The 222,877-nt window shown below is 61.2% G+C and carries 224 protein-coding genes, 1 tRNA gene and 7 pseudogenes (2 of these 232 only partly in view); 90 read left to right on the forward strand and 142 right to left on the reverse strand.

The features are described from left to right. The 3 genes from ACUN0E_RS35800 to araD form a co-directional block, all read right to left on the reverse strand. A protein-coding gene (locus ACUN0E_RS35800; protein ID WP_445569558.1) for an MFS transporter crosses the window boundary here: on the reverse strand, positions 1-47 show its 5' end (the start). It extends 1,279 nt beyond the left edge of the window; the window shows 47 of its 1,326 coding nt (coding positions 1-47); it begins with the start codon at positions 45-47; the stop codon falls past the left edge of the window. Positions 48-116: 69 nt separating this feature from the next. After that, entirely contained in the window at positions 117-851 is a 735-nt protein-coding gene (locus tag ACUN0E_RS35805; RefSeq protein ID WP_445569559.1) for a ribonuclease activity regulator RraA, read from the reverse strand. 17 nt (positions 852-868) lie between these two features. Beyond that, positions 869-2,683: an L-arabinonate dehydratase gene (gene araD / locus ACUN0E_RS35810; RefSeq protein WP_445569560.1), complete on the reverse strand. Its 1,815-nt coding sequence runs from the start codon at positions 2,681-2,683 to the stop codon at positions 869-871. A gap of 234 nt (positions 2,684-2,917) precedes the next feature. On the opposite strand from araD, the gene ACUN0E_RS35815 reads away from it, so the two are divergent. The 3 genes from ACUN0E_RS35815 (at position 2,918) to ACUN0E_RS35825 (ending at position 5,274) form a co-directional block, all read left to right on the forward strand. Continuing rightward, complete coding sequence (locus tag ACUN0E_RS35815) at positions 2,918-3,343, forward strand: CopG family transcriptional regulator (protein ID WP_408390032.1); 426 nt, start codon at positions 2,918-2,920, stop codon at positions 3,341-3,343. Positions 3,344-3,450: 107 nt separating this feature from the next. Beyond that, the gene (locus tag ACUN0E_RS35820; protein WP_445569561.1) at positions 3,451-4,584 is read left to right on the forward strand and encodes an extracellular catalytic domain type 1 short-chain-length polyhydroxyalkanoate depolymerase; all 1,134 of its coding nucleotides are present in this window, start codon (positions 3,451-3,453) and stop codon (positions 4,582-4,584) included. A 177-nt stretch (positions 4,585-4,761) separates the two neighbouring features. Beyond that, positions 4,762-5,274 carry a phasin family protein gene (locus tag ACUN0E_RS35825; protein WP_408390028.1) on the forward strand — a complete coding sequence of 171 codons (513 nt, stop codon included), beginning with the start codon at positions 4,762-4,764 and terminating at the stop codon, positions 5,272-5,274. A gap of 186 nt (positions 5,275-5,460) precedes the next feature. Here ACUN0E_RS35825 and ACUN0E_RS35830 read toward each other — a convergent pair whose 3' ends face one another. Both ACUN0E_RS35830 and ACUN0E_RS35835 read right to left on the reverse strand, forming a co-directional pair. Beyond that, complete coding sequence (locus tag ACUN0E_RS35830) at positions 5,461-6,270, reverse strand: mechanosensitive ion channel family protein (protein WP_445569562.1); 810 nt, start codon at positions 6,268-6,270, stop codon at positions 5,461-5,463. A 272-nt stretch (positions 6,271-6,542) separates the two neighbouring features. Continuing rightward, positions 6,543-8,252: a putative bifunctional diguanylate cyclase/phosphodiesterase gene (locus tag ACUN0E_RS35835; RefSeq protein ID WP_445569563.1), complete on the reverse strand. Its 1,710-nt coding sequence runs from the start codon at positions 8,250-8,252 to the stop codon at positions 6,543-6,545. Between the two features lie 423 nt (positions 8,253-8,675). Here ACUN0E_RS35835 and ACUN0E_RS35840 point away from each other — a divergent pair, with 423 nt between their 5' ends. After that, the gene (locus ACUN0E_RS35840) at positions 8,676-9,596 is read left to right on the forward strand and encodes a LysR family transcriptional regulator (protein ID WP_408234624.1); all 921 of its coding nucleotides are present in this window, start codon (positions 8,676-8,678) and stop codon (positions 9,594-9,596) included. Between the two features lie 167 nt (positions 9,597-9,763). On the opposite strand, the gene ACUN0E_RS35845 is transcribed toward ACUN0E_RS35840, so the two are convergent. The 5 genes from ACUN0E_RS35845 to ACUN0E_RS35865 all read right to left on the reverse strand — a co-directional run bounded on the left by ACUN0E_RS35845 (position 9,764) and on the right by ACUN0E_RS35865 (position 13,559). Then, positions 9,764-10,948 (reverse strand): NAD(P)/FAD-dependent oxidoreductase, encoded by a 1,185-nt coding sequence (locus tag ACUN0E_RS35845; RefSeq protein ID WP_408390022.1) that lies wholly within the window; start codon positions 10,946-10,948, stop codon positions 9,764-9,766. Further along, positions 10,945-11,112: a rubredoxin gene (locus tag ACUN0E_RS35850; RefSeq protein WP_093639504.1), complete on the reverse strand. Its 168-nt coding sequence runs from the start codon at positions 11,110-11,112 to the stop codon at positions 10,945-10,947. The genes ACUN0E_RS35845 and ACUN0E_RS35850 overlap by 4 nt, the downstream gene beginning before the upstream one ends. A 79-nt stretch (positions 11,113-11,191) precedes the next feature. Then, positions 11,192-12,259 (reverse strand): Rieske 2Fe-2S domain-containing protein, encoded by a 1,068-nt coding sequence (locus ACUN0E_RS35855; protein ID WP_408390020.1) that lies wholly within the window; start codon positions 12,257-12,259, stop codon positions 11,192-11,194. A 199-nt stretch (positions 12,260-12,458) separates the two neighbouring features. Further along, entirely contained in the window at positions 12,459-12,959 is a 501-nt protein-coding gene (locus ACUN0E_RS35860; RefSeq protein ID WP_408234614.1) for a GAF domain-containing protein, read from the reverse strand. A 177-nt stretch (positions 12,960-13,136) separates the two neighbouring features. Next, on the reverse strand, positions 13,137-13,559 hold the full coding sequence (locus ACUN0E_RS35865) for a TOBE domain-containing protein (protein WP_408234611.1): 423 nt from the start codon (positions 13,557-13,559) through the stop codon (positions 13,137-13,139). Between the two features lie 371 nt (positions 13,560-13,930). Here ACUN0E_RS35865 and ACUN0E_RS35870 point away from each other — a divergent pair, with 371 nt between their 5' ends. The 7 genes from ACUN0E_RS35870 to ACUN0E_RS35900 all read left to right on the forward strand — a co-directional run bounded on the left by ACUN0E_RS35870 (position 13,931) and on the right by ACUN0E_RS35900 (position 23,046). Further along, positions 13,931-15,598: an SH3 domain-containing protein gene (locus ACUN0E_RS35870; RefSeq protein ID WP_445569564.1), complete on the forward strand. Its 1,668-nt coding sequence runs from the start codon at positions 13,931-13,933 to the stop codon at positions 15,596-15,598. Positions 15,599-15,824: 226 nt separating this feature from the next. Beyond that, positions 15,825-16,310, forward strand: a complete 486-nt coding sequence (locus ACUN0E_RS35875) for a VOC family protein (protein ID WP_408234601.1) — start codon at positions 15,825-15,827, stop codon at positions 16,308-16,310. 131 nt (positions 16,311-16,441) lie between these two features. Beyond that, positions 16,442-17,650, forward strand: coding sequence for an MFS transporter (locus ACUN0E_RS35880; protein WP_408234598.1), 1,209 nt, complete (start codon positions 16,442-16,444; stop codon positions 17,648-17,650). 528 nt (positions 17,651-18,178) lie between these two features. After that, positions 18,179-18,661, forward strand: a complete 483-nt coding sequence (locus ACUN0E_RS35885; RefSeq protein ID WP_408234867.1) for a Csu type fimbrial protein — start codon at positions 18,179-18,181, stop codon at positions 18,659-18,661. A gap of 83 nt (positions 18,662-18,744) precedes the next feature. Beyond that, positions 18,745-19,449, forward strand: coding sequence for a fimbrial biogenesis chaperone (locus ACUN0E_RS35890; RefSeq protein WP_408234864.1), 705 nt, complete (start codon positions 18,745-18,747; stop codon positions 19,447-19,449). 181 nt (positions 19,450-19,630) lie between these two features. Beyond that, positions 19,631-22,093, forward strand: coding sequence for a fimbria/pilus outer membrane usher protein (locus tag ACUN0E_RS35895; protein ID WP_445569565.1), 2,463 nt, complete (start codon positions 19,631-19,633; stop codon positions 22,091-22,093). Next, positions 22,090-23,046 (forward strand): Csu type fimbrial protein, encoded by a 957-nt coding sequence (locus ACUN0E_RS35900; protein WP_445569566.1) that lies wholly within the window; start codon positions 22,090-22,092, stop codon positions 23,044-23,046. The genes ACUN0E_RS35895 and ACUN0E_RS35900 overlap by 4 nt, the downstream gene beginning before the upstream one ends. A gap of 53 nt (positions 23,047-23,099) precedes the next feature. Here the strand turns inward: ACUN0E_RS35900 and ACUN0E_RS35905 are convergent, their stop codons facing one another. The 5 genes from ACUN0E_RS35905 to ACUN0E_RS35925 form a co-directional block, all read right to left on the reverse strand. Continuing rightward, the gene (locus tag ACUN0E_RS35905) at positions 23,100-23,417 is read right to left on the reverse strand and encodes a hypothetical protein (RefSeq protein WP_408234589.1); all 318 of its coding nucleotides are present in this window, start codon (positions 23,415-23,417) and stop codon (positions 23,100-23,102) included. 92 nt (positions 23,418-23,509) lie between these two features. Continuing rightward, positions 23,510-24,313 carry a transglutaminase-like domain-containing protein gene (locus tag ACUN0E_RS35910; protein ID WP_408234586.1) on the reverse strand — a complete coding sequence of 268 codons (804 nt, stop codon included), beginning with the start codon at positions 24,311-24,313 and terminating at the stop codon, positions 23,510-23,512. 116 nt (positions 24,314-24,429) lie between these two features. After that, positions 24,430-25,338: a transglutaminase family protein gene (locus tag ACUN0E_RS35915; protein WP_445569567.1), complete on the reverse strand. Its 909-nt coding sequence runs from the start codon at positions 25,336-25,338 to the stop codon at positions 24,430-24,432. Between the two features lie 488 nt (positions 25,339-25,826). After that, complete coding sequence (locus ACUN0E_RS35920; protein WP_445569568.1) at positions 25,827-27,248, reverse strand: HdeD family acid-resistance protein; 1,422 nt, start codon at positions 27,246-27,248, stop codon at positions 25,827-25,829. A gap of 228 nt (positions 27,249-27,476) precedes the next feature. Further along, positions 27,477-28,400: a recombination-associated protein RdgC gene (locus tag ACUN0E_RS35925; protein WP_445569569.1), complete on the reverse strand. Its 924-nt coding sequence runs from the start codon at positions 28,398-28,400 to the stop codon at positions 27,477-27,479. A 217-nt stretch (positions 28,401-28,617) separates the two neighbouring features. Between ACUN0E_RS35925 and ACUN0E_RS35930 the strand changes: the two are divergent. The 5 genes and pseudogenes from ACUN0E_RS35930 to waaC all read left to right on the forward strand — a co-directional run bounded on the left by ACUN0E_RS35930 (position 28,618) and on the right by waaC (position 33,543). After that, a pseudogene (locus ACUN0E_RS35930) lies at positions 28,618-29,165 on the forward strand (ester cyclase). A gap of 87 nt (positions 29,166-29,252) precedes the next feature. Further along, complete coding sequence (locus tag ACUN0E_RS35935) at positions 29,253-29,573, forward strand: hypothetical protein (RefSeq protein ID WP_408234575.1); 321 nt, start codon at positions 29,253-29,255, stop codon at positions 29,571-29,573. 225 nt (positions 29,574-29,798) lie between these two features. Beyond that, positions 29,799-31,055, forward strand: coding sequence for an O-antigen ligase family protein (locus tag ACUN0E_RS35940; RefSeq protein WP_408234572.1), 1,257 nt, complete (start codon positions 29,799-29,801; stop codon positions 31,053-31,055). Positions 31,056-31,079: 24 nt separating this feature from the next. Continuing rightward, complete coding sequence (locus ACUN0E_RS35945) at positions 31,080-32,090, forward strand: glycosyltransferase family 2 protein (protein ID WP_408390007.1); 1,011 nt, start codon at positions 31,080-31,082, stop codon at positions 32,088-32,090. 424 nt (positions 32,091-32,514) lie between these two features. Continuing rightward, complete coding sequence (gene waaC / locus ACUN0E_RS35950) at positions 32,515-33,543, forward strand: lipopolysaccharide heptosyltransferase I (RefSeq protein WP_445569570.1); 1,029 nt, start codon at positions 32,515-32,517, stop codon at positions 33,541-33,543. Positions 33,544-33,680: 137 nt separating this feature from the next. Here the strand turns inward: waaC and ACUN0E_RS35955 are convergent, their stop codons facing one another. Together ACUN0E_RS35955 and msbA are read right to left on the reverse strand one after the other, a co-directional pair. Next, positions 33,681-34,754 (reverse strand): glycosyltransferase family 4 protein, encoded by a 1,074-nt coding sequence (locus ACUN0E_RS35955; RefSeq protein ID WP_445570581.1) that lies wholly within the window; start codon positions 34,752-34,754, stop codon positions 33,681-33,683. Between the two features lie 142 nt (positions 34,755-34,896). Then, positions 34,897-36,690 carry a lipid A export permease/ATP-binding protein MsbA gene (gene msbA, locus ACUN0E_RS35960; RefSeq protein WP_445569571.1) on the reverse strand — a complete coding sequence of 598 codons (1,794 nt, stop codon included), beginning with the start codon at positions 36,688-36,690 and terminating at the stop codon, positions 34,897-34,899. 218 nt (positions 36,691-36,908) lie between these two features. Between msbA and ACUN0E_RS35965 the strand changes: the two genes are divergently transcribed. Further along, entirely contained in the window at positions 36,909-37,679 is a 771-nt protein-coding gene (locus ACUN0E_RS35965) for a glycosyltransferase family 2 protein (protein ID WP_408509985.1), read from the forward strand. A 69-nt stretch (positions 37,680-37,748) separates the two neighbouring features. On the opposite strand, the gene dnaE is transcribed toward ACUN0E_RS35965, so the two are convergent. Continuing rightward, positions 37,749-41,330, reverse strand: a complete 3,582-nt coding sequence (gene dnaE / locus ACUN0E_RS35970; RefSeq protein WP_445569572.1) for a DNA polymerase III subunit alpha — start codon at positions 41,328-41,330, stop codon at positions 37,749-37,751. Between the two features lie 404 nt (positions 41,331-41,734). Between dnaE and ACUN0E_RS35975 the strand changes: the two genes are divergently transcribed. From ACUN0E_RS35975 to ACUN0E_RS35985, 3 genes and pseudogenes are all read left to right on the forward strand, one after another. After that, positions 41,735-42,598 carry a sulfurtransferase gene (locus tag ACUN0E_RS35975; RefSeq protein ID WP_445569573.1) on the forward strand — a complete coding sequence of 288 codons (864 nt, stop codon included), beginning with the start codon at positions 41,735-41,737 and terminating at the stop codon, positions 42,596-42,598. Between the two features lie 116 nt (positions 42,599-42,714). Next, positions 42,715-43,608, forward strand: coding sequence for a tRNA glutamyl-Q(34) synthetase GluQRS (gene gluQRS / locus ACUN0E_RS35980; protein ID WP_445569574.1), 894 nt, complete (start codon positions 42,715-42,717; stop codon positions 43,606-43,608). A gap of 458 nt (positions 43,609-44,066) precedes the next feature. Then, a pseudogene (locus ACUN0E_RS35985) lies at positions 44,067-45,616 on the forward strand (IS3 family transposase). A gap of 162 nt (positions 45,617-45,778) precedes the next feature. On the opposite strand, the gene ACUN0E_RS35990 reads toward ACUN0E_RS35985, so the two are convergent. From ACUN0E_RS35990 to purT, 6 genes are all read right to left on the reverse strand, one after another. Further along, on the reverse strand, positions 45,779-47,266 hold the full coding sequence (locus tag ACUN0E_RS35990; RefSeq protein ID WP_445569575.1) for a DEAD/DEAH box helicase: 1,488 nt from the start codon (positions 47,264-47,266) through the stop codon (positions 45,779-45,781). 342 nt (positions 47,267-47,608) lie between these two features. After that, the gene (locus ACUN0E_RS35995; RefSeq protein ID WP_445569576.1) at positions 47,609-49,045 is read right to left on the reverse strand and encodes an aldehyde dehydrogenase family protein; all 1,437 of its coding nucleotides are present in this window, start codon (positions 49,043-49,045) and stop codon (positions 47,609-47,611) included. A 177-nt stretch (positions 49,046-49,222) separates the two neighbouring features. After that, positions 49,223-50,875: an acetolactate synthase large subunit gene (locus tag ACUN0E_RS36000; protein ID WP_408240026.1), complete on the reverse strand. Its 1,653-nt coding sequence runs from the start codon at positions 50,873-50,875 to the stop codon at positions 49,223-49,225. Positions 50,876-51,152: 277 nt separating this feature from the next. After that, a complete protein-coding gene (locus ACUN0E_RS36005) occupies positions 51,153-51,521 on the reverse strand; it encodes an MliC family protein (protein ID WP_408240023.1) in 369 nt (122 codons plus the stop codon). 148 nt (positions 51,522-51,669) lie between these two features. Continuing rightward, on the reverse strand, positions 51,670-51,882 hold the full coding sequence (locus ACUN0E_RS36010; protein ID WP_408240035.1) for a DUF6726 family protein: 213 nt from the start codon (positions 51,880-51,882) through the stop codon (positions 51,670-51,672). A gap of 127 nt (positions 51,883-52,009) precedes the next feature. Further along, positions 52,010-53,224 carry a formate-dependent phosphoribosylglycinamide formyltransferase gene (gene purT, locus ACUN0E_RS36015; RefSeq protein WP_408389997.1) on the reverse strand — a complete coding sequence of 405 codons (1,215 nt, stop codon included), beginning with the start codon at positions 53,222-53,224 and terminating at the stop codon, positions 52,010-52,012. Positions 53,225-53,406: 182 nt separating this feature from the next. On the opposite strand from purT, the gene ACUN0E_RS36020 reads away from it, so the two are divergent. Continuing rightward, entirely contained in the window at positions 53,407-53,946 is a 540-nt protein-coding gene (locus ACUN0E_RS36020) for an META domain-containing protein (RefSeq protein WP_408240017.1), read from the forward strand. A gap of 239 nt (positions 53,947-54,185) precedes the next feature. Beyond that, complete coding sequence (locus ACUN0E_RS36025) at positions 54,186-58,049, forward strand: DNA translocase FtsK (RefSeq protein ID WP_445569577.1); 3,864 nt, start codon at positions 54,186-54,188, stop codon at positions 58,047-58,049. A 257-nt stretch (positions 58,050-58,306) separates the two neighbouring features. On the opposite strand, the gene ACUN0E_RS36030 is transcribed toward ACUN0E_RS36025, so the two are convergent. After that, the gene (locus ACUN0E_RS36030) at positions 58,307-59,602 is read right to left on the reverse strand and encodes a lactonase family protein (RefSeq protein WP_408240011.1); all 1,296 of its coding nucleotides are present in this window, start codon (positions 59,600-59,602) and stop codon (positions 58,307-58,309) included. A 236-nt stretch (positions 59,603-59,838) separates the two neighbouring features. Here ACUN0E_RS36030 and ACUN0E_RS36035 point away from each other — a divergent pair, with 236 nt between their 5' ends. After that, positions 59,839-59,991 carry a DUF3096 domain-containing protein gene (locus ACUN0E_RS36035; protein WP_007175701.1) on the forward strand — a complete coding sequence of 51 codons (153 nt, stop codon included), beginning with the start codon at positions 59,839-59,841 and terminating at the stop codon, positions 59,989-59,991. A 292-nt stretch (positions 59,992-60,283) separates the two neighbouring features. Here the strand turns inward: ACUN0E_RS36035 and ACUN0E_RS36040 are convergent, their stop codons facing one another. Further along, on the reverse strand, positions 60,284-60,529 hold the full coding sequence (locus ACUN0E_RS36040) for a hypothetical protein (RefSeq protein WP_408240008.1): 246 nt from the start codon (positions 60,527-60,529) through the stop codon (positions 60,284-60,286). A 231-nt stretch (positions 60,530-60,760) separates the two neighbouring features. On the opposite strand from ACUN0E_RS36040, the gene ACUN0E_RS36045 reads away from it, so the two are divergent. Further along, positions 60,761-62,641, forward strand: coding sequence for a glycoside hydrolase family 15 protein (locus ACUN0E_RS36045; protein WP_445569578.1), 1,881 nt, complete (start codon positions 60,761-60,763; stop codon positions 62,639-62,641). A gap of 179 nt (positions 62,642-62,820) precedes the next feature. Then, positions 62,821-64,098 (forward strand): polyhydroxyalkanoate depolymerase, encoded by a 1,278-nt coding sequence (locus ACUN0E_RS36050; protein WP_408240003.1) that lies wholly within the window; start codon positions 62,821-62,823, stop codon positions 64,096-64,098. 108 nt (positions 64,099-64,206) lie between these two features. Here the strand turns inward: ACUN0E_RS36050 and ACUN0E_RS36055 are convergent, their stop codons facing one another. Next, positions 64,207-64,839 (reverse strand): TetR family transcriptional regulator, encoded by a 633-nt coding sequence (locus tag ACUN0E_RS36055; RefSeq protein WP_408240000.1) that lies wholly within the window; start codon positions 64,837-64,839, stop codon positions 64,207-64,209. Between the two features lie 230 nt (positions 64,840-65,069). Between ACUN0E_RS36055 and rsxB the strand changes: the two genes are divergently transcribed. From rsxB to ACUN0E_RS36070, 3 genes are all read left to right on the forward strand, one after another. Beyond that, positions 65,070-65,894: an electron transport complex subunit RsxB gene (rsxB, locus tag ACUN0E_RS36060; protein WP_408239997.1), complete on the forward strand. Its 825-nt coding sequence runs from the start codon at positions 65,070-65,072 to the stop codon at positions 65,892-65,894. A gap of 20 nt (positions 65,895-65,914) precedes the next feature. Beyond that, positions 65,915-66,559: an endonuclease III gene (gene nth, locus ACUN0E_RS36065; RefSeq protein WP_408239994.1), complete on the forward strand. Its 645-nt coding sequence runs from the start codon at positions 65,915-65,917 to the stop codon at positions 66,557-66,559. Between the two features lie 187 nt (positions 66,560-66,746). Then, positions 66,747-67,181, forward strand: coding sequence for a DUF1841 family protein (locus ACUN0E_RS36070; RefSeq protein WP_408213732.1), 435 nt, complete (start codon positions 66,747-66,749; stop codon positions 67,179-67,181). Positions 67,182-67,255: 74 nt separating this feature from the next. Here ACUN0E_RS36070 and ACUN0E_RS36075 read toward each other — a convergent pair whose 3' ends face one another. Continuing rightward, positions 67,256-67,639 (reverse strand): c-type cytochrome, encoded by a 384-nt coding sequence (locus ACUN0E_RS36075; protein WP_408213735.1) that lies wholly within the window; start codon positions 67,637-67,639, stop codon positions 67,256-67,258. 59 nt (positions 67,640-67,698) lie between these two features. Further along, on the reverse strand, positions 67,699-68,067 hold the full coding sequence (locus ACUN0E_RS36080; protein WP_408213738.1) for a c-type cytochrome: 369 nt from the start codon (positions 68,065-68,067) through the stop codon (positions 67,699-67,701). A gap of 427 nt (positions 68,068-68,494) precedes the next feature. Between ACUN0E_RS36080 and ACUN0E_RS36085 the strand changes: the two genes are divergently transcribed. From ACUN0E_RS36085 to ACUN0E_RS36105, 5 genes are all read left to right on the forward strand, one after another. After that, complete coding sequence (locus tag ACUN0E_RS36085) at positions 68,495-69,337, forward strand: AAA family ATPase (protein ID WP_445569579.1); 843 nt, start codon at positions 68,495-68,497, stop codon at positions 69,335-69,337. A gap of 72 nt (positions 69,338-69,409) precedes the next feature. Beyond that, the gene (locus ACUN0E_RS36090) at positions 69,410-70,585 is read left to right on the forward strand and encodes a vWA domain-containing protein (protein ID WP_445569580.1); all 1,176 of its coding nucleotides are present in this window, start codon (positions 69,410-69,412) and stop codon (positions 70,583-70,585) included. A 39-nt stretch (positions 70,586-70,624) separates the two neighbouring features. Continuing rightward, entirely contained in the window at positions 70,625-71,845 is a 1,221-nt protein-coding gene (locus ACUN0E_RS36095) for a benzoate/H(+) symporter BenE family transporter (protein WP_408239988.1), read from the forward strand. Between the two features lie 330 nt (positions 71,846-72,175). After that, positions 72,176-73,129, forward strand: coding sequence for a transaldolase (gene tal, locus ACUN0E_RS36100; RefSeq protein WP_408213746.1), 954 nt, complete (start codon positions 72,176-72,178; stop codon positions 73,127-73,129). A gap of 258 nt (positions 73,130-73,387) precedes the next feature. Then, entirely contained in the window at positions 73,388-73,807 is a 420-nt protein-coding gene (locus ACUN0E_RS36105; RefSeq protein ID WP_408239982.1) for a VOC family protein, read from the forward strand. A gap of 143 nt (positions 73,808-73,950) precedes the next feature. Here the strand turns inward: ACUN0E_RS36105 and ACUN0E_RS36110 are convergent, their stop codons facing one another. The 6 genes from ACUN0E_RS36110 to ACUN0E_RS36135 form a co-directional block, all read right to left on the reverse strand. Further along, complete coding sequence (locus ACUN0E_RS36110) at positions 73,951-75,075, reverse strand: FUSC family protein (RefSeq protein ID WP_445569581.1); 1,125 nt, start codon at positions 75,073-75,075, stop codon at positions 73,951-73,953. 124 nt (positions 75,076-75,199) lie between these two features. Continuing rightward, positions 75,200-76,750, reverse strand: coding sequence for a monocarboxylate uptake permease MctP (gene mctP / locus ACUN0E_RS36115; protein ID WP_445569582.1), 1,551 nt, complete (start codon positions 76,748-76,750; stop codon positions 75,200-75,202). Continuing rightward, entirely contained in the window at positions 76,750-76,998 is a 249-nt protein-coding gene (locus ACUN0E_RS36120) for a DUF3311 domain-containing protein (RefSeq protein WP_445569583.1), read from the reverse strand. The genes mctP and ACUN0E_RS36120 overlap by 1 nt, the downstream gene beginning before the upstream one ends. Before the next feature lie 510 nt (positions 76,999-77,508). Continuing rightward, a complete protein-coding gene (locus tag ACUN0E_RS36125) occupies positions 77,509-78,432 on the reverse strand; it encodes a spermidine synthase (protein WP_408239970.1) in 924 nt (307 codons plus the stop codon). Beyond that, entirely contained in the window at positions 78,429-78,902 is a 474-nt protein-coding gene (locus ACUN0E_RS36130; protein WP_445569584.1) for a DNA-deoxyinosine glycosylase, read from the reverse strand. Before ACUN0E_RS36130 ends, ACUN0E_RS36125 begins: the two co-directional genes overlap by 4 nt. Continuing rightward, positions 78,902-79,660: a chorismate--pyruvate lyase family protein gene (locus ACUN0E_RS36135; RefSeq protein WP_445569585.1), complete on the reverse strand. Its 759-nt coding sequence runs from the start codon at positions 79,658-79,660 to the stop codon at positions 78,902-78,904. Before ACUN0E_RS36135 ends, ACUN0E_RS36130 begins: the two co-directional genes overlap by 1 nt. Before the next feature lie 245 nt (positions 79,661-79,905). On the opposite strand from ACUN0E_RS36135, the gene ACUN0E_RS36140 reads away from it, so the two are divergent. Further along, entirely contained in the window at positions 79,906-80,412 is a 507-nt protein-coding gene (locus ACUN0E_RS36140) for an OmpA family protein (RefSeq protein WP_445569586.1), read from the forward strand. Between the two features lie 61 nt (positions 80,413-80,473). Here ACUN0E_RS36140 and ACUN0E_RS36145 read toward each other — a convergent pair whose 3' ends face one another. Next, entirely contained in the window at positions 80,474-82,297 is a 1,824-nt protein-coding gene (locus tag ACUN0E_RS36145) for a tetratricopeptide repeat protein (protein ID WP_445569587.1), read from the reverse strand. Between the two features lie 53 nt (positions 82,298-82,350). Further along, on the reverse strand, positions 82,351-84,159 hold the full coding sequence (locus tag ACUN0E_RS36150; RefSeq protein ID WP_445569588.1) for a hypothetical protein: 1,809 nt from the start codon (positions 84,157-84,159) through the stop codon (positions 82,351-82,353). A gap of 270 nt (positions 84,160-84,429) precedes the next feature. On the opposite strand from ACUN0E_RS36150, the gene ACUN0E_RS36155 reads away from it, so the two are divergent. Next, on the forward strand, positions 84,430-84,705 hold the full coding sequence (locus ACUN0E_RS36155) for a hypothetical protein (RefSeq protein ID WP_445569589.1): 276 nt from the start codon (positions 84,430-84,432) through the stop codon (positions 84,703-84,705). A 156-nt stretch (positions 84,706-84,861) separates the two neighbouring features. Here ACUN0E_RS36155 and htpG read toward each other — a convergent pair whose 3' ends face one another. Together htpG and ACUN0E_RS36165 are read right to left on the reverse strand one after the other, a co-directional pair. Then, entirely contained in the window at positions 84,862-86,760 is a 1,899-nt protein-coding gene (htpG, locus tag ACUN0E_RS36160; RefSeq protein WP_445569590.1) for a molecular chaperone HtpG, read from the reverse strand. Positions 86,761-86,837: 77 nt separating this feature from the next. After that, the gene (locus tag ACUN0E_RS36165; protein WP_408239946.1) at positions 86,838-88,292 is read right to left on the reverse strand and encodes an aminotransferase-like domain-containing protein; all 1,455 of its coding nucleotides are present in this window, start codon (positions 88,290-88,292) and stop codon (positions 86,838-86,840) included. 278 nt (positions 88,293-88,570) lie between these two features. Here ACUN0E_RS36165 and ACUN0E_RS36170 point away from each other — a divergent pair, with 278 nt between their 5' ends. The 6 genes from ACUN0E_RS36170 to ACUN0E_RS36195 all read left to right on the forward strand — a co-directional run bounded on the left by ACUN0E_RS36170 (position 88,571) and on the right by ACUN0E_RS36195 (position 96,392). Next, a complete protein-coding gene (locus ACUN0E_RS36170) occupies positions 88,571-89,260 on the forward strand; it encodes a VOC family protein (protein ID WP_408510730.1) in 690 nt (229 codons plus the stop codon). Between the two features lie 74 nt (positions 89,261-89,334). Next, positions 89,335-90,531, forward strand: a complete 1,197-nt coding sequence (locus ACUN0E_RS36175; protein ID WP_445569591.1) for an aminotransferase-like domain-containing protein — start codon at positions 89,335-89,337, stop codon at positions 90,529-90,531. A 54-nt stretch (positions 90,532-90,585) separates the two neighbouring features. Further along, a complete protein-coding gene (locus ACUN0E_RS36180) occupies positions 90,586-91,050 on the forward strand; it encodes a RidA family protein (protein WP_408239937.1) in 465 nt (154 codons plus the stop codon). A 182-nt stretch (positions 91,051-91,232) separates the two neighbouring features. Continuing rightward, complete coding sequence (locus tag ACUN0E_RS36185; RefSeq protein ID WP_445569592.1) at positions 91,233-92,141, forward strand: PhzF family phenazine biosynthesis protein; 909 nt, start codon at positions 91,233-91,235, stop codon at positions 92,139-92,141. Positions 92,142-92,610: 469 nt separating this feature from the next. Continuing rightward, positions 92,611-94,965, forward strand: a complete 2,355-nt coding sequence (locus ACUN0E_RS36190; protein ID WP_408389975.1) for a bifunctional diguanylate cyclase/phosphodiesterase — start codon at positions 92,611-92,613, stop codon at positions 94,963-94,965. A gap of 218 nt (positions 94,966-95,183) precedes the next feature. Further along, positions 95,184-96,392, forward strand: coding sequence for a chromate transporter (locus tag ACUN0E_RS36195; protein ID WP_408389973.1), 1,209 nt, complete (start codon positions 95,184-95,186; stop codon positions 96,390-96,392). A gap of 101 nt (positions 96,393-96,493) precedes the next feature. On the opposite strand, the gene ACUN0E_RS36200 is transcribed toward ACUN0E_RS36195, so the two are convergent. From ACUN0E_RS36200 to ACUN0E_RS36220, 5 genes are all read right to left on the reverse strand, one after another. Continuing rightward, positions 96,494-96,952 (reverse strand): CopD family protein, encoded by a 459-nt coding sequence (locus tag ACUN0E_RS36200; RefSeq protein WP_120347719.1) that lies wholly within the window; start codon positions 96,950-96,952, stop codon positions 96,494-96,496. Positions 96,953-97,240: 288 nt separating this feature from the next. Then, a complete protein-coding gene (gene parC / locus ACUN0E_RS36205; protein ID WP_445569593.1) occupies positions 97,241-99,565 on the reverse strand; it encodes a DNA topoisomerase IV subunit A in 2,325 nt (774 codons plus the stop codon). A gap of 62 nt (positions 99,566-99,627) precedes the next feature. Next, positions 99,628-101,613, reverse strand: coding sequence for a DNA topoisomerase IV subunit B (gene parE, locus ACUN0E_RS36210; RefSeq protein WP_445569594.1), 1,986 nt, complete (start codon positions 101,611-101,613; stop codon positions 99,628-99,630). Between the two features lie 416 nt (positions 101,614-102,029). Next, positions 102,030-103,958, reverse strand: coding sequence for an ATP-binding cassette domain-containing protein (locus tag ACUN0E_RS36215; RefSeq protein WP_445569595.1), 1,929 nt, complete (start codon positions 103,956-103,958; stop codon positions 102,030-102,032). A gap of 173 nt (positions 103,959-104,131) precedes the next feature. After that, positions 104,132-104,533, reverse strand: coding sequence for a DUF4399 domain-containing protein (locus ACUN0E_RS36220; RefSeq protein ID WP_445569596.1), 402 nt, complete (start codon positions 104,531-104,533; stop codon positions 104,132-104,134). A 326-nt stretch (positions 104,534-104,859) separates the two neighbouring features. On the opposite strand from ACUN0E_RS36220, the gene ACUN0E_RS36225 reads away from it, so the two are divergent. Next, complete coding sequence (locus ACUN0E_RS36225) at positions 104,860-105,051, forward strand: rubredoxin (protein ID WP_408213811.1); 192 nt, start codon at positions 104,860-104,862, stop codon at positions 105,049-105,051. A 445-nt stretch (positions 105,052-105,496) separates the two neighbouring features. Here ACUN0E_RS36225 and ACUN0E_RS36230 read toward each other — a convergent pair whose 3' ends face one another. Next, positions 105,497-106,477, reverse strand: coding sequence for an NmrA/HSCARG family protein (locus tag ACUN0E_RS36230; protein ID WP_408391076.1), 981 nt, complete (start codon positions 106,475-106,477; stop codon positions 105,497-105,499). A 104-nt stretch (positions 106,478-106,581) separates the two neighbouring features. Here ACUN0E_RS36230 and ACUN0E_RS36235 point away from each other — a divergent pair, with 104 nt between their 5' ends. The 4 genes from ACUN0E_RS36235 to ACUN0E_RS36250 all read left to right on the forward strand — a co-directional run bounded on the left by ACUN0E_RS36235 (position 106,582) and on the right by ACUN0E_RS36250 (position 110,113). Beyond that, positions 106,582-107,511 carry a LysR family transcriptional regulator gene (locus tag ACUN0E_RS36235; protein ID WP_408391073.1) on the forward strand — a complete coding sequence of 310 codons (930 nt, stop codon included), beginning with the start codon at positions 106,582-106,584 and terminating at the stop codon, positions 107,509-107,511. Between the two features lie 395 nt (positions 107,512-107,906). Next, on the forward strand, positions 107,907-108,956 hold the full coding sequence (locus ACUN0E_RS36240; protein WP_445569597.1) for a winged helix-turn-helix domain-containing protein: 1,050 nt from the start codon (positions 107,907-107,909) through the stop codon (positions 108,954-108,956). A 393-nt stretch (positions 108,957-109,349) separates the two neighbouring features. Continuing rightward, positions 109,350-109,832 (forward strand): DUF2778 domain-containing protein, encoded by a 483-nt coding sequence (locus ACUN0E_RS36245; RefSeq protein ID WP_445569598.1) that lies wholly within the window; start codon positions 109,350-109,352, stop codon positions 109,830-109,832. Continuing rightward, positions 109,829-110,113, forward strand: a complete 285-nt coding sequence (locus tag ACUN0E_RS36250; protein ID WP_445569599.1) for a hypothetical protein — start codon at positions 109,829-109,831, stop codon at positions 110,111-110,113. Before ACUN0E_RS36245 ends, ACUN0E_RS36250 begins: the two co-directional genes overlap by 4 nt. Positions 110,114-110,134: 21 nt before the next feature. Here ACUN0E_RS36250 and ACUN0E_RS36255 read toward each other — a convergent pair whose 3' ends face one another. Further along, positions 110,135-111,055: an SOS response-associated peptidase family protein gene (locus ACUN0E_RS36255; RefSeq protein ID WP_445569600.1), complete on the reverse strand. Its 921-nt coding sequence runs from the start codon at positions 111,053-111,055 to the stop codon at positions 110,135-110,137. Positions 111,056-111,167: 112 nt separating this feature from the next. Here ACUN0E_RS36255 and ACUN0E_RS36260 point away from each other — a divergent pair, with 112 nt between their 5' ends. Next, the gene (locus ACUN0E_RS36260; RefSeq protein ID WP_445569601.1) at positions 111,168-111,497 is read left to right on the forward strand and encodes a phage protein NinX family protein; all 330 of its coding nucleotides are present in this window, start codon (positions 111,168-111,170) and stop codon (positions 111,495-111,497) included. Positions 111,498-111,534: 37 nt separating this feature from the next. Next, positions 111,535-111,927: a hypothetical protein gene (locus tag ACUN0E_RS36265; RefSeq protein ID WP_445569602.1), complete on the forward strand. Its 393-nt coding sequence runs from the start codon at positions 111,535-111,537 to the stop codon at positions 111,925-111,927. Positions 111,928-111,992: 65 nt separating this feature from the next. Here the strand turns inward: ACUN0E_RS36265 and ACUN0E_RS36270 are convergent, their stop codons facing one another. Beyond that, entirely contained in the window at positions 111,993-112,928 is a 936-nt protein-coding gene (locus ACUN0E_RS36270; protein ID WP_445569603.1) for a LysR family transcriptional regulator, read from the reverse strand. A 249-nt stretch (positions 112,929-113,177) separates the two neighbouring features. On the opposite strand from ACUN0E_RS36270, the gene ACUN0E_RS36275 reads away from it, so the two are divergent. The 6 genes and pseudogenes from ACUN0E_RS36275 to ACUN0E_RS36300 form a co-directional block, all read left to right on the forward strand. After that, entirely contained in the window at positions 113,178-114,482 is a 1,305-nt protein-coding gene (locus ACUN0E_RS36275; protein WP_445569604.1) for an MFS transporter, read from the forward strand. 48 nt (positions 114,483-114,530) lie between these two features. Then, positions 114,531-115,625 (forward strand): adenosine deaminase family protein, encoded by a 1,095-nt coding sequence (locus tag ACUN0E_RS36280; protein ID WP_445569605.1) that lies wholly within the window; start codon positions 114,531-114,533, stop codon positions 115,623-115,625. A gap of 163 nt (positions 115,626-115,788) precedes the next feature. Beyond that, on the forward strand, positions 115,789-116,931 hold the full coding sequence (locus tag ACUN0E_RS36285) for a porin (protein ID WP_445569606.1): 1,143 nt from the start codon (positions 115,789-115,791) through the stop codon (positions 116,929-116,931). Between the two features lie 359 nt (positions 116,932-117,290). Beyond that, positions 117,291-117,695, forward strand: a pseudogene (locus ACUN0E_RS36290) (LysR family transcriptional regulator); the annotation flags it as partial. Positions 117,696-117,785: 90 nt separating this feature from the next. Further along, positions 117,786-118,883 carry an IS5 family transposase gene (locus ACUN0E_RS36295; protein ID WP_445570582.1) on the forward strand — a complete coding sequence of 366 codons (1,098 nt, stop codon included), beginning with the start codon at positions 117,786-117,788 and terminating at the stop codon, positions 118,881-118,883. A 147-nt stretch (positions 118,884-119,030) separates the two neighbouring features. Beyond that, a pseudogene (locus ACUN0E_RS36300) lies at positions 119,031-119,561 on the forward strand (LysR substrate-binding domain-containing protein); the annotation flags it as partial. Positions 119,562-119,636: 75 nt separating this feature from the next. On the opposite strand, the gene ACUN0E_RS36305 reads toward ACUN0E_RS36300, so the two are convergent. From ACUN0E_RS36305 to ACUN0E_RS36460, 32 genes are all read right to left on the reverse strand, one after another. Then, positions 119,637-120,428 carry a DNA adenine methylase gene (locus ACUN0E_RS36305; protein ID WP_445569607.1) on the reverse strand — a complete coding sequence of 264 codons (792 nt, stop codon included), beginning with the start codon at positions 120,426-120,428 and terminating at the stop codon, positions 119,637-119,639. Positions 120,429-120,625: 197 nt separating this feature from the next. Then, a complete protein-coding gene (locus ACUN0E_RS36310) occupies positions 120,626-121,261 on the reverse strand; it encodes a hypothetical protein (protein ID WP_445569608.1) in 636 nt (211 codons plus the stop codon). Then, positions 121,258-121,809 carry a glycoside hydrolase family 108 protein gene (locus ACUN0E_RS36315; RefSeq protein WP_445569609.1) on the reverse strand — a complete coding sequence of 184 codons (552 nt, stop codon included), beginning with the start codon at positions 121,807-121,809 and terminating at the stop codon, positions 121,258-121,260. The genes ACUN0E_RS36310 and ACUN0E_RS36315 overlap by 4 nt, the downstream gene beginning before the upstream one ends. Positions 121,810-121,820: 11 nt before the next feature. Next, the gene (locus tag ACUN0E_RS36320) at positions 121,821-122,267 is read right to left on the reverse strand and encodes a hypothetical protein (RefSeq protein ID WP_445569610.1); all 447 of its coding nucleotides are present in this window, start codon (positions 122,265-122,267) and stop codon (positions 121,821-121,823) included. A 72-nt stretch (positions 122,268-122,339) separates the two neighbouring features. Continuing rightward, positions 122,340-123,392: a phage late control D family protein gene (locus tag ACUN0E_RS36325; RefSeq protein ID WP_445569611.1), complete on the reverse strand. Its 1,053-nt coding sequence runs from the start codon at positions 123,390-123,392 to the stop codon at positions 122,340-122,342. A 46-nt stretch (positions 123,393-123,438) separates the two neighbouring features. Continuing rightward, complete coding sequence (locus tag ACUN0E_RS36330; protein ID WP_445569612.1) at positions 123,439-123,645, reverse strand: tail protein X; 207 nt, start codon at positions 123,643-123,645, stop codon at positions 123,439-123,441. Continuing rightward, entirely contained in the window at positions 123,620-124,522 is a 903-nt protein-coding gene (locus tag ACUN0E_RS36335) for a phage tail protein (protein ID WP_445569613.1), read from the reverse strand. Before ACUN0E_RS36335 ends, ACUN0E_RS36330 begins: the two co-directional genes overlap by 26 nt. A gap of 19 nt (positions 124,523-124,541) precedes the next feature. Next, the gene (locus ACUN0E_RS36340; RefSeq protein WP_445569614.1) at positions 124,542-127,022 is read right to left on the reverse strand and encodes a phage tail tape measure protein; all 2,481 of its coding nucleotides are present in this window, start codon (positions 127,020-127,022) and stop codon (positions 124,542-124,544) included. Between the two features lie 73 nt (positions 127,023-127,095). Further along, positions 127,096-127,419 carry a phage tail assembly protein gene (locus ACUN0E_RS36345; protein WP_445569615.1) on the reverse strand — a complete coding sequence of 108 codons (324 nt, stop codon included), beginning with the start codon at positions 127,417-127,419 and terminating at the stop codon, positions 127,096-127,098. Between the two features lie 124 nt (positions 127,420-127,543). Further along, positions 127,544-128,047, reverse strand: a complete 504-nt coding sequence (locus ACUN0E_RS36350) for a phage major tail tube protein (RefSeq protein ID WP_445569616.1) — start codon at positions 128,045-128,047, stop codon at positions 127,544-127,546. Positions 128,048-128,057: 10 nt separating this feature from the next. Beyond that, positions 128,058-129,239: a phage tail sheath subtilisin-like domain-containing protein gene (locus ACUN0E_RS36355; protein ID WP_445569617.1), complete on the reverse strand. Its 1,182-nt coding sequence runs from the start codon at positions 129,237-129,239 to the stop codon at positions 128,058-128,060. A 73-nt stretch (positions 129,240-129,312) separates the two neighbouring features. Next, a complete protein-coding gene (locus ACUN0E_RS36360) occupies positions 129,313-129,981 on the reverse strand; it encodes a tail fiber assembly protein (protein ID WP_445569618.1) in 669 nt (222 codons plus the stop codon). A 17-nt stretch (positions 129,982-129,998) separates the two neighbouring features. Continuing rightward, on the reverse strand, positions 129,999-132,539 hold the full coding sequence (locus tag ACUN0E_RS36365) for a phage tail protein (protein ID WP_445569619.1): 2,541 nt from the start codon (positions 132,537-132,539) through the stop codon (positions 129,999-130,001). A gap of 2 nt (positions 132,540-132,541) precedes the next feature. After that, complete coding sequence (locus ACUN0E_RS36370; RefSeq protein WP_445569620.1) at positions 132,542-133,114, reverse strand: phage tail protein I; 573 nt, start codon at positions 133,112-133,114, stop codon at positions 132,542-132,544. Beyond that, positions 133,098-133,985, reverse strand: a complete 888-nt coding sequence (locus ACUN0E_RS36375) for a baseplate assembly protein (protein ID WP_445569621.1) — start codon at positions 133,983-133,985, stop codon at positions 133,098-133,100. Before ACUN0E_RS36375 ends, ACUN0E_RS36370 begins: the two co-directional genes overlap by 17 nt. Beyond that, entirely contained in the window at positions 133,982-134,317 is a 336-nt protein-coding gene (locus tag ACUN0E_RS36380) for a GPW/gp25 family protein (RefSeq protein ID WP_445569622.1), read from the reverse strand. Before ACUN0E_RS36380 ends, ACUN0E_RS36375 begins: the two co-directional genes overlap by 4 nt. 2 nt (positions 134,318-134,319) lie before the next feature. Next, on the reverse strand, positions 134,320-134,547 hold the full coding sequence (locus tag ACUN0E_RS36385; protein WP_445569623.1) for a hypothetical protein: 228 nt from the start codon (positions 134,545-134,547) through the stop codon (positions 134,320-134,322). A gap of 79 nt (positions 134,548-134,626) precedes the next feature. Further along, positions 134,627-135,310 (reverse strand): phage baseplate assembly protein V, encoded by a 684-nt coding sequence (locus tag ACUN0E_RS36390; RefSeq protein WP_445569624.1) that lies wholly within the window; start codon positions 135,308-135,310, stop codon positions 134,627-134,629. Beyond that, positions 135,307-135,816 carry a hypothetical protein gene (locus ACUN0E_RS36395; RefSeq protein ID WP_445570583.1) on the reverse strand — a complete coding sequence of 170 codons (510 nt, stop codon included), beginning with the start codon at positions 135,814-135,816 and terminating at the stop codon, positions 135,307-135,309. The genes ACUN0E_RS36390 and ACUN0E_RS36395 overlap by 4 nt, the downstream gene beginning before the upstream one ends. A gap of 61 nt (positions 135,817-135,877) precedes the next feature. Next, positions 135,878-136,423 (reverse strand): phage tail protein, encoded by a 546-nt coding sequence (locus ACUN0E_RS36400; protein ID WP_445569625.1) that lies wholly within the window; start codon positions 136,421-136,423, stop codon positions 135,878-135,880. Between the two features lie 43 nt (positions 136,424-136,466). Then, a complete protein-coding gene (locus tag ACUN0E_RS36405) occupies positions 136,467-136,763 on the reverse strand; it encodes a head-tail joining protein (protein WP_445569626.1) in 297 nt (98 codons plus the stop codon). A gap of 10 nt (positions 136,764-136,773) precedes the next feature. Beyond that, positions 136,774-137,769 (reverse strand): major capsid protein, encoded by a 996-nt coding sequence (locus ACUN0E_RS36410; RefSeq protein WP_445569627.1) that lies wholly within the window; start codon positions 137,767-137,769, stop codon positions 136,774-136,776. A gap of 48 nt (positions 137,770-137,817) precedes the next feature. Next, entirely contained in the window at positions 137,818-138,162 is a 345-nt protein-coding gene (locus ACUN0E_RS36415) for a head decoration protein (RefSeq protein ID WP_445569628.1), read from the reverse strand. Positions 138,163-138,234: 72 nt separating this feature from the next. Further along, positions 138,235-139,380 carry a head maturation protease, ClpP-related gene (locus ACUN0E_RS36420; RefSeq protein WP_445569629.1) on the reverse strand — a complete coding sequence of 382 codons (1,146 nt, stop codon included), beginning with the start codon at positions 139,378-139,380 and terminating at the stop codon, positions 138,235-138,237. Further along, a complete protein-coding gene (locus ACUN0E_RS36425; protein ID WP_445569630.1) occupies positions 139,367-140,941 on the reverse strand; it encodes a phage portal protein in 1,575 nt (524 codons plus the stop codon). Before ACUN0E_RS36425 ends, ACUN0E_RS36420 begins: the two co-directional genes overlap by 14 nt. Next, positions 140,938-141,144 carry a phage head-tail joining protein gene (locus ACUN0E_RS36430; protein ID WP_445569631.1) on the reverse strand — a complete coding sequence of 69 codons (207 nt, stop codon included), beginning with the start codon at positions 141,142-141,144 and terminating at the stop codon, positions 140,938-140,940. The genes ACUN0E_RS36425 and ACUN0E_RS36430 overlap by 4 nt, the downstream gene beginning before the upstream one ends. Before the next feature lie 19 nt (positions 141,145-141,163). Beyond that, on the reverse strand, positions 141,164-143,329 hold the full coding sequence (locus ACUN0E_RS36435) for a phage terminase large subunit family protein (protein WP_445569632.1): 2,166 nt from the start codon (positions 143,327-143,329) through the stop codon (positions 141,164-141,166). Continuing rightward, entirely contained in the window at positions 143,226-143,735 is a 510-nt protein-coding gene (locus ACUN0E_RS36440; RefSeq protein WP_445569633.1) for a MarR family transcriptional regulator, read from the reverse strand. Before ACUN0E_RS36440 ends, ACUN0E_RS36435 begins: the two co-directional genes overlap by 104 nt. A gap of 315 nt (positions 143,736-144,050) precedes the next feature. Further along, positions 144,051-144,458, reverse strand: coding sequence for a hypothetical protein (locus ACUN0E_RS36445; RefSeq protein ID WP_445569634.1), 408 nt, complete (start codon positions 144,456-144,458; stop codon positions 144,051-144,053). An 18-nt stretch (positions 144,459-144,476) separates the two neighbouring features. Then, positions 144,477-145,505 (reverse strand): helix-turn-helix domain-containing protein, encoded by a 1,029-nt coding sequence (locus tag ACUN0E_RS36450; protein WP_445569635.1) that lies wholly within the window; start codon positions 145,503-145,505, stop codon positions 144,477-144,479. A gap of 42 nt (positions 145,506-145,547) precedes the next feature. Further along, positions 145,548-146,912: a replicative DNA helicase gene (gene dnaB, locus ACUN0E_RS36455; protein ID WP_445569636.1), complete on the reverse strand. Its 1,365-nt coding sequence runs from the start codon at positions 146,910-146,912 to the stop codon at positions 145,548-145,550. Between the two features lie 27 nt (positions 146,913-146,939). Beyond that, positions 146,940-147,269 carry a phage regulatory CII family protein gene (locus tag ACUN0E_RS36460; protein ID WP_445569637.1) on the reverse strand — a complete coding sequence of 110 codons (330 nt, stop codon included), beginning with the start codon at positions 147,267-147,269 and terminating at the stop codon, positions 146,940-146,942. A gap of 350 nt (positions 147,270-147,619) precedes the next feature. Here ACUN0E_RS36460 and ACUN0E_RS36465 point away from each other — a divergent pair, with 350 nt between their 5' ends. Next, complete coding sequence (locus ACUN0E_RS36465) at positions 147,620-147,868, forward strand: hypothetical protein (RefSeq protein WP_445569638.1); 249 nt, start codon at positions 147,620-147,622, stop codon at positions 147,866-147,868. Positions 147,869-147,896: 28 nt separating this feature from the next. On the opposite strand, the gene ACUN0E_RS36470 is transcribed toward ACUN0E_RS36465, so the two are convergent. Next, positions 147,897-148,121: a hypothetical protein gene (locus ACUN0E_RS36470; protein WP_445569639.1), complete on the reverse strand. Its 225-nt coding sequence runs from the start codon at positions 148,119-148,121 to the stop codon at positions 147,897-147,899. Between the two features lie 479 nt (positions 148,122-148,600). Between ACUN0E_RS36470 and ACUN0E_RS36475 the strand changes: the two genes are divergently transcribed. The 13 genes from ACUN0E_RS36475 (at position 148,601) to ACUN0E_RS36535 (ending at position 155,985) form a co-directional block, all read left to right on the forward strand. Further along, a complete protein-coding gene (locus tag ACUN0E_RS36475; RefSeq protein ID WP_445569640.1) occupies positions 148,601-149,116 on the forward strand; it encodes a helix-turn-helix domain-containing protein in 516 nt (171 codons plus the stop codon). Between the two features lie 91 nt (positions 149,117-149,207). Further along, on the forward strand, positions 149,208-149,558 hold the full coding sequence (locus tag ACUN0E_RS36480; RefSeq protein ID WP_445569641.1) for a hypothetical protein: 351 nt from the start codon (positions 149,208-149,210) through the stop codon (positions 149,556-149,558). Positions 149,559-150,070: 512 nt separating this feature from the next. Next, a complete protein-coding gene (locus ACUN0E_RS36485) occupies positions 150,071-150,277 on the forward strand; it encodes a hypothetical protein (RefSeq protein WP_445569642.1) in 207 nt (68 codons plus the stop codon). 302 nt (positions 150,278-150,579) lie between these two features. Beyond that, on the forward strand, positions 150,580-150,813 hold the full coding sequence (locus tag ACUN0E_RS36490; RefSeq protein ID WP_445569643.1) for a hypothetical protein: 234 nt from the start codon (positions 150,580-150,582) through the stop codon (positions 150,811-150,813). Between the two features lie 26 nt (positions 150,814-150,839). After that, on the forward strand, positions 150,840-151,397 hold the full coding sequence (locus tag ACUN0E_RS36495) for a PRTRC system protein E (RefSeq protein WP_445569644.1): 558 nt from the start codon (positions 150,840-150,842) through the stop codon (positions 151,395-151,397). A gap of 11 nt (positions 151,398-151,408) precedes the next feature. After that, on the forward strand, positions 151,409-151,873 hold the full coding sequence (locus ACUN0E_RS36500; protein WP_445569645.1) for a PRTRC system protein C: 465 nt from the start codon (positions 151,409-151,411) through the stop codon (positions 151,871-151,873). Positions 151,874-151,878: 5 nt separating this feature from the next. Further along, positions 151,879-152,061: a hypothetical protein gene (locus ACUN0E_RS36505; protein WP_445569646.1), complete on the forward strand. Its 183-nt coding sequence runs from the start codon at positions 151,879-151,881 to the stop codon at positions 152,059-152,061. Beyond that, positions 152,058-153,125: a PRTRC system protein F gene (locus ACUN0E_RS36510; protein WP_445569647.1), complete on the forward strand. Its 1,068-nt coding sequence runs from the start codon at positions 152,058-152,060 to the stop codon at positions 153,123-153,125. Before ACUN0E_RS36505 ends, ACUN0E_RS36510 begins: the two co-directional genes overlap by 4 nt. Beyond that, complete coding sequence (locus tag ACUN0E_RS36515) at positions 153,122-153,832, forward strand: PRTRC system protein B (RefSeq protein ID WP_445569648.1); 711 nt, start codon at positions 153,122-153,124, stop codon at positions 153,830-153,832. Before ACUN0E_RS36510 ends, ACUN0E_RS36515 begins: the two co-directional genes overlap by 4 nt. A 3-nt stretch (positions 153,833-153,835) precedes the next feature. Beyond that, on the forward strand, positions 153,836-154,627 hold the full coding sequence (locus ACUN0E_RS36520; RefSeq protein ID WP_445569649.1) for a PRTRC system protein A: 792 nt from the start codon (positions 153,836-153,838) through the stop codon (positions 154,625-154,627). Beyond that, complete coding sequence (locus ACUN0E_RS36525) at positions 154,624-155,019, forward strand: hypothetical protein (RefSeq protein ID WP_445569650.1); 396 nt, start codon at positions 154,624-154,626, stop codon at positions 155,017-155,019. Before ACUN0E_RS36520 ends, ACUN0E_RS36525 begins: the two co-directional genes overlap by 4 nt. Then, complete coding sequence (locus tag ACUN0E_RS36530; protein ID WP_445569651.1) at positions 155,016-155,753, forward strand: PRTRC system ThiF family protein; 738 nt, start codon at positions 155,016-155,018, stop codon at positions 155,751-155,753. Before ACUN0E_RS36525 ends, ACUN0E_RS36530 begins: the two co-directional genes overlap by 4 nt. A 1-nt stretch (position 155,754) precedes the next feature. Next, positions 155,755-155,985 carry a hypothetical protein gene (locus ACUN0E_RS36535; RefSeq protein ID WP_445569652.1) on the forward strand — a complete coding sequence of 77 codons (231 nt, stop codon included), beginning with the start codon at positions 155,755-155,757 and terminating at the stop codon, positions 155,983-155,985. Positions 155,986-156,048: 63 nt separating this feature from the next. On the opposite strand, the gene ACUN0E_RS36540 is transcribed toward ACUN0E_RS36535, so the two are convergent. After that, positions 156,049-156,942 carry a DUF4393 domain-containing protein gene (locus ACUN0E_RS36540; protein ID WP_445569653.1) on the reverse strand — a complete coding sequence of 298 codons (894 nt, stop codon included), beginning with the start codon at positions 156,940-156,942 and terminating at the stop codon, positions 156,049-156,051. A gap of 59 nt (positions 156,943-157,001) precedes the next feature. Continuing rightward, complete coding sequence (locus ACUN0E_RS36545) at positions 157,002-158,099, reverse strand: site-specific integrase (protein WP_445569654.1); 1,098 nt, start codon at positions 158,097-158,099, stop codon at positions 157,002-157,004. A gap of 216 nt (positions 158,100-158,315) precedes the next feature. Here ACUN0E_RS36545 and ACUN0E_RS36550 point away from each other — a divergent pair. The 3 genes from ACUN0E_RS36550 to ACUN0E_RS36560 all read left to right on the forward strand — a co-directional run bounded on the left by ACUN0E_RS36550 (position 158,316) and on the right by ACUN0E_RS36560 (position 160,825). Further along, positions 158,316-158,390, forward strand: a tRNA-Arg gene (locus ACUN0E_RS36550). 180 nt (positions 158,391-158,570) lie between these two features. After that, complete coding sequence (locus tag ACUN0E_RS36555) at positions 158,571-159,767, forward strand: tyrosine-type recombinase/integrase (protein ID WP_445569655.1); 1,197 nt, start codon at positions 158,571-158,573, stop codon at positions 159,765-159,767. A 245-nt stretch (positions 159,768-160,012) separates the two neighbouring features. After that, positions 160,013-160,825, forward strand: coding sequence for a hypothetical protein (locus ACUN0E_RS36560; RefSeq protein ID WP_445569656.1), 813 nt, complete (start codon positions 160,013-160,015; stop codon positions 160,823-160,825). Here ACUN0E_RS36560 and ACUN0E_RS36565 read toward each other — a convergent pair. From ACUN0E_RS36565 to ACUN0E_RS36695, 27 genes are all read right to left on the reverse strand, one after another. Beyond that, a complete protein-coding gene (locus ACUN0E_RS36565; RefSeq protein ID WP_445569657.1) occupies positions 160,761-161,294 on the reverse strand; it encodes a hypothetical protein in 534 nt (177 codons plus the stop codon). The genes ACUN0E_RS36560 and ACUN0E_RS36565 overlap by 65 nt on opposite strands. 1 nt (position 161,295) lies before the next feature. Next, complete coding sequence (locus ACUN0E_RS36570) at positions 161,296-162,639, reverse strand: hypothetical protein (protein ID WP_445569658.1); 1,344 nt, start codon at positions 162,637-162,639, stop codon at positions 161,296-161,298. Next, complete coding sequence (locus tag ACUN0E_RS36575; RefSeq protein ID WP_445569659.1) at positions 162,636-164,681, reverse strand: hypothetical protein; 2,046 nt, start codon at positions 164,679-164,681, stop codon at positions 162,636-162,638. Before ACUN0E_RS36575 ends, ACUN0E_RS36570 begins: the two co-directional genes overlap by 4 nt. Beyond that, positions 164,681-166,210 carry a hypothetical protein gene (locus ACUN0E_RS36580; protein ID WP_445569660.1) on the reverse strand — a complete coding sequence of 510 codons (1,530 nt, stop codon included), beginning with the start codon at positions 166,208-166,210 and terminating at the stop codon, positions 164,681-164,683. The genes ACUN0E_RS36575 and ACUN0E_RS36580 overlap by 1 nt, the downstream gene beginning before the upstream one ends. A gap of 8 nt (positions 166,211-166,218) precedes the next feature. Then, on the reverse strand, positions 166,219-167,265 hold the full coding sequence (locus ACUN0E_RS36585) for a hypothetical protein (RefSeq protein WP_445569661.1): 1,047 nt from the start codon (positions 167,263-167,265) through the stop codon (positions 166,219-166,221). Positions 167,266-167,269: 4 nt separating this feature from the next. Continuing rightward, positions 167,270-167,590: a cupin domain-containing protein gene (locus ACUN0E_RS36590; protein ID WP_445569662.1), complete on the reverse strand. Its 321-nt coding sequence runs from the start codon at positions 167,588-167,590 to the stop codon at positions 167,270-167,272. Continuing rightward, a complete protein-coding gene (locus tag ACUN0E_RS36595; protein WP_445569663.1) occupies positions 167,587-168,150 on the reverse strand; it encodes an aspartyl/asparaginyl beta-hydroxylase domain-containing protein in 564 nt (187 codons plus the stop codon). The genes ACUN0E_RS36590 and ACUN0E_RS36595 overlap by 4 nt, the downstream gene beginning before the upstream one ends. Next, positions 168,147-168,548, reverse strand: coding sequence for a 3TM-type holin (locus tag ACUN0E_RS36600; protein WP_445569664.1), 402 nt, complete (start codon positions 168,546-168,548; stop codon positions 168,147-168,149). The genes ACUN0E_RS36595 and ACUN0E_RS36600 overlap by 4 nt, the downstream gene beginning before the upstream one ends. Further along, positions 168,548-169,030, reverse strand: a complete 483-nt coding sequence (locus tag ACUN0E_RS36605; RefSeq protein WP_445569665.1) for a glycoside hydrolase family 108 protein — start codon at positions 169,028-169,030, stop codon at positions 168,548-168,550. The genes ACUN0E_RS36600 and ACUN0E_RS36605 overlap by 1 nt, the downstream gene beginning before the upstream one ends. Continuing rightward, positions 169,027-169,239, reverse strand: a complete 213-nt coding sequence (locus tag ACUN0E_RS36610; RefSeq protein WP_445569666.1) for a hypothetical protein — start codon at positions 169,237-169,239, stop codon at positions 169,027-169,029. Before ACUN0E_RS36610 ends, ACUN0E_RS36605 begins: the two co-directional genes overlap by 4 nt. A 9-nt stretch (positions 169,240-169,248) precedes the next feature. Further along, positions 169,249-169,440, reverse strand: coding sequence for a hypothetical protein (locus ACUN0E_RS36615; RefSeq protein ID WP_445569667.1), 192 nt, complete (start codon positions 169,438-169,440; stop codon positions 169,249-169,251). A 29-nt stretch (positions 169,441-169,469) separates the two neighbouring features. Then, complete coding sequence (locus ACUN0E_RS36620) at positions 169,470-169,700, reverse strand: hypothetical protein (RefSeq protein WP_445569668.1); 231 nt, start codon at positions 169,698-169,700, stop codon at positions 169,470-169,472. Between the two features lie 44 nt (positions 169,701-169,744). After that, positions 169,745-170,287 (reverse strand): hypothetical protein, encoded by a 543-nt coding sequence (locus ACUN0E_RS36625; protein WP_445569669.1) that lies wholly within the window; start codon positions 170,285-170,287, stop codon positions 169,745-169,747. 3 nt (positions 170,288-170,290) lie between these two features. Beyond that, entirely contained in the window at positions 170,291-171,910 is a 1,620-nt protein-coding gene (locus tag ACUN0E_RS36630; RefSeq protein WP_445569670.1) for a hypothetical protein, read from the reverse strand. An 8-nt stretch (positions 171,911-171,918) separates the two neighbouring features. Next, on the reverse strand, positions 171,919-172,623 hold the full coding sequence (locus ACUN0E_RS36635; RefSeq protein ID WP_445569671.1) for a hypothetical protein: 705 nt from the start codon (positions 172,621-172,623) through the stop codon (positions 171,919-171,921). After that, complete coding sequence (locus ACUN0E_RS36640) at positions 172,623-173,015, reverse strand: hypothetical protein (protein WP_445569672.1); 393 nt, start codon at positions 173,013-173,015, stop codon at positions 172,623-172,625. The genes ACUN0E_RS36635 and ACUN0E_RS36640 overlap by 1 nt, the downstream gene beginning before the upstream one ends. A gap of 8 nt (positions 173,016-173,023) precedes the next feature. Then, positions 173,024-173,497, reverse strand: a complete 474-nt coding sequence (locus ACUN0E_RS36645; RefSeq protein ID WP_445569673.1) for a hypothetical protein — start codon at positions 173,495-173,497, stop codon at positions 173,024-173,026. Between the two features lie 10 nt (positions 173,498-173,507). Then, positions 173,508-174,917, reverse strand: a complete 1,410-nt coding sequence (locus ACUN0E_RS36650) for a N4-gp56 family major capsid protein (protein WP_445569674.1) — start codon at positions 174,915-174,917, stop codon at positions 173,508-173,510. Between the two features lie 20 nt (positions 174,918-174,937). Continuing rightward, on the reverse strand, positions 174,938-175,669 hold the full coding sequence (locus ACUN0E_RS36655) for a hypothetical protein (RefSeq protein WP_445569675.1): 732 nt from the start codon (positions 175,667-175,669) through the stop codon (positions 174,938-174,940). Between the two features lie 8 nt (positions 175,670-175,677). After that, positions 175,678-176,217, reverse strand: a complete 540-nt coding sequence (locus tag ACUN0E_RS36660; RefSeq protein ID WP_445569676.1) for a hypothetical protein — start codon at positions 176,215-176,217, stop codon at positions 175,678-175,680. 33 nt (positions 176,218-176,250) lie between these two features. Further along, on the reverse strand, positions 176,251-177,645 hold the full coding sequence (locus tag ACUN0E_RS36665) for a glycine-rich domain-containing protein (RefSeq protein WP_445569677.1): 1,395 nt from the start codon (positions 177,643-177,645) through the stop codon (positions 176,251-176,253). After that, positions 177,638-177,982, reverse strand: coding sequence for a hypothetical protein (locus ACUN0E_RS36670; protein ID WP_445569678.1), 345 nt, complete (start codon positions 177,980-177,982; stop codon positions 177,638-177,640). Before ACUN0E_RS36670 ends, ACUN0E_RS36665 begins: the two co-directional genes overlap by 8 nt. Further along, complete coding sequence (locus tag ACUN0E_RS36675; RefSeq protein WP_445569679.1) at positions 177,979-180,162, reverse strand: hypothetical protein; 2,184 nt, start codon at positions 180,160-180,162, stop codon at positions 177,979-177,981. The genes ACUN0E_RS36670 and ACUN0E_RS36675 overlap by 4 nt, the downstream gene beginning before the upstream one ends. Continuing rightward, positions 180,162-180,350, reverse strand: a complete 189-nt coding sequence (locus ACUN0E_RS36680; RefSeq protein WP_445569680.1) for a hypothetical protein — start codon at positions 180,348-180,350, stop codon at positions 180,162-180,164. Before ACUN0E_RS36680 ends, ACUN0E_RS36675 begins: the two co-directional genes overlap by 1 nt. 2 nt (positions 180,351-180,352) lie before the next feature. Continuing rightward, complete coding sequence (locus tag ACUN0E_RS36685) at positions 180,353-180,514, reverse strand: hypothetical protein (RefSeq protein ID WP_445569681.1); 162 nt, start codon at positions 180,512-180,514, stop codon at positions 180,353-180,355. A 2-nt stretch (positions 180,515-180,516) separates the two neighbouring features. Further along, entirely contained in the window at positions 180,517-182,517 is a 2,001-nt protein-coding gene (locus ACUN0E_RS36690) for a hypothetical protein (RefSeq protein ID WP_445569682.1), read from the reverse strand. Positions 182,518-182,607: 90 nt separating this feature from the next. Continuing rightward, the gene (locus ACUN0E_RS36695; protein ID WP_445569683.1) at positions 182,608-182,901 is read right to left on the reverse strand and encodes a hypothetical protein; all 294 of its coding nucleotides are present in this window, start codon (positions 182,899-182,901) and stop codon (positions 182,608-182,610) included. A 613-nt stretch (positions 182,902-183,514) separates the two neighbouring features. On the opposite strand from ACUN0E_RS36695, the gene ACUN0E_RS36700 reads away from it, so the two are divergent. The 3 genes from ACUN0E_RS36700 to ACUN0E_RS36710 all read left to right on the forward strand — a co-directional run bounded on the left by ACUN0E_RS36700 (position 183,515) and on the right by ACUN0E_RS36710 (position 184,283). Then, a complete protein-coding gene (locus tag ACUN0E_RS36700) occupies positions 183,515-183,790 on the forward strand; it encodes a hypothetical protein (RefSeq protein WP_445569684.1) in 276 nt (91 codons plus the stop codon). Positions 183,791-183,856: 66 nt separating this feature from the next. After that, on the forward strand, positions 183,857-184,036 hold the full coding sequence (locus ACUN0E_RS36705; protein ID WP_445569685.1) for a beta-lactoglobulin I: 180 nt from the start codon (positions 183,857-183,859) through the stop codon (positions 184,034-184,036). A 58-nt stretch (positions 184,037-184,094) separates the two neighbouring features. Beyond that, positions 184,095-184,283 carry a hypothetical protein gene (locus tag ACUN0E_RS36710; protein ID WP_445569686.1) on the forward strand — a complete coding sequence of 63 codons (189 nt, stop codon included), beginning with the start codon at positions 184,095-184,097 and terminating at the stop codon, positions 184,281-184,283. Positions 184,284-184,517: 234 nt separating this feature from the next. On the opposite strand, the gene ACUN0E_RS36715 is transcribed toward ACUN0E_RS36710, so the two are convergent. The 8 genes from ACUN0E_RS36715 to ACUN0E_RS36750 form a co-directional block, all read right to left on the reverse strand. Then, complete coding sequence (locus tag ACUN0E_RS36715) at positions 184,518-184,724, reverse strand: hypothetical protein (RefSeq protein WP_445569687.1); 207 nt, start codon at positions 184,722-184,724, stop codon at positions 184,518-184,520. A gap of 73 nt (positions 184,725-184,797) precedes the next feature. After that, the gene (locus ACUN0E_RS36720) at positions 184,798-185,145 is read right to left on the reverse strand and encodes a MarR family transcriptional regulator (protein ID WP_445569688.1); all 348 of its coding nucleotides are present in this window, start codon (positions 185,143-185,145) and stop codon (positions 184,798-184,800) included. Position 185,146: 1 nt separating this feature from the next. Next, a complete protein-coding gene (locus ACUN0E_RS36725) occupies positions 185,147-185,497 on the reverse strand; it encodes a hypothetical protein (protein WP_445569689.1) in 351 nt (116 codons plus the stop codon). Between the two features lie 2 nt (positions 185,498-185,499). Continuing rightward, positions 185,500-186,000: a hypothetical protein gene (locus ACUN0E_RS36730; RefSeq protein ID WP_445569690.1), complete on the reverse strand. Its 501-nt coding sequence runs from the start codon at positions 185,998-186,000 to the stop codon at positions 185,500-185,502. A gap of 92 nt (positions 186,001-186,092) precedes the next feature. Further along, positions 186,093-187,826: a DnaB-like helicase C-terminal domain-containing protein gene (locus ACUN0E_RS36735; RefSeq protein WP_445569691.1), complete on the reverse strand. Its 1,734-nt coding sequence runs from the start codon at positions 187,824-187,826 to the stop codon at positions 186,093-186,095. An 8-nt stretch (positions 187,827-187,834) separates the two neighbouring features. Continuing rightward, positions 187,835-188,785, reverse strand: a complete 951-nt coding sequence (locus ACUN0E_RS36740) for a conserved phage C-terminal domain-containing protein (protein WP_445569692.1) — start codon at positions 188,783-188,785, stop codon at positions 187,835-187,837. Then, positions 188,782-189,075, reverse strand: coding sequence for a hypothetical protein (locus ACUN0E_RS36745; protein ID WP_445569693.1), 294 nt, complete (start codon positions 189,073-189,075; stop codon positions 188,782-188,784). The genes ACUN0E_RS36740 and ACUN0E_RS36745 overlap by 4 nt, the downstream gene beginning before the upstream one ends. A gap of 8 nt (positions 189,076-189,083) precedes the next feature. Beyond that, positions 189,084-189,326, reverse strand: a complete 243-nt coding sequence (locus ACUN0E_RS36750) for a helix-turn-helix transcriptional regulator (RefSeq protein WP_445569694.1) — start codon at positions 189,324-189,326, stop codon at positions 189,084-189,086. A 175-nt stretch (positions 189,327-189,501) separates the two neighbouring features. On the opposite strand from ACUN0E_RS36750, the gene ACUN0E_RS36755 reads away from it, so the two are divergent. After that, entirely contained in the window at positions 189,502-189,906 is a 405-nt protein-coding gene (locus tag ACUN0E_RS36755; RefSeq protein ID WP_445569695.1) for an Arc family DNA-binding protein, read from the forward strand. A 124-nt stretch (positions 189,907-190,030) separates the two neighbouring features. Here the strand turns inward: ACUN0E_RS36755 and ACUN0E_RS36760 are convergent, their stop codons facing one another. The 6 genes from ACUN0E_RS36760 to ACUN0E_RS36785 form a co-directional block, all read right to left on the reverse strand. Next, positions 190,031-190,585, reverse strand: coding sequence for a hypothetical protein (locus ACUN0E_RS36760; RefSeq protein ID WP_445569696.1), 555 nt, complete (start codon positions 190,583-190,585; stop codon positions 190,031-190,033). Continuing rightward, complete coding sequence (locus ACUN0E_RS36765) at positions 190,578-191,081, reverse strand: hypothetical protein (protein ID WP_445569697.1); 504 nt, start codon at positions 191,079-191,081, stop codon at positions 190,578-190,580. The genes ACUN0E_RS36760 and ACUN0E_RS36765 overlap by 8 nt, the downstream gene beginning before the upstream one ends. Positions 191,082-191,427: 346 nt before the next feature. Continuing rightward, positions 191,428-191,733 (reverse strand): helix-turn-helix domain-containing protein, encoded by a 306-nt coding sequence (locus ACUN0E_RS36770; RefSeq protein ID WP_445569698.1) that lies wholly within the window; start codon positions 191,731-191,733, stop codon positions 191,428-191,430. 27 nt (positions 191,734-191,760) lie between these two features. After that, positions 191,761-192,594, reverse strand: coding sequence for a hypothetical protein (locus ACUN0E_RS36775; protein WP_445569699.1), 834 nt, complete (start codon positions 192,592-192,594; stop codon positions 191,761-191,763). Beyond that, entirely contained in the window at positions 192,591-192,866 is a 276-nt protein-coding gene (locus tag ACUN0E_RS36780) for a DUF4224 domain-containing protein (RefSeq protein WP_445569700.1), read from the reverse strand. The genes ACUN0E_RS36775 and ACUN0E_RS36780 overlap by 4 nt, the downstream gene beginning before the upstream one ends. A 26-nt stretch (positions 192,867-192,892) precedes the next feature. Continuing rightward, positions 192,893-193,090 carry an excisionase gene (locus tag ACUN0E_RS36785; RefSeq protein ID WP_445569701.1) on the reverse strand — a complete coding sequence of 66 codons (198 nt, stop codon included), beginning with the start codon at positions 193,088-193,090 and terminating at the stop codon, positions 192,893-192,895. A gap of 101 nt (positions 193,091-193,191) precedes the next feature. On the opposite strand from ACUN0E_RS36785, the gene ACUN0E_RS36790 reads away from it, so the two are divergent. Continuing rightward, the gene (locus tag ACUN0E_RS36790; RefSeq protein ID WP_445569702.1) at positions 193,192-193,470 is read left to right on the forward strand and encodes a hypothetical protein; all 279 of its coding nucleotides are present in this window, start codon (positions 193,192-193,194) and stop codon (positions 193,468-193,470) included. 41 nt (positions 193,471-193,511) lie between these two features. Then, on the forward strand, positions 193,512-194,750 hold the full coding sequence (locus tag ACUN0E_RS36795; protein ID WP_445569703.1) for a hypothetical protein: 1,239 nt from the start codon (positions 193,512-193,514) through the stop codon (positions 194,748-194,750). Between the two features lie 272 nt (positions 194,751-195,022). Here the strand turns inward: ACUN0E_RS36795 and ACUN0E_RS36800 are convergent, their stop codons facing one another. Genes ACUN0E_RS36800 through ACUN0E_RS36810 form a run of 3 tightly spaced genes read right to left on the reverse strand, consistent with a single transcriptional unit; the run spans position 195,023 to position 196,223 of the window. Beyond that, positions 195,023-195,412 (reverse strand): hypothetical protein, encoded by a 390-nt coding sequence (locus tag ACUN0E_RS36800; RefSeq protein ID WP_445569704.1) that lies wholly within the window; start codon positions 195,410-195,412, stop codon positions 195,023-195,025. A gap of 11 nt (positions 195,413-195,423) precedes the next feature. After that, positions 195,424-195,711: a hypothetical protein gene (locus ACUN0E_RS36805; protein WP_445569705.1), complete on the reverse strand. Its 288-nt coding sequence runs from the start codon at positions 195,709-195,711 to the stop codon at positions 195,424-195,426. After that, a complete protein-coding gene (locus tag ACUN0E_RS36810; protein ID WP_445569706.1) occupies positions 195,708-196,223 on the reverse strand; it encodes a hypothetical protein in 516 nt (171 codons plus the stop codon). The genes ACUN0E_RS36805 and ACUN0E_RS36810 overlap by 4 nt, the downstream gene beginning before the upstream one ends. A gap of 628 nt (positions 196,224-196,851) precedes the next feature. Here ACUN0E_RS36810 and ACUN0E_RS36815 point away from each other — a divergent pair. Further along, entirely contained in the window at positions 196,852-197,262 is a 411-nt protein-coding gene (locus ACUN0E_RS36815; RefSeq protein ID WP_445569707.1) for a VOC family protein, read from the forward strand. A 344-nt stretch (positions 197,263-197,606) separates the two neighbouring features. Here the strand turns inward: ACUN0E_RS36815 and ACUN0E_RS36820 are convergent, their stop codons facing one another. After that, a complete protein-coding gene (locus ACUN0E_RS36820) occupies positions 197,607-198,491 on the reverse strand; it encodes an SDR family oxidoreductase (RefSeq protein WP_408241890.1) in 885 nt (294 codons plus the stop codon). A gap of 105 nt (positions 198,492-198,596) precedes the next feature. Here ACUN0E_RS36820 and ACUN0E_RS36825 point away from each other — a divergent pair, with 105 nt between their 5' ends. Next, entirely contained in the window at positions 198,597-199,016 is a 420-nt protein-coding gene (locus tag ACUN0E_RS36825; protein WP_408241892.1) for a winged helix-turn-helix transcriptional regulator, read from the forward strand. A 92-nt stretch (positions 199,017-199,108) separates the two neighbouring features. Here the strand turns inward: ACUN0E_RS36825 and ACUN0E_RS36830 are convergent, their stop codons facing one another. From ACUN0E_RS36830 to ACUN0E_RS36840, 3 genes are all read right to left on the reverse strand, one after another. Beyond that, on the reverse strand, positions 199,109-200,080 hold the full coding sequence (locus ACUN0E_RS36830; RefSeq protein ID WP_445569708.1) for a Dyp-type peroxidase: 972 nt from the start codon (positions 200,078-200,080) through the stop codon (positions 199,109-199,111). Positions 200,081-200,349: 269 nt separating this feature from the next. Then, on the reverse strand, positions 200,350-200,826 hold the full coding sequence (locus ACUN0E_RS36835; RefSeq protein ID WP_445569709.1) for a hypothetical protein: 477 nt from the start codon (positions 200,824-200,826) through the stop codon (positions 200,350-200,352). A gap of 238 nt (positions 200,827-201,064) precedes the next feature. Next, positions 201,065-201,256: a hypothetical protein gene (locus tag ACUN0E_RS36840; RefSeq protein ID WP_445569710.1), complete on the reverse strand. Its 192-nt coding sequence runs from the start codon at positions 201,254-201,256 to the stop codon at positions 201,065-201,067. Positions 201,257-201,695: 439 nt separating this feature from the next. Here ACUN0E_RS36840 and ACUN0E_RS36845 point away from each other — a divergent pair. After that, positions 201,696-201,827 (forward strand): annotated as a pseudogene (locus ACUN0E_RS36845) (hypothetical protein); the annotation flags it as partial. A 36-nt stretch (positions 201,828-201,863) separates the two neighbouring features. After that, positions 201,864-201,980: pseudogene (locus tag ACUN0E_RS36850) on the forward strand (ATP synthase beta subunit C-terminal domain-containing protein); the annotation flags it as partial. A 624-nt stretch (positions 201,981-202,604) separates the two neighbouring features. Here ACUN0E_RS36850 and ACUN0E_RS36855 read toward each other — a convergent pair. From ACUN0E_RS36855 to ACUN0E_RS36865, 3 genes are all read right to left on the reverse strand, one after another. Next, positions 202,605-203,312: a glutathione binding-like protein gene (locus ACUN0E_RS36855; protein ID WP_408241902.1), complete on the reverse strand. Its 708-nt coding sequence runs from the start codon at positions 203,310-203,312 to the stop codon at positions 202,605-202,607. Between the two features lie 261 nt (positions 203,313-203,573). Further along, positions 203,574-203,795 (reverse strand): hypothetical protein, encoded by a 222-nt coding sequence (locus tag ACUN0E_RS36860; RefSeq protein ID WP_408241904.1) that lies wholly within the window; start codon positions 203,793-203,795, stop codon positions 203,574-203,576. A gap of 292 nt (positions 203,796-204,087) precedes the next feature. Next, positions 204,088-204,279: a CsbD family protein gene (locus tag ACUN0E_RS36865; protein WP_445569711.1), complete on the reverse strand. Its 192-nt coding sequence runs from the start codon at positions 204,277-204,279 to the stop codon at positions 204,088-204,090. Between the two features lie 186 nt (positions 204,280-204,465). On the opposite strand from ACUN0E_RS36865, the gene ACUN0E_RS36870 reads away from it, so the two are divergent. The 5 genes from ACUN0E_RS36870 to ACUN0E_RS36890 all read left to right on the forward strand — a co-directional run bounded on the left by ACUN0E_RS36870 (position 204,466) and on the right by ACUN0E_RS36890 (position 209,095). Next, complete coding sequence (locus ACUN0E_RS36870; RefSeq protein ID WP_445569712.1) at positions 204,466-204,792, forward strand: hypothetical protein; 327 nt, start codon at positions 204,466-204,468, stop codon at positions 204,790-204,792. A 271-nt stretch (positions 204,793-205,063) separates the two neighbouring features. Next, positions 205,064-206,347: a DNA (cytosine-5-)-methyltransferase gene (gene dcm, locus ACUN0E_RS36875; protein ID WP_445569713.1), complete on the forward strand. Its 1,284-nt coding sequence runs from the start codon at positions 205,064-205,066 to the stop codon at positions 206,345-206,347. A 30-nt stretch (positions 206,348-206,377) separates the two neighbouring features. Beyond that, complete coding sequence (locus ACUN0E_RS36880) at positions 206,378-206,824, forward strand: very short patch repair endonuclease (protein WP_445569714.1); 447 nt, start codon at positions 206,378-206,380, stop codon at positions 206,822-206,824. Between the two features lie 174 nt (positions 206,825-206,998). Beyond that, positions 206,999-207,502 (forward strand): YbhB/YbcL family Raf kinase inhibitor-like protein, encoded by a 504-nt coding sequence (locus tag ACUN0E_RS36885; protein ID WP_408241914.1) that lies wholly within the window; start codon positions 206,999-207,001, stop codon positions 207,500-207,502. Between the two features lie 138 nt (positions 207,503-207,640). Beyond that, complete coding sequence (locus ACUN0E_RS36890; RefSeq protein WP_445569715.1) at positions 207,641-209,095, forward strand: MFS transporter; 1,455 nt, start codon at positions 207,641-207,643, stop codon at positions 209,093-209,095. Between the two features lie 165 nt (positions 209,096-209,260). Here ACUN0E_RS36890 and otsA read toward each other — a convergent pair whose 3' ends face one another. The 3 genes from otsA to ACUN0E_RS36905 all read right to left on the reverse strand — a co-directional run bounded on the left by otsA (position 209,261) and on the right by ACUN0E_RS36905 (position 211,508). After that, the gene (otsA, locus tag ACUN0E_RS36895; RefSeq protein WP_325046765.1) at positions 209,261-210,688 is read right to left on the reverse strand and encodes an alpha,alpha-trehalose-phosphate synthase (UDP-forming); all 1,428 of its coding nucleotides are present in this window, start codon (positions 210,686-210,688) and stop codon (positions 209,261-209,263) included. 211 nt (positions 210,689-210,899) lie between these two features. Then, positions 210,900-211,112 carry a hypothetical protein gene (locus ACUN0E_RS36900; protein ID WP_408241918.1) on the reverse strand — a complete coding sequence of 71 codons (213 nt, stop codon included), beginning with the start codon at positions 211,110-211,112 and terminating at the stop codon, positions 210,900-210,902. 153 nt (positions 211,113-211,265) lie between these two features. Beyond that, the gene (locus ACUN0E_RS36905; protein ID WP_445569716.1) at positions 211,266-211,508 is read right to left on the reverse strand and encodes a hypothetical protein; all 243 of its coding nucleotides are present in this window, start codon (positions 211,506-211,508) and stop codon (positions 211,266-211,268) included. Between the two features lie 328 nt (positions 211,509-211,836). Here ACUN0E_RS36905 and ACUN0E_RS36910 point away from each other — a divergent pair. Next, positions 211,837-213,384, forward strand: a pseudogene (locus ACUN0E_RS36910) (IS3 family transposase). Between the two features lie 501 nt (positions 213,385-213,885). Here the strand turns inward: ACUN0E_RS36910 and tnpC are convergent. The 4 genes from tnpC to ACUN0E_RS36930 form a co-directional block, all read right to left on the reverse strand. Beyond that, the gene (gene tnpC / locus ACUN0E_RS36915; protein WP_408341283.1) at positions 213,886-215,304 is read right to left on the reverse strand and encodes an IS66 family transposase; all 1,419 of its coding nucleotides are present in this window, start codon (positions 215,302-215,304) and stop codon (positions 213,886-213,888) included. Between the two features lie 235 nt (positions 215,305-215,539). Then, positions 215,540-216,940, reverse strand: a complete 1,401-nt coding sequence (locus ACUN0E_RS36920) for a sigma-54-dependent transcriptional regulator (protein ID WP_445569717.1) — start codon at positions 216,938-216,940, stop codon at positions 215,540-215,542. Between the two features lie 316 nt (positions 216,941-217,256). Beyond that, on the reverse strand, positions 217,257-217,535 hold the full coding sequence (locus ACUN0E_RS36925; RefSeq protein WP_408238497.1) for a hypothetical protein: 279 nt from the start codon (positions 217,533-217,535) through the stop codon (positions 217,257-217,259). Positions 217,536-217,583: 48 nt separating this feature from the next. Then, positions 217,584-217,901 carry a DUF883 family protein gene (locus tag ACUN0E_RS36930; protein WP_408238494.1) on the reverse strand — a complete coding sequence of 106 codons (318 nt, stop codon included), beginning with the start codon at positions 217,899-217,901 and terminating at the stop codon, positions 217,584-217,586. 376 nt (positions 217,902-218,277) lie between these two features. Between ACUN0E_RS36930 and ACUN0E_RS36935 the strand changes: the two genes are divergently transcribed. The 3 genes from ACUN0E_RS36935 to ACUN0E_RS36945 all read left to right on the forward strand — a co-directional run bounded on the left by ACUN0E_RS36935 (position 218,278) and on the right by ACUN0E_RS36945 (position 220,921). Continuing rightward, entirely contained in the window at positions 218,278-219,339 is a 1,062-nt protein-coding gene (locus ACUN0E_RS36935) for a sigma-54 interaction domain-containing protein (protein ID WP_445569718.1), read from the forward strand. A gap of 377 nt (positions 219,340-219,716) precedes the next feature. Continuing rightward, positions 219,717-220,304, forward strand: coding sequence for a hypothetical protein (locus ACUN0E_RS36940; RefSeq protein WP_445569719.1), 588 nt, complete (start codon positions 219,717-219,719; stop codon positions 220,302-220,304). A 128-nt stretch (positions 220,305-220,432) separates the two neighbouring features. Further along, positions 220,433-220,921 (forward strand): hypothetical protein, encoded by a 489-nt coding sequence (locus tag ACUN0E_RS36945; RefSeq protein ID WP_408511098.1) that lies wholly within the window; start codon positions 220,433-220,435, stop codon positions 220,919-220,921. Positions 220,922-220,981: 60 nt separating this feature from the next. On the opposite strand, the gene ACUN0E_RS36950 is transcribed toward ACUN0E_RS36945, so the two are convergent. Together ACUN0E_RS36950 and ACUN0E_RS36955 are read right to left on the reverse strand one after the other, a co-directional pair. Further along, positions 220,982-222,328, reverse strand: a complete 1,347-nt coding sequence (locus tag ACUN0E_RS36950) for an ABC transporter ATP-binding protein (protein WP_408238485.1) — start codon at positions 222,326-222,328, stop codon at positions 220,982-220,984. Positions 222,329-222,453: 125 nt separating this feature from the next. After that, positions 222,454-222,877, reverse strand: the 3' end of a protein-coding gene (locus ACUN0E_RS36955; RefSeq protein ID WP_408238482.1) for an ABC transporter permease. It continues 1,328 nt past the right edge of the window; only the last 424 of its 1,752 coding nucleotides appear in the window; its start codon lies off the right edge, out of view; it ends in the stop codon at positions 222,454-222,456.

A 222,877-nucleotide genomic window follows, 5' to 3' on the forward strand; every position in this document is an offset into this window, starting at 1 on the left:
CGATTGATCAGACGCGATTCATCGATCGCCGGTGTCGTGATATTCACTGTGTCTCCTGCGCTCGCGCCGTCCGCGCGAACAATGGCCAGGCGATAGATCGAAACAGCCTCAACGCATTATTGTTTTTGGGCGCGCCATTGTGCGTAAGCAGCGAGCGTTTCCTCGTTCGGGGGATACGTGCCGCGCAGCGGCCGGCCTTCTTCGATACGCTGCGTGATGAACACTTCGATCTGTTCCTGCTCGGTGGCGTCGCGCGCGACTTCGGTCGCCATTTCGCGCGGCACGATGACCACGCCGTCCACATCGGCGACGACGATATCGCCCGGATAGACCGGCACACCGCCGCAGGCGATCGGTACGTTCATATCGACCGCATGATGTTTTGCCAGATTCAGCGGTGCGCTCGCGCCGGCGCACCAGAGCGGCAAGCCCTGTTCCGCGATCGTGCCGCTATCGCGCACGGGACCATCCGAGACCATGCCGGCCACACCGCGCTTCGCGAGACGCAGCGCGAGAATCGAACCGACCGACGCAACCGCGCGTTCACCGCGGCAGTCCTGCACCAGCACGCTGCCAGGCGGTGCCGTTTCAACGGCTTTACGCTGCGGATGATCCGGGTCCTGAAATACGCCGACGTGGTCGAGATCCTCACGCGCCGGGATGTTGCGCAGCGTGAACGCCGGGCCGACGAGGTTCGGTGCGCCGGGCGCCGGTTTGACGAGCGGCGCGACGCCTTGCAGGAATACGTTGCGCAAGCCGCGCTTGAAAAGTTGCGTGGTCAGCGTTGCGGTGCTGACGTGTCGCAGCTGCTCGAGTGTCGCGTCGCTGATGGTGATGTTGGATGCGGTCATGAGAGGCCTGGATAGCGTTAGTGAATGTCGGGCTCGGTGCGCGTCGTGGACGATGTGGACGGCACGGTTTGCTCCGTCTGCGTGACGGGCGCCGGGGCCTGCTGCGCGCCTGCGCCTACCGGTTCTTCAAGGAAATCGAAGTCACAGCCCTTGTTGGCCTGCGTCACGTGCAGTTGATGCATCACGCCGAAGCCGCGCTCGAACGGACGCTTGGGCGGTTGCCATGCGGCCTTGCGGGCGACGAGTTCAGCATCACTCACTTCGAGATGCAAACGGCGGCTATGAACATCCATTTCGATCATGTCGCCATCCTTCACCAGCGCGAGCGGACCGCCGACGAACGATTCAGGCGCGACATGCAGCACGCACGCGCCATAACTGGTGCCGCTCATCCGTGCATCGGAAATGCGCAGCATGTCGCGCACACCCTGCTTCAGCAGCTTTTGTGGAATCGGCAACTGGCCCCACTCGGGCATACCGGGCGCGCCCACTGGCCCCGCGTGCTGCAGCACGATCACTGAGTCGGCGGTAACGTCCAACTCTTCCGAGTCGATCCGCGCGGCCATGTCGGCGTAGTCCTTGAACACCACCGCCGGACCGCGGTGCTTCTGCAGATGCGCTTCCATCGCCGCGGGTTTGATCACCGCCCCATCCGGCGCGAGATTGCCGGTGAGCACCGCGAGGCCGTCGCTGGCGACGAGCGGATTGCTGCGTTTGCGGATCACGTCGTCGTTGAAAATTTCCGCACCGGCAATGTTCTCGCCGAGCGTCGTGCCATTGACCGTCATCTGCGAGCCGTCGATCAGTTCGCCCAACTCGACCAGCAGCGCACGCAGGCCACCTGCGTAGAAAAAGTCTTCCATCAGGTACTGACCCGCCGGGCGCAGATTGCCGAGTCCCGGCGTGATGCGCGCCAGTTCGTCAAAGCGTGCAGTCGTCAGATCGATGCCGGCGCGGCGCGCCACGGCAACGAGGTGGACGATCGCGTTCGTCGAACCGGACATCGCCAGCACGGTGGTCACCGCGTTGTCGAAAGATTGGGCGGTCAGAATGTCTGACGGTTTCTGATCGATCCACACCATCTCGACGATGCGTTGCCCTGTCAATGAGGCGAACTGCGCGTGTCGTGAGTCGACAGCGGGAATCGACGAGAAGCCGGACAGCGTCAGACCGAGCGCTTCGGTGGCGCTGGTCATCGTCGACGCGGTACCCATCGTCATGCAATGGCCCGGCGAGCGCGCGATGCCGCTCTCGATGCCCTTCCACTCCTCTTCCGTGATCTTGCCGGCGCGCAACTCAGCCCAGTACTTCCACGTGTCTGAGCCGCTGCCGAGCGTGCGGCCGTTCCAGTTGCCGCGCAACATCGGACCCGCCGGCAGATAGATGGCCGGCAGGTCCATGCTGATCGCGCCCATCAACAGGCCGGGCGTGGTCTTGTCGCAACCGCCCATCAGCACGCAGCCGTCGAACGGATAGGACTTCAGCAACTCCTCGGTTTCCATCGCGAGGAAGTTTCGATACAGCATCGTGGTCGGCTTCTGGAACGGCTCGGCGAGCGTCATCACCGGCATTTCGACGGGGAACCCACCAGCCTGCCAGATGCCGCGCTTCACTTCTTCCACGCGCTGCTTGAAATGCGTATGGCATGAGTTGATCTCGCTCCACGTGTTGACCACGGCGATCACCGGCTTACCCATGTAATCCGACGGGTGGTAACCCATTTGCGCCGTGCGCGAACGGTGGCCGAACGAGCGCAGGTCGTTCACGCCATACCAGCGATAGCTGCGAAGCTGTTCAGATGTTTTGCGGTTCGATGACACTGATATCTCCATGGTAGCGCTACCATCGCATGCGACGAATGCACGCCGCCGACTGCTTCATTGCCGCCGATGGTAGCGATACCATCGGAACGTGTCGTTAAGGGATTTCACTGACGCGAAGCGACATCGCGGCTACCGGCCCTCATTTTTGTCATTGACGCCATTCGAGCCGGGCGCGTATAACCATCCCACTGGATGTTATATGGATGGTATTTGGATTCCCGCCAGGTACCGCACGGAATAGAAATGGCCAACCTCAAACTTATCGACACCTCCCGCCCCAAAGGCGGCGAGACCGAAAAAATCACCATCAATCTCGGCCCAATCGACCTCGGTCAGATCGATTTACTCGTCGAAGAAGGTTTTTACTCGAACCGCACCGATCTGATCCGTACGGCGATCCGCAACCAGCTCACGGTACACGCGCAGGTCGTCACTGAAACAGTGACCCGGCGCGCGATGGTGCTCGGCTTGCAGCACTTCTCGAGGCGGGACCTCGAAGCCATTCAGGCCGCGAACGAAAGACTGGACATTCATGTGCTCGGCCTCGCCAGCATCGCAGCCGATGTACCGCCGGAACTTGCGGCGGCCACGATCGCATCGGTGGCGGTGCTCGGCGCATTTCACGCGTCGCCCGCGGTCAAGGCCGCGCTCGCCGGCCGCATCAGGTAGGCCCGCCGGGCTCGACTGATCCGATGCTTGAACACGTGCCTGAATCCGTGAAGCTCATCGCCTGATCCAGTCAAGCCCTATGCAAGTCAACGTAACCGCTTACCGTCATGAAAATAAATGAAGATTTCCTGAAGTCGATGAAAGAAGCCTTCGACCTGCTGCGCACCAAGGGGCCGAAGGAAGCGACCGCTGCGGTTCAGCGCGCGCTCGCGGGCAGCGCGGCCGAAGCAGGTCATGCGCAAACACCGCACATGCCGCAGAGCGTCAACGAATGGGCGCAAGCGTGGACGCAGGTGCAAACTCAAGCACAAAGTCAGGCGCAGCCACACGCCGACGCCATGCCGCACGCACCTGCCGAGCACACTTTCGACGCCGGCACGCCCGGCACATTCAGCACCCACACCTTCAGCAATAGCGCGGGTCAACGCCAATACAAACTCTACGTACCCGCCGTCTACAACAGCGAACCGTTGCCGCTAATCGTGATGCTGCACGGCTGCACGCAAAACGCCGACGACTTCGCGGCCGGCACGCGCATGAACGAAATGGCCGAGCGTTACGGCTTCATCGTCGTGTATCCGAATCAGTCGCAGGCGGCCAATCATTCGACATGCTGGAACTGGTTCAAGCCTGCCGACCAGCAGCGCGATCAGGGCGAACCGTCGTTGATCGCGGGTATTACCCGTGAGGTGATGGCGCGCTACCGCGCCGACCCGGCGCGGGTGTACGTCGCGGGTCTGTCGGCGGGCGGCGCAATGGCGGACATCATGCTGAAGACTTCGCCCGACCTGTACGCGGCGGCCTGCGTGCATTCCGGTCTTGCTTACGAAAGTGCGAAGGATCTGCCCTCGGCACTCGCCGCGATGAAGGGGGGCAAAGTGCATCGCAACCGCGCACGCGTCGAACCGCAACGCCCGCTCATTGTGTTTCATGGCGATGCGGACACGACGGTACATCCCTCGAACGCCACAGCACTCCTGGCAGGCTTCGACGCCGGCGTCACAACCGTCAGCGCGCCGTCACACACGGCAGGCACGGCAAGCGGCCAACGCGGTTGCACAGTGCAACGGCTTGTCGCGCCGAATGGCGTCGAAGCGGAATCCTGGTCGATTCATGGCGCGGGCCACGCATGGGCGGGCGGTAGTCAGCGCGGTTCGTACACGGACCCATCCGGCCCCGACGCGACTGCCCAAATGCTGCGCTTTTTTCTCGCCCATCCGCGAACTTCAGCCACACACTGAGCGCCTTTCGACTGAAGAATCGTTTTGACGAAAACGCTGTACATCCTGCCGTAAAGGTATAGAGTGGCTCATGTTGCATCGCAGCAAAATCACTGCGCCGCGTCGACCTGCCGTCTCGCGTGAGACCTGGCCTCCGAAATCCTTTGGGCGCCTGCGCCAGGTCACCTTGGAGATCACATGCACAGCCCCGCGATCGAACATAACGCCGCCTTCGGCCAACGTACTTTCAACATCTTCACCGCCTTGCAACTCGATGGGCTGGCGTGCCTGCAAAAGCTCGGCGAGCTCAATCTCGCGGCAATGAAGGCAACGGTCACCGAAAGCAAGAACGCATTGTCGGGCGGTCAGTTCACCGCCGCGCCGTTCGCCGGCGCATCCGACGCGCAGCAGCAACTGGTTCAACGTACTTTGTCGTATGCGCAGCACGTCAAGGAAATTGACGCGCAATTCACCGCGGCGTTGACCAAGGCAGGCGAATCGCTGCGCGAAGAGTTCGGCGCCGGCGTGGCGCAGTTCGGTTCGGGCTTCGGTCAGACCACGCCGTTCAGTTCGGATAGCGCGTTTGGCGCAATGCAATCCGTGATGGCCTCGATGATTCATTCGGGCAACGTGATGCAGGACAGCATCAAGCGTGCATCCGGTGTCATGGCCGGCACGGCGATCACTGCCGCGGACGACGCAGCACACTGAGTCCCGCGTAGTAACGGGATCAGACGGAAAGGGGCCAATCGGCCCCTTTTTGCTTTTCCGTGTATTGCGGCGACACGCGTCTTGCACGGATGCATCCCGTTCGGCCCGACTGCCGCGCGTATCGCGCATCACCGCCCGCCACAACCCCCTTCAACGCTGTCCCACCCTGCGCACGACAAGCCGACCCTACGCCGCCACCGGACAGCCGGCCTGTTCGAGCGCTGTCTGAGCATGGTCATGCAGATCGTCGGTAGTGAGCGACGCGTCCGGCGAGCGCACCCATGCAGCGATGCGCAGTGTCGCGCCGCCGTCCTCGGGATAGTCTGCTACGGTGATGACCGGTGCGAGCGTCGAGCCGCTCAAGACGCGCGGTTCGTCGGCGACCAGTTTCTTCAACTCGCCGATCGCCGCATCCACGTCCTTACGCTGTGCGAGTCCAACTTCGACCTCGATGCGTTGCGTGCCCCCGCTGCTGTAGTTGATCACCGGATTGCTCCAGATCTGGCTGTTCGGCACAAACACAGCGTTGCCGTCGCCACGTTCGATGCGCGTCGTGAACAGCCCCACTTCGCGCACGATGCCCGCAGCCGCCCCACTGCCCTCGATCACGTCACCGACGCGAAACGGCCTCAACATCAGCAGCATCATGCCGGCCGCAATGTTCTGCAATGTGCCTTGCAAGGCGAGGCCGATCGCGAGACCGGCTGCGCCCAGCACGGCCAGCACACTCGCCGTGGCGATGCCGATTTCACCAAGCGCCGCGATGAAGACGAGCACGCGCACAGCCCAGGTGCCCATTGCCGCTAACATTGGCGCGAGCGTGGGATCAGCACGCGTGCGCGCGAGCGCTCTTTCGAACACCGAGCCGACCCGGTTCGAGAGCCACCAGCCGACAATCAGGATCAGCGCGGCCAGCACGATTTGAAGAACGTCGTGCGTCAACGTGACAAGCAGTGACGGCTGGAAATGCAATAGACGGGTTAGGAGATCGTTCATTGTTTGCCTGCGCTCCATTGCGTATATGTTCTCTTGACGCAAGGAAGCAGGATACGTTCCCGCGTTTTGCACCGCCGCAGCCGAGGCATATAGCTTGCTAAAACCTATAGCTAGCAGCCTTCTCCCAACCGTAAAAAAAATCGATTGGAACAACCGTTTGACATCTGCTCGCGGTGGAACGCGAGAAAAGCATCAAGCATGCCGTTCATGGCGGCGACGCGCCACGACGGCTGAAGGACTGCGACTTCAAGTTGGCAGCGGAATCACCGGCGTCAACCGGTGCCCAACGGTTTCAGCAAATTGCGCAACGCCGCGATGGTGATGGGTCGCGAGAACCAGAATCCTTGCGCCTCGTCGCAGCCGAGTGCTTCCAGTTGCGCGGCCTGTTCGGCCGTCTCTACGCCTTCGGCCGTCACGCGCAGTTTCAGTGCATGGGCCATGGCGATAATGGCGCCGACGAGCGCCGCGCATTGCGGATCGGTACTCATGCGCATCACAAACGAGCGATCGATTTTCAGGCGGTTCAGCGGGAAACGTGTGAGATACGCGAGACTCGAATAGCCGGTACCGAAATCATCCACCGCGACTTCAACGCCTAATTCGCGCAATGCATGCAGCGTCTGCAATGCCAGTTCGGTGTCGCCGAGCAGCACGCCCTCGGTGATTTCGATTTCAAGGTAGGAAGGGTCGAGCGCGGCATCCTCTAGTGCCCCCCGGATCGTCTCGAACAGATTGTGTCGCTGGAACTGCTGCGGGGACACGTTCACCGCGATCCGCGGCAACGTGCCGACGAGACGCAGCAATTTTCCGGCGTCGCGGCACGCGGTACGGATCACCCACTCACCGATCTGCTCGATCAGGCCCGACTCTTCCGCGACCGGCACGAACTCGACCGGACTGATCAGACCACGCTGCGGATGATTCCAGCGCAACAGCGTCTCCACTTGCGCGATACGGCCATTGGAAAGCGTCACCTGTGGCTGATACACGAGATGCAGTTGCTGACGCTCGAGCGCTTCGCGCAGCATGGTCTCCAGTTCGAAGCGGCGCGCCGCCAGGCCTTCGAGCGCGGTGGAAAAGCGCCGCACCGCATTGCCGCTCACCGCCGAAGCCGCCGACAACGCCACGCCCGCGCGGCGCATCAGCGTCGGCGCATCGGCACCGTCGGTGGGATAGGCGACGATGCCGATACTCGCCGTGATGTTCAGCGCAGTGCCTGCGTAGTCGATCGATTCGGCGATACGGCTCAGTGCTTCAGCCGCGAAAGCATCGGCCGCCGTGCCGGTTTCCTTGATCAGCAGCGCGAATTGCGTGCCGCCGATCGAGGCGATCGTACCGTCGTTGGGGAACAGACCGCGCAAACGCTCGCCGACGATCTGCAACACCAGCTCGGCCGCATGCAAACCGAGCGCATCGCGCAGTTTGCGCAAATGATCGAGCTCGGCAATCAGCACGGTAAAGCCACTGCCGTTTCGCTGGCAGCGCGCGATCGTGAGCTCGAGGCGTTCGGTGAAAAGCGTCTGATTGGGCAGGCGGGTCACGCCGTCGTGATGCGCGACGTACCACAAGCGCGCCTCGGATTGCGCGTAGCGCGTCATGTCGATGGCAATACCGACGTAGCGAACGGGCCCCGTGGCTACCCCACCGGGATACGCCGGCTCGGCGGCGAGCGGCGCGAGCGCGAACACCACGCGAATCGGGGTGCTGTTGCGCCGCACATAGGTCCATTCGCCTTCATAGCGCGAGCTTATCGCCGACAGCGCCGGCAATTCGGCGCGGCGCCTCGCGAGTTCGGCCGGGTCGTGCAAGGACTCAAAGGTGCGCCGGCCGATCAATTCTTCGGCGGTAAAACCGGTCAGCTTTTCGAAAGCAACGTTGACGGAGTCGAACGTGCCGTCGGCTGTGCAGATGAACATGCCGTATGGCGCCGCCGCAAGCGCGGCGTCACGTGGACGCGCTTCGGCAAAGTGGTGATCTTGCATCGCGCCGGCCTTTGAATTTCCTGGGTACTGGAAGCGAATGAGGAAAGCGGGTGAGCATTTTTCCTGGCGCGTATGGCGCAGCCGGCAGATTGGGTCCGATCCGCTGGGTAACCGTGCGTATGATAGCGGCTTTCCTGGCTGAATCCATCGCCCCAGCCGCGCATTCTTCGTCGCAATCGTTTCCCTCGGTGTATTCCCGAATTCCGGTGGCGGCGCGCCCGTCATCGCACACATCATAGAGCGCTCGCTATTGCCGGCATGCTCCGCGCCCCATGACTCAACCCACACCGGCTTTTGACGCCGTCGTACAGGGCTTCGACGGATTGACGACCGTTATATCCGCGGATATATTTTGCTCGCGATCCTTCATTAAAAAACACCGCTCCACAGCATGGATCCGCACGAAACAGGGTCCCGCTTTTCATGTCCAAGGAAATTATCGATTCGCACCTTCTCAAGGTGCTACACACGCTTCTGACCGAATCGAGCGTGTCGCGCACGGCAACCTTGCTCGGACAATCGCAGCCGACCGTGAGCGTGGCGCTGCGCAAACTGCGCGACATGACCGGCGATCCGCTGCTGGTGCGCAGCGGCAGCCGGATGGTTCTCACGGCGCATGCTCTCACGCTGATCGAACCTGCGGCGCAAGCGCTGAACAATATCGCGGCCATTCTGCACCCCACCACCTCATTCAATCCGGCCACTACTAGCCAGACCTTTCGTATCGGCTCGCCGGATTATCTCGATGCGTTCTTCGTCCCCGCCGTGGTCGATGCGTTTCATCGCGAAGCGCCCGGTGCGAAGCTCGAGTTCAGGCATCTGATGATGGTGGACGGTGGTTATGAACACGGTCTGGAAAGCGGCTTTCTCGATCTGGTGATCGGCAACTGGCGCACACCGCCGGAGCATCTGCATTTGCAGCCGCTGTGCAAGGACGAACTGGTGTGCCTGATGCGCAACGGCCATCCGATCAAACCGGGGCGGCTTAGCAAGCCCGTCTACGAAGAAGCGGAACATCTGGCCGTAATGACCTATAACACGACGGCATGGGGCACCGTCGATGTCGAACTCGCCCGCAACGGCCTATCGCGCACGGTTACCACGACACTGCCCTACTTCGGCATGGCGCCCTACGTTCTGGCGCGCTCCAATCTGCTGTTCACCACCACCCGCGCACTCGCCACGCACTATACCAGGATGCTGCCGTTGCGCATCGAACCGGTGCCCGGCGAGCCGCAAGCACTCACCTACTATCAACTCTGGCACGATCGCACGCATCGCAGCGTTGCGGCGGTATGGCTGCGGCGGTTGATCGCCAGCGTCGCCAAAGATCTGGTTTCCTAAGCGCTTTTTCATCCGCGCGCACATCCTTCAAGCGGATAAAAAAACGCCGCAAGCAGAGCTTGCGGCGCGAATGCGATCATCGGATGTGTTCCAGGTGACAGGCCCTTTAAAACACCGAGCGATCACAAAGTGAGGTCGGTCAGTCGGAAGATTGTTATGGCTTAGGGTTAGCTAATGGCCCCCTCTGTCATGGCCTTGATCAGCGCGGCCTTACCCTCGATCGCCGCGCCGAGCAGTGCGAAGCCCAACGGACGTTCACTAGTGGCATGCCGGCACACGGCGCGCACCGCGTGTTTCGCCGCATCGGCGGCGGTTTCGATCGACCATGCGCCCTCGTCATCCGGCGTCACGACGACGGCTGGACTCGCGGGCGTCTTCACGGTAATTGGCATCACCGGGAAAGCAACACGCGTCGGCTGCCCGGCCAGGGTGCGCGCGAGCGCCCGCGCGGCGTGCATGATCGGCAGGACATACGGCTGGACTTTGCCGTCGATCGCGGCACAGTCGCCAAGTGCATAGATATCCGGCGCGCTTGTGCGGCACCACGCGTCGGTTCGAATGCCCTGATCGATTTCAAGGCCAGCTGCCGCGGCAAGCGCCGTGCGCGGCGCGAGGCCGACCGCCGACACGACCAGATCCGCGTCGATCGGCTCGCCTTCGGTGAACGTCAACCGATAACCATCCGACAAGCGGTCGATACGATCCACGCTGCGGCCAGGATGAAAATGGATGCCGCCATCGTCCAGCGCGCGAGCGAAAATCTCGCCCACGTCTCGCGGAAGCAAGCGAGCCAGCGGTGTCGAAGCGGGATCGATCAGACTGACTGCATAACCGGCGGCCGCCAGATCGTTGGCGAACTCGCAGCCGATCAGACCCGCGCCCAGAATCGCCACTGAACGGCAACGCGTGAGCGCCAACCTGAAACGCGCGTAGTCGCCGAGATCGTTGATCGACATCACGTCGGCCGCGCCGTCGCCCGCTACTTTCAGGCGGCGTGGGTCCGCGCCCGTGGCCAGCACCAGCTTGCTGTAGCCGAGTAAGGCGTTGTCGACAACGAGCGTGCGCTCGGCCGGCAAAATACGCTCCACATGCTGATGCACGCGTATCCACGCGCCCAATTGAGCCGCCATTGCTATCGCGTCGAAACTCGCCAGCGTCTGCGGCTCTTTCTTCATCGCCAGTGCATTCGACAACATCGGCTTCGAATAGAAGCTGCCGTCATCGCGACTGATCATGACGATCGGCACCGTGCTATCGAGTTTGCGCAATTCACGCGCGACCGTATAGCCCGCCATGCCGGTGCCGACAATCACCACCGGCTGTCCCTTGTCCTCATGCTGAGCGGCCGTCATGCGATCACCTGCATTTCAAAGTCGTGTTTGCCGGTTGCGCAGTCCGGGCACAGCCAGTCGTCCGGCACGTCTTCCCAGCGCGTGCCCGGCGCGATGCCTGCTTCCGGCAGACCCAGTGCTTCGTCATAGCGAAAGCCGCAGATCACGCATTCCCATACTTTCATGGCTTCTCTCCCGAATCACGAATCACGAATCACGAATCACGCATCGCGAATCACGCATCGCGTCACGTCGCACCGCGAACTAGCGCACATACGCCTGGCCGAGACCGATCTCGGCCAACGCCCGACGATAGGCACCCGACGAACGGTCGGCAAGGATCGGCGCTTCCGCCGCGCGGTCGATCGGCAAATCTTCCGGGCACTGCAGTTCGACGATCGCGCGATCTTCTTCGAACACCTGACGGTTGAACGCATAGACGTCCTCGAGCGGCAAATCCTTATCGAAGTTGCGCACGATCGGCACGAACAGACGCGTCTTACGCGCGGACACCGGGCTCGCGGCATTCAGAATCGACAGGCGACCGTTGTCGGGAAATTGCACGGTCAGACGCGCAAAGAACGGCACGTCCACGTCGAAGAAGCGGCGCCACAGATAACCCTCCGGCGCGCGATGCTGCATCGACTTCGGGAAGTTGCTGACCGTGCTCACATACTCCGCGTGCATGCCGCGTTCGCGCCGCTCGACTGAATACTGCGGCACCACCGGGTTATGCCGGTCGGCGAAGCTGTCGTGATGAATCCACGCGAAATGCGCGACGTCGATGAAGCCTTCGGTCTGACGTCCCGCCGAAGCGTTGATATCGATCGAGGGCGGCAGGATCTGCTGGAAGTCGGGATCGTCCCAGCCGGGAAAGGCAGGCAACGCTTCAGTGCCGCCACCCAGCGAAACCCATACGAGGCCGTAGGCTTCCTGCGTCGCATACGTGACGAGATGCAGGCGATCGGGAATCGGGCCATCCGCTTGCGAGGGAATATGCTTGCACTTGCCGTCGCTACCGTACGCGAGGCCGTGATACGGGCACACAATGTTGCCGTTATCGACCCATCCCTGGCTGAGCGGCGCACCGCGATGCGGACAGACATCGCGCGCGCTCACCAGTTGACCGTTCGAGCGGAACACGACCAGCGGCTCGTCAAGCAGCGTCACGCTGATGGGTTTGTCGGTCACGTCGGCGGCGAATGCCACCGGATGCCAGTAGCGGCTGAGAATGTCCCAGTCGTGGCTATCGAAAGTGCAATTGCGGGGTAAAGCGGGGGAGCGTTGGAATGTCAGCGGGGTAGCGGTAGCAGTAGCAGTGGCGGAACTCATGCATGTCTCCAAAACCTGATGGGGGTTCGTCGCGCTCTTGTCCTGCTCCCAAAGAGGACTTCCTTCGGGACATCTTGAGCGCGTGGAGAGAACGATAGCGGGATGAGGTCCGCCGACCCATCCCCTGAAGTGCATCTAGTCTATGTACGAAAAAGCATAGCGTGCCACCGCACCGCTGGATCAGCGCTTCTTGAAACGCCTACGAGGCGCGCGGCAGCGCGGCTTCGATAAATACCGCGCACAGCGCTTCCATGCCCTTCGCGTCCTCTTCATCGAAGCGCGCGACGATCGGGCTATCGACATCCCACACGCCGATCAGCGTGCCGTCCGGTGCGACAAGCGGCACGACGATTTCCGATTGCGATGCCGAATCGCAGGCGATATGACCAGGGAATTCATGCACGTCGCGCACGACTTGCGTTTGACGGGTTTGCGCAGCGGTGCCGCACACACCCTTGCCGAGCGCAATGCGCACGCAAGCGGGCTTGCCCTGGAACGGTCCGACCACCAGCTCGCGGCCGTCGTGGAAGTAGAAACCGGCCCAGTTCAGATCGCTCAGCGAATGGAACACGAATGCGGAGAAATTCGCGGCGTTGGCGATCCAGTCGGTTTCGCCGGTGAGCAGCGAACGGGCCTGGGCGACCAGTTCTTCGTAGTGCGCGGCTTTGGGGAGATGCGAGGCGGAGGAGACTTCGAACATGACGGCGTCCGTGATGAAAGCGGAAAGAGAACAGCAAGGTCTGCAGTGTAAAGCAAGCCGCCGTTTCCTTCACGGCACGCTCTGCTGCGCGTGCCACGCTCTTTTCCGTCCGATCTGCGTGCGGCCCGATGGCTTTATCCAGACGTTAAGCCTGCGGACAACGCCATGCGTAAATCGTTATTCGACGCCGATGATCACGCTCGATGCCTTGAAGATCGCCGTCGCCGCTTTGCCGCTCGCGAGGCCGAGACGATCGACGCTTTCGTTGGTGATGATCGCGGCGATCTGTGCGCCACCCGCGTTGATCGTCACTTCCGAATTCACCGCGCCCTTGGTCACGGCCGACACCGTACCGGCGATGCAATTGCGCGCCGACACCTGGCTCTTCGCCACGTCGACCATGACGATCACCGACGACGCCTTGACCAGCGCGAACGCCTTCTTACCGGCAGCGAGGCCGAGCGACGTCGCACTGCCGTGCGTAATGATCGCAACGATCTCGAGACCGTCCTGAGTGCGCAACGTGACTTCGTCGTTCACGGCACCGTGTTTGACTTCGGCGACTTCGCCGGCGAATTGATTGCGTGCGCTGGTTTGCATGTTGTTCTCCTGGTTGTTGAGCCTCGCGAAAGACGATTCGAGGCGATGTGACGAGTGTATCGAAACGCTATTCGTGCGCGGTGGTTTGCGCCTGAAGCGCAGTATGGCGCAGCCGCTATTGACGATTCGAACTCCCATGAAAACACATAAGCGCTGTGTAAATACACTCATAACGCTGTGAAAGCAAAACACAGGCAGTTGGCTTCATGTCGCCGCCATGTCGTGAAACATGGTGCTTATGCCCGCGAGGGGCGCTGTAAGCGCGAGAAAGCCCCGCTCGTTCGTTCCGCGTAAGTACGACATGCATCCGCCGCCCTGCACGTCGCGCGACACCGTATCATCGTGCCCTTGGACCATCACCGTCGAATTCCATGCCCGTCGCCGTGCTGCCCCGTTTTGCCACGCGTTTTGCCACACGCTTCGTCGCCCGATTGCCGCAGGGCCGCCGCGCCACCGCATTATGCGTCGCCCTCGCCGCGGCCGCGACCTTCGCCGCCTGCAGCAATCCGCCGCCCTCACACGATGGCCACGCGAGCGTCGACACGGTCACGCTGTTCCCGATCGCCAATTACGACCAGAACGTCGATCACTGGCTCGAACCGGACAGCCCCGCCTACGATCAGCCGTTCCTGAGCCCTGCGGATCAGCAGGCGCACTTCAGCGCCCTCTACGCACGCTATTTCGGCACCGGCACGGCCGCGCCGTCGCCATGGAATTCCGCTTACGTGACGATGCGCGTCTATCGCCAGCAAGGCGCGGACATTGTCGCGCTGCAGCAGCGCCGCATCGGCAAATTTGATAACACCGGCAAGAGCGGCTCGGCGGTCGGTTACGGCGAGAATTTCCGGCCGCACGACAAGGCGTGGATCGACGCCATCGCGCAAAACATGGACGTCGGCCAGTTCACGCAGGAGGCCGTCTACCAGCCCGAACGTCGCGCGATCGCCACCAGCAATCTGATGGTGCGCGAACTGCCGACCACGGACCCGTCGTTCTACGATCACCACCTGGCCGGCGAAGGCTATCCGTTCGACAACCTGCAGATTTCAGCCGTGCGCCCTGGCACGCCGCTGTATGTGCTGGGCAGCAGCGTCGATGGCGCGTGGCGCTACGTGCAGACGCCCGACGTACAAGGCTGGGTGCGCAGCGATGGCGTCGGCCTGACTGACGACACCTTCGTCGACACATGGCGCGCGGCCACCGCGAAGTCGCTGGGCGCGGTGACGGTGGCCTCGGCGCCCGTGCGCGACAGCCGCGGCGTGTTCCGCTTCGACGCGCCCGCCGGCACGCTATTGCCGCTCGCCCCGGACAACGCCACGCGGCCCGCAACACGAGCAAACAGAACAGCACGCGAAGCAAGTGGCACTGCCGAAGCGGATACACCCGCCTCGCGCAAACTCTTCGTCCCGGCCCGCGATGTGGATGGCCGGGCGCTCATTCGCAGCGCGCAACTGAGCGATACGCAGATCGCCCCGATGCCGCTCGCGGCTACCCCGCGGCATCTGGCAATGCTGATGAAGACGCTGATCGGCCGGCCGTACGGCTGGGGCAATAGCGGCCTCTACAACGACTGTTCGTCGGAACTGCAAAGCATCTTCGCGGCATTCGGCGTGTGGCTGCCGCGCCATTCGTCGACGCAGATGAGCGCGGGACGCATGATCGATCTGTCCGCGTCGACGCCGGCGCAACGGCTCGACTACCTCGCCCAGCATGGTGAATCGTTACGCACACTGATCTACATCGGCGGTCATGTGATGCTGTACATCGGCAACACGACCCGCAACGGCATCGCGGTGCCGGTGGTCTACCAGGACGTGTGGGGGTTGCGGCCGGCCGACAATAGCCGGCGCGCGGTGATCGGCGGCTCGGTGATCCTGCCACTGTTCGAACACATTCCGGAAGACGCGACGTTGCAGTCGCTCGCGGCGACCCCGACTTTCCAGATCAGCATCCTCGGTGCACCGGGCGGTGACGCGGCGAGGCCTTCCCCACCGTCGGCACCCTCCACGCCACCGGACGACGACAATCCGGCCGGTTGACATACCGGCGAAAGAAGACCACCCGCCCGGTTGAATCCGCGCGGCGAGAACGCGCCACACACATGCCTGCGCCTGCTCGAACTCGCACCGCGCCGCACGGCCGTGCTTAAAAATATTTTTTCCGGAGTGTCGATTCAAAGGCGCTGCACTCGTCGTAACGTTGAAGGCCTGGCTCACGCAGTGGGTCTTTTAACTCACGAACCTGTTACTTCAAGGAGTCGCCGTCATGTCCAGCCCCGCTGTCAAACCGATCCCGGACGGGATGCACTCGCTGACCCCGTATCTGATTTGCGCCAACGCCGCAGACGCCATCACGTTCTACGCCAGGGCTTTCAACGCCGTTGAGCAATTCCGCATGCCCGGCCCCGGGGGGAAAGTGATGCACGCTTGCCTGAAGATTGGCGACTCCATGCTGATGCTGACCGACGAATGGCCGGATCACAACGCGCTGGGCCCGAACGCGCTGAAAGGCACACCGGTCACGATTCACCACTACGTGGAAGACGTCGACGCCAGTTTCAAGCAGGCTGTCGAGGCCGGCGCGACCGTCGTCATGCCGCTTGCCGACATGTTCTGGGGCGACCGCTACGGCCAGTTGAAGGACCCGTTCGGCCACAGCTGGTCGCTCGCCACGCACAAGCGCGACCTGAGCCCTGAAGAGATTCAACAAGGAATGCAAGGGATGCAAGGTGCGGAGTGCGGCCAGAAATAAGCCGCGTGATGCAAGCCATGATGATAAAAATGGTCAAGCTCGATATCGCGTTGCTCGAACAGGCCTATCGGGGCGGCTAACGCAATCTTTGATAGGATCGGTCTCGACCCATAAACGGCGGGACATGAACGGTGCGCGTCAACCATCAGGCTTTCTTCTGCTCGCTGTTTGTCGCGCGTCTCGCCGATCAGATCCTGCTGTTCCTCGTGCCGCTCGTGGTGTTTCAGACGACACACCAGGTATCGTGGTCAGGTCTCGCGTTCTTTATCGAAACGCTGCCACGCTACCTGGCCTTTCCTTTCTTCGGCGCCTTGTGCGACCGCATCTCGCCGCTCAGGCTGATGCGGGTGAGCCAGGCTGTGCGGGCACTCGTGTGTTTCGGCGGCGTTTTGGCGTATGCGCTGTTCGGCGGCATCGGCTGGCTCATCGCGCTATCGGCATTGTGCGGTGTGCTCACGAGCCAGGGCCTGGTCGCGCGCGAAGTGATGCTGCCGCAGATCTTCAGCACGCAGCAGTTCCAGCGTGTGCTCGCCTACTCTCAGTTGGCCGACCAGTTGGGCTTCGTGCTGGGCCCAATGCTGGCCGCACTGCTGCTCGGCGTGTGGCGCTGGGAGTGGGTGGTCGGCGCAACCGGCGCGCTGTTTCTGCTTGCCGATGCAGCGCTGCTGCTGTGGCAACGCACCAGCGGCTTTCGCGCTGGCGATCCACCGCCCGCTGCGCCAGGTCACTGGACAATGCCCCTGCGTATCGCGCTGCGCCATGTGCTGGTGCTACCCGGCCTGAAAAAAGTCGTACTGCTCGCCGCCGCCGAAAATCTCGTGATCGGCGTGACCCTTGCGACATCCGCTGCGATGGTGACCGGCTTCCACGCGCAATCGGACCGGTACTACGCGGGCCTCCAGACTGCCGGCGCCGTGGCCACGGTGCTGATTCTTTTGACGATCGCACGCAACGCCTGGCCTGCGCAGACACTCGGCCGGGCCGCGTTCATCTCGATCTGTGCCGGGGGCGTGATCGCGGGTGTGAGCGCGGCGCCCTGGAGCTATGCGGTCGGCTTTCTGCTGATTGTGGGCTTCGACAAGATGTTCAATGTCTACATCCGCAGTGCTCGGCAGAAAATCATCCCGCCCGAGGACTACGGCAAGACGACCGGCGTGGTGATCCTGTTGAACAACATGACGCAACCACTCGCTGGGTTGCTGGTCGGCGTGTTTTCGGCACGAACACAAACCGGCTTGCTGATCGTGGTTCTCTCGCTGGCGATGGGCTGCATCGGCGCAGCGGTGTCGCTCGGCTCGGCGCTGTTGCGGCGCAAGCGCCCGTTTGCGCTTGGGGAATGACGCTTCGCCCCCCGCCGGCGAGCCGTGATTAGCATTGCGCGGTTGCAACAGCCGCATTGGCCTGACACTCAAACACGCGGATTTCAAACAGACCAACTGGCATTTTTCAATTAGCTGGCATGCATAATCATGCACACGTCACATTTCAATAAAAATAAAAAAATAATCATCTTTATTAGAAAAAACTACCTGAATTAGGTACTTTCCCGAATCCATGGATTGAAATAATTTCCTAATCTCTCCGTTTTTCTCGCACCATGTCATACCGCCTGCGCCACTTATTCCAAATAAATTTCTCAACGCAAGAATTTGTATTACGAAGAAAGTGTGGTGTAGACTAAATTTCATCAATTGCGAACGCCTTTACATAACGTAATCACGCCGCCCTGGAATATCCAGTGAATTGATTCACGATCTGGCCGGTACAATTTCAAACTGCCTACGCAATTGAAAAATCCGCGTCCCGTCGGCTTGCGAGGTCTCATGATGAAACAAAAACTGCTGTCGTCCAGCCTCATCGTCGCCTTGATGTTCGGCTTGCCTCTACAGCTCGCGAGCGCTGCCACCTATTCAAACGGCACTGCCACCACCACGTTCACCGTCACGCTTACGCTGAACGCCAACTGCTCAATCAGCGCGACCCCGCTGAACTTCGGCAGCAACGGCGTGCTGGCCACGGCCATCAACCAGCAGACCACGGTCGCCGTAACCTGCACCAACACCACACCGTACAACGTCGGGCTCGACGCCGGCACGGTCACCGGCTCCACCGTGACGAGCCGCTTGATGGCCGGCACGGCCACCGGCAATACCGCCACCACAGTCGGATTCCAGCTGTATCAGGACGCCGGCCACGCTACTCCGTGGGGCAACACGCAGGGCACCAACACGGCCAGCGGCACGGGTACCGGCTCGGCGCAATCGATTGTCGTGTACGGCCAGGTGCCGGCGCAGACTACCCCGAAACCTGATACCTATCAGACCACCGTCACCGCCACGGTCTACTTTTGAGAGGGTCTGCAAGGACGCGGCGTGCAAGCGCACGGTCTGCCATCACGCGCGGCGTGAGCGCCATCGGCACGCCTCGCCGGCTACTGACGGCAACCGTATTTGCATGGTGTCTAACGGCGCCGCTCGCGCAAGCCGCGACGCTGCAAATTTCGCCGGTGATGGTCGATATGTCCGCGGACGCCAATGCGACCGGCATCACGCTGAAGAACCCTGGCGAGAAGCCGCTATTCGGCCAGGTGCGTGTGTTCCGCTGGGATCAGGCAAACGGCGAAGACACGCTCACGCCCACTCAGGATCTGGTGGCAAGCCCCCCGCTGATCCAGATCGCCGCGCATGCCGATCAGCTGGTGCGGCTGGTGCGCACGATTGCGCAGCCGTCGGCCGCCGAGCAGGGCTATCGCGTGCTGATCGACGAGTTGCCCGAGCCCGACGCCGCGCCGACTAGCGGGGTGACAATCCGTCTGCGCTACTCGGTGCCGGTGTTCGTCGAGCCGCCCGTCGACATCGGCCAGCCGAAACTGTCCTGGCATCTGTCACGCGGCCCGCAAAGCTGGCTGCTGCGCGTCGACAACGCGGGCAAAAAGCGCGCGCAAATTGCGGCTGTGCAATTGATCGACAACGCAGGCAACGCCTACGAGGTCAACAAAGGGCTACTTGGCTACGCGTTGGCCGGGCGCGAACGGCAGTGGCCGGTGACGTTGCCGGCCAACGCCGCCCAGAACGGCCCGCTGAAGGTGCGCGCCGCGATCAATTCACTGCCGGCCGAAGCCACCGTGAATGTCGATTGAACATACGAGGGCACAAGGGCCAACACACGTGCAGACCTTTGGCACGCAAGGCCAGCCGTGATCGCGCCGGGGTCAATGGGAACGAACACGATGGACCGCCAAGCAATCGATGAGAATGACACGACGGCGAAAACGTCATGGATGGAGGCCGCAGATCATTGCGCTCGCGGCAACGCTGGCCATGCAGAGCGTGACTCAGGCCGGCGCGCAGGCGCCGCTGCGGTTCGCCGATACGGGCGTCGATACGCGTGCGCCTGCCGATGCGCCTGCCGATGCGCCCGCCGACAAGAGTGTCAGCCCAGGCGTCAACATGGGTGCAGATTCGGGCACCGGTTCGAGCGCCGCGCCGGAGTCCAGCCAACGCGCGGCGGCGAAGCCCGCGCCGGACACCACAGCAGGCCGTGATCTATATCTGGAAGTCATGCTCAACGGCCAGCGCACTTCGTTGATCGCGCACTTTCGCGAAGCCGATGGGCGCCTCAGCGCCACAGGGAAGGACCTGAGCGAAGTTGGCATCGCTACCGACAAGCTCGGCGCCGCGGACACCGCTTCGATCGAACTCGACCAGATCCCAGGCCTGCACTACCAATACGACGCCTCGCGCCAGACCATCGACCTGCAGGTGCCCAACGCTATCCGCAAGCCGTACACGTTCGACACGCGGGACCTGACGCGAACGCCGAATGCCGCTGCGTCGCGCGGCTTTCTGATCAACTACGACGCGTTCGCGCAAACCGACACCAACGCGCAGTTCGCACTCTGGAGCGAAGAGCGCTACTTCGACCCGGCCGGCGTATTGAGCAATACCGGCATTGCCTATCTATACCGCGACCTGCATCGCTATGTGCGCTACGACACCTCGTGGAGTACGTCGAACCCGGCCACGCTCAGTACCACGCAGTTCGGCGACACCATTTCATCATCGCTCGACTGGAGCCGTTCGATCCGCATCGGCGGCTTCCAGTGGCGCAGCAACTTCGCACTGCGGCCCGACCTTGTAACGTTCCCCGTGCAGGCATTCGCGGGCTCCGCGGTCGTGCCTTCGGCGGTGGATCTCTATATCAACAACGTGCGCCAGTTCAGCGGCAACGTGCCGAGCGGGCCATTCATCGTCAACAACGTGCCGGGCATCACCGGCGCGGGCGAAGCGACCGTGATCACGCACGACGCGCTCGGCCGCACCATCTCGACTACGCTGCCGCTCTACGTCGATACGCGCATGCTGGCGGCGGGCCTGTCGAGCTATTCGTTCGAAGCGGGTTTTCTGCGCCGCGCGTATGGCATCGATTCGTTTTCCTACGATCCGCGTCCCGCGGTCAGCGCCACCGCGCGGCGCGGCATGAGCGACACGCTGACACTCGAAGGACATGCGGAAGCCACCGGCGGCCTCGTCAATGCGGGTGCCGGTGCACTCGTGCGCATGGGCATGGCGGGCGTGATCAACGGCTCATTGTCCGCGAGCGCGGGCAAGCTGAACGGCACGCAGGTCGGTCTTGGCTATCAGCTGATCGAACCGAACTTCTCGATCGACGCGCAGACGCTGCGCGCCTACGGCAACTATGGCGACCTCGCCGCGCGCGACGGCACGCCGGTGCCCACCGCCACCGACCGCGTGACGCTGGCGCTACCCTTCTTCAGCCGCCAGACCGTGTCACTGAGTTACATCGGCTATCGCTTTCCCGGCATTCCCGCCTCACGGATCGGTTCGCTGTCGTACACGCTGAACTTCGGCAATCTGGCCTCGTTCACGCTCAGCACATACAAGGACTTTCTGCAGCACAACTCGCAAGGGGTGTTTCTGACCGCGAGCTTCGGCCTCGGCAACAACACCGCGATCAACGCGAGTGTCGGCCGTCAGAACGGCCAGTCCACCTACAACCTCAATGCGCAGCGGCCGCCCGATTATGCAGGCGGCTGGGGTTGGGGGGTGCAGGCGGGCAGCTCGGGCGCGGTGCCGTATCGCCAGGCACAGGCGCAATATCTCGGCAATGACGGCGAGGTGACGGCACTCGCGCAGGACATCGACCGGCATGCGAACGCCTCACTCGATGTGACCGGCGCGATCGTGCTGATGGACAACAGCATCCAGCCGGCACGGCGTATCGACGACGGCTTCGCGCTGGTGTCCACCGACGGCGTCGCGGGTGTGCCGGTACTGCACGAAAACCGCGTGATCGGCACGACCGACCGCAACGGCCATTTGCTGATACCCGATCTGAACGCGTACCAGCACAACCAGGTCGCGATCAACAGCATGAATCTGCCCGCGGATGCGCGTATCGCCACGACCTCGATGGATCTCGTGCCGGAGTCGCGCGCAGGCGTGCTGGCGAACTTCCGCGTGTCGCGCTACAGCGCCGCTTCGGTGATTCTGCGCGGCGCCGACGGCAAGCTGCTGCCGCCGGGCACGCGCGTGCATCACGTCGAAGGCGGGGGAGATACGATCGTCGGCTACGACGGTCTGACCTTCATCGAGAACCTCCAGCACGACAACCATCTCGAGGTCGACAACGGCGCCCTGCATTGCAGCGTCGAATTCACCTACCAGCGACCGACCGACGGCTCGTTGCCGACGCTCGGACCGTTGACCTGCGGCAGCAGCGCGCTGGCGCCAACGGTCCCGGCTGCAGGAACGGCACGATGAAGCGGCTCCTTCTGCTCCTGATGCTATGCGCGCTGCTCGGCGTGTTGCCGCAGCGAGCGAGTGCGCAAACCTGTTCGGCGAGTCCGTCGGCGCTGAGCTTCGGCAACGTCAGCCCGATCGGCTTGAGCGCGGTGGCCGCGACCGGCACCGTCAGCATTTCGTGCACGTGGCCCGCGGTTACGCTGACACCGAGCGTGCAGGTGTGCCTGAACATGGGTGGCACGACGCCGCGCTATCTGGCGATCGGCTCCAACCAGTTGCAGTACAACCTGTATCAGGACGCCGCGCACTCGCTCGCGTGGGGCTCGACTGCGCTCGGCACCACGCCGATCTCGGTGACGCTCAGCAAACCATTGACCGGCAATACCGCGACAACATCGGTGAATTTCTACGGCCAGATCACTGCTAGCCAGCCGACCGTGCCGACTTCCGGCAACGCCAACACCCTGTATTCGCAGACCTTGAGCCAGACTTCGCTCAACTATGGTTTTTTTCTGCTGCTCGCACCGGGCTGCGCCGCACTGACGACGAGCGGCGGCAGCTTCGGCTTCACGGCCAGCGCCACGGTGGTGAACAATTGCCTGATCAGCGCAACGAACGTAGCGTTCACTTCGACAGGCGTGCTGAGTTCGGCATTGAACGCGACCGGCGCGATCACGGCCCGCTGCACAAACGGCGACGCGTTCGAGATCGCGCTCAGCAGCGGGTCGAGCGGCAATGTCGCGGCACGCCAGATGCAGCGCTCGGGCGGCGGCGGCGCGGTGAACTATCAGCTTTATACGGATACCGCCCACACGATCGCATGGGGTGACGGAACGGCGGGCACGAGCATGGCCACCGGCACAGGCAGCGGCAATGCGGTGTCGATCACGGTGTACGGCCGGGTGCCCGCGCAGACGACGCCGATGCCCGGCAGCTACAGCGACACGATTACCGCGACGATCAGTTATTGATCTTTGGGCTTTTCGCCTGGCGGCCGCAGTGTCGCGCGGGTAAGGGGCGATTTCTAGAAATTGACGATCCAGACCGTTTGCTGGGCGTCGTGGGCGGTGATGAACTCCACCGGCTGCGCCTGACTCCGGCCTGTTTCACCCGGCGCGATGGGATCGAATGCGGCCTGGGAAACCTGGAACGGCGCCCCGTGCAGGCAGGCAACCGCCGGTTGATTCGCAACGGTAATCGCCGCGTCCACCGACTGGATAACGCAGGTTTCCTGCACAGTCAGGCTGACCGGGATCGAGGCCAACCCCGTCGGGAATGCTTTTGAGGCTGGCGCTGCCAGCAGGATTGCCACTACCGTGGCGGCTACGTTGCGGGACATCATGGTGGTCCGGAATCGGCTCGCGGCAAGAGTATAGATTCCGATCTTTTCGGCATTTCACGCAAGAAACTTTAGGTCTTTATCGGCGCAAAAACCTAGATCGCCTTACAGACAACATCAAACTTCATTAACTGCGTCGCCCCAAACGCATTGCTGATCGCAACGTCGGCAGCATCTCTGCCACGCGCCATCAAAATCCGGCCCGTGCGGGGTACATTATTGCGCGGATCGAATGTCTGCCAACAGCCTCCAACATACGCTTCGAACCACGCGGCAAAATCCATTGTCGCGTATGGCGGCCGTGTGCCGACGTCGCTGATATAGCCCGTGCAATACCGCGCCGGGATATTCATCGCCCGGCATAACGTCACGGCCAGATGCGCAAAATCGCGGCATACACCCTTTCGCTCCTGCCAGGCCTGCCACGCGGTCTTGGTCGGCCGTGCAAAGTCGTAGCCAAACACAATGTGCTCGTGCACATAATTGCAAATCGCATCCACCCGTCCGCGCCCAAGCGGCAACTTGTCGAACGTCTGCCACGCAAATTCGGATAACAAATCAGTTTCGCAATAACGGCTACCCAGCAGAAACACCAGCGTATCGTCAGGCAATGCCTCCACGGAATGCTGCTCGGTCAGCGGCGGCCGGCTCTCCGGCTCGGACGACACTTCGAGCACGGCGCTCGTCGACAACGCAATCAGTCCCTGCGGCGCCACGATCCGGCTGCACAGATTGCCGAAGCCGTCGCGATACTGGCTGATCGGCACCGGCGGGTCGACCGCCAGCAAATCCGCACTCAGCACTTCTTTCGCGTGCGAAAAGTGCGTGTTCAACATCAGCATCATCGGCGTCGGTTGCACGCACTCGTAGACCAGCTCGTAGCCAACGCGCAATTTCATTACGGCGCCCTCTTCCAGTTAAAACATTCAGTTGACGCGCCCGGTGAGCAACCAGCGTTCACGCTCCCAGCTAACACGTTCGATTTGTACAGGCCCAACTCACCTGGCCTACTTCCTTACTTACCTTCGGTCACGCTCACATCGACCTGCAGACCGCGAAACGAATGCGGCGCGCCATGCCATGTGCCCCACAACGGCAACGCCTGGTAGTAGTTCCATGCCACCGCCACCCGAATCAGATGGCGATTGCCGACGATGCTATTGGTCGGATCGAAATCGACCCAGCCGGCGCCCGGCAGATAGATTTGCAGCCATGCATGGGTCGCACCGCCGCCTTGCACCGCATCGTGCTCGGGCACGTCAGGCACGAACAGATAACCGCTCACAAAACGCGCCGCGAGACCGAGCGAGCGCACAGCATCCATCATCAACACGGCGAAATCGCGGCAACTGCCGCTGCGGTTGCGCAAGGTGTCGCCGGGACGGTGCACGCCTTTCTCCGTGCGGCGTACATAAAAAAACGTGCTTTTGATGTCGAGTGTCATGGCGCGCAGCAGCGCCATCGTGCCGCCGCTGCCGTTCTTGCCGCGCGCGCCGCCGCTGCCCTGCCCAGGAACGAAGCGGCGCGCCCATTCGTCCACGTCGCTGTCCGGATACTGGCGGCTGCGCGCGTTCACGAGATCGGATGCTTCCTCGTTGGTGTACGCGAACGGCCAGTTCACCGCGTACGGCTCAAGCGCGTAGTCGGGCAGGGGCGTTTCGACGTGTTCGAGCGTCACTTCGCTATCGAAGCGCAATTCGCTCGCCTTGCCCGCGAAACTCGCGACCGCCACCGAGTTGTCGAACACATCGTGCAGCCAGTGCAGCCGCGACGGCGTCGGCGTTATCAGCAACTGGTTCGTGACGAGACGCAAATCGTGACTGGCGCGCGGGCGGAACATCATCCGGTGTTCGCCGAACCGCACGGGTTCCGAGTAGCGGTAGACGCTGATGTGACGCACCGTGAAACGCTGCGGCTCATTCATCTGACAGGCCGATGGATACAACTGGGTTCGTCCTGAGCATCACGTTCACGCTGGTAAAACCCGCTGCCGCAGCAGGCGCTCGGCGCCCGGCACGGTTTGATCCTGAATGAGCCACGGCCGAGGTTCGGCGTGGTGGAGTGCTGTCAGCGACAAGCTTTCGCTTTGAGCATACACCCGCCATATTGGTTGAAATCACTCATTTGACGGTGGCGCCGCACACGTGGAAGTTATCAACAGAATCTGTTCGCAAATCTGTGCATAACTATCCGGCAAAATCTGCAAGCGCTTGATACGTCTGCTGTTTTTACTGCTACGTCGAAGTTGGGCAGAGAGCGCCATGCGCCTGTGCTGTGCTGTGCTGTGCTGTGCTGTGCTGTGCTGTGCTTGGGCCAAGCCTAGCCGAGTTGTACGTCAGTTGCTCCTGCGTTGCGGCCAGGGTGCGAATCTCTCGCGCCAGCCGCCGGCTTGAGTCGCGCGTCGAGTACGTATCATTCGCGCGCCGCGCCCGTAGCCTGGCCTTGCCCGGCCTCGCGGGTGGCTGGCGCGGCGCGCTCTTCTGCGCGCCATTGCTGCCGCGAACGCACCATCCTGCGCACGGCGAAGCGCGCCATCTTGACCCAGCCTGACGGCCGCGGGTCGGCGAGCATGCTGAGCGCGCGCGCATAGTCGAGCGTGAGACCCGGCGTCCACGCCATCGTCGCGGCGCGTTTGCGAAGTTGCGCGGCCACCCACAACTCCGGCGTCGCAATCACCCGCAAAAACGGCCGCCAGCCGCCGAGGCCGCCCCACACGCGCGCCGACGCGCCTTCGATCGCCGCTTCCAGCGCATGCGATACGCTGCTCGAGCAATTTCGGTGCGTCAGGTTGTAGGTCGTCTCCTGACGATAGGCGTCCCAGAAGCGGCGCAGGCGCGCCGGGTCGTAATTGCGTATGCGCACCTGAACCGTCGACGGACACCACGCCTTCGATTCGGTCGGGTAATCGGGCTGGAACAAACCGGGCACGTCGTTCTCGCGCGTCGCGCGCAGGAGCCGCGCGAAATCGTCGGGCGAACGATCGATCTCGACGCCCGGATACAGGCTGATATAGATGCCCTCGGGCGATTCGAGCGCGGCGTGTCCGGTTGATATCACGCCGTTACGATCCACCGCCGCGATATAGCGATCCACGATCAATTGCCGCCGCGCCTCGCCCTTGGCCGAACCAACCGGCGTCCACACGTGGACGGTCAACGCGTCTTCATCCGCGGTGGGCGGGCCGTCCCATTCCACCGCGCCTAACCGGCCGGGAGCCACCGCACTCGCGGCGGAGTTAGCGGCATCAGCAGTTACATCGTCCGAAGCAACCGCGGGATTCGACGCGAGACGCCGCACGCGCGTACTCAGCAAAATCATGTTCCAGCCGCCGAACATCAGACCGAGCCCGAGACAGTACGGCACGGTGCCCACATAGTGCGTCGGGTAAGGCTGATAGAAGAAAACCGCCAGCACGATTTCAATGCTGCCGCCGATCATCGCGAGCCGCCAGGTGCGATAGCGGACGACCTTCGCGGAAACGATCTGCAGCAGACCGTCTGCCAGAAACAGCGTGCCGAAGATCATCGACAGAATGAAGTTGCCATGATGATGGCCGGCGAGAATCAGCGCCGCCGCAAGGCAGAATGCGAGGCCCTTCACATAACGCAGCGTGCGTTGCCCGCCCATGCCGGTCCAGGCGACGGCTAGTGTGGCGAGCCCTTCGAGCAGCAGCAATAACGCAAACGGCGTGATCGGAAAATAGAGTGCGCTATCGAGTGCGTCGATGAACACTACCACGCCCAGAATCAGGCTCACCCAGCCGATCAACTGCAACGAGCGCCAACGCGTGCGCAGGTAATCGACACCCAGCAGGATCATGACCAGTCGAACCATCGCAAGTCCTCCGTGATTGATGCACCTTTCCGGTCGTAATCTTAACCATATTTAGGGTGCCGGAGCGGAGTGGTCTGACGTGGCGTGTGTCCGTGTGTCCGTGTGTCAGGTGCCGTGTGGCCGTGCAGCGGTGTGCACGCCGACGGTCCGCGCGCGAAGCGAGAGTTGCGGCGCTTTTATGCAGCGCCGCTTCTCAAACGCGCCGGCCCACAGCGGATAAGGCGAGAATCAGGCTGCCGCGGCTTGCGGCATCGCCTCGCCCTGCTCGCCACCCAACACGTCGAGCAGATCGCACAGCATGCGGTCGAGTTCGGCGGTCATCAGCGTGACATCGGAATCGAAGCGCTCGTCGTCGTTCTGCGCGGTGGGGTCGCTCGCTTCCTTGAGGATGTCGAGCGGCGCGATGCGCTTGATCGTGAGCGTTGGCGTCAGCACGAACGACACGCGATCGTTCCACGTCATCGCGAGGCGCATGCATTGCTTGCCGGCTTCGATATGACGGCGCATATCTTCGGCATCCAAAGTATGTCCGACGTAGCGCACCGTCGCGTTGCCTTCCGTCGGCGAGCGCAACTCGGTGTCCTGGTCGAGCGTAAAGCCGGCGGGACCCTCTCCAGAAAGCAGCCATTCGGTCATCGCCGCAACCGGTGATTGCGTAACGCGCACGGTGCCGAGCGGCAATTGATCGATCGACTTCACCAGCAGGCCGCGCACTTCGTCGGCGACCGCTTGCGAACCCGCATCGATTACGAGCCAGCCGTTTTTGGTGTCGATCCACACGCGCGTGTCGCGGCGAATGCTGAAGGCACGCGGCAGCAGTTCGTCGGTCACCTGCTCCTTGAGTTCGCGCATCTGTTTGCGGCCGGGTTTGAAACCCTGCTGCTCTTCGAGTTCGAGCGCGCGAGCCTTGGTCACTTGCGTGACGACCGAAGCCGGCAGCAGCTTCTTTTCGGCGCGAAACACCAGCAGCATCTGACCGTTAAGCGAATACACCAGTGAGTCGTTATCGCGTGGCGACGCCCAGCCGTGGCTTTGCATCTCGACGCTGTTGCCGGGCGCGAACGCGTGCGGCGCGAGCCATTTCTCCATTTGTTCAGGGGTGACGGACCACGGAGCGGGAAGACGGTGCAACTGAAGGTTTTTGAACCACATGGGCAGGGTCTTGTACGGGCAAAGCGCGTCATTCTATCTGACATGACGAAGATGGCACGGTCAGGCACGTACTCGCACGCACTTCGCCGAAGCGGTCGCACCGTCCGAAGCACTTTCAAATAAAACTGGAAAATCCTTTAAGCGAAAGACCGATTATCAAATGTAATCTTTAGCCAGAGAATGCGCGTCATCAAGGTCAACTTCTCTGGAGCGTGTCATGTCTCCAACCTTCTTTTCCAGACTTGCTGGTCACGTGTTGCTAGCAGCCGGCCTTGCAGGCGCCGTGAGCACACACGCAGCAAGCGACGATGCGTTACCGGTGCCCCGCCACGTCGCCGTCGACTCCTCTTCGGCAAGGAGCGCTGTGATCGTGCGGACCGCGCGTCGCTACGCCGCATTCTGGAACAGCGGCGACAAGCCCTACGCGAAGCTCGCCCTGTCGCTGGAGTTTGTCGACCGCACCTTACCTGACGGGCGGCCGCAAGGGTCCGACGGCCCGCTGCAGGCATCGAAAGAATTCCGCGCGGCGTGCCCGACCTGCACGCCGAAATCGACGACCTGGTGGTGGCCGGCGACCGCGCCTCGGTTCATCTGCATTTCTACGGGGACTTCACTGGACAGTTCCAGAACCTCAAAGGCAATGGCCGGACCGTCGACTTCCAGGCTTTCGATCTCTATCGCGCGAAGGACGGCCGCATCGTCGAAAACTGGCACCTTGAAGACAATCTGACGTTGCTCAGACAACTCGGCGCGATCAAACCATAGTGGTTTAGCCGCATCAGTCTTGGGGCGCGCTTTACGTTCAAATCACCTAGACTTTTTAAGACGTGCGCGACATAGACGGAGGCGGCCATGGCCGATGAAACCGCACCCTGGCAGATGGTGGAGTACGAGGGTTTCGAAATTCACGTGGCGCCGTTTCCCAAAACCCCGCCCGGCGACGCACACCCGTCAGCCTTGCCTGATAACCGTTACACGTATGTCGGTTACGTCTGCCACCCGGGCGCCGATCCGGCCATTCCCGGGCATGCGGTGTCGTTTCACGCGGACGGCGAAGAGAGCTTCGTCGGCAAGGACGAAGCGTTCTACGAAGGTGTACATGTGGGGCGCAGTATTGTTGACGGCACACACCCGGATTTGACGGTGCTGCCGCTGGTCACGGGCGGCGTCTAGGGAGATCCGCGTGGTTCCCGACCGATCTATCGTGACGTCCGCGCCGCAAGGCCCCCGCCTAAGCCTATTCTCCGCCGCCGCGCTGCGCGGACACCCGATTGGCTCAATCGAAGTTGTCACACGGTTATAATCGCGGTCGCCCTCCTATCTTGAAAGAAGTGCACTGAACCTCCGGCCATCGCATCGGCAGGCCGGAACGGTAATGTTCACACGAAATTTCGGCCTATGATTTTTGCTCCCAGCCTGATCTGGTTAAGCACAGCCCTGCTATTTCTCGCCCCCGCTGTGAACCTCGTGTGGCGTGGTGGCACTGGCTACTGTTTCTTTTTGCTCGTCGCACTGGCGCTCGGCGCCGCCGCCGCCAACCGGCGCACGCCCGGCTATTTCAGTGCGCTGCGGGCCTATCCCTGGTATACAGCCGGGATGCTTGCGTTTGTTCTCGCCCTTGTCCTGCAGCAACTGCTGCTGGGCTACTGGATGCCCCGCCAATTCGACCCATTGTCGCGCTTCGTGTTCGCGCTGCCGTTGTTTTTGCTGCTGCGCCAGTTCCCGTCACGCAACCTTCGCACGATCGGCTGGGGTTGCGCAGCCGGCGCCGTCGGCGCCGGCATCTGGGCATTGGTCGATCAACTGCGAGGCGGCTGGACCGATGTGAGCCGTCTTAACAACTACTATACGAACGCGATTCCGTTCGGCGACACCGCGCTGCTATTGGCGTTTCTGGCGATCTTTACGCTCGGTTGGGACGGCCCGCGTGACTGGCGGGTGCTGACGCTCAAGCTGCTGGCGCTGTTCAGCGGCGGCTACGCGTCGTACCTGTCCGGCACACGTGGCGGTTGGCTCGCGATCCCTGTCTTCGTGATCCTGCTCGGCTGTCAGTTCCACTGGTTCGCGCACAAGAAGCGCCTGCTGATAGCCGCGCTTGCGATCGTAGTTTGCAGCGCAGCATTGCTTTCGACTGAACGCGTCGCGACGCGGGTTGAAGCGGCAACAGCTGACTTCGCGCTGCTGCGGCACGGCGACGACAACACGTCTGTCGGCCTGCGTCTTCAGTTATGGCAAGCGTCCTGGCGGCTATTCACTGAACATCCCGTCTATGGCGTCGGCAAAGGGAAACTTGTCAACGCGCTCGGCGACCTGGCGAAACATGGCGAAGCAAAAGATGAGATCGTCAACGAGCGCGCGCACAGCGATTTCTTCTCGACGATCGCCGAAACCGGCGTACTCGGCACGCTGTGCCTGATACTGCTCTACTTCAGCCTTTCGGTTTATTTCTGGCGTCATCGCCACGCAAACGATCCGGCGATCCGCGCCGCGGCTTACTCCGGGCTAGCCGTGTCGTTCAGCACCGTCGTCTTCGGACTCACGATTGACGTGCTGGTGCCCGTGATGGTGACGGCCTTGCTCGCTCTGCTGAGTGCCACGTTTCTAGCGATCATCGACTCGCGCAAACGCGAGTTGTCGAGCTCGGCCGGCTGCTAGCCGCATCGCCATCCCGCCCGCCCCATGAACAACAGCGCTCCGAACAGCTCCTCCCCTGCACAAGCCAAGCCGTTGGTTTCGGTGCTCCTGATCGCTTACAACCAGGAAAAGGTCATCGCCGACGCGGTACACAGCGTACTCGCGCAAACGTATACGCCACTCGAAATCATCATTTCCGACGACGCGTCCAAAGACGGCACCTACGCCGCGATCGAGGCAGCCGTGCGCGATTACAGCGGCCCACATCACGTGACCACGCGCTGCAATACGGCCAACGAAGGTATCAGCGCGCATCTGTCGCGTCTCGCATCCATGGCACTTGGCGAATTGCTGTTCGTCGCCGCCGGCGACGACATGTCGGCGCCGAATCGCTGCGAGCGGGTCGTCGAGTACTGGCTTGCGCATGATCGGCACCCCGATCTGATCGCGACCGACCTCGCCGACATGGACGAAGCCGGCAATGTGCATGAGCGCATGGAGCCGAGCGAACTTGGCAACTATCGGGATTTCGACGATTGGCTTGCCAGACGGCCGTGGCTGGTCGGCGCAGCGCACACGTGGTCGCGCCGGCTGTTCGAGCGCTTCGGCCCGATGATGCCCGGCTCAGCGGCCGAAGATCAGGTCATGACGTTTCGCGCCATTATCTCAGGCGGCGCGCTGAGCCTGCGCGAGCCACTCGTGCGGTACCGGCGCGGCGGTCTTTCGGGCAAGCGCCGGTATCGGACAACGGCTGAACTGGTTGCGCGCATGCGCCAAGGCAATGGCTTCGCGCTCGTGGAAACTGAACAGATACAGCGCGATGCCGACATTGCCGGCCTCGGAGACCGGATGCGCGCAGCGCTCGAGCCGAAACTCGCGCGTGAGCAGTTCATTCACTCAATGTTCAACGCGCGCGGCATCGGGGAACGCCTGGCGCTCCTCACGGGCAGACGCAATGTGAAGCTGGGACTGCGGATCCGTATGTTTCTCTACACCACCTTCCCCGCGTTCTACGCGCCCGCGCTTTGGATCAAGCGGTTGAAGCGAAAAGGCTGATCGCAAAGTACGACACGCAGGCCCCTCGGCGGCGAGCCAGCCGCTTATCTCGACAGCCTTACTCGACGACGCGCTCTCGTGCGTCGACAGCGTCCGGTTCGCACGCGCTACAGTCAGCCGTTGATGCACCGGGAGTGGGCACGCAGTTCCTGGACCAAGGGCTCCCAGCGGCGCGGCGCGCTGAAATACATCGCTCAATATGGGTCCGGTATAATCGCGCCGTTAACAGATCGCTTCGACCGAACTTTTGTCCGCACGAGTTCCGCTGATTCTCTCTCGAAGCCGATCGTCTGAATGCGCGTCGTGACGCGTCAACCTATGCCGACCCACGCCGCCCCGAAGCGTCTTATCCGAGATGCGGCGAAACGGCTGGCACCTGTCCCGACCGGACAGGCCTCCGCCGAAATGCCCTACAACTGCGCTGATGAACAGAATCCTAATTGTTAAGGTCACTTCGCTAGGTGACATCGTTCACGGTCAACCAGTCGTATCAGACCTTCATCGAGCCTTTCCCGGAATCAAAGTGGACTGGGCTGCGGACGCAGCGTTCGCAGACATTCTTCGCTGGAATCCCGGTATCGACCGTGTCCTCTGTGCCCCGCTGCGAAAATTCAAGAAGCAGCGTAGCGTCGATAGCCTGAAGGCCATTGCGGCATCGATCGGCGAGTTGCGGCAAGAAAAATATGACGCCGTTCTCGACTTACACGGAGTCTATAAGAGCGCGATCATCGCTTTTCTCGCGCGCTCGCGCCGCCGCTACGGCTATACCAAGGCCGATCTCGGCGAGACCGGAGCTGCGTTCGCTTATAACAAACGCTTCGCACCAAAAGGCGATCTCAATGTATGGGACGGACTGCGAAACACTGTCAGCCAGATCTTCGGATATTCGATCGACGACGCGCCGCGTTTCGGCCTGAACATTCCAACGCCGGCCGTTATGCCCGAGGCAGCGAAGCACGCGCCGTTTGCCCTGTTATTCCACGCCACATCCAGTGACGAAAAGAAGTGGCCTGTCGGCCACTGGCACAGTATCGGCCGGTCCCTTACAAATCTGGGTATCACGCCTTTGCTGCCGTGGGGTTCGGAGTCGGAGCATAAGGACGCTATCGCGATTGCGGCAGGTATTCCTGGAGCAATTGTGCTGCCCCGTCTGAGCGTGGAAGCGGTCGCGCAGCACATCGACATGGCGGCGCTGATTGTTGGCACGGACACGGGGTTCGTCCATCTCGCGAGCGCTCTGCAAAAGCCCACCGTCATGATTTTCACTGCGACCTCGCGGCAGCACTTCGGTATCGACGTGCCAGGGCTGTCAACGTCAGTTGGTAACGAGGGACGTCCGGCTTCGATTGACGAAGTGCGAGCGGCCATTGATGCCGTGCTGGATCGCCCCAAGGATACAAAACAAAACGGTACCTTCGATAGCCAGACGCCAGACCCGACACGCAGCGCGTAAGACGGGACCCTCGAAACCAAGAATATCTTACTGACAAACTTCCACGCCGGGCGGGTGGCGGTCAATTTGCCGGTCACTGCCATCGCAGCCAGGCAAAACGGCACAGGCCGCCGTCAAGCAGCAACCCGGGCTCGACCTCATTTGCTGGCGAAAATGCGCTTTGCCAGCGCCAGCAGCGCATCGACGTGACCGGCCACTCGCGCATCGTAGAGAACGGCGTCGCGCGCCAACTCGGACGACAGTGACGCCGGGTTGGCTAGCCGCTGTCGCACCGCGCGTTCGAGAGCCGTCTGCAAGTCGGCGACTTCGTCCGGCGCGAACACGAACTTCGCGTGCTCTGCGATCGCGTCACAGCAACCGATACTCGACGGCAAGATCACCGGCGTGCCGCACATCACCGATTCGACGCCGACTAGCCCGAACGGCTCATACTTCGAAGCGAGAATCGTGAAATCGGCGGCACGATAGGCGTCCTCGATTTCCTTGATATACCCGACGTAGCGGATCCGCTCGGAGGTGCGCTCCGGCGGCCGCCCTGCGACTGCAAGAACCACCGGCAGCACCGTATCGCGCAGGGCCGCTTCGATCAGCGGCAAACCCTTGCGCGCGTGACTGCTCGACGGAAACAGCAGCACGATCTCTTGATCGGCGAAGCCGAACTTGCGCCGCAGCTTAGCGCGCTGTGCGCTGTCCACCGGCGTGAAACGTGCGCCGTCAACCGGCGGATAAAGCACGCGAATCTTCGCCTCATCAACGCCATACAGTTCGCGCAGTTCGTCATGCATGAGCTTCGAGTGCGCGACGATAATGCTCGCCCGCTCGTACTGACGGCGCTCGAGCGCGATCTGCCAGCGGTCCGAACGCCGTTGCGCTCGCCCCGTGGCACGCAAAAATCCGAGGTGTGTGCCGCCACAAATCGCGATTTCGGACGAATCGACCCGGTTGCAACCGATCAGCACGTCGACTTGCGCCTCCCGGCGCGCCCGGCGCAAACGCCATGAAAACCAGCTGTCGCGAAGCTTGCCAGGCAGTAGCGAGACGTTGATGCGATGCGGCTCGACCATGCGGCTTTCCGGCACCGACATATCGAAACGACGCGCAAAAAATGCCGGTTCGATGCCCATCGCGGCGAAGCCGCGCACGAGATCCATCGCATAGCGCTCAAGACCGCCGCTATGTTTCAACGCATTGCTGGAGAGTCCAATTTTCATCATTCAGACGGCAGCGCGCGAGCGCCCGGTCAAACGTATAAGGAAAGCGGACCGACACAACCAGGTCACGCGCGCTGCGGTCCTGTCCGTCCGCAGCGCGGCACGGACAGATGCGAGAACACCTTGAAGGTCTTGCCGCGCTTCACGCCGCGCTCTGCTGGAACTGGATGCGGTGCAAATGCGCGTACAGACCGTCTTGCGCGAGCAGTTCACGATGACTGCCGCTCTCGACAATACGCCCCGCTTCCATCACCAGAATCCGGTTGGCGCGCTCGATCGTCGACAGGCGGTGCGCGATGACGAGCGTCGTGCGGCCCTTCATCAGCGTTTCCAGCGCGGCCTGCACATGGCGTTCGGATTCCGAATCCAGCGCCGAGGTGGCTTCGTCGAGGATCAGGATCGGCGCGTCCTTGTAGATCGCGCGCGCGATCGCCAGGCGCTGCCGCTGGCCGCCCGACAACATCATGCCGTTGTCGCCGACCAGCGTTTCTATACCGTTCGGCATTGCCTCGACGGTATCCCACAGATTGGCCGCGTGTAGCGCCGCCTTGACCTTCTCCGGGTCGGCTGTCTTGCCGTAGGCGACGTTGTTCGCCACCGTGTCGTTGAACAGCACGACGTCCTGGCTGACCATCGCGATCTGGCTGCGCAACGCGGGCAGGCCGTATTCCGATAGCGCGACGCCGTCGACCAGAATCTCGCCGCCGGTCGGATCGAAAAAGCGCGGCAGCAGATTCACCAGCGTGGTCTTGCCGCTGCCCGAGGGGCCTGCGAGCGCAACCATTTCGCCCGGCGCCACCTTGAACGACACATGGTCGAGCGTGTGGCGGTTGTGCGTGGCGTTGGCGCCGTACGTGAACGACACGTCGCGGAACTCGACCTCGCCCGACGCGCGATCGAGCGGCTTGCCGCCGCCCTCCGGTTCGGACGGCTCGTCGATCAGGCCGAAAATCAGTTCGCACGCCGTCATGCCGCGTTGCAGCGGCTGATTCACGTCCATCAGGTGCTTAAGCGGCGAGATGATCAGCAGCATCGACGTGACGAATGCGACAAAGCCGCCGACCGTGGTTTGATCCGACGACGACTGCACTACCGCGATCGTGATCACCACGGCGAGCGCGATCGACGCGAGGAACTGCGTCAGCGGTTGCGCGAGGCCGCCAGAGACGGTCATGCGCATCGCGTAGCCGCGCAGGCGCCGGCTCATCGCCGTGAAGCGGCTCATCTCGTACTGCTCGCCGTTGTTCACCTTGACGACCTTGTAGCCGCCCACAGTTTCTTCGACGATGTACGACAGCTCGTTGGTCAGCAACTGATGCTCGCGATTCAGGCGTCGCAGGCGGCGATTGATCTTGCCGACCAGCCAGCCGATCCCCGGCAGCAACACCGCGACGATCAGCGTCAGACGCCAGTTCAGATAGAACAGATAGCCAAGCAGGAAGAGGACCGTCAGCGAATCGCGCACCAGCGTGACCAGCACGCTCAACAGCACGTTGAGAATCTGGTTCACCTCGAAGACGATCGCGTTGATCACCGTGCTCGCGGTTTCACGCTGGAAAAACGCCACGCTCGAGTGGATCATCCGGTCGAACATCTTCAGGCGCAGTTCGAGCAGGATCCGGTTCGACACGTATGCAAGCAGATAGCCGGACGCGTATTGCGACACCCCGCGGATCAACGCGAGACCGATCACGGCACCTGGCACGAACCACTTGGCGTTGTCGCTGGCATGCACGCCGAAGCCCTTGTCCAGAAGCGGTTTGAGCAAGGCGGGGATCGCCGCGTCGGTGCCCGCGCTCACGGCCATTGCAACGATCGCGCCGATCAACACCCACATGAGCGGCTTGATATACGGCCACAGGCGCCGCATGACGACGGCAGGCGACGACGCCTCACCTGAACCGATGGGTTTGCTTAACGTTGGCTTCGCGCTCAAGGAATCCTCTAGGAATGCGGGACGGCAGCCACGCTTCGGGCGGAATGCCTGCCGCGCGGCATATCAAAAACAGCATTGTAAACGGTTGGCGACAACGGCCGACGGTTAAGGAAGGGCCCGATTGCCCGGTCACGGCGGTGCTGGAACGCAGTCCACCGCTTACGCTGTGTATACTTGCGCGACCCATTCCGTCATCTGGCCCCCCACGCAATTCAGGTATGCAAGAAACCACTCTCGGCGTCGCCATCATCACCAGAAACGCGGCAGCGCGACTGGCCGAATGCCTGCAGGCCGTGGCCTTCGCCGATCAGATCGTCGTGATCGACGGCGGCAGCACCGACGGCACCGCTGATATCGCCCGGGCACACGGCGCGCGCGTGCTCGAGCAAACCGACTGGCCGGGCTTCGGCCCGCAAAAAAACCGTGCCGTGGACGCGCTCAGCACTAGCTGGATCCTCTCGATCGACGCCGACGAGATCGTTTCGCCGGAACTGGCCGCGGCGATCCGCGCGGCGCTGGCCGCGCCCACCGCCGACGTCTACGCCGTGGACAGGCTATCGAGCTTCTGCGGCCACTGGATTCACCACAGCGGCTGGTATCCGGACTGGATTCCGCGCCTGTTCAAACGTGGCGCCGCGCGTTTCTCCGACGACCTGGTGCACGAGCGCCTGGTGTTCGACGCGCCGTCGCAGCGCCTGACCGGCAAGCTGATGCACTACTCCTACGAGGACTTCGAAAGCGTACTGCGCAAGCTCGACGCGTATTCGACAGCGGGCGCACAGCAACGTCATGCTGCCGGCAAGCGCGGCAGCTTCGGTAAGGCGCTTGGGCGCGGCGCCTGGGCCTTCGTGCGGACCTACGTGCTGCGGCGTGGATTTCTCGACGGCCGCGCGGGTTTCATGATCGCAGTGTTCAACGCGGAAACGGTGTACTACCGGTTTTTGAAGCTGGCGCGGTTGGGGGAGGAGACGCGGCATGAGCGACCATAGCGCCGAAACCACGAAGATCGATCGGCTTTCCCCGCGCGACCCAGGCTGTCCGCGCGGGCAAACCAGACCTCAATAGACGATTTCGATCGAGCTTCCGGCAAATTCGCCGCGCAATGCCGCGAGCAGTTCATCAGTCGGCTTTACGCGCCACGCGTCGCCCAGACGCATTTCACCTTGCGCGTTTTCGCTACGATAAACCACCTGCACGGCGAGGCCGTTCGGAATCTGCACCGCCTGGCGCTGGCCACCGCCGCCATAACCGCCGCCGTTGCGCCCACCACCGCCACCGCCTCCATTGCCACCACGCGATGACGCCGCTGGAGCCGCTGCAGCCTGTGGCTCGTCCTTACCCGCGCTATGCGCTTCGAGCACGCGCCGCAACGCCAAAGGATCAGCATTGCCGTTCATCTGCACCTTCACGGCTTCCGCATAACGACAGCGCGCGCGGCCGAGATCCATCACCGTATCCACCGTGAAGCGGATGCCGCCCGTGAATGCATCGTTGCGCGCCTGACCCTGCACCACCAGCAGTTCGTCTTCCTTGAACAGCTGTTTGTGCGCTTCGAAGGTCTCATTGAAGACGGTCACTTCGCATTGGCCGGTGCCGTCGTCGAGCAGTGCGATCAGCATCTTGCCGCGCTGCGTCATCTGCGTGCGCAGCGACGCGATCACGCCCGCGACCAGCTTGTCGCGCCCTTCCTTCAGTTCGCCGATCTTCTGACGCACGAAACGGCGCACTTCGTTCTTATAGGCATCGAACAGATGGCCCGACAGATAGAAGCCGAGCGCAGCTTTCTCTTCCTGCAGCTTCTTTTTTTCCGGCCATTCCGGCTCGTCGACCAGTTCGTGACCTTGCGACGGCGCGTCACCCATGTCGAACAGCCCCGCCTGCATGGCGTTGGCGCTTGCCTGCTCGGCGGCTTCCATCGCCAGCGAGACCGAGGCGATCAACTGCGCGCGGTTCGCGTGCAGCGTATCGAACGCACCGGCACGGATCAAAGCTTCCACCGTGCGGCGATTGACGATCCGGCGATCGACCCGGTTGCAGAAGTCGAAAATGTCGATGAACGGACCTTCTTCGCGTGCGCGGATGATTTCTTCAATCGCGTTCTGGCCGCTGCCCTTGATCGCACCGAGACCGTAGCGAATCGTTTTGGCACGCTTGCCGTCCGCTTCCGCAACCGGCTCGAAGCGGTAAGCAGACAGATTGACGTCCGGCGGCAACACAGCCATCTTGTTCGTGAGGCAGTCCTCGAACAGGATCTTGACCTTGTCCGTGTCGTCCATGGCGAGCGACATATTCGCTGCCATGAATTCGGCCGGATGGTGCGCCTTCAGCCACGCGGTGTAGTACGCGAGCAGCGCATACGCCGCCGCGTGCGATTTGTTGAAGCCGTAGCCCGCGAACTTCTCCATCAAGTCGAAGATTTCGTCCGCTTTCTCGCCAGTCAGCCCGTTTTTCGAGGCCCCCAGGCGGAACAGCTCGCGGTGCTCGGCCATTTCCTCGGCCTTCTTCTTACCCATCGCGCGACGCAGCAAGTCGGCGCCGCCGAGCGAGTAGCCGCCGATGATCTGCGCCATCTGCATCACCTGCTCCTGATAGACCATGATGCCGTAGGTCTCTTTCAGAACAGGTTCGACGCGCGGATCCGGATACTCCACCACTTCGCGGCCGTGCTTACGCGCGCAGAAGCTCGGGATCAGATCCATTGGGCCCGGACGGTACAACGCGACCAGCGCGATGATGTCCTCGAAGCGGTCAGGCTGCGCGTCTTTCAGCATGCCTTGCATGCCGCGGCTTTCCAGCTGGAACACGGCGACCGTGTTCGCTTTCTTCAGGATCGAGAACGACGCCGCGTCGTCGAGCGGCACCTGCGCGAGCGACCAGTCTTTCTTCGACGGATCGAGACGGCGGATATAGCGCTCGGCCCAGTCGAGAATCGTCAGCGTGGTCAGACCCAAAAAGTCGAACTTCACGAGCCCAACGGCTTCGACATCGTCCTTGTCGTACTGGCTCACAACGCCGCTTTCGTCGCCCTGCGTATAGAGCGGGCAGAAATCGGTCAGCTTGCCGGGCGCGATCAGCACGCCACCGGCATGCATGCCGACGTTACGCGTCAAGCCCTCGACCCGTTGCGCGAGTTCGATCAACTGGTGCACTTCGTCTTCGTTATCGAAGCGCTCCTGCAAGAGCGGTTCTTCCTTCATCGCGTCGGCAATGGTGACGTGCTTGCCCGGCTTGAACGGAATCAGCTTGGCGATGCCATCAGTGAACATGTAACCGAGATCGAGCACGCGGCCAATGTCGCGCACCGCCGCTTTCGCCGCCATAGTGCCGAAGGTGGCGATCTGCGACACGGCGTCCGCGCCGTACTTCTCCTTCACGTACTGAATCACACGGTCGCGGCCGTGCTGACAGAAGTCGATGTCGAAGTCAGGCATCGAGACCCGTTCCGGATTCAGGAAACGTTCGAACAGCAGGTTGTAGCGCAGCGGATCGAGGTCGGTCACGCCGAGCGCATACGCCACCAGCGAACCCGCACCCGAACCCCGGCCTGGCCCGACCGGCACGCCATTGTTCTTGGCCCAGTTGATAAAGTCCGCAACGATCAGGAAGTAGCCCGGGAAGCCCATCTTGATGATCGTGCCGCACTCGAATTCGAGACGCTGGTAATACGTTTCGCGCTGCGCCTCGCGCTCGGCCTCAACCGGATACAGCTGTTCGAGACGCTTTTCGAGACCTTCTTTCGACAGTTGCACGAGGTAGTCGTCGAGCGACATGCCGTCGGGCGTCGGAAAGAGTGGCAGCTTCGGCTTGCCGAGTTCGAGCGTCAGATTGCAGCGCTTGGCGATTTCGACACTGTTGGCGAGCGCCGACGGAATATCCGCGAACAGCCCAACCATCTCTTCCTGCGTGCGGAAATACTGCTCGGACGTAAAGCGCTTCGAGCGGCGCGGGTTCGCCAGAATGTCGCCTTCGGAAATACACACGCGCGCTTCGTGCGCGGTGAAATCGTCCGGCGTCATGAACTGCATGGGATGGGTGGCCACCACCGGCAATTTCAGCGACGCCGCGAGCGCAACCGCCTGCTGCACGTACTGCTCGCCGCCGGGCTGACCGCACCGTTGCAGCTCGATATAGAAGCCGCCAGGGAACACCTTGGCCCAATGCAATGCATTGCGTTTGGCCGCTTCTTCGTTGCCGGCGGCGAGCGCGAGGCCAATATCGCCGTGCTGCGCACCAGACAACGCGAGCAGGCCTTCACCCAGACCGGATTCGAGCCACCCGGCTTCGACTTCCGCGCGACCGCGATACTGGTTGGTGAGCGATGCCTTGCTGAGCAGTTCGCACAGATTCAGATAGCCGCGCCGGTCTTTGACCAGCAGCAGCAAACGCGAGGGCTTCTCACGGTCGTCCGGATTGGTGACCCAGACGTCGCAGCCGGCAATGGGTTTGACCCCTTTGCCGCGGGCTTCCTTGTAGAAACGGACGAGGCCGAACGCGTTGCCGAGGTCGGTAAGGGCGAGCGCACCTTGACCGTCTTTGGCAGCGGCCTTGACGACGTCGTCAAGACGCACGATGCCATCGGCAATCGAGAATTCGGAGTGGACGCGGAGATGAACGAAGCGGGGATCTGACATGGGCGACATTGTAACTCCACCCTCCCGGAGTTTTCAGGCCAAAACGGCGCGTTAGCCGTTCGGCCTGGGACGGAAACGCGAGAACACCTTACACCGGCGCTGTGCACGCAGCGGACGGTTCGTTGGTCGGGCGCGAACGAGGCGCTTCATGTGCTCGAACGAAGCTGCCGGAGAAAAATCGGCGGTATTTCACTCGCCAGAGCACGTGGCCCGGCGCAAGCGCCATGTGAGTTTGCTAGCGGTTTGCGCTGCCGCAAGGGGTTGGCCATCCGGCCGAGTCGGCCAAAGCGCCAGCTTGAGGGATAATACGGGTTTCGCCTATTCGACGTGGCCGCGCCGCATGGAGTCTAAATGCGTGCGTCTCTATGCGCCCCGTTTTCCGCGCCGCCGCCACTTCTTACCGCTGGACACACATGAGTATCGTCAATCTCGCCGCGTATCATTTCGCGACTATCGAAGACACCGCCGCATGGCGCCCGCACGTCACCGAGCGCTGCAACACGCTCGGCTTGCGCGGCACCGTCCTGCTGGCGCCTGAAGGCATCAACCTGTTCGTCGCGGGCTCGCGCGAAGCCGCGGACGCGTTCATCGACTACATCCGTCACGACGCGCTGTTTGAAGGCAAGTTTGCGAATCTGCAATTCAAGGAAAGCCTGTCGGACAAGCAGCCGTTCACCCGCATGCTGGTCAAACTCAAGCGCGAAATCATCACGATGAAAAAGCCGGCGATCCGGCCGGAGCTGGGCCGCGCGCCGTTCGTCGACGCCCCCACGCTGAAAAGCTGGCTCGACCGCGGCCATGACGACGAAGGCCGCCCCGTCGTGATGCTGGACACACGCAATGCGTTCGAAGTGGACGTCGGCACGTTCGACGACGCGCTCGACTACCGCATTACGAAATTCAGCGAGTTTCCGGAAGTAATCGAGCAGAACCGCGCCGATCTGGAAGGCAAAACGGTGGTCTCGTTCTGCACGGGTGGGATTCGCTGCGAGAAAGCTGCGATCCACATGAAGGAAGTCGGCATCGAGAATGTGTACCAGCTCGAAGGCGGCATCCTGAAGTATTTCGAGGAAGTCGGTGGTGCGCACTATCACGGCGATTGCTTCGTGTTCGACTACCGCACCGCGCTCAATCCGCAACTGGAGCCGACCGCGACCGTGCAATGCTTCGGCTGCCGCGCGGTGGTGACACCCGAAGCGCAGCAATCGCCAATGTACGTGGCAGGCAAGACGTGTCCGGAATGCCATCCGGACAGCAAGGGGGCTCACGCGGCGTGATAAACGCAAGCGCGCCTTCGCGCGATCGCGGCGAGGCACGCTGGGCACACTCCGCGCGTCGCACCGCACAGCCAGGCAAGAAGTCCCCCTTTTTTCCGCGCTAATCCATCCCACCCATGACCTATCGTGGACGCTTCGCGCCGTCGCCTACCGGGCCGTTGCATTTCGGCTCATTGGTGAGCGCGCTCGCGAGCTGGCTGGACGCGCGCGCGCATGGCGGTACATGGCTTGTGCGCATCGAAGACATCGACGGACCTCGCACCGTCCCTGGCGCGGCCGAGGAGATTCTGACGACCCTCGACCATTTCGGCATGCACGCTGACGAGCCGCCCCTCTGGCAAAGCCACCGTATTGCGCGCTATCAGGAAGCGCTCGAACAATTGAAGGCCACCGGCTTGATTTATCCATGCGGCTGCACGCGCAAGGAGATTGCCGACTCGCTGCTGCATACGCACGCGCGCAACACCACGCTTGCCTATCCTGGCACCTGCCGCAACGGGCTGCACGGTAAACCGGCGCGCGCATGGCGCCTACGCGTACCCGACGGCGATACGGCGGTGATCACATTCGAAGACCGCTGGCAGGGCAAGCAGACACAAAATCTCGCCACCGAGGTCGGCGACTTCGTCCTGAAGCGCGCCGACGACCAGTGGGCGTACCAACTGGCGGTGGTGGTCGACGATGCGGACGCGAACATTACGCACATCGTGCGTGGCGCGGACCTGATGGATTCAACGGCCCGCCAGATCTACCTGCAGCGTTGCCTGGACGTACCGACGCCGGCGTATTTGCACGTACCGGTGGTCACGAACGATCAGGGCGAAAAGCTCAGCAAGCAAAACGGCGCGACCGCGCTCGACAATGACAAACCGCTTGAGACGCTGGGCGCAGCCGCTAGGCACTTGGGACTCGAGATGGGCGTAGAGGAACACACGACGCTAGATAGCTTCCATGCCGCCGCAACGGCGGCATGGGCAAAGCACATGGGCATGCGAGTACAGCGCAACTAGCGCCAAAAAGCATCGAGACAACGAAACAAGTCGGCACCCAAGAGGTGCCAGCGGAGAGCGGAAGCGAAGAGCGGTACTGGTAGCCGTAGCCGTAGCCGTAGCCGTAGCCGTAGCCGTAGCCGTAGCCGTAGCCGTAGCCGGCGGCAGGATAGCACCACCAAGGCGTTCGAGGCGTCTGCCGATCGAGCGAGCGGAGAGGGAGAGGGGTTTGATGAAGAACCGCTACGGCGCGCGCAGCGCCGCCGGAAGTATGACTGCCTTGTCACTCACACCGAATGTGCAGGAACACCGATTCCAGATGCACCACTATCGCAACTGCGCGGGGGACCCGCTTAAGAACTAGCGGTTTGAGCCGCTTTCTTTTGCCTATCTTTTCTTTGCGGCCCTCCATGTCAGGCTAGTTGTCGCCTCACCCGAACCGATTGATGTAAAGATGGGGGGCGGGCAGCGAATGGAAGATGAAACGCTATTCAGCGGAAACCCGGGAGTGGGTAATCCAGCAGATGATGCCGCCGTTCAATCGTGCGGTCATCGAGCTGGCGGGGGCGACGGGCATCACCACGGTGACGCTGCGGACCTGGCGGCAGCATGCAAGAGATACAGGGAAATTCATGCCGGGCAATGGCAAAACGGGCGATCAGTGGTCAAGCGCCGGGAAGTTCAGGGCGGTGCTGGAGACGGCGTCGCTCAACGAGATCGAGACCTCACAATACTGCCGCAGTAAAGGCATTTATCCGGAGCAGATCCGGCAGTGGCGCGAGGCGTGCGAGCAGGCCAACGCGGTGCCTGAAACGAAGCCCACGGCGGCCCGGCGCAACGAGGCGAAGGCTGCGCAAAAGCGCATCCGTGAACTGGAGCGCCAGCTCAAACGCGCTGACGCGGCCCGTGCGGAGGCGGCGGCATTGCTGAACCTGCGAAAAAAAGCCGAAGCGATCTGGGGCAAGGAAGAGGACGACTGATCAGCCGCCCGGATCGTGAAGAAGCCATGCAGCTGATCGATGAAGCCGTACAGCAGGGGGCACGCCGTGCGCGTGCATGCGAGCAGTTGGGACTCAGCGTGCGCAGCGTCCAGCGCTGGCGCCTGTCGCCGCAGGACGGGCGCGCTCAGGTGAAGCGTGCAGCGCCGCCCAACAGGCTGAGTGAGGCAGAACGTCAGGCCGTGCTCGATGCGGCCAACCGTCCGGGCTACGCGAGTCTGACGCCGCACCAGATCGTGCCGAAGCTGGCGGATGAAGGGATTTATCTGGCTTGCGAATCGACGTTCTACCGGATACTGAAAGCAGCAGGACAGGGCCAGCGCCGGGGCCGCGCGCGAGCCCCGCAACGACGCACGCTTACGACGCATTGTGCCGATGGTCCGAACCAGGTGTGGTGCTGGGATATCACGTGGATGCCGGGCACGGTCAGGGGCCGGTACTTTTACTGGTACATGATGAAGGACATCTACAGCCGCAAACTGGTGATGAACGAGGTGTGGGAGCAGGAGTCGGCTGAGCACGCGAGCGAGTTGCTGAACAAGGGATGTTTGCGTGAAGGTATCGCCGGGCGTCCGCTGGTGCTGCACTCGGATAACGGCAGTGCAATGAAAGGCGCCACGATGCGCGCGGCCATGATCGATCTGGGCGTGCAGCCTTCGTTCAGCCGGCCGCGTGTGAGCAACGACAACGCCTTTGCCGAGTCACTGTTCCGTACGGCCAAGTACTGCCCGTTATGGCCTGAGCAGCCGTTCGACACGCTGGAGGCGGCCCGCGCATGGGTGCAGCGCTTCGTCCAGTGGTACAACGAAGAGCACTGTCACAGCGGCCTGAAGTATGTCAGTCCGGGGCAACGGCATCGCGGCGAAGCCAACGATCTGCTGGCCCGCCGGTGTGCGCTGTACGAAGACGCGCGCAGGCAGAACCCCGCACGCTGGTCAGGTGCCATCCGCAACTGGCACCTGGCAGACTCGGTCTATCTGAACCCGGAGCGAACTCACGCGTCGGCCAAAATGTATAAGCACGCAGCGTAACGGTTCATGCGACAACTACCTTGACACACACCGGCGGCGGCAAAGAAAAGTAGGTGCTGCCCCGCACAGGGGCAAACGCTAATAAACCACTAAGAAATCAAGAAAAGGCCAACGCGACAGGCGTACAACCCAAAAACCAAAAACCGAAAACCCAAACAACAATCAGGAAGACGAAGGCAACTTCCTGGGCATCCCAAACCCACCCAGCAGCGCAGCTAAAGGCTGCTTGGAAGCCGACTTCTGCGGCGCAGCAGCAGACGAGGCAGCCGCCTCCTCCCCCTTCCGAACAGAAGCCGCCGAAGGCTCATAAGGCTTGAGGAAGAAATCATCCACAGGCTGCGCGCGATGATGATGCGGCCGATCGAACGAACCCGAAGACGAAGCCCCCGGACGCCGGCGACCGCCCCGCTCGTCACGGCCCTCTGCACGGCCATCAACGCGCTCACGCCGCGGCGGACGCTCTTCGTGATGATGCCGCACCGGCGTATCCACGGTCAGGTGCAGCACTTCCAAAGGCCGCTTGATCAGCTTCTCGATATCGGCAAGCTGCTTACGCTCGTTCGGACTGCACAGCGACAACGCATCACCCGACGCGCCAGCGCGCCCAGTGCGCCCGATCCGGTGCACATAGTCTTCCGCATTGAACGGCAGATCGAAGTTGATCACGGCGGGCAGTTCGGCGATATCCAGACCACGCGCAGCGACGTCAGTCGCTACCAAAGCCTCGATCTCGCCACGCTTGAACGCGTCCAGAGCCTGCATTCGTTCATTCTGCGTCCGGTCGCCGTGAATCGCGGTAGCAATCACGCCGTCGCGTTCCAGGCTCCGCGCCAGCCGGCTTGCGCCGATCTTGCTGTTGCAGAACACGATCACCTGCTTGAGGCCGCGATCACGAATCAATTTAACAACAGCGCCAGTCTTGTCGCCCTCGGCAACCTCATAAACGATCTGCGTCACATTGGTCGCAGTCGAATTGCTGCGCGCGACTTCGATCGTCTGCGGGTCGCGCAGATACGTGGCGGCAAGTTTCTTGATTTCGCCCGAGAACGTGGCTGAAAACAGCAGCGTCTGACGTTCCTTCGGCAGCAGGTTCAGGATGCGCTGCAAATCCGGCAGGAAGCCCATGTCGAGCATCCGGTCGGCTTCGTCGAGCACGAGGATCTGCACCTGGCCGAGATTGGCGGTTTTCTGTTGCACGTGATCGAGCAGACGGCCCGGCGTGGCGATCAGAATTTCGACGCCGCGGCGCAGTTGCTCAGACTGCGGATTCATATCGACGCCACCAAACACCACGGCGCTGCGCAGCGCCGTGTGCTTCGCGTACGACTGTACGTTCGCGGCCACCTGGTCGGCCAGTTCGCGGGTCGGCGTGAGGATCAGCGCGCGCACCGGATGGCGGGCGGGCGATGCACTCGTGCTGGCCTGCGGCAGCAAGCGCTGGATGATCGGCAGCGAAAAGCTCGCGGTCTTGCCGGTGCCGGTTTGCGCGGCGCCCATCATGTCCCGACCGGCCAGTACGACAGGAATCGCCTGCTCCTGAATCGGCGTAGGGATGGTGTAGCCCGATTCTTTGACGGCTTTCAGGATGTCGGGCGCGAGACCGAATTGATCAAAAGTCGCAGTACTGGGCGTGACGGCTGTGTCGGACATGGTGGCTTTCGCTAAAAATGCGCTTGGCGCGGGTGCGCGCGGCAGCGGTCGGAACCGCAGAGGGCATCAGGATGAAGGCGGAGCCACGGCGTTCCGCACGGGACCCGTCAGATTACGGGAAAAATGCGGCCGGCTCCGGCCGGCGGAAACACCCGCCGGAAAGGCCGGTATTGTAGCACTTCAGCAAAAACACTCATGGCGCATCCGCCGGCTTTCTGCTTACGCAGGAGAAAGGCAGCCGGCGGGCGTGCCGCCAAACTTCGGCAAATGGCTGCGAAGCCGCCCAGCGCCTCGCTGGCGAGCGTAGTTCGTTGACACGACAGTTGCGTGACAGCCGGTGCCTCACCACGTCTCGCGCATCACCATCAAGCGCATTTCGGTCATGTCCTCGATCGCGTAGCGCACGCCCTCGCGCCCAAGCCCCGAGTCCTTCACGCCGCCATAAGGCATGTTGTCGACCCGGAACGACGGCACGTCGTTGATCACCACGCCGCCCACTTCGAGTACGTCCCACGCGAGGTGCGCATGGGCGAGCGAATCGGTAAACACGCCGGCTTGCAGGCCGAAGTCGCTGTCGTTGACGGTTGCCAGAGCGGCTTCGAAATCGTCGAAACGCTCCAGAATCGCCACGGGTCCGAAGGCTTCTTTTCGATACAGATCGGTATCGCGCTTGACGCCTTCGAGCAGAGTGGCCGCGAACATCGCGCCTTCGACCTTGCCGCCCGCGACAATCTTCGCACCCGCCTGCACGGCGCTTTCCATCCAGCCGGCAAGACGTTTGGACTCGGATTCGGAGATCATCGGCCCGACAAAGGTCTTTTCGTCCTTCGGATCGCCCATGATCAGCGACTTCGTCTTGGCAATCAGCTTCTCACGCAACGCATCATAGACCGTCGCATGCACCAGAATCCGCTGTACGCCAATACAACTCTGCCCCGACTGATAGAACGCGCCGAACGCCAGCCGGTCGACTACGTAATCGAGCTTCTCGCCCTGATCGCCGTCGACGATCGCCGCCGCGTTGCCGCCCAGTTCCAGAATCACCTTCTTTTTGCCAGCCTTTTTCTTCAGTTCCCAGCCCACCGCGGGCGAGCCGGTAAACGAAAGCAGCTTGAAACGCTCATCGGTGGTGAACAGATCGGCGCCGTCGCGATGCGCGGGAAGGATCGAGAATGCGCCCTTCGGCAAGTCGGTTTCCGCCAGAATTTCGCCCATGATCAAAGCGCCGACCGGCGTGCGGCTGGCCGGTTTCAACACGAACGGCACGCCCGCCGCGATCGCCGGCGCGACCTTGTGCGCGGTCAGGTTCAGCGGAAAATTGAACGGCGAGATAAAGGAGCACGGACCAATCGGCACGCGCTTTACATAGCCGTGATAACCCTTCGCCCGCGGCGAAATCTCCAGATTGATGATCTCGCCGTCAATGCGCACCGACTCCTCAGCCGCCACCTTGAACGTATCGATCAGGCGCGTGACCTCGCCTTTCGAGTCGTTGATCGGCTTGCCGGCTTCGATACACAGCGCGAGCGCCAACTCGTCGTAACGCTCGCGAAAGCGCTTCACGCAATGTTCGAGCACGGCCTGGCGCTTGAACGGCGGGAAGGCGCGCAATGCGGGCATCGCGTCGACGGCATAGCCGATCGCTTTGTCGATCGCCGCCGCGTCTGCCATCGCCACACGGGTCGCCACTTCGCCGCTGAATTTATCCGTGACTTCGAGATCGGTGTTGGCGGCCACCGCAACGTTGGCGAGGTAGTACGGGTAAGTCTTGTTCAACATGACGCGTTCTCCTTGATCCAGTGCCTCATCAGCAGCATGCAACCAGCAAGGGCTGTGCCCCGGCGCGCCGCCTCAGCGGTTTCACCGCCGCTCGCTATCAGCGCGACATCCATGCCTGGTCGGCGCGAATGCGGCCAGCTTCCTGCCCGGCTATTTCTCGTTGGCGCCCGCCGCCGTTCATAGTTGCGCGGAGAGCCGCTTGATCTCGCGATTCAGCACGCGCTCGTTGTCCGAATAGTCGATCGGCAGATCGATCACATGCACGCCGGGCGTCACGAAACATTCGCGCAGCAGCGGCGCGAACTCCGCGGCCGATTCAATGCGATGCCCCTTCGCGCCGTAGCTCTCTGCATACGCGACAAAATCCGGGTTGCTCAGCGTCATGCCGTAGTCCGGGAAGTTCATGTTCTCCTGCTTCCAGCGGATCATGCCAAACGCGTCGTCGCGCAAAATCAGGATCACCAGATCGAGCTTCAGCCGCACCGCCGTCTCCAGCTCCTGAGAATTCATCATGAAACCGCCGTCGCCGCATACAGCCATGACCTTGCGATCCGGGTGCACGATCTTGGTCGCGATCGCCGACGGCAAGCCGGCGCCCATCGACGCCAATGCGTTATCGAGCAGCAGCGAATTCGGTTCGTGCGCGCGGTAGTAGCGCGCGAACCAGATCTTGTACATGCCGTTGTCCAGACACACGATGCCATCCACCGGCGTGGTCTCGTAGACGTCGTTGACGATCCGCACCGGGTACATCGGGAAACGGTCGTCGTGCTGACCTTTGACCAGATGCGCTTCGAAGTGCTGCTTGATCTCCTTGAAGCGCGTGAAGTCCCAGTGCTCCTTCCGCTCCTTGAGACTTTCCTTGAGCTGCCACACCGCGTTGGCGATGTCGCCGACCACTTCGATCTGCGGGAAGTACACCGTATCGACTTCCGCACCCAGAAAGTTGACGTGAATCACCGTCTTCTCGCCCGTGTCGCCGCTGCGCATGAAAAACGGCGGCTTCTCAATCACGTCGTGCCCGACATTGATGATGCAATCCGCGTGGTCGATCGCGCGATGTACGAAATCGCCGTCGGACAAGGTGGCGTTGCCTAGCCACATCGGGTGCGATTCATCGATCACACCCTTGCCCATCTGCGTCGTAAAGAACGGAATGCCGATCTGGTCGACGAATTCGCGCAACATCTTGGTGGTGGTCTTGCGGTTGCCGCCCGCGCCGATCATCAGCAAGGGATGCTTCGCCTTCGTGATCGCCTCGACCGCGCGCGCCACGGCTTTTTCCTCGGCGACAGGACGGCGGCTGAAGCTCTTCGGAATCGGCTTGCCGTCGCCCTCTTCATCCGCAACGTCTTCGGGCAATTCGAGGTGGACGGCGCCGGGACGCTCTTCTTCCGCCTGGCGGACCGCCTCGCGCACTGCGGCCGGGATGTTGGCGATCGATACGATCTGCCGCGTGTACTTGGTGAGCGGCTCCATCATCCGCACCACATCGACGATCTGGAAATGGCCCTGCTTGCTTGACTTGATCGGCTTTTGCCCGGTCACCATCAGCATCGGCATGCCGCCCAACTGCGCGTATGCGGCAGCGGTCACGAAGTTGGTCGCGCCCGGCCCGAGGGTGGCCAGACACACGCCGGTGCGCCCGGTGAGACGCCCATACGTGGCGGCCATGAAACCGGCCGCCTGCTCGTGACGCGTAAGAATCAGGCGAATTTTCGAGCGGCGCAACGATTCGAGCAGATCGAGATTCTCTTCACCGGGGATGCCGAACACGTACTCGACACCTTCGGCTTCCAGCGATTTGACGAACAGGTCCGATGCTTTCATGGCGGGTCTCGCTTGATGAAACGGACGCGGGCAGCTAGCCCGCCCGTTGAGGTCCGAAAACGTACGATCGAAGACGACGACAGCCACGCGAACCGTGCGCGGGCCGACATAACGGTCACAGCGGGGACAGCAGTAACAGCGGACACAGCGGATGCCATGCCGGACAGCTTACTACTCGAACGGAAAGGATGTGCGCAGGCGGGCAGCGCCGCAAGGCAGAGGCAACGACAAGGTAAGACAGGCGGCGAGGGGTTTGAAGAAAGCCGCCCCATCATACTCAGCGATTGATGGTGACGCAGTCGGACAGCATCGGCGGGGCGTTTTCGCCATCCGTCGCGTCGTACAGGTCGGCGCGTGGGCCTTTGGTCCACCAGGTGTAGCTGCCGGCCTGATACTTCGCACCGGAGGCCGATATCGTGTTGACGAACAGCAGTTGCTGGCCCTTTACAGGCACGAGCGCGAAGCTCTGGCCGTTTGCCGTGTTCCAGTAGGTCACTTGCAGAATCTTGCCGGTCGCGCAGGTGTATTTGTGCGTCTGGCGATTCTTCGCCTGAATCTCGGCGAGGTGCAAAGGCGCGGCCCACGCATTGCCGTACAGCGCCGCAAGACCCACCGCCGCAGTGACTGCAACAAGCCATTTCTTCATGAGATGCCTCGATCGTTGTTGCACATCAAGCATGGGGGTGCGCCTTGCGCTGCGACTAGGTTAAACCGCCGGAGTTGCGGCTGGGGCTGCAGTATTGTGCGCATCCGGAACGCTTATGGCCGCACCGTGAGCCCGCGCGGATTGACGCTTATGGATCGATCACGTTGGCGCACGCGTCGGTCGGCGCGGCAGCCACGTGCCCAACCAGCGGCACGATCTTCAAGCCGGCCGAAGCAACCCGGCAAGGCGCGGCGGCGAGGCCGCACCCTGTCATCCCGGCACACAGCGCGAGCAGCACGCCAAGTGCGCCAAAATGGCCCAGCCTTCCAAGCCGCATGTTCTTGCGGGAACCCAGGGTCATACGCACCTCTACTTCAACGAACTTCAATGAGCCGGGTTTCGCGCCCGGCGAGCTTGCGAGGCAAGCGACTGTTTCATTGCGCATCACCGCGCTGCAGGACGACCGGGCGCTCTCTGATACGCGTTACTTACTTCGTGGAAACCGGCCGCACCGCCACCGCGGCCTGCTTCGCGCGCGAGCGGGCCTCCTCGATGGTCTCGCCGGTGGCGAGCGCCACGCCCATGCGGCGTTTGGCAAAGCTCTCCGGCTTGCCGAAGAGCCGCAGATCCGCATTCGGCACAGCCAACGCCGCCGCGACGCCTTCGAAAGCGATACCCGTTTCGTCCAGACCGCCGTAAATCACCGCCGACGCACCCGGCGCCCGCAGCGACGTATCCACCGGCAAGCCGAGAATCGCGCGCGCATGCAGGTCGAACTCCGAGAAGCGTTGCGAGCACAGCGTGACGAGACCCGTATCATGCGGACGCGGACTCACCTCCGAGAACCATACGTCATCGCCGCGCACGAAAAGTTCCACGCCGAAGAGGCCCCTGCCACCCAATGCCGCAGTGACCTTATGCGCCACTTCGCGCGACCGTTCGAGCGCGAGCGGGCTCATCGGCTGCGGCTGCCACGATTCGACGTAGTCGCCCGCCACCTGCACATGGCCGATCGGGTCGCAGAAATACGTGCTGACTTCGCCGCTCGCCGGATCGATTGCGCGCACCGTCAGCTGGGTGATTTCGTATTCGAAGTCGATAAAACCTTCGACGATCACGCGGCCGTGATTCACGCGCCCGCCCGCCATCGCGTGTTGCCAGGCGGGTTCGACATCCGCGTCGCTCTTCAGCACCGACTGCCCCTTGCCCGACGACGACATCACCGGTTTCACCACGCACGGATAGCCGACCTTGGCGATGCCCGCGCGCAGTTCGTCGAGCGAATCGGCGAATGCGTATGGCGAGGTCGGCAGGCCAAGCTCTTCCGCGGCCAGACGGCGGATGCCTTCGCGGTTCATCGTGAGTTGCGTGGCCCGCGCAGTGGGGATCACTTCGGCGAGGCCGTCGGTTTCGATCGCGGCGAGCGCGTCGGTTGCGATGGCTTCGATCTCGGGGACGATCAGATGCGGGCGCTCCTGTTCGACCAGCGCGCGCAAGGCGGCGCGGTCGGTCATGTCGATCACGTGTGAGCGATGCGCGACCTGATGGCCCGGCGCGTTCGGATAACGGTCGACGGCGATCACTTCGACACCCAGCCGTTGCAGCGCGATGATCACTTCCTTGCCGAGCTCGCCGGCGCCGAGCAGCATGACGCGCGTGGCGGATTCAGAAAGGGGCGTGCCGATCCGTTGGCCGATCTGCATGGGGTCTCCAGAAAAAGTCGGATGAGGGTGGGATTGGGGAGAACACGATGTTAACATGCGCACCCCGATACGCACCCGATGCGACGCACGTGTTTAAGTCCGCTCTCACGCCGTTGCGCTCGCGTGCGGCGAGCTTAGTGCGTTACCCTTACGCCTTCGCCAGTTTGAAGAGGAACGACGTCATGCTCCAAAGCTCCTCCGCGCGACGTGTTGCGCGCTTCATCCCTTATGCGCGCACGGTCATTGCCGCGTTGAGCGTCGCCGCGCTTTGCAGCGCGTGCGCCATGCCGAAACATCCCGACTCGGAAGCCGCACCGCCCGACCCGTTCAACCCGGCCGCCACCCAGTTGCTCGACGACACCAGCTGGGTGCTCAGCGGCTGGAAACAGGCCGACGGCACGGTGCGAGCGATTCCGTCCGCGGATCAGGGCGCGCCGATCACGCTCGTGCTCTCCACCGACAAAGGCCAGCGCCACGCCAGCGGCTTTTCCGGCTGTAACCGCTACATGGGCTCGTATGCGCTGAAAGACGGCAAGCTGAGCTTCGGCACGCTGGGCGGCACGCGCATGGCATGCATGACGCCGGGCGGACAGATCGAAGGGGCGTATCTCAACGCGCTGACGCACATCGACCGCACCGGCGTGCAGATGCGCGCGCCGCAGCAGATGCAACTGGTGCTCGACAACGGCGATACGCTGACGTTCGACAGCAGCGCGAAGTGACACATAGGCGGCTCGATCCGCGGGCAGACAAGCGGATGGCCCGCAGCAGCCAATGCTGTCCGCATGGCGCGCACGGGCTATCGTAGCAGCCGTTGTTTTTCACCGACGGCAGGCCGCGCACCGGCCTGCTTTCCCATCTGGACGCAAGCATACTTGCGTCTGCCTTCGAAGCATCGGGCTTCCCCGGTTAAACTCGACGGATTGCGTTCTTGCGCGTCCGTCATTCGTTGATGTCTAGCATGCACACGGTAGTTTTCGGCTGGTTCGGCGGGTCAGCCGTCTGGTTCATTCCTCTTTTGTGGCGCCTCGTGAAGTCGGTGCTGCCAGGCGGCGCAGGTTTGCGCGGCCCCGGCACGATCCGCCTTTGGCTCGGCTTCGTCTGCGTGATGGTGGCGAGCTGTACCCTGGAGGCGTCGCTGATCGGCGCGGCTGGCGTGAATGGCGTCGGCCATGCGCTGGCGGCGGGATTCGGTCATCTGCTCGGGCATATCGGCACGCCACTCGCGGCGCTCGCCCTCCTCGTGATCAGCCTGCCCTGGCTGATCGACTTCCGCTGGAGCGACGTCGCCGTGTGGGCCGACGGTGCATTCGGCCTCGGCCTGTCGCGCGGCCTCGCCAAACGCGACGAGGAAGCGCGCCGCCATCGCAGCGTCGACGACGGTTTGCCGTCGCACGTTTCACCGTCCACCAATACGATGGCGCCTAAAAGCAATGGGCGTTACGCGCGCCCGACCGTCTGGCGGCCGCCGGCGAGCGGTCGCGGCGCGGCTGCGGCTGGCGGTGCGGCCGGTGCTACTACGCCCAGGGACGCAGCGGCGCGTGGCGCCGGGGCGAGCTGGCGCGCAGGCGTGGTAAAGACGCGCAGCCAGGCCGCACAAGCGGAGTCGGTGCTGCACACGTCAGCCGGGACGCCACCGCGCCAGGCGCCGCGGCAAGTGCCAACGCAGGCGCAGGCACAGACGCCGACGCACTCGCTGAACGCGGACAAGGCTGCATGGATGCCGGCCGAACCGGTTGCGCCGGCCGGATGGTTGCGTGAACCGGCAACGGCGCCGCGCGCGACCACCTCTGCTGCCGGTTTGGCGGCGGGATCGGCAACAATAGCGACGTCGGCTCGCGATGGTGCGTCACAGGTTGGCCGACGCTCTGCCGGCGAGCAACGTCCGCTGGGATCGTTGGCGACCGGCTCGGGCATCGCGAGTGTGGCGGGTGTCGCGGGTGCCGTCGCCGCTTCGGCTGCGGCGGCACAAGCGGCGCCCGTCACGGCGGCAGCGCGGCCGGTGTCAGGCTTGGCCACCGGTCCGGCGACACCTGCCTCGGCTGGCGCGGGCCGTCCGTCGACGACGCAAAGTTCAGCCGCTGGAGGATTTCAAGGAAGTCGTTCTACGACGGCCCAGCAACCGTTCTCGCCCGCTTCGCGCGTGAACGCCAACGTCACGCCGGCGCAGCCAGCGCGGCGTCCGACTTCGTTCAACTCACCGGCACCCAGTTATACCCGGCCCATGGCCACCGCGCAGAAAGTCACGCCGCCGGCCAGCGTCCAGGAGACGCTTCGCAGCATCGCGGAAAACGCCGCACGCTGGACCGACATTGCCGGCGTCAGCCTCGCGCGCAGCAGCGGCGCGGAAAACACGATGGTCACGACTCCGTTGAGCACCGAGCCGCCGGTCGGGGCTGGGCAGTCGGGCATGGCTCCGTCGCGTGCAAGCGACCTTGAAATGGCCGCGGTGCCGGACGTAAGCACGCCTTTGCATGATGTTGCCGAGGCCGCGCTGGAACATAGGCCGGCGCAGTCGCCAGTCGAAACGCCACGAATCGAAGCCGCGTTCGAGGTGCCGGTCGAGGCGCAAATCGAGGAAGGCGCCGAGCCCCTCGTGCAATGGCCGATTGAGCCGCCGATCATTCAAACACCGTTGGTCGCGGCATCGGCATCGACACCAGCAGACGCACCAGCGGAGGCGTTGGCGCAACCTGAGGCAGAAGCATGGGCGAAGGCGTCAGCAGAAGCTGAGACACCAGCCCCAGCCACGCAGTATGCGACACCGGTGCCCACGCCCACGCCGTTTCAAATCTTCGCGACCCAGTTGCAGGCGAGTGGCGCGCAAACGGACTTGCCACCATTCGTCGAAGACGAACCGACGCAATTCGCGAATCAGAGCAGCAATAGCAATGCAAACGCATCGGCTGAGCGCGTGCAGCCGATCGCTCAGGCTGCTGCGGTGTCTGATGATGCCAGCATCGCCGCTCCCGCAGAAACGGCGCGCGCCGAAACTTTGCGCAACGAGCAAGCGCAGCCGTTCGCTCAGCCTGCGGTGTCTTCGCAAGTTGTAGCGTCGCACATGACTTCTACTGCTGATACGGCGGACGTAACGCACGGAGTCAGCATCATCGCTCCGGGCGAAGCCGTGCCGATGCAGCGTGCCACGCCGCCATGGCACGTCGCGAGCGAAACTACCGCCCAAGCCGTACCATCCGCAGCCCGCGTCGCAATCGAACCGCCCGAGCCGTCGGAGCCGACCGAGCCTGCGGAACCCACGGAACCTGCAGAAGCCATCGTCCAGCACGCGCCGCTGCGCGGCCACAGCCCAGCCAACGGCTTCGAATTCCGCGCGCCCGCGGCATCGATGGTCGAATTGCCGACCCTCGACCTGCTCGCGCTCGCCGACACCGACGTCGAACCCGTTTCAGAAGAAAAGCTCATCGAAACCGGTCTGCTGATCGAGCAGCGTCTGCAGGAATTCAAGGTGCCGGTGACTGTGGTCGGTCATTCGGCCGGTCCGGTCATCACGCGCTTCGAAGTCGAGCCGGCACTCGGCGTGCGCGGCAGTCAGATCGTCGGCCTGATGAAGGACTTGTCGCGCGGCCTCGGTCTCACGTCGATTCGCGTGGTCGAGACGATTCCCGGCAAAACCTGCATGGGTCTCGAATTGCCGAATGCCAAGCGGCAAACGATCCGCCTGTCCGAAATTATCGAAGCAAGCGTCTATCAGAACTCACATTCGCAGTTGACGCTGGCGATGGGCAAGGACATCACCGGACATCCGGTGGTCGCCGATCTGGCGAAGGCACCGCACATGCTGGTGGCAGGCACGACGGGGTCGGGCAAGTCGGTGGCGATCAATGCCATGATCTGTTCGCTGCTCTTCAAGGCGACGCCTGAAGAAGTGCGGCTCATCATGATCGACCCGAAGATGCTGGAGCTGTCGGTATACGAAGGCATTCCGCATCTGCTCGCGCCGGTCGTCACCGATATGAAGCTGGCCGCCAACGCGCTGAACTGGTGCGTCGGCGAAATGGAAAAGCGCTATCGGCTCATGTCCGCGGTCGGCGTGCGCAACCTGGCCGGCTTCAACCAGAAGATTCGCGATACGGAAGCCAAGGGCAAGAAGCTCGGCAACCCGTTCTCGCTGACGCCGGAAGCACCCGAACCGCTCGCGCCGCTGCCGCTGATCGTGGTGGTGATCGACGAGTTGGCCGACCTGATGATGGTCGCCGGCAAGAAAATCGAAGAGCTGATCGCGCGTCTCGCGCAGAAGGCACGCGCCGCCGGCATCCACCTGATTCTGGCGACGCAGCGTCCGTCCGTGGACGTGATCACCGGCCTCATCAAGGCGAACATTCCGACGCGCGTGGCATTCCAGGTGTCGTCGAAAATCGACTCGCGCACGATTCTCGATCAGATGGGCGCCGAATCGCTGCTCGGCCAGGGCGATATGCTGTTCCTGCCGCCGGGCACGGGTTACCCGCAGCGCGTGCACGGTGCCTTCGTCGCCGACGAGGAAGTGCATCGGATCGTCGAGTACCTGAAGCAGTTCGGCGAACCGCAATACGAAGAAGGCATTCTCGACGGTCCGGCCACCGAAGGTGCGTCGCCCGACCTGTTCGGCGACACACCGGATGCCGAAGCCGATCCGCTTTACGACGAAGCCGTTGCCTTCGTGGTGCGCACGCGGCGCGCGTCGATCTCGTCGGTGCAGCGGCAATTGCGTATCGGATATAACCGCGCGGCACGCCTTGTCGAGCAGATGGAAACAGCGGGCCTGGTGTCGGCAATGGGCATCAACGGCAGCCGTGAAGTGCTCGCGCCGGGACCGGCGGAATAAACACGACGGGCCTACAAAAGCCTGCGGAAACCAAACGGGCTGAGTCCTGTGATATACAGGACTCAGCCCTCACGGCCCTAGCCGCAAATTGTCCAATTTTTGCGGTGTAGTTCAGAAGCGGCCCGTTTTTTATGCGGCGCGCGCCTTCAGATCACGGCCGGCCAATGAATGCTTACACGCATTCGCATCACAGTACTCGTATTCATATCGAGCGCTGAACGCGGCCTCAACCATGTCCATGTGGCGCGCGCCCTGCCTCACGACGGCGACACCAGTTTGAAGTCCACCGGCGAATCGATCTCGATACGCTTCGGATTCGCGTCAAGCAATCCACTCTGCTGATCGCGCTTGAACACATACACTGTGCCGCTGTTCTGATTGCCGACGATCAGCCAATTGCCGGTCGGGTCGATCGCGAATTCACGGGGCGATTTGCCGAGACTCGACTGGTGCCCAATCTTCTTCAGATGACCATTGGTGGGATCGACCGAGAAGATCACGATATCGTTCGCATCGCCGCGATTCGACGCGTAGACGAAGCGCCCGTCCGGCGACAGGTGAATCGCCGAGCCGCCCACGGCACCCTTGAAACCAGGCTCCGTCAACGAAAGCGTCTGCACCTGCGTGAGCTTGCCGTCGGCGTAGTTGAAGGTAGTGACCGTGCCGGCCAATTCACTCGTCAGGTACGCATGCTTGCCGTCCGCGCCGAACACCAGGTGACGCGGGCCCGTGCCCGCTTTCTCCTGGGTGTAACGCCAGTCGGTCGGGCCGAACAGGCCGCGGCTGCCGTCCGGCGTGTAGCGGTACGAGTACAGCTTGTCGGCACCCAGGTCTTGCGCGAACAGATAGTGGCCGTCCGGCGAGAACACGGTGGAGTGAACGTGCGAGTTGTCCTGACGTCCCTTCACCGGACCGCCGCCTTCATGATGCACCGTGAGCACCGACGCGCCCACCTGGCCATCCGCCTGCAACGGGAACACCGCAAAGCTGCCGCCCGGATCGGCAGCCACCGAGTAGTTGGCGGTCAGCAGATATTTGCCGTCCGGCGACAAACTCAAATAGCACGGGTCATTGCCGTCCGACGAGACCTTGTTGAGAAAGGTCAGCTGGCCACTCGCGGCGTCGAAGCGAAACGCGCTGATACCGCCGCGCTGCGTCGCCGGACCGTTATCGCCGGGCAATTCGTTGACCGCATAGACGAAGCGCCGGTCACGGCTCACCACCAGGTACGACGGGTTGACCGTCGGCGCGACCGACACGCGGGTCGCTTCGCCCGTCTTCGTGTCGAAACGGTAGACGTACACGCCCTCGCTCTTGCCGCCGGTATAAGTGCCGACCAGCATGTCATAGACGCCGTCGGCGGGAACCGGGCCGGAATCTTGCGCAAACGCATGCGAAGCAACGATCGAGACCATGAGCACGAAACCTTTTATTATCGAGCGAGCGGAGCGCAGAGGAGTTGGCCGCGCGCCGCGCCATGAGGTGGATTGAGCAGTAGAAGGTAAAGGAGAGCTTGAAATGGCGTGCACTGCAGCCCGGTGACTACGAAGCATATGACCTCCTCTTCATCGGTTATTCGGTTGATTCGGTTGTAATGGTGTCTCTGGTCTGCCGCGCAATCGGTCGAATTGTTTTATCGAGGCAAGTATAGAAGCGTTGCGTCGGATCATGCAGCGAATCCGGCTACACGGATTCAGTCGAGCCGCGTCAGCTGCATGCGTAGCAATTGTCCCGCCTGGCGGGGTGTTTTTTCAACCGCGTCTCACCCATCTCACACTACGGAGTCTTCATGAACGTCACACTCAGCCTGGGCCCGCTCGTTTCGCTGATCGCCGGTATTCTGATTCTCGTCATGCCGCGCCTGTTGAACTACATCGTCGCGCTCTATCTGATCATCATCGGCATCATTGGGATCTTCGGCGTGGGGTCGTCGCATTTCTAGGCGGCGGTAGCCGTCAGCCATAGAAAAGCAGCACGGGGACGTACGACCGGGTGCAGTATCGGCCCGGCGCCGTCTCGTACGAACGCGCGGACCGCCATTACGAGCGACGGCAGGAGTATCGACCGCGGCGCGGCGATGCAACAGGTAACACAGCGAAGCAGCGAAATTGAACGGCGAAGCGAAGCGGCGCAACGAAGCAGCGCAGCAAAACGGAGGCGCGCGACACATGCGTGTCAGACACAAGGTAGCTGCACTGCAGAACGCTCGCGACGCAAGCCCGCACAACAGGCAGTCAGCCGTTCGAAAGCTGATCCAGCCGTAAACGCCCCTGCAACGACAATCCGCCGACGGCATAATGGCCGTCACCTCCCTGATGACGCCGGAAGCAGGCCCGTTCGATCAGAAAGGCCAGCGCGGTCTGCATGCCGTTGCGGCTCAGGCCCAGCCGGCCATGATCGAGCGGCAACATTGAATCGTCGGCCAGTTCGCTGGCGGCCGAGAGAATCGTGATGCAATCGGATTTCGACGGGTTCAGCATAGCTTGGATCCTCGAAAAACTGCGTGTGCATGCGCCATAGGCCAGGCCGGTGCATGATTCGGAGGGCTTCGCGCATCGGCATGAAAACCGATTGTAGGCAGTGATTTGACAATTACCAACTCGCGTTTTGCCGCATTGCGTGCTGAACCAAAGCGCATCGCGCGAGTCGGGTAATAACAACGACCCGACGCGCGGCGGTCTTCGCCTCGCGTAACACTGACACGCTCCTCCATGCCCGCACTCATCGAATACTATGCGCTCATCGGCGACGGCCACACGGCCGCGCTCATCTCCCGAGACGGTTCCGTCGACTGGCTCTGCTGGCCGCGCTTCGACTCCGGCGCCTGCTTTGCCGCCCTGCTCGGCACGCCCGACAACGGCCGCTGGCTGATCTCGCCGGTCTCGGATACGCCACCCAAAATTACGCGCCGTTATCGTGGCGAGACGCTGATCCTGGAGACCGACTTCGAAACGCCAGAAGGCGCGGTCACGCTGATCGACTTCATGCCGCCGGGCAACGGCTGGTCGGAGATGGTGCGGCTCGTGGTCGGCAAACGCGGCACGGTGCGCATGCAGATGGAGCTCGTGCTGCGCTTCGACTATGGGTTTTCGATTCCGTGGGTTGATCGCCTGAAGCACGACAGCGGTATCAAGGCGATCGTCGGCCCAGACACCGCGGTGCTGCGCACGCCGGTCGACTTGCGCGGCGAGAACATGAAAACCGTCGCGGAATTCACCGTGAGCGAAGGCGAGCGCGTGCCGTTTTCGCTGGCTTATGCGGCCTCGCATCTGCGTATTCCGCCAGGACGCGATCCGCATACGTCGCTCGCACGCACCGAGAACCATTGGCTCGAATGGTCCGCGCGCAGCACCGTCGAAGGCAAATGGGCCGCGCAGATCCGCCGCTCGCTGATTACGCTGAAGGCGCTCGCCTACGAGCCGACCGGCGGCATCGTCGCCGCGCCCACCACGTCATTGCCGGAACAACTGGGTGGCACACGCAACTGGGACTACCGCTACTGCTGGCTGCGCGACGCCACCATCACGCTGCTCGCGATGATGCGCGGCGGCTATTACGACGAAGCACGCGCGTGGCGCACCTGGCTCGGCCGGGTGATGGCCGGCGCACCGGATCAGTTGCAGATCATGTATGGGATCGCTGGCGAGCGGCGCCTGCCCGAGTTCGAAATCGACTGGCTGCCAGGCTATCAGGACGCCAAACCCGTGCGAATCGGCAACAACGCGGTCGGACAGCGCCAGCTGGACGTCTATGGCGAAGTGATGAACGCGCTGCATCTCGCGCGCGTCGGCGGCCTGCAGGCGGACGACACCGCGTGGAACGTGCAGCGCGCGTTGCTCGGCCACCTCGACACGATCTGGGAGGAGCCGGACGAAGGCATTTGGGAAACACGCGGCGGCCGCCAGCACTTCACTTTTTCGAAGGTGATGGCGTGGGTGGCCTACGACCGCGCCATTCAGTCAGCCGAAATGTTCAAGCTTGAGGGCCCACTTGATGAATGGCGCGCAACCCGCGCGAAAATCCATGCGGAAGTCTGCGCGAAGGCATGGAATCCGGCGCTCAACGCGTTCTCCCAGTTCTACGGCAGCGATCAGCTCGACGCGAGCGTGCTGCTGCTGCCATTGGTCGGATTCCTGCCGCCCGACGATCCGCGCGTCAAAGGCACGGTGGCGGCGATCGAGACGGACTTGATGCACGACGGCTTCGTGATGCGCTACCACACTACCGAATACGACGACGGCCTGCCCCCCGGCGAAGGCACCTTCCTCGCCTGTTCGTTCTGGATGGTGGACAACCTCGCGTTGCAAGGCCGCATGGATGAAGCCATCGCCATGTACGAACGGCTGCTCGGCCTCTGCAACGACGTCGGTCTGCTCGCGGAAGAGTACGATCCGGCTGCAAAGCGCCTGGTTGGCAACTTCCCGCAAGCGTTTTCGCATGTGGCGCTGGTGCACACCGGCCTGAACCTGATGAAGCACGAACAGGCAATGGCCCAGGCGACCGGGCAGCCGCCGCATAACGGCACCATGGCAGAAGAACTTGAGGCTGCGGCAACCCCCGATAGCGGCGCGGCAGCATCGCCAGTACCATGATTCAATGACAGTTTGCGCGCAGCCCGCGCGCAAATTGCTGCATTGCACAAGTACGCTTTGTTCAGTATCATCGATCAGATTGTTGGCCGAAAATCAATGCGCCCACAACCAATACGGCCTGCCGCAACGCCACACGCGTGTTTGCCAAGCCCCATGCGAACCGCCTAAACGGAGCACCCATGCTCTACCAATTGCACGAATTCCAGCGGGCGATGTTGAGCCCTCTTACCGCCTGGGCCCAGGCCGCGTCGAAATCATTCGCGAATCCGGCAAGCCCCTTGGCCTACGTGCCCGGTGCCACACGCCTTTCAGCCGGTTACGAACTGCTCTACCGGCTCGGCAAAGATTACGAAAAGCCCGAATTCAACCTCCATCAGATTGTCAAAGACGGTCATAACATTCCGATCATCGAACAAACGATCATCGAAAAACCGTTTTGCCGCCTGATGCGCTTCAAGCGCTTCGCAGACGACAGCGACGCTGTCACCCAATTGAAAGATGAGCCTGTCGTGCTGGTGTGCGCACCGTTGTCGGGCCACCACGCCACGCTGCTACGCGATACCGTGCGTACGTTGCTGCAAGACCACAAGGTCTACCTGACCGACTGGATCGACGCACGCATGGTGCCGCTCGAAGAAGGCGAGTTTCATCTCGACGATTACGTCGCCTACATTCAGGAATTCATCCGCCACATCGGCGCGAAGAATCTGCACGTGATCTCGGTGTGTCAACCCACCGTGCCGGTGCTCGCCGCCATTTCGCTGATGGCAAGCCGCGGCGAAGACACGCCGCGCACCATGACGATGATGGGTGGCCCGATTGACGCACGCAAGAGCCCGACCTCGGTCAACTCGCTGGCCACGCAGCACTCGTATGAATGGTTCGAAAACAACGTGATCTTCACGGTGCCGCCGAACTATCCGGGTGTGGGCCGTAAGGTTTACCCGGGCTTCCTGCAACACACCGGTTTCGTCGCGATGAACCCGGAACGTCACGCCGCTTCGCACTGGGACTTCTACCAAAGCCTCCTGCGCGGCGACGAAGACGACGCGGAAGCACATCGCCGCTTCTACGACGAGTACAACGCCGTACTCGACATGGACGCGGACTATTACCTCGACACGATTCGCGTGGTGTTCCAGGAGTTCAGTCTCGCCGACGGCACGTGGGACGTCGCGGGCGAACGGGTGCGTCCGCAGGACATCAAGAAGACCGCGCTCTTCACGATCGAAGGCGAGCTGGACGATATCTCCGGTGACGGTCAGACGTTCGCGGCACATGATCTGTGCACCGGCATTCCGGAGAAGGACAAGCGTCACTTCACCGCGGAAAAATGCGGCCACTATGGCATTTTCTCGGGCCGCCGCTGGCGCACCATCATCTATCCGCAACTGCGCGACTTCATCCTCGAGCACAACAAGGCGCCCAAGGTAACGAAGGAAAAAGTCGAAGCCTGAGCATCGCACGCGCAGATGTGAACAACGGCCTCTTCTTCAGAGGCCGTTGTCGTTTCTGACGCTGCTTGTGACGCTTCTTTTGCCCTTTATGCGCAGCCGTGCAGCGGCTTACTTCCGCAACAGATACGCAAGCAGCAACTCAGTGTTCATCTGGACAACTTCACTTCGTTCGCTCGCAGTGCTGAAATCGCGACCAAGTGTCGCTTCGAGCGTGAAACGGTTCGACACGATGTAATAGCCCATGCCGGACAGCGTCACGTAAAAGCGCAACGGATCGACGTTGGTGCGAAACAGCCCCGCGCGTTGGCCACGTTCGAGAATGCCGCCGAGCGTGGCGACGATCGGCGAGATCATTTCCCGGATGCGCGTCGACTTCTGCATGTAGCGTGCCTCATGCAGATTCTCGTTGTTAACGAGACGCAGTAACTCGGGATGATCGCGGTAGTAATCCCAAACAAAATGCGCAAGGCGCGTAACAGCCTCGACCGGCGCGACACCATTCAGTTCGAGCGTTCGTTCCGCTTCATTGAGCGCGCTGAATGCGTGCTCGAGTACCGCAGTGAAAAGTTGCTCCTTGCTACCGAAGTAGTAATAGAGCATGCGTTCATTAGTTTCCGCGCGGCGGGCGATCTGATCGACGCGTGCGCCGAATAACCCTCCATTTGCAAACTCTTCGGCCGCCGCAAGTAGAATGCGGCGCCGCGTGCCTTCAGGATCTCTTTTGATTTTCGGCTGATTCATGGTGGCATCGTCTTCGTGAGCCGCGTTATCCGGATCGCGCCGCCGGCCTCTCCTCGGGCCTTGCACCGACAGCACTGAACGGGCTGGTTGGGGGAACACCCTTATGCGGTCTTTCGAAAAAGCGCTTCGATTATGGCACATGGATTGCGGATGGCAATTGGGGAAATCGGCGATAATGTGCTATTTAGTTCAAGCTACGCGGCCGCAAGGCAAGCCCTAACGTTGTGACCGTGATCGACTCCAAAACACTCGCAGACCTCATCGAGGATCTGCTGCCCCAAACGCAATGCACAAAGTGCGGCTATCCGGCGTGCCGTCCCTATGCCGAAGCCGTCGCCAATGGCGAAGCTGACTACAACCAGTGCCCGCCGGGTGGCGTCGAAGGCATCGCGCGCCTCGCCGCACTGCTCGGCAAACCGGTGATTCCGCTCAATTCCGCCAACGGCGTCGAAAGACCGCGTCCGTTGGCGGTTATCGACGAACAGGTTTGCATCGGCTGCACGCTGTGCATGCAGGCCTGTCCGGTCGATGCAATAGTTGGCGCACCGAAACAGATGCACACGGTGATTACCGAGCTCTGCACCGGTTGCGACCTGTGCGTGCCCCCCTGCCCGGTCGACTGCATTGCAATGCCGCCGGTCACGGGTGAGGCAACCGGCTGGGACGCGTGGAGCCAAAGCCAGGCCGACGCCGCGCGCGAGCGCCACAACCGGCGTGAGGCCCGTCTCGCACGCGAACGCGAAGCGGCCGAGGCGCGTGCTGCAGCGCGGCGAGCGGTCAGCAGCACGCCCGCTCAAACAATGGAAACCAGTGCCGAGGCAACACCCGCGGAGCCCGCAGCAGACGACGCCGAAGCGAAAAAACGCGCGATCATCCAGGCCGCGCTCGAGCGTGCACGTCAGAAGAAAGAAGAGTTGGCCGCCAAGGGCCAAGGGCCCCAGAATACGGAACGCGTCAGCGCCGACGTGCAGGCGCAGATCGACGCCGCCGAAGCACGCCGCCGCCGTCTCGGACTCGCCGCGGGCAACACCGATACTCCGCCAACGAAGCGCTAACCTTTAACTCTACGCTGCGCATGAACGCGAACAAACGCCGCGCCATCTACGAGACGCTTCAGAGTCTCAACCCACATCCCACGACCGAACTCGAGTACACCACACCGTTCGAACTGCTGATTGCCGTGCTGCTGTCGGCGCAGGCCACCGACGTGTCGGTGAACAAGGCGATGCGCAAGATGTTCCCCATTGCGAACACGCCGCAGAAGGTCTTCGATCTCGGCGAAGAAGGGGTTACCGGCTACATCAGGACGATTGGCCTGTATCGGACCAAGGCGAAGAATGTGATCGCAACCTGCCGCATTCTGCTCGACCAGTACGGCGGTGAAGTGCCGGAGGATCGTGAAGCGCTCGAGAGCTTGCCAGGAGTCGGCCGTAAAACGGCGAACGTGATCCTGAACACGGCGTTCGGTCATCCGACTATCGCGGTCGATACACACATCTTTCGGGTTGCGAATCGAACTGGGCTCGCGCCTGGCAAAGACGTGCGCGCGGTCGAAGCGGCGCTGGAGAAATTCACGCCCGCCGAGTTCAAGCAGGACGCCCACCACTGGCTGATTCTGCACGGCCGTTATGTGTGCAAGGCGCGCCGGCCGGAATGCTGGCATTGCGTGATCGAGCCACTGTGCGAATTCCGGCCCAAGACGCCGCCGCCAGATCTTTGAGGGCGGCGGGGTTTGGCGCGTGCGCGAGAGACTCGGCATCGCCGTGGCGTCTTCTTGCATCGCCTACGCCGCATCCACCAGCTGCGCCCACGCCCTCCGAACCCTTCGCGGCGCCAGCAAGCCGCCCTGCCCCGGCGTAAAATCACACCCTTCAAACCCGCCCCACACTAACCGCACCGCTCCCACGATGTTCAATCCCAGCCGCGACGAAGTCCGCCAATTTTTCACCGACACCTGGCGCAAGCAGCGTCAGGGCGAGATTCTGACGCCGCTCGAAGCGATCGCAGCCGACTGGATCGTCGAGCATCCGGAATATCACGCCGATCTAACCAACCCGGAAGCCGCCCAGACGCAGGACTACTCGCCCGAACGCGGCCAGACCAACCCGTTCCTGCATCTGTCGATGCATCTGGCGATCACCGAACAGTTGTCGATCGACCAGCCGCCGGGCATCCGCGCGGCGCACGAGCGGCTCGCAGCCCGGCTTGGCTCGACCCACGAGGCGCAGCACGCGATCATGGACTGCCTCGGCGAAACCATCTGGGAAGCACAGCGCACCGGCACCCCGCCGGACACCGACGCCTATTTGCAGCGTATCGAGCGGCGCGCCACGCGCGACTGACCCCAAAAGCACAACACCCCGCCGAAGCGGGGTGTCGTTCAATTCGAAAACAACGCAAAAACAGCGCGACGCTGTTACTTCTTTTGCACCAGATCGCCGTTCAGCGATTCGACATAGGCCGCGAGGTCCTTCATGTCGCTCGGCGACAGGCTTTGCACCTGCGCCTGCATGATCGCGTTGTTGCGACCGAGGTGCGGGTTGCCGTTGCCCATCTGGTACTGGCGCAGCGCCCAGTAGACGTAGTCAGCATGCTGACCCGCGAGCTTCGGATATTCCGGGCTCACCGGCTTGTTCAGGTTGACGCCGTGGCAAGCCGCGCAGTTGTGGCTGTCTGCCAGCACCTTGCCGTTGCCGGCGTCAGCGGCGTACGCGCCGTTCGCTGCAACCAGACCGATCAGTGCCGCCGACGCGCATGCAGCCTTGAACACCGTGTGGAGTGCCTGTTGGGGCTTATTCATGAATTCTCCTATCCCGCGAATATAAGTAACCGAGTGACTGGATGGATGATCGCAGCCGATCACTTGTCGGGATTGCTCTTCGAAGAGGAATTTTGCGCTGCGTAGTAGGCAGCGATGTCGGCGATGTCCTGATCCGACAGCGACGCGGTGATCGCGTGCATCGTTTCGAAGTGGCGGTCGCCCTTCTTGTAGCCATGCATGGCGTTCTCGAGGTACGCCTGATTCTGGCCGCCGAGCATCGGCACGCGGTAGACCTCAGGGTAAGCCGTGCGGTATTCAGGGATGCCGTGGCAGCCAATACACATCGCGACCTTGCCTTGACCCACCTTCGGGTTGCCGACGACATCCGCTGCCTGCGCACTGGCCGCATAGCCCGCGAGCACCGACAGCGCTGCGATCACGACGTGTTTGCCGACGAATTTATTCATAGCATGTAACCTGGCTTGAGGGGAACGGGCGCCCAAAAAAGGCAACGACCCGCGCCGTTCTTCTTATAGGGTAGCCACGCAGGCCAAAAAAATCGGGCTAATTGTACCGCGACGCCGCGCCGAACGTCCACAGCGCGGGGCCGCGGCGCATCCGAGCGCCGCAAAGCCACGACTAGCGCCGCTTTTGCTCCGCCGCGCCGGTTCCGCATGGCTTTGTGCCGCCCGTTGCGCTTCGCCCGTCTTGCCCGCGACGCCTGGCGCGCCCGCCCACCGGGCACGCCAGGCGAGCGTACGGGGCACTCGCACGTGCCGGATGCGCGCTCATCTCGTCGTCCGACACCGCGGGTCACACCTTACGCGAGCCCGTTTCAGCGCAACAGGCCTTCTGACTTATACTGGGTTTTTTCCCAAAAAAGAGCATCTCGCCATGCGTTTTGAAGGCTCATCGCAGTACGTCGCCACCGACGACCTCAAGCTCGCGGTCAACGCCGCGATGACGCTGAAGCGCCCGCTGCTCATCAAGGGCGAACCCGGCACGGGCAAAACCATGCTCGCCGAAGAGGTCGCCGCCGCGCTCGGCATGCCGCTGTTGCAATGGCATATCAAGTCCACCACCAAGGCCCAGCAAGGCCTGTACGAATACGACGCGGTGTCGCGCCTGCGCGATTCGCAACTCGGCGACGAGCGCGTCAAGGACATCCGCAACTACATCGTGAAGGGCGTGTTGTGGCAGACGTTCGAGTCGGACGAGCAAACGGTGCTCCTGATCGACGAGATCGACAAGGCCGACATCGAATTTCCGAACGACCTGCTGCGCGAACTCGACCGCATGGAGTTCTACGTGTACGAGACCCACGAGCTGATCCGCGCGAAACAGCGCCCGCTCGTGATCATCACGTCGAACAACGAGAAGGAACTGCCCGACGCGTTCCTGCGCCGCTGCTTTTTCCACTACATCAAATTCCCCGAGCCGGTGACGATGCAGCAGATCGTCGAGGTGCACTACCCCGGCATCAAGAAGGAACTGCTCGCCGCTGCCATGCAGAGCTTCTTCGAGTTGCGCAACGTCGCAGGTCTGAAAAAGAAGCCGTCCACCTCGGAACTGCTCGACTGGCTAAAGCTGCTGCTCGCCGAAGACATTCCGCCCGAAGCGCTGCGCTCGTCCGACCAGAAGCAGATCATCCCGCCGCTGCACGGCGCGCTCCTGAAGAACGAACAGGACGTGAGCCTGTTCGAACGGCTGATCTTCATGAACCGCAATAACCGCTGAAACACCGTTGAAACGCGTTGATACCCGGCTGATGCGCGCCCCGCGCCGCACCTCAGCCGCGAAGGACACAGCATGCTGATCGACTTCTTCTACTCGCTGCGCGCCGCCAAACTGCCGGTGTCGGTGAAGGAATACCTGACGCTGCTCGAGGCGCTGAAAGCCAATGTGATCGCGCCGTCGCTCGACGAGTTCTACTATCTCGCGCGCATCACGCTGGTCAAAGACGAACAATATTTCGACAAGTTCGACCAGGCGTTCGGCGCGTATTTCAATGGCATCGCACAAGCCTCGGAGCTCGCCTTCGACGTCCCGCTCGACTGGCTGAAGAAGAAGCTGCAACGCGATCTCTCGCCCGAAGAAAAAGCGCAGATCGAAGCGATGGGCGGGCTCGACAAGCTGATGGACCGCCTGAAGGAACTGTTCGACGAACAGAAGGAGCGCCACGAAGGCGGCAACAAATGGATCGGCACGGGCGGCACCTCGCCGTTCGGCAACGGTGGCTATAACCCTGAGGGTGTGCGCATCGGCGACGACGCGGCGGGCAATCGCACCGCGGTGAAGGTGTGGGAGGCGCGCGCCTATCGCGATTACGACGATCAGGTCGAAATCGGCACACGGAACATCAAGATCGCGCTGCGCCGCTTGCGCCGTTTCGCTCGCGAAGGCGCGGCCGAAGAACTCGATCTGCCGGACACGATCCGCAGCACCGCCGCAAACGCCGGCTGGCTCGACCTGAAGATGGTGCCGGAGCGGCACAACAAGGTGAAAGTGCTGATGCTGCTCGACGTCGGCGGCTCGATGGACGATCACATCAAGCGCACCGAAGAGCTCTTTTCCGCCGCCAAGGCCGAATTCAAGCATCTCGAGTTCTATTACTTCCACAACTGCGTGTACGACTTCCTGTGGAAGAACAATCGCCGCCGTCACGCCGAGCGCATGCCGACGTGGGACGTGCTGCACAAGTTCACGCCCGACTACAAGCTGATCTTCGTCGGCGATGCGACCATGAGCCCATACGAAGTACTGCAACCGGGCGGTTCGGTCGAATACAACAACGCCGAAGCCGGCGCCGTGTGGCTGCGCCGCCTTGCCGATCATTTCCCGCATCATGCGTGGCTGAATCCGGAGCCGGAAGGTTTGTGGGCATACCGGCAATCGGTCAGCGCGATCCGGGAAGTACTCGGTCACCGCATGTATCCGCTCACGCTCGCCGGACTCGAAACGGCGATGCGCACGCTGAGCAAATAACAGATCACGTTTTCACCCCAACTATAAGAAAGCCTCTGCATGAGCCCCTCTTCATCGCCCGATTTGTCCCCTGCCGGCGCGCACGCCGGGCGCCTCAACCCATTCACCGACACCTCGCTGTCCACCATCGTCGCCGGTTTCGTCGCGATGATGACGGGTTACACCAGTTCGCTGGTGCTGATGTTCCAGGCGGGTCAGGCCGCGCATCTCACTGACGCACAGATTTCCTCGTGGATCTGGGCGCTGTCGATCGGCATGGCCGTCTGCACGATCGGCCTCTCGCTGCGCTTTCGCGCCCCCATCGTGATTGCCTGGTCAACGCCGGGCGCGGCGCTGCTGGTGTCTTCGCTGCCGCATGTGGCCTACCCTGAGGCCATCGGCGCGTTCATCGTCTGCGCGGTGTTGCTGACGGTGGTCGGCCTGACCGGCTGGTTCGATACGCTGATGAAGAAAATTCCGGCGGGCATCGCCTCGGCTTTGCTGGCGGGCATTCTGTTCGAGATTGGCATCGAGATTTTCCGCGCCGCGCAGTTCCAGACCGCGCTCGTGCTGACCATGTTCTTCACCTACCTGATCGTCAAACGCCTCGCGCCGCGCTACGCGATCGTGACGACGCTGATCGTCGGCACGGCCGCGGCCGGCGGCCTCGGTCTGCTCGACTTCAGCCACTTTCACGTCGCGCTCGCGCACCCGGTGTTCACGATGCCGGCGTTTTCGGTCGCGGCGAGCATCAGCATCGGTATTCCGCTGTTCGTCGTGGCGATGGCGTCGCAAAACGTACCGGGCATCGCCGTGCTGCGCGCGGACGGCTACACCACGCCGTCCGCGCCGCTGATTTCGACGACGGGTATCGCCTCGCTGCTGCTCGCGCCGTTCGGCTCGCACGGCATCAATCTTGCGGCGATTACGGCGGCGATCTGCACCGGCCCCGAGGCGCACGAAAACCGCGACAAGCGTTACACCGCGGCGGTCTGGTGCGGTATTTTCTATCTGATCGCCGGGATTTTCGGTGCGACCATCGCAGCGCTGTTCTCCGCCCTGCCGAAGGCACTGGTGGTCTCCGTCGCGGCGTTGGCACTGTTCGGCTCGATCATGAGCGGCCTTGCCAACTCAATGCAGGACGTGAAGCAGCGCGAGGCGGCGCTGGTGACGTTCATGGTGACGGCCTCGGGCCTTACCCTGCTGTCGATCGGCTCGGCGTTCTGGGGGCTGGTGGCGGGCGTGCTGACGCAACTGGTGCTGAACGCCCGGCGCGCCTGATTCGTCGGAGAAAATTTGCATGCGAAAATTCGCCGATGGCAAACCGGTGCCGGAAGTCGGGGCCAGAAGCCCGCGCCGGAAATCGACACCGGAAATCGGCCACCCGAAATCCGTTTGAACGGATCGCCGGGACCAAGTGTCAATACTGCATCAGGCGATCCGCCATAGAATAGAAGCATCCGGCAGCGCTTTCCGTCAAAATTCCCCGGCAACATGGCGGGCAGACGCTGCAGCGTGACCCGCGGCCGCCGGAACGGTTTTGCCTGTTCCGTCCGGCGGCGATCTCATTTCTCCTGAACCACGGCGCACGCGCGCCATGAAGGCTCGAACATGACAACCGCACTCGACCAACTCAAGCAATACACCACCGTCGTGGCCGATACCGGCGACTTCCAGCAGCTTGCCCAGTACAAGCCGCAGGACGCGACCACCAATCCGTCGCTGATTCTGAAGGCTGTCCAGAAAGACGACTACAAACCGCTGCTCGAAAAGACCGTGAAAGCGCACGCGTCGAAACCGGTCGGCGCGGTCATCGACCAGTTGCTGATCGCGTTCGGCACCGAAATCCTCAAGATCATCCCGGGTCGTGTGTCGACCGAAGTGGACGCGCGCCTGTCGTTCGACACCGAAGCGTCGATCGCCAAGGGCCGTGAGTTGATCGCCCTGTACAAAGACCACGGCATCGGCCGCGAACGCGTGCTGATCAAGCTGGCCTCCACATGGGAAGGCGTCCGGGCGGCTGAAGTGCTGCAGAAGGAAGGCATCCACTGCAACATGACGCTGCTGTTTTCGCTCGCACAGGCCGCCGCCTGTGCCGAAGCGGGCGCGCAACTGATTTCGCCGTTCGTCGGCCGCATCTACGACTGGTACAAGAAGAACGCCGGCAGCGCGTGGGACGAAGCGAAAGACGGCGGCGCCAATGATCCGGGCGTCAAATCGGTGCGCCGCATTTACGCGTACTACAAGAAATTCGGCTATAAGACCGAGGTGATGGGCGCGAGCTTCCGCACCCCGGGCCAGGTTCTGGAACTGGCCGGCTGCGATCTGCTGACCATCAGTCCGGATCTGCTGCAAAAGCTTCAGGAGAGCACGGAGAAGGTCGAGCGCAAGCTGTCGCCTGAATTGGGCAAGGATGCGGACATCGAACGCGTGCCGGTCGACGAATCGTCGTTCCGTTTCCTCGTCAACGACGAAGCCATGGCGACCGAAAAGCTTGCTGAAGGCATCCGCGCGTTCGCCGCAGACGCCGTCAAGCTGGAAAAGCTGATCGAAGCGCTGCGTTAAAGCCCGCGGCCGTATAGCTTAAACACGCAGTCAAGCATGCGGCCCTGAACCTTTCCGGTTCAGGGCCGCATGCCGTTTACCCCGGCGAGTTGGAGGCGCCCTGCGCCGCAGCGCCCGTCGCCCGTCGCCCGTCGCCCGTCGCCGACACAATGTCACAATCGCTGCTCCAACAGACGACTACAATCGTCTGCACGCCCGCTCCTCTCTGCCATTGGCCGAAGGAACGCGGCGCCGCTGACCCTATTCCGGGAGACGATCATGTACGTTCAGCCTTATGTATTTTTCAACGGCCGCTGTGAAGAAGCGCTCAAGTACTACACCGAGAAGCTTGGCGCTGAGGTGTTGCTCCTGATGCGCTACAAGGACGCGCCGCCCAACCCCGACCCGGAGAACCAGCCGCGGCCCGGTCTGGAAGAAAAGATCATGCACGCCACGATCAAGCTCGGCTCGACTAACTGGATGGCTTCCGACGGCCACTGCGATCCCCAGGCTACCTTCAGCGGCTTCAGCCTCTCCCTGACGGCAGACAACGCCGAATTGGGCGAAAAATATTTCAACGCGCTGGCCGACGGCGGTTCGGTAACGATGCCGTGGCAAGCCACCTTCTGGAGCAAGGGCTTCGGGATGGTGGTAGACCGCTTCGGTCTCGCGTGGATGGTGACGCTGCCGGATGCCTGAGCGCGTCATGCACGGCGGCGGCGTCGGTTGCGGCCGCGGTGGTTTGCCGACACCGGTCGCCATAACCATGCAGCAGCCGTGCAGTATGTAGCCACGGCCTGTCTCAGCCCGCCACGCCGGGCGACTCGACCAACGCGTGAAAGCTAAGCCTTCAGCAAAGTACGCGAATGCCGCTCGATGTTCCAGTTCGACTCGGTCTCCAGCAGCAACGTGCGCAGCCGGTCCACCTGTTCAGCAAGCCGCTGCCCGAGCCAATACGGCCCTTGCAGGTCGGGCGGCAATTCCAGCGCCGCGCCGGTACGCGCCGGTGCGAGCGGCGACGCGGCCGGAATGCCAAAATGCGTCGCGCGGCCGAAACGCAGGCCGCGCGCCATCGCTAGCAGAATGCCGCGCACGGCGTGCACCTCGACGCCGCACTCCCGCGCATATGCCGCGCGCGCCGCGGCATCGGCGCGCATCAGCGGGCCGGTTGCCAGCAATTCCAGCGAACTGAGTACCGAGCGATGCAGCCGCTGGATCTCTTCGAGCCTGGCCTGCGGCACGTCGATCTCCTTCGCCACCGAAGGCATCAGCGAGCGCAACTGAACCAGCCGCTTGTTGATCGCGAGGAAGCGTTTGACCTGTTCGTCCTCGCTGATCGTCTCCCCATCCAGCAAACGGGTGTAGATCTGCGCGCAGGCGCGCAGATTGGCGGCGAGCCCGTAACGCCAGGAATAAGTTGCGTGCAGCGGCAACGCGAACGAAAAAGCCAGCGCGATCACAATGCCGATCAGCACGTTCAGCGTTCGCCATAGACCGACGTCGATCAGATTGTCGCCATGACCCGCGACGATGCACATCGTGATCGCCGTCAGCAGACCGATATACCCCGACGATCCGATAGCGAACCACGCGCAGATCGCCGCGACGATCGACATCAGCACATAGGTGAGCGGTAGCGACCCGGTCAGATTCTGCGTCAGGATGAGCAGCAGTCCGATCGCCGCGCCGAGCAGTGTCCCTGCCGCCCGGTCCGCGGCCTTCTTGCGGATATTGCCGTGATGCTGCAAGCCGCCGATCACCACCAGCAAGGTCACCGACGACCAGATACCGTGAGGAATGTTGATACCGGTGGTCGCGAGAATCGACACCAGCATCGCGACGCCCACGCGCAGGCTATGCAGCACCTTCGCGTGGCGATAGCGGTAGTACGGCGACGTGATCGTGCGCACCATGCGGCTAATGGCCGAGCGGCGTGCAATCACAGTGTGGGAATCGGCGGGTGCCATGGCTGCGCGACGGACGCTCTGAAGGACAGTTCCGCTATCGTGCCCTGGAGTACCCCAGAAAGACAAACGCCCGCAAATTTTTGTCTGCGGGCGTTGCTTTTTCAGGCGGGATGGAACGGCTGACTTAGCCTTCGACCACGTCCAGATAGTCTTCCGGACGGGTGCGATCCTCGGCGCGCTGCATGCCGAACATCCGCACCAGCAGGCTGACTATCACCGACACCACCAGGTTGACGATCAGCGACCACACCGCCGCATAGCCCGGAATGGCCATGCCAAACAGATGGATGGTGAAAATCGAGCCCGCCAGCTTCAGCGAAATCGCCATCCATGTGCCGGTTGCGATGCCGACCGCCCAGCCGATCAGCAGGCCGCGGTAATCGAGCACACGCGTGTACAGACCCAACACGATGGCCGGCAGTGTCTGGATGATCCAGATGCCGCCCAGCAGTTGCAACTGGATCGCATACGTCAACGGCAAACCAAGAATGAACGCGACCGCGCCGACCTTAACGATCAGCGACACCAGCTTCGCGACATTGGTCTCCTGCTCATGCGACATGTTGCGGTTCACGAACTCCTTGTGGATGTTGCGCGTGTACAGGTTCGCGGCCGCAATCGACATGATCGCCGCCGGCACCAGCGCGCCGATGCCGATCGCCGCGAACGCCACGCCGACGAACCACGACGGGAAGAAGTGCAGGAACAGCGCCGGCACCGCGAAGTTCGGGCCGAACGCCTTGAAGTACGGCGCGAATTCCGGCATGTCCTTCACGCCCGACGCCAGCGCCATGAAGCCCAGCAGCGCGAGCAGGCCGAGCACCAGCGAGTAAGCCGGCAGCATCGCCATGTTGCGGCGGATCGTGTTACCCGACTTCGACGATAGCACCGCGGTGATCGAGTGCGGGTACAGGAACAGCGCGAGCGCCGAGCCGACCGCAAGCGTCGCGTACGCGCTGTAGCCGTTCAGGCTCGACACGTCCGGCGCCTTCAGCAACAGCTTGGCAGGCGGCACCACGCTGAAGATATGGCCGAAGCCGCCCAATTGCGGCGGGATCACGATGATCGCGGCAAAGATCACGATATAGATCAGCACGTCCTTGACGACCGCGATCATGGCCGGCGCGCGCAGGCCCGACGTGTACGTGTAAGCCGCCAGGATCGCGAACGCGATGATCAACGGCAGATCGCCGACGAAGCCCTTGGTGTCGAAACCCAACGCGCCGATCACCACTTCGATACCGACCAGTTGCAGCGCGATGTACGGCATCGTCGCGACAATGCCGGTCACGGCGATCGCCAGTGCCAGCATGCGGCTGCCGTAGCGTGCAGAGACGAAGTCAGCCGATGTCACGTAGCCCTGACGTTTGGCGATGCTCCACAGTTTCGGGAACACGACGAACGCGAACGGATAGATCAGGATCGTGTAAGGCAGCGCGAAGAAACCCGTTGCGCCCGCACCGAACACCAGCGCCGGTACGGCGATGAAGGTGTAGGCAGTGTACAGGTCGCCGCCCAGCAGAAACCACGTGACGACGGTGCCGAAGCGACGGCCGCCGAGGCCCCACTCTTCCAGATGGGCCAGATCGCCTTTGCGCCAGTGAGCCGCGATAAAGCCGAGAATGGTGACGCCGATGAAAAACAGGACGAAGACGAAAGTTGCGGTGGCGTTCATTATTGTGCGCCCCCTTGCGAGCTGCCCGATTTGCCGACTGAGCGGGTCTTGGTCTTGAAGTACACGAGCGCCGTGATGATCGCGCTAATCAGCACCCACAGGAGCTGATACCAGTAGAAGAACGGGAAATCGAACAACTGAGGTTCGACCTTGTTATATGACGGCACCCAGATCATTGCGATCCAGGGCAACAGCAGCAACCAGAGCCAGTGCTTACTGGTTTTGTTCGCGTTGGCGTCGTGAGCCATGGCGTCTCCTCTTCCCTATTATTGAAATGTTGGCCCGTGTGTGGACGGGTGGTGGATGCCCCGTCGCAGGTAAGCCACGGGCACCCCGAAAGCTTCGAAAGAGTATAGGAGCCGAGAACGTCCGGTCAAGCAGGGACGACCCGAGGCGCAAATGTGCTGCTGGGGCGCGCGGGGCGGCGGTTTAGCAGAGGTGAGGATGGACGCGGAGGGCTGGGTCACGATGGGTGACATGCGTGCTGGGTATCCAGGGAATCGAACCGGCAGCGCCGGTGTACTGGGGAACCGTCGCATGAGCGCAACGGGAAATGCGAAGCCTTGGAGAGCGTGGGGCAAGAGGAGCCCCAGTTGCATACACATATATATGTGCTCCGGCTGCTTTGGTCCGGCCGGTTCGGCAGCCCGGCTGCTTCGCGTCGCCCGGGTTCAGGGCGGACCGGCCAGAGGCAAGCCGGACCTGCCCGGGTTGAACCTGAGCCAAACCAGCCTCAACCGGCCCGACCCATTCTCACATCAGACCGAGAAGGCGCTGCCGTTCTGCCCGGTCGATTCCTGCAGCCCCTTGATCCACTTGCGCGCCGGCAAGCCCAGTTCCGCTTCGATCAGCTTCGCACGCGCTTGCAGCGTCGTGAACGGCACGTCGAGCGCCGGGCCCGAGAAGGCGATCGCGATGCGGTTGCCATCATGCACTTCCGGCAGCGCGACCACGCGGCCGTCGAAGGCTTCGTTCAGACGCTTCATGTTGCGCACGAAGCTCGGATGATCGCCGAACAGGTTCACCGTCACCACGCCCGCGTCGGTCAGACACGCGCGCACCGCACGATAGAAGCCGACGCTGTCGAGCACCGGACCACGCGCGGTGGCATCGTAGACGTCGATCTGCAACGCGCCGATCGTGCCGTGGTTGGCGCGGTCGTTGACGAAATCCCATGCGTCCATTTCGTGCACGGTCAGACGTGCGTCGTCGTGCGGCAGTTCGAACATCGTGCGCGCAGCCACCACAACCGCCGGATTCAGCTCGACCGCTTCGACTTTTGCACGCGTCAGGAAACGGTATGCAAACTTGGTCAGCGCTGCTGCGCCGAGACCCAACTGGACGATGCGCCTGGGCGTTTCAATGAACAGCAGCCAGGCCATCATCTGCTGGGCGTATTCGAGTTCGATGTGATCCGGCTTGCGCAGACGCATCGCACCTTGCACCCATTCCGTGCCGAAGTGCAGGAAGCGCACACCGCCCTCTTCCGAGAACGTGACCGGTGCGAAACGCGGCTTGCGCGGCGCTTCGATTTGCGGCGCGTCGTGTAGATCGTCGTCGTGCAGCGCCCGCTTTTTGCTGCGCACTACTTTGTTCCTGTTCAGCGTGCTGTCGCCCGCGTCAGCGTCTTTGTTGCGGAACGCGCGTGCTTCAGCCGAGGCGCGCTTGATCAATTTGGTCATGTAAGGATGTCGCGCCAGAGACGCAATTTTTGGTCGAACGTGAGCATAGCATTCGCCGGACTCGACGAAGGCAATACGAGGGTGACGTAGCCGGCTTCGCCGATCACCGGCGCAAAGCGGCCCGCCGTCTTGCCGTTGAAGCAGACTTTGGCAAGCTTCGGCGCGTGGGCGCGCAGCGAAGCAAAATCGTTGGGGCTGGCATTGCGGATCGCGGCGTCGAGACTGCCTTCGCGCTCGCAGGCGGCGAGCACGTCCCACACGCCGATGCCGTGAGATAGCAAGTGCCTTAGCCGCTCCTCGTAAGCAAGTTCGGCAAGCGGTTCGTCGAGTACCGTGCCGAGCAAACGCCAGAACTGATTGCGCGGATGCGCGTAATACTGAGTGGCCGCAAGCGAGGCTTCGCCCGGAAAGCTGCCGAGAATCAGCGTATGCGTATCCGCCGCGACGACGGGGGGAAAGCCACGCAGCATCAGCGCTTCACCTTGTTGTCCGATGCCGGCGCGTGCCCGGATTCATGCGTGCCCCGCTCGCGTTCGGAAAGATGTTCTTGCTCCGCACGCGGCGTACCATGGGCGCGCGACGCCGTATGCTCGAGCGGCCGGCCGTGCTCCCTCGCATGAGTGCGTTGCGGCGCGGGCGCGGCCATCGCGTGTGCAGACGGTGCGCACGCCGAAGACGCCAGACGCGCCCACAGTGCGGGCAACATGCATTCGGTCACCATCAACGGCGCACCGTGGCGCTCGAACACCGAGCGGCGTGCGACCAGCGCATGCGGCCGCAGCCTGTCTATCTCGCGCGCGGCCAGCCGGTACAACGGATGACGTGCCGTCAACCTGCGGCTCACCAACGAAGAACGTGCGACGCTGCTATCACTGTAGAGCAGCTCGGCGAGCGGCCGCGTGCGCAGCCGGCGCGTGGCTTGCCATACACCGGTGCTCGCCGCGAGTGGCGCGATGCTGTGCGCCGCGACGAACGGGACGCCGTCCACCGATAACACCACCTCCCGAACCCACACCGGCGCGCGTGGCGCAAGGCCGAGCGCGGCGTGCTCGTCGGCCCACGGCAGCGCAACGGCTTCGCACGTCACACGCACCACGACCTCGCCGAGCGTACGCAGATGCGCGGTCAGCGATCCGCCGCGGGTCAACCAGTCTTTCTGGGCGGCGCTGAAGCCGGGTAAGGGCGCGACGCGCCAGTGGGCGTCGGCGGCATCGAAACGGATAGGCATGGTGTCGGATTATAACGGCGACGCCGTCAGACGCTTGCCAGCGCCTCATCCCTCCCTCCGTCAGGAAGTTCGGTTAGCACCCCCCCAGATGCTGGACCACCTTAAACAGATGACGGATTTCGGATAGATCCGATTCTCCTCGGCCTATGACGCGCGATACAACCTTCGTGCTTGACGAAGTCGGCGGTCCGCCCACGATTGAAGGGCGCGCCATGTGATCGGATATTGAAGGAGAAAGAAGAACCATGAGAACTTTCCTGGGCGCAACTGCTTGCACGGTGTCTGTCCTGCTGATGGCTGGTTGCACAGCCCCGCTGAACCGCGATACTGAAACATCGCTAAACAAGGCAGTCGGCATCGAGGTGACGCCGGTCGCCAACGGAGTTTCAGTCAGGCTGCCCGAATCCGCGTTGTTCGAATTCGGCAAATCCGAAGTGCGCGGCGACGCGGTCGCAGTGATCAACCGTTCCGCTGTGCTGCTCAATCGCAGCAAGAAGCCCGTATTGGTCGAGGGATATACGGACAACGTCGGCACGCTCGACTACAACCAGCAGCTTTCGGAAGCGCGCGCCACTGCGGTGGGTTACGCGCTGGTGGCACGCGGGGTAGCGTTGAACCGGATCCGCACGAAGGGCTATGCGTACAACAATCCCGTGGCGAGCAACGATACGCCCGAAGGGCGTACGCTCAACCGCCGCACCGAGATCGTCGTGCGTGGTGAGACGATGGATACGTTGATGGGACGGAAGTAGGCGTTAGCCGCTGCAGATCTCTCCTAGACGGTAATTCGGGGGCGCTTTCGGCGCGCCCGATTCAGGCAGCCACGTATTCTCGCAGTGCATTCGCCACGTCATCCAGCACCGTTTCCCATCGACCAAGCTCCCGTTGCCTGAATAGCCGCGCGGACGGATACCACGGGCTATCGTGGCGCTCGCTCATCCAGCGCCAATCCGTGCAGGTGGGCAACAGGACCCAGACCGGTGCGGCACACGCCCCGGCCAGGTGCGCAACCGCGGTGTCGACCGTAATCACCAGATCGAGCGTTTGGACAATCGCCAATGTATCGGAAAAACTGTTGATTTCCGGTCCGAGCACGTGCATGTCGATATCCGTGGACAACGCTACCGCTTCATTTTGCGCGTCGCCCTTTTGCAGCGAAAACCATGTCACGCCAAACTGCTGCAGAACTCGCCGCCATTTGCTCAACTGAATCGACCGATAGCGGTCTAGCCCATAATCCGGATTGCCCGCCCAGACAATTCCGACGCGTTTTCTGGACCCGCCGCGCACATCCACTGGATCAATCGCGTCGATGCGGGCTTGCCAGCGCCGGACCTTCGCCGGCTCCGCTGCCAGATACGGCATCGCGACAGGCAACATCGACAAGTCCAGCTTCATATACTCCGGCACCCTGAGCATCCGGCACCAGTAATCGTAGGGGCCCGGCGGCGCGGATACCCATGCCGCGTGCACTCCTGCGGCATCGCGCGCCAACTCGCCTAGCGGACCCTCAACCCACACGTCGACGATCGCGCCCTGCCGATGCAACCAGTCAGCCATGCGCAGAAACTGGAGCTGATCACCAAGCCCTTGCTCACCGACAAGCAGGAAGCGACGTCCCGCCACGGGCTCTCCTTTCCATTCGGGAAAATCGGGGCGAACAAGATCGTGATTTTCCGGCAGCGCTTCATGCCATCGATATTGTTTCCAGCCCTGCTTGAAGTCGCCGAAACGCAGTTGCGTTGCTGCGAGATTGAACTGGATCCGAGCGTGATCGGGCACCAGCCTCGCAGCCTCGATAGTATGCAACTGCATGGAAGAAAATTCCCCAAGCATATTGAACGCATACGACGCGTTGTGATGCAAGCCGGCATTCCCAGGATCGGTGGCGAGCCCTTGCGCTGCCACACTAATGGCATCTCTGAAGCGATGCGTGCCATTCAGTGCAAAGGCCAATTGTTCCAGCGCCGCGGCATCGGTTGCGAAGCGGGTGCAAAGCTCCGCAAGCATCGTATCGATTTGTGCGTCGTGTCCGGCTTTCGACATGGCAGTGATTAACTCGACTGCGTCGGATATTTGTGTCGAGTCGAGCGCCCACGCGTGCAGCCAATAATCCGCGGCGGCGGCGAACTGTCCCAATTCCGTGCTGACTCTCGCCAGGGTGCGGACGGCATGGCGCAAGCCCGGATCGAGTTCGAGCGCCCTGATGTAGTGAGTCCGCGCTTCGGCGAGGCGGCCGGAGAGCTTCAGACAATCAGCCAGATTCCGATGCAAGCTCGCGGTGCTGCCAGCCAGCGTAAGCGCGCGATAATAAAACGCTTCAGCGGCGGTCCGGTCGCCCTGCATCGCGGCAAGCAAGCCTCGATGCTCCCAGATGTCCGTGCGCTCGGGGGCGGCGGTCAGCGCCTGATCCAGATAATGTCGGGCACGTTCGGGTTGATCCACGCGAAAGCAGGCTAGCCCCATCCGATGAAGCGCGTGAGCGTTTTGCGGTTGTTGGTCCAGCAGCCGCTGATACTCGAGCATCGCTTCGTGTGTTTGCCCTGCTGCGAAGTAGACATCGGCCCGAGCGGACAGCGTATCGAGGTTTGCCATGTCGGTCGACAGGTGGTCAAGTGAGCGGTTTGGGTCGTGCATTGATCTTGATGGGCAACTACTTACGTTCGACAGGATGTTTTTTTCAACTGGATCTACGCGGGAAAAGGTGCCATCGCCTTCAGGCGGCTCACCACGCGTTCAATCACCGGCGTCCACTCGCCCGGGGCTGGCTGCCTAAACAACTCAAGGGAGTCATACCAGGGCTGCGCCTCCTCATTGCCCCATGACCAGTGCGACACATGATCCAGCATTGCCAGCACCGGGCGCCCCAATGCGCCGGCTAAATGCAATGGCGCGCTGTCGATGGTCAGCAGTGCGTCGAGCGCCGTGAGGTGCGCGGCAACGTCGTCGAAACCGGACTCGTAATGTCCCGTCAGATCGTGAACGCGATAGCCGTGCTCCGTCAACGCCGCTACGTCCGCACTACGGCCTGGCGTCAGCGGATGGAATACAACGCCGGGTAGCGTCAGCACCGGAGCCAACGCCGCAAGGGGAATCGACCGTTTCGCGTCGCGCCGATGAGTCGGACTGCCGGACCACACGAGCCCGATATGTAGCGCTGCATTCTCCGCACATGCGCTCACCCGCTCACGCCATGCCGCCACGTTGTCTGCATCCGCCTGCAGATACGGCGTGCCACTTACCTGATCGGGCAGTAGTCCCAGCTTATGCGGCATGGTCATCATCGGCAAAACGAAGTCTGCCTTGCAGCCAATACCGTCTTCGATCGCGACACAGTCGGCGTAAAAACGTCTCAACAAGCCCAGTAACGGACGACGCACTGCCAGCACCAGGCGGCCACCTTCATCGCGCACGCGCGCCGCCAGCGCCGGGACGAATCGAACCATGTGGATGTCATCGCCGTTGCCCTGTTCGCTGTGCACGACCAGCGTCTTGCCGGCAAGCGGCTCACCTTGCCAGCGCGGTCCCAACATCCCCATGACAGTCACGACGTTATTCGGCTCGCGATCGTCACGTGTAAGCCGCGCCTCGAAGTGCGGCCATGCGCTCGACCAGTCGCCGCGTCGCAACTCGAGGTCAGCTAGGTCGACGGCCGCCTGTGCTGCTGAAGGATCGATAACAAGCGCTGCATGTAGCGCTGCTTCGCTGTCGTCAAAACGTGCCTGTTCGGCGAGATACATGCCAATCGCAGCCAGCACCGCTGCATGACCCGGTGCGGCGAGATCGACAGCACGCATGGTGGCCTCTGCCGCAGCCGCGTCGTTGCGCTGCCATTGCGCATGGCTCAGTTGCCAGGCCATCTCGGCATCAACCGGATTACGTGCGAGCATCTCGCGACAAACGCGTTCGACCGTGGACCAATCACGGATCTCCCGGAACGCCAGCGTGAGTTGCAATGGCAACGCGGGATGAATCGCCGGATCAAGTGCGTGGGCCCGCAGCAATGCCGCGCGACGCTCAGCTCGCGCGTCCGCATCCGCGTCCGGCAGCGAGCCTAGCGAAAGCGCCAGCCACCACGGCGCGCGCGCATCGTGCGGCGCGTGCCGTTCATAGGCGCGCAACATGTGCACCGCCGCCGAATGGGCGCCGCAGCGGTCAATCAGCCAGACAATCCATTCGACCGTCGCAGCCGAGGGCTGCGCGATTACCGCCAACTCGCTGTTGCGCTGCGCGAGCTCGACGCGGCCGAGCGCGTCGGCGAAGAGCGCCACGTGGGCATGACGCACTCCGTTCATAGCAGCTTGCGCTTGCGATGCGCTGTGATACGCCTCCGCGAAGCGTCCCACGCTCGCACACAAGTCTGCATGCAGCTGCGGCGTAACGCCCTCCGCAATGAGTTCGCGGGCTCGTCGCTCGGCGGCGTCGAAGCCTTGCTCGCGCAAAATCGACCACAGCAGACACACAGGATCGGCAGGTTTCACCAAGGTGGAATCGGACATAAGAATACAGAGAGGTTGTCGCGCGCAGGAACGCGTAATCGCAAAAATAAGACTCGGTGCATAAATGGCTTAAAGATTGCAAATAATCCTTTGAGCATCCGAATTTCGATCGCGCGAGCATAAGATAAATGCACGCTTTCATATCCTATAAATCAATCTCAATTTAGTTTTGTTGAGTATATTTGATTAGTTAACCATAATTATTTTCCGGTCGATATATAGCGATACGCCAGATCGTCCGGATCAACAACAAACGAAAAGGAGTAACAGTTGAATACTACGAACTCGAGAGAAACTTCTGACCGCATCGCACATCTGGCCGCAGTCGTTTTGCGGCGCCCAGGCGCCTTGTATCAGGAAAAGGAATTAGCCGGTTCCGCGCTCGCGCAGCACCACACGTCTAAACAAACCAGCACAGCGATCGGCAGTCTCGCGGCGAAAGTACTGGCCGACCATCATTCCTGCATCGAGGCTAAGGAACTAGCCGGCTCCGTGCTTTCTCAAGTGCGTCATTTGCACGGGCAAGCGTCCGCATCCGCACACTAAAACCTTACCGCGGCTCATCCAGGTCTCTGCGCAAAACCTTCACCGTGCAGTCGGAAAATAAGGCGCAGGGCAAAAAAAATGCGCTGCCGAAGCAGCGCATTTTTCAACCACAAGCGTCAAAGCGACGCCGATCCAGGCTCAACTTAAACCCGAAACTCAACCCGCACGCGCCAACAACAACGCGTTGGTGCGTTTCACGAAGCTAGCCGGATCCTCCAGTGCACCACCTTCAGCGAGCAACGCCTGATCGAACAGCAGATGGCACCAGTCGTCGAAATTCGCAGCGTCCGCATGCAAGCCCTTCACCAGCGCATGTTCCGGATTCACTTCGAGAATCGGATGGAACGACGGCGCTTCCTGACCCGCGGCCTTCAGCATACGTTGCAGATAGCCGCTCATTTCGCCATCGTCCGCCACGAGGCAGGACGGCGAGTCGGTCAGCCGGAACGTCAAGCGCACGTCCTTGGCCTTGTCCTTCAGCGCTTCTTTCATCTTGTCGACGAGCGGCTTGAACTCTTCGCCGACCTTTTCCTGCGCCTGCTTTTCTTCGTCATTCAGCGCACCCAGATCGAGATCGCCACGCGCGACGCTTTGCAGCGGCTTGCCGTCGAATTCGGTCAGGAACGACAGCATCCATTCATCGACGCGATCGGTCAGCAGCAGCACTTCCACGCCCTTCTTGCGGAATACTTCGAGGTGCGGGCTGTGGGTCGCGGCCTGCCAGGTGTCGGCGGTCACGTAGTAGATCTTCGTTTGCTCGGGCTTCATCCGCGAGACATAGTCGGCGAGCGACACGGTCTGCTCGGGCGATTCCGTATGCGTGGACGCAAAGCGCACCAGCTTCGCGATGCGCTCGCGATTGGCGAAGTCTTCGCCGATGCCTTCCTTCAGCACCTGACCGAATTCCTTCCAGAAGCCGGCATACTTTTCCTTATCGGCATCGTTCTCCGAATTCGCCAATTCTTCGAGCATCGACAGCGAACGCTTGGTCACGCCTTCGCGGATCGCCTTCACATCGCGGCTTTCCTGGAGGATTTCGCGCGACACGTTCAACGGCAAATCAGCCGAATCGACCACGCCCTTCACAAACCGCAAATACGCCGGCAGCAGTTGTTCGGCGTCGTCCATGATGAACACGCGCTTCACGTACAGCTTCAGGCCGCCGCGATGATCGCGGTTGAACATGTCGAACGGCGCATGCGTCGGCACATACAGCAGTTGCGTGTATTCGCTGCGGCCTTCGACGCGGTTATGCGTCCACGTCAGCGGATCCTGATGATCGTGCGAGAGGTGCTGGTAGAACTGCTTGTACTGCTCTTCGGTGATGTCGTTCTTCGAACGGGTCCACAGCGCGCTCGCCTGGTTGACGGTCTCGTCCTCGTCCTTCGTGACCATCTCGCTCTTTTCGGCGTCCCACTCTTCCTTCGCCATCAGGATCGGCAGCGCGACGTGGTCCGAGTACTTCTGAATGATCGATTTCAGACGATGCGACGACAGCAGCTCGTCTTCATCGGCACGCAGATGCAATGTGATGGTCGTGCCGCGCGCGGCGCGTTCGATCTGCTCCACCGCGAAATCGCCCTCGCCCGCGCTTTCCCAGCGGACGCCTTCCGAGGCCGGCAAACCGGCACGGCGCGTTTCGACCGAGATCTTGTCCGCGACGATGAAGCCCGAATAGAAGCCCACGCCGAACTGCCCGATCAGCGCCGCGTCTTTCTGCTGGTCGCCGGAGAGCTTGCCGAAGAATTCCTTGGTGCCCGAGCGCGCGATCGTGCCGAGATTGGCGATCGCTTCGTCACGGCTCATGCCGATGCCGTTGTCGTCGAGTGTGATGGTGCGCGCGGCCTTGTCGTACGACACGCGAATCCGTAGATTCGGATCGTTTTCGTACAACGCGCTGTTTTCGATCGCTTCGAAGCGCAGCTTGTCGGCCGCGTCGGACGCGTTCGAAATCAGCTCGCGCAGGAAGATTTCCTTGTTGCTGTACAGCGAATGGATCATCAGGTGCAGAAGTTGTTTAACTTCTGCCTGAAAGCTCATGGTTTCTTGTGCCATGGTCGGACTTCCTCTCTGTTACGAATACGAATGGGGTTAAACATTGCCCGCGTAATTGGGGACGCGCCCGCACAGTTTCAAGAGGCGCGCCGCGCAACGCTGTCCAGATAGCGGCACAGGAACGTCGACAGCTCGGGATCGCCGCAGTTGGCGATATTGAAGCGCATCCACGTGGTCGGCGACTGTAACGGGGAAAACAGACTCCCGGGCGTCAGCAGGAAGCCGTCTTCGTGGCCGGCGGCCGCGAGCGCGCTCGCGTCGACGCCCGTGTCGGCCCACAGGAACATGCCCGCCGTAGGCGTCAGAAACAGCTTCATGCCGGTCTTCTCGAGCATCCGCACGGACTTTTCGCGCACGCCGTCGAGCCGCGCGCGCACCCGCTCGACGTGCCGGCGGTAATGGCCCTCAGTGAGAATCTTGTAGAGCACGCGCTCGTTCAATTCGGGGCTCGTCATGCCGACCAGCATTTTCTGGTCGCTGACGGCCGTGGCCACTTCCGGCGCGCAAGCGATAAAACCCACGCGCAGATTCGGCGCGAGTGTCTTCGAAAAACTGCCCAGGTAGATCACGCGCTTTAACTGGTCGAGGCTCGCGAGCCGCGTGCCCGGGTAGCTCGGCGGGCACAGATCGCCGTAAATATCGTCTTCGACGAGGATGAAATCGTAGGCCTCGGCGAGACGCAGAATGCGAAACGCCTGGGCGGCCGTAAGCGAGGTGCCGGTGGGATTTTGCAGCACCGAATTGATCACCAGCATTTTCGGCCGCCAGGTCTCTACGAGCGATTCGAGCGCGTCGAGGTCCGGCCCATCCGGCGTGTACGGCATACCGACCAGCCGCGCGCCCTGCGACGCGAAACGCCCAAACATCTGAAACCAGGCCGGATCGCCGACGATCACCGCATCGCCCGGCTTCACGTAAATCCGCGAAATCAGGTCGATCGCCTGGGTGACGCCGGAAACCATCACGATCTGATCCGGCGAGGCGCCGATTTCCAGCTCTTCGAGCCGCGTCTGCAACTGCTGGCGCAACGGCAAAAAACCCTGTGGCGTGCCGATGCCAAGCATCTGCGCGCCGCTTTGCCGGCCCAGCGTGCGCAGCGCGTTGGTGATCAGATCGCCGTCGAGCCAGCGCCCCGGCAGGTAGCCCAAGCCCGGGCTGCGCTCGGGGCGCGCGCCCGTATGCAGCATATTGCGCAGCAGCCAGACGACGTCGATTGTGGCGGGCGCGGGCGCCGCCGCGGCGATCGTACGGATCTCAGCCGTAGGCGCACCGCCCAAGCGTTCACGCACATAGAAGCCGGAACCGCGCCGCGACTCCAGATAGCCCTGCGCCACCAGTCGCTCGTACGCCTCGACCACGGTGAAGCGCGACACGCCCTTGTCGAGCGCGAGCTTACGGATCGACGGCATCCGCATGCCGGGACGGAACACGCGCTCCTCGATGCGGCGGCGCGCCCACTGGACGAGCTGCTCAACCAGCGTCAGCGACGTCGTATCGTGCGGGGTGGGAATCTGCGCAAGCGGGACTGACATAACGGGCTCCAACTGTACCGAACGGTATCGAATCGATTGTACCGTTACTGTGCCGGTCGCCGCCGTTACATTTAAGGCTGCATTTAAGATAAGCAACGGATGACAAAGCGGCGCGGGCGCCGTGCGCTGCATACGAGCGGCCCCGGGCAAGACCCGCCCGAACGCCATCCGCGTGGCCCGCCGACCCGGCAAACGGTTATGCTTACGACCCCGGCAACGCTGCTGCCGCACCCGGCACGCGTTCCGGCTTACCGCAGAAACCGTTTTCCTGATCCGCCATGACCGCCCATTCGCTCCGTCTCGATCACCTCGTGATTTCCGCCCGTACCCTCGACGAGGGCACGCAGTACGTCGCCGACACGCTCGGCGTCGCACCGGCGGGCGGCGGCGCGCATCCGCTGATGCGCACGCACAATCGCCTGCTGAACCTGTGGGGCGGTGTGTATCTGGAGGTGATCGCGATCGACCCGCAGGCCGCGGAACCCGCGGAAGCTGCCGCGCCCCATGCCCGCCTGTTCGCGCTCGACGACCCGGCGACGCAGGCGCGGCTCGAAAAAGGGCCGTATCTATCGCATTGGGTCGCCCGAGTCGACCGCCCGAAGCGGCTTGCGGCATGGCAAACGCAGTATCCGCAGCGCATCGCGCCGATCGTGCCGATGACGCGCGGCGATTTCACGTGGGGCCTGTCGGTATCTGACGACGGTGCGTTCCCAACGTGGCAAGGCGCCGGCGACGGCGTGCTGCCGTCGCTGATCCAGTGGGACACGCCGCGACATCCGTCGGCGGCCCTGCCGGAAACGGACATCGTGCTGAAAGCTTTGAAAGCAGCACATCCGCAAACCGACCCGATCGCAGCGCAATTGCACTGGCTGGGCGCGGCACACCTGATCGCACTCGAGCCCACGGAAGGCGCGGCAGTGCTGGTCGCCGAGTTTGAAACACCCGACGGTCTACGGACCCTTAAATAAGCAGCGCGCCGGGTCGCCGACTCGCGCGATAATTGAAGTTTTGACCGATTCCAGAGATACCAGCAGAGGAGACCATGGACCAAAGCGACTTGAAAGCCCCCACGTGGCAACTGTCCGAACGCGCACGCAAGCTCACGAGCTCGGCGATTCGCGAGATCCTGAAGGTCACGGAACGGCCCGAAGTCATTTCGTTCGCGGGCGGCCTGCCCTCGCCGGCGACCTTCCCGGCCGAACGTATGCGCGAAGCATCCGACCGCATTCTGCGCGACGCGCCCGCGGCGGCTTTGCAGTACAGCGCGACGGAAGGCTACCTGCCGCTGCGCGAATGGATCGCCCAACGCTACTCGGTGAACGGCGCGCAGATTCGCCCTTCGCAGGTACTGATCACCACCGGCTCGCAGCAAGCGCTCGACCTGCTCGGTAAAGTGCTGGTGTGCCCCGACAGCCCCGTGCTGGTTGAAACGCCGACCTATCTCGGCGCGCTGCAATCGTTCTCTATGTACGAACCGAGCTACGTGCAGGTGCCGACCGACGAGCACGGCCTGATTCCCGAGGCGCTCACGCCCGAGCTGACGGCCGGCGCGCGCCTCCTGTACGCGCAACCGAATTTCCAGAATCCGACGGGGCGCCGCCTGCCGATCGAACGCCGCCGTGCACTGGCCGCGTTTGCGAAGACCGCACCGTTCCCGGTAATCGAAGACGACCCCTACGGTGCGCTCGACTACGCCGGTGAGCCGCTGCCGACCATGCTGTCGATGGCGCCGGATCACATCGTCCATCTCGGTTCGTTCTCGAAAGTGCTGGCGCCGGGCCTGCGGGTCGGCTACATCATTGCGCCCGAAGAGTTGATCTTCAAGCTCGTGCAGGCCAAACAAGCCACCGATTTGCACACGCCGAGCTTCACGCAACGCATCGTGTACGAAGTGATCAAGGACGGCTTCCTCGATACGCACGTGCCGACCATTCGCGAACTGTACCGCGATCAATGCGCAGCGATGCTCGCCTCGCTCGAACGCTACATGCCGGAAGGCGTAAGCTGGAACCGTCCGGAAGGCGGCATGTTCGTGTGGGTGACGCTGCCTGCACAGATCGACAGCATGAAGCTGCTCGAAGAAGCCGTCGCGCAGAATGTCGCGTTCGTGCCGGGCGCTCCGTTCTTCGCGAGCGAAGCCCAGCACAACACGCTGCGTCTGTCGTTCGTCACGGTGCCGCCGGCCAAGATCGACGAAGGCGTGTCGCGTCTCGCTGCGCTGATCCGCACGAAGGTCTAAGCTATCTCGACCCGACCCGCGCCACCGAATTCCACTACTGACCAAGGACACACCATGGCTCAAACGAATGTGTATGACAAGCTTAAGGAATTGGGCATCGAATTGCCGAGCGCAGGCGCGCCCGCAGCCGCCTATGTGATGAGCGCGCAAAGCGGCAACACGGTGTACCTGTCCGGTCACATCGCGAAGAAAGACGGCAAGGTGTGGGCCGGCAAGCTCGGCGCCACGCTCACCACTGAAGAAGGCAAGGTCGCCGCGCGCTCCATCGCAATCGACCTGCTCGCCACGCTGCACGCGCATGTGGGCGACCTGAACCGCGTCACGCGCATCGTCAAGCTGATGAGCCTTGTCAACTCGACGTTCGAGTTCACCGAGCAGCACCTGGTGACCAACGGCGCGTCCGAACTGGTCGCTGACGTGTTCGGTGAGCGCGGCAAGCATGCGCGTTCGGCGTTCGGCGTGGCGCAGATTCCGCTCGGCGCATGCGTCGAAATCGAGATGATCGCCGAAGTCGAATAACGCGCGCCGGCAGGTTCGGCAGCCCGTTCGCCGAAGCTTGTCGTCCCAAGCGTGCTGAACGCGTCGCGAGGTGTCTACCATCTGCGGCGCGTTTTGCATTTGTGGCGAGGTGGATCGTTCCTTTGTCACCAGATAGAATCCGCGAATCCCACCCATCTGCCTGATTCGCCGGACCTCGCCCGATGCCTGCCAACACCGTTCGTTTTAAACAAGTCGACGTGTTCACGTCCGTGCCGTTCAAAGGCAATCCGCTTGCTGTCGTGTTCGACGCCGACACACTCGATGCGGATCAGATGCAGGCCATCGCGCACTGGACCAATCTGTCCGAAACGACCTTCCTGCTGAAACCGACTGACCCAGCCGCCGACTATCGCGTGCGTATCTTCACGACGCATGGCGAATTACCGTTCGCCGGCCATCCGACACTCGGCACCGCGCATGCGTTGCTCGAAAGCGGGTACCACCCTAAGCAGGCCGGTAAGCTGCTGCAACAATGCGGCGTGGGTCTCATTGAATTGCAAGCGCTGACTGAATCTGGATCGACCCACAAGGTGCACAGCGGATGGGCTTTCGCCGCGCCGCCCGCGTGCATCACGCCGCTTCCCCAAGATCAGTACGCAGCACTGGCTACGGCTTTGCGTAGCGACGCGATCGATTTCAGCGCAGCGCCCTGCGCGGTCGACAATGGTGCGCCGTGGCTCGTGGTGCGCGTCAATTCAGCGCGCGACTGCCTCGCGCTCGAACCCGATGCCGTTGTGCTCGCCGACATCGTGCATTCGATGGATACCCATGGTCTCGCTGTCTACGGTCCACACGACACTGACGGTCCGGCCACCTTCGAGGTGCGCTGCCTGATGGCAGGCGGCCGCTTCGGCGTCGGCGAAGACCCGGTAACGGGCAGCGCGAACGCCGCGCTCGCGGGTCTCCTGAACGCCCAGCAGTTGCGCCCCGGCTCACACTACACGGCTCGCCAGGGCACAGTGCTGGGCCGTGCCGGCGATGTTTCGGTGCATTACGACGACGCAGCCGGCAAGACGTGGATCGGAGGACCATCAGTGACGGTCGTCGACGGCACGTTCCGGCTGCCATGAATGGCGCGGCGCCCGATTGCCGGCCAGCGACCGCCGACTGGCAGCGAAATGCCGCCCTTATCTCGCCGCTTCCGGCCACTCTTGACCACAAAACGCCGCGTCGTTTGCACGATTAATGCGCCATGCATGACACGAGGCCTGGCACACCTGAATTCCGGATCCCGATGAAATACTCGAATACGACTGCCAGGCCACGGCCCCACGGCTGGCCGCGCCGGCTGCGAATTCAGACAGCGGGGACGGTCTGTCGCGCCCGCGTATACCCGATGCGAGGACGCTTCCTTAATCCAGTGGCATTAAGTAATATCGAAACGTACCCGATGACCTCCGGATGGTCAGGCACGACGCCACACTCCCGCCCCCTGCGCAGCAGTTCCGGCACCTTGGTCACCATGCAGCCACCCATGAAATTAGCGCAGTCAATGCTCGCGCAGTTGCAACTGCCCGGCACCAGGGAACGGGCTACCCGATGAGCCAGTTCCGCTTCTCCGACCAGCGCGAAGCCAAACCCCGCCGCGATCCCGCCGTGTCGCGCCGCCGTGCCTTGCTCGTCATCCCGGCGCTCGGCGTGCTGGTGCTGATCCTGCTTTGGACCGTGATCTTCGCGCGTCTGTCGGTTGAGAAAGAAGCTACGAATCGTGAAGCCATGGCGTCTGCCGCGATTCTCTCCGCGGCGCTGGAGCAGCACACGGTCAAGGCGATTCACCAGGTCGACCAGATCACCCGCTTCGTCAAATACGAATTCGAGAAAACACCGAATCATTTCGATCTCGCCAGCACGGTGGAAAAAGGCGTAGTGCAAAGCGATACGCTGGTGCAGGTGTCGCTGATCGACGAACACGGCAAGCTGATCGCGAACACGGCCGAGCTCAATCCCAAACACATCGACCTGTCGGACCGCGAACACTTCAAGGTCCACGAACACGAAAACGACGACCAGTTGTATATCAGCAAGCCGGTGCTCGGCCGAATATCCGGCCACTGGACCTTGCAGATGACCCGGCGTCTGAATCATCCCGACGGCTCGTTCGCAGGCGTCGTGGTGGTCTCCGAAGACCCGAGCTATTTCACCAGCGACTTCTACAACAACGCGGCCATTGGCCGTGAAGGCGTGATCGCAGTGATTTCGGACAACGGTACCGTGTTGGCACGCCGCACCGGCAGCGCTGACAGCGCCAACGGCTCATTCTCGGCGAGCGGCTCATATCCGACTTCGGAACATGTGTCGGGCACCTACGTCGATTCGATCGACAACGTTACGCGCATCGTCTCGTACCGGCATATCGACGGCTATCCGCTCGGTGTACTGGTCGGCCTGTCGCAAGCCGAAGAATTCGCCGACTACAATCACACGCGCAACGTCTATCTGCTGATGGCGGGCTTCATCTCGCTCGCGATGCTGAGCTTCTTCGCAGTGGCCACCGGTTTGATCGGCAAACTGCTCGGACGCGAGCGCGAAATGACGCATCTGGTCGAGTACGATCTGCTGACCGGATTGCGCAATCGCTACGCGACGCTGCAAACACTGCGGCATGACGTGGCACAGCCTGCCAATCTCGGGCGCCTTGCAATTCTCTTCATCGACCTCGACAATTTCAAGACCGTCAACGACACGCTAGGCCACAATGCCGGCGACATCGTGCTGCAAATGACGGCTTCCCGCCTCGCCACCGCGGTCGGCGACGGTGGCGCGTTGAGCCGCATCGGCGGCGACGAGTTCGTCGTGGTAATCAAGGGCGAAGACGTCGAGAAGCGTGCCGTCACACTCGCCGAAGCGGCGGCCGAAGCCTTCGCCAAGCCTTTCGAAGTGCGCGGCAGTTCGTTCGTGCTGCATGCGAGCATCGGCATCGCGCTGTACTCGGTCGCCAACGAGAGCGAGATCGACCTGCTGAAGAAAGCCGACCTCGCCATGTACAGCGCGAAGGACGCAGGCAAGAACTGCTACCAGTTCTATTCGCCGCAGTTGTCGCACCGCGCGGATCATTTGATGAAGTGGGAACAGCAACTGCGCGTCGCGCTTGCCGAAGGCCAACTGTTTCTCGCCTATCAGCCGAAGATCGATCTGACGCGCCGCTGCATCACCGGATTCGAGGCGCTGGTGCGCTGGAACCATCCGCAGCACGGCTTGATTCCGGCGAACGAATTCATTCCGGTCGCCGAGTCGACCGGCCTGATCGTGCCCATCGGTGACTTCGTGATCGAAACCGCGTGCCGCCAACTGGCGTTGTGGCAGCAACAGGGCTACGACACGCTGTCGCTCGCGGTGAACATCTCCGCAGTGCAGTTCTGGCGCGGGGATCTGTACGAAACCATCTCGCATGCCATCGAGGAAAGTGGCATCTCCGCGCGCCGCCTCGAACTGGAAATCACCGAGACGGCGATGATGGAATACCCCGAACTCGTCTCGGAGAAGATCTTCGCGCTGAAGCGCCTGGGCGTGCGCATTGCGCTCGACGACTTCGGCACGGGCTATTCGTCGCTCTCGTACCTGAACCGCTTCTCGGTCGACACGCTGAAGGTCGACCGTTCGTTCATCCAGGCGATTCCTGGCGACCGCAGCGTCTGCGTGATGGTCACCGCGATCGTCAATCTGGCGCGTTCGCTCGGGCTCACGGTGGTGGTCGAAGGCACCGAGACTGAAGAACAGATTGCATGGCTTGCGGCGCTCGGCCATATCGAGGCGCAGGGTTTCCTGTTTTCGCGTCCGGTGCCGGTCGACGCGATTCCGGCACTGCTCGAACGCTTCGGCGTATGCGGCATGAAGGGTCACCGCCCCGTGCATGAAACCGACAGCACCAGCAGCGTGTCCAGCACCAATAGCTGAACAGGGTCCGACGGTGGCGCGCTGGTGCGCTACAAGCGCGCCGCATACAGTCTCCGGGCGTATCGGCGACGCTTCGCGCTTATCCAACCGCAGCACTGCAAAACCGGCTACATTCACGCTGTACTGCGTCACAGCGCGATGCCGGCTGCCGGCCACGCAACACCACACAACGATGATCCCAAAGGGCGGGCCGCCGGTGCACCGGGGTCCGCGGCGCCATGCAGACGATCACGAGCCAGGATGCCGCCAGACGAGGCGAGCGAGAACCGCTATGGACCCTGTTCCGGGTCGTGTTCGGCCTGTCGGCGCTGTCGTGGGGCGGCCTCGCGCTGATGGCGCAACTTGAAAACCACTATGTAGAACGCGAGGGACGTCTCTCGCGCGTCGCATTTTCAGATCTGATTGCGCTTGCCTGGATGGTGCCCGGACCGGTGGGCTGCAATGTCGCCGTGCAACTCGGACATGCGCTGCGCGGACGCGCCGGTGCCTGGGTCGCGGGCATCGCAAGCGTGCTGCCCTTTTTCACGCTGATGACGCTGTTCGCGATCTTCTATCGTACGCCGCTCGTGCGCGCCGCCGCTTCCCAGACCCTGCTCAATCACTTCAGCGTAGTGCTGGCTACGCTGATCGCGATCACCTGGTACAAACAGACGCGCGCGCTGGTGCGCGGCAAGCTCGAATGGATCGCGGCGGTACTGGGTTGCGTGGCGCTCTTCTATGCACGCAGCCCCGCGGCCTACGTAGTGATGCTCGGCTCGGCTTTCGGCGCAGGCTGGCTGGTCAGCCCGGTTCGCAATGCGCGGGTCGTTGTGTCGATCGGTCGCGGCGACTGGCAATTACTGGGCGGCCTGTGCGTGTTACTGGTGTTGTTTGCGCTGCCGCTGCCGCATCGTTACGAACTGGCGCTGCTGTGGCCGCGGCTGGCCGGCGCGGGCATGACTTTGTTCGGCGGTGGCTTCTCGGCGTTACCCGTGCTCAAGACGCTGTTCGTGACACCGGCGATCGGCATATCGGATAACGACTTCACCTTGGCGTTTTCGCTGTCACCGCTGTCGCCCGGACCGCTCTTGAACGTGGTGCCGTTCTTCGGCTATCTGGTGGATGGCTGGGCCGGCGCGCTGATTGCTACGCTGGCGCTTTTTGTACCGTCGGGTTGCCTGGTGGTGCTGGCGCAGCGGCATCTGCATCAGTTGAAGGCCAATCCGCGTTTCGAGCACGGCATGCGGATTTTGCGCGCAGTCACCACCGCATTTCTGGCGGTGGCCGTGCTGCGTATTGCCGGGCATGTGCCACTCAAACCCGTGTACCTGGTGACCGCGCTGTTCTCCGGCATGTGCTTCGCCAAGCTCAAGACACCGGTGTATGTGGTGTACGGAACCGTGGCGATCGTGTGCGGGCTGTGGCTCGCCTACGGCGCCGTGCCGTAGGCGGTATCGTGGCCCGCGCCTGATGGCCGGGCTTCATACGCATTTCACACGCACTTCATACCTTCAGAGCCGCCATTCACGGCCCGCTGTAGAACCGGGCGTCAGAACCCGCGCGACAGCACCGCTACGCCGATCGTCACCACGCCAAGCACGATATTGATCAGCACCAGGCGCCGGATCGTGCCGACTGCCTGCGCGCCATCCGGCCATTTCTGCGCCTGGACAGCACGGCGAATGCGCGGGAACACGGCGAAACGAATGTGCCCGAAGATTAGCATCATCACGATGCCGAGGCCCGCCATGGCATGCAAGGGCCACGTGGCATGACCGCCGCCGAATTGCATCAGCAAAAATCCGCCGGTCAGGAGAATCACCAGCACTGCAGCAGCGACCCAATTGAAGAAGCGCCCGAACACCGATTCCCACAAGGGCAGGCGCAGTTGCGGCGAAAGATCGGCAATTGCCGGCCGCAGACAGAAATGCGCGAATATCATCCCACCAACCCACACCGCGACCGCGAGCAGATGTAGAAACAGCGCGAGTTCGATAGCTTTGTTCATTTTGTTTTCCTCTCCCGACGACGCCACACCGCTTATTACGAATGATATTAGCAGCGGCTATTGAGCGCATTCGACCGCGCGCTATGCGTGCAGTTCCATGTACTAACGTCGTCTTAACATTCTTTGTAGTTATTATTGCAGCGCACCCTATGTCGCGACGCAGCTGCACCCCGTTTTTTGTGACGCACGGCGCGCGCTTCATCTGCAAATGACGCGCGCGCCGTGTTGCTACGCTTTCCTGCTTCAAACTGATTCCGACAGCGTTCTTATGGCGTTCTTATGGCCTTTTTAAGCCGCCAACACCGGACGCATACTGTCGAGCTTCATCTTGCTCTCAGGCGCACGCCCCTTGCGCGCCCGCTTGCCGACGTGCGGCGTGAGCGTGGCGCCACTCAGTTTCTCTTCGTCGATACGGCCACCACGCCGCGTGCCGATCAACACCACGCCCGCTTTGTTGATGGACAGCGCCTGCACCAGCGTTTCGTTGTCGTCGAGCGCCATCAGCGTGACGCCACGACCGCCGCCCGAAAGCGTCTTCATCTCGTCGAGGCCGAATACCAGCAGGCGCCCACCCGAAGACAGACACGCGATATGCGTCGCATCCGGCAACATCGGCATCGGCGCTAACGGCGTGGCACCTGCGTCGATCGTCATGAACGACTTACCGGCTTTCACTCGGCTCACCATGTCGCCGACCTTGGCGATAAAGCCAAAGCCATTGCTCGATGCGAGCAGCAATGCCTGATCCGCGGAGGCCGCGTAGTAATGCATCAGATGGCTGCCCGACTCGAGTTCGATCAGCGACGTAACCGGCACACCATCACCTCGGCCGCCCGGCAGCATCGCAACGGCCACCGAATAAACGCGGCCATTGCTACCCCACGCGACCAGCGTGTCCGGCGTGCGGCACTGGAACGCCGCATAGAGCCCGTCACCGGCCTTGAACGTGAAGCCGGCCGCATCCAGACCGTGGCCCTTCAGCGCGCGTACCCAGCCCTTCTGCGACACCACCACCGTGACGGGTTCGTCGACCACGCGCGCTTCGAACGTCGCGCGCTTTTCCTGCTGGATCAGCGTGCGGCGCTCGTCGCCGTACTGCTTCGCGTCGCCTTCGATTTCCTTGATGAGCAGACGCTTCATCGCCGATTCGCTGCCGAGCAACTCCTCGAGCTTGGACTTCTCGTCGCGCAGTTCGGACAGTTCCTTCTCGATCTTGATCTTCTCGAGCCGCGCCAACTGACGCAAGCGGATCTCGAGAATGTCTTCGGCTTGACGATCGGATAAGCCGAACGCGGCCATCAACGCGACCTTCGGTTCGTCCGATTCGCGGATGATGCGGATGACTTCGTCGATATTCAAGAAGACGATCATCCGGCCTTCGAGGATATGAATCCGGTCGTCGACCTTGGTCAACCGATGACGCGTGCGACGCGTGACCGTTGCGAAGCGGAACGCGACCCACTCGTGGAGGATTTCGCTCAGGCCCTTCTGACGCGGCCGGCCATCGCCGCCCACCATCACCAGATTCAGCGACGCGTTCGATTCGAGACTCGTATGCGCGAGCAACGTGTTGACGAAATCGGTTTGATCGATGCGGCTCGACTTCGGCTCGAACACCAGACGCACCGGCGCGTCCCGGCCCGATTCGTCACGCACTGCATCGAGCAGCGCGAGCATGGTCTGCTTGGTCTGCAGTTGTTCAGGCGTAAGCGTCTTCTTGCCGAGCTTGATTTTCGGGTTGGTCTGCTCTTCGATCTCTTCGAGCACCTTCTGCGTTGCCGTGTTCGGCGGCAGTTCGGTGATCACGAGTTGCCACTGACCCCGTGCGAGTTCTTCGATCTTCCAGCGGGCGCGCACTTTCAGGCTGCCGCGGCCGCTTTCGTAGGCCGCGGAAATCTCGGCGTCGCTGGAAATGATCTGACCGCCGCCCGGGAAGTCCGGCCCGGCGATGTGTTGCATCAACTCGGCGTGCTCGATCTTCGGATTGCGGATCATCGCGACTGCCGCTGCCGCCACTTCGCGCAGATTGTGTGACGGGATTTCCGTTGCCAGCCCCACCGCAATACCGGATGCGCCGTTCAACAGCACGAACGGCAAACGCCCGGGCAGTTGCCTCGGTTCGTCGAACTCGCCGTTGTAGTTCTTCATGAAGTCGACCGTGCCTTGGTCGATTTCGTCGAGCAACAGCTTCGCGATAGGCGTGAGACGCGCTTCGGTGTAGCGCATTGCCGCCGCACCGTCGCCGTCGCGCGAACCAAAGTTACCTTGGCCGTCGATCAGCGGATAGCGCATCGAAAAGTCTTGCGCGAGGCGCACCAAGGCGTCATACGCCGACTGGTCGCCGTGCGGGTGGTACTTACCCAGCACGTCGCCGACCACGCGCGCCGATTTCACGGGCTTAGCGTTATCGCCCAGACCCATCTCGTTCATCGCGAACAGGATGCGGCGCTGCACCGGCTTCTGGCCGTCGCACACGTCAGGCAGCGCGCGCCCCTTGACCACGCTCACCGCGTAGTCGAGGTACTGGCGTTCCGCATAATTGCCGAGCGTCAGGAAGTCGCCTTCGGGCGGCGGCGGCTCGGTGAAAAGGTCGAGAGTGTTATCGTCGTCCATCTAGATTCCGTATCCGTGTTTGGCGTGAAGTGTGTTTGTGAACCGAGGCGCTACGAGCGCGCTCAGATATCCGCTTCCACTTCGTTGCCTTTTTCTTCCAGCCAGCTGCGCCGCGACGCCGCTTCGCCCTTGCCCATCAGCATCGTCATACGCGCCACCGTGGCGTCGTAGTCGAGATCGCCGAGCGCCACCGGCGTCAGGCGCCGCGTGTCGGGGTTCATGGTCGTGTCCCACAACTGCTCCGCGCTCATTTCACCGAGGCCTTTAAAGCGGCTGATGGACCATTGCGTTTCGCGTACGCCGTCTTTGCGCAGCTTGTCGAGGATCGCTTCGAGTTCGCCTTCATCGAGTGCATAGAGCTTCTGTGCCGGCTTCTTGCCGCGCGCGGGGGCATCGACACGGAACAGCGGCGGACGCGCCACGCACACATGACCGCGCTCGATCAGCTGCGGGAAGTGCTTGAAGAACAGCGTGAGCAGCAACACCTGGATGTGCGAACCGTCGACGTCAGCGTCCGACAGAATGCAGATCTTGCCGTAGCGCAGATTCGACAGATCGACCTTGTCGTCCGGGCTATGCGGATCGACGCCGATCGCCACCGAAATATCGTGCACTTCGTTGTTGGCAAACAGCCGGTCGCGCTCGGTTTCCCACGTGTTCAGCACCTTGCCGCGCAGCGGCAGGATCGCCTGGTATTCCTTGTCGCGGCCCATCTTCGCCGAGCCGCCCGCAGAATCGCCCTCGACGAGAAACAGCTCGTTACGGCCGATTTCCGTCGATTCGCAATCGGTCAGCTTGCCCGGCAGAACGGCCACGCCCGAGCTCTTGCGCTTCTCGACCTTCTGGCCAGCACGCGTACGCGCCTGGGCCTGCTTGATGACGAGGTCCGCGAGTTTCTTGCCAAGCTCGACGTGCTGATTCAGCCACAACTCCAAAGCCGGCCGCGAGAACGACGACACCAGCTTCACCGCATCTCGGCTATTCAGGCGCTCCTTGATCTGCCCCTGGAATTGCGGATCGAGCACCTTTGCCGACAACACGAACGACACGCGCGCGAACACGTCTTCCGCCAGCAGCTTCACGCCCTTCGGTTGAAGGTTATGCAACTCGACAAAGCTCTTCACCGCCTGGAACAGACCGTCGCGCAAACCGGATTCATGCGTGCCGCCCGCAGGCGTCGGAATCAGATTGACGTACGACTCGCGCATGAGCGTGCCTTCCTCGCTCCACGCGACGACCCACGTGGCGCCCTCACCTTCAGCAAACGTCTCTTCGCTGGCGCGCGAGTTTTCAACAAAGCGCTCGCCTTCGAACAGCGGAATCAGCAGATCACTGCCGTTCATGCCTTCGAGCAGATAGCCGCGCAAACCGTCTTCGTATTTCCAGGTTTGCGTTTCGCCGGTTTTCTCGTTGATCAGCGTCACTTCGACGCCCGGCAACAGCACCGCTTTCGAGCGCAGCAAGCGCTGCAGTTCGCCGAGCGGCAGGTTCGGCGAATCGAAGTATTTCGGATTGGCCCACGCCGTGACACGCGTACCGGACTTTTTGTCGCCACGCGCGGCGGGCCGCACTTCGAGTTCTTTAGCGACGTCGCCGTTGGCAAAACTCAACTCGGCGATTTTGCCCTCGCGCCACACGGTGACGTCGAGGCGGGTGGACAGCGCGTTGGTGACCGACACGCCGACGCCATGCAGGCCGCCCGAGAACGTGTAGGCGCCGCCGGCGGCTTTATCGAACTTGCCGCCTGCGTGCAGGCGCGTGAAAACGATCTCGACGACCGGCACGCCTTCTTCCGGATGCAGGCCGAACGGAATGCCACGGCCGTCGTCTTCGACCGAGACCGAATGGTCAGCGTGCAGCGTGACGGTGATTTGCCGGCCGTAGCCGCCGAGGGCCTCGTCTGACGCGTTGTCGATAACTTCCTGAATGATGTGCAGCGGATTTTCGGTGCGGGTGTACATCCCGGGCCGTTGCTTGACCGGCTCCAGGCCCTTCAACACCTTGATCGACGCTTCGCTATACGCGGCGTTTGGCTTTTTCGTAGACATGGTTGACTCGGGTGCGTCGGTTCATCGTTGTCCACAGGTCCTGTGGACAGGTCCGTGGACAATGCGTTGAGTTTTCAAAAAAAGCGAAACGAAACAACGGGGTTAGGTAGAGTGCCCGCAGTACGGGCACTCTGTTTTATCGCCTGGCTTCCCTTGGGCGTGCTCGACAGCGGCTCGATGCGGACTCCACAGCCCGGCAACGGCCAGCCGGTGCGAACACCGGGGAAGCCTGTTCGCGGGGTATTTTACTGATTTCGATACAGGCGGCAATTCACGCCGTGCGGGATTGGCCGTTTGGATAAGGGGCGGCGTCTGGGTGCGGCCGATTACAAGACCGCGATGAGACCGTGGCGCAACTCCGGCCCCTGATCGGAACGTGGCATCGGCGCAATCTCGGATCACGCCGCCCCCGCGCGTCATTTGCGCTTGTTTTCCAGCTCGTCCCAGCGTTCCAGCGCGATCAGCAGTTCCTCATCGATCGCGGCGTAGCGCTCGGTCAGACGCTTGCCTTCCTGAGCGTCTTTCGCGAAGACCGAACCGTCTTCGAGTTGAGCGCCAATGGTTTTCTGCTCGGCTTCGAGCGCGGCAATTTTCGCCGGTAACGCCTCGAGTTCGCGCTGATCCTTGAACGACAGCTTGGCGGCGCGTTGCGTATTGCGGCCTGCTGCTGCGCCACTGTCCTTCGACGCCACTTCTTTGGCCGTTTCTTTCTGCGCTTCCTGCGCCATCTGCTGCGAGCGGTCGCGCTGAATCTGCCAGTCGGTAAAGCCACCGACGTACTCGCGCCACTTGCCGCCCCCTTCCGAGGCGATCACCGAGGTCGCGACGTTATCCAGAAACGCGCGATCGTGGCTGACCAGCAGCACGGTGCCATCGTACTCAGTGAGCAGTTCTTCGAGCAGTTCGAGCGTCGGGATATCAAGGTCATTGGTCGGTTCGTCGAGCACCAGCACGTTGGCCGGCCGCGCGAACAGACGCGCCAGCAGCAGGCGATTGCGCTCGCCGCCCGACAGCGACTTGACGGGCGAACGCGCGCGTTCCGGCGCGAACAGGAAGTCGCCGAGATAGCTCATGACGTGCTTCTTCTGGCCGTTGACTTCGACCCATTCGCTACCCGGGCTGATCGTATCGGCGAGACTCTTGTCCAGATCGAGTTGCGCGCGCATCTGGTCAAAGTACGCGACCTGCAGATTGGTGCCGACGCGCACGGCGCCCTCGTCCGGCGGCAATTCGCCGAGAATCATCTTCAGCAGCGTGGTCTTGCCTGCACCGTTCGGACCGACAAAGCCGATCTTGTCGCCGCGCATCACCGTGGCGGTGAAGTTGTCGACCACTGTGCGCGAACCGTAGCGCTTGGTCACGTCAGTCAGTTCGGCGACGATCTTGCCGGACTTCTCACCCTGGCCCACGTCGAGCTTCACGTTGCCCAGCACGTTGCGGCGTTCGGCGCGTTCGTTGCGCATCTCCACGAGCCGGGCGATCCGGCCGACGCTGCGCGTGCGGCGCGCTTCCACGCCCTTGCGAATCCACACTTCTTCCTGCGCCAGCAGCTTGTCGAACTTGGCCGCTTCGACCTGCTCGACTTCAAGCTGCTGAGCCTTCCTGGTCTGGTAGGCGCTGAAATTGCCCGGATACGACAGCAGGCGCCCGCGATCCAGTTCGACGATGCGCGTGGCAACGCGGTCGAGAAACGCGCGGTCGTGGGTAATGAAGAGCAGGCCGGCGCGCAGCGAGACCAGCAGTTCTTCGAGCCAGCGGATGCCGTCGAAGTCCAGGTGGTTGGTCGGTTCGTCGAGCAGCAGCACGTCCGGCTGCACGACCAACGCACGCGCCAACGCGACGCGCTTTTGCATCCCGCCCGACAGCGAACCGACCCGCGCCTCGCCATTCAAACCGATCTGCTGCAGCGTGGTGGCTACGCGCGTGCTCCAGTTCCAGGCGTCCGAATGGTCAAGCGCCGATTGCAGCGTGTTCATGCGCGACATCAGCGCGTCGTGCTCCGGGCCTTCCGGCTCGTCGGCGAGCTGATTGGCGACCGCATCGTATTGATCCAGCAGCTCGCGGGCGTGGGTCAGGCCGGCGGCGACCGCTTCGAACACCGAGTCGTCCGTATCGAACTCCGGCTCTTGCGGCACGTAGACCGAAGTCAGACCCTGTTGGCGCGTGACGAGGCCGTCGTCAGGCTTGGTCAGATCGGCGACGATCTTCAGCAGCGACGACTTACCCGCGCCGTTACGGCCGATCAGCCCAACGCGCTCGCCCGCTTCGAGAGAGAAATCCGCGTGATCGAGCAACGCGACGTGACCGAACGCCAGTTGGGCCCCGGTAATGGTGTAAAGCGACATGGAGAATTGGAGAAGACAGCGATGAGTCGGAACTGCTCATTGTACCGGGCGCGCGGGCGGGTGCCTGTATGCCGGAAGAGATAGGCCGAATGGCCGGCTTGCAAAACGGATACTAATCGGGAAAACACGGCCGGGCGGCGCTCGCGCACGCCCGGCCTGCTCGCGTGTGCAGGTTACTTCACATGCACCGTGATCGTCTTGCTCATGTCCGGACCATACGAACGATGCGCGCCGTCGCCGAATTGCAGCGTCAGTGTATGGTCGCCCGACGGCAGCGTCAGATCGGTTTCGGTCTGGCCCTTACCGAAGTGGAGCGATTTGTCGTTGGCTGGAATCACTTCGCCCTTGGGAAGCGGCTTGCCGTCGATCAGCAGATGATGATGACCCGTGCCTTCCGTCATCGTGCCCGCCGGCGCGACTTTCATACCGTCGACGCCGAACACCACGTGAACCGGATTGCTGACGTTTGCGCCGTCCGCCGGTTGCACGAAAGACACACCAGCGGCTTGCGCCACGCCCGACACGGCGAGCAATCCGGCCAGTACCGTCCCGGCCAGCCATTTGTTTTTAACCATCGTTTTTCTCCTTGTTGGGAAACGAGCGTCATGCGCGAGGCATGCAAGGCGCGATGGCAGCGCCAGTCTCCTGAGGCGGATCGTCGCAATGCATGCCAGACGCCCGGCGCGCCTGTCCAAAAGATTAGCTGCGGATCAGAGCATACACGGTGTGTATGACGAGTTCCGCCACGCGAGCCCGGACATGTCGCAGGCGCTTTGCGGCGATGCCGCATGGGTAATTAGCGGTCCGTTTGACAAATTCCGGTAATATTGCGGGTCGCCGCCGTGCCCCAAAAAGGGGCAGACTGGGCGGATTAATGCACTGAACCAAAGAAGAGTACGTCGTGAGCGAAGTAATTGAAGTGATTGAATATAAGAGCTGGGTCTGTCTGATCTGCGGCTGGATCTACAACGAAGAAGAAGGCCTTCCCGAAGAAGGTATCGCCCCGGGCACGCGCTTCGCCGCGATTCCGGACGACTGGCGCTGCCCGCTGTGCGATGTAGGCAAGCCGGAGTTTGCGGTGGTGGAATTCTGAGTGAGCTTGATTGAACCGGGGTGCGCTGCTTGATGTAGTGCGGTAGTGCGCCGGAGGGTTCGCGCGGCCCAGCGGGTGATGCCTGCTGGGCCGTTTGCTTTGCGGGGCGGGCTTCACAGCCCTCCTCGCGGCTGGGCGTGTTTGATATACTCTGCGCTCGCTGGCGAATTTGGACTCGCCGGATCCTGCCTGGGGTTGTTCGTCGGCGGGATTGCAGCGATTATTTCGGTTCGGTCCTCTCCCTGTAGTTCAGGGGGTGGAATGACAGGCGCAAGGCCTGTCAAATATGGACCTCTACCATTGCTGTAGCAGATCCGTAGCACACAAAACTCCCCTCCTGGAGCGTCAACAGACGGTTTCGCAGTCCCGGCTCAGCCGCGCTCATCCGGCGACAATCGGCCATGAGCCGTCCGTCGCGTATGGCCGCTTTGGGCGGACGTAGCTTCTATGTGCCGATTGCAACACCGAAGCTCATATGCTCTCCCCGCCAACCACTTCGTCGAAGAAAGTCTTCCCAGGTCAGTGCGGTCGGATCATTTCGTCGGCTCCATGCCAGGTCCCGGTCGGGTGCGTAGTACCCGTATTCGACCGCGTAGGTAACCATTCCCACGAGCTCGCGTACCAGCCACTCGTCGGCACCGAATGCGGGGAAGTTCTTTAGCAAATCCTCGCGTGTGTATGCAGACGTGTAGTGCGCACGCACCCCCGAAACGCGCACGAAAGTTTCCACAAGTTCGCGCGCAGTCAGTACCTCACCGATGACAGGTAATGTTCGGCCGGAATACGACTCCGGATTGTCGAAGTGCGCCATCACCGCCGGACCGGTCGCGGTCAGCGGATCAACGAACGGCACGGGCGTGTCGGGCGGTAGGTAAACCGGGAAACTCAAGCCGCCGTCAGTTTGGGGGCGGGGCAGATAGTGCTCAAGAAAGTTGCTGTAGAAAAAGGCAAGTTGGATGAATGAACTGTGAAGCGGCAGTGTGCGCAGGTAGGCTTCCACTAGGGCCTTCTCGGTGAAGTGTGGCGCCCACAGAGTGCCGCCAGTGCGATCGTCGACATTTTCGAGACTACTCCAGACGACATGCTCCACGCCCGCGGCGAGCGCCGCGTCAGCCAGCTCCATGCCCAGCGCTAATTCGGGACGGCCCGGCGGCGGTACGGGCGCAATTGGCGGCGTCATCAAAAAAGCGCCGTGCGAGCCTCGCAAAGCCGCGGCAAACTGCGCTTCGCGCCCCGCTTCCAGCGGTGCGACGACGACCTCGGCGCCGCGCCGGGCCAGTTCGCGCATCGGTTCGCTATCGACGCTTCGCGCCAAAGCGCGCACTCGATAGCGACCGCTATCCAGCAGCGTGCTGGCCACGCTGCGGCCTTGCTTGCTGGAGGCACCAGCTACGGTAATCAGAGGCATTGATGATAAATGGGACATGCGATTTCTCCGGACAGGCACGCAACACGCGCGCCGACATGTGCAGTGTGGGCAGAACCTCGCACGGAGTGAAATCGTCGGTCTTCTGGTCTACTATCCATGCAATGGATACCAACCGGTTGGACCTGAATTTACTTGTCACCCTAGAAACCTTGCTGGCAGAGCAGAACGTGACGCGCGCCGCGCGCCGCTTGCATCTGAGCCAACCGGCAGTGAGCGCACAGCTCGCGCGCCTGCGCGATCTGTTCGACGATCCGTTGCTGATTCCGGCGCAGCGTGGCATGACTTCCACAGCAAAGGCCGATGAACTTCTGGCGCCTCTACGTGATGCTTTAGACCAAGTGCGCGCCACGGTGGGCCGTCATGTGCACTTCGATCCTGCGCAGGCCCGCCTGACTGTGGCTATCGCCTGCACGGACTATCTGGAGGCTGCATTGGTGCAGCCGCTGGTATTGCAGTTGCGCCAACAAGCGCCCGGCGTGAGGGTTGCGGTGCGTTTCCTGGACATGCCGCAACTAGCAGCGCAGATGGCCCGCGGGGAGGTAGACCTCGCGTTGATGACGCCCCGCGACGCCCCGACCAACCTGCGCAGCCGTCACCTGTTCGACGAGCGCTACGTGCTGATAGGCCGTCTCGGCCACCCGCGTCTGCGCCGCAAGCTCACGGCGGCACAATTTGCACAGCTGGAGCACATCATCGTGTCGCTGCGCGGCGGCGATTTCTCCACGCCCGTGGATGATATGTTGGCGAGCCTAGGTCTCCAGCGCAACGTGGTGCTGTCCGCGGCCTCGTTCCTGGTTGTGCCTGACATCGTGGCCCGCTCCGACCTCGTCGCTCTAGTACCGCAACGACTCGTGCGCGATCGGGTCGACGCGTTGATGATCGTTGACTGCCCTATTCCCGTGCCGAGCTTCGAGGTGAGCATGCTTTGGCATGAGCGAAGCCACGGACATGCCTCCCAGCGCTGGGTGCGCGAGTCGCTGAGGGCACTGGTCGCCAGCTGGGGCGAATCCGCGAAGATAACGCGACGATAGACCGGTAGTCCCGGGCGGCAGCGCGCGGTGCAACGACTAAGTCGAAGCCAGACCGCCCCTTTGAACGACCGCTTCCCGGTGACCAATCTGGGAATCCGAATGGCGAATATGGGTCGAACTGAGTCAATCGCATCAGGCAGAGTCCGGCCACGAACGGGCACCCGGCTAAAGACATCAAGCGACTGAAATCTTCCGGCTAATATCCATTCAAAAAGTCCGATGATGAGGCGGTTTTGCCGCGCAGTTGGCCCGATGTCGTCCTTTCCCGAAGCTTACGATTACATATCTGGTCGTGAGGCTTTTCGAGCCGCCTCGGCCCGAAATTTGTCTTGAATCGTGTATAAATACCGATCGCGCAGTGCGACATAGCAACCAATTGATTTTCCCTCGGGACGATGGGCAAACAGATAGACGATATTCCGCTCGCGCAACGCAGGGCTCTTGCCGCCAGGCTTCTGTTGAATGGCGAGGGTATTAGCGAAGTGTCCAGGAAGGCTCGACTCAGTCTTCCGACCGTGAGCAAATACAAGGACCTGATAGAAAGGGGGGGAGCTACCGCCCTTGCTCGCTTTCCCATCCAGGGGAGTACTCCCCGACTGGACGATGCTTCGGAAAGCTGGCTCGTTAGCGCCATCAAGCACTCACCTGGCCTTCACGGCTATCCAGGGCCGACGTGGACGATAAGCCAACTGCGCGAATTGATCTTTCGGCGTTTCGGAGTCCAGTTTTCAGCCTCGCATGTTGGCTACCTTGTTCGGGGTTACGGCCTCGCATACCGACTCACCTATTCAACTTCAGAAAAGGCGTCGGCTACTACCGCGCAGAAATCGCAAAGCGACGTCTATGCCGCGCGTCGAAAAATTGCTGCGAAAATGTTGCTGGATGGGGACAGTGTCGAGCGCGTCTCGAAAGCGCTCAACATCAGCGTGCGCACCATTACAAAATACAGATCAATGGTAGTTGCTGATGGGGTTGAGGCTGTTGAACAGATCAAGTCATCCGGGCGCAGTGCTACGCTTGGCCCCGAAGCCCTCGAGTGGCTAAGGGCGGCATTGGAAGGCAGTCCCATGGCCCACGGCCATGAAACCGAACTCTGGCGAAATGGGGATATTCAAAAGCTGATCAAGGAAAAGTTCGGCATTTATCATTCCAGTGGGCACGTGAGAACCGTCGTCGGGAAGCTTGGAATGGACCACCGGATGCGATCGCCGAAGCGGCGCACAGAGGAGGGGCGTTCCCCGATCAATGATGAAACGCTGGTATGGATTGCCGCGGCGCTCAGGCAGTCGCCGCGAGCACACGGCATAGAAGCTGATCACTGGACGAACGCGCGTTTGCGCACCTTGCTTCATCAGCGGGTAGGCGTTAATTATTCTCGCGGATATATCTGGGAAATCGCCGCCCGTGCCGGCGTGGCGGACCTGCTTACAAGGCGCCGGGGCTGATCAATTCTTTCTGGCGCTGACCACAATTGTCCACCCAACTAGTCGTCTGCTTTAGCGCGAACTCTGTGCCGTCTATCATTTACGACGGGCGGCGGTAGTGGGTCGAACTGAGCCCTTCAAAGCCACTTTGCCGGGTCTTATGGGGCGGCGATAGGCCAGGCCAGGCGAGTGGAATGACAGGCGCAAGGCCCATCAGATATGAATTCATGCCATTGCTGTAGCAAATCCGTAGCAAACTAGATCCTCCTTCCAGAGAAAGCAATCAGCCAAAATGCGTGCTCGGTTGATGACCTCATAGTCAGTTCGCATAGCCATAAGCCCACGTGGCAAGCATGTTGCGCGGTCGGATTGTTTCGTCATACATTACGCCGTCGACAGCAATCGAACCCGGCTATGCCCGTATCCTGCTATTTCACACTGAACAGTCAGAAAATGTCCGCGCTCGTCTGCTCAGGAATAGGCGGCATGGCTGCGTTCTCCGGGAAGCCGAGCTACGTCAATAACCCGGCAGACACTACGGTCGAAAGCGCCGGCCCCCTTCCCACGGGACGCTATTACATTGTCGGCCGTCAGAGCGGAGGCCGACTCGGTTGGCTTTGGGACTGGATAAAAGACACCGCGTCTCACGTACAGCACGACCAGTGGTTCGCCCTCTACAGAAACGACGGCGTCATTGACGATTACACGTTTGTGAACGGCGTCCGACGCGGTAATTTCCGGCTGCATCCAAATGGCCGGTTCGGCGTCAGCGAAGGGTGCATTACCCTTCAGTCGCCCGCGCAATTCGATCGGTTGCGCACCTACCTGACTTCACAGCAGGCGCAGTTGATTCCCGGCACTAACATTCGCTACTACGGTACGGTGGACGTGCGATGATCAGAATGCTGCGCGTGCTGTTCGCCCTGGTACTAACTGTGCCCGTGTTTCTTGGCCTGACGCGGATCGACATGCTCCTGCGCTGGCTGTACAGCGAAAGCGGTTATCAGGTACTCGACCCGCTCTTCCGCCTGTTCGGCGCTGTCGGCGTCGAAGGACATGAAAGCGTGATAGCGGGCGTGTTAGTGGCGCTTAGCTTCATCGTTGCACTTTGCATTGCGTCGATCGTGATGACATTGCTGCAGCGATCGAGGTCGCAAGAACCTCAGGCTCGTCGTTAAACAGCCGGCAATCTGAGCGGGTCATGCCGCCATTTGATGTTCGTAGTACGGCCGCTCGCGGTCGTCGAGAATGGCGTAGAGCGCCGCCAGATTGGATGGTTCCGGGTTGAGCCACGCATCCGCATTCTCCGGTTTGATCGGGACAATGCAGCGATCATGGCCGGCCGCCGCGACTTCTGGCGGAGGTTCGTCAGTGATCGCCGCAAACGACCATAGATCAGGTTCATCGGGCACCGGTGTGCGCGACCAAAGGCAGGCGACCAGCATCTGTTGCGGCGGTGTAGGGTCGAACTGCAAAACAACTTTCTTCCCATTTCGATCAACGTTCTCGTAGAAGCGATTGACGACCATGATGCCGTGGTTGTGACCGAACAGCTTCCTCCAGGCCCCATTCAGACTGTCTCGCCGGGCGTTGTACGTTCCCGGCTTTTCCTTCTCTGTCGTCTCGGTCCAGCCGGGTAACCGGCAGCGATAGCGCATGGGGATGACGACGCGGCAGCCTTCCCGAACGATCATCACCGGGGCATACCATCCCGGGTATATCCGTGAATCTCCGTCCTTCATGGTGGTGTCTTTCAGATCAGCGAGCCGGCGCACTGCTGCGTCGATCTTGTCAGATGCAATCCGCTTGCTTTCAGTGGCCGTTTTTGTCGCCTTCGTTTCCAGACTGCGCTCTGCATCGGCGAGCCGCGTGCGCTGCTTGAAAAGCTCCTGTTCAAGCCCGGTCGTTCGTAGCGCGTTGGCTTCAGCAATCAGCACCTGGATGCGGCGTCCTTCATCGGTCTGGGCATCCAAAAATGCCGCTTCCAATGCTATCGGAACCTTCAGGTTCCGGCCGCCATGTTCCCAGTACAACTCGGCGAATTCGCGCAGGCTCATGGCCGCGCCGAACATCTTCACGTACTTCTTGTAGTCCGCTTCAATTTGGGCCGAATAGCACATGGATGCCTCCAGTGGACCTTCCAATGATAGTGCCAGATGCAATGGCAAAAATCCTGGATATAATACTGTACATCCATACAGTATTTTGTGAGCTTGCGCGAAGGAGGCAGTGATGTACGTAGCCGATTTGAAAGGGCCGTGGCTCGATTACTGGGTTGCCCGCGCCGAGGGCACTCCTGATCTGCTGATGCCAGCCCAGTCCGAACCGGTACTGAAGTTTTCGTCTGATCCTGCACTCGCGCAGCCAATCATCGACCGCGAGAGAATATTTGTAGGATTAATCTGCGACGCTGTCCTTGGTAATCAGGCGATTGCCTCTGTCGGAGAAGCAGACGGTCGTTGCTTGCCATCTTCAGAGGACAGTTATTGCTTGGGGGACACAGCTCTTGAGGCGGCCATGCGTTGCTATGTTTACCGCAAGTTTGGCCCCGAAGTAGCGTAGCCCAGCTAGGCGTCGACAAGAATGGACCTGCTTGCTTGTGACACTCCCTCCCTTCATCCCTCCGACGCTTGCCGAGCTGCGCGAGTGGTATCGGCTGTACAAAGAAAACGAAGTTATCTGGCGACTGATCCTCGAGGTTCAGCATGGTCGCGAAACCTTGGCCAGCCTGAATACGCTGCTCGCTCAAACCGCACGCGCCGCGCGACGCGCTGAGTTTGGGCGGCTCACCGGCGAAGCTGCCCCACTGCTCAACGCATGCTCACTCGCGGAGGCAGAGATGTTTCGCATTGGTCCGGTCGGTGGAAAGGGGAAACGCGGCAGGGCGCCGGCGAGATTGACTGGCGGAGCGGAAGGTTTCGATTTCGATCCGGATGATCCAGTCGATCGTGCCGCGTGGCGGATTGCGATGGCGCACCAGAAACGCCGCTAGGCTGATCGTCCAAACGTTTCAGGACTCCTCGCAACCGAGTCAACGTTGATGCCCGGCGCAGCCCTTCACATCGACGCATTCGTTTTCCCGGTCAGGATCAGACAAAGTGCTTCAAAGCATGCATCGACAGCCGCACTGCGCACTAGGGGCACCCTCCTAAGTGCGACGATCTGCCTGTTGATGGTTGGCTCGACGAGCGGTCGAATCACCAGGCGCGGATCGAACAGCATGTCCTGATACAACATTGGCAATATGGTGACCGCCAGCCGAGCCCGCACCAATTCACAAAGCGACTCCAGATATTCGGTCCGGTATGCCGCCGTGACCTGCGGTACCTGCTGTGCTTCAGCGAGCGTTCCAAGCCAATCCGCTATGTCGCCGCGTTGAAACATTGCAACCTTCTCTTCATTTAGCAACGACCATGGAATGGTGTGTCTCCGTCCCAACGGATGATCCTCCCGCATCACCACGCCGAGCGTGTCGGTAAGCAGCGGGCGCTCGAGCAAGCGCGGATCGCCGCAAGGAACGCCGATGCCGATGTCAGACACGCCAGTCAGGACGTCATTGGCAAGTGTTGGATGGATGACATCCCGGATCTCAAAGCGAGCGGCAGGCGTTGTCTGGGCGATGGTCGCAAGCGCTGGTATGACGCGCCCGACCGAGGCCGGAAGCAAACTCAAGCGGACGATTCCTTGCGACAGGCGCGAGCTATCTTTCATGGAGGAAAACGTCGCGCCCGCGGTCTCCAGGAGGTGTTCCGCTAACGGCAGAATTTCCCTGCCCAGCTCCGTCAGGCTGACCGGATGACTGGCGCGATTGAAGAGGGCTCCGCCCAGCAGGCCTTCCATCTGACGAATGGATGTACTGAGCGCGGGCTGGGTTACCGCCATCTGTTCAGCCGTCTCCGTAAAGTTACCGGTCCGCGCCGCAGTCACAAAGTACTGCAACTGCCGTAGCGAAAGAGGAGGCAACGGGCGCATATTTTTGGAACTGGCAATCATCGGGGCTTGCCCATTAGGTGGATTAATAGAAGCATAAATAAAAAGGATTGGCGGTACAAAATTGGTGCGCCTACTTTGTGACATCGCAACTGCGTGGAACCGCGGATCGCGGCTTTGCCGTTCGGCGGATTGGCCTCGTCGAGTAGCACAACCAGATCAGGCGCCAGTGTACTCACAAAGCAAGAGGTTCGAGGTGGTTGACGCCCTTTCCCTTCGACTCTGTAAGCAATCCGAACCATGGAGACCCGCATGAATACCACAGAGAACGTGCACATACGCCGCATGCAGCGGACGTCGGTCACGCTGCTCCTCATAGCCGGCATCATCAACTACCTCGATCGCAGTTCGCTTGCGATCGCCAACGTGCGCGTGAGCGCCGAGTTAGGCTTGTCGGCGACCCAGATGGGCTTGCTTCTTTCGAGTTTTTCCTGGGTATTGGCATTCGCACTTCTGCCGATCGGCGGCATTCTCGACCGCATAGGCACGCGCAAAATTTTGGCGGCTGGGTTGTTGATCTGGTCGCTTGCACAGATCGCCGGGGGCTTTATCACGTCGCTGGCCGGTCTTTTCGTGGTCCGGGCGCTGCTTGCGCTTGGCGAATCGCCGCAATATCCGTCCGGATCGAAGGTGGTCAGCGAGTGGTTCCCGGTGCGCAAGCGTGGACTTCCGATCGGACTGATTCTTGCGTCGACGACGTTAGGCTCGATGCTCGCCCCTCCGTTGCAAACGGCGTTGCTGCTGTCCTTCGGATGGCGCGCGATGTTCGTTGTCATGGGTGCGATCGGAGTCCCGGTAGCCGTTGCGTGGTTCGTCCTTTATCGCGATCGCGACGACGCCCGGTTATCGGCGGCACAAAGCGCCTATCTGGACACGGGCGATGACGTCAGGCAAACGTCCCGCAAACTGACTTTCCATGAATGGGTGGGCATCTTCAAACAGCGCACCACCTGGGGGATGATCTTCGGCTTCATGGGCATCCTGTACATGGTTTATCTCTACCTCGCATGGCTGCCGAACTATCTGCAACGTGAGCGACATCTGAGCATTGCCCATAGCGGCTGGGCCGCGGCTGTGCCCTACCTCCTCGGAACGGTCGGCATGTTGTGTTCGGGGCTCGTTGCAGACCTGCTCGTACGAAAAGGCCTTAGCCCCATTGCCAGTCGGAAGATTCCATTGTGCGTCGGTCTCATCGGAGCGGCGGCCTTTACCGTGCCTGCGGCGCTGACCGATAGCGCCGTGGCCGCGGTGGTCTATATCTCCGCCGCCATGTTGTGCCTGAATCTCGCGGGTGGCTCGGTGTGGGGACTAGTCAGCGTCGCCGCTCCCCGGCACCTGGTCGCATCGCTTGGCAGCATTCAGAACTTTGGCGCAAGCATCGGTGCCGCCTTTGCGCCGTTCGTGACCGGATGGATAGTCGACACGACACATTCATTCGTCGACGCATTGCTGGTGAGCGCACTGTTGGCGGTGCTGTCGGCTGCCTGCTATCTGTTCTGGGTGAAGCATCCGATTGAAGCATGCACGCCCGGATGCGACGTATCTGTCGCCGCCTGAGTGGGGCGGCTGTGATTGAACATGAGATATAAAATGGACTTTCCTCACATGCAACTCGAACAAAATATTAGTGGTACTAAAGAGTATGGCTCCGCGCATTTTCGCGAATTCCTGCGACGCATTCCCAAGACGGATTTGCATTTTCACCTGCTGGGTGCTGTGCGCCCCCAAACGGTCATCGATCTGGCGATCAGGAACGCTGTCGAATTGCCGACGTACGAACCGGACAAGCTGTACCAGACAACCGACTTTGAACAGTCGATGGAAGTGCTGAGAGCGCTGGCTTATTGCCTCACCGATGAGACTGATTTCTCAAGAGTGGCGTACGAAGCATTGGAGGATTCCGTCGCCCGCGGTAATGGGCAACACGTTGAAATGTTCTTCAATCCGACGATCTATCAGGGCCTGGGCGTGACGTATGAGCAGATGATCGATGGGCTGACCGACGGCATTGAACGCGCGCATCAGCGCTTTGGCGTCACGTCGTTGCTGATCCCCTCGATCGATCGCGAGAAGCCGCCGCGACTGGCAATGCAGATGGTCAGGGACGTTATCCGGTATCCATCCCGGTACGTTGCCGGCATCGGAATGGATTTTGCAGAAGGCAAGGGTTTACCGGGAACATTCGAGCCCGCATATCGGCTTGCGGGGCAGCACGGACTAAAGCGTACCGCTCACGTCTGCGAGTCCAACCAGCCGCTCGCCGCAGCGCCACCGCATAACGTGCGCGTGTGCGTGAATGAGTTGAAGTGCGACAGGCTCGATCATGGTTACAACATCCTGGCAGACCCGGAGACGGTGAGTTTTGCCCGGGATCGGGGGATCTTCTTTTGCACTTGTTCGCCGACTGCGGTGCCGCAGTTTCGCAATCGTCGCGCCTGGACCATCGCCGCGATGCGTGACGCCGGACTGAAGCTCACGGTCAACACGGACGATCCCTGGCTGTACGGTTCCGATCTAACCGATGCCTGGGTACAACTCTTCGAAGTGCTCAACTGGAAAGCTGACGTTGCCCATGAACTGATGATGAACGGGATCGAAGCGTCGTGGGCAAGCGACGCGGAAAAGCAGCGGATGCGAATGGTGTTCGAATCCGAATTCCGTTCGCTTGCGGACGAGCTACTGCATTCCGATAGGACCTGATGACTGGACGCCAGGGTCTGAGACCGTGTGAGAAACGTCCCCCACAAACTAGTTTGCCGAATCTGGCCCCCGGTTGTTCTTCCTGGCAACCGGATTGAGCACCCGAATTTGCTACAGGCATTGCCGTCACTAACAACCAACCAATTCATCATCGGGGTTAGCCATGAAACGATTTGCCATTACTCTTGCCCTTCTCGCTATCGGGAGTGGCGACGCTTGCGCTCAAAGCAGCGTGACCCTCTACGGGTTGATCTCGGCCGGGGGCGTGTACTCGAATAATCAGAAAGGCGCCGATCACCAAGGCCATTCGACATGGCAATTCGCGAGCGGACCAATGAATACGCCGCGCTGGGGCATCAAAGGCGTAGAGGATCTTGGCGGAGGACTGAAGGCCATCTTCACGCTGGAAAATGGCTTCAACGTGGGCAACGGCACGCTCTCGCAGGGTGGCCGTGAATTTGGTCGACAGGCTTTCGTAGGCCTGTCGTCAACCACGCTTGGGACGGTCACATTGGGGCGGCAGTACGATGAGGCTGTGACGCTGTGTGCCTTCGAATCGGCATGCCAGTACGCAACCTTCGGCGCTCACATCGGTGACAATGACAACGTATTCGATACGTTCCGGATCAACAACGCCGTTCAGTACAAGAGCGTCGCATACGGCGGTCTCCAGTTTGAAGGCCTCTATGGTTTCTCGAACAAGGTGGGGGGGTTCTCAGATAACAACGCCTATAGCGCCGCTGTACAGTATAAAAACGGCCCCGTATCGGCGGGCGCCATGTACTTGCGGGTCAACATGCCGAACGATCCCAACAACGCGAACGGCGCTGTCGTCGGGGATTACGGCTTTACGTCGCCGTTCATCACAAATCCCGCAACCTCGTCCGGGGTCCGTGCACAACAGAGTTTTGGTGCCGGCGGTGCGTACGCGTTCGGGCGGGCGAACCTTTCGCTGCTCTACACGAACGCACGATTCGACTATCTCGACGCGTCTCGGTTGACGCTGCAAAACTTCGAGATTTCACTGTCCGACTACGTTAGACCGGACCTTATGGCCGGTATCGCATATATCTTCACGACGGGCCAGTACCATCCGCAGAATGACAGCCCGAAATGGCATCAGGTAAACGCCACCGTTGACTACTTCCTGAGCAGCAGGACCGATATATTTTTGGGCGTCATTTATCAAAGGCAGCGGGAGACGCGCAGTATGCGCAGATCTATACTCTTTCGCCGTCCAGCACCAGGTCGCAAGTCGCGGCCACAATCGGCATGCGGCATAAATGGTAAGCAGTTGCCACTGTAGAGTTCGATTCAGCGGCTGAGCAAGGCGAACGATGACGAAGTGGTTCGTCGACGATTGGAGTTGGCCCGTCAGCAGACCGGACAATGGGTGCAACAGGAATTCACGGGAATTTTGTGATTCGGCGAACACCCGGAGCGATATTGATCTGAATTTCTTTCTGGAGATTTGTGTTCGAAGCCGACGAGCGCACCGGATTTCGTTCGGCGCTGTCTGGGCCGCAATGACCGAACTGCGGGACACGTTCTCAGCCTTTGACTGATGTACTTTGGGCCGGATTGCGCCGCTTTGGCCTGGTCAGTCGAACCGCATTGAGCGGCGCTCACTGCACCAATTCGGCTTACCAGTAGACGGAAACTTAGATGAGTCAGCGACGTGAAGCAATTGACACACATCTTTTGCGTGTCTTAAATACACTCCTGATCGAACGTAGCGTCACGCGTACAGGTGTGATGCTCAATCAGTCGCAGCCGGCGGTAAGTTGTGCGCTGCGGCGTCTTCGGGACATTACTGGCGATCCGCTGCTGGTGTACGGTAAGTCTGGAATGGTTCCGACCGAGTATGGATTAAGCTTGCTGGGGCCAACTCAGAATGCACTGCGCGAAATATCGCGGATTACGGCCGAACCACCTACTTTTGATTCGGCTCATTCGATTCGCTGTTACCGGATAGGATGCCCGGACTATCTCGACGTGTTGTTTGTGCCTACGGTCGTTGAACTCTTTCGCCAGTCTGCGCCGAAAGCGACTCTTGAATTCCACCCACTAGCAGGCCGTTGAAATACCTCATGTAGCGGTCATCCGGGACGCAGGCGTAAACGTTGAACTGATGTCATCAATGAGAGCGAGATGGAACGGATGCGTGGGCCAGATGGTTTTACCGAGTCAATGTTCACCGTGTTGAAGCTGGATGATTTCGTGCCGAAGGACCATCCGTTGCGTCCGATTCGCAGTTGGCTCAATGACGCGCTCAAGCGCATGGACGACGTTTTCGCGCGGATGTACGAAGCTGACGCGAAAGGTGGCCGGCCGAGCATCGCGCCGGAGAAGCTGGTGCGAGCTTTGCTGCAGGTGCTGTACTCAGTTCGTAGCGAGCGCATGCTGGTGGAACAGATTTCCTACAACATGTTGTTCCGCTGGTTCGTCGGCCTGCCGATGGACGGGACCGTGTGGGACCACTCGACGTTCAGCAAGAACCGCGACCGGTTGCTCGAACACGATGTGCTGGTGTTGCTGTTCAACGAGACAGTCGAGACCGCGCGCGAGCGCGGATATCTTTCTGGAGAGCACTTTAGCGTCGACGGCACGTTGATTCAGGCATGGGCCGGGCACAAGAGCTTTGTGCCCAAGGCAAGTCCGGACAAAGACGACACGCCTCCTGACGAACCGCCCGCGCCGAATGACAACTGGCACGGACAGAAGCGCAGTAACGAGACGCACCAATCCACGACGGACGAGCAGGCGCGCCTGTTTCGCAAGAGCAAAGGAACCGGAGCGATGCTCTGTTATATGGGCCACGTGCTGACCGACAACCGGCATGGCCTGGTGGTCAACGCACAGGTGACGCTGGCGACGGGCACCGCCGAGCGCGACGCGGCCGGGCAGATGCTTGCTGATGCCGCGAGTGTTGCGCCGCTCGGCATCACGGTCGGCGCGGACAAGAACTACGACACCGCCGGCTTCGTCGGCAGTTGTCGCGCGAATCGTGTCACGCCGCATGTGGCGCAAAACGATGGACGTCCGGGAGGTTCAGCAATTGACGAGCGAACTACGCGCTGGCCGGGTTACGCGGTCAGCCAGCAAAAACGTAAGCGCATTGAGCAGGTGTTCGGATGGGGCAAGACAGTCGGACGAATTCGACAAGCGATGTATCGAGGACTTGAACGCGTAGACCAGCTCTTCGTGCTGACTCAGGTCGGCTACAACCTGACGCGTATGCGCACACTTGCCGGTTGAGGGGCAGGAAGCAATGGATAACACCGATATGGCGAACCCGCGAGCAACGTCGGATGCCCGCAAACGTGTTCCGCGTTTCAAAAGTGCGAATCCAGCATCCGTCGTAATGCACCTGAGCGCATCAACGACGGATATTTCAACGGCCTGCTAGGCGCTGATTTTGACTTTGAAGTTGCACTGGAAGAGGGCAAGTTAGATATCGTCGTGGGAAACTGGTTAGAGCCACCTGAACACTTGCGCTCATCGAATTTATTTGTTGACGAGATCGTTTGCCTCGTGAGCAATACTCATCCAGGCGCGAAGTGCAGGAAATTGACGCCGGAACAGTACGTGGATGGCGCACATCTCGCGCCAACACGCTTTTCCATGAAGCAACGGGGTACGATCGACCTCCACTTGGCCCGTGAACACTTGAGGCGCCGCGTCATTGCTACGGTGCCGCACTTCAATCTCGCGCCTTACGTGTTGGTCAAGTCGGATATGATTTTTACGACCACGCGGCTCTTCGCCGAATATTATGCGAGTCGATTACCGTTGACCGTGTTGTCTGCTCCGGTTGATTTTCCACCCATGCGTTACTATCAACTATGGCACGAGCGTAGTCACTATTCGGGAGAACTACGATGGTTGCGCGGGCTTGTAACCGACGCCGCAGGCTCGTTGATCCGTGGCGCCTGACATGATGCGTAATCGAGACGATGGGCGGGTTCGCGTGCTAACGCGAAGAGCCCGCTGGAGCGGGCTCTTCGCTTTTCAGAAGAGGCCAGCCGGTTCGTTGGCGTCGTTCCAACTAAAAATAATCACTTCCTTGCGGGCTGCCTCTTTCCCGCCACCGCCCACGGTGTACTTGATATCCACCGTCTCAATGTGGAAGCCGTCGAACGCCTGCCTGATCGCAGGGTGGTCGTTGAGGCTGATGATTGCCTTGCCTTTCAGCGCACGGATCCGATCCGCCATTGCGACATATTCCGTGCCCGGGAAAGGCACTCCGTAGCCTTCCGTTTCCAAATACGGCGGATCGAGATAGAACAGCGTGTGCGGCCGGTCGTACTTGTCGATACACGCCTTCCAATCTAGCCGCTCGACGAACGTGTTGGACAACCGCAGGTGCGCCGCCGACAGGGTCTCTTCGAGTCTCAGGAGGTTCAGCCCCGGTGGCGCAGTGGTTGCCGTGCCGAATGACTGCCCCTCGATCTTGCCGCCGAAACAGTTCTGCTGCAGGTAGTAGAAGCGTGCCGCGCGCTGGATATCAGTGAGGGTTTCCGGGATCGTGTCCTGCAGCCACTTGAACACCTGCCGGCTGGTGAGCGCCCATTTGAATTGCCGCACGAACTCCTCCAGGTGATGTTGCACGACGCGATAGAGATTCACCAGTTCGCCGTTGATGTCATTAACGACCTCTACCTTCGCAGGCGGCCGCATGAAATACAACGCGGCCCCGCCCGCGAACACCTCGACATAACAGTCGTGTGCCGGGAAACGCGGGATCAGATGGTCTGCAAGCCGGCGCTTGCCGCCGATCCAGGGAATGATGGGAGTTGCCATATGTGGATTGCCTTGTTGGGAATTTGTTAGAATTCGCCCCGCCTACCGGTAGGTGTCAGGGCCTTGGCTAATTCACTGGCTGCTTCAGTGGAAAGGTGGCCGGGGGAAATGCGCGAACATCATCCCGGTCGCCCTGTCTTTTCCACGCTCGCGTTACAACGACGCGGCGCGGTCAAAGTAACTTGCTAATGCCGGCGTTAACCTTCTGCCGGTGATCGCGGCATTGACGCGCGATCTGGTGACGTCGCCTGCGCGACGATGGTGTCAGGCGATACCGCGAACTGCGTGATCGCCGCAGCCTGCCTGTCAGCATGCGAGGATGAGCCGAAAAAATACTCCTTCGAGCCAAGCACCATCGCAATCAGAATCCCGAACAGCGTATCGAGCGCACGCATCACGCTGTCGTCCACTTTGACCTGTTGGGCTGCGAGCAGGAACTCCAGAGCGATCACAGCAAACAGCGCCGTCGTATACATATAGGCCAGATTGCGCGCCGTATGGTCGTGCTCTACCGCCGCAAAGTTGCGCGCGCTCGCGCGATCATCGGCGGCCACCCTGTCGGCCTGCACCTGGATGCCGGCCATGTTCTCCGCATGCGTGAAACCGGCTTGCCGCATCTTCAGCGCGAAGTCATCGTCAGCCTGCTTCAGCGCGAGCAGTTGCTCGGGCGTCATCTGCTGGCCGGTCAGTGCGGACGTGACCGCATCTACTGAACCATCAGCGAGACCGAGCTTGCCGGCGATCGCTGATGCGGCCATCGCAGCAATACCGGATACGCCGCCCGTCAAAGCCGTGACAAGCCACGGCGCTACCGTTTTCAGGAAATCCATCATGCGCTCACCCCAAATGCACGATTGAACTGCCAGCCGTATTCGAACGTCTCGTTTTCCACGCGCTTTTCGGCACACTCGATGTAATAGACAGACTGCTGTGCGGTGACCATGCCAAGCAGCACCCGGTGGCCGTCCGCACCACGCGCGGCGAGGAAGGCCTTCAGCGCCGCGATCGTCATCGCACCAATGCCACCGTCGACGGCGATATCGGCGAACGCGCGCTGGTTCTGGTTCAGCACGTTCAGCGCACGTTGCAGGAACCGCACGCCCGTCACCTGCCCCGCGTTCACGCCGATGTCGAACAGCTTGTCGGCAAGTGTGGGTGAGACCGCATCGACCAGATCAAACTTCGGTTGCGACCAGTAGCGGCTGCGATAGATCTGCACGGCCGTCGAACGCGGCATGTCGCGCATCGGGCCGGTGTAGCAGAAACCACGTGCAACCGCGACGGTTATGCCCCACATTGTTTCGCCGCCGGCATCGGCCGCGTTGTTCGAGTACCCGCCCTCGCGGCCGATCAGCGCATCGATTTTTTTATCAGGTGTCATTGATCCGTTCCTTATCTTGTTACTTTGGTCATGGTCTGCTCCAGCACCTCGAGGCGCTGCTGCTGCAACCGGTTGAGAATGTCGCCTTCGTTGATATGGGTGAACACCCACACGATCGAGCCCACCAGGAAGGTCTGAACGATGCCGAGCACAATCCCGAGTACCCACATCGCACCCTTCGCCGTATTCCTCATCGCGGCCACCCTGTCGTCGACGCTCCCGATCTGCTGCTCCAGTGCGTCGCGCTCCTTCTTCCCCTCATCCACACGCGCCCACAGCAGCTCGATGTCCTTGCGCGCGTTCTGGTTGTGAATCGACATCTGCGCGATCGCGCGATCGAGCGCGGCAACCGGTTGCACCGATGTCTTGATGTCTTCAAGGCTTGCCGCGACGCTGCGTAGCTGCTCGCCGAAACGCGCGATCTGCACCGCCAGATCGTTGTTGTGCTGTTCACCCATCGGGCCGTCCGTCCAATAAAAAACCGCCTCACGCAAGCGCGGGCGGTTCGTTGTCGTTCCGTATCAATCGCGTCAGGGCGTCGGCGCCGGCACCACGAGGTTGATCTTCTTACCCTTCTTTTTCTCGTGCCCCACCTTCGCCTTACCCTTGTTGCCGGCGTTCAGCTCGACCCTCGTTTCCCAACTTCGCCCGGCATAGTCGTGCGTCACCGATTCAATCAGGAAATCGCCGTCCGCCTCTTTCTTGAAGCCCTTCAGCGCGACGGTCTTCTCCGCGGAAAAATCCGCTCGCCCCTGCATCAGCATCGAGCTCTTCGCCGTATGATGGTTCAGCTTCTGCAACCGGGCATCGGCCGCCGCTTTCGCCGCCGCCTGACTCGCAAAGGCGTGCCGCTCCGTATGCACCGCCGACGCCCCCTTCGGCGCATCCGGATTTGGAATGACGAGGTCGATTTTCCGGCCGGTCTTCACGTCGTGCACCCTGCTCCGGACCGCGGCAAAGCTGGCCCGATCAGCGAAAGTGATTTCGTAATCGAGCAGCATGTTCGGCGTGAGCGTGATCGATGGAAGCGGCAAACCGCTCGCACTCTTTCCCGCGCCGCGACCGGTAACGATCAGCTTGCCGGCCTTCACGGTTGCCGTCGCACCATGCTGGCGCGACAGGCGCGTAATGAAGTGCAGGTCGCTCTCACCGAACTGGTCGGCTCGCGGCACCGTAACGTCGATCCCACACGCAGACGCCCACCCGTTGCGCCGCGCGACATCTCCAACAATGTCAGCCAGCTTCACGTTCTCCCAGCTACCGTACCGGTGCGTCTTCGAGCTCGCACGCATGTTCGAGGGCCGGCCGCGAATAATCACCGATGCCGGCGGCCCCTTGAGCGCGATCTCGTCGATCGTGTATTCGCCGAGAAAGGCGAGTCCCTGCCCCTGCCACCCGAGTGAGATTTTCAGCGTCGCCCCCTTTGGAGGAAACTCGATCTTTCCATCCCGATCGTCAAGTTCGATCTCGCACTCATCTGCATCCAGCCCCGGCTTGTCGACCGTATGGATGCGCAGCACACGGTCCTCAATCACCTTCGTGATGTCATCACCATTGGCGATGATCTGAAATATGGCCTGCATACCTGCTCCCCCGTTTCACCGCGCGCTCATTCCAGACTTAAAGCAGCTATGTCCATAACTGCACCGGCTCATTACGCGGTACGTCAACGTCGGGCAGAGTGATCGTGATACCTGCAACGAACGGCTGCTCGTGGTCAGCGAGCCCCGGATTAGCCTCATAGACGGCCTCGACCGTTCCTGCAAGTGACCCGTATACCGCGTAGCAGATCTCGTCGAGCACATCGCCGTCAGACGTTCTTATAATCTTCGCCATAGCGGCCAAACTCCAGGCTGAAGGTCTGTTTGCGCGGGGCGCCGTCCGACATCAGCGCTTCCTGTTCCTCCTCGACCGCCTGCAGATACCAGCGGCCGAGCACTTCGCCATAGCCCGTTGTCAGCTGCACCGGCATCATGCGACCACCGATCGCGCGCAAGGCGTCGATCTGCCGGATACCCGGATTACCTGAACTGCGCCCAGCCCCGGACGCGGCGAACACAACGCCCGAGAGCGTAATGGTTTCCCCGCCCTGACTGACCGCCTGCAATGCTTCCTGACGGTTCAGACGCTCCTGCGAGGCGACCTTGTATTTCGTCGTGCGTCGAAGCTTGTCGAATGCTGCGGTCGACAGGTTGAAGTGGAATGTATCGCCCTGATCCGAGCTGAGCGTCATCAGGTGGGGCGTCGCTGTCGCCGCGCCGTCAAGCAGACCGGAGAACAATGCACCAGACCCGGTCGATGTCGCGAGCGAGCCGGGTGCAGACGGCGCCTTGATGCCTGCGAACGCGTTGAACTTCGTGCGGACGTCGCCGAGTGCGCCGGTGACCCCTTCGGCAGCGGATCGGATAGTCGGATTGTCCGATGCATTCGCCATCGTCATCACGCTACCCACCGAGGACTGCACGGCGTTGAGGCTGCGCATGACAGTCCCGACCTTCGGACTCACGTCGCTCGCGACCGACAACGCACTGCCCGCACCGGAAAGAAGGTCGGCGGCATTGTTGAGGTTGCCCGTCGCGAGCTTCTGCAGCACCGCAACTGTATTCGCACTGGTCGGGCTGTTGCGTTCATAGACCCGGTTCATGTTGCGCACGCGCTCGGTTGCGATGCTGGCCTGCGTCGCTGCCTGCGTGATCTGTCTTTGAAACTCCACGGCGTTTCCTTTTGGTCTGCTACAGATGGGGCGAGTCGAACATCGCCGAGCGGTTATTCTTCGCGAGCTGGTCCTTCATCATGCGTTGCAACTGCGGCGACACCTTCGCGAGGAATCGGTCGGCCGCGTCACTGTTTGGATCACCCTGCATCACCACATGGAAAACCGGTGCAAAAGTGTTCTGCTGGTCGACTTTCATGACTGGTTTGTCGGTCGCGGCCGGTTTCTCCAGGATCTTCACTTTCGCAGCGACATCAGCGGCAGGATGCCGATCATGTGATTCGCCTCGGGAGAACACCCACTTCGCAGCGGCGCCGAGTGCCTTCTCGCCGGCATAGGTGCCGATCGCCCCGCCGATGATGCCGCCAATCGCCATCCCGATCGGGCCGGCCACGGCGCCCACAAATGCACCCGCTTTGGCACCAACCACGCCACCCGCGAGGCTACCGGCGATACCGCCGTACCCTCTGGCCTTCTCTTCCCGGTTGTCATCGCTTCTCGCGACTGCATAAGCGTTTGTCGCCGCAAAGCCCACCTTGAGTAGCGTGCCAGCTACTGCCAGCTTGCCTGCGTATGGCATGACGCGACCGACCAGCCCGCGAGCCGCGCCCAGCGCCCGTGCGATGCGACCACCCTTGCCTGCAATGGCCTTGGCGCCACCTGCACCGCCCGCACTCCGAACGACGTCCCCCCGCTCCCCAGCAATCGCCTCTGCCACTGCACCCAGGCCACCTCCGGCAGCGCCGCCTGGCAGATTGACGACGAAGACGCGCTGCACGCCATCCGACGACGCGCCAGCCACACCACCCAGCGCCTCAAGGACACGGCCCACCGGACCGCCCTTACCACCGCCAGGGCCTACGCCCCCACCCCTGGCACCGGCACCACGTCGACCGATGAGGATCGAGCCGCGCGCAATATCAAGTGCCCCGCGCCCGATCTGAAACAGCGACTTCGCTCCGCGATACGCAATGAAGCCGGCTGCAACGCCCGCCACGGCCATCGTCGCTTTCGGCGCCGCGTCGGTAATCTTCGCCAGCCCTTCGCCCGCTGCCTTGGTGGCGCGCCCCACCGCATCGGTCACGGGCCGCAGCGCGTCGCCGATACTGCGCATCGCATCATTCCACTGCTGCCCGACCTCGCTCCAGATCTGCTTCGATGCATCGCGCCGGTCGGCTAGATCCTTCACAATCTCGCCACTGGCCTGCGCCGACTCCTTCTTCAGACGCTGGTACAGATCGGCGTTTTGCAGATAGGCGGTTAGCGCCGCCTTGACCTGCATGTCGTTGAAAAGATCACCGGTTTTCATGGTGTCTTCGAACGCCGCAATCTGCGCGCGGCGCTTCTCCGGATCCGACTCGCTGTTTATGTTCTTCGCGGCATCAGCAAGCTGTTTCGCTTTGGCAGGATCGGTGCGCTCGATGTACGCTCGCGCCAGAACGAAGGAAGCCTCAAGCGTCGACCAGCCCTTGCCGATCGCTTCGCGCATTTTGGCTTCGTAGTCGACGCCGGCTTTTTTGTAGTTACTCGCGGTTTCATTGGATCCGATCTTTGAAAACCAGTTTTTGAGGTTGTTCGCCGCTTCATCTGCATTACCAGCCGTCTTCATCTGAACCTGCAGCATCGCGCCGAGCTGGGTCACCGAGTCCTGCCCCGTGATACCGATCTTCTGCATTTCCGCGAGCAACACGGGAAACCAGCGGGCCATGTCAGCCGACTCGAACGAACCCTCCTTGCCAAGGAACGCAATGGACTCGAATGCCCGGCTCATCTGCGCCGGATCCGTGATTTTCGCGTTCTGCTGCAGCGCCTGGATCATCCGCGCCGTTTCAACGGTCGTCGATCCCTGCCCGATGGAAAACTTCGCGGCAAGCGGTGCGAAGTCGAGCGCACGATCCACATCCATGCCTGCGGCGACCATCTGGTTCACCGCATCGGCGAGCTCATTGCGCCCGATACCGTTCGCCGAGGCATCGCGTCGGATGCGGCGGCCCATCGTCGCTTCCTGCTCGGTGCGCGCGATACCCGCCTTGATCGCGATGTCGCGGATGATCGCCTGATAGTCAGCGGAGATCGCCGTGGGCACAGCGAGCGCTGCGGAAAACTTCACCGCGTCGCCAATCGTGCCTCGCACCCCTTCGCGGCCAGCCGCAATGCGCTCGTGACCCGCCGCCTTCAGATCCAGCCCACGCGCGGTGCGTCCGAGCCGCTGATACGAACGATCAAGCCGGTCGACTTCGACACCAGCGTCACGAAGGGAACGCAGGTTCGAATCGATCTTGCGGCGGATACCGTCCGCCGCCGAATCGCCGGCCTGGTGCAGCCGGCGGAATTCGTCCTGCAGCCTGATCGTCTCGCCGATCGTGCGCTGCCAGAGCCGCGTGTCGCTCGCCGTCTTCTTCAGACTGCCGATGCGTGATCTCGTCTCGGTGATGGCCTTGCCAAACGTCGCCGAGACGGCACCGCCGATGACGATGCCAAGTGCAATGTCATTTGCCATCTCACCCCCCCTTCGTTAGTCCCGTCAGTCTGTGAGCCACCAGATCACATCGTCGAGCGTCAGCTCGTCAACATCACGCGGCGACATCCGCAGTTCGTTCACCAGCCGCTTCGCCAGCTTTTTGAGCGTCGATGGGCTGATCCTTGCGAGGGGTTCGAAAGCGAAAGTAGGCATCCTGCAGGCGGTTGTAATCGCCGAGATCCATGTCCTCCAGGTCGTTCGGCGCGACCTCCGCCAGCGCGGCAAAGAGCGCGAGTTCCTGCCCCGCCGGATCTTCCGGATAGAGCTTTTGTGCAGCACGCTGGTCGCGTACCTTGGGTCGACGCAGCGTGATGCTGTCGCGCGTCACGCCGTCGAATGTCGCCGGATAGTCCAGCCTGACCGTTACCGTATCCATCAAGCACCTCAAAAAGAAACGGCGGGCAATGCGTGCCCGCCGTAATATGGAACCGCGTGGAACCGTGACAAGAAAAAGTTACTTTGCAGCGCGGCGTGGCACGCGCCTGCCGCTTACCCGCCACTTACATGCCGATCGCCTTGCGGATCTCCGCGAGCTGGTCGACGCCGTTGATGATGCGCACCATCCCGAGCGGATCGATCTCATGCACCGTCGCGCCCTCGATCTCCAGCTTGTAGTAGGTGAGCGACACGGTGTATTTGGCTTCGGCCTTCTCACCAGGCTTCCAGTCACCCGGATCGATCTCGGACAGCATCCCGCGAAACGACGCGGCAACCGCTTTCGTCTTGCCCTGCATATCCTTGAATGCACCGCGAAAGACGCCGTTAAAGGCGGTCGTGTCGGCCAGCCCGAAGAAAACCAGCACCTCACGTGTCATCGACGCCATCGCGAACGATGCATCCATGGCCTCCATCCCGAGATCCATCTTGACGGGTGCGTCCATGCCACCACCGCGATGCTCATCCGTCTTGATCTTGAGTTTGGGCAGCGTCACTGACGTCGACAGGCCGGCGAAGCCCTTGCCGTCGACATAAAGGTTGTAATTTGAAAGTGTTTCCGGAATCACGCATCACCTCTTATGAGTTGGTATCGAGCACTTCGGTGAGCCACTGGTTGGTGATCTCGAAGCGGAAGATGGGGTTTTCTGCTGGCGGAACGTCCGTGAAACGAATATTCCAGTAGACCTTGCCTTGCTCGAGCTGCGAGGCGGTGTTCAGTTCCGGGTCGGCGTAGACCTCGAAATTGATCAGGGCACCCGAGCGCTTGAGATCACGCATGAAGGCCTGCAACCCCTTCGTGACGTCGTCGACGTAGGTCGCGGTAATGCCGCGGTCGACCGCCCACTTGTGACCGGCGAGCACCGCGTCCATCACGATATCGAGTGTGCGCACACGCGTGACGAACGCCCACTTCGGGTCGCTCGATAGCGTACGGTTGCCCCACAGGCGATAACCGCCGTCGCGGATGATCGTCGCGATCTTTGCGTTGTTCAGCAGATTTGCGCGGCACGTTTCGTCACCGTCGAGGAATTCGATCGGCCGCTTCGTGCCCGTGATGTCCACCAGTTCCTTGTTCGACGGCGACGCCCAGAACCCGATGTTCGCGTCCGTCTGGCAAAAGAGTCCCGCCGCATACGACGACGCTGGCGCATTGACGTCGGCATTCGCGGTTGTGTCCCAATACGTCGTGCCCGGATCCACCATGTAGAGACGCTTGCTACCGAACTTTGTCGCGTACGCGATCGCGGCTTCGTCGTCGGTGTTCGGCCCGTCGATAATCCCGATCGCGCGTAGCTTGCCGGCAAGCGAATCCATTGCCGTCGCCACGGCCTGCGTCGAAGAAAATCCAGGCGCCAGCAACAGACGCGGCTGAACATTGAATTTCGACTTCGCGTCGAGCAGCGACTGCATGCCTGTACGGGCACCACCCGCAGTCACGCCCCCGATAATCGCCGAAGTGAGCGCTGCGGCATCATGGTTGTCTGTCGCACCGTCCGCAACGCCCGTTGCGACAATAACGGCCTTGCTCTGCGCATAGATCGCGCGCGCAGCCTGAGCGATCGCGCTACGCTCGCCAAACGCCGCGACCGCCTCGCGATAACTCGTCAGCTGGACCGGCACATTCGGGGACGCCAGATCCGCGCCGGGCGTGTACGTATTGACCATGCCGACAATCGATGACGACGGCACGGCGATGGTGCGTGGACCGCTGTCGACCAGCGAAACGGTCACGCCGTGGAAAAACGATGTTGCACCCATTAACGGTCTCCAGAAAAGAAAAACCGCCCCAAGAATTCTTTGGGGCGGTCATGGGTCATGACATACAACCTGATCAGGCAGCCGGTGGGTCAGTTGCCCGTTCATCTGCCAGGCCAGTTGCCGGCTCAGTTGCCAGGTCAGCCGTCGCCGGCACTTCCGGCTCGGGCGCCGGCACATAGGGGAGAGGTGTATCAGGCCATTCGACGACATCCGGGAATGTGTCTTTTCCGATCGCACTGACAAGTGCCATCTGATACGCCGACCAGGCTTTGAAGTAATACGTCTCTTCGTCATTGAGCAGGCCGGCTGCGAGTGCGTCGGCCTTGCCGGCGTTCTGCGCGCGCGCTTTCGACATGCGCAGATCGAACTCGGCCATCATCGCGGCGCGCTTTTCCTGCGCGAGCAGTTCGGCCGATACCGCCCATTCGCCGTCAATCCACGTATGCCGTGCGGACGGCCGGGGTTTGTCGGTCAGGTTCAGTTCGGCCGGCGTCCTGCCGGCGGTAAGGATCTCGGTCGGCTCGCCGGTGTCCTGGCGATAGAACGGGCGGCCGCGATAGTCCGGCAGCAGCATCCATGCGCCATCGCGATAAAACGGCCACGAAAGCGACGTGCGCTCGGGCAGCGTGTCGGACGTGCTGAAGGCAGGAATCAGCCAGCGCCCATCGTTGCGCGGATCGGCATCAGCCAGACAGCTATTAAGATAAGCGCCGGTCGTGTTATCAAATTGGTGAATCAGCATGGTTCGTTCTCTCCAGATCAGTAAGCGCGGATCATTGCGAGCAACGCGACGTTGCGCACACGGGTTTCTGCGCCGCCGTCTGCGTTGACGGTGATTGCATGGCTGTGCCCGCCGGCGCCATTCATGCCGACACCGTGCGTGTGGTTGCCGTCACCGTTAATGCTGATATTGATTCCAGCGCCATCAGTCGATGTCACACGAGCGCGGTTCGCGCCGGGACCTGCGACCGTGCTCGTGTCACCGCCGGGGCTTCCTCCGTTACCTATGCCGTGGGCGTGGCCGCCGTCGTTGTAGGTGTGGCCGTGCCACCCCTGCGTATCAGTCCATGCGCTGTGGGCGTGATCGCCGACCGCGCCGGCAGAGGCGCCGTGTGCGTGTGACCGGTTCTGGCTGTCCTGCCATGAGCCGATTTCGCGATAGCTGTCTATGCCGCGCGAGTCGTCCCAGCAGCGAAGGCTTTCGCCGCGCAGCTCGGGAATGCGGAACGTGGCCGCGCCGTCGCCGCTTGAGAAACAGCCCCAGCGGCCGGCCGACCATTGCGCTTCTGTTACGAGCGCGCCGCTCGCCTGCGCATAGGCCCACAACGCTGGATAGTCGGCCCGGTTCACCAGGGCGCCGTTAACCTTCAGGTAGCCGGCCCGTGCGGACGTGCGCGGCTCCATGACGATTTGCCCGATCACGGCCGCCGCGATCTTTGCCGTAACCCATTCAGTCGTCGAGAGCAGCGTCGACACGTCGCCGGCGGCCGGCGTCGGTCCCGTTAGAGGCCGATCGAATGCGGTGATGCCCGGGGTAAAGCGAACAGTCGTAATGCCGTTGCACGTCACGGCGAACGTGCCATCATTGACGTGATAGAGACCAGTATCCGGCGCACCATCGTTGGCAAATGTCAGCGATGGAAAGGCTGCGCTACCTTCGGCAAGAATGACTCGCTTGCTCGCCGAGAAATACAGGTCGCCGTACATGGTCCCGTCTTTCTTCAGGTCGAGCGGCGTGAGGTTGCCGGCATGCCATACCGGATTGTTCCCCGGGCCGACAAACAGATTCTGGTTCGTGAAGTCGTAACGAAACGCGCCCTTTGTTGGCGAGTACCAGCCGCATTGCGCTGCGTTTCCGTAGAAATACCCATCGTTGCCGCCAAGCGCCAGTTGGCCTTCGCCAGCCGCCCGGTTGACGGAAATGTTTCCTGCTACCTGCAACCGGCTGTAGCCGTCATCGGCCGACGTGCCGACGAGCACGCGGCCTCCGTCGAGCATCAGTTTCATAAGGGTCGCCGTAACACCACCGCCGGCGGGGCGCACAACCTCCATAGCCGAGCGGCCGGCCGAGTAAGCATCATTGATCGAACGGATAGAGAATGCACCGGTCGACGCATGCATAATCTCCCAGCGCTTTTCGTCGATCGCAGCGCCTTCACGCGTCAGCATGATCGATGTCTGACCCGTGCCGCCACCGTTCGAGGCGACGAGACCACCAACGTCATTCGAGCCTTTCACCGGGCCTTTCACCTGTAGCGTATTGACGCCGTCATCCGCTGCGGGAAGGCCGATAAGAACACGGCCAGAAGGCAGGATTCGGGCACGGGCGGTGTTGCCAGCTACGAGGTCGAGAAATCCGGAAGCGGCTTCCGAGCCGACAGATACGTGACCGTTCGAGCGGAAATAAGCCACCGTGGTGTCCGCGCTCGCCCATGCAACTGTCGCGCCATAGCCGAACGTATGCACGCCCCGCGTGCTCGCATTGCCGCCAATCTGCACGAGGTTCGTGCCGTCATCGGTCGCGGTGCCGAACAGCGAGCGGACGCCGGCTGCGACCTGGATATTCTTGTCGAATACGGTTCCGCCTGTCGTGAAGCGGGCAACAGATTTCCCGTTAGAGGTGATGCCAAACGAACCGTCGGCGATGTGATACAGGCCCGTGTCAGGCGCGCCGTCCTTGTCGAACGTCAGGCCGGGGGCGGTAAGGCTTCCTTCGGCGAGAATGACCTGACCGCTAAACAGGGCACCGGTGAGCGATGCATAGCGGGCCGCCGCGGTCTTTGGCGTAATGGCGCGCAAGTCGTCGGTGCCAGCGTTGACTTCGGCTTGCGTCGCCAGCTCGACGACACCTTGCCGCTCGGTGGTCGCCGGCGGATTGGTAAAGCTGGCATCGCCGAAAACCAGCTTCGTCGCGTCGATCGTCGTGAACTGCATATCGGCCGAGAGAAGCGCCATCGCTGCGGGCGACTTCTCCATGATCGGGCCGTCTGCAACGCTCGGGCAATAGACGCCGAATAGCACGCTGTTTTCGAAGTACAGGCCGACGCCGAAAAGCTTGTACTGGTCGGACGTGTCGTCGCGCAACGTGACGTGGATCGTATCGAATGCGACATTCTCGCCAGCGAAAGTGGTAATGCGCTTAAGCTCGTTCGGCAGCTTTTTGAGTGTGCGATCAGACGCGTCGAACCAGCCCGTACTCAGGCCGATTTCGACGATCTTGTGTGCGTTGGTGCCAGCGTTGCCAGGCGCGACGAGCGCGGCGCGGCCGGCATCGGTGATGTTTATGATGGACCCGGCCATGTTCATTTATCCGTGAGTGAAAGCCGGCGGTACAGGGCAGGCCGAACTGCCGCTGCAACGCCTTGCCGGCCTTGTATGGAAAAGCCTTGCGTGAACGTGTAATGCGCGCTCGCGCGCTTTGAACGGTCGATCTCCGCGATGATGTCGGCGACATAAGCGGCGGTCGCCGGCAACCCGTCACGGGCGCTCACCGTCATGACGATCTCGAACGTACCGGGTCGTCCCGGCGGATCCGTCTCAAACCACTCGCGTAGTGCGAGATTGGCGCCGAACGTGGCGATAACCTCGCGCACGGCCGCAACCGTGCCTTTCTTCCGCGCGATCGGAATCGCAGCCTTCACACGCGCACGCTTGACCTGTTCGGGCCAGTAGTCTTTCCACGTGTCGATGCCGAGGTGCCATGCGAGCCACGGCAGCAGCGCGAGCGGAATCGTGTCCGGGTTCATCAGATCGGCAAGCGGGACCGGAATATCGTTGATGCGCGCGCTGGTCGCCGCAATGCTTCGTTCGAGCGGCGTCGCATTGGAAGGAAGCAAACCGGCCGGCAACAGACTATTGCTACGCCCCGCCGTCATACACGCCCCCGTCAATCAGTTCGATTCCCGTGCAGAAGCTCGCCTGCTGCTTCGTGACCCTGATCCCGTCAGGCGGTGTTTCGAGGATGACCTTCTGCACGCCCGACACCCGGATCGCGGCGTACAAGCCGTCTGGGGTGACTTCCATATCCATCCGGTGCATGTCGTCGGCATACTGCTGCACACGCTTTCTGGACTCGGCCAGCACAACCGAGCGGTCGGGACCCGCGAAGAATTTCAGCGTTGCGCGGATCCGGTACCGGATGATCTCCGCACCGCGTACCGTGACCTTTTCCGCGAGCGGTCGCACATCCTCGGCCCGCAGCGCTCTCGTCACGATCCCGACCAGTTCGTCACTGGCTGTGCCGTCACCCTCACGCGAGAGGATCGTGACAACGATTTCGCACGGGGCCGGACTGATCACGGACACCGACAGCACACGACCATCGGCATTTAACGCATGCGACCTGTAGGCACCCTCTGGACCAGCCACCGAATAACCTTGCGGCGCGAGCTGCGTGCGCGAGCGCAGGTCGTCGTCTTTTTCCTTCAGTTCATCACTGGCTTCCGGGTCCGTCGGTTTGATCGCGAGTCGTTTGATCCCAAAGAGCGCCGCGACATGCTCAAGCGTCGTACCGGTTGCAAAAGCCAGCATCACCGAACGCGCCGCATCGTTCACCCGTGCCCGGAAGCGCACCTCCCGATATGCAGCCAGCTCGATCAGCTTCACCACCGGATCCGATTCGAGTGCCGCAGTCCAGTCAGGATAAATGCCCTTGTAGTGTTCGATCAGATCCTGATAAATGTCCTCGAAGTCGAGCATTTCGACCACATCGGGTGGCTCGATCGCGGTCAGATCAATGGTTGTCACGTCGTCACCTCGAACAGAATCTCATCGCCCATATAGACGCCCTGAATCCGGAAAGTCGCGCTCCCATCCAGGACCGACAACACCATGACGCGCGAGAGCCTGATACGGGGCTCCCATCGTCCGATCGCGCGCGCGGCTTCGGCCTGCACGGTCGAGATCCACCCCCGCGTAACGGGAAGATCAACCATCCGTGGAATGTCACAGCCGTACTCAGGGCGCTCGCGCCTTGTGCCCTTGCGGGTCGACAGGATGTCGCCGATGCTTTGCTTCAGGTGATCAACCCCGGTAATGGGCATACCCGTATGCCGGTCCATGCCGGTCAGTGCGTCCATGCTCAGGCAGCCTCGCCGACACGCTCGAAGTCGGCGTGCTGGTTGAGAAAGGCGACATGTTCAGGCGTTGACGCGACAACGACGCTTCGCTCGACCATTGCGGTGTCACCATCTGGAAACACAACCGTACGCGACCTGAACATCCTGTCGCGGAATGTCACCGCGGCGGACACACCAGCGGACAGCACCGCGGCTTGTGGCAAGGCAATGACTTCGTTGTCTTTCGGCATACCGATGCTCCAGAATAAAAAAGCCCCGCACACATGCGAGGCCAAAGTTGCTTTTTTCTGACGATGCCGGGGTAGCACACTAATTTTTTGTGGGCGGGTCGGTCGGCGCACCCACCTGCTTCACAAGGTGCGTGTGATCCGGCAGCGACACGCCCTTCGATCTGACGGTCCCCGTATAACTCGCGTCGCCGTCGATCTCGGAGGCCGGACCACCCGTCGCGTTGCTGCCCGTCATACCGCCCCGGAACGTCAGGCGTTTTTTCGTCGTGCTGTTGCCGGTGAAGGTCGAATCCGGCGCATCGACAAGAAGCTTCGGCGTGGTCTGCGTAATGCCGGCCGCAGTCAGTTCCATCTGTGTATCGCCAATACGGAACACAATGCGCCCGCCTGCAGGCACCGAGAACACGTACTCATGCGCGTCATGGTCGTAGTGCTCATGCGCACCGTCCGGATAGTCGGTCGCCGTCAGACTGGCCGACGCGCCATTTGCGCCGCCGTGCGTATCGCTATAAAAACCGGCCAGCACAAATGCGCCCGCCAGCGTGCCCGACGGAGCCAGCACAATCGCCTGCTCGCCAACCGATGGCGGACACCACGTGCGTACCCGTCCGGCCGCAAAGGTCTTCCATGGCAACAATGCGCTCACCCACTCGCCGTTACGGACCCTGCAGCAAGGCGGTTCATACTGGACGCTGTCGACGAAGCCCGCCTGGACAATGCTCGCAATCAACCGGTCAACCTCGCCAATTTCGTAGTCGCTCATGTCATCGCACCGATACCATTTGCCGATTCCTGCGCCGGATCCCAGTAATCGGACTCATGCCCCCTCCCCGTCGCCGGATCGACTCCCCACAAGACCACCGCGTCATCAGGCGGGAACGGCGGCGTCACATCGCCCAGATCGAATTCGTGCGTCCACTCGACGAGCCACACCAGATACGCGTCGAGCTCCGGCTTGAACGGGTCGTCGCCAATCTGCACCAGTCTCGCCGGCGTGACCGGCACCTCCCACGTCTGCGCGTGCACCGCACACGCGACGCGCGCGGCAAGCTGGCGTACCGCAAGGTCTGCATGGGGCTCAAGCGGATCCACAATCGCGCGTGCCTGAAAGCGGCCGATGAGCGAAGTCTGTCCGGTACCCGGATCGTGACCCGGCTCCATTTCCGACATTTCGATCGCAATGCACGGCGTCGGGATCCGCTTGCCAATGCGTGGATAAGCATCGATCGCGGGCATATCCGGCAGACGCCGGCGCAGACCTGCGATCATCGCGTCGTGCAGTGCGGTAAGGATATCGATGCTCCCGTGTACGTCAGGAGCATCCGTCAGCTCAACTACCTCGTCCACGGCGCCCCCCTCCCAACGCTTTCTGGATTTCGTAATTCACTTCCTGCTTCAGGATCGTCATGAGGCGCTCCTCGCACATTCTTACGGCACGCCGGAAGGCCGGATCGCCCGTCTTCGACCAGTCCACGCTCACTACCTCGAACGGTGTTCGGGCCTTACCCACCCGCTGGTAGATAGGACCGTCAGGCTTTGTCTTCGTCTGCCGCCACGCGCCGTCGAACATGAAGCGGCCCGCACGCATGCCCTTTTTCGTCTCACGCACGGATCCAAGCCGGTGCGCCTCGATCGGGTTCAGGCCGAGCCACACCTTGCCCGTATCGGCTGAGCGCATGAAGAAGTACAGTCGCTTGCGGATCGCCTTCTGCGGGATCTGCGTGCCCTTCGACACTTCCTTGCCGGTCTGGCTTTTTATCCATCCCGCGGTCTTGCGCAGCGTGCGCCGCCAGGCGGCCTGCATCGCAGACGGCGACAGCCCCTGAAGGGCCGCCGTCACCTGGCCGACATCGATCTCCACTTTCAGTGCATCCATGCTGTCTCCATCGTCGACGCTTCAGCGACGTCACGGCAGCGTCCTAACGAGGCCGCAGAAGCAATACTGTCCAGCCCGTACCGTCCGGCTGCAGTTCGAAGACCACATAGGTATCGGAGCCTACGATCACGACACTGCCCTGAACGACCCGCGCGGCGTCGACGTCACGCACGCTCACCTGTGGGTGTTCCAGTTGCGTGCGCTGCCGCCCGAGGTCCGGCCCGAGCCAGGGCGCGGCAAACATGCCGCGAACCGGCTCGCCGTCAACGATGATGTCGTCGTCGGCCAGATCGCGGACCACTGCATCGTCAAGATCCGCAACAAGCTCACGGAACGACATACGGCGCGCCCTATACCGTCAGCCGGATGACGGCCTTCGGACGCGTGCACAGGTGGATCGGATTGGACTGCGCCTCGAGCTCGACGCCCTTGCTAAAGTCCATAAGTTCCTGCTTCGCGTAGTACGGCAGGCCGTTCGTATTCACCGTCTCCATGTAGTCGGCGGGCGCAAAGCGCGTGATGAACAGATCCGGCACGCCTTCAGGCACCGCCCACGCTTCATCGTCGGCCACATAACCGACGTTGCCCACACGGCCACGGTAGCGCTCGAAGGTGACGCCGCCGAACTCGAACGTATCGCGCGGGTCGCCGCGCAGCGCCGATGCCATGGCAGTGGCGAGATAGGTTTCCTTCACCGACTCCATCACGATCAGACGGTTCCAGAAGCCACGGCCGCACAGCACGCGCACGCCGGTGAAAGGCGTGTTGCCAAGCGCATCCTCGATTGCGTCGAGTAGCGCCAGGCACTTGATACGCAGTTCGGTTTTCGGCTGATCGAGTTCGAAGTCGATTTCCGTGTGCTCGATATCGAACTGTTTGAGCAGGTTGGCCACGACGGTTTTACCGTCCGCATCGAGGATCAGCCCCTTGATTGCGCCGATGCGGTGGAATTCGGTCGTTGCATCGAGCTGCCGGCGCATCTTGGCGAGGCGCTTGTTCACGACCGTCTGGATAGCCTCGAGTTCGGACTCCGAGCCGAACGCACGCAGATTCTGGATCTCGTCCGCGCCGATCGCCGCACGCTGTGGCAGGTGCACGGTGTTAAAAGGAATCATGTTGCGCTTGCTGCCGACAACGACGGTGCCCGACGCACCGCGCTGGCCGACCGGCACGAGCGCGAGCGTGTCGCCATCGCGTTCGATCTGCACGACGGTCGTCGTAATACCCTCTTCATCGAAGAGGCCAAGGGACGCCAGGCGACTCGGTACCTGAGGCTGCTCGTTGATGGCTGCGCTGAGAGACGATAGCGAAAACGCGTCGTCGTTGAGAAGGGCGATATCCGCCATGTAACTCTCCTGTCTGGAAAAGAGGGTAAGAAGTGCAGATCGCTGCGTCTAGCGCACGATCACGTAGTGCGCGGCAAGATCCGCGCGTGCCGCTGCGTCGAGACCCGTGAGGCGCTGCGCAGTGACTTCGGCGAGGCGCACAATGCCCACGGCAGCGCGTTGTTCATCCGATGCGGCGAGCGGCCCGTACAGGATCGCGGTGACCATTTCTGCCCCACTGGTCGCCGTGTTGTCGTACGGTGCGTACTCGCCGGTGCCAATCGTGCCGAGCAGTTGCCCGGCGGGCAGTGCATCGCCTTTGACAACGACAATCTGTTCGCGCGAGATCCGGCCCGGCCCCTCCGAAAGGAGGAACTCGCCGGTGAAATTGCCTTGGGTTTTAATGCTGTTCATGTGCCCGCTTCTCCTTTGCGCCTGTTTGCGCGTGGATGGTTCTGCCAACGTGGACCGTAAAAATTATTTTGCTCACTTCGGGGGCGCACTCATGCGTGCGCGCCTCGCCGCGTAGACTGACGAGGCCTTCGGCCCCGCCGCCGACGCGGCAGACCCGCTGGCCCCGGCATCGTCGCTGACTGGAGGCAGGCGGCTGTTCACGCGCGCCTGTGCCTGCGTCACACGGTCGAACAGACGCGCGCGCACCTGATCGGGATTCAGCCCGTCGGCAACGAACTGCGCAGTGAGTTCCGGCAGCTTCGTCGCGACGCACAGGCCCGCGATGTCGGACGCATTGCGGATCGCTGCGTCGATCGTCGCGCGATCCTTCAGCGCCGTGGTCGTCACGATGCTTTCCACGCACGCCGACAGATTCGCCGCCCGGCACGCACTGAACACGTGCGCGGCGAGCGCTCCCGGCGATTCCGCCTGCACAGTTGGCTCCGGTGCAATCGGTGGCACAGGATCAGCCACGGTCTTCGTGCCTAGCTGCGGAATGCCTGTCGGTATATCCGGATCTGGATTCGAAGCCTCGGCCAGCGCCTCGTCGACGAGCGCCTGAACAGGAGACGGCGCGGACTCGAATCGCGCGAGCAGCCCGGCCGCTCGCATACTCGCCGAGAGCTTCACCGGCGCTTCGATCTCGTCGGCAAAGCCCGCCTCCCTCGCCTCGGTGGCCGTCATCCACGTCTCCGCGTCGAGCATCGCGGTCAGTTCCTCGTCAGACTTGCCGCTCTTGTTGCGGTACGCGGCGAGAATGCCGTCGCGCGCCTTGTCCATCGAATCGGCCGTCGCGCGCAGATCCGCCGACGTGCCGGCGGCTACCGTCCACGGGTTATGGATCATGAGCATCGCGTTCTCGGGCATGACAACGCGATCGCCCGCCATGGTGACGAGCGACGCGGCAGACGCCGCCACACCGTCGACACGGGTAGTAACGCGCCCAGCGTAACGGCGCAGTGCGTTGTAGATGGCAAACGCATCAAAAACGTCGCCGCCCGGCGAGTTGATCGCCACCACGATTTCATCGGCGTTCGCCGCTGCCTCGTCGAGCTGCGAAATGAACGTCTTCGCGTCCGTGCCCCAGAAGCCGATCTCGTCATAGATCCGGATTTCGGCGACGCTCGCGCCCTGCGCATTCGTGAGCGCCCTGATATCCCACCACTTACGATTTTTCATCTGCTGTTCCTGTCTTCGAAGAAGGCGTGCTTACTGGATTGCCTGCCGCATCACCCGCCGCATCTCCAGCGATATCGCGCGAGCGCGGATCCGTGTCGTAACGCAGGCCCAGCCCATCGGCCCGCGCGTTATCCGCCGCGTTCTCCTGATCGACCTGCTCCGGATCCTCGCCCTGCTTCAGGATCGACGCCGAGCGGCTCGTCAGCCCCGAGCGGATCGCGAGCTTCTGTGCGTTCACGTCCTGCACCGGGTGGATGTAGGGCCATCCCTGCGGCACCCACCGCACACGCAGGTACTCGCGGCGCGTTCGATGGAAATCCGGTGCGTCCATCGCGCCGGACAGCACGCACGCGTCGACCCACCACGCCCACACGCGCCGGCAATACTGGTGAATAAAAATGTTCCACTGCACCTGCTCGACCGAGCGCCGGAATTCGTTGAGCAGCACGCGTAATACGCGATCGCTCACCTCGCGCAGGTCGCCCGTGAGAATTTCGTACGGCATACCGACCGAGGCCGCGGCCGCCATCAGTTGCTGACGCATGAACGGCCCATAATCCGCACCCGCGCCGGGCGGCGTCGCAAAGCGCATGTCCTCTCCGGGCGCCAGTTCCTGCACCGTGCCGGGCTCGAGCGACACGACCGGCGAGAAGCCATCCGAGTCGAACTCAAGACCCTCGCCCGTCACCGGGTCGCCCAGCAGCCCCGGCTCGGCGTTGGGCTTGACCAGAAACCCGGCAAAGAGGTTGCTGATCTCCTGCCGGAACAGCACCGCATCGTCGAAGTTGTCGAGCGAATGCAAACGCAGCAACACGGTGGATAACTCCGGCACGCCACGCACCTGTCCGGCGCGCAGCGGCTGGAACACGTGCGCGATGTCGTCGGCCGGTACCGGTGTCGTCAGCATCGAGCCCGACGACACCCGGTTGTATTCACCGGGATGACGGCGCAGCAGGTGGTATGCGAGGCGCTGGTCGTCGGCGTCGAACTCCACGCCGTTGACGATCTCGCCACCGCCCGCCGTCATTTCGTTTTTTTCAACCGGTAGCATGTCGGCTTCGAGCACCTGAACCTGCATCGGCACCGCGAGCATGGCCTCCGGCCGCCGCATGCGCCGACGCAGCAGCACCTCGCCATCACCAAAGAAGGCGCGTGCGGCAAGCGTCTGCTGACCGTAGAAGTCGAGCAGACCATCCGCGTCCGATTCACTGACCCAGTCGTCCCACAACTGCTTCTGCTGCCGGCGGATCGCCGGATCCGGATGCTGCGGATGCGGCTGGATGCCCGTGCCGATCGTGTTCGACACGAGCCGCGAGATCGCAGTCTTCGCCCACGGATCGTTACGGATCGCATCGCGCGCGCGGCTGCGCAGCAGCGGCAGGTTCTGCACGGCGGCGGCGTTCGGTCCGGCGCGAGACGTCTGCCACGAGCGCCCGCGCGCACCCGATGCCCCGGCCGCCTCGTAGGCCGACGCTTTCAGGCGTGCGGGGGCGAGACGCGTGGGCAGCACAAAGCCGCGCTGCGCGAGCGACGGATAATTTCCTGAACCCGTGCGCTTCATCGGATCCCCTTGCCGCCGTGCCGCAGGCGGAACACGCGCGAGCGCGGATTGGCCCGGTCCAGCGCACGGACGATCTCGGTCTGCGCTTCGCGCAGCTCGGCGATACTGCGATAGCGGACCTTGCGATCCGCGTATTGCACTTCAAGCTCACCCTTCGCGATTGCCGACTGGATGCGGGAAAGATCCGCTGCGGTGTAGGCCATATGCGGCTCCGGTAAGTAATTAGCGACGCTTCAGGTACGCCGAGCGGCCCGTGCGCCGACCCTGAAAACGCGAAACCCCGCTCGATGGCGGGGTTCCGGGTGGGGATGTACGGGGCACACTGGTCGCGAGCGGCCAGTCGTGTGCCGGATCTGGTGGTCCAGCGAGTGCAGCAGGTTTGTCTTCAGTCGTTCCAACCTCGTCGGTAGCCGGTGCATGCACCGTATCCACATCACCGACCGCCGGCAGCGCCGTCGCCACCGGTATCGTGTCGAACAGCGATGCCTGCGCAAGCCGGTTCTGCTCAATCATCCAGTGCGCCTCCGTCATGAGATGCGTCTTGATGCTGCGCGCCGCATGCAGCGCATACACCTCGCAATCGAGCGCCTCGTTACGCGCACCGGCTTTCTTCTGCCAGACGCGCTTGCCGCCGATGCGCCCCGGCACCTTCACCTCGGCGGTGAGCTGCTGCAGATAATCTGCACGCACGCCCTGATACCAGTGCAATCGCCCCGGCCCCTCGCCTTCGAGCTTCAACCGGTTATCGAGAATCAGATCCTTGGCCCGGCTCACACCGACCATATACGGACGCAGTCCATACTTCGCGGCCTTGCTGTTGTTACGCACCGAGTCGACCGACGCCTTGGGCACGCTGAACACTTCCGCGCCGGCATCCTTCGCACCCTTGATCGCCATGATGTTGATGCCGCGCTTCTGCGCGACACGCACATAGCGATACACCGCATCGGAGGTCGAACCGTCCGACGAGTCGATCGACGAAGCGCGCACGCGCAAAATCCAGCCGTTCGCGTGCCGGTAGCCCTGCGTCAGCAGTTCGGTCAGCGCGCCCCACACGCCGCCCACCATCGGATCGTTACCCTGTTCGAGCACGTTGCCGTAAATCTCGTCCCACAGCACGAGCCAGCTTTCTTCACCACGGCCCCAGGCACGCAGCACCACCGCAATGCGGTCATGCTGCACGTCGATGCCGATCGTGAGTAGCAGTGCGCGGGCCGGCACCGTAAAGACCGGATAGTCGAGCGCGCGCGCAGCGAGCAGCTCGATCTCCGGAATGTCGCTCTCGTATCTGTACGGCCTCCCCTCGGTGTTGTTCACGAACGAGCGCATCTTCGTATCGTCGCCCGCGCGCAGCGCCTTCTCTGCAACCAGTCGCTTCTTGACCAGTTCGGCGAGGCGCGAGCCCGGAAACGGCGACACCAGCTCATTCAACCGGAAGCCGGCGACGCCGTGAAACGCAGCGGTCGCCACCCACCGCCCGTGGCGCACCGCACGAAAGCGCGCGGTGTCGTCCCAAAGGCTGCCACAGAACGGGCACGCATAGCGGGCCGACTCGGGCCGCGCGAGACCGAAGACCTCGTGAGGCTTTTCTGCATCCTCCAACCACGTGACGTTATCCCACGCCATTTCGTGCTCTTCACCGCAGTCCGGGCACGGCACCAGATAGCGCCGCTGGTCCGATGCTTCGTATGCCTGCGCGATGCGCGAGAAACCGTCGACCGTTGGCGTGCCCCCAAAGATCACCTTGCGCCGGCTGTCCGAGTAGCTCTTGTTGCGCTCCTCGAGCAGCGTGATGGAATCCCCCTGCTCGCGCACGTTCTGGTTCGCATCATCCGGCTCCTCGACCGCCACCACCGGCGCCGGTGTCGACTTCACATCGTCTGGCGCATTTGACGTGATGAACTTGAGGAACCCACGCGCGAACGTCTTGTGGTCCCACAGATTGTTCCTGTCCCGGCCCGCATGCACGGGCAGTTTTGCAGAAAGGCGCGGCGTCACCTCGACCATTGGTTCAAATTTTTCGAGGTTGAATTTCTTCGCCGACTTCTCTTTCGCGAACATGATGATCATCGGGCACGGATCGATGTCGATCCGCCGTCCGACGTAGTTCAGCAGCACGCCGTCAGTCCACGCCACCTGTGCAGACTTCATGCACACGACTTTCTGCACACGCGGATCGTCGAGCGCCGCATGCATGCCCAGCACCCAGGGCGTGATATCCGGGTTGTACCGGCCGGGGCTCGCCGCCGCCTTCGCGCTAAGTCGTCGGTGTCGACGCGCCCACTCAGTCGTCGAGAGCTTCTCCCCCGGCTTCAGCAGGCTCGCCAGGCGCCGCAGCACTGCGTGTACTGTCTGGCTCGTATCGAGCCAACTGTTCGAGGCATCCATTGACATGCCCATTCAGGATTTCGACATCGACTTCGACACCGTAGAGCGTACGTAGCTCCTGGACCAGTTTGTCCGGCAGCGAGACGAGTTCCGATTGAAACGCGCTGACCATCTGGCCATAGGCCCGCTCGAGCTGCTCCGCGTTCACGAGCTGGCCCTTCTTCTCCGCGAGCGTGAGGATCTTGATCTCGCGCTCCACGCGCTCGGTCATCGCACGCTCAGTGGCGAGGTCGTAACCACCGTCGCCCACCCGGCCCGCCGCAATGCCGCGCAGGTGCCGGATGTAATCGACGCGGATCTCGTCCATCGAAGACTGCCGGTGGTCAATGCCAAGCTTCTCGACTAGCCGCGACACCGCAGACTGATCGAGATCGAGGTGATCCGCGATCTGCTGTTGAGTGGGCATGAATATGACCCCCCTTGATGTTTCGCCAGTAGAGAAAAAACGCGGGTGTGAGCCCCCGTGTGCCTGAGGCCTATAGGGTCCCCGGCCATGCCTATTTTTTACGCATCGGCGGCAAGATCGGGCCGGCGCGGGCAATGGCATGCGGGTCGCGAGAAACCGACGGCCAGACGCAAAAAAGCCCTGACGCTTGCGCGCTCAGGGCTTGCTTGACCTGCTGCCTTCTGAAGCCACTTTCTATCGACGTAGTGCAGCCCGGCAAAGGCCGCGCGCACTCGGTAGAAACCGGATCAGATTGTGGAGCGGAGTGTAGACGACCTATTTCGTTTCTGCAAGAGGTTCGGACTGCAACCGATCGATAATCGACTGCATCGACACGAACTCGCGCTTCGGTTCGAGAAGCTTTTCGCCAAGAGATCGGCGTGCATGTGCGAGCGCGAAGTCGAACACTGTCGTCGGCCGTACCTTCAGTCCAAGCCGCCGGCAGATCACGAATGGCGGCTTGTGCCACACGTAATGCATCTGCAAAATCTTCCGATCGACCGGCATCAACCCACGCATCGCCACCTCAACACGATTAGCGTCCACAAGGTCGAGCGCCGAATTGACACTGCGGCCCGGCACGCCCGGAAAGTAGATGCTCGCGACAAGTGAATCACGGCCACCATCGCCACTACCGCAACTTTGAGCTTTCGCCCAATTCGTCAAACGTTCTTCGAGATTCATGTTCCTCTTTCCCCCGGATCAATCTTCATACTGGCCGATGTGCTGTCGGCAATAGCCACGCCGCGCTGAGCCGGCGCCAATAATCGTGCTTGCCGCATGCATGCAACGGCAACCGTTCTCAACGTGAGCGCAGACCCGGTCGTCCGGGACACTCGATGCTGGTTGAGTCGACGCTTGCGCATGCTTCGCCGCGATCGAACCGTTTCGACGAACACGAAGCTCCTCCCAGTTTTTTCGCAGACGGGCCGGCGACGTGATGACCTTCGCCCAAAACCTGTCGCGACGCGCGTAGCCAAACAGCTTTCCCATTGCATCGGTCGCGCGGCCGTCGAGCACGATCATCGCGTCCACGTCGCGCGCCCACGCCTCCATGTCCGGCTTTCCAATTCCTGAATCATCAGCCTGCAGTCGTTCGAACATCCACCGCGCAATTGACAAACTCGATTCATCGGGTTTTACTCTCTGAACGTCTGTAGCTTCGTTTACCACTGTGGGTTGAGAGAGAGAAGGTTTTATACAATCTCTGTTTACTGGGTACTTAGTAGGAACGTGGTGCAGGTAACTTTCGGAATTCGCCTCCGGGACAGCGTCCATCAAATCGCCCGCACCCTGTTCGGTCGGAGCACGCGAGTTACCTGCACATGGTTCATTCAATTCACCGGAGTTACCTGCACGTGGTTCCGATCTGCCCATTTCCTGAGCACGAGTGGAACGACGTTCATCCTTGTTCAAAATTTCATCACCATCTGACGCCGCCGCGAGATCCAGATCGATCGCGTCACGCTGCTGCTTTGCGACGATCGCGGGAATCGAGAACCGGTAGTGCGAATGCGCCCATTTGCGATCTGGCCTGCGCGATTTCCAGCGCGCCAGCCAGCCGTCACGCTCGGCTATCGCAAGGTGCTTTGCAACGGCCCGCTCGGATAACGACGCTCTTTCCGCGAGCGATTCGATAGACGGCCAGACAATGTCATCGACCGCGTTTGCGTATTCCGCGACCACGAACAGGACCAGCTTGGTCGTCGACGGCAATTCGCTGCAGGTCATGGCGCGACGCCAGGTAAAAAACGGAGTTACGGTTGCCATAGATCAATGCCCACTTCCCGGCGAGGCGAAATTCTCGAACCGGGTTAATGCGTTCTGGAAGGTGAGGCGCACCGTGCCGATCGGCCCGTTGCGCTGCTTTGCGCAGATGATTTCCGCTGTCCCGCGATCAGCGCTGTCGGGGTTGTAGACCTCGTCACGATAGATAAAGAGAATCACGTCGGCGTCCTGCTCGATCGCCCCGGATTCCCGCAGGTCGGACATCACCGGCCGCTTGTTCGGTCGCTGCTCAAGGCCTCGGTTTAGCTGTGAAAGTGCGATCACAGGTACTTTCAGTTCCTTCGCAATCAGCTTCAGCGAGCGTGAAATTTCGCTCAGTTCGGCTGCGCGCATGTCGTTGTGCGAGCCGTCGCCGTTCATGAGCTGCAGGTAATCGATCACAACTACGCCGAGTTGGCCAACCTCGCGTTTCAGGCGGCGCAACTTGCCCTTGAGGCTGGTCGGCGTGAGGCCCGCACCCTCGAAGACATGAATTGGCGCATCGGCCATCAACTGCACGCCATGCGTCAGGCGAGGCCAGTCATCCTGCTCGAGCTTGCCGGTGCGCAAGCGATGCTGGTTGATGCGCGCTTGAGAGGCGAGCATGCGCTGCGTCAGCTGCTCAGTTGGCATTTCAAGCGACGCAACGGCAGCAGGCAGTCCCAGGCGAATCGCGACGTGCTCCGCGATGTTCATGGCGAACGAGGTTTTGCCCATCGATGGCCGTCCACCGACGATAATCAACTCGCCACCGTGCATTCCGTCGAGCATGCGGTCCAGATCATCGAAACCTGTCGCTGTCCCGGTTATGCCGGCAGCCGGCCCCTTGTGGTAAAGCTCATCCACTCGCTCAACCACACGCGTGAGCGAGGGCACGATTGCGGTAAAGCCATCAGCACGTTGATCGACGTCAGATAGCCGCATGAACGACGCCTGCGCCTGGTCGATAATGTCGAGCACTTCGCGCCCGGCAGTGTTGTGACAGAGATCGATTACCTGTCGCGCTGCGGCCATCGTCGCGCGTAACAGCGAGCGGGCACGCACGATCTCCGCATAGCGAACTACGTTCGCGGCACTCGGCGTCGACTGAACGATTTCGTTGAGGTATTGGAGCGGGTGTCGGATCTTCGATCCATGGGACGACAGAAATTCGTATATGGTGATCGCATCAGCCTGGCGATGCGTGGCCAGCATCCGCGAGATCGCGCGAAAGATCGAACGATGCTCGGGTAGCGTGAAGTCCTTCTCACCGACGAGGTGCACGATTCGATCGAACGCCTCGTTATCAAGCATGATCGCGCCGAGCACGGCCTGCTCTGACTCTATCGACGCGATAGGATCGCGCGCTTCCAATGGGTCATTTGCACCCATGTTTTCCCCCGGTAAGCGAAAGGCAACTTAGCTGCGGCTCAGACCTGCTGCAGCGCGCGCAGTCGTGATCGTCTGTTCGATCTGGCGCTGACCGTCCCGGCCAATTCGCTCGATCGCCTCGACTTCGAGTGGCTCTATGACGCCATCTTCGGCTGCGCGTCGCACTTCCTCGGCGAGTCGCCCAGTCTTGTCGCTTACACCGAGCGCGGCTGTCACCAGCGCCGTGATGCCATCAGCGGTATCAGGACGTGGCGCCAGGGCGGCAACCAGTCCGAAGCGCGCGTTGAACGCGTGCACCGCATCCAGCGCATGCGGTTGGTTCTTCTCGAGCATCCATTCGACGAGCAGCTCAAACATTTCGCCCGAGATCCGGGCGCCCTCCACTTCGCGCAACTTAAGGCGCAGTGATTCGCCGGTGAGACGGATTCCGCGACGCTCAGTCAGAAACCGCGCTGCGTCCTCTACCTTTCCCGGCGTTTTGAGTACTGACGTATAGAGGACATCGGTCCAGGTTGTATCGCTGTATCGGCAGGTCACGCTAACCCCTTGTGGATAACTATTTTTCATGCTGTTTACGCACGGCTCGTTTTCATACGATTCGTTCACCCACAGCAAAACGGTGAATCAAATGAGCAAAAAAGAGCGCAGCCTCGAACATGCGAAAATGGCGAGCTTCTATACCTACCAACCACACGAACGGGGCACTCATGAACGAACAGGAACTGAAGCAACAAATCGACGAGTTGAAAGGCCAGCTCTTTGCGTATCGCACGCTAACAGCGCTCATGTTTGCCGAGATCGCAAAGCTGAAAGGCCAAAGCGAAGCCGATCTCGACAAAATTTGCAAAGCCATGATCGCTTCCACGGACAGTTGGAGTCCGAGCCCGCAGCGCGACGCCTGTCGGGCCGAATTAGTGGACGTGTTCGAAACCTCGCTATTCGCACTCAAACCTTAGAGCAGGATTATTCCGGCCTCACGCCACGCTACGCGCGCACGAGACCTTTCATCCTCTCGTCGCGTGTGACCCGGAATTCACCGCGAGGCGACATTGACCGCGTCGCGCTTTTAATCAAATCGGGATCAGGCTCGGATATACGGCGCCGCCTTTCCGCGTCGCCCCCTGTCCATTCGGCGAATTCGATTTCCGCCTCGAGCTTCAACGCTGGTTTGATCAAGAACAGGACAAGCTGCGCATACAGTTTCTTCATCGTTCTCTCCTTCAGCGCGGAGAAGCGTGATGCGTAGCCCAACAACCGCCGCGCGACGCTTCTCCGCCCGGCGCGTCAAAGACGCGATCGAGCGCTCCAACCGTCAACGACGGGAAGCAAGGGCGTTTTCCACTTTTATGGAAGCTTTGATGGCAACGACCGATTGCAGGTCTCGCCGCGCGAAGTAATCGAAGAGAGCCTGCACCGTCGATACGCGCGGATCTCCGATCCGACCTTGCGCAATGTGCACTACCGTGGAGTACGGCACGGCACTACCGCTCGAGACCGCTGGCCAGTCGCCCTTCGTCTGCCTTAGCTGGCGTACGACAGCGGCAAGCATTGGTTCATTTGCTTGACTCATTTCGGGAGATGTCATCGTGAATGTAGCGCCATACTATCCGCACTCGGATATATCTGCAAGCGGGATACATGCAAATACTATCCGCACACCGATATCCGTATTCGGCAAGATTGCAGGCATGAAAACACGACCGGTACGGGAAATCTTGGCGGAGAACGTTCGCCGACTGATGCGCGAGAGGCCAGCTCTTGACACGCAGCCTAAGCTCGCGGCCAAAGCCGGTATGTCACAAAGTTCGATAAACCGCCTGCTCGCGGGCCAAACCGACGCGCTGCTGGTATCAGTATTGGACCTTGCGAAAGCGTTCGGCGTTTCGGTGAACGATCTAATCGAAGAACCGCAGGCAACGCGCACCGATGTCATCGCATATGACCGCGAGCGTTACGCGCAGCTGTCTGAGGAGAACAAGGCAAAAATCGCGACGTTTATTGAGTTCGTGATCGCAACCAGCCACACGCAGCCAAAGAGCAGTTCGCCGACTGCCCTGAATATCAAAGAATCGATCCCGCCATCGCCGGAACGCCGTGCGCGCGTGCGAGACGCCTCTCAATCGAGCATATCAAGAGACGCGTTAAGCACCAATGAAAACAAAGACCACACAAAGCGCCGCGGGCGGCGGACTTCCGGGAACTAGTACCAGGCCACTCCTCAGACTGGCGTCAAACAACGAAACACGCCTTTCGGCGGCGGACGCCGGCCACCTTACAGAGATTCGGCGCGCGTCCGTGCGCCGGACGCTGGTCGAACACCTCGACGCTCCGACGTCCGCGCCCGTGGCCGCCGTGCTTGTGTCGCTGCGGGCAGACGGAACGGTTGACATGCTGGCGGCAGACGTCGAACCCGAATTCATCCCAGCGTTGACAGACGGGCTTGAGGCCGCCACCACACGTCTTCGGCGGCATAGCCGCGCGTGTTCAGAACGGCGCCGGAGCGAACTCGGCCAGGCAAGCCTCACCACGTTCATCCCCCTTCTATTCATCGCAGTCACCTACATCAATGACATAGCGTGGATCGATGCCGCCCTCTCCCTGGTCGCGCAAGTGAGCGCCTGCCTGTTGACTAGACGGCGCTCCTAGGTATCCGCGCACGGTAAATTCCGGCGCCTCCTTTCGCCTGAGAAGCGCCGACTTACCTTTTTATCAGAAAAAATATCCGAGTATGGATTGACAACAAATAATCCGAGGGCGGATACTTGCGCCGTGATCAATCTGTGAGCACGCGATGAAAAGCCAACGCTACATCCACCTGAGGACCGGAGCCGCCCAAAAATCGCTCGCGCGGTTTGCCAGTGCGACTGGGTGCGGGATGAACCGCCCCGCTTGTGACAACGATCTGCTTGCGGCCTGCCGCCTTCAAGGCAGATTCGGTGTCTCCTGCGCCGCGACTGCCGTTGTAATCGGCGGACTCTGGTATCTCTGCGTCGCGTTCCGCGCGGGGGTCCTTTGATGCGACCAACAAAGAAACCCATGCCTTTGTGGCTGATCTGCCTGATCAGCGCCGCCGTGTGCATCGCCATGTCCGCCGTAAATCTGGACGACGAGTCGCACATGGCCGCTCCCGTATCGGCTCACCGTATCTGAGGCGCGCCATGCACAAGAGCTCGCTTCCATCCCACCTGCTACGCGTTGAATGGCAGTTGCTTCACATGGCCGGCAGTTTCGAACAGGCAATCGCCAGACCCGAGGTGCGCCGCACTCTCGAGTCGTCGGCGCGCGCCCGCGAAGCGCGCGAGTTGCGCCGGCAACAGGAGCGAGGCGATGTGAAGCGGCGCGCGAGTGGCGACTACGACGACTGACCACGATGCGATATCACGTCCACTGCCGCCACTGCGCGACTCGCTGTTGCCTGCGCAAAGATCCGGATCATTTCGACCGCTTGCCGGGTTGCACTGTGTGCGGCAAACGCACATACCGCCTCGATCACTGGATGAATCGACGCAACACGACGAAAACGCGTTGCGACTGCGAAGGCTATTGGTTTCCGCATCGGCGCGGCTCCCTTTTCTGCTGGTATCGCGTTGACGGAACCGGACGCTACCCAGGCGACGACGATTTCGCCGATCGCAACTATGACGGCCTTGCGGCCTGACAGATCAATATGCCAAACATCGCCCAGCTCGCCGGCATGCTGCCGCGCGACCCCAAGTTTCGCGAGTGGCTTTCGTCGGCGACGGAGGTTGAACAACTGACTGCCGACGAAGCGGCGGCAATCATCCGTACGGTCTGCAAGATCGACAGCCGCCGCGCACTCGCAACGGACGAGGCAGCTGCCAGGCGCTTCCACAACCTTCTGCGTCGCCCGTTTGTCGAGTGGCGCTCAAAGCAGCACTGACCTTCAACTCCACGGAGAAAACGCAAATGTCCCTGTTTGTCTCGTTGTACCCGCTCGCTCAGAAAACGACGCTCACCCTATTGATCACCACCGAAGGCGACCAGTTGCGCGTGAATGTCACACCGCACGCGAAGGATGACGCCAAAGGTGAAAAGACGCTCTATCCGCTGTCGATCCTCGCGACCCCGGACGAGCTCGATCGCGATTTCGCGGAGGCAGTCGCGATTTACGAACCGAGCACGCAATCGGTGCTCGACCAGGCGCGCGCAGCGAGCGCCGCCAACGGAGACAAGGCCTCACCAGCATTGCCTGCGCCTGCCGCCAAGGGCAACCGCGGCCGCAAGGCTCGCAACGAACCGAACGGCGCCGCAAATGCGAAGCAATCACCGGTAGCAAGCGGTGACGTCACGCAGGAGACACCCCCGGTCGACCCGCGCCAGACTTCGATTCCCGGTATCGATATCGACGCCGCCAAGCTCGACGGCGGAACGCCGCAACAGCCGACCGGCGAGCCCTCTGCAACCGCGACAGCCGTTACGCCCGAGCCCGTGAATTCCGGTGATGACGCAGTCGACATTTTCTGAGGGACACACAAATGCAAACCCAAACACTCGAACGCGAGTTTCGCTACAACGGCGCAAAGCTGACTGACCCATCCGCGGCCTTCACGCTGGAACAAGTCCGCGATTTTTACGCGAACACCTATCCCGAGATCGTCAATGCCGAGATTGAGGGCCCCGAAATCATGGGCAACAAAAATGTGTTCACGTTCCGCCGCGCCGTTGGCACCAAGGGATCAGAAACGGGCACGATCAAAACACAAGTCGCGGCCAACGGTCGCACCTACATTGCCGGAATCGGCGTGGGCGTTACCAACGCCGCGATCGAGCCTGACGTGCGCGCGAAGATTGAAGCCGTCCTGGGTACAGAGAAACCGTTACCTCCGGCCATCCGCGCATATGTCGAAGAACTCGACCGCTTCGCGAGTGCGCACGTTTGTCCGTTGCTCGACGAAGAAATAGCCTTCGTCGCGGCTCTCTTCGCTCGATACGCCGCCTGATCGCGATGTCGCTAGATCAATTGCGCCTTGAATTGCTGCGCGGCACTCTCTGTGGTCCGGACATTCCCGGCATACAGATCGACGCGCTCGGCGGTCAGCTTGCAAAAGGCCTGCGCGAGATCGCAGCCAGCCGCACCGCCGGTCCGCGCCTTCAGCTGCCTCGCGAACAGATGCCGGTGCTGCCATGAGCTTTGACGCCATTTCGCTGCCATCACTCGACGGCATACCGTCGCGTTTCACCGTGCAGAGCGGTGACGCCTTCGCCCGGCCATTCGCACTTTCGCTGCTCGACAATGGGGTTATCGCCGAGGCCGATGTCGCGCGTCGACCGTCATCGGAGATCGCGCTGTGCTCGAAAGCGTTGACGCGCAACTGGCGGGAGATCACGGCAAGCCTGACCAGGTTCGATTGGCGCCTGCGGATCGAGCAGGATCAACACCGCGCGCTCGACGGCAGCTACTGGCAAAGCTGCCGCCAGACAGATCCCGACGTGGTTTGGGCCCTCCTGGGCACCAATCAAGGTCCGTTTAGTTGCGGGCAGGTTTGCATCGGACCGGCGATCGAGCACCTGGAAGGCCTACGACGCGGACTCGGCCAGACCGTGTTGTCTGCGCTTTACGACGTACTCGACATGCTGCCACTTGTGTGCACCACACGCATGGCAATCAGCATCGCCGAATACACGTACTGGCATGGCCACAGCGACGAGGACGAAGCGTTCAGGGAGGCTCTGTTCTATCACGACGTCAAGACGAAAGAAGAACTTACGGAAGTGAGCGATTTCGTCACACACAAGCAGATTTACGGCCGGATGCCGAAATGGGTCCGACGACCAGAGCGCGTGCTGTCCCGCGCCCAGGTACAGCGTGCAGCGAAGCCTGACGCTTTTGCGCAGGCGGTCGTTTCCGCAATGGACGAGCTCTGGACCGTCCTGCGTTTCTGCGGCCCGTTCGCCGACCATTCGTCGCCCGATGCCGGCGCCGAGTTGGTCGACTTCACGCTGATTCTGCGCTGGTCTGAGGATGACTCTATCGGACGAATCATCGATGACTACGGTCACTACGCGGCCGAGGGTGACCATATCTCCGCCGCATCAGTTAGCGGACTGCGGCTTTCCGATCGCTCAATTTCCGACTGGCTGCAGAAGATGCGCGCGAGCGCACTGTTAGCTGCAGCGGCCGAGCGTGTGCTCGATCTGCTCGGCTCAATGGAATTCGAGCAGCAAAGAACTCTTGTACGGGTATTCGCATGAACGACGTCGTTATTCACCACCGCGGAAACATCGATCTCGAGCTTGACGCCGCATTGCTCTTTTATCGTTCGGCGAATGGCGAGATCTATGCGACACAACACGGAGCGCGCGTTGTGGACGACCGTCCTGTGCTGCTACCGGGAGTCCCGATGACGCTCGAAAGCCTCGCCGACTTTGCTGAACTTGCCGCAAACCGGACGAGCTATCGAGGTTTTGTTCACGACCGCGTCGTCTACCTCGCACCGAATACGATGGCATGGTGGATGCCCGCGTGCACGCGGCGCGTCTGGTTTTCAGCCGACGGAATACTCGGCAATCAGTCCGGCGAATGCAAGCACCCGCCTCTCGTCTTCATCGTGAACAAGCGCAGCTGGTCCGTTTTCGCACTCCGCAGTAACGAGCGGCCGGATGCCGACACGAAGCTTTATCAGGCCCCCTATTACAACGTTTGGGACAGCGGAGAAATCTGCGTAGGCAACGTTGACACTCCGGACGCGATCAACAGCGACAGCATCGCGCCGTATGAAGACGCATTTTTCCGCAGTCGCTTCACCCACTCGAACACCGAGAAGCTGATACGCAGACGCGGCGGCGCCGCGCGCCTGTGGCTCGATCTGCTCGAGGGTGCCGAGTTTCCCCTTCACCAGTTGGTTGACACGAAACGCACGCTCGCGAACGTCATCAACGATCTCACAGAAAAGGATTGAATCATGGACAAGCTGCTCGCCGCATTTCAAACCGCGTCGCAGGATGGACTACAAAGCATCGCCAACGCACTCAGCGAATTCTCCAAAGGCGTCGCCGAGGAACTGAAGCGCGCTGCCCCACGAGCGATCGCCGCAGCCGATGATGACGAAAGTCTGCCGCTCGACGTCGCACTGTTTGACAGTGCGCCGACCGTCGCTGTACCCAAACACGCCAAGTTTCAGCCGCTCGCCGATGTTGGCCACAGATTCCTGATGACTGCACAGGGCGTTTTCGTCGAAGTGCGCCGCCCATGGCTGCACGTCATCCATCAGCTCACGAAACTCAACGATGCGGGCCCGCGCCCGCCCTATGGCGACATCGAACCAAAGATCGAGCTCACGTTTGGCCGACTCAGCGCGGCGGTCCCATTCCTGCAGGCATTCGCCGAAGAAGCACGCGCGGCGCTCCCGAACGAACACGCCGCGTGGATCGTGTGGGACCAGAATAACCAGAAGCTTGCATACAAAGCTCTGCACGTATCGAACTCAACGCCGGGCTCGATCACCTTCGACCGGCCAGCGCTCGCACCACACGAAAGCCTCGCCATCGACGTCCATAGTCACGGCGACGGTGCGGCCTATTTCAGTGCGCAGGACGATGCAGACGATGCCGGCGAGGTGAAGATTTCGGGCGTGCTCGGTGGCCTTGGCGAAGGCGGAACGCCGAGTGTCGCTTTCCGCTTGTGCCTGCTGGGCATGTTCGTGCCACTGAAAGTCCCGGCCGACGCCGTATGCAAGGTACTGGAGCCGGCATGAACGAACTTGACATCATTCACTATGCAGCGCGCGCAGCGAATCTGGAGACGCGTCGATATCACGAGGCAGTTCACGTGCGGCCGCGCCACGACGCTACCGCACCGTGGCGTCCCTTCAATCCGCTTAAGCGCGACTCCGATTCGCAGAAACTGGCAGCCGCCGCTCGCGTCGACGTGAGTCATCACGACGAGTATGTCGCTGCGATGGCCGGCGTTGGTGCGATGCGGATCTTCACGCACGAAGATATTGACGTCGACAAACTGCCCGACCTGGATTTTGCTGAACGCCGCCGCGCCACACGTCGCGCGATCGCCGAATGCGCGGCATTGATCGGCCGCGATTTTGGCCCGCTCTGGTGGAGAAAAGCTCCACTCTTGCGGAGCGAAGCATGACGCACATTACGCCCGCGATTTTTCTAGAGAAGCGCGTCAATGTGACCCTGATCGGTTGTGGCGGCAACGGCTCACAAATGCTGACGGGTCTCGCCCGGCTGAATCATGCGCTTACGGCGCTCGGGCATCCCGGCCTGCACGTAACGGCGTTTGACGGCGACACAGTGAGCGAGGCAAACATAGGCCGACAGATGTTCAGCCCGGCCGACGTCGGCCAGCACAAAAGCATCGTGCTGGTCCATCGCTTGAATGCGTTCTTTGGCCTCGACTGGCATGCGCGGCCTCTACACGCTGGCGCCAGCGAACTGGTCCACGTCGGCGCGAGCATCGCGATCGTCTGCGTCGACAGTGCAGCGGCACGCGCGAAGCTGGCAAAGACGCTGCGAAGCACCGCGGCCTATGTGATGGACCTAGGCAATCGCGCCAGCGACGGCCAGGTCATTTTCGGCGCTAGTCCGTCGACGTCGCACGCTGGCGGCGCCCCGCTGCGCTGGCCGTATGACGTGCTACCCGAACTGGTCGACACATCAGTGCCCGAAGACGACACGCCGAGTTGCGGACTTGCCGAAGCGCTTGAGCGCCAGGAGCTTTTCATCAATCAGGCGATCGTTACGCCTGCGCTCGGGATTCTGTGGGAGTTTTTCCGGCATGGCCGACTTAGCTGGTGCGGCGCATTCATAAATCTGAAAACCGGACACGTGCGACCGTTGCCGGTCGCCAACGGGAGCGAATGAGATGGGACTATTGACCCGTGCGTATATTCTTGAAAAATTCGGCGTACGCCTAACGATGGCCCAGCTCGCCACGCTGCTCGCCATGTCAGAAGGTACGATCCGCAATCAGGTCAGCGCTGAAACGTTTCCGATTCCGACGTATAAGGAAGGCGCCGCACGATATGCAGCCTACGACGCAGTCGCGGAGTACCTTGACGCGATGTCAGATAAGGCTCGCCGGCAGGCCGCATGAAGTACGTAAAAGATGTTCGGCACAGACCGGCACCGTCCTGCCGAACATCTGCAATGTCCGAATCTAAGAAACAACGCTGTTAGAGGGATCTGCAGCTGGTATCTGAAAAACCACGAGGTTGCTGGGCATACCGACCGCAGAACCAAACTTGCTTCCGAACTCGGTAGGACCGACCAATCCGCGCTGAAAAATTACCGTTGATCCGTCAGTTTTGAGACTCGCCTTCAGGGATTTGAAGAGCTCACTTTGCTCAACCCATGAGTATGCCTGCACGTTCACAAGGAATTGAGCGTAATCGACCTCCATCAACCCGAGCCTTATCCAGTTTTCCAGCATCGCAGGGAATTTCGGCAAATCCGATTCTGCTCCGGTCTCGTCATCAGTGAGATTCATATAGTGACGCCGCATCACCATGTATCCACCGCCGTTCGCCTGTCGATGACGAAGCTCGACAATGGGTTGCTTCGCTGGCACCGTAAGCAGCGTGCGAAGCAGAGTAATTTCGCTAGGATCAATCTGCTTGATGATCTCCACGAACGCTGGATGAGCTTGATCGCTCCTTCGCTTGTCCATAGCGGTCGCCAACAGACTAAGGTACATCGATTTAAGATCCGGCTCTTCGTGAGTAAACGCGAGTCCCTGTAGCGCCGGACCTGCCAAAGATGCCTTTGGCTCGATGAGTTGATCTTCCGGAATATCTTTCGTCGTCTCCTTCAGGTCCAACTCAAATCTTTGCGTGAAATACTGACGCGCTTTTTCGAGCCCGAAGTTAATGGCGGCCAGCGGCAACAACGCGTTGTTTACAGCTCGAGTAAGCGTGACCGCAGTCTTGCCGAGATTCGAAGCCGCCTCTTTCACCTGCGCATCCTTGCCGGCCATCTTGATGACCTGGCCCACCACTTCCATACCGGACTTCACGCCGTCGAAAGCGTTGCCCGAATCAGAATCGTCGCTCACTCTGCCCCCTGTGATTAGCCGGTGCTCTCTCACCGGCGATCAATTCTAGTACGAAACAGTCAGGCCACTTTCACGAGCTTGAGTCGCCCTTTCTTCGCAACCTGAGCCGGGTCCAGGTTTGTGTACCGCTTCAGGTTACGCCAGTCCTTATGCCCCGTCACGGCGGCCACTTCCGGAATCTGCCACCCTGCCTCGAACAACGCACTGGTCGCCTCGTGCCGCAGATCATGCAGATGCAAATCCACAATCCCCTTCGCATCGCAAGCCTGCTTGAAATACTTGCTGGCAGTCCCCTTGTCGAACCGGAAAATGTGGTCATTCCTGTGCGGTGGCGTCTCCGGATCTGCCTTGCGCTTCTCAGTGTATTCCGGCGGCACCGGGTAACGCGGTTGCCGCATGATGACTTCGAACGCGTCGCCAATCAGCGGGATCCATTCGTTGTTACCGACCTTCTGCCGGGGATGCTTGCGATCGCGCACCAGCGCGAGGTGATTCTCGGCGTCGATATCATCCCAGCGCAGGTTGAACAGCTCGCCACGGCGGAACGCACACTGCATGGCGACGCGTAACAGATCCGGCATCGCCTGTTGACGCTCCGGATGCTCGGCGAACCACGCAAAGATTTTCTCGATTTCTTCGGGTGTTGGTCGGCGCTCACGCTTGCCGCCGGCTTCGATCAGGCGCAGATGGTGGAGCGTGGGGCGAGCCGTACCGATCGCATCGGGCAGCGTCAACTCGAGCAATGACCCCATGTGGCGCAGGACGGTGCCGAGTTTCGAGATATCCATGTCGACGGTATAGCCACCGGCACCGGCTTTTCTACGATCCTGCGCAAACTTGACGATACGTTGTGTCGAGAGTTTCGCTGCAAAGTCACTTTCAAACGCATCTTCCAGTCGCTTCAGGATGTAGTCCTCGTTCGACTTTTCCGTGACCGGCCGGCCGGATTCTGCGCGCGCTTCGCGGTATTTCCTGACGAGCTCGCCGACCTTGACTGTAGCCAAGTCGACCGCATTCTGGCCGTTGTCGATCTCGACTTCCTTGGCGCGCGCCCAAGCCTCGGCAGCGCCTTTCGTTTTGAACGTTTTTGCTATACTCTGCCCTCGCTTGCGCACCTGGGCACGCCAGCGACTGCCGACTGGCAGGATTGAAGCCATGTTTTACCCCGCTCAGAAACTGTAGCAGTGCCAGATCACTTTCGACTGCTACAGGGTCGATTTGTAGCAAAAGTGTAGCAGAGACTGCTATAAACTGGGGTTCACAGGCAGTCACGGCGCTTCATTTAGGGTGGAGCAAAAAAGCCGGGAACGCCCACGGGATAAGGCAGAAACCAATAGCAGCAAGGTTTCGATCTTCCCATTGAAATTATCCATCTCCCTGTAGTTCAATGGATAGAACAAGTGCCTCCTAAGCGCTAGATACAGGTTCGATTCCTGTCAGGGGGACCAAAGACCTTCCCATCTTCTCCCAATACCTCCAAAATAGGAATTCCATAACCGCGCATAGCCTTGCGTGGCGGGGTTCCTAGCTGCCATCATTGCCCACAGATTACCAACTACTACCAGTTGGCTTTGGGGGTACAGGTGGGACTATCGCCGAATACCCCCAAACGCGATACCCCCAAAACCATGCCTAAACTGATACCCCCGCTAAGCGAGCTGCAGGTCAAGAAAGCCAAGCCTGCCGATCAGCCCTATCGACTGGCCGACGGCAAGGGCCTCTACCTGCAGGTCATGCCGAATGGGTCGCGATACTGGCGGATGAAATATCGGATCGGCGAAAAAGAGAAAACCGCCTCTTTCGGTGTTTACCCTGAAGTCTCCCTGGCTGAAGCGCGCGACGCCTGCATTGCCGCCCGGAAACAGATCTCAGCCGGCATCGATCCGTCCGCCCAGAAGCAACAGGTCAAGCGCGAAAAGGCCATCGAAGCGGCTTCATCGTTCGAAATCGTCGCCCGCGAATGGTTCGCGAACCAGAAAGACGGCTGGAGCGAGATCTACGCCGGAAAGGTGATCAACTCGTTGGAGGTCGACGTTTTTCCCAGGATTGGTAACAAACCAATCCGGGACATCGACGCGCCGCAGATGCTCGAAATTCTGCGCACGGTTGAGTCGCGCGGTGTACGTGAGACTGCCAAGCGGGTTCTCCAGCGGTCCCGCGCCGTTTTCCAGTACGGGATCATGACCGGCCGGTGCGCCCGAAATCCTGCTGCCGATATTGATACGGAGACGGTGCTGAAGAAAGGCGCTGGCGTCAAACACATGGCGCGCGTGAAGCCGGTAGAGATCCCCCAACTCATGCGCGACATCGCTGAGTATCAGGGCGACATCATCACACGGCTGGCACTTCGGTTGATGGCGCTCACCTTTGTCCGAACGACCGAACTGATTCAGGCCGAGTGGGACGAGTTCGATGAGAAGGCGGCAGAGTGGCGCATCCCGGCCGAGCGCATGAAAATGCGCGACCCGCACATCGTGCCGCTGTCCAGTCAGGCGATCGAGGTGCTGGCGGAGCTTCGCAAACTGAACGGCCACGAGCGCTACGTGTTCTACAGCGTGCAGGGCCGCAAACCCATCTCGAACAACACCATGCTCTTTGCGCTGTATCGCATGGGCTACAAATCCAGAATGACCGGTCATGGCTTCCGCGGGCTCGCCGCCACCGTGCTGCGCGAACTTGGCTATAACCGCGACGTTGTCGACAGGCAACTCGCGCACGCCGAGCGCAATCAGGTCACGGCGGCGTACGTGCACGCTGAGTATCTGCCGGAACGCAGGAAAATGATGCAGCATTGGGCGGATTATCTGATCGCCGCTGCAGCGTAAGCCTCCCACCATCGAGGCAAACCGACCAGTCCGCGATCTACCAACTGGTCCCCGACCGATGTAGAAAGGACGACCATGAAAACGATCGTGATTCTCTGGACTTTAGTAGTCCTTTCCGCCTGCGGTGGTGGCGGTTCCGACAACCCGTCGCCGACACCAAAGTACGTACCGTCCATCGGTCCGCAGTTGCGCCCGTGCGAAACGACTAGCCCAACCGCGCCACCATGCCCGGCATCCGCCCAGCAATGAAGTTGTTCGCGACTTCCGACATCGCTCTGTCGATCCGCAAGTCTCACGAAGAGTTCACGCACGTCCTGGTGAACCGTGGCTACACGACCATCAAGCCGGTTTTCTTCAGGAGCAGCACGATCGCGGACCTTCCCGTCTATCTTTGGGCATGGTGGGATCGCGCGACGGCTTCGCAGTTGACCCGCTGGCGCGCCACCGGCGGCGTGCTGCTCGATCGGTACACATACTCTGACCGGGCCGGCGCGGCGGACGTACTGCTATTCGTCGAATGCCCCCTGACCATGGATCGCCTTACGAAATCGGTAGTGCACATCGCCGAGTACTCGGTCGTGCCTCGGCCGCACACGTGGCGTGTACATGAACAGTGTGTAGATCTGCGTACGCCGCCGACCACCGTCCTGCAGAAGCTATGGACGGAGTGCCGCGGCGCGCGGCTAACGGATGCGGAACTTGCCGAAGCCGTCGACCTGCCAAAGCAGCATGTGATGTACATGCGCAAAGGCCTAAAGCCGGTCGAGGAGTGGCAGATCAAACCAAGACTCGCGCCAGAGTTCGTCGGTTTCATGGACGCGTGGAAGTGGATCGGTGCGGGCCGCTGCGCCAACAAAAAAGAAGTCCGCGAGGCTGGGCACCGAGCTGCGGTCAAGGAAATGGCGCGGCTCGGGCACATCGCGCTGGAGAAGTATCAGCGCTATCCGGACACGGAGCCGGACTGGGAACGCCTTGAGCGCAAGCGCGCCGCCGCTATTGCTGATCTGGCTGCAGTTCGATCACTCGTTGAGTCGCTTCCCGACCATCTTCAAGCTTGATGACCGTCTGGCGGATCTCTTTGATGCGTGGCGCGTTCTGGTGGTAGAGCTGGTTGAGCTCGGACAGCGCGTGCTCTATCTCACGATCACCGCCAGCCTGCTGCTGGCCACCACGCAATGCAATGGCGGCCTGAAGCTTGACCTTCGCCATCGCAGCGCTGTCTTTGTGATCCATCGTCGCGAGATCATGAAGCTCCTCGATACCTACGACGCGATACGCACGCGTCAGATCGGCAAGCTCATTCTCGAACTGCTCCGCGCTCATGCGGGAATAAGCGGGATCAATCTTGACCTTCTCGATCGCCGCAGCGAAGTTCTGTAACTCGGCTGATGCACGGATGTAGCGATCCAGTTCCTGGGCCGTGCAGTCGAGCGAGCAGGAGGCCAGGAAGATGTCTCCCTTGGCCTCGGCCAGTGCTTCCTTGATCGCCTGTTCTGAGATCAGGCCGGCACGATATGACCGCTTCATATCAGTAGCTCAGTCCTTTGGCATAGCCCATGCGCTGCAGGTCAGGCAGTTGCTTTTGCAGGCGCCCCACCCCAATGTCTGTCCGATAGAACGGGCTGTTCGGGATCTTCACCTTCTTGATCGCGCTATAGGCAGAGCGGCGGGCGCCAGTGATCGTCTCGCCTGTTCCGGTAGTGATCAGCACATAGTCGCCGGCGGTGACCGGGCCCGGCAGATCGACCACCTTGCCGTTCACCTCGCGCGGTGCGACGCCCATCATCACTTCGGAAAAATGGATGTGCTCCATATCCTCGGCGCCGTATATCGGGATGCCGCAAAGTTCCTTGTTCGTGATCTTCGAATACGGGAAATCGGGCAACGCCATCAGGACCGAAATGCAGACCTCGTCCATCCTGATCTTGAGGGAATCTTTCCCGTCGAGCTTGTCCCGCATCCACTGGGCCGGATCGCTTTCGATCAGCGCCGTGAGGTTGTGGCGGATCGGCCAGCCGTCGCGCATTGTCCACTCGAGCGGGAACGGTCCCTTGCCATCGGTCGGGATCATGCAGTTAACGTCGACGTAGCCCACATAGCCGATGCGATGCAGGTGTTCGGTGGCCGGCGTCAGAACCTCGTCGGCCAGCTTCGATTGCTTCACCACACGAACGGTCGTACCCATCTCTCCGGTGTTGACGCCGAGATCACCGTTCATCAATTTCTTGTTTTCCCAGTTCTCGACCCAGCCCTCCGACCAACCATCCGGCCCGAACCAACCGCCGACGGCCATCTCGATACCGTCGATCTTCTCCTGCATGATGAAGCCGTCAGCGCGCGCCGCCGCCCGGTATTTGTCGATCTTCTTCCACCGGCTGAGCATGTAGACCATGTCCGCGGCGCTGTTCGACACATACGACATCGCGCGCTCACCGTCGCCCGATGGCTTCGATACGAACGGCTTGCACTCTTTCTTCACGTACGCAATCGCCGAGTCATAGTCGTGGAAAGTCTTGCCAGGAATAATGCGCATGCCGCACTCCTCCATGACCTTTTGCCCAACCTCGCGATCAAGCTCCCACTCCACGGCTGCGAGGTTACAGCCGAAGATCGGATAGCCGATGCGACGATACGGCTCGAGCATGTCGAGATAGTGCGTGTTGTCCGGCGTGTAGATCAGATCCGCCCAGCCCAGCCACTTGCGCCGCAGTTCATCGTAGTTGCGGATTTTCGGCACAAGGCCCTCACCCGCGTGACGGTCGGTGCCATCGGCGCGCGGCTGGTCGTACCACATCACCTGGTGCCCCCACTCCTGACAACGCATCAGCCAGTCGAGGCAATTGGAGCCAACATCAATGGCCAGGATTCTCATTGCTGCGGCGCTCCGGTGACGGTCTGCCCAAACTTCGCACGCAGTGCACCGAGCGCGGCATTACGAACGGCCGGCGTTCCTCCTGCGTATGCATTGCGAAGCAGTTCGCGCCCAGGTTCAGTGAGCAGGGCTTTGGACACGACGTACGGCGTGATGACCGAGGCAGCCGCAGCTGCAGGATGTGCCAGTGCGATTGCAGCCGTGCCAAGCATATGGCCTGCCGCGGTCGTCCCCGACGGATTGGCGCCAGTGCGATCGCCAGCGCGCGCCATCGTGTCGGTCACATCCTTGATATCCTTGATCTCTTTCGTCGTGAAGCCCATTTCCCCTAGCTTCGGCGCTACCTTGTCCATCTCGCGGCGGAACTTCGCGAACGAGATACCTGAAGCACCGGGACCGCTGTTTGATGCCTGCTCCAGGCCATTGCGCAACACGAACGACTTCGCATCCTGCAGCACCTGAGGGGCATGCTCGCGCAGGATGGCGGTCACCTGCGCCGACTGGCTCGGTTGCATCGTCAGGTAGCGTTTTGCGATTGCCTCGGGCGCCTTGGTCGAGAATGTCTCATTTGAAAACGCAGCGTCCGTCACGTCCTTGCCGAGCAGTTTCCCCAACGCCGACTGATCGATGAATTCGATCGACTTGGATGCCTTGGCGTAGTTCTGGTTGGCATCCTTGAGAGCCTTCGCGATCGGCGTATCGGCAGTGCTCGCCGCGTCGAAATCCTTGTTGATTGCGCCAAAGAGACGGCGTGCCAGCATCTGATTCGCGTTCGGATCGATGTCGGAAAAGATGTTGCCTGTGCGGCGCGCAGCCTTTCCCCAAGCGGACCGTGTCTTCATGGCATCCGACACGGTCGCGGTTTTGACGCTGGGCGTCGGTGGCGTAGGCAAGCGCGCCGGCTGCCCAGACGGCAGAACGATCGGTGACGGAGCTTGCCCCGCCTGCGCTTCAGTGAGCTGATCCAGGAGACCGCGCGCCTGGCTTGCGATCTTCTTAGCGTCGCCCGCCGGCACGTTCTTGTTCTCTTCGATAATCTTCTGCAGCTCGTCGGTGACGTTCTGGTATTTGATGACGGGTTTCGTACCGGCCAGTGAGCGCACCTTTCCGTAATCGACCGATGCCTGCTTGTCACGCTGATCGGCGATCTTGCCGACAGTATCGACGTACGCGGACCGCAACCCGTTACCGATGGCTTCGGGATCCGCAACAGACTGTTTGCTAAGCTGATCGGCCAGTTCGTTGACGCGGGTGACGCCGGCCGTGACCTGCTTCGCCTCATCGGCATGCGCGGTGCCCTTCGACGGGAAAAGCTCGCGCAGCCGGTTCTCGATGAATTGGAGCGATGAACTTCCGGTTTCCTGCCCGAGCGTGAGAGGGATTCCAGACGATTCAGATGCGCGCGCCGCCTCTGATTGCGGCGGCCGCGAGATCTGGCTAGGACGTGTCGTCGCGAGACCACCAACACCGCCGCCGAGCAGCGTGCCAGCCAGCCGCCCAGGTGCGCCACCGATGTCCTGCCCAGCCTGACCACCCAGCGCGCCGCCGAGCTGCGGCAATACGCGACCCAGCACACCCTCACCGGCGCCCGGTAGAGCAGCTGCGGGCAATGCCTGTAGCGCAGCCGCACCGTAGCGCTGAGCGGTCGTGCGAGGCTCCGCAGACGCGCCGATGAGGCCCATCTTCTTCATGGCGGACTGCAGCGCATCGTCACCGACCGGCATCTTGTCCGCTGTTTTTGGCAACGCCGACACCGGCTTCTGTTTTCCGGACATGCCACCCGTTACGATGTCGAGCGCCTTGTCGAATGCTTTCGCCGGCAAATCAACCAGGCCTTGCGCTTTCTCTGCGACCGGACCGACAGCACCCGCTACGCCCTTGGCGAGATTGCCGCCGACGAAACCAGCCATGCTTTGCAGCGGTTGCGCCGGCGCAGCAGGATTAGCCGAAGGCGTAGTTGCGCTAACAAGAGGCGCACTTTCCCACGCGGCCTTAGTGATGGCGGCCCCCGAATCGACTAGCGGTGCGTCTTTCCAGCCCATTAAGGTTTTTTCCGGTGCGAACCATCCGGTGCAATGAACTCAGCACCCGACGGCAGATTGTTGTACTCGGCGTCGGATGACACGCGCACTGGCGTACCGGTGTCGGATGCCGTTGGCGTGTCACGACCTGAGATGCGCGCCTTCTGGCGATTCATCACCTCCGTTGGTGCCTTCGAAGCGGCAGACATTTCCTTTTCCATCATGCTCAGCACTGCGTTCAATTGCTCCGGCGTGCTGGCGGTCGAGAGCAATTCACGCGCATGCTCCTTATCGGACACGGTCGGCGTGCCGCTCGGGCTGATCGCGCGTGCGTAGGCATTGACCGAGGTATTAAGCGCCGTGCCAAGCGCGACCACGCGCGGGTCGCCTGTGCCAGTCTGTGCGGCCTGCAGCGCCCTGTTCACGCCGGGGAACTCGGTGCGTGGTAACGCGGCCGATGCCTGGCGAACGAGCGGGAATGTCTGCTGCGCTTCGGTGACGGCCATACCGACGTTCGCTGCCTTGGTTGCACCGGTGCGCGCCGCGGCCTTTTCGCCCTGGAACCCTGCGTTGGCTGCAGCCACATCGGCGCCGGTGCCGCCGGCTTCCGTTTCCTGTTTCATCACCTCGCGCCGAAGCGCGATGATATTCTTCGCGCCCTGCGCGCCGCGCCCGAGGTTCTGGTACACCGAGGTGTCGCCAGCGCGCGCCTGTTGCGCGAGGAACTTCAGATCGTCCGGCGAGAACTTCGCATCGTCACCGTTCGTCGACGCGATTACCTGCTTGCGCAGAGCAATTGATTCAGCACGTAGAGCATTCGACTCAACGCGCGCCTGCGCGCGGTCCTGACGATCGAGCGCACGATCTTCTGATCTCTGGTCAGCTTCACGGATCCTCTCCTGTAACTGGTCGTGCCGATCCTGCACCTGCTGGATCTTCAGCTCGTTCGCGAACTGCTGCTGCAGCTGCGCGGCCTGCGCTTTCGCCTGGCTATCCAGCACCGGCTGAAGCTGCTGCAATCCGGTCATCAGATCCGCGCCACTCAGGCCCTGATCCTGCAGCACCTTGATCGCGCTCTGGAGCGAGAGTGGACCGCCTGCGGGCTGTTGCGCGCCTGGCTGCGGAGCGGCAGGCGGCGACGGAATAGCCCCCGGCGAAGCCTGCGCCGGAGATGCAGAAGTTGGTAGCGGCCGGAACGGAGGCAAACCCGCCTGAGGCATCTGCCCTTGTGGTCCGCCTTGTGGCAAAGGGGGCCGCGGCACCTGGCCCGGCATACCTGGAGGCAGGGGCGTGCCACCGCCCTGTGGTGCGGCCTGCATCATGGGTTGGGAAGACTGACCCGGCGGTGGCGTTTGAGGAGGTGGCGGAAGCTGTTGCGGTTGTTGCTGTCCGATCAGTTGCGGTAACGCGTTTCCGGCAGCGCTCATAGCTGCCTGCTGACGTTGACGGTCCTGCTGGAACTGCTGGAACTGCAGCAGACGCATCTGCTGATCCTGCTGCGCGTAGCGCTGCTGATCCGCAATCCCCATGTAATCGAGCCAAGTCGGCATGTCTGCTCCTACATCGTGAAGCCGTAGCTGTTACCACCACCGCTGTAGTAAGGGCTCGACGAAAACGCGTTCGAGAAATCGCCCCCGCTAAACGAGCCGCCAGCTGGATTCACGAAGTTCTGATATGCGTTCGTGTTCTGTACTGAGTTGCCGAGGCCGGAGACCGCGCTGCCTATTGCGCCGCCAGTGGCTTGCGCGTTGTTGTAAGCATTCTGGTACGGCAGCGATTGCGCGCCCTGTCCGTTATTCATGTACGGGATCGCCTGCGACTGGATCGACTGGGCAGGACCGTATACGTTCTGGTTCAGGTACGAACCGTACTGACCCGCGATCTGCCCGGGCGTGGCCGCAATCGACTGCGCGGTCTGATACGGCACTGCGCCGGCCTGCAACTGGTAACCCGGCGCAGACGCCGCGGCGTTCTGCCCCGCCGTGCCGTACTGGCCGGCCTGATTCGCTGCCTGCCCGTACGCCTGGAGACCGGCAATCTGGTTCTGAAGCTGTTGCGCGTTCCAGTCGATGTTGAAGTTCGACATGGCCTGATTGGCGACACCGGCACCTGCGGCCGACGAGCCGAGTCCGTACATGGAGTTCGTGGCTCCTGTCTGATCCTGCAATTGCTGGGCAGAACGGTTATAGAGCGCGCTCTGTGGATCCAGTGCGTTCTGGTACACCTGCTGCCCGGCACCGAGCAGAGAATTCTGCGTATTGAAATCGAGATTCGCCTGGTTGTTCATGATGCCAACCAGGTTGCCGTAGCCGACGCCCGCGCCATTTGCCGCGTTCTGATAAGCTCCGCCGTACTGGTTGTATGCATTGAGACCTGCGCCGGCCGACTGCTGCGCGACTGCGTTATATGGCTGGGCGTTGTTGTAGTAGGTATCGATGTTGCTGTTTTGCAGCCCCTGCCATCCCTGATCGGTACTGGCTAGACCAGTGGGGACGTAGTACGAGCCTGAGCCGCCGCTCCCGCCGGAAGGAGAAGGCGCCATCGCACCGGATACGGCAGAGCCGACGGCGGCTGCGCCAACTGCTGCGGCTACGCTCCACGGCATGATGTCACTCCTTCACAATGATTTCCGGATCGGCAACGCTCTCTGCGTGGATGCACAGCCAGACGATATCGGTGACTGCCTGAATCCGGTGCTGCTTCCCTGCCCTGATCTCGATCGCGCACGGGCCTTCAAGATGCTTCAGCTCGCCATCCACTTCGACGATGGCTGATCCGCTGCACAGGAAGCTCAGGTGGTCGTACGGGTGCAGGTGTTTATCTACTTCCTTTCCAGCTTCCAGTTGCTGCTCGCGCATATAGACACCACCCGCTGAGTGGTGCTTGATGCCGAAGTCGACCAGGGCGGTCACAAATGCAGGCGACATCATCGCTCACACCTCAGGCAGACAATCAGGGTGATCCGATCATCCAGCCCGTCATTCACAACTTCGTGCTCTTTCGTGTTGTCGAAATACCAGACTTCACCCGGCGCCATCGCGACGCGCTCTTCTTCCACGCGGTTCACGCATTGCGGATTCGACTGCAGAACGACATATAACTTGGTGTTGTAATACCTCGCGTGCCAGCCGTCGTCGATGTGCGGATCGATCTTGCCGCCCGGCGAGATTTTCGTGATCATCACTCCGCCAAGGCGCACCGCATCGACGCGATCTTTCAGAAACTTGACGATTGGTCGCACACTGGGCAAGGAGTACCACTCGGGATAGAACACGGCGTCGTGCTCGTCATTGAACCCGGTGTAGTCGCCTTTTTCCTTGTACGGTTTCTCATCGTTGTATCGCAGCCAGATATCGGACATTTCCGAATGCGGCGAGCCAATCGCTTCCTTGCGGATCTTGTGACGGTTCCACAGGTTAGGCTGCCGCGCGATTTCGAGCAGGAGCGGCGCCGTATCGATGCTGTGGGCGATTTTGACAAGATGCTTCATGCGGCGCCCTTGATACGTTCCGCGACATGCAGACCGCCGAGGCCGAGCATCCCGAGTGTCAGCGTCGACAGTTCGCTTAGATCCATCGGCGGGAGATTCAAGGGGTGTCCCGCCACCTGGGCGCCAGCATTTACCAACGGCTGGAGCACGAAATTCCACGCATATCCCGCCACACAGACCCAGCCCATGCCACCTCGCCAGTGCTGTAGGGGATCGGTGCTCTGCGCCTCGGACTGGTTGATCTGCATCTGCCCGGTGATCTGTGCGAGTTCGCCGGTCTGTTGAAGCTGGAGCAACTGCAGCTTCGCCGCAGATGCCTGAGCGGGATCGGGCCAGACTCGGTCGATGACCTGGCCGACCACGTTCGAAACAGCAGTAATCGGATCGAATGCAGCCATCACGCCGCTCCTTTCAGAAGGTTGCTCGCTATGCGATTGGCCCAGCCGTGACCGAACGCCGGCCATGTGGATAGATCGCCCATATATTTCAGGCGATAGGCGAGAAAGCGCATCACGACAGCGCGCGGATCTGTTGAATTAACCGCTGCGATGGTGACTGGACCGATGTGGCCGTCGGCGCTCACGCCGGCAGCAGTCTGAAGCCACGTGACAGGCTTTCCGCCGTTATACGCCGCATCGAAGACCTGAAAAGCGACGCGTGGATCGAACTGGTCGCAGTAATACGGATCCCAGTAGACCATCTTCGCGATCTGCTTCGCGACCGCCTGCGGAAGTAGGCGCATCTCGCCCATGTATCCGTTCGCGCGCGCCACGCGGGCAGTAATGCCCCACATGGTCTCGCCACCCGGATCAGATGGATTGTTCGAATAGCCGCCTTCGTTACCCATTAGCGCAACGAAAGCATCGTCGAACGAACTCACGCTTTGCCTACCGCCGCAAGGATTTCCGAAACCTTGTCGGCAGCGGCCTTTGTCGTGTCTTCGACGATGGTCGTGAGGGACGATTCGAGCGTCGAGAGGGTTTGTGCCTTTGCATGCAAGCCAACCAGCGCTTCGAGTTTTTCGGGAACCGACTTCACATCGCCGACAATCGCGTTGAATTCCGCTTCGATACCAGTCCAGATGCTCATGGCAAACTCCTAAAAGAACTTCTTGAACCCGCCTCCGGCTCCGTATGCTGCAAGCGCGACCAGCGCGTACATGACGACCTTCCATGCCATCACGATGACGCCCCGCCCTACATTCAGCTGGAACCGTTGGGTTATGCCGATTTCGATCTGTGCGGCGATCGCCTTGACGTCGGCTTCGGTCAGAGTGCGGTTATCGTCCATTCTTTTCCCCCGTAACAAAAGCGTGCTTTTCAGCGGTCTTCGAGCTGGTTCGTTGTGCGCTGCGCCACTTTTACTGCCGAATTCAGTACGTCCTGACGCGCGGTTATCTCGTTTCTCGTCGACTCGACGGCGGCCTGCACACCACGCGTATGCCGCGACGATTCAACGAGCAGCATCGGCAGCCAGCGCATCGAGCAGTCAAACTGATCAACAGGCTGGCCGGTTTGCGGATGCGTTCCGAGCATGTGAATCCAGAACATGCATTCAGATTCGATGCAGGTCTTCTTGAGAAGTGGACACTTTTTCATGATTTTTGAGCGATGCACATGGTGATGTAGTTCCAGCTCGTGGTAACCGAGTGAACGTGCCCTTGGCCTCCGCCCGTGCCACCATCGGTGGTCACATTAAAGGGTGCGGAACTGGTGGCATTAGTCAGAAACCCACTACCGCCGCCGCTGTTGTATTGACCCGTTGCGAGCGCAACACCGTGCGTGTGCGATGGAATTTCTGACGCTGTCAAGGCGTGTGCAGATACGTTCCACGAGCCCGCCACAAATGACGAATAGCCCGCGCTTCCCGTGATAATCGCTCCGCCACTCGCCACATACAGGCATGTGTGGTTCGTAATGGTTGTATCGATTACCCATCCAGTTGGCGCAGCCGCCTGCTGAAAGGACATTCTGGTTCCAGACGGTGCGTCAAGCGTTCCTGCAGTGGAATAGGATCCAGCCGGCTGCGCGCCCGCATTTACCGCGTTCACAATGAAATTCAGGTCTGCCATGACCTGGGACGCATCGGCCGTCGTGCCGTTTGCGAGTGCGACTGGCAAAGCCCCAATGATCGACATATATCACCCCTGATTCGTGTAACCTGTGTCCGCATACCGCGCGTAGAACGTGCCAATCTGGACACCCTCAGCCGACGTTACTGATACGTCGATCGCCATCTTCTGGAATACGAGCGCCGAGGTCCACGGTATGGTGTACACGTGCGGAATGCTGAAACTCGACGCCCAGTTCGCCGCACCCCACTGAAAACTGCCCCATAACGATCCAACAGGCGGCGTCTGCACGAACGTCGAGCCGAGCGTGTTGTTCTGATCGTCATAGGCTGTTAGGTTGTACGTTGTCGCGAGTCCCGAAGATGACAGCTCGATCGTCGATTCAACTACCTGCACTTCGGCCATGTGATTGGTTTTCGGGAACGTCGACGAGCGCAAATGGCCGATCAGATTCGTTCCAGCATCATTGAATGCGCTGTTCGAATTAGGAATCGTGCTGCTGACAAACAGCGCAGCGCCCTGCGCAGCGCTGGAGATGATGAATTCACTTCCATACTGCGCGGCGCAGTCATAGGGAAATGAGTGCGGCCCGGTCCAGCGCTTGCGGCGAATGTCATACCAGTAGTCATTCGTCTGCGCCTGCCCCTGAATCAGCGTCGGCACACAGACCCGATAGATGTTTCCGGAGAACGAGGCCGAGATCCGCGTTGGCTGCGTGGTGTTCTGGAATGGCACCTGCAGATCCGCTGGAAAATCGGTACCCGGCCGGCTCGATAGCGGTACGAGCGTTCCGAGAAAATTCAGGATGTACGGTGCATCCTGACCTGCAAAAAAAATCCCGAATGGCCCCTGTACGATGCTGCGCGGTGCGATGCAACCGGTCGTCAGCGTGATGTAGTTCAACGCGAGATTGCTGGTGGTTGGATCGCCGGTTACCTGCCAGATCTGCGAACTTTTGAAAATGACCAGCGCACCGATCACGCCGGCCGATGTGGTCTGAATCGGGAGCCCTGAGAAAGCAGTGATCGACGTGGTGTCGCCCACCGTAACCGATTGGGTAGCGTTGGTCCGCGTGGTCGGCACCAGCACGTCACTGAAATAATCAACATTGCCCACCGCGTAGTGCGCGCGGTTGTTGTAGTTCGCAACCGCAGTGGGCACACCCGGGAGTGCATTCGTCGCGAGGTTCGCAGAACTCCATGCGGGCGTAGCTGGCGTGGTGATGTCGATCACGCCAAAGAAGTTCGACCCGGTGCCACTGAAGCCCGGGTGCGTAACGATGATCTTCGTGCTGATCACCGCCATTGTAGGTGGTGTCCACTGGCCGCTCGTGGCCGGCGAGGTCGGCGTATTGGCCGATGTGACGCCGCTGATCGTGATGAACGTGTTCGTCAGAATGTTGTACGCGAACGGTTCGTCCTTACCGGAATTACGCCCGCTCGAGAGCATTCCATAAGCGACTACACCAATTACGATGTACACCGAGACAAACGTCGGAGTCGTGAAGGTTGAGAAAGTGGTCGCCGCAGCGCCGACTCCAGGCCGCGACACAACGAGCTCGGGATTCGCCTGATCGAATACCAGATTCGACAACAGCTGACAGGCGCCCGGAAAAGCCTGCGATGCATCAAAGGCATCGCAAAGTCCTTTCGGCGTGAACTGGACCGGCTTGCCGTTGCGAATAGCCATGGCCGCTCCTAGTCAGTGATCTTCGTCGGCTTGAGCGTCCGGTTTGAATGGAAGCGCCGCGGATCGAGCCGTACGGATTTCACAACGGCCTGTTCGTCACCTTCCATGATGAGGTGCGTGCGCAGCATGCTCTCGCACTGTGCGAGATACGATTCCTGCCGCGTATCGTCAGACTCGCCCATCAGTTCGGCGGCCGTGCGCTTGATCAGGTACTGCTGATCAGGAAACCACGGGATGACGGCCGACGTCTCAGGCGCCGTGATGTCCGGCTGCTTCACCATGTATCGGTGCGTCAGCGTGATCAGACCAGACGACTGCGGGTAGATGTATATCGTTCCTGCCGAGGCCGCCGCCTGAGCGCTCGTCTCGTCGAGCAGGATCGTCATGTACTCGTATGGATAGTTCGCGATCGACGGATCCTTGAACTCCTGATCCCACTCCTCGGTGGAAATCGGATTCAGGAAGTACGGCAGGTTGTTCTGCTGGAAAAACAGGTCGTACGTGCGCAGATAATTGAGCGGCAGCGTAAACGGACCGTAGTTGTTCGCCTGCACCGTGATGAACTCGGTCACCCGGTTGATCTTCAGATCACGGTGCAACCACAGATCCTCCAGGACCATATTCAGATAGATGCCGCCCTGCTGGATGAAGCCGGGGCATTTGGCGATCGCGCACGCACGCGCGACTATCTGACTGGCCTGGAGGTAAGCCATTACCCGGCCTTTTGCGCTTCGGCGATTTTCGAACGAGCCTTTTCGAGTTCCTTATCGATCGTCTTGATCTGATTCGGATAGTTGCTCAGGCTTGCGTTTTCCTGGCTGGTCAGCGAGCTCTTCTTTTTCTTACGCTCCAGCAGATCGACGTAGGCTGCCGACACGTCGGCCTTCGTCTGCTCGAGCATTTTCATTTTCTCCTGGAGAACGGGAATCTCAAGGATGCGTTGTTGGCGCAACAGCGACTCACGACAGACGTCCATACGTTCGTCGAGCGATTCCTTCGACTCTTCGCCATAGACGTAGCCGCTCACCGACAACTGGGCGCCATTCGGCGCTGGCAGCGTTATCGAGAAATTGCCGATTACCGGGACTTCGCTCTTTTCCGTCATGGTTCCTCTTACGAACGACGATCGCCACCGCGCAGAACCTTTTCCTGCGCGCGACGAAACAGGTTTTCATTGGCGCCCATGATGTTGTTTTCATGGTCCCAGGTGCGGGCGACGATCTCCTTGATCGAGCGAAGAAGATCGGTCGTCAGCTTGTACGTCTGGCCGTGGTAGTACGGAAAACCGTTGATCTTGATTTCCGTACCGCCTGACGGCGACAGATCGATCCGGTACCACCAGAGATCGGTTCCGTCGTCCGCCTTGCCGGCCGGGCGCTCGACAACCCCGGTCGTGAAGATCGCCGACTGCGCCTGCGCGGACAGGCGCGCAGATTCTTCCTCGGCGAGATCCTTGGCCGCGGCGGACTTCGCCAGTTCTGCCTCGAGCTCGGCAATGCGCGCTTTCAGCGTTTCAGCGGAGTCGGCACCGTCCGGCTGCCCATCAACCGGCGGTTTGTTTTCGTCCTGCGGTGTACGCGGGGGCATCAGCTACTCCTTAAGCCTGCGTGCCGGCGCTATAGCCCGCGCTGAATGCCGAACCGCATTCGACACGTGCAAGGAACGCCTGGTTGAGGATGATCGAGCCGTAGAAAACCTTCCACGACACGACTCGCGTCTGGTTCAGCGGATCGGACTTATCAGCGCCAGTCAGGTAGTGGAACTCGGGATTTTCGAGCAGCACCTGACCGTAGCTGTGATTACCGATGTAGATCACCGGGTACACCGAGACGCCCGTTGCCGGAGCAGCCGGCGGCGTTTGCGATGCGCCGACGCCCGTGAGCGTGACAGTCTGATTCGGCTGTAACTGGGTCGCCTGACCGGCAAACACGCCGGTCACCGGCACGCCGTTGCCGATCGCCGTAGCCAGATTCGACGGGTTAGCCGTCGTGCCGATGTACACGTTGAAGATGTAGCCAGCCAGCTGCGGCAGGGTCACGGCGATCGATCCGGTCGGGCCTGTCACACTGACGGACGAGGACACCTGATAGATCTGCTGTTCGACCGACGTTTGTGCCGGTGCGGCCGTGACCTGCACGTAGTACGTACCCGTGGCCAGCTGGCCGCCGCTTGCCGATGCCGTGCCGTTGATCGCCGCGACACCGGTCCAGAACGGGACCATGTTCGACTCGACGAAACGCGTACCGCCGAATGCGCCGAGTTCGTTGTTGTACAGGCGGTTAATGTCGCTATACGACCACGCAGTCGCCACCGTGCTGTTTTCGCGCATGTCCTGCGCCGACAGCGGGTGAATCAGGCCGACATAGTGCTGCGTGACAGCAGGCGTCTTCGACGGATCACGATAGGCGCCCGCCTCGATCATCATGTCTTCGCGCTCGTCACCCTGGAAACGCGGCACGCCGTACGTCAGGAACGAACCGACGAGGCGGTTGTTCTCGTGCGGCGTCATCACGTCGGTGTTCAACAGGTTCGCGCGGCTCGTCTTCGCGTTCGCGTAGTTCACCTGCGTTGTCGACAGCAATGTGTTCATCGTGTTGCGCTCGAGCGTTTCCGGGAGCTGCAGCGCGACGAGTTCGCAGGCCTGCTGGAACAGCGGGTGCTTGATGGTCAGGTTCGCGACGTCGGTGATGATGACGCGGTCACCCCATTGTTGCGCGGTGGCGGTGACCTGTTGCAGCGTCATCGCTTCGCCCGGGGGCGCTACACCTTCCTGCAACGGTGCGTACGGCAGTGGCAGGCGCTGGTAGCGCGAAGCCGTGTAGGTCGTGCCACGGTTCGTGTCGAGCTTGAGCGGCTTGCCGAACTGATACGCGACGAGCTGGCGGCGCGCGAGCGGTTCGACTTCTTCCTGGATGTACGCTTCGACGTCGGCCGTGAAACTGGACGACTGGTTCGTCACCCCGGGAAACATGAGGCCCAGCAGAAGGGCCAGTTGGTTTGCGATCATGGTGTCCTCTTGCTGGTTGGTCAGATGTTCTGGTTTTCGAGACGTGCTCGACGTTTGTCATGCTCGGTGGCGCGGCCTCGCCCCTGTACATCAGAGCGTGTGTTAGGCGCACGGCCGCGCGGAATGTCGGCAGCCGGCGTCTTCGCCTTTGCCTTCGGTCTCAGCTTGCCGTCGGCAATGTCCTTTCCGAGCATGTAGAAGTAGACAGACTCGCGCGATGCGTGGCGCCCTGCCCGACGTTCTTCCTGCACGGCCTGCTCGACCCGGTCGCGATACTTGTCGCGCCGCGGATCGGTGGCGATCTTGGCTTCGAACTGCGTGCGATCAGCGATGTCCTGTGCCTGGAATAGCGCCTGATTGGCCTGCCGCTGCGTATCGCGCAGGACGCGATTGGCGTTTATCTGCCAGCGCTCCTGATCTGTGATGTCCGCTGAGCGCAACCGCTCTTCTTCGCGCTGCAATTCCGGATCGGCCTGCGGCGGCTGATTCCGCGTCGCTTCTGCTGCGAGACGACCACGACGCTCGACCTCGGCTTCGAGGCGTGCGAGGCGGTCATCCGACGAAGAGGCGCGCCCGGTCGGTGCCGGTGTGTCCTCAACAAGGTCGATTTCGAGGTCGTCTAGGTCGTCCGCGCCTGCAGCTGGGTCGCCAGCAGACGGATCACCAGCAGGGTCATCACCAGCGTCCGGATCATTGCCATCATCGACACCAGGAAACAGGAAGCTGCGGAGCCGCTTGAGAAGTGTGTTCATGTCCATCCTTACGGCGTGCCAGAACCGACGTTCTGGATAACTGCAGTCGTCGCGCTCGTGATCGTCACGACGAAGTCGCGGAAGGTCGCCGTCGCGAGAGTCATCGTCCCGTTGAGCGTCCAGCCGGTGTTGGTCGTCATCGTGAGTGTCTGGGTCGTGCCGACGTTGATGACCCGCAGCTGCCAGGTAATCCCGACAGGATTCGCCTGCACTACGGAAGGCAGTGAGGCGATCAGGTTTGCGACGGTCGGCAGCGTAAGTGCGCCGCCTGCGCCAAAGGTGCCGGTGAACCCGAGGAATACCTGAGCGGCGCCGCTCATTTCTGTGCCGGATAACGTCTTCGAGGCCGTCGCAGCGTCCGCGTTATAGATTGCTTCCTGCAGCGGATTCATGCCCAGAATGGCGTTCACCAGGCCGATCTGATCCGGGATCGCGCCGTTGTCGGGGATATTGGGCGTCTGACCTGGGCCGATCGCCGGGAACAGTGTGCCGATCAGTTCGGCGATACGGTTTTTGCGCACGTTCTTCTCCTGAAGAGGCTGACGCATTTGTAGAAATATTTCCTGTCTGGGTCAATTCGTTCATGCGTACTCCCAAACTATCACCAGGCCGGCAGCTCCTGCGCCGCCCGCTACTGTTGTTCCCGCTGAAGCCCCGTTAGTGGATCCTGAGCCTCCAGCCCCGAAACCACTTGCAGCATTGCCAGTTGTACCGCCTGCAGATTGAGCTGCACCACGCATGCCGTAAGGAGAAATGCCTCCTGCCCCTGCAATGGTCCAGGCTCCTGTTTGATAACTTAAACCGTAATCTCCGGTATTCCCTCCGGCATTTACAAGAGATCCACCTGAAGCAGAACCACCGGCACCACCGGCACCAAAAGACGTCGTACCGACAGTTCCTGCTCCACCTCCAGAACCTCCATTGGCGGTTACTCCGGCGAAGCTGCTGCTGCCGCCTGCACCTCCTGTAGCCCCTGCGACACCAGCCCCTCCAGTTCCAACGGTTACTGTTGAGCCGCTGAATCCTGATGTCATTCGGTGCCGGATAACACCTCCTGCACCGCCTCCGCCGCTTGAGGAAACCTGGGCTGCTCCTGTTGCCACCGCTCCACCAGCCCCTACAATTTCAACAACAACACTGTTAGTTCCTGTAGTGGGAGTGTAAGTAGCACCTGCAGTAAAACGCTGAACGTTAAGCAGACGCCCTGCAAATCCGGTCAAGGTTCCGCTCGCGCTGAGATTCGTGAAGACTCCGGGCGAAGGCGTTCCGCTTCCAACACCTGCGGTCGGGGGGCTTGCGAATTCGGCCTCAACAAATGCCGTCGATGCAGCCTTCGTCGAACTGTCGTGCGCGGCCTGCGTACCGACAACCGGGTTGCTCAACGTCGGCGCGGTGCCGAATACCAGACTGCCCGAGCCGGTTTCATCTGAAATGACGCCAGCCAGTTGCGCGGACGTCGTCGCAGCGAACTGCGCAAGCGTGCCGCTCGTCGTGGCCAGACCCAAGGTTGCAGCGCTCTGGAATGCAGGATCAGCCGCCGCGCCGGTCGAGGAAAGAATGTTCCCCGACGCGCCTGGCGCGACGAAACCAACACCGGCCGTGCCTTCGCCAAGCAGCACGTTATGCGCCGACAGACTGTTCTGGCCGGTGCCGCCACTGGCTACACCAATCGCAGTAGACGTCGATACCGTCACGCCGGCGATCGTGCCGCCGGTGATAGCCACGGCGTTCGCGTTCTGGTTCGCCATCGTGCCGGCAGTAAGGCCGTTCACCTTAGCAACCGTGGGGTTCGGATACGTGCCGCTCAGGTCTCCACCCGCCGGGCCGCTCGGCGGTTCGGGTTCGCCAACAAGTGCATTCAGCGCAAGCGTCACCTGCTGCGCGATCGAATTCAGCGCAGCCTGTATCTGCTCGGGCGGCACGTCCGTGCCGGCGGCGCGTACCTGTGGCGCCAGAATCAGGAACTGGTCAGCCATCGAGTGCCTCCAGGCGTTGCCGTGTGCTCGGATAAAGCGGACTGGACGTCTGAGGGAAGCGTCTCAGAAAGGAACGCAGAGCGGTGCCGTGACCGCGCGCGCTTGCGTACGCGTCGGCCGCATATTCCTGCTTGCGGCATTGCGCGAAAACCCATTGCGTGCGGAACAGGATCTGCAGCGAGAACACCCACCACAACCGGCGGAGCGCATCGCGATTGCGGACGTGCGCCTGCTCATGCATCAGCACCGCTGACTTTTCCGCGTCGTTCAGGAGCGTGAAGAAATGGCCCGTCTGGACGGTGCCCCATGGCGTGCAGCGCGCAACGAAGCGTTTCATCGCGGCCCCGCAGTCGGTGAGGCCATCTGATCTGGATGGATCATGCCGGGCGGACCTTGCGGCCGAGGCTGTCCAGGCTGCGCACCCGATCGTGGAGTACCTGCCACGCCTGCACCCGCGCCGCCGGGCACACCTGGCTGTCCCTGTGGCTGCGGCTGGGATGCCTGCAGCTTCGCCTGCATGGCCTGCTGATGCTGCTGAATGTGCGCGCGGAACAGCCCGGCCGGATCGCCGGTCATCTGCGCGGCCGCAAGGTGGGACTGGATGTGCCGACGGTCGTCGTCGGCCTGATGGATCTCGGCGGTGAGGCCGTTGTGCATCATCAGGTTTTCATCGTCCGGCTCGACGTGGAACAGGTTGCGCTCGTCGATCAGGATCCGCGGCGCCACTTCGGGCCCGAAGATTTGTTCGGTACCAAACTCGAGGATTGGCCCGATATTCAGGCGTCGGCCGTCGAGCTGCTGCGGAGGAATGCCGCGCAGCACGTTCATCCACGCGATCATCTGCTGCATGCGCTGCATGTTGTTCTGGTACGACGTACCGCACCAGCGGAAGAAAAACCGCTCGCCGAACGCCTGTACCGGAATGACCTGCAGGTTTGCGCGCACACCGACTTCGCCCAGCACCTCGACCGTGACCTCTTCGGTGCGGAACTGACGATCGAGCTCGAACATCCATTCGAGCAGCGGATTGAGGATCACGTCCTCGTACCGCTTCGCGTTGTCGATAATGTTCGATTCCTGCGCCTGCGCCTGTGCGGCCATCTGCGCCTGATTCTTCCGGCCCTGCGGAGCCTTGCCGAGCATGGCGTCGTTGACGTCCATCGACTCGTTGATTTCCTGCTTGATCGCCTGGCAGAGCGCGACCGCGTCCTTGTAGATCGCCGGGAATTGCGTGAACTTCGTCTTGTTCGGATCTGCAAGCCACACTGCGGCGAGCCCCATCACCATGCTCTGGTAATTCGGCTGGGACAGCGGGTCCGTCATCACGATCGGCAGCAACGCGTACTGTGCGCTGTCCTGCCCCATGTTCCAGTAGTCGTTCAGGTTCCATTGCAGGAACTTGACCGACTCGATCATCGAGACGCCGAAGGCGGAACCCTGAATCCGTTCGATCGGCGCTGAGAGGATCGGGCGTTTTCCAGACCAAAATGGATTGCGGATAATGCCAAGAATATCTTCCGCGCCCGCGTAATAAACGAAGCACGGCTCCTTGCCGTTACCCAGATCCAGATTCGTGTGCGTTTCATAGATAAGCGCGTATTTGTAGGTGCCTTCGGTGCGGATGCCTGCGTCGCCAGTGCGCTTCTTCGGCGCCACGTACTTCTCACGCCCCTTGCTGGGCTGCGCCATCCGGTCGATGATTTCCTTCGCGGTATGCCCGACAAACACACCTTCATCGACGAACTGCTGGATCGCGTCGCTCGACATGCGCAGCTTGATCGCGGTCGCCGTCGCCTTCTGGATGTCGTTGCAGGTCGGCGGATAAACCGCCAGATCCTCGGTGGCGAACGGGACGACGTCCGGCCCTTCCTCGATCACCTCTTTCGGATCCTTTTCCCACTCCCACTCGTCTTCATCGACCGTCACGTCTTCGACCTCAACCCCGATCTCGCTGTCTTCGAGAATCGGCGGTTTCTTCATGAGCTCGGTGACCTTGCGATAGGTCTTCGTCCAGTCGATATACAGATTCCACTGCCCGGTCACGTCGCCGGCGATCAGATCCGCCCGCACGACGTCGCGCAGATTCGCGCTGCGAACGTAATGCTCGAGCAGGCTGATCTGGGAAAACGGGATATCGCCGTCGGGGCCGGTGGCACCGACGTGCTTGTGATTGACCGGGAAGAGTTGCGCAAGCGTGCGCTTCATGCGCGCCTTGATCGCGTTGCGCACGGCCGGGATGTAGCACTGGCTGTTGCCCGAGTACTGCGCATTTTCATCGGGCTGCGCGTTGAAGATGGACCAGTACTCCTCGATCCGGTCCATCTGCTCCTGCTTGTTCTCGAAGCATTTGGCGATCTTTGTGTAAAGCTTTGCCGCTTCTATATACGCGTCGGAGTCGGGCTTTTCGGCCCAGTTTTCCAGTTCCTCGCCGGTCTTCTCAGCGTCAAGAGCCCGCGAGTCCAGTGTTTCGACTGCGGGCTTGTCGTCCTGCTTTTTCTCTTTTTTCGCGCGGGCCATTAGCCGATGACCTTACCGCGCAGTTTCTTCTCGAGGCTGCTGCCAGTGTTCCGGTCGCGCGGTGTGCGCGACGGCCGGTCGTCAGGCTCGGGCTTCTTCGGCGTGGTGCCGTAGAAGCTGCGGATATCGCGCGACTCGGACCGGGTTTCACCCTTGCCGGCGTCGCCTTTGCCGAAGCGCTTCTTCATGATCACAGACCCCGCTTGCCCATCTTCTCGCGCATCGGGCCGCCCTTCAGGCGCTCACCGACGCGCTCGGGCTTGCCATGCGTCCCACCTTGCTGCTTGCCTTCATAGAACTTGACTGGGTTCTGGCTCGGGGCCTTGGGCGAATTCGATTTCGAAACGGCCATGTCTATCTCCTCGGGAGAGTGGTCAGGTAGCTCGCGCCCTGCGGGTTCACCGCGGTGTGCACGCCGTCCGGAATGACGTCGTTGCTCTGCGAGCTGATCACGTAGGTGGCCGACTCCAGACCTTCCATCAAGGTGCGGTGCGGACCAGTCTCAGGGAGGCTATCTTTATTTCCTGTGCGGTTCACCGGGAAGTTGTAGCCGCCGGCCAGTGCGTTGAGAGTGTGCGTGGCGCCCGAGTCGACGAGGAACAGGCGCTTGCCACGCGACTCCGTCCGGATCATCGACGATAGCGCGCCGCGCGAGACGTTGACGTAGCCGCCACGCATCGGATTGAGTTTTGCAGCGCGTAGTGCTGGCACGATCGGCATGCGGTCTGACTGGTCCAGCACGTCGGCCGGCAGCCATGCCGTCACGCGTGCGCGCGGGAACGCAGCGCGCACGAGCTGCGCGATGTCGGGCACCGCCTGCGCAGGCGGCACCGGTGAGATCCAGTCTGCCATCACCACCATGCGCTCGCCTTCGATGCAGATCAGCGCCGCGGTGGTCTCCGCTCCGGCCGCGTTGAACGCCAGCGCCATTGCGTGGTGTGCCGACGGCTCGTAACCGTCGATCAGGTTCCACTGACCGAATTCCTCGTACACCGGCGCGCCGGAGAAAACGCGCTGGAAGTATGCGAGAGCGTTCAGGATGTCGCGCTTGCCACTCGGGAAGTTCAGTATCTCGGCAACAAGCTGGGGATGCTGCCCTCTCCCGCCGACCAGCACGATGTCGCCGGCCTGGAAGAACGGCTGCATACCCATGATGAACTGCACCTTGTCGCGGTCCTGCGGCGCGGACAGAGGTTTGAGTGCGAGCGTCACGCCGCGGCGAAGCATCTCCGCACGCAGCGGCTGGAGTAGCCACTCATCGAGCGAATTCTTTTCGATCGCGGCGACGGCATTTCCATATCGGGCCGAGGTCTTGAACAGATCGTCGATGATCTCGTTCGGCTTCCAGTACTCGCCCGACGACTGGTGAACGTATATCGTGGTACCCAGCCGGCTCACCACAACCCGGCCGGTCCGGTCGCTCTTCTTCACGTCGACCGTGCGCGCTGGATCGGTGATGAGTGTCTTCGGCATCCACGGCGCCGGGTCGAGAGGGATCTCGCGAATCTGTTCCGATTCGAACGGCTTGTCCTGCGTGCCGATCGCCATCAGCATGTATTCCTGCAGGAAGCCGCGCAACTGTCCTGCACGTTCGGCCTCGTCGCGCTTCTGGCGGATCCACTCCATCGGGTAGCGCTCTGGCCACGTCGCTTCGGTTGCTGGATCGTCGATGTCACCGTTGCAGATCGGATAGCGTCGTGACGTCCAGTCCGGGTTCTCGCGCAGACGCGTGATCATGCAATCTTCAGCGAGTGGCGTCCCGGTGATCCGGACCTTGCCCTTGACCTTGTCCATCGCAGGCATCAACTCGAGGTAAATCTTTTTCATCGACGCGTCGACGGCTGACTTGTCCTTGACCCGCTCCTTGTTCTCGATGTCGTCGAGGTACGCTCGGTCAGGCCGCAGGTCGTGCCACTTGAAGCCGCGCAGTTCTTCCTCCCAGCCGTGTGCCTCGAGCAGCACGCCGTTGGCGAGTTCCATCTGGTTTTCGTTCCAGACACGGCCGGACTCCTTCAGCCGGCCAAAGAGACCCTGCAACTTCATGTTGCGGCTGGCCTCGAACTTGATCGCCTCAAGCCTTTGACAGGCCTTCGTGTAGGTCTCACCGATGATGATGCAGTAGCCGAAGTTGGCGAAGCACGCCTCGACCAGCAGGAACTCTTCGGAGAGCGTCGACTTCGCCCCTTCCCGAAACATCTCGATTTCGACGAACTCATCCTGCGATCGCCACAGGTCCATGATCTCAACGTGGCAAGGCGGCGACGACTGAGGATGCCGGTGTGGGAATAGCATCGCCGATGCGAGCGCGCGATCTTCGGAAATCGCCTTGAGCAAGGCGGCGTTGGTCAGAGCCATGCAATCCTCCATTGCGGAGGATCATCGGTGTTTTTCCTGTGCGCGGACGAAAACCCGCTGGAGCGGGATTCCGTTCGGAGATTGGTTCGGCTATCGGATCTGCTTGACCTGCTGCGCGTCTACTGTCTCGCCGTCTACGTATAAGACAGCGTCCTCAAAGTCGCAAAAGTCGTCTTTGAGCACTGCAACTTGAGAACTGGATGTGAAGAACGTGAACGACTTAATGAGGATTGAACCGCTGATGCCGCCAGATAGCAGGATCGTATGGTTGTCCAGCACCTGATACTTGGTGGCACCTTTTGCGCCAATCACACAATCGGCATACGCGGGCAACGCGCAGGAAATCGCTAAACCAACGCAAACCTTTGTTAGACAGCCTTTCATGGTGATCCCCGTTTGTGGCGCGTGCGCACCTATATTCGCGTTTCGAAGGCGACGGTCTCGCGTATTTTCCCGACAGTCTGAACCCGGATGATATGCGGTATGACGCATCAACCCAATCGATGTTTTTCCTCTACGCAGATTGGAGAGAGGGTCCCCGAAATTTGTGCACCCCCGTCCGTGGGGCCTCGGGTGGTCCCAGAGTTGAGAATCATTCCTATTGGGACGCGTGCGACTGCATCGGTGCGTGCTCCGGTTCTGATCCAGGAACCTAACCACGCCTCAAAGCCTTGCCAGCAAAGGCTCTGCCGCCAATCCATCCAGCTGATACCCCCACCTGTACCCGATCACGCAGGCCCATGGCTTGAACGCCAGGCCGACCGGCGGATGAGAATCCTCGCGCCGCAGATGCCAACCGGATCGCCAAATGGGTGTTTTTAGGGCACCCACGACACCTGAAAGCGCCACCTCTCCGCTCTCTACGCCGCTGCCTGTGAGCCTTTGCTCACGCGTGTGCGTGCGCGCGTGGGTGGGATGCCGCAATGGATTTGTTCACTCCCATGCCGTACATTGCCCGAGCGACTGATCCGGTTGCTTTCCGACAGAGGGGGTGTTCATGGATTACGAAACGAAGCTGGTGCACGCGAGACTGGATGCAATTGAAAGTGTCCTGCTCAACCTGCTTGGCAGTGATCAACGGAAGTTGGACCAGGTCCGGACGATGCTGTCGGACGCATACAGGTCAACCCGCGACAAAGCAAACAGGCCCACCGAGGTCAAGCTTCAGCAGTCCATCCCATACAACATGCCCGCTGGTCGCGACGAGGACGCTGAGGCGGCGAAAGTGGAAGCCTACGAGAACCTTTGCCGAAAATTCGGAGCACCGCTCTAAACGATATTTTCCCCTAAAGCGTCGGTGATTTCGTGACGTTAAGATGGCTAGACACTGGAGGTTCAAATGATCTACGCCATCTTGACGCCCGAAGGCGATGCGCCGCTCGGCTACTACTCGGCATCTGAAGCACCGACGCTGGAAGAGCTTGCCGATCATATGGCGAAAGCTACTGGCTTTGCGGATCGTGACGAATGGATCGAACAGACGGGTGTTGATGCAATCGGGTACGCGCCTGTGCATTGAAGGTAGCCATGTAGAATTCCCTCGCCGGGAGGGCCGGCGTTCATAACAAGGAAACTACATGGCAACTTACAATCGAACTGAGTCTACGGAACGCGCTATTGAAATCGCGAAGTTGGCAGTTCAGGCTGGCGTTCTTCACCCCGTCGCTGTAGACAACAAGCGCAGCCCGGATGATTCCGGCAAAATGTCGGCGGCATGGCTTGGAGGATTCATCGCTGAGTTGACTGACCGCATCGAGAAGCTTTAATGCAGCGCCCGCTCAGCTCCTGCTGGGCGGTCAATAACACGCTTAACCTTCTGCACAAGGCGTGACTTCCCACCCGCTAAAAAAAGTGGTTTTCTTGGTCGCGGCGGGTATATCCGGCTTGGTCGACCTGCTGCGCCTTTGTGCGTTCAGCCATTCCGGTCGGTCCTGGCGGGGCTTCTCCACCATTCAGCCATGTTTATCGAGCTGGCGCGACACCAGTTGTTCGGGCCTGGGCTAATGGGCCCCCGTCGGCGTTTCTTCTATCACCGCGCTGCCTGTTTGCGGTTTGTCCGGATAGCGCCTGATCGCTTCGACGAGCCTGTCGTCTGCCCTCTTCACGCACGCGTCACACCACAACGGCTCACGCCGCCGGACCATGTCGATCGTGGTGATCTGCCATTCGCGATGGCAGTACGGGCAGAGGACTGAATCTGGTTTCATCGAAAAAGTGCCCGGCGAACCGGGCTAAACCACACGCTATGGAGACGAGCCCACTCTACGAATATTTCCTGCCTCATGAAACGGCCATTGAGCGTCTGATGATGCTGTTCATGATGTCGCATAAGGCCTGCGCGGTCGGCGTGGCTGGGCGGCCCGTTTTCGTCGACGGCAGTGCCTTGGCGGTGCGGATGTAAGTCCATGGCCGCGGACCGATCGTGTTGCGCTGTCTGCTCATCGCCCTCGGTCCACGCCGTACATACCCTTCTTCGATCAGCAACTTGAGGCACTTGCATGCGCAACCTGCAGTGAACTCGCCGGCCGCCGAGATTTGAGTCTGCGTGAGCGGCCCCGCACGCTCGAGCATCTGGCAGATAGTCCGGGTGCTGGAGTTGTTTCGATACAGTTCGCGGACTGTCGCCATGTCACGCTCCCGCCCACGCGTACATCACGGGCTCGAGATCGCCGACCGCTGGACCGAGAAAGCCCGACGAGACGCCGCCGTGACGGCCGTGCGAGCGGCACTTCATGGTTGCGCGCGAGCGCGGCGTTGGCGCCAATGCGTCTGGCAGCGGCTTCGACGTCATGCGGTACCGGCGCGGGTAGCCAGCTCCGTAAACAAAGCCATCCGTCACCAGCGCCTGAATCTGGCGGGCGACAGCACGCGGATGCACGCTGCGCAACTCCGCGAGATCCTTCATCGTGACATCAGGATGGCTTCGCAGGATTTCGCAGAGCGCGCGCTGCGGCGAATTCTTCCGCTCAATCTGTTTCATGGCTACAGGCTCACGCTCGCGGCGATCAGAGCGTGCCGCAGATCCTGAACCGTTCCCGCAAGCGTCTCGGCAAGGTAAATCGCTCGATACCCTTCATCGCATTCGCCGGTTCTCTCCCGAACGTCGGCCGGTGAATCCATGACGCGCAGGCAGCGCTCGTAGGGCACGCGAAATACCCTCCATCCAATCTGCCTGAGCCGGTGATCAACCCGCAGAATATCCGCGTCGACGCCGTCGTATTCGATGCCGCACTGAAGCGCGACCTTCGCAACGGGATTGCCAAAGCTGACTAAGAAACCGCCGACCGGCAGCCACGGCCATAACGGCAACCCGGCTGATCGGAGGTCCTGCCACGCGCCGAATTCCGGCGGCGTCATAATCCCCGCCCAGTCCGCGATCTGATACGGGTCGACGCGGCTCCAGTCCTCACCGGTGTGCTCAAGTTCGTCGGCCAGCGTTGCATAGTTTCTAGCGATCTTTGTGCGTTGCTCTTCGGCGCTCATTGCCGCAGTCACGGTCAGGTACGACCAGTTGAATGACTCAACTACCTTCGACCAGTCCAACGTGCGCACACCAGAAAACCGTTCATTCATCACTATTCCCCTGCTTCATGGTGAGGTTTTGCGGGAGCCGTCTTCGGCAGCTTTGGCGCATAACTCGGCTCGCACGCGTACTGGCCGACCACGGCGTTGTATCGAAGCTCGACCATGCCGATCCGCCCGTTCTGCTTCTTGCGAACCTTCTGGACATGGATCTGCACGAGCGCCACCGTGTCTGAGTTATCGCGGTGCACCGCGATGCAGTTGTCAGCCTTGTTGCGCCAGTGGGCCGATCCGGCCACGTCGTACGGCGTCGGCACCGGGTACACGCCATCCTCTTTTCGCAGGATCCGTGGGTGCGCGACAATCCAGACGTGAACGCCGTTCTCTCGCGCGAACTTCCGCACCTTCGAAAGTGACTGCGATATGTACTCGGTCTCGGTCAGCGCCGGCGGCCGCATGTGGTCGACCTCGTTCCACGGGTCGAGGACCAGCCCGCGGATCCCTTTGCTTTTCACCAGCGAGCGCGCGATCTCGAGCAGACTGTCGACTGTCGGGCTTTCCGGCTGGACGAACGTGAAGTGCGCGTCGAGCCAGTCCATCGCCGCTTCGTGTTCGGCGGCCGTCATCCGATCGGTGGGCCCGCGTTCTGCTGGCTTACCGATGTACTTTTCCGCCAGCTTGTCAGCGTGATACTCGAGCGGCTGGTTCTCCGGCGAGAAAACGCCGAACGTCCACCCGTGCTCGCGCGCGAGGTTTATCGACAGAGCATCGAGCCATTCGCTCTTGCCGGCGCCCGGAATGCCGGTGACCAGGGTCCACTCGCCGGTCATCACGCGATAGTGCGGATCCACCGACGGCCAGCCAGTCGAAATGCCGCGCGGCGCGCCGTGCTCATACCGGTCGCGCATTGATTGCCGGAAGTCGTCGACCGTGTATGTGCCCTCAACCGGCAGCGGCCGCGCGCCGCTGATGCAATCGCCGATCACCTCGGCGCCATGCTTCATGAGCACTTCGTTCGCGTCCTTGCAGTCCGCCGGCCACTGCACGACGAGGCACTTCTCGCGGCCGAGCCGACGCACCAACTCCTCCTGCAACCGCACGCCCGCCTCATCGGAATCGACTGCGATCACGTGTGCCTCGATCGCTTCAAGCGCCGGATCCAGCAGGTAGTCGAACTTGTGCGCGTACTCGCGCGAATCAGGCGCAGGCGCGCCGTCAGGCACCGAGACGCAACTGATGACGCCGGCCATCTCGAGCGACAGCTTGTCGATCTCGCCTTCGACCCACACAAGGCAGCCCGGATTGATGTCGTTCAGACCGTACAGCACGCGCTCGGCGCCGGCCGCCATCCGGAATAGCTTGTCCTTGGTCCGGTACTTGACGTTGACGACATCCTCGCCGCGGTAATACGGGAACAGGATGCAGTCCCGCTCTTCCTCGACCTGCGGAAAGTACGCCGTGCCCTTTGTGATGCGGTTGCGCGCGATGACTTCAGCACTGATGCCTCGCGTCTTGAACCAGCCGAGCGTGCCGTCGGGCACGTGGTCCGGCGCAATAAACGCGGGCTTCGAATATGCCTTGCGGATCTCGGGCTTCTGCCATTCGCCGCCCTTGAGGGTCCCGCTCCAGCCGCAATGCCAGCAGTTCCAGATGCCCTTATCCGTGTTGACGTTCAGGCACGGGTAGTTCTTTTTCTTGCGGTGCGGCGAGCACTGGGGGCAGGTCACCTTGACCTCGATACCAGTCTTGGAGCCGAGTTCGATCCCGAAATCGTGAAAGGTTTTCATGGCGCCGCTCACCAGACGAACTTGGCTTTTTTCGGCGCCGCCCCAGCATCGGCCACGCCGAGCTGCCCAAGGTACTGCGCGAATTTCTCGGCGTTGAAAAGTGTCGCCGGCCGCAGGTACCTGCGCATGTCATGGCCTTTGGGCCATTCACGGTTTTTCGCGTTCACGACAGCATGGAGATCGTCCATCGTCGCGCCTTCACGCATGCGGGCCCGAATCAGCTTCGCGCTCGCCTCTACCACGCGGAAGTTCGCTCCTGCCACCGCGTTGAGGTGTCCGATAATTTCGGCCACCGGATCGCTCGCCTCGAGCACCAGTTCCGGCTCGCGCTGTTCGGACTCTTCTCCGTTCGCATCGTCGGGCTTGCCCGACAATGGGTTTAGGTTTTCTCTGGAATCAGGAATCAGGAAACGAGAATCAGGAATCAGCCGGGTTTCCCCCCCGTTCATAGCGCTATCATCGACCGATGATTGACCTTTGATAGATGGTTCAACCTCAGTCTTGTCCTGGGATTGATGCACGACGGTAGATCTATCATTGAGAGATGATTGGTCAATGATAGAGGGTGGAACCTCGGGCTTTTGGTCCGTCGATTGACCGTTATTCGACCGGTCGGCCTCGGGCTTTACTGCGGATGACGATGAAGGAATGACGCTCCCTGCTTCCTTGTAATGCGGGTTCTGGTGTTTGGAGAAAGTCGGGATTTCGATGTACTGCCGGCCCTCCGCGGTATAGATGACGATGAAACCGTGTGCAGCCAGATCGTCCAGCAGCGGCTCAACGTCGACGCTGTCAAAGCGCAACAGCTCGCCCTTGATCTTCTTCGGGCGAAATTCGAGGCGCCCATCGCGATCAGCCATCATCCACAACCCCGGGAAGATGAACCGCGCCCAGATCGAGCACTCGGCCAGATCCTCATTGGCGTAAAAGCCCGGTTTGATGTTGCGGGAGCGGCTCAAGATTGCCCCCGCATCGATTCGGCGATCGCCAGTTCCATCAGCAGCCGCTGGTCGGCGCTTCGCGCACGGATCTCGCTCATCATTTCGCGCAGGCACACGCGCCGCCACAGTGGTGTGGCACCGCTGGCGCATATGAGACTGCCGAGGGCAGAGATGCGCAGCTCGCGTTCGTAGTCGGCGCGGGCGTCGCCGGTTATGTCGACAGGCTCGGCCTGCCGCACGGACCAAGCGTCAAGACGCGGAAGCGTGAATGTGCGCGGCGCGCGCACGCGCTCCTGAACGGTCGTCATGGCGGACCTCAGGAGGCGTTTGGGCTGTAACCGAGAGGATCCGCAAGGTACTTATGCACTTCTTCATTTTTGTAAACGGTGCATTTCTCAGACAGCCGGATCGGCGGGGGCGCTTTACCAGCTTGCGTCAACTTGCGCCAGGTCTCACGTCCCACCGGAAGAAACGGGGCAATTTGAGCCCATTTGGAGAGCCCCACGGCTGGAAGAAAATTGGGGACACCGTCATGCAGCTTTGTATTTCTTGCCTTCATAAATTCCTCGCCTATGTGATCGGGGCGCCCGGATCGGCCTCGGAGCATGAAAAATTGCCCACAAACGCCTATCACGGGATATAGTGCCTTCAATTCGAAGGCATGCGCCCAAGTATAGAACGCCTCCAAAATGGAGGCAATATTATTTTGAAGGCAAAATAGAGGCAATCTGACTATGGCTACGCAGGACGACTACATCAAGACGGCGCTCCGACTTCCACGAGATTTGCACGCAGAGTTAACGTCAAGCGCGCAGTTACTAGGGCGATCGTTGAACGCTGAAATTATTGAGCGGCTCGCGAGAGGGACGAATACATGGGAAATGCACAAAGTCATTTCCCAACTGACGCAAGCGATCGAAGACGGAAACAACCGTCGCAAACGCGAGAATGGCGCCATATTGCGTGGGCTCGACGCAGCTGTCGAAGCGCTTAGAACTGCAGTGGATATTGCCGAACGCGAAGGCGTTAGCGGCGACGCGCTGGACGATCTTCGGAATAGCTTCTCTGAACAGGAATCAAACAAATATCAATTCGAAGCACTAATCGATCACGACGCGGAATATCTTGGGGACGTTTAAGTGCACTCATTCGAGGGGAACATCTCTTCGAACCCGGTTCCGACGATGCAGTGGATGAAAACCGCGCCAACAGGGTAAGGGAGCCCTGCTTTCGCCCCGCCGGGCTAGGCGCGGTTGCAAACGATTATGCCCGCGTTTCAGGCTGGTCATCTGACGGCCGACGACGCTTACGTGGTGGCGGGACGAGACCCGGAATGAGTGCCTTGAACGTCTGGAACTTCTCATCGCGTTTTGCCGCCCAGTACGCCGCGAAATTCTGATGAAACGCCGCGCGTCCCTCTGCAGTCTGCGCATACAGCAGCCTGTTCAGTTTTATAGCCTGAACCTTGATCGCTTCATCGGGCCAATTCCAGTCCAGCCTCTCGACACGCAAGCACCAGTTGTCACAATCGAGAAAAGCCCGGCGCGGGCCTTTAGCGCCATCTGGCCGTACGCGTACCAGATGGAATTCAAGCCCGTTGGCTTTCCAGGAAACGCTGTCGAAGCCGTTCGGCCACGTTGTTCCGGCCGGGATAACACCTTCGGTTTCGAGCTGCAGACGAGTGCCGATGTATTTGGCCATCGCTATACCCGAGGGCCGAATGATGATGGTCAGCTCATCGAGAGCAAGAGGGCCAAGGTTACCCGAGGATATAACGTTATCGCTACGTGCATCAATGGCCGACATTTTCTTATTCATGACGCGCCCTCCACACGAGATCCATCAGGTCCGCCGCCAGATTCTTCATGTCCTCGCGCAGTTCGACCACCGTGCAACGCGTAGGCAATGATTCGGTTGTGTCGTCGGGCAACGCCTCGGCCATAAATGCCAAGACATTGTAGATTCGCCACCCGCGGCTTGATTCGTCTACGAGGAAATTCTCGACCCGCTTAAGCGTGCGTGCATTACTCGCGAACTGACTGACTCCGCCCGTCAGTCCCTTGAAGAACTCGTCGCCCATTGCGTCGACCAGATCTCCGAACTCGGCGTCGGTCTGTTCAATGGCAACTGGGGTGGTAACGTTAACCCAGTTCATCCAGAGTGCGTCGGCTACGGCCTGGACGGCTTCTGCGTCGCCAAGAATATCGCGGCCGGCGGCGCGGGCTCGCTCGAGCGCTTCGTCGCGCGGAAGCGATGCCAGATTGACGGGTGGTTGTGTGCTTTGCTCGGAACGAGCGGAGGCATTGGTAGTCATGGTGCGTCCTTTGTGGGCTGTTAAGCCCGCGCCCCCATCGCCAAATGAGGGTGGGCAGGCGAATAGCAAGGTTGGCGAACCGGACACAAAGAAACCCGGCATACCCGAAGGTATCCCTACCACCGCCCGCCCGTAAAATGGACGTACACGTAGTATACAGACGAAAAAATACCGCCATGTGGCGGTCGTCGTCCGCCTTTGTGATCACAGGTCGCCAAACCCGATCGCTGTTGTCTCAACGATGTGTAAAGGTTAGTTATCCAGTGTGGATTCGTCAAGCGGGATTTTGCAAACCTAGACTGTTGTGGCAAGACAGAACAGAAGATCATTCCGACGGACAGGCAGCTCACTTCGCTGACCGGCCTTTCGGCTTTCTCGCAAGACGCTCATCGAGCGCCTTGACAGCCCGTTCGTGTTCGAGCGTCCGGAAGTCAGGATAACGATTCTTTCTATCCGGGGGCTGGACCGACCTAGTTCGTGGATGCGCCTCTTCTTGACGATCTGCCAGCGAACGCTCGCGAAGCATGTCGGGCCAGACTCTCCACTGATTGCCGACCTGGAAAAACCCAAGTTTTTCCTTGTGTGCATAGACAGTGCTGTAGCTGACGCCAAGCAGATCTGCTACTTCCTTCAAAGTCAGTGCTTTTTCCACGTTGCCTCGTCCGGGTTGACAGGGTAACTAACTGATTCGCGGAACAATCGCTACGTCGCGCTCCAATTCATCCGCCACCTGGAGCGCCCATGCAAGCCACTGCTCGTACGCTTCCGCCGACATTTTTCCTTCAGAAACTTGGCCGGCCATTGCCATCGCGTACGCCTTGATCATTTGACCGGCGTGCCACTGTTGAGCTTGCGCAATCAGTTCATCGCGCCGCTTCCGGTCTTCTGCGAGCCGACGCTCGGTAACTTTTCGATCAGCTCGCGCGCGTTCGACCGCCAACTCGGTCCTGCGTCTCTTTTCGACAAAGGTAACCGCAGCCGCATGACGCCGTTCGATCTCGGCAAGGATTTTAGGCAGACTCTCAGCCAGGATGAGGCCCGACTTCTCTTTGAACACTGCGGCACTCGTCCAGTGCTCATTCACGTGCACTTCAAGCCAGCCGGTTCCGACGAGCCCATGAGTGTAGACAGACGCCTGATCTTCTTTCGAGATGAGGTCAGTATTGGCTCGAAAGCACGGTTCTACCACCCGCAACGCCGACTCAGCGCCGTCCCTGCTCAGGGCAATGTGAGTATATTGACGACCCATAGAAACATCGAACCCGGCGAGTTCCGCAACGCGGCAGATCTCGTTCGCCATAAGCAAGCATCGCTCATATGTCGCTCGGGTACATCTTATCGGGTCGGCCACATCCGCTCGTCTTTGTCCTGATCGGGCATTGGCCGGAAAGAATTCTTCCCATGAGCGATAGCCCGAAATTTTGCCTTGATACAAGGCATCAAACCGAAGCTTGATTTTCCAGACGACGGCATTCCATGCCGACTCGTCATCACAGGAACGCCGTCGCTTCACGATGGGCCATCCTTCGCACCAGTCGATTTGCGAGTAAAGGCTGGCCGCAAAGTCGGCCGCTCAATCGGCGGCGGGACTGTGACTTTGGGTGGAAGCCCCATGCGTTTTGCTAAGAGTGCCTCAAAGACCTCCTGGGTTATGACCACCGATCCGTCTGCCCGACAAATGACGCGCACACGGAAGTTCTCTTCGAACCACTTCACCTGTGCGGAAAAGCGCTTCATGCCTGTAATCGCAACGATATCTTCGAATACTAGAAGCTTGTATGTCATAGATGCGCTTCTCCGGGACGGACGTTCTACTTTGGAATCCGGTCGGCGAGTCGAGGACGTACGGTGCCGTCCGCAAACGTTGCATTATCTTCAACGTAGTAGGACCGCCCCACCTTTACCGGCGGCGGATAAATCTTGCCAGCGTTGATCCACAAGCGCGCCGTGCGAATCTTCGGCGGCGGATCAAACTCCTTTTCCAGCCACTTATCCAATCGGATTTTCATGCGCAGCTCCTGACGGAAGAAACTTGCGAATTCCGATGATACCGCCGGGCTTGCGCGCAACGAGTTAGAGCGACACAATCGCTCGTCGATCGGGGATTCCAATGAAAACGAAAATAGTCTTAGCGGCGCTGACTATGCTTGCCGCATGCACGACCATATCCGAGATCACGCCGGCCGGCGACGGGCACTACACCGTCACGACTCAGGTCCGCGGCGGTATGACGCCATGGGGAGAGATCAAAGCAACAAGTCTTAAGCGCGCAGATGAATACTGCGGCGGCCAGGGCAAGCAGATGCATCAGGTCGACATGCAGACGCACGGCGTGCGCGGTTGGACGCCACAGGAAGCGGAACTGACGTTCTCATGCACGCAGCCATAACGACTGTTTCTCCCACAAAGCGTAGCCCGGAAAATTACAAGATGTCACGCGCGACACTGCTTCATGCGTTAAAACACTTAGTGACGACCCAACGGGATTTCGTCAGATCCACGCTGCCTTGGGCTCACGCACTCGAAGCACCCCATATCCACATCCCGGAGTGGTTCCTCCAAGTTGCGCTCGAGCAACCAGAAATAGCTGAACTCGAAGGCTACCTGTTCAATCAGGGCAACTCCGTCCATTCACTAGGAGCCAGCTTTATATTAAGCGCATTGATCGCCAAGGCCCTCGACGAAGGCGCGGATGTGGCGATCGCGTCCATGTATGACTTTATAGATATCGATTGCAACCGATGCATCGAGGTTTTGTTGCTTGAGGGAATACACGTTGTCGAGACGACGGAGGTCGCAGACGGTATTTTCCTCTGCCCAGTTAGCGCCGTTCCCTCCAGCACGCTTCGTTCGTATTTGACTTATGTCGCTGAGAACACGGAGAGGCCACCTCTATCGATGGCTCACCTTTTGCACGAAGAAAAACGCAATCCAGGCGCCGCACTCTTCCAAATTCGGGAAGTGGAACCCAAGTTCTACCGCGAAATGCCTCAGTTTCCATTAATGGCTGACATCCCGCCAATCCATGACATTGCGAACGTCCTGGCGATCTTAGGGCCAACTTCCCCGCTAACGTGCAAGTCTTTCTCTGAGTTGGCCGATGGAGAGTTCTTGAAGGGATTCGTTGGATTTTCTTGGGGCACCCACCGAGAAGAAACCCGCGTCTATAAAAACGTTAGTGTCACGAGCAACGAGATCAAAAACTTCGTACCCGTCATTCGTCGCTATCTGGCGTTGTCCACCGAGATGAAGCTCAGACTTCGAGTCCCTCTTCATCGACTGAACGAGGCAGTCAGGCATGGCAAGCTGGAGGACAGGGCACTGGATTTGGGAATCGCCCTCGAATCGCTGCTTCTGGGTGGTGACCTTGGGAAGGAAAAAATCACGTCCCGCCTTAAACGACGAGGGGGCTTGTTGCTGGCGGCAGAAAAAAGTCAGATAGCGGCACTGGAGCAGAAGTTCAGCGAACTCTACGATTTCAGATCACGCGCCGCACACGACGGTGACGTGACAGCCAAGGGCGCTAGTAGGGAACATGTTGAAACTGCATTGATCGAAGGCCTGAGCCTATGCGCAGCGGCCATCCGAAAAATCATTGAGCGTGGCAGTTTTCCCGAATGGAATCGCTCAAAACCTGCCAGACGTCGGCTCAGAGATAACAAGCGCTGATGGACAATTTTAACGACGCAGCCCGCGCCGACCTGCTCTGCTATCTCGTAGTCGGGCAGCTCGTCAGGCGACCAGCAGCGCAGCGAGACACGAAAGCGCCAAAGCCAGGAACAGGCCGCCTGAGATCAAGTCGTATGGGTAAGTCATGGGATCCCCGATTTCTTATCCGTCAAGCATAAGACGATCAGGGGTGAAGTAGTGTTAAGGATGGTTAGGCGGCAGAAATGAAAAAGCCCAGCGCGGGACTGGGCTTTTGTAGGTGTCTTCTACGATCAAAACGGCTCGAACCGGAAACTCGGCAGATGGAAGATGAAAAACTGTCCCTGCGGACCAAGACACCCAACCTGCAAATCGAGCGCTTCCTTGAACGAGGGAGAACCGGCGTCCGCCGTACCATCATAGACGGGATGGTCGAGAACTCTAACGATGATTGCGGGATCGCCCCCTAACGGATAGGGGCGAACCTGCATCCCGGGCTTCCATTTGATCAGTTGCCCCGCTTCGAACTTGTTAGGTTCCTGCATTGACTGAAACATCTGCTTCAGTAGCGCAATCTTTGTGTCCGTTGGCAAAGCCAATGGTAATTGCATTGCCATCTGCGGTGCGCTACGGCTGGCTACTGCAGCCGCAAGAGCGGCACCCAAATCCTGAGGAGTCGACATAGTCAGGAGTTCTATAACGAGTAGGAATTGTGGATTTCAACCGGCCTATTCACGGATGCAAGCCCATATGCATTCACGCCTGGTTCGGGATTCGTGATGGTGACATATGGGGTTGAACCGGGGGGAACAGCCGCCGACAGCGCCGCAATCTTCGCCTGCCGCGCCTTCGCACCGTTCTCAACCCGCAAGGCCTTGAGTTCTTGCCGTATATGTCGCTGCAGACGATACGTCCGGTATCCAAGGATCCCAGCCGCCAGGACTAACAAAGCGCTCAAGAGATAGATCAAATATAAGTTCATGATTTCTCCCGTGCTGCCTTTACCTTGAGGTCCAAAAGTCGATTTTTTGAATAAAACGCCAAAATCAGCGCCACGGATGCAAGACAAATCGTCAGGGTGGCGAACCCTACAAGCTTGTCTGCGGCGTCTGCACTTAAAACTGGCTCGTCCAGCAACTGTAGTCCCTTTCCTTTGATGCCGCCATACGAGAACGCCAGTATCACGACACCTACAAGATGAGCCAACATGTGCTTCGATAACACACGGCGACTAGCAGTAACCTTGGAAAATACCACGAAATGTACGATCTCCGCCGAGGCGCCCAGGAGCACAAGCGTAGCAACAGGTAACAGATCGCCGGATCCAAACGTAGATAGGAACGGATGATGGATGTCGAACGCATATTGCGCCGAAAGCCATGTGCCGATAAGTATGAGAACAGGCATCGCGGCTTCACACACTATCCATGCGACGAATTCGTCCGAAATGGACCCGTCGTCTTCTTCTTCGATCACCTCTTCAGGCGTCGTCATTAACTGTCCCCATTTTTCTTGGTTATTGCGGAGGATTCTAACCTGCCGGAAATTCATGCGCACATAGGCACGGACAGTATTTGTCTACCTTCTGTAACTCCAAACGATCATCCTTTGGCTCGATCATTTTCCGCCCTTCAGAGCCGCGCAGCAATCTGCTCCGAGGTCTCCCGGTAGTAATATTCCTTCAGGATGCGCAGGTCGGCGATCATTGCCGATGACGAATCCGGGGCATCCAGAGATACCCCCAAATTCTTTGAGGGTATACATGGGGGTATAAAATAGGTCTAATCGACTCGTAACCACTGTCACACTGAGCATGTGATTCCTGTCAGGGGACCAAGAAAAGGCCAGAGGTCCTTACCACACAAGGATCCGCAGCGAGTTTGGCGTAACTAGCCCACAGCTCCACGGCACCCAACTGCCGATAGTCAGTCGAAGCCGCCCGCTTCACGCACTGTTGATACAGCAAGCAGTATCTGCACCTCGCCAGATAGCGGTTGAGCGACGACCTACGCCATCGGCTACGCTCACCCACCCACTGCCTGTCCGAGCGCTATCGCCCCTTTGCGGACATCCGGCGCTCGGGGGACAATGCCGTTGCGAATCTCTTCCGAGGCTGCGCAACATGACTAAATTTCAGCCTGATGGATGGCATACGGTCACGCCCCGAATCGTCGTACGGGATCCGGAAAACCTGATCACATTCGTCAAAATGGTGTTTCAGGCACAGGGCGAATTCCGTCACGGGCTGCCTGCCGAAATCATGATCGGCGATTCCGTGGTAATGGTTAGCGGCGAAGACGGCCTTCGCGATCCGACGCCGGCGTTTCTGTATGTCTACGTGGCGGACGCCGATTCGACCTACCAGCGAGCGATTGTGGCGAATGCGATCTCGCTCGAAGTTCCGACCGACACGCCATACGGCGACAGGCGAGCGATGGTAAGAGATCCGTGGGGAAACACATGGCAAATTGCCACGCATCAGCGCGACCTCTCGGTTGCCGGGATCCGTTCAAGGTTGGCCAACGACGGATAGGCCGATATTTGGAGAGCAGGAGCGATTTGGGCGCCTCGTCTGTCGTTCGCAGGCCGGGAGCGGCAGATCGAGCCGACCAATGAAGCAACGCACTGATAAGCTCGTGCGCCAAAGCAACGTTACATCCGAGCTATGCCTTCACCCACTATCACTCCGCCCGCTGCCGACCCATTCCACCCCGTCGTCGCCGCCTGGATGGAGGAGCTGCTTTCAAACTACACCAGCCGTTCGGCGGCAATGCCCGCAAACTGCGCACAACTATTCGCCGTAACGGCTTCCGTCGTATCACGGAGAACCAGGATGACGGCCTCCCGAGCTTTTCCTGGCAAAGGGCGGAAATATCCTCAAGCTGTATAGCTGGCCTTGGCCTCTTCCAGATAATCCGCTAGCCGCTTCGGAGTGCGGGCGATGAGCGATTCGAGATGGTCCGTGACGATAGAAAGATTGCCAGCCCGAACCTCCGCCTCAATTGACACCAATAGAGAAACAAATACGTCAGGAACACCAGCCGCTTTCAGCCCCGTAACGAATTGCTCGTCAGTCACATGGACGACGGCAAGAGGCTTGCCTGTAGCACGGCGAGCGAGGTCCGCGATTTCTTCGTTGGACAGCGCCTCAGCGCCAGTGAGCGTGTAGATCCGGCTAATGGAGGTTGGCGTAGCCAGCGCTGCGGCAATCGCTTCAGCAATCTCCTCCCGTCCGGCGCACGACGTTCTCCCGCCTTCAGTTGCCGAATGCCATTGCCCGCTTTTAAGTGCATCAGGGAGCGACCTGAGCAGATTTTCGTGATACCAACCGTTTCGGAAAATCACGTGCGGCAAACCTGTGGCCTTAATGGTCCGCTCAGTTTCCAGGTGGTCCGGTGCGAAGGTCAGAAGCGAACTGTCCGGATTGGGCATCGACGTATAGGCGAGTCGCTTGACACCTGCCGCGGCGGCTGACAGTACCGCATTGCGATGCTGCTTCAATCGTCTGTCGGCCCCATCCAGGGCATCTGTTGAAATGATGAGGGCAGTACCGACGCCTTCGAAAGTTTCGGTCAGGCGTTCCGGATCTTCGAAGTCCGCCTTGCGAACCTCAATGCCCGCTGCCGCAAGGCCAGCAAGCTTTTCGGGGCTGCGGGTGCCGGCGATGATACGGTTGTGCGTCACGCCGCGCGCAAGCAGATGCTTGATAACAAGCTGACCGAGTTGACCGGATGCACCGGTGACGAAAATGGTGTCGCTCATGGACTGGCCTCATTCTGAGTGTTACTCTCGTTTTGAGAGCAACTCGATAATCAAGCGTCTGCGCTCTTCCGTAAAGAAGGCAGTTTTTCAGGAGATAGTTACCAAATGGGAACCACCAAGGCGGTGACTTGCGCCCTCAAAACGAGACTGGAGGAGGCCCGAGCAAAATACGGTGCGTTTACGAATTGCCCGGTGCGCGACGTCATGGATGTCATCAGCGGGCGGTGGAGTTCTTTGCTGATGATGGCGCTGGCCGAGCACCCACATCGGTTCGGTGAACTTCGCCGGTTGGTACCGGACATTTCGCAGCGAATGCTCACGCAGACACTTCATGAGTTACAACGCGACGGCTACGTACATCGTGAAGTCTTTCCTACGAAGCCACCGGGCGTCGAATACAGCCTGACCGACCTCGGTTGTTCGATGTTCGAGGCGTTGAACGTCCTGATTCAGTGGGCCGACGAGAATCATGCCGCGGTCACAACGGCCCGCCTGCACTTTGATAGCGAGAAGGCGTCTGCGTAAGCAGTGTCACACGGCGCTTGCCAACGCCCAAGGACTGGCTCGTACGCATTTCGGTAACTCCTGCGAACTGCCAGCACGGCCGATAGCAAGCTTCAGTCAGCCAGGTTGCTCAGGAACTTGCGTGCCGGAGCGAAAAACGTCACACCGGCAACGGCCTTGGAGAAGTCCAGGATCCGGTCGTGAAGCGGCGGAGGGTTGCCGATGAACATCCGCTCCAGCATCTTCTCGATCACCCAGAGGTGGCGCGAATAGCCGATGAAGTAGGTGCCGTACTCGCCGCGGCCAGGGACGGCGAACGGCATGTTGTCGCGCAGGATGTCGTGCTCGCCTTCGGCGTCCTGGATCGTGCAGAGTGTCTTGTGCGACTTCTGGCCTTCCGTCGCGTCGGGCAACTCGACGTTGTCGAACTTGGTGCGCCCGATGATCTCCTCCTGGGCCTCCACAGGCTGTGCGCGCCAGGCCGACAGGTTATGCAAGTACTTCTGGATCACGACGTAGCTACCACCGGCGTAGGCAGGATCTTCCTCGCCGACGATCGTCGCGGCGGGCAAATCGAGGCCATCGGGATTCGCGGTGCCGTCGACAAATTCGAGCAGATCGCGCCCGTTGAAGTAGCGGAACCCGGCCACGTCGTCGATCGCAGTGACGGCGTCGCCGAAAGCCTCGAGGAGAATCTTCTCGAACTCGATGATCAGGTCCGTCGAGTCGGCACGGATGTGGTACAGCAGATCGCCCGCTGTGGCCACCGCGGTGTGCGTCGCGCCTCGCACCTCTTTGAACGGTGCGAGCTCGCTGGGCGCATGTTTTCCGGTGAGTGGCCCCCAGACGCGATGCGAGATCCCGACGTTGCAGGTGAACACGCCGCGATCGGCCCGGATCCTGACGTCCTTGATGAGGTCGTCGGTGCTGGCCACCACGGCGCGGGCGGTGGCGATCGACGCGTCATCGTCCTTGACGACGAGGACCAGAAACGCAGCGGCCGCCGACATCGGAGCATCGACGTATTGTGGCTCGGTGTCGAGCGCGTGCTGGGCGGTAGAGATCGGCGAAGATATCGGGCTCAAGGGTGCCTCCTGTCGCAAGGTGAGCATGAACGAGTGGTGATCGCTTGCTTCGAGTCTTCTCTCAGTAGCATCCTCAACGCAACCGGGCGCACGTCGCGGCGATATTCAGAAGCGCGGTGTGTCGATGGTGGCAACTCGGCGAGCAACTGACCTCGGAGCGCCCCTCGATTGAGATCGCCTGCGAGTTTGCATTCGACCTTACAGGTCAAGATCGCAGGTAGGCCGCTACCGATCATTGGGTCGCCGGAATGTAAGTTTCCCGCCCATGATCACGCTGGCGGACTGGAGTCGCCGGAAACGTGCAACGGCTCAACCGTTGATGTTCCCTTTGCCGAAACCGCGCGATGGATCGCTTCGGTTAGCTCATTGTTGATCTCGATCAGCCGGTGCACCTCGTCCTGGATCTTCAAGAGCACCTCGGCGTCCTTGTAGGTCTGCAGCGCCTGCTTGTCTGAGGCTGCGGCCGCAACCTTTTGGCCCACCATGATTACTGACAGCAACACCAACTGCAAAAATGTTTGAGCGATCCAGGCGATTAGCGTCGACACTCCGCCCTGGATGGCCGATGGCAAGCTGATGAGCGCGATGACCGCAAAGAAATAGGCGCACCACATCGTGCCAACAGCGTTGGTGATGAAGAGGGCGATTCTCCCGTTCAGACCCAAATGCTCATGCGTGGTAAGGTGCGGTCCGGCTTTTTCGCGTTCCTTAATTCGCGGATCAGGAGAGTGTTCGACTGTCATCATTGAGTCCCCATTGGAGAGTAAGCAATCTGAGGTTAATGGACTCTCGACCAGGACCATCGCAACGTCAAGTTCCGAACGAACGCGATGCTCGGCTTCAACAGTTTCAGGAACGCGGCAACCACCGTTGCACCAGAAACCCACCGCTTACCCCTATTCTGGTCACCACCCGGGCAGCTTTCCACGCAGCCTTTAACTCGAGGTGACTTCTGAGAATATTCATAACGTGCTCGACTATGCGTCAGACACCCGATACGGCTTCGCGGGCAGTTAGGGCACTTCGATATGCACGGGCGGCCGCTTGTTGCTTGACGGTTGTCGAATTGAGATCTACCTCTGTCTTTGCCAATTCATAGGCATTCCTGGCTAGTGCATACGCGCTAGCCGACTCACGTTGAAGTTCGGCAACCTTGGCGCGATCGATGTTGTCCATGCTCATCCTCCATCAGATAGAAGATCCCGGTACTTTTTCGATTCACCGATAATGCTTTGGAGTATTGAATCCCATAAAAGGCTGTCCAGGCGTACGAAATAGTACGAGCAGCAGTATGGTAAAAGTCGTGAGCTAGTGATCAGCGGCACCGGCAAACTGGCACCAGAAAAATGAATATTCCGCCGGCTCCATGCGAATCTGCACGCCTCATATCATGCCGCAAATCGTTTGACCGTACAGCACGAAATCGAAGCGCCGTGCCGCGCCATTGGCGGCATATCACCGATACATATCATCGGCAAAGCAGAGGGTCCTTATCGGGGTGATCTCCCGATGGATTTTGTGAAGCGATCCGGAATTGCTTTCCACCAATTACAAATCCCGCACCAATTACAGTCGTGAGCCGTTTGCGGACAACACTGAACGCGAGCCGATAGCTATGGTCGAAGGCAAGATCGTACAGTGCATTGGTGCCGTGATCGACGTGGAATTTCCGCTCGCTAGCGTGCCGAAGATTTACGACTTGTTGACTGTCGATGGCTCGGAACTGACACTTGAAGCCCAGCAGCAACCAGGCGACGACGTGGGCAAGACCGTCGACATGATGGAACTGCTCAACATCATCGCGATTCCGGGTATGGACGAACTGGCGCCGGAAGACAAACTCGCCGTGGCGCGCGCTCGTAAGATCCAGCGTTTCCTGTCGCAGCCGTTTCACGTCGCACCATGGAGGCAACATGGCACCTGATCGAATCATGTTTATCCGGCACGCGGAGAAGCCAACCGCCAACGAGGGTATCGGAATCGAAGCGGACGGTAAGGCCGACGACGAAAGCCTCGCGGTTCGCGGCTGGCAGCGTGCCGGCGCGTTGGCGCGATTCTTCTGTCCGATTCACGAGACACATTCCGCGCGACTGAGGCCGGCCGCCGTGTTCGCACCGGGCAACGGTCCAGCCAGCAAGAGCAAGCGAGCGATGCAGACAGTTGCGCCTCTCGTTGCGTTGCTGCGAGAAACATCGCAGGTGAACTACGTCACGGCGTACCTGAAGGACGACGGGCCAGCGCTAATGGGGGACGTGCTGACCCAATCCGGCGTCGTGCTGATTGCATGGGAGCACAAAGTGCTGCCGTCGCTATTCGGACACGTGCCTGGTGCTCCCGCGGCTCCTGCGACGTGGCCGGAAGACCGGTTCGACATAGTCTGGATACTCGATCGCGCGTCGGGCGGATGGTCATTCTCCCAACTTCCGCAATTGCTACTCGCCGGCGATACCGCCGAGCCGGTCAGGGGACCAGCCCAAATGACGTACAGCCGAAGACGATCAACATCCCCGGCCGCACCCATCAATCACGAAGGCCGCTTCGGAATCTCCAATCCCCTTGCCACCGCCGGACGCGCGACGAACGCCGCCAGCACCCGCTTCACATTCGGAAAGTCGTCAATCCCGACCAGGTCCCCTGCTTCGTAGAAGCCGATCAGATTACGCACCCACGGGAAGCTCGCAATATCGGCGATCGAATACGTATCGCCCAGGATCCAGTCGCGCCCTTCGAGTTGCTGTTCCAGCACTCCGAGCAGCCGTTTCGATTCCGCGACATAACGATCGCGCGGGCGTTTGTCTTCGTATTCCTTGCCGGCGAACTTGTGGAAGAAACCAAGCTGGCCGAACATCGGACCGATGCCGCCCATCTGGAACATCACCCATTGGATCGCTTCATAACGACCAGCGGCATCCTGCGGAATGAATTTGCCGGCCTTGTCCGCCAGGTAAATCAGAATCGCGCCGGATTCGAACAGCGGCAGCGGTTTACCGTCAGGACCGTTGGGATCGATGATCGCCGGAATCTTGTTGTTCGGATTCAGCGACAGAAACTCCGAGGACATCTGATCGTTTGTATCGAAGCGCACGAGATGCGGCTCATAGGGCAAGCCGGTCTCTTCGAGCATGATCGACACCTTCACGCCATTGGGCGTCGGCAGTGAATACAGCTGAATCCGGTCCGGATGCTCGGCAGGCCATTTCTTCGTGATCGGGAAGGCGGAGAGATCGGTCATGGTGATGGTGTAACCCTTGTGCGAGAGCTGCGGCTAAAAATGGAAATCGGAAATCAGCAATCGGCCAGAAGACCGAAAAGAAGATCCGACCACGCGACCGCCAAATATAAACCGACTCAGCACAACGCGTGCGAACTCGCCACAACGCGAGCCGCCTCAAACGCCCCAACCAACGCGAACGTGCTCACGTGACGTTCGTCCCCCGCATAATCGCCCGAACGTCGAATCGCTGGAGCGAACAAACGCATCAGGCACCAAGGCTCACCACAAATCCTTGGTCGCCGTACCGGCGCGCAGGTTATACCCCTCGCGCCACAAAGCCGCGCCGACCGTCAGCAGCAGCGTCTTCTGCTCGCCGTCGAGTAGCTCCCACGTTGCCGCCAGCCAACTGGCGAAACTCGCACACGTGGTTTCGAGGTCGACGGGCGCTTTGCCCTCCAGATACTGCCGTTCGAACATCGAAAGCACTTTTTCGGGTGTCATGGGCGCCTCCTCGTTGTTGGATGCGCCAAGTCTAAAGGCGGCACACGGCGCGCGAAACGTCTGCGGTGCCGAACCCGGGTTACTCCCAGGCGAAATCGGCATACCAACTGGCGCCCGGCAGCCGGGTCCCGGCACATGAAGCCCAATATCTGAATCCCGCTACCCAAAGGCCCGCATCCGACGCCCGGCAATTGAAGCGCGGCGAGAACGAAAACCCGGCGACTGAAGCCCCGAAGAAAACAAAAAAAGGCGCCGAAGCGCCTTTCCCCGTCAAGCAACACCGAGAGCCCAATTACGGCGCGTTGCGCTTTGCATTGTCCTTGGCGTCTTCCTTAGCGTCGCCATAAGCCTTTTGCACTTTGCCGGCCCCTTGCTGAAGGTCGCCTTTAAGCTCCTTACCCGAGTTGTTGGTGACTTTGCCGGCGACTTCGTTGACCTTGCCCTTGATCTGCTCGCCCACGCCCTTCACCTGGTCCTTGTTCATATTCGGCTCCGATGTCTGGAATGCCAGCGCGACATTACGCCAGTATCCCTATTCAGCAACGGGTGTGCCCGCGCCGGCCGCCAACCCAGCCAATCCTTTTCGCCCGACAAACACGATCGCGAAAAATATTTCAAAAAAACCCTAAAGTCCCGCCGCGGCCAGCCGTAAAGGTGCCAAGGAGGGGCTATGGAACGCACGCTCATTACAATGCCGGGGTCATCGCAGGCGACGCTGGCCGATCAGGACATCGCGCATATCAGGCGCGTGATGCGGCCGTCTTTACACGGCGATCTGGGCGGTCCGATTCTGCCCGCCACTTACTGGCGCAAGCGTCTGTGCCAGTTGCTCGACACCGGCAATCTGTCCCACGCGCAACTGTGCTCGGTGGACAGCCTCCTGCTGCAACTCGACCAGTTCGAGGCCGAACCCCAGCCCGTATGGGATCCGTTGGTCCCGGCAACCACTGTCCCGTTCCAGCCGCTCTCCCCCACGACGGCCGGCCGCCATATCTGACACGCTGCAAGCCTTGATGGCCGGCCATTCGCGCCGGCCAGTCCGACTTTTCCTGCTTAAAAAAAGGCCGCGAACCATGTCGCGGCCCGAACACGTCGCAACGCGGGGAATTCGCGCCACGTCGTAAGCCTACATGTCCAACTGTGACAGCCGCATTTAGGCGAAAGCGGTCTTTGAGTGACAGGAAATTTTCTGCTCGCGGCCGGTGAAAATAGGAAAAAGGGACGACCTTAGGTCATAATGTCCGCAAAAATTCCCAGCAAGGACATTCGTGACCCTCGCCGCACCGCTCGACCTCCTCAGACAGGCCCGTGCCCGCTTCACACAACGCGAAATCGCAGCGCATGTCGGCAAGGACATCAAGACGGTGCGTCGCTGGGAAAAAGGCGAAACGCCGTGCCCGTCCATGCTCGAACCAGCCTTGCGCGACCTGCTGCATAAAAGCGGCCGGACGAAGGCCGGCGCGAATACGGGCGACGCCCAGTTCCGCTTCGTCGATCTGTTTGCTGGCATCGGCGGCATTCGCATGGGTTTCGAGGCGCACGGCGGCGACTGCGTCTTCACGAGCGAGTGGAATGATTTCTCCAACAAGACTTATCGCGAGAACTACCCTGCCGGCGGCGAACACGCGCTGATTGGCGACATCGTCTCGTTTCCCGCCGAAGAGGTGCCGAGCCACGACGTACTGCTTGGCGGTTTTCCGTGCCAGCCGTTCTCGATTGCCGGCGTCAGCAAGAAAAACGCGCTGGGGCGTCCGCACGGCTTTGAGTGCACGACGCAGGGCACGCTGTTTTTCGACGTCGCGCGGATCATCGCGGCAAAGCGCCCCGCCGCGTTCCTGCTGGAAAACGTGAAGAATCTGCTCTCGCACGATAAAGGCCGCACCTTCGACGTGATCTTGCAGACCCTGCGCGACGAACTCGGCTACGAAGTGCACTACCGCGTGGTCGACGGCCAGCATTTCACGCCGCAACACCGGGAGCGCATCATCATCGTCGGCTTTCGCGGCAAGACGTCGTTCTCCTGGGACGATCTGCGTCTGCCGGAAAGCGGCCCGCGCCTTGGCTCGATCCTGCATCGCACGGACGGCAGCGAACCGGTGCTGCCGTGGGACCATGATCGCTTCTTCGACCACGCCGGCAAACGCGTGCAACCGAAGTACACACTCACCCCGAATCTCTGGACCTATCTGCAAAACTACGCGGCGAAGCATCGCGCGGCAGGCAATGGCTTCGGCTTCGGCATGGCGTATCCCGACAGCGTCACGCGCACACTCTCCGCGCGCTATCACAAGGACGGGTCGGAGATCCTGGTCTATCAGGGGGAGCAGTTGCGGCCGCGGCGCCTCACGCCGCGTGAATGCGCCCGGCTGATGGGCTTTCCCGATACCTTCAGGATTCCGGTCAGCGACACGCAGGCTTACCGGCAATTCGGCAACAGCGTCGTCATGCCGGTGATGCGGGAAGTGGCGCGCATCATGCTGCCGCATGTGCAAGCCCTGCTTGCCGAGGAGACGCACAATGGTTCCAGGCAAGCCCTTTCGCTCTATTCCTGAGTGGCCTGACCGGTCACCCAGACGCTAACGATGGTCGATATCGTCGACACCGCGACGCGTAGCCGGATGATGTCCGGCATTCGTGGCCGCAATACGAAACCGGAAATCCTGATCCGCAGCCTGCTGCACGGCCAGGGCTTTCGTTTCCGTTTAGACGCACGCGATCTGCCGGGCCGCCCGGACATCGTGCTGCCGCGCTATCGCGCTGTTGTTCTGGTGCACGGCTGTTTCTGGCACGGCCACGACTGTCATCTCTTCAAATGGCCGCAAACGCGGCCCGAGTTCTGGCGCGACAAGATCGGCCGCAATCGCAGCAATGACGACAAGGTTCAGGCGGCGTTGCTGGCGAGCGGCTGGCGCGTCGGGGTGGTGTGGGAATGCGCTTTGCGTGGTGCGAATCGCGATATCGAAGGCGTGTTGCAGCGGCTCGTCGAGTGGTTGAAGAGCGACGCGCCGAGCTTCGAGGCGCGCGGCTGAAAGCTGCTTGTAGTCTGCCCGGTTCGAACGAATCCCGAAGCCGCTGGTGATACACTCGATTAGCTAGCTCGGGGTATTTTTTTGCGGGCTGAACCTGCAGAAATTGGGCAACAAGCCGGCAGCAAAGAAACACGCCCCGACCATCCCAGAACTATTCACGAAGGGAGGCACACAATGGCTGATTTCCGTCTCTGGTCCGACGATTTTCCCGCCAATGGCTTTATGCCGAAAGCTCACGAATACCACGACAAGGCTTTCGGCGTGGACGGCGAGAACATCTCGCCCGCGCTGCAGTGGGACGCACCGCCGGCCGACACTCAAAGCTTCGCACTCACCGTTCACGATCCGGACGCACCCACGGGCAGCGGCTTCTGGCACTGGGTCGTGGTCAATATTCCGGCCGACGCCCGCTCACTGCCGCGCAACGCCGGCAAGGCCGACGGCGCGCTGCTGCCGCAAGGCGCGCTGCAGGTGCGCAACGACTACGGCACGGTCGGCTTCGGTGGCGCCGCGCCGCCGCGCGGCGACAAGACGCACCGCTACATCTTCCGCCTGCATGCGCTGAAGGTGCCGCATCTGCCGATCAACGCGGACACTACCAATGCGGTCGCACGCTTCATGACGCATCTGAACGAACTCGACTCGACCACCCATACCGGTCTGTACGAACTCAAATAGCGCGTGAGACGCGATGCCGGTGCGCTGTCGCGGCACCGGCATCGTCGCTGCGTGCTGTCCTGACTTTTCAGGGCGGTACGCAGCGCGCGTGACTCATCGCAGGAGCGATGAGCCGCCCCACTCCAAATCAGAAGAACGATGCACGCACAACCATCGCGCGAAGACGATTCGATGCCGTCCGACGCCGCCTCAGCTCCCCCACTCGCCTCCGGCACACCGTTCGCGGATAGCACCGAACAAGGCTTGCCGATTCCGCAACGCTACTGGGCAATGCTGGTTATCGCACTCGCCCTCACGCTGGCGGTGCTCGATAGCGCGATCGCCAACGTGGCGCTGCCGACCATCGCGCGCAATCTCCATGCGAGCGCAGCCGGCTCGATCTGGGTTGTCAACGCTTACCAACTGGCCGTCACCATTTCGCTGCTGCCGCTTGCGTCGCTTGGCGACCGCATCGGCTACCGGCGCATCTATCTGGCCGGACTCATCCTCTTCACGGTGGCGTCGTTCGGTTGCGCGTTGTCCACCTCACTGCCGACGCTCGCGCTCGCCCGCGTGTTTCAGGGCTTCGGCGCGGCGGGCGTCATGAGCGTGAACACCGCGCTGGTGCGCATGATCTATCCGCCCGCGCAACTCGGGCGCGGCGTCGCAATCAACGCGATGGTCGTTGCGGTATCGTCCGCGGTCGGGCCGACGGTCGCCTCCGGCGTGCTCGCCGTCGCCTCGTGGCCGTGGCTGTTTGCGATCAATGTGCCGATCGGGATCGCCGCGATTATCGGCGCCTTCAAGGCGCTGCCAATGAATCCCGGCCACGAGTCTCCGTACGACTATCTGAGCGCGGTAATGAACGCGTTCGTGTTCGGCCTGCTGATTTTCGCCGTCGACGGCCTCGGTCACGGCGAGCACGTCGGCTGGGTTGTCGCCGAGGCACTCGGCGCGGTTGTGATTGGCTACTTCTTCGTGCGCCGTCAGTTGACCCAACCCGCGCCTCTACTGCCGATCGATTTGCTGAGGATTCCAGTGTTCGCCCTGTCGATCGGCACCTCGGTCTGTTCGTTCTGCGCGCAGATGCTGGCCTTCGTGTCGTTGCCGTTTCTGTTGCAGGACACGCTCGGTTTCTCGCAGGTAGACACCGGTTTGCTGATGACGCCGTGGCCGGCGGTGATCATCATCGCCGCGCCGATTGCCGGCGTACTGTCGGACAAGGTGTCGTCTGGCTGGCTAGGCGGCGTCGGGCTCGTTGCGATGACGGCGGGCCTGCTGCTGCTCGCCACGCTCGGCGCGCATCCCGAGCCCATGCAGATCGCGTGGCGCATGGCACTATGCGGCGCGGGCTTCGGGATCTTCCAGTCGCCGAACAACCGGACCATGCTGTCCGCCGCACCGCGTGAGCGCAGCGGCGGCGCGAGCGGCATGCTCGGCACCGCTCGCCTGACCGGGCAGACGCTCGGCGCCGCGCTGGTCGCGCTGATCTTCGGCATCACGCCGCAGAATGGGCCGACTATCGTGCTGTATGTGGCCGCGTGCTTTTCAGCGGTCGCCGCGGTGGTCAGCACGCTGCGAGTGATGCAACGCGTGAGCGTGCAAGCCGCGTGAACGCATTGCCGGCTTGACTATCTCATCCGCTTGAAGCCGGATACAGCAAGGGCGCGAATCGCATGCTGCGGTCCGCGCCCTTTTTAATGCTTCAGCCTTACTCAAACAGTTCGACGTGACCAACACACGCGGTCCTGGACGGAATCCGCGCGGCCGCTCATGCGGCTACGACGATGCCGTCACGTCAGCGAGCTTTACCGCTTTGGCCGTCACCGAAGAGGCGGTCGCGACATTACGCAGATCGCCCAGGAACGTATCGCGCCAGACCGACAGATTGTTCTCGCGCATGGGTGCCATCATGTCCGCGTGACGCGCCTGACGCTCGGCGAGCGGCATCGACAGTGCGCGCTCCAGCGCCTCGGCCATCTGCGACAGATCGAACGGGTTGACGACTAGCGCTCCCGGCAATTGCTCGGCCGCACCGGCAAATTGCGACAACACGAGTACGCCCGGATCGGCCGGATCCTGCGATGCGACGTACTCCTTCGCGACCAGGTTCATCCCGTCGCGCAGCGGCGTCACATAGCCGACCTGCGATTGACGGAACAGCGCCATCAGCAGATTGCGTTCGTACTTGCGGTTCAGGTACTGGATCGGCGTCCAGTCGAGTTGCGCGAAACGGCCGTTGATGCGGCCGGCTTCGCCCTCCAGCGTCTGACGAATGCGCTGATACGTCTGCACATCCGCGCGCGTCGGCGGCGCGATCTGCACCAGCGACACGCGTCCGTGCCACCCCGGGGCATTCAGCAGCAGGCGTTCGAACGCCTGAAAACGCTCCACCAAACCCTTCGAATAGTCGAGCCGGTCGACGCTCATGATCAGCTTGCGGCCGCGCATGCCGTCACGCAGGCTGCGCACCGGCTTGCGGTCGGTGAATTGCTCGGCGGCCTTGGCGATCGCGTCCGGATAGATGCCGATCGGGTACGCGCCCACTTTCAGGAAGCGGTTGTAGGCGTGCATCATGCCGTCTTCGCTCGAGGTGCCATGCTGCCCGCGCTCGATAAAATCGACAAACGACTGACGGTCCGCGTCGGTCTGGAAACCGACCACGTCGTAGCTGCACATCGCCTTGACCAATTCATCGTGCGGCGGAATCGTACGGAGTACTTCTGGAACCGGAAACGGAATATGCAGGAAGAAGCCGATTGGATTCTTCACCCCGAGTTCACGAAGGCAGCGCGCGAACGGCAGCAGGTGATAGTCGTGCACCCAGATGATGTCATCGGGTTTGAGCAGCTCCTTGAGCTGCTTGGCGAGCGTCGCGTTAACGCGCTGATAGCCCGCGTATTCCTGCCGGTCATAGCGCGACAGGTCATTGCGATAGTGAAACGTCGGCCACAGTGTCGCGTTCGAAAAGCCGCGATAGTACTGATCATAGTCGCGCTTGGTGAGGCCCACCGTCGCGTACGTCACATTGCCCTGCTTTTCGATCACCGGAGCGGACGGCTCGCTCACCGTTTCACCGCTCCAGCCGAACCAGACTCCGCCGGTTTCCTTCAACGCGTCCAGCACGCCGATCGCCAGGCCACCTGCTGCGGGGCGGCCTTCCTGGGTCGGCGCCACACGATTCGATACCACGATCAGTCTGCTCATTGGTGCTCCACCTAGTCAGTTGTTTCGTTGCATACGGATATGTGCCAAAGAGGTGCATGCAAGTCGCGTGCCGTTTTTTTGAGATGCTAGAAATAAAAATGTATGCAAATGTGACGAACGAGCAGAAACGCGCGATCCCGAAGCACCGCGAGGAAATTTTTTCTGCTTTGTATGACGAAACCGGAACCTGCTTATCCGCCGTCAGGCGGATTCAAGCGTCCTGCTCTGAGCCGAGATCGCGCTGATACTCCAGCCCTTCCGGACGCACGCCGCCCTGGTTGTGCTCGCCGTCTGGCGGCGCATTGGGCGCGACGCGGTTCTGCGCTGCCGGGTCCGGCGACTCGACCGGGTCGCCATTGCCGCTGGCCGGCCGGGAGTCGCGCTTCGTGTGGCGCGCGGAACGTCGCAGTGCTGGATGTCTCATGATCGATGCCTCCGGGGGAAGCCCGCCGCCATCGACGGCGGCACCCATACAGTCTAGGGGTCACGACGGTAAATTGCCGGTAAAAGATGCGCCAGCTTTGTAACAAGTACATAAATTAGCTGCTCTGAACGGTGGTCTAACGCACAGAACGAGTCAGAGTTGCATTAGTGACACTTGCGACGGCGGACGAGAACTGGCTTGTGGCGTTTGGGTGGGCTGCGGTGGCGGATCGCCGATTGGCGGAGCAACCGGTTCGATCGGGTCAGGAGTCGGACTGGGACTCGGAATCGTGTCGGGTTCGTCAGGATCCGTTTGTGGCGATGGTGGCTCGATCGGCTCGGGGCGGTGAGCGTGCTTCTGATGGGGGAGCGCGGCAGCGGTGGCGTATTCCGGCATGTTGGTTGTCCTCGGTTTTGCATTCCCATGGGGTGTCGCAAGGCCTATGCCGGATAGGGCCGCAAACTGCGGGGTTTTGCCTTTGGCGGTGAGGGTGATTTGATTGCCTACGGCGTTGGTCTTTTGCCTGGGTTTTTGCGTGCTCGGCGTTTGTTTGGCTGTTGGCCTGTGGCTTTGGCCTTTCCTTGAATTCTGAGTGGTCTATTAGTGCTCGCCCCTGTGCGGGGCAGGCACTTACTTTCTTTGCCGCCGCCCCTCCATGTCAGGCTAGTTGTCGCCTCACCCGAACCGATTGGTGTAAAGATGGGGGGCGGACAGCGAATGGAAGATGAAACGCTATTCAGCGGAAACCCGGGAGTGGGTAATCCAGCAGATGATGCCGCCGTTCAATCGTGCGGTCATCGAGCTGGCGGGGGCGACGGGCATCACCACGGTGACGCTGCGGACCTGGCGGCAGCATGCAAGAGATACAGGGAAATTCATGCCGGGCAATGGCAAAACGGGCGATCAGTGGTCAAGCGCCGGGAAGTTCAGGGCGGTGCTGGAGACGGCGTCGCTCAACGAGATCGAGACCTCACAATACTGCCGCAGTAAAGGCATTTATCCGGAGCAGATCCGGCAGTGGCGCGAGGCGTGCGAGCAGGCCAACGCGGTGCCTGAAACGAAGCCCACGGCGGCCCGGCGCAACGAGGCGAAGGCTGCGCAAAAGCGCATCCGTGAACTGGAGCGCCAGCTCAAACGCGCTGACGCGGCCCGTGCGGAGGCGGCGGCATTGCTGAACCTGCGAAAAAAAGCCGAAGCGATCTGGGGCAAGGAAGAGGACGACTGATCAGCCGCCCGGATCGTGAAGAAGCCATGCAGCTGATCGATGAAGCCGTACAGCAGGGGGCACGCCGTGCGCGTGCATGCGAGCAGTTGGGACTCAGCGTGCGCAGCGTCCAGCGCTGGCGCCTGTCGCCGCAGGACGGGCGCGCTCAGGTGAAGCGTGCAGCGCCGCCCAACAGGCTGAGTGAGGCAGAACGTCAGGCCGTGCTCGATGCGGCCAACCGTCCGGGCTACGCGAGTCTGACGCCGCACCAGATCGTGCCGAAGCTGGCGGATGAAGGGATTTATCTGGCTTGCGAATCGACGTTCTACCGGATACTGAAAGCAGCAGGACAGGGCCAGCGCCGGGGCCGCGCGCGAGCCCCGCAACGACGCACGCTCACGACGCACTGTGCCAGAGGCCCCAACCAGGTGTGGTGCTGGGATATCACGTGGATGCCGGGCACGGTCAGGGGCCGGTACTTCTACTGGTACATGATGAAAGACATCTACAGCCGCAAACTGGTGATGAACGAGGTGTGGGAGCAGGAGTCGGCTGAGCACGCGAGCGAGTTGCTGAACAAGGGATGTTTGCGTGAAGGTATCGCCGGGCGTCCGCTGGTGCTGCACTCGGATAACGGCAGTGCAATGAAAGGCGCCACGATGCGCGCGGCCATGATCGATCTGGGTGTGCAGCCTTCGTTCAGCCGGCCGCGCGTGAGCAACGACAATGCCTTTGCCGAGTCGCTGTTCCGCACGGCGATACTGTCCGTTATGGCCCGAGCAGCCGTTCGACACGCTGGAGGCTGCCCGGAAATGGGTGCAGCGCTTCGTGCAGTGGTACAACGAAGAGCACTGTCACAGCGGCCTGAAGTATGTCAGTCCGGGGCAACGGCATCGCGGCGAAGCCAACGATCTGCTGGCCCGCCGGTGTGCGCTGTACGAAGACGCGCGCAGGCAGAACCCCGCACGCTGGTCAGGTGCCATCCGCAACTGGCACCTGGCAGACTCGGTCTATCTGAACCCGGAGCGAACTCACGCGTCGGCCAAAATGTATAAGCACGCAGCGTAACGGTTCATGCGACAACTACCTTGACACACACCGCCGCAAAGAGAAGTAAGCAAGAGAAAGCGGCTCACCCCGCTAATTCTTAGGCGGGTCCCCCGCGCAGTTGCGGTAGTGGTACATCTGGAGTCCGTGTTCTCGCACATTCCGCCCTGGTGACAAGGCAGTCATGCTTCCCGCCTCGCACTGCGTGCTCGCCGGCAGGGTTCATCATGCAAACCCATGGCTTCGTTTGAAGGTGCATCGAATACCGCTTCGTTTGGAGATTCGTCGAATGCCGCGGGCGGATTTGTGAAGTACTGCTGAGCGAAAAAATGGCGCGCGGTTCAATGAAGTACCCTTCGACGCGCGCAGCGCCGCCGGAAGTATGACGGCCTTGTCACCAAGGCAGAATGTGCGAAGGGCACAGATTCCAGATGCACCACTACCGCAACTGTGCGGGGGACCCGCCTAAGAATTAGCGGGGTGAGCCGCTTTCTTTGCTTATCTTTCTTTGCGGCGGCGTAACTATTCAGCGGCAGTCAGAGGCGAAACGACGAATCCGGCAAAGCTCAACGCCAGCGCATTGATCAGCGAACGGTTCTGTTTGCGCAGAGTGGCCAGGTAGGAGCGGATCGTACAGAACGCCTGCATGCCCGATTCCGAGCGGAAACAGCCGGAGATTTTCTGTTTGAGCTTGGGCATGCGGATATCGCGTTCGGCCTGGTTATTGTCGAACGGCACCCGGTGATCGGCAATGAAGCGCCACACCTCGGTCGCCTGCAGATGCAGCCGCCGGACCAGATTGCAGGTAAAGCTTTGTCTGATCCTGCCGCGCAACTCCACGCGTTCAGGCGCGCGAGCCTGTGTCGGATTAAGCTTGCGCGCCTGGGCGATCAGGGCCCGAGCGCGTCGCCTGTAATAGCGTTGCCGCGATGGATCCAGCGCCGTGTTGCCGCAGGCCGCGCTGCGGTCGACCTCGCGTTTGGCCTGGCAAAGCAGATTGATCATCTGCTGGGCCCAGGGTTGTTGCGTCGACTCCGCGACGAACACCAGTTCGCGCAGATGATGAGCGTTGCACAGCGCATGTTCGCACTCATAGGCAGCGTATGGCCTCCAGCCGTCGTGTACCGCGACGCCCTTAAAACCGGGAAGGATGCCGAAGCTGTCGAGCGCCTCGCGACCGCGCTTGCGATGGGCGCCATACCAACTCAACGTACGGGTCGAGGCAAGATGCAGCCAGTAGGGCATACGACTGACGCGCATGCAGCTCTCATCGAAATGCACCACGGGCTGCTCGCGTAACGCCTCGTTGATCTGCCTGACTGCCGGCGCCAGCAGGCGGGCAGCCTCATCGATGCTCTGCTGCACCGTGCCCGTACTCACGCGCAGACCGAACAGATCTCCCAGTGCCTGAACCGTACGCGCCACCGGCAACTGCTGGTACTGCGTCAGATAGACGGCCGCCGCCCGGATCTGGGGACCGTACTGCACCGCCTGGCTCACGCCCTCGGGAAACATCCCCGAATGGCGCTTGCCGCAGGCGCACTGCGCGACCTGGACGCGATGCTCGGTCACCTCGAAACGCGTGGGCGGCAGATCGATCACCTGACGGCCTTCGGGTAAGACGGTGATGCGGGCGGATTCGATCTGCTGGCCGCATGCATCGCACACCGGCGCCACCGGATGAATCTTGATGTGATCAGGCTGAGCCACGCGTTTGAGCGTCTTGCCCTTGTGCCCGGGTTGCGCGCCGGGCCTGGCGCCGCTCGTGCCACGCAATGACTTCGGTTTGCGCCGCGGCCCATCGCCTGACGGCGGCTTGCTGGAGTTATGGCTGTCCTTCTCAAGCTTTGCCTCAAGCTCGTTCAGACGCCTCACCAGATCAACGATGAGTGCGTCCTTCTGCTCCGGTGTCAGGTCCTTGATGTCAGGCATCTTCGTCATGTCCTTCACTATGCACAGCCTGGTAGCAGTTTACAAGCGCTGAATAGTTACGCGGCGGCAAAGAAAGTAAGTGCCTGCCCCGCACAGGGGCAAACACTAATAGACCACTAAGAATTCAAGGAAAGGCCAACGCCACAGGCCAAAAGCCAAACAAGCGCCGAGCAGGCAAAAACCCAGGCAAAAGACCAACGCCGTAGGCAATCAACCCTATCCCCAACGGCAAAAAACCCCACCTTCAGGCATCCGCCCCCCCCAAAGCCCGCGATTCATCAGCAGCATCACCGTCATCACGCGCATTGTTGCCGTACTCAACGAGACGGTTATAAAGCGTCTTCAGACTAATACCAAGAATCTCAGCAGCACGCGTCTTCACGCCACCACATTGCTCGAGCGTAGCCAGAATCAACTGACGGTCCGCTTCGGCAAGCGAGGTGCCAAACGGAATCGTGATTGCCGTGCCGGTCGCGGGCTTCGACAACGTGATCTGCAGCGGCACCGTCGCCGTACTGTCCGAATCCGTACCCGACATGATGTGCGCGCGCTGCACGTAGTTCTTCAGTTCACGCACATTGCCCGGCCACGGATACGACATCAGCATTTCCTTCACCGCGGGCGGGAAATGCTTCTTCGTACTGTGACGCTCATTGAGGTCGTCGAGGAACGCTTGCGCGAGCAGTTCGACGTCCTTACCCCGGTCGCGCAGCGGTGGCAGACTGATCGGAAACACGTTCAGACGGTGGTACAAGTCCAGCCGCAACTTGCCTTCCAGCACCGCCTGCTCAGGATCGCGGTTGGTCGCCGCGATCAGGCGCACGTCCGTTTCGATTTCCTTGGTCGTACCGACCCGCATGAACATGCCGGTTTCCAGTACGCGCAGCAGTTTCACCTGTAACTCGATCGGCATTTCGGTGATTTCGTCGAGGAACAGCGTGCCGCCATTCGCGCGCTCGAAATAGCCTTTGTGCTGACGGTCCGCGCCGGTGAACGAACCGCGCTCGTGGCCGAACATTTCCGATTCGATCAGGTTCGGCGAGATCGCGCCGCAGTTCACCGCGAGGAAGGCATGCTTGCGGCGCAAGCTGAGTTGATGCAGCGTCTGGGCGGCGACTTCCTTGCCGGTGCCCGACTCGCCTACCAGCATGACCGAGGCCGCCGTCGGCGCAACGCGGCCGATCTGGTCGTAGACCTCCTGCATGGCGGGCGAATTGCCAAGCATCAAACCAAAACGGCCCATGCGGCGCAACTCACCGCGCAAGGTGCCGATTTCCGCTTTCAGGTCGCCGGCGCGCGGCAGGCGCGACAGGATCGCCTTCACGCGCTGCATGTTGATCGGCTTCACCAGGTAGTCGGTGGCGCCCATCTTCAGCGCGTTGACCGCCGACTCCACCGTGGCGTGACCGGTAATTACGATCACCTCCACGCCGGAGCGCGGATCGAGATCTTCAAACAGATCGACCCCACTGCCGTCAGGCAGCTTCAGGTCCGTGAAGACCACGTCCGGCATCTGCCGGACCAGTTGAATGCGCGCTTCGCGCAAATCGCCCGCAGTGGCGGTAGTCAGACCGTCTTCCCCGATGATAGCGGCAAGCGCCTCGCGGGTACCGGCATCGTCATCGACAATCAGTACGTGTGGCATCGCGTCTCGAGAGCCCGAAAGCGTGAATGGGGGAACATTTAAAACCGTATGCTGGACAGCCGGCCGGCCACTGGTCGTTGCGCCGCGCATGCGCCCAGATGTGAACACACGCTAACATTTCGCGACCGCGCCGAGCCTTCCACTTGATTCAATACCGCAACAATCGACGACGAAACCGCGCCGCAAGGTGCGACATTGTTGTCTATTTACCTATTATACGGCTTTGTCGAGACAAATCTGTAATGCGCGGGAGACGCTACTTGGCGGAGCGTTACCCCGGCGATACAGCGCACCCAAGGGTCCTCAACCGTAGTCCTCAACTGCGCGGGAACGGCCACGCACCTTCTTTTCCGTTCGGATGCGTCGAGCCATTTGCGCCGTGCGCGGTGTCTGGCGTCGACGGGCCGGCACTCGCCGCGCTCACGCTACCGGCCGGCGTAGGCGGCGTCGCCACCGTGCCGCCCTCGCCTTCCCAGCGGCTTAGTTCACGCGCCGCCGGAACCTGCGCGGCACGGTTTCGCTGCACGTAGCGCAAAGCCAGAAAGCCGCCGAGGGCCATCAGCGCGCCAAAGATGCCAATTTTGGGTCGTCCCATCGCGAACTCCTTGTTATCGTCAAACGAATCAGCGTCGAGCATTGCGCGTTAGCGCGCGCTCAGAACGCCAAGCAGGAAGCCGGCGCCCGCGGCAATACCGATCGAGCGCCACGGGTTGTGCCGCACGTAGCGTTCAGTATTGACCGTCGCGACCCGGTAGCGGCGCTGCGCGTTCTGCTGCGCATCGCCGAGCGCCGTTTGCAGCGTTTCGACATGCGCCCCGAGCCGGCCGCGCAGTGCGTCGACGCCCTCACCCGGTACGTTGGCGGCAAGCCGCAGCATCTCTTCCGAGTCCGTCAGCAGCACTCTCAGATCCTCGACAATCTTCTGGCCGCCGAGTGCAAGCTGTTGCGTGGTGTCAGTCATCATTCACTCCTATGTCTGAATTCGGCGTTTTGCGCGTTATGCGCGCGTTATTTCCGGCGCGTCGCGATCAATCGACAAACCGCGCCTGCCGCCGGCGCGCTTTGAACGGAGCCGCTCATAAAGCACTCGCGTGTCGGATGGATAGCGCAAACGTCGTGCCCGGTAAATTTGCCGTCCTCATTCGAGGCCGGCACGGGTTAAGGCACTTTCGACCGACCCTGCGCCGGCCTATTTCGCCGTCCGTCACATGGATTGCCCGAAGCCGCGCCAAAGTGGTTAAATCGAATTTCTGTGAGATAGTGCCCGCATGGGTCCGTCTTGCTCCAAGGCCTGCGCGCCGCAACACCGAACCCCATTTGCACAGGACTCCCCGTTTATGGCGTCAATCGATCTGGATTCGCTCACCGTCACCGCCGGCGGCAATGCTTCGGCACAGGCGAAGCAGCGCGTCGCGGACGGCATCGCGGGACTGAAATCGTACGGGCTGCTGTATGGCTCATCGCCGGTGATGCTCGATCTGTACGAACAGATTGAACGCGTCGCCAGCACTGACGCGACCGCGCTGATCATCGGCGAATCCGGCACCGGCAAGGAACTGATTGCCCGCACGATTCACGATCAGAGCAGCCGCAAGGACGCGCCGTTTGTCGCCGTGAACTGCGGCGCGATTCCCGACGAACTCATCGAAGCCGAATTGTTCGGCCACGAAAAAGGCAGCTTCACCGGTGCGGTCCAGGGCCGCGTCGGCTACTTCGAACATGCGAACGGCGGCACGCTATTCCTCGACGAAATCACTGAAATGGCGCCGGTACGCCAGGTCAAGCTCTTGCGCGCGCTTGAGACCGGCACGTTTTTTCGGGTCGGCGGTAACGAACTGATTCGCGGTGACGTGCGCGTGATCGCGGCGACCAATCGCGACCCCGCGATAGCCGTGAAGGAAAACGGTTTGCGTGAAGACCTGATGTACCGGCTTGCGGTTTTCCCGTTGCGCGCGCCGCCGCTGCGGGAGCGTGAGAGCGATCGCGAACTCCTTGCGCAACACTTCCTCGCCTTGCTAAATCAGCAGGAAGCCGCGAGCAAGAGCTTCAGCAAACGGTCGATCGAAACACTGCGAACCTGGTCGTGGCCCGGCAACGTACGCGAATTGAAGAACGCGGTGTATCGCGCGTTCATTCTCGCGGAGAAAACAGTCGAGCTGCCGCATCCACATCTCGCATCGCGCGTGAAAAAGCCTGTGACCCAAGGCGACGCAATGAGCGTGTGGATCGGCACCCCGCTCGCCGATGCGCAAAAGCAGATCATTCTCGGCACGCTCAAGTATTGCGGCGGCGACAAGCGGCGCGCGGCCAAAGCGCTCGGCGTGAGCCTGAAAACGCTGTACAACCGCTTGAGCGTGTACGGCGGCGACGAAGGCGCTGAAGAAGAAAACGAGCAATAAGCCATGCCAGGCGCTCATGCGGCTCGTTCGCGCGAGCCTGTTTTTTTCGCGCTCACCACCTATTTTTTGCCCCACCCCTTTTGCACCCCTCTTGTACGCCTCTTTTGCATTCCCTATGTGCTGAATTGCCCTTTTCTGCACACCCGTCATCTCATAATTAATCCATTCGCACCACCAATCAAATTGGCCGCTGCTCAGCAGAAACCGATTTGACTCGCATCATCTTTTGCAATTGCTTGCACTTTCCCTCTGCCAATTACAAATGGCATCCTGCAAAATGCGGCAGCGCATCGTGCAGCAATGAGAAAGACGTGCCGCTCGTTTACACACTTGGCGTCGCGTGAACGAAAGGCAGTAGCAGGAGCAGAGACAGGGAAATGCAAAAAAGTATGGTGTGGGCCAAATGGGCAAAGCAAACAAACAACGCGGCTAAATGCGGGCGTCCCAGTGCAACGGCACTCGTCGCGTTGGCCGTGGCGATCACGTCGACATTGAGCGGCTGTAGCTCGCTCTATTCGGAAGGTGCCACCGCCGGCGCCGGTATAGCAGGCGCCGCGCTCGCGGCCAAGGTCACTAGCAATGCGGCGGTCGCCACCGGCATCGGTCTCGGCGCGCTGGCCGCGGCGCGCGCCGGCGTCCAGTACTCGGAGCGCGTGGTGCACACGAATACGCAGGACGGTATCGCCAAAATCGCCGGGCCGCTCGAAGTCGGCGCGATCGCCCCCTGGAGCGTGACGCACTCGGTGCCGATCGAAGACGACGAACACGGCCGCGTCACCGTTAGCCGCACGATCAGCGCCGGCGCGCTCGACTGCAAGGAAATCGTCTTCTCGGTCGATCAGACCGCTACCAAGAATGTGCCGGCAAGCAGCGCGTTCTACGTCGCGTCGATCTGCCGTGACGGCGACAACTGGAAATGGGCGTCGGCCGAGCCCGCTACCGAACGCTGGGGCGCGTTGCAATGAGGGCGCTGTCACCTCCACGGCCCTGGAATGAACGCACGCTGTCCGGACGACGCCTCGCCGATGGTGCGCGTGCCGCCCTGGTCCCCCGCACGTCTGCGGCAGCGCTTGCCGGCAACCGGCTACGGCTCATGCTGGCCGGTGTGATCTGCATCGGCGCCAGTCTGCTGACAAGCGGTTGCTCGTCGGTCGGCGCGGCGAGCGGCGCTGCCGCCGGTGTCGCGTCGGGCCTGGTGACGTCCAACCCGGCAGTCGGCATCGGCGTCGGTATCGCCGTGCAGGCCGCGACCGACGAAGCCATCGGCCGCTACATGCGCAACATGCACACCGATCAGCAGAATATGATCGCCGCGTTGGCGGGTGCCATGCCGGTCGGCGAGACGCGGCCCTGGGCGGTCAAGCACACGCTGCCGATCGAGAACGGCCACGGCCAGGTGCGCGTGACGCGCGCGTTCGGCTCGGCGCTCGCGCTGTGCAAGGATTTCGTGTTCTCGGTACAGGACGGCGACGGCCCGAACGCGCATGAAGCCTGGTACACGGCAAGCGCGTGCCAGCAGGACAAGGGCTGGAAGTGGGCGTCGGCGGAACCGGCGGTCGAGCGCTGGGGCAATCTGCAATAAAAAAGCGGCAGGGTCTCCCCTGCCGCTTTTTGCCTGAAGCCGTCTTGGCCAACCGCGGGATTAAGACTCCACGTCTTCCAGACTGAAAATTTCCGTCTGGTCGTTGTACGAGAAGATCTCGCCATAACGGCCCCAGTTGATCACTGCGTCGAGCGTCTCTTCCGCGGCGCTGTCCGACAGAAAATCCTCGAGCTCCTGTTCGAAGCGTACGCGCGGCGCGCGATGCCCCGGCCGTTCGTTCAACACCTTCTTGATTCGTGCGGCGAGCGGCACATGGCGCAGCAGATGCTCGGCGAACATCATCTTGCGTTCCTGGGTGCCGAATTCAGAGAACACGCGCGCCGGCGGCGTCAGGAAAATATCACCTTCACGCACGTCGGCGAAGCCCAGATGCTGCAGCACTTCGGCGACCGGGAACAGATCGTCCACCTCCAGATGCAACGAACGGGCGATTTCCGGCATGTCCGCGCGGCCATGGTACGGCGCAGCGGCCAGTGTTTCGATCAGACCGGCCATCAGGTTAGTCGACACATGCGGCAGCCAGCTGTGCAGCTCCAGCCCCTTCTTGGTCTTTTCGTCGGTCTGACGCGCGGTCATCTTCGCGTAGATCTCGTCGACCAGACGACGGAACGCCGGGTCCAGGCGGTTACGCGGATGCTTGAACGGCACCTTGATCTCGGCGATCACGCGCCCCGGATTGGACGACAACACCAGAATCCGGTCGCACATGAACACCGCTTCCTCGATGTTGTGCGTGACGATCAGCACCGCCTTGATCGGCATGCGGCCTTGCGTCCACAGGTCGAGCAAATCGGTACGCAGCGTTTCGGCGGTCAGCACGTCGAGCGCCGAGAACGGTTCGTCCATCAGCAGCAGCGTGGGGTCGACCACCAGCGCGCGTGCAAAGCCGACGCGCTGACGCATGCCACCCGACAACTCGCGCGGATAAGCGTTTTCGAAGCCGTCGAGACCGATCAGGTCGATCGCCGCAAGTGCGCGTGTGCGCCGCTCGCTCGCGCCAACACCCTGCGCTTCGAGACCCGCTTCCACGTTTTGCAGCACGGTCAGCCACGGGAACAGCGCGAAGGTCTGGAACACCATCGCCACGCCCCTGGCCGGGCCGTCGAGCGGCTTGCCCATATACGTGACTTCGCCGTCGGTCGGCTCAATCAGACCGGCGATGATGCGCAACAGCGTCGACTTGCCCGAGCCCGAACGGCCCAGCAAACCGACAATCTCGCCTTCGCGCAACGACAGATTCGCGTCGTCGAGGACGAGCAACTCGCCCTGCGACTTGTTAAACCCGCGGCACACGTCCTTGACGCGCAGGATCTCTTCGCCGAGGCGCGGTGGCTTCGGCGGGGTCTGGATCGGCGCGGCGGTCATAGCAGCTTTAGGATTTTGCATCGCGTTTAGCCTTTATTCTCTCAAGAAAACGCCGGGCCGCCCCCAGGTTTTCCGCTCCGCAGGAAGTCCTCTTGGGGGATTACCCCCTCGGGGGGTCTGGCGCGAAGCGTCAGGTTCGGGGGCGCTCAGTCTAGCCGGAGCTTGGCTTCGGCATAGGCGTACATCGGACGCCACAGCAGGCGGTTGAACAGGGTCACGAACAGGGACATCACGGCGATGCCCAGAATGATCTTCGGATAGTCGCCCGCCGCAGTGGTCTGCGCGATATAGGCGCCGAGGCCATGCGCGGCGACTTTGGTGTCGCCCCACTGGACGAATTCCGCAACGATACTCGCGTTCCACGCACCGCCCGAGGCGGTGATCGCGCCCGTCACGTAGTACGGAAAAATGCCCGGCAGCATGATCTGACGCCACCATTGCCAGCCGCGAATGTGGAAGTTCTTGGCCGCCTCGCGGTAGTCGTTCGGATACGAACTCGCGCCGGCAATCACGTTGAACAGGATATACCACTGGGTGCCGAGCACGATCAGCGGCGACAGCCAGATATCC

This window comes from Paraburkholderia sp. D1E (assembly GCF_052682275.1).

What these genes read in the sequence shown, in the direction of transcription:
- ACUN0E_RS36175 (WP_445569591.1), top strand. Translation starts at nt 89,335, where the DNA reads ATGGACCAAAGCGACTTGAAAGCCCCCACGTGGCAACTGTCCGAACGC.
- ACUN0E_RS36665 (WP_445569677.1), bottom strand. Translation starts at nt 177,645, where the DNA reads ATGGCTGACCAGTTCCTGATTCTGGCGCCACAGGTACGCGCCGCCGGC.
- ACUN0E_RS36890 (WP_445569715.1), top strand. Translation starts at nt 207,641, where the DNA reads ATGCACGCACAACCATCGCGCGAAGACGATTCGATGCCGTCCGACGCC.
- ACUN0E_RS36245 (WP_445569598.1), top strand. Translation starts at nt 109,350, where the DNA reads ATGCCCGTATCCTGCTATTTCACACTGAACAGTCAGAAAATGTCCGCG.
- ACUN0E_RS36520 (WP_445569649.1), top strand. Translation starts at nt 153,836, where the DNA reads ATGGACAAGCTGCTCGCCGCATTTCAAACCGCGTCGCAGGATGGACTA.
- tal (WP_408213746.1), top strand. Translation starts at nt 72,176, where the DNA reads ATGACAACCGCACTCGACCAACTCAAGCAATACACCACCGTCGTGGCC.
- ACUN0E_RS36545 (WP_445569654.1), bottom strand. Translation starts at nt 158,099, where the DNA reads ATGGCTTCAATCCTGCCAGTCGGCAGTCGCTGGCGTGCCCAGGTGCGC.
- ACUN0E_RS36280 (WP_445569605.1), top strand. Translation starts at nt 114,531, where the DNA reads ATGCAACTCGAACAAAATATTAGTGGTACTAAAGAGTATGGCTCCGCG.
- ACUN0E_RS36385 (WP_445569623.1), bottom strand. Translation starts at nt 134,547, where the DNA reads ATGCCGAAAGACAACGAAGTCATTGCCTTGCCACAAGCCGCGGTGCTG.
- ACUN0E_RS36330 (WP_445569612.1), bottom strand. Translation starts at nt 123,645, where the DNA reads ATGGCGAAGATTATAAGAACGTCTGACGGCGATGTGCTCGACGAGATC.
- ACUN0E_RS36315 (WP_445569609.1), bottom strand. Translation starts at nt 121,809, where the DNA reads ATGACACCTGATAAAAAAATCGATGCGCTGATCGGCCGCGAGGGCGGG.
- ACUN0E_RS35865 (WP_408234611.1), bottom strand. Translation starts at nt 13,559, where the DNA reads ATGCAAACCAGCGCACGCAATCAATTCGCCGGCGAAGTCGCCGAAGTC.
- ACUN0E_RS36440 (WP_445569633.1), bottom strand. Translation starts at nt 143,735, where the DNA reads ATGCCCACTCAACAGCAGATCGCGGATCACCTCGATCTCGATCAGTCT.
- ACUN0E_RS36790 (WP_445569702.1), top strand. Translation starts at nt 193,192, where the DNA reads ATGAAAACGAAAATAGTCTTAGCGGCGCTGACTATGCTTGCCGCATGC.
- ACUN0E_RS36675 (WP_445569679.1), bottom strand. Translation starts at nt 180,162, where the DNA reads ATGGCCCGCGCGAAAAAAGAGAAAAAGCAGGACGACAAGCCCGCAGTC.
- ACUN0E_RS36835 (WP_445569709.1), bottom strand. Translation starts at nt 200,826, where the DNA reads ATGATGACAGTCGAACACTCTCCTGATCCGCGAATTAAGGAACGCGAA.
- ACUN0E_RS35825 (WP_408390028.1), top strand. Translation starts at nt 4,762, where the DNA reads ATGCACAGCCCCGCGATCGAACATAACGCCGCCTTCGGCCAACGTACT.
- ACUN0E_RS36600 (WP_445569664.1), bottom strand. Translation starts at nt 168,548, where the DNA reads ATGGCTGCATTCGATCCGATTACTGCTGTTTCGAACGTGGTCGGCCAG.
- ACUN0E_RS36010 (WP_408240035.1), bottom strand. Translation starts at nt 51,882, where the DNA reads ATGACCCTGGGTTCCCGCAAGAACATGCGGCTTGGAAGGCTGGGCCAT.
- ACUN0E_RS36880 (WP_445569714.1), top strand. Translation starts at nt 206,378, where the DNA reads ATGGTCGATATCGTCGACACCGCGACGCGTAGCCGGATGATGTCCGGC.
- ACUN0E_RS35820 (WP_445569561.1), top strand. Translation starts at nt 3,451, where the DNA reads ATGAAAATAAATGAAGATTTCCTGAAGTCGATGAAAGAAGCCTTCGAC.
- ACUN0E_RS36180 (WP_408239937.1), top strand. Translation starts at nt 90,586, where the DNA reads ATGGCTCAAACGAATGTGTATGACAAGCTTAAGGAATTGGGCATCGAA.
- ACUN0E_RS36750 (WP_445569694.1), bottom strand. Translation starts at nt 189,326, where the DNA reads ATGAAGGCAAGAAATACAAAGCTGCATGACGGTGTCCCCAATTTTCTT.
- ACUN0E_RS36570 (WP_445569658.1), bottom strand. Translation starts at nt 162,639, where the DNA reads ATGAGAATCCTGGCCATTGATGTTGGCTCCAATTGCCTCGACTGGCTG.
- ACUN0E_RS36105 (WP_408239982.1), top strand. Translation starts at nt 73,388, where the DNA reads ATGTACGTTCAGCCTTATGTATTTTTCAACGGCCGCTGTGAAGAAGCG.
- ACUN0E_RS36170 (WP_408510730.1), top strand. Translation starts at nt 88,571, where the DNA reads ATGACCGCCCATTCGCTCCGTCTCGATCACCTCGTGATTTCCGCCCGT.
- ACUN0E_RS36195 (WP_408389973.1), top strand. Translation starts at nt 95,184, where the DNA reads ATGCAGACGATCACGAGCCAGGATGCCGCCAGACGAGGCGAGCGAGAA.
- ACUN0E_RS36045 (WP_445569578.1), top strand. Translation starts at nt 60,761, where the DNA reads ATGCCCGCACTCATCGAATACTATGCGCTCATCGGCGACGGCCACACG.
- otsA (WP_325046765.1), bottom strand. Translation starts at nt 210,688, where the DNA reads ATGAGCAGACTGATCGTGGTATCGAATCGTGTGGCGCCGACCCAGGAA.
- ACUN0E_RS35895 (WP_445569565.1), top strand. Translation starts at nt 19,631, where the DNA reads ATGCAGAGCGTGACTCAGGCCGGCGCGCAGGCGCCGCTGCGGTTCGCC.
- ACUN0E_RS36935 (WP_445569718.1), top strand. Translation starts at nt 218,278, where the DNA reads ATGGCGTCAATCGATCTGGATTCGCTCACCGTCACCGCCGGCGGCAAT.
- ACUN0E_RS36075 (WP_408213735.1), bottom strand. Translation starts at nt 67,639, where the DNA reads ATGAATAAGCCCCAACAGGCACTCCACACGGTGTTCAAGGCTGCATGC.
- ACUN0E_RS36825 (WP_408241892.1), top strand. Translation starts at nt 198,597, where the DNA reads ATGGGAACCACCAAGGCGGTGACTTGCGCCCTCAAAACGAGACTGGAG.
- ACUN0E_RS36410 (WP_445569627.1), bottom strand. Translation starts at nt 137,769, where the DNA reads ATGGCGGATATCGCCCTTCTCAACGACGACGCGTTTTCGCTATCGTCT.
- tnpC (WP_408341283.1), bottom strand. Translation starts at nt 215,304, where the DNA reads ATGACGAAGATGCCTGACATCAAGGACCTGACACCGGAGCAGAAGGAC.
- ACUN0E_RS36785 (WP_445569701.1), bottom strand. Translation starts at nt 193,090, where the DNA reads ATGAAAATCCGATTGGATAAGTGGCTGGAAAAGGAGTTTGATCCGCCG.
- ACUN0E_RS36530 (WP_445569651.1), top strand. Translation starts at nt 155,016, where the DNA reads ATGACGCACATTACGCCCGCGATTTTTCTAGAGAAGCGCGTCAATGTG.
- ACUN0E_RS35830 (WP_445569562.1), bottom strand. Translation starts at nt 6,270, where the DNA reads ATGAACGATCTCCTAACCCGTCTATTGCATTTCCAGCCGTCACTGCTT.
- ACUN0E_RS35870 (WP_445569564.1), top strand. Translation starts at nt 13,931, where the DNA reads ATGCCCGTCGCCGTGCTGCCCCGTTTTGCCACGCGTTTTGCCACACGC.
- ACUN0E_RS36820 (WP_408241890.1), bottom strand. Translation starts at nt 198,491, where the DNA reads ATGAGCGACACCATTTTCGTCACCGGTGCATCCGGTCAACTCGGTCAG.
- htpG (WP_445569590.1), bottom strand. Translation starts at nt 86,760, where the DNA reads ATGGCACAAGAAACCATGAGCTTTCAGGCAGAAGTTAAACAACTTCTG.
- ACUN0E_RS36320 (WP_445569610.1), bottom strand. Translation starts at nt 122,267, where the DNA reads ATGGGTGAACAGCACAACAACGATCTGGCGGTGCAGATCGCGCGTTTC.
- purT (WP_408389997.1), bottom strand. Translation starts at nt 53,224, where the DNA reads ATGCAGATCGGCCAACGGATCGGCACGCCCCTTTCTGAATCCGCCACG.
- ACUN0E_RS36095 (WP_408239988.1), top strand. Translation starts at nt 70,625, where the DNA reads ATGAGCCCCTCTTCATCGCCCGATTTGTCCCCTGCCGGCGCGCACGCC.
- ACUN0E_RS36920 (WP_445569717.1), bottom strand. Translation starts at nt 216,940, where the DNA reads ATGCCACACGTACTGATTGTCGATGACGATGCCGGTACCCGCGAGGCG.
- ACUN0E_RS36390 (WP_445569624.1), bottom strand. Translation starts at nt 135,310, where the DNA reads ATGAGCGACTACGAAATTGGCGAGGTTGACCGGTTGATTGCGAGCATT.
- ACUN0E_RS36715 (WP_445569687.1), bottom strand. Translation starts at nt 184,724, where the DNA reads ATGAAACCAGATTCAGTCCTCTGCCCGTACTGCCATCGCGAATGGCAG.
- ACUN0E_RS36745 (WP_445569693.1), bottom strand. Translation starts at nt 189,075, where the DNA reads ATGACGACCGTTCAGGAGCGCGTGCGCGCGCCGCGCACATTCACGCTT.
- ACUN0E_RS36950 (WP_408238485.1), bottom strand. Translation starts at nt 222,328, where the DNA reads ATGCAAAATCCTAAAGCTGCTATGACCGCCGCGCCGATCCAGACCCCG.
- ACUN0E_RS36805 (WP_445569705.1), bottom strand. Translation starts at nt 195,711, where the DNA reads ATGAACTTATATTTGATCTATCTCTTGAGCGCTTTGTTAGTCCTGGCG.
- ACUN0E_RS36430 (WP_445569631.1), bottom strand. Translation starts at nt 141,144, where the DNA reads ATGGCCTACACCGCAGCGGATCTTTCCCGCATCCAGTCGGCAATCGCG.
- ACUN0E_RS36860 (WP_408241904.1), bottom strand. Translation starts at nt 203,795, where the DNA reads ATGACACCCGAAAAAGTGCTTTCGATGTTCGAACGGCAGTATCTGGAG.
- ACUN0E_RS36135 (WP_445569585.1), bottom strand. Translation starts at nt 79,660, where the DNA reads ATGCCTATCCGTTTCGATGCCGCCGACGCCCACTGGCGCGTCGCGCCC.
- ACUN0E_RS35805 (WP_445569559.1), bottom strand. Translation starts at nt 851, where the DNA reads ATGACCGCATCCAACATCACCATCAGCGACGCGACACTCGAGCAGCTG.
- ACUN0E_RS36500 (WP_445569645.1), top strand. Translation starts at nt 151,409, where the DNA reads ATGCAAACCCAAACACTCGAACGCGAGTTTCGCTACAACGGCGCAAAG.
- ACUN0E_RS36020 (WP_408240017.1), top strand. Translation starts at nt 53,407, where the DNA reads ATGCTCCAAAGCTCCTCCGCGCGACGTGTTGCGCGCTTCATCCCTTAT.
- ACUN0E_RS36625 (WP_445569669.1), bottom strand. Translation starts at nt 170,287, where the DNA reads ATGTCGATCATTGGGGCTTTGCCAGTCGCACTCGCAAACGGCACGACG.
- ACUN0E_RS36590 (WP_445569662.1), bottom strand. Translation starts at nt 167,590, where the DNA reads ATGATGTCGCCTGCATTTGTGACCGCCCTGGTCGACTTCGGCATCAAG.
- ACUN0E_RS36640 (WP_445569672.1), bottom strand. Translation starts at nt 173,015, where the DNA reads ATGACGGAAAAGAGCGAAGTCCCGGTAATCGGCAATTTCTCGATAACG.
- ACUN0E_RS36110 (WP_445569581.1), bottom strand. Translation starts at nt 75,075, where the DNA reads ATGGCACCCGCCGATTCCCACACTGTGATTGCACGCCGCTCGGCCATT.
- ACUN0E_RS36395 (WP_445570583.1), bottom strand. Translation starts at nt 135,816, where the DNA reads ATGATCGCAGGTCTGCGCCGGCGTCTGCCGGATATGCCCGCGATCGAT.
- ACUN0E_RS35945 (WP_408390007.1), top strand. Translation starts at nt 31,080, where the DNA reads ATGAACAACAGCGCTCCGAACAGCTCCTCCCCTGCACAAGCCAAGCCG.
- ACUN0E_RS36620 (WP_445569668.1), bottom strand. Translation starts at nt 169,700, where the DNA reads ATGTTCTGGATTCACATGCTCGGAACGCATCCGCAAACCGGCCAGCCT.
- ACUN0E_RS36460 (WP_445569637.1), bottom strand. Translation starts at nt 147,269, where the DNA reads ATGTTTGAGCTGCTCGTCGAATGGATGCTCGAGAAGAACCAACCGCAT.
- ACUN0E_RS36295 (WP_445570582.1), top strand. Translation starts at nt 117,786, where the DNA reads ATGCGTGGGCCAGATGGTTTTACCGAGTCAATGTTCACCGTGTTGAAG.
- ACUN0E_RS36165 (WP_408239946.1), bottom strand. Translation starts at nt 88,292, where the DNA reads ATGTCAGTCCCGCTTGCGCAGATTCCCACCCCGCACGATACGACGTCG.
- ACUN0E_RS36555 (WP_445569655.1), top strand. Translation starts at nt 158,571, where the DNA reads ATGCCTAAACTGATACCCCCGCTAAGCGAGCTGCAGGTCAAGAAAGCC.
- ACUN0E_RS36070 (WP_408213732.1), top strand. Translation starts at nt 66,747, where the DNA reads ATGTTCAATCCCAGCCGCGACGAAGTCCGCCAATTTTTCACCGACACC.
- ACUN0E_RS35935 (WP_408234575.1), top strand. Translation starts at nt 29,253, where the DNA reads ATGGCCGATGAAACCGCACCCTGGCAGATGGTGGAGTACGAGGGTTTC.
- ACUN0E_RS36055 (WP_408240000.1), bottom strand. Translation starts at nt 64,839, where the DNA reads ATGAATCAGCCGAAAATCAAAAGAGATCCTGAAGGCACGCGGCGCCGC.
- ACUN0E_RS36325 (WP_445569611.1), bottom strand. Translation starts at nt 123,392, where the DNA reads ATGCAGGCCATATTTCAGATCATCGCCAATGGTGATGACATCACGAAG.
- ACUN0E_RS36810 (WP_445569706.1), bottom strand. Translation starts at nt 196,223, where the DNA reads ATGACGACGCCTGAAGAGGTGATCGAAGAAGAAGACGACGGGTCCATT.
- ACUN0E_RS36700 (WP_445569684.1), top strand. Translation starts at nt 183,515, where the DNA reads ATGGATTACGAAACGAAGCTGGTGCACGCGAGACTGGATGCAATTGAA.
- ACUN0E_RS36515 (WP_445569648.1), top strand. Translation starts at nt 153,122, where the DNA reads ATGAACGACGTCGTTATTCACCACCGCGGAAACATCGATCTCGAGCTT.
- ACUN0E_RS36490 (WP_445569643.1), top strand. Translation starts at nt 150,580, where the DNA reads ATGCCAAACATCGCCCAGCTCGCCGGCATGCTGCCGCGCGACCCCAAG.
- ACUN0E_RS35860 (WP_408234614.1), bottom strand. Translation starts at nt 12,959, where the DNA reads ATGTTCGAAGTCTCCTCCGCCTCGCATCTCCCCAAAGCCGCGCACTAC.
- ACUN0E_RS36370 (WP_445569620.1), bottom strand. Translation starts at nt 133,114, where the DNA reads ATGACGGCGGGGCGTAGCAATAGTCTGTTGCCGGCCGGTTTGCTTCCT.
- ACUN0E_RS36235 (WP_408391073.1), top strand. Translation starts at nt 106,582, where the DNA reads ATGGATACCAACCGGTTGGACCTGAATTTACTTGTCACCCTAGAAACC.
- ACUN0E_RS36240 (WP_445569597.1), top strand. Translation starts at nt 107,907, where the DNA reads ATGGGCAAACAGATAGACGATATTCCGCTCGCGCAACGCAGGGCTCTT.
- ACUN0E_RS36780 (WP_445569700.1), bottom strand. Translation starts at nt 192,866, where the DNA reads ATGACATACAAGCTTCTAGTATTCGAAGATATCGTTGCGATTACAGGC.
- ACUN0E_RS36355 (WP_445569617.1), bottom strand. Translation starts at nt 129,239, where the DNA reads ATGGGTGCAACATCGTTTTTCCACGGCGTGACCGTTTCGCTGGTCGAC.
- ACUN0E_RS36485 (WP_445569642.1), top strand. Translation starts at nt 150,071, where the DNA reads ATGCACAAGAGCTCGCTTCCATCCCACCTGCTACGCGTTGAATGGCAG.
- ACUN0E_RS36415 (WP_445569628.1), bottom strand. Translation starts at nt 138,162, where the DNA reads ATGAACAGCATTAAAACCCAAGGCAATTTCACCGGCGAGTTCCTCCTT.
- ACUN0E_RS35835 (WP_445569563.1), bottom strand. Translation starts at nt 8,252, where the DNA reads ATGCAAGATCACCACTTTGCCGAAGCGCGTCCACGTGACGCCGCGCTT.
- ACUN0E_RS36560 (WP_445569656.1), top strand. Translation starts at nt 160,013, where the DNA reads ATGAAGTTGTTCGCGACTTCCGACATCGCTCTGTCGATCCGCAAGTCT.
- ACUN0E_RS35940 (WP_408234572.1), top strand. Translation starts at nt 29,799, where the DNA reads ATGATTTTTGCTCCCAGCCTGATCTGGTTAAGCACAGCCCTGCTATTT.
- ACUN0E_RS36215 (WP_445569595.1), bottom strand. Translation starts at nt 103,958, where the DNA reads ATGTCGCTTTACACCATTACCGGGGCCCAACTGGCGTTCGGTCACGTC.
- ACUN0E_RS36365 (WP_445569619.1), bottom strand. Translation starts at nt 132,539, where the DNA reads ATGGCCGGGTCCATCATAAACATCACCGATGCCGGCCGCGCCGCGCTC.
- ACUN0E_RS36685 (WP_445569681.1), bottom strand. Translation starts at nt 180,514, where the DNA reads ATGGCCGTTTCGAAATCGAATTCGCCCAAGGCCCCGAGCCAGAACCCA.
- ACUN0E_RS36855 (WP_408241902.1), bottom strand. Translation starts at nt 203,312, where the DNA reads ATGACCGATCTCTCCGCCTTCCCGATCACGAAGAAATGGCCTGCCGAG.
- ACUN0E_RS36705 (WP_445569685.1), top strand. Translation starts at nt 183,857, where the DNA reads ATGATCTACGCCATCTTGACGCCCGAAGGCGATGCGCCGCTCGGCTAC.
- ACUN0E_RS36930 (WP_408238494.1), bottom strand. Translation starts at nt 217,901, where the DNA reads ATGACTGACACCACGCAACAGCTTGCACTCGGCGGCCAGAAGATTGTC.
- ACUN0E_RS36900 (WP_408241918.1), bottom strand. Translation starts at nt 211,112, where the DNA reads ATGAGACATCCAGCACTGCGACGTTCCGCGCGCCACACGAAGCGCGAC.
- ACUN0E_RS36885 (WP_408241914.1), top strand. Translation starts at nt 206,999, where the DNA reads ATGGCTGATTTCCGTCTCTGGTCCGACGATTTTCCCGCCAATGGCTTT.
- ACUN0E_RS36270 (WP_445569603.1), bottom strand. Translation starts at nt 112,928, where the DNA reads ATGATTGCCAGTTCCAAAAATATGCGCCCGTTGCCTCCTCTTTCGCTA.
- ACUN0E_RS36285 (WP_445569606.1), top strand. Translation starts at nt 115,789, where the DNA reads ATGAAACGATTTGCCATTACTCTTGCCCTTCTCGCTATCGGGAGTGGC.
- ACUN0E_RS36260 (WP_445569601.1), top strand. Translation starts at nt 111,168, where the DNA reads ATGTACGTAGCCGATTTGAAAGGGCCGTGGCTCGATTACTGGGTTGCC.
- ACUN0E_RS36380 (WP_445569622.1), bottom strand. Translation starts at nt 134,317, where the DNA reads ATGGACGCACTGACCGGCATGGACCGGCATACGGGTATGCCCATTACC.
- ACUN0E_RS36435 (WP_445569632.1), bottom strand. Translation starts at nt 143,329, where the DNA reads ATGGATGCCTCGAACAGTTGGCTCGATACGAGCCAGACAGTACACGCA.
- ACUN0E_RS35955 (WP_445570581.1), bottom strand. Translation starts at nt 34,754, where the DNA reads ATGAAAATTGGACTCTCCAGCAATGCGTTGAAACATAGCGGCGGTCTT.
- ACUN0E_RS36255 (WP_445569600.1), bottom strand. Translation starts at nt 111,055, where the DNA reads ATGTGCTATTCGGCCCAAATTGAAGCGGACTACAAGAAGTACGTGAAG.
- ACUN0E_RS36525 (WP_445569650.1), top strand. Translation starts at nt 154,624, where the DNA reads ATGAACGAACTTGACATCATTCACTATGCAGCGCGCGCAGCGAATCTG.
- ACUN0E_RS35975 (WP_445569573.1), top strand. Translation starts at nt 41,735, where the DNA reads ATGAGTATCGTCAATCTCGCCGCGTATCATTTCGCGACTATCGAAGAC.
- ACUN0E_RS36670 (WP_445569678.1), bottom strand. Translation starts at nt 177,982, where the DNA reads ATGAAACGCTTCGTTGCGCGCTGCACGCCATGGGGCACCGTCCAGACG.
- ACUN0E_RS35855 (WP_408390020.1), bottom strand. Translation starts at nt 12,259, where the DNA reads ATGAGTTCCGCCACTGCTACTGCTACCGCTACCCCGCTGACATTCCAA.
- mctP (WP_445569582.1), bottom strand. Translation starts at nt 76,750, where the DNA reads ATGAACGCCACCGCAACTTTCGTCTTCGTCCTGTTTTTCATCGGCGTC.
- ACUN0E_RS36840 (WP_445569710.1), bottom strand. Translation starts at nt 201,256, where the DNA reads ATGGACAACATCGATCGCGCCAAGGTTGCCGAACTTCAACGTGAGTCG.
- ACUN0E_RS36565 (WP_445569657.1), bottom strand. Translation starts at nt 161,294, where the DNA reads ATGAAGCGGTCATATCGTGCCGGCCTGATCTCAGAACAGGCGATCAAG.
- ACUN0E_RS36710 (WP_445569686.1), top strand. Translation starts at nt 184,095, where the DNA reads ATGGCAACTTACAATCGAACTGAGTCTACGGAACGCGCTATTGAAATC.
- parC (WP_445569593.1), bottom strand. Translation starts at nt 99,565, where the DNA reads ATGGACGACGATAACACTCTCGACCTTTTCACCGAGCCGCCGCCGCCC.
- ACUN0E_RS36050 (WP_408240003.1), top strand. Translation starts at nt 62,821, where the DNA reads ATGCTCTACCAATTGCACGAATTCCAGCGGGCGATGTTGAGCCCTCTT.
- ACUN0E_RS36760 (WP_445569696.1), bottom strand. Translation starts at nt 190,585, where the DNA reads ATGAATAAGAAAATGTCGGCCATTGATGCACGTAGCGATAACGTTATA.
- ACUN0E_RS36720 (WP_445569688.1), bottom strand. Translation starts at nt 185,145, where the DNA reads ATGGCGACAGTCCGCGAACTGTATCGAAACAACTCCAGCACCCGGACT.
- araD (WP_445569560.1), bottom strand. Translation starts at nt 2,683, where the DNA reads ATGGAGATATCAGTGTCATCGAACCGCAAAACATCTGAACAGCTTCGC.
- ACUN0E_RS35840 (WP_408234624.1), top strand. Translation starts at nt 8,676, where the DNA reads ATGTCCAAGGAAATTATCGATTCGCACCTTCTCAAGGTGCTACACACG.
- ACUN0E_RS35925 (WP_445569569.1), bottom strand. Translation starts at nt 28,400, where the DNA reads ATGTGGTTCAAAAACCTTCAGTTGCACCGTCTTCCCGCTCCGTGGTCC.
- ACUN0E_RS36185 (WP_445569592.1), top strand. Translation starts at nt 91,233, where the DNA reads ATGCCTGCCAACACCGTTCGTTTTAAACAAGTCGACGTGTTCACGTCC.
- ACUN0E_RS35815 (WP_408390032.1), top strand. Translation starts at nt 2,918, where the DNA reads ATGGCCAACCTCAAACTTATCGACACCTCCCGCCCCAAAGGCGGCGAG.
- ACUN0E_RS36735 (WP_445569691.1), bottom strand. Translation starts at nt 187,826, where the DNA reads ATGAAAACCTTTCACGATTTCGGGATCGAACTCGGCTCCAAGACTGGT.
- ACUN0E_RS36035 (WP_007175701.1), top strand. Translation starts at nt 59,839, where the DNA reads ATGAACGTCACACTCAGCCTGGGCCCGCTCGTTTCGCTGATCGCCGGT.
- ACUN0E_RS35850 (WP_093639504.1), bottom strand. Translation starts at nt 11,112, where the DNA reads ATGAAAGTATGGGAATGCGTGATCTGCGGCTTTCGCTATGACGAAGCA.
- ACUN0E_RS36445 (WP_445569634.1), bottom strand. Translation starts at nt 144,458, where the DNA reads ATGAATCTCGAAGAACGTTTGACGAATTGGGCGAAAGCTCAAAGTTGC.
- ACUN0E_RS36085 (WP_445569579.1), top strand. Translation starts at nt 68,495, where the DNA reads ATGCGTTTTGAAGGCTCATCGCAGTACGTCGCCACCGACGACCTCAAG.
- ACUN0E_RS36815 (WP_445569707.1), top strand. Translation starts at nt 196,852, where the DNA reads ATGACTAAATTTCAGCCTGATGGATGGCATACGGTCACGCCCCGAATC.
- ACUN0E_RS36615 (WP_445569667.1), bottom strand. Translation starts at nt 169,440, where the DNA reads ATGGACGATAACCGCACTCTGACCGAAGCCGACGTCAAGGCGATCGCC.
- ACUN0E_RS35885 (WP_408234867.1), top strand. Translation starts at nt 18,179, where the DNA reads ATGTTCGGCTTGCCTCTACAGCTCGCGAGCGCTGCCACCTATTCAAAC.
- ACUN0E_RS36575 (WP_445569659.1), bottom strand. Translation starts at nt 164,681, where the DNA reads ATGGGCTGGAAAGACGCACCGCTAGTCGATTCGGGGGCCGCCATCACT.
- ACUN0E_RS36610 (WP_445569666.1), bottom strand. Translation starts at nt 169,239, where the DNA reads ATGAGCATCTGGACTGGTATCGAAGCGGAATTCAACGCGATTGTCGGC.
- ACUN0E_RS36660 (WP_445569676.1), bottom strand. Translation starts at nt 176,217, where the DNA reads ATGCGTCAGCCTCTTCAGGAGAAGAACGTGCGCAAAAACCGTATCGCC.
- ACUN0E_RS35920 (WP_445569568.1), bottom strand. Translation starts at nt 27,248, where the DNA reads ATGGTTCGACTGGTCATGATCCTGCTGGGTGTCGATTACCTGCGCACG.
- ACUN0E_RS35875 (WP_408234601.1), top strand. Translation starts at nt 15,825, where the DNA reads ATGTCCAGCCCCGCTGTCAAACCGATCCCGGACGGGATGCACTCGCTG.
- ACUN0E_RS36585 (WP_445569661.1), bottom strand. Translation starts at nt 167,265, where the DNA reads ATGCCGTGGAGCGTAGCCGCAGCAGTTGGCGCAGCCGCCGTCGGCTCT.
- ACUN0E_RS35995 (WP_445569576.1), bottom strand. Translation starts at nt 49,045, where the DNA reads ATGTTGAACAAGACTTACCCGTACTACCTCGCCAACGTTGCGGTGGCC.
- ACUN0E_RS36645 (WP_445569673.1), bottom strand. Translation starts at nt 173,497, where the DNA reads ATGCCCCCGCGTACACCGCAGGACGAAAACAAACCGCCGGTTGATGGG.
- ACUN0E_RS36765 (WP_445569697.1), bottom strand. Translation starts at nt 191,081, where the DNA reads ATGACTACCAATGCCTCCGCTCGTTCCGAGCAAAGCACACAACCACCC.
- ACUN0E_RS36405 (WP_445569626.1), bottom strand. Translation starts at nt 136,763, where the DNA reads ATGTCGTTCCGTGAGCTTGTTGCGGATCTTGACGATGCAGTGGTCCGC.
- ACUN0E_RS36305 (WP_445569607.1), bottom strand. Translation starts at nt 120,428, where the DNA reads ATGGCAACTCCCATCATTCCCTGGATCGGCGGCAAGCGCCGGCTTGCA.
- ACUN0E_RS35990 (WP_445569575.1), bottom strand. Translation starts at nt 47,266, where the DNA reads ATGTCCGACACAGCCGTCACGCCCAGTACTGCGACTTTTGATCAATTC.
- ACUN0E_RS36230 (WP_408391076.1), bottom strand. Translation starts at nt 106,477, where the DNA reads ATGTCCCATTTATCATCAATGCCTCTGATTACCGTAGCTGGTGCCTCC.
- ACUN0E_RS36120 (WP_445569583.1), bottom strand. Translation starts at nt 76,998, where the DNA reads ATGGCTCACGACGCCAACGCGAACAAAACCAGTAAGCACTGGCTCTGG.
- ACUN0E_RS36580 (WP_445569660.1), bottom strand. Translation starts at nt 166,210, where the DNA reads ATGCCGACTTGGCTCGATTACATGGGGATTGCGGATCAGCAGCGCTAC.
- ACUN0E_RS36090 (WP_445569580.1), top strand. Translation starts at nt 69,410, where the DNA reads ATGCTGATCGACTTCTTCTACTCGCTGCGCGCCGCCAAACTGCCGGTG.
- ACUN0E_RS36690 (WP_445569682.1), bottom strand. Translation starts at nt 182,517, where the DNA reads ATGGCTCTGACCAACGCCGCCTTGCTCAAGGCGATTTCCGAAGATCGC.
- ACUN0E_RS36125 (WP_408239970.1), bottom strand. Translation starts at nt 78,432, where the DNA reads ATGACCAAATTGATCAAGCGCGCCTCGGCTGAAGCACGCGCGTTCCGC.
- ACUN0E_RS36465 (WP_445569638.1), top strand. Translation starts at nt 147,620, where the DNA reads ATGAACGAACAGGAACTGAAGCAACAAATCGACGAGTTGAAAGGCCAG.
- ACUN0E_RS35900 (WP_445569566.1), top strand. Translation starts at nt 22,090, where the DNA reads ATGAAGCGGCTCCTTCTGCTCCTGATGCTATGCGCGCTGCTCGGCGTG.
- ACUN0E_RS36025 (WP_445569577.1), top strand. Translation starts at nt 54,186, where the DNA reads ATGCACACGGTAGTTTTCGGCTGGTTCGGCGGGTCAGCCGTCTGGTTC.
- ACUN0E_RS36925 (WP_408238497.1), bottom strand. Translation starts at nt 217,535, where the DNA reads ATGGGACGACCCAAAATTGGCATCTTTGGCGCGCTGATGGCCCTCGGC.
- ACUN0E_RS36470 (WP_445569639.1), bottom strand. Translation starts at nt 148,121, where the DNA reads ATGAAGAAACTGTATGCGCAGCTTGTCCTGTTCTTGATCAAACCAGCG.
- ACUN0E_RS35905 (WP_408234589.1), bottom strand. Translation starts at nt 23,417, where the DNA reads ATGATGTCCCGCAACGTAGCCGCCACGGTAGTGGCAATCCTGCTGGCA.
- ACUN0E_RS35965 (WP_408509985.1), top strand. Translation starts at nt 36,909, where the DNA reads ATGCAAGAAACCACTCTCGGCGTCGCCATCATCACCAGAAACGCGGCA.
- ACUN0E_RS35845 (WP_408390022.1), bottom strand. Translation starts at nt 10,948, where the DNA reads ATGACGGCCGCTCAGCATGAGGACAAGGGACAGCCGGTGGTGATTGTC.
- ACUN0E_RS36635 (WP_445569671.1), bottom strand. Translation starts at nt 172,623, where the DNA reads ATGGCTTACCTCCAGGCCAGTCAGATAGTCGCGCGTGCGTGCGCGATC.
- ACUN0E_RS36005 (WP_408240023.1), bottom strand. Translation starts at nt 51,521, where the DNA reads ATGAAGAAATGGCTTGTTGCAGTCACTGCGGCGGTGGGTCTTGCGGCG.
- ACUN0E_RS36595 (WP_445569663.1), bottom strand. Translation starts at nt 168,150, where the DNA reads ATGAAGCATCTTGTCAAAATCGCCCACAGCATCGATACGGCGCCGCTC.
- ACUN0E_RS36475 (WP_445569640.1), top strand. Translation starts at nt 148,601, where the DNA reads ATGAAAACACGACCGGTACGGGAAATCTTGGCGGAGAACGTTCGCCGA.
- ACUN0E_RS36130 (WP_445569584.1), bottom strand. Translation starts at nt 78,902, where the DNA reads ATGCTGCGTGGCTTTCCCCCCGTCGTCGCGGCGGATACGCATACGCTG.
- ACUN0E_RS36275 (WP_445569604.1), top strand. Translation starts at nt 113,178, where the DNA reads ATGAATACCACAGAGAACGTGCACATACGCCGCATGCAGCGGACGTCG.
- ACUN0E_RS36250 (WP_445569599.1), top strand. Translation starts at nt 109,829, where the DNA reads ATGATCAGAATGCTGCGCGTGCTGTTCGCCCTGGTACTAACTGTGCCC.
- ACUN0E_RS36655 (WP_445569675.1), bottom strand. Translation starts at nt 175,669, where the DNA reads ATGAACACACTTCTCAAGCGGCTCCGCAGCTTCCTGTTTCCTGGTGTC.
- ACUN0E_RS36755 (WP_445569695.1), top strand. Translation starts at nt 189,502, where the DNA reads ATGGCTACGCAGGACGACTACATCAAGACGGCGCTCCGACTTCCACGA.
- dnaE (WP_445569572.1), bottom strand. Translation starts at nt 41,330, where the DNA reads ATGTCGCCCATGTCAGATCCCCGCTTCGTTCATCTCCGCGTCCACTCC.
- ACUN0E_RS36630 (WP_445569670.1), bottom strand. Translation starts at nt 171,910, where the DNA reads ATGGCTATTCGCAACGGCAAGCCGGTCCAGTTCACGCCGAAAGGACTT.
- ACUN0E_RS36945 (WP_408511098.1), top strand. Translation starts at nt 220,433, where the DNA reads ATGCTGGCCGGTGTGATCTGCATCGGCGCCAGTCTGCTGACAAGCGGT.
- ACUN0E_RS36870 (WP_445569712.1), top strand. Translation starts at nt 204,466, where the DNA reads ATGGAACGCACGCTCATTACAATGCCGGGGTCATCGCAGGCGACGCTG.
- ACUN0E_RS36535 (WP_445569652.1), top strand. Translation starts at nt 155,755, where the DNA reads ATGGGACTATTGACCCGTGCGTATATTCTTGAAAAATTCGGCGTACGC.
- ACUN0E_RS36510 (WP_445569647.1), top strand. Translation starts at nt 152,058, where the DNA reads ATGAGCTTTGACGCCATTTCGCTGCCATCACTCGACGGCATACCGTCG.
- ACUN0E_RS36360 (WP_445569618.1), bottom strand. Translation starts at nt 129,981, where the DNA reads ATGCTGATTCACCAATTTGATAACACGACCGGCGCTTATCTTAATAGC.
- ACUN0E_RS36865 (WP_445569711.1), bottom strand. Translation starts at nt 204,279, where the DNA reads ATGAACAAGGACCAGGTGAAGGGCGTGGGCGAGCAGATCAAGGGCAAG.
- waaC (WP_445569570.1), top strand. Translation starts at nt 32,515, where the DNA reads ATGAACAGAATCCTAATTGTTAAGGTCACTTCGCTAGGTGACATCGTT.
- ACUN0E_RS35910 (WP_408234586.1), bottom strand. Translation starts at nt 24,313, where the DNA reads ATGAAATTGCGCGTTGGCTACGAGCTGGTCTACGAGTGCGTGCAACCG.
- ACUN0E_RS36345 (WP_445569615.1), bottom strand. Translation starts at nt 127,419, where the DNA reads ATGGATACGGTAACGGTCAGGCTGGACTATCCGGCGACATTCGACGGC.
- ACUN0E_RS36940 (WP_445569719.1), top strand. Translation starts at nt 219,717, where the DNA reads ATGCAAAAAAGTATGGTGTGGGCCAAATGGGCAAAGCAAACAAACAAC.
- ACUN0E_RS36795 (WP_445569703.1), top strand. Translation starts at nt 193,512, where the DNA reads ATGTCACGCGCGACACTGCTTCATGCGTTAAAACACTTAGTGACGACC.
- ACUN0E_RS36080 (WP_408213738.1), bottom strand. Translation starts at nt 68,067, where the DNA reads ATGAATAAATTCGTCGGCAAACACGTCGTGATCGCAGCGCTGTCGGTG.
- ACUN0E_RS36040 (WP_408240008.1), bottom strand. Translation starts at nt 60,529, where the DNA reads ATGCTGAACCCGTCGAAATCCGATTGCATCACGATTCTCTCGGCCGCC.
- parE (WP_445569594.1), bottom strand. Translation starts at nt 101,613, where the DNA reads ATGTCTACGAAAAAGCCAAACGCCGCGTATAGCGAAGCGTCGATCAAG.
- ACUN0E_RS36905 (WP_445569716.1), bottom strand. Translation starts at nt 211,508, where the DNA reads ATGCCGGAATACGCCACCGCTGCCGCGCTCCCCCATCAGAAGCACGCT.
- ACUN0E_RS36420 (WP_445569629.1), bottom strand. Translation starts at nt 139,380, where the DNA reads ATGAAAAATCGTAAGTGGTGGGATATCAGGGCGCTCACGAATGCGCAG.
- ACUN0E_RS36200 (WP_120347719.1), bottom strand. Translation starts at nt 96,952, where the DNA reads ATGAACAAAGCTATCGAACTCGCGCTGTTTCTACATCTGCTCGCGGTC.
- ACUN0E_RS36030 (WP_408240011.1), bottom strand. Translation starts at nt 59,602, where the DNA reads ATGCTTCGTAGTCACCGGGCTGCAGTGCACGCCATTTCAAGCTCTCCT.
- ACUN0E_RS36680 (WP_445569680.1), bottom strand. Translation starts at nt 180,350, where the DNA reads ATGAAGAAGCGCTTCGGCAAAGGCGACGCCGGCAAGGGTGAAACCCGG.
- ACUN0E_RS36190 (WP_408389975.1), top strand. Translation starts at nt 92,611, where the DNA reads ATGAGCCAGTTCCGCTTCTCCGACCAGCGCGAAGCCAAACCCCGCCGC.
- ACUN0E_RS36450 (WP_445569635.1), bottom strand. Translation starts at nt 145,505, where the DNA reads ATGACCTGCAGCGAATTGCCGTCGACGACCAAGCTGGTCCTGTTCGTG.
- ACUN0E_RS36650 (WP_445569674.1), bottom strand. Translation starts at nt 174,917, where the DNA reads ATGATCGCAAACCAACTGGCCCTTCTGCTGGGCCTCATGTTTCCCGGG.
- ACUN0E_RS36310 (WP_445569608.1), bottom strand. Translation starts at nt 121,261, where the DNA reads ATGATGGATTTCCTGAAAACGGTAGCGCCGTGGCTTGTCACGGCTTTG.
- ACUN0E_RS36340 (WP_445569614.1), bottom strand. Translation starts at nt 127,022, where the DNA reads ATGGCAAATGACATTGCACTTGGCATCGTCATCGGCGGTGCCGTCTCG.
- gluQRS (WP_445569574.1), top strand. Translation starts at nt 42,715, where the DNA reads ATGACCTATCGTGGACGCTTCGCGCCGTCGCCTACCGGGCCGTTGCAT.
- ACUN0E_RS36145 (WP_445569587.1), bottom strand. Translation starts at nt 82,297, where the DNA reads ATGCACGACCCAAACCGCTCACTTGACCACCTGTCGACCGACATGGCA.
- ACUN0E_RS36730 (WP_445569690.1), bottom strand. Translation starts at nt 186,000, where the DNA reads ATGAGCGCCGAAGAGCAACGCACAAAGATCGCTAGAAACTATGCAACG.
- ACUN0E_RS36425 (WP_445569630.1), bottom strand. Translation starts at nt 140,941, where the DNA reads ATGAAGCGCACGGGTTCAGGAAATTATCCGTCGCTCGCGCAGCGCGGC.
- ACUN0E_RS36220 (WP_445569596.1), bottom strand. Translation starts at nt 104,533, where the DNA reads ATGGTTAAAAACAAATGGCTGGCCGGGACGGTACTGGCCGGATTGCTC.
- ACUN0E_RS35915 (WP_445569567.1), bottom strand. Translation starts at nt 25,338, where the DNA reads ATGAATGAGCCGCAGCGTTTCACGGTGCGTCACATCAGCGTCTACCGC.
- ACUN0E_RS36505 (WP_445569646.1), top strand. Translation starts at nt 151,879, where the DNA reads ATGTCGCTAGATCAATTGCGCCTTGAATTGCTGCGCGGCACTCTCTGT.
- ACUN0E_RS36495 (WP_445569644.1), top strand. Translation starts at nt 150,840, where the DNA reads ATGTCCCTGTTTGTCTCGTTGTACCCGCTCGCTCAGAAAACGACGCTC.
- ACUN0E_RS36695 (WP_445569683.1), bottom strand. Translation starts at nt 182,901, where the DNA reads ATGAAAGGCTGTCTAACAAAGGTTTGCGTTGGTTTAGCGATTTCCTGC.
- nth (WP_408239994.1), top strand. Translation starts at nt 65,915, where the DNA reads ATGAACGCGAACAAACGCCGCGCCATCTACGAGACGCTTCAGAGTCTC.
- dnaB (WP_445569636.1), bottom strand. Translation starts at nt 146,912, where the DNA reads ATGGGTGCAAATGACCCATTGGAAGCGCGCGATCCTATCGCGTCGATA.
- ACUN0E_RS36725 (WP_445569689.1), bottom strand. Translation starts at nt 185,497, where the DNA reads ATGAAACAGATTGAGCGGAAGAATTCGCCGCAGCGCGCGCTCTGCGAA.
- ACUN0E_RS36150 (WP_445569588.1), bottom strand. Translation starts at nt 84,159, where the DNA reads ATGTCCGATTCCACCTTGGTGAAACCTGCCGATCCTGTGTGTCTGCTG.
- ACUN0E_RS36000 (WP_408240026.1), bottom strand. Translation starts at nt 50,875, where the DNA reads ATGAAAGCATCGGACCTGTTCGTCAAATCGCTGGAAGCCGAAGGTGTC.
- ACUN0E_RS36140 (WP_445569586.1), top strand. Translation starts at nt 79,906, where the DNA reads ATGAGAACTTTCCTGGGCGCAACTGCTTGCACGGTGTCTGTCCTGCTG.
- ACUN0E_RS36800 (WP_445569704.1), bottom strand. Translation starts at nt 195,412, where the DNA reads ATGTCGACTCCTCAGGATTTGGGTGCCGCTCTTGCGGCTGCAGTAGCC.
- ACUN0E_RS36400 (WP_445569625.1), bottom strand. Translation starts at nt 136,423, where the DNA reads ATGGATGCACTGAAAGTGGAGATCGATGTCGGCCAGGTGACGGCGGCC.